This window comes from Sorangiineae bacterium MSr11367, from assembly GCA_037157805.1.
GTDB classification, from domain to species: Bacteria; Myxococcota_A; Polyangia; order Polyangiales; family Polyangiaceae; genus Pendulispora; species Pendulispora rubella.
The window spans coordinates 12,372,844-12,603,529 of record CP089983.1 but is presented as its reverse complement, the minus strand read 5'-3'; the positions used below and the strand labels follow the sequence as shown (position 1 = coordinate 12,603,529).

Below are 230,686 nucleotides of genomic sequence, written 5' to 3'. Positions count from 1 at the left end.
CGCTCTCGGTGACGCCCGTCAATGAGCTGCCGCCGCTTCGCGTTCCACGCCGTCGAAATACGTTCGGCGAGCCACCCGCGGACCTGGGCTACACCCTTCGGGAGCCGCCTCCGGGAACGGATCTCGATCAAGTCCAACGCCTCATCGGCGTGGTGCGTCCCGGCGGGGCAGCCGCGAAGGCGGGCCTTCAGGCTGGCGACGAGATCGTATCCGTCGAGGGCCAGGACGTGACCGGGGCGAACGGGTACCTCTATCCCGCGCTCATCACGGTTTCTCAGGGCACGACGGTCACCCTCGGCCTGCGCCGCGGGGAAACGGTCGTCCTCCAGCCCGAAAAGCGCGCGACCGCCGGCAAGCCTCAGTGAGTCGCGCGGGCATCGAGCCCATGATCAACCTCGGCCGCCCCGAGGTCGTGCTGCTCGACGATGTTTGGACGGTGGTGACCGCCGACGGGAGGCTCTCTGCGCAGTTCGAGCACCCCCCTCGTGGTGACGCGCACCGGCTGCGAGACGACGACCACGCTTTAGCCAATCGGGATCAAGGACGCGATCCATCGCCCCACCCGAGCGACGAGTTCGCGGAAACCTTGGTTCGCGATCGCCGGTGTCGTCTCCGCGTCGTGGAGGGTGAGCAGGCGATAGTGCGCGAGATGGGCTCGATGCGCGGTGTTTTCGTCTCCATCGAATCGCGCGTACGTGAGCATCGCTTGCTCGGGCGAGACGGAGGCGAGCCGGGGGCTCGGATCGAAGTCGTACGTCGCATCCGCCAAGAGAAGCTCTCCGTTCGGCGGACTGGAGACCCCGGCGGATGAAACGTGCGCGCCGTAAATGCCAGCGTGTCGCTCGCCATTGCGACGGTCGGACCACACCACGAAAAAACCTGAACGAGTTGGTACGACGCCGGGGAATCGAAGGTTCCCGAGCTGCCCGCGAATGATGAATGGACTCGGATCGATGGGCATACCGCTCGGGTCGACGCGCATCGCATTCAATTGGCCCCCGGCTCCGGGCCAGAGGGCGAGGTACTGGCCATTGGAATACTGGAGACGCACGTCCGCGTATCCCCACTCCGTCGAAAGTATCGTTGTCGCACCAACCGTTCCCGTTTTTCCATCGATGGCAATCGTGACGGGTCTCTGCGGATCGGACTCGACCTCGGTGAGCAGGGTCATTGCCATGAAGTTCGTGCCGTCGGAGGCCAAATCCAGAAACGGCCATCCCTCGTCAACGAGGAGGATCCCGCCCGGATCCTGCACGATACCGTCGGGTGAGACGCGAGTCATGAAATGCTGAGCGGGGTGGGTCTCATCGCTGTTTCGCCCATCCACCCAAGCAACGAGGTAGCCATGGTCACTGGCCGCCACCACCGGACGCTCCTCGCGTCCTCTCGAATCGCCCGTGCGGCGAGCCGAAATGGCAAAGGGTTCCCCCGGTGGACCCTGCGCGGGAATACGGATACCGAAGATGTCCGAAAACCCGTCGTCCGAATGATCTTCGCCCACGACGAGGTAATCTGCCCCAACGGAGGCGACGGCCATCGCACGGAAATCGCGCAGGATGGGCAACGGCTGTTCATCGACGGGGTTTCCCTGAGCGTCGGTGCGACGGGCGAACTTCAGCCCGGCCTGCCCCCAAGTCAGAAGGTAGCCCGATCCGTTCGAGGCGATCTGCGGAGTCCCCTGTGAGAATCGATTGAACGCAATCGGAAAACTGACATTCCGTAAAACCGGCCCTGAATCCAGTCGAAGGGCACGAACATGCGCCCCTCGCTGATTACCATCACCTATTTGCCAACTCATCAAGGTGCCGCCGGTGCCCTGTGCGACCGACACTTTGCCTGGTTCATTTTCCGGCACGGGATCGATCGACTGAAGGACCCGATCCACGAGATCTTCCGTCTTGGGGCCATTCAGCCGGGCTCCGAGGATTTGCCACCCGTTCGGCCAGGCGACGTTGTAGGCCGCGCCGTCCCACCATACCGCCGTATTCAATTGCTGGTACTGCCTGGCCGTGAAGTTGGCCCACGTAATGGGCGACTTCGAAATGGGAAAGCCCGACAGCGGATCCCCGGACGTACCATCGGGCGCAATGCGTCTCCCTTGAAGGGAGAATCGGTCCTCTTGAAGACGCTCCAACCACGTGAGAAGGCAGCCCCCCGTAACGTCGCATGCCACACTCGGGGCGCTCAGCCGGTTGAACTCCACCGACTCCGCGAGGACGATCGGCGAACTTTCGACGAGCGAGCCGTCTGGGCGCACATGTTGTCCTAGTAGTTGCGCCTCGATCGAATTGAACGACACGACCAAGTAATTCGTTCCGTCGAAGATCGCGCGGACACCCCCGAATGGGATGGGGGTCGCATCGAGAACCTGCCCCGACGGGCTCACGCGCCAACTTTGACTTGGGTATGCCCAAATCGGATTCCTAGGGCGATCGGTTACGAGAAAATTGACTCCGTCGAATGCAATGGCGGGGGCGTCGGGATCGGAGGCGGAAAGAGGGATCGGCGTCGTATCGAGGGGGGTGCCGGTAGCGTCGAGGCGCACGAGATCGAGCCCGGTCGTGGTGGTCATCGCTGCGAGAAAAATGCCCGCCCCGTAGGCAACAGCGGGCGAAAACCCTCCACCAAACAGGCCGCCGCGATGGATCACGCGACCCCGGGGCGCGAGCACCTGGCCCTCGGCGGTTATGGGCGTAACGGCGATCGAGGCGCCATCGTCCCAGCGGTTGTTGTAGACGGCCAAGTAGTTCGTGCCATCCGAGGCGAGGGCGCCATCGTAGATGTCCGCAAGGATGAATTCCGGAGGAGCCGTCGGTTCTCGCTCGGGCCCCAAGCTGACCGACAGCAGCGCCGCTGCAGCTACCACGCTGAATTGCTTCACGCTGAATAGGGACACACCAACACCTCCTGCTAGGCGTTTGGTGTCACGCGCGAAGATCCGTCACCGAATGTTTTGCAGAAAGTGCGCAACTTGGGCCATGCGTAACCGATCGCGCGTGGGATTTGGCTGGCACCTTCTCAAACCACACAACGAGTTCACGAGTGGCGCGTTGCCGAGGCGCGTCGTCGTGCGATTTTGTTCTCGACGACACCCGATGGTCACATCGTCGCCGTAGGGTCCGCGTCCACTATGTCCAAGCAAGATCGTCGGCAATTCCTGAAGTTCGGTGTCTCTGCAGCGACTTCAGCGGCCGTCCTCGCGGCCCTGCCGAAGAGCATCCAAGCGGCCCTCGCCACCCCCGCGAACCGCGTCTCGGGGACCCTCCAGGATGTCGAGCACATCATCGTGCTGATGCAGGAAAATCGCTCGTTCGATCATTACTTTGGCACCTTCAATGGGGTTCGAGGATTCGGAGATCCTCGGCCCGTCCCGTTGCCGTCGGGGCGCACTGTTTGGTATCAGCCCGTGGGACGACACGGAGACAGGCGCTCCGGGCACCAAAATGTGGGCTTCGATCACTGGCACGAGAAGGACGCGTGGTACGAGGGCGATCCGGCCGCGCAAAACCGGCTCCCGTATGTGTTGCCGTTCCGGTTGAACGCGAAGAAAACCCGAGCCCAGTACCTCCAAGGCACGGATCATAGTTGGAAGCTCGAGCAGGGGATCTTCAAGAACTGGGACGTGTGGGTGCCCTTGAAGAGCGAGATGTCGATGGGGTACTTCCACGCCAAGGACGATCTGCCCTTCTATTACCAATTGGCGAATGCATTCACGATCTGCGACGCGTACCACTGCTCGATCTTTGGGAATACGGAGCCCAATCGTCAGTATTATACGAGCGGTGCGAGCGTGTACACGATGAGCGGACATGACGGGAATACGAAGAAGCGTCTGAAGGGGCAGGAGCTCGACAACAATTGGACGGGCGATATGGACAAGGACGAGCCCTGGTCCGGACTATCGTGGAAGAGCTATGCCCAGCAATTGCAAGAGCATGGGGTGGCCTGGAAGGTCTATCAGGCGCTATCGAATTACGGGTGCAACTCGTTCGCGTACCATAGCTATTTTCGCAAGTTGGACAAATCATCGGAACTCTATGCGCGGGGAAGAGCGTATACGCCTGCCCAGGGACACGAGACCCCCGCCGAGACGGTGGCGCGCGCCATCAAGACGGACGTCGAACGAAAGCAGCTGCCGTCGGTTGCGTGGGTGATTTGTCCGGATGCCTATTGCGAGCATCCGACCGCGTGTCCCGCCGCGGGGCAGGAGTTCGTGGACAAAGTGTTGGAGGCGTTGACGTCGGATCCAGATACGTGGTCGAAGACGATCTTCATCCTCAATTACGATGAAAATGATGGGCTCTTCGATCACGTCCCACCGTACGTACCTCCCGTGAATACACGCCATTATGGCTACCAGGGGCTGAGCACGGTGTGTGTGGACGAGGAGAACTACAATGGCGTTCCGATCGGCCTCGGGCCTCGCGTCCCCATGCTCGTGGTGTCCCCGTGGAGCAAGGGAGGATGGGTATGCTCCCAGGTGTTCGATCACACGTCCGTTTTGCGATTGATCGAGAAGCGCTTCGGCGTCAAGTGCGATAACATTTCACCTTGGCGCCGCACCGTCTGCGGAGATCTGACATCCGCGTTCGACTTCAAGACCCCAGACGCGGCGTGGGTGACGACGTTGCCCGATACGAGCGGCTACGTGAAGGCGGCGGACGAGGTGTACCAACGCACCTCGTACCCGCAACGTCCGGCTTCGCAGACGAAGCCCATTCAAGCGCGCGGGCAACGCCCTGCGCGTCCTTTGCCCTACGAGATGCGGACGGCCGCTCGCGTGGATCCGGCGGCGAGGAAGGTCTGGCTCGACTTCGCGAACCCCGGGGCCGCGGGCGCCCCGTTCATCGTCTACCAACGCGAGGGGACCCTCTACGACGACTCCGACAAGGTCTACGACCGGGACGATACGGTATTTACCACGCCCAACCACGTGGTCCAGCCCGCGAACGATCACCAAGGGCCTTGGCAATATACGGTGGAGGCAGGGAAATCACTCTCCGATAGCTGGGCGCCGTCGACGTCCGGCGCCCTGGCGGGAATATACCATTTGTCCGTGTACGGCCCGAATGGCTACTATTACGAATGCCGCGGATCGGTGGATGCCAAAACGCTGCCCGAGGTCACGCTCGAGTACATTCCTAGCGAGGGAAATGTGGCGCTGAGGCTCGAGAATCCCGGCCCCGAGGACCGCATCTTCGTCGTAGCGAACGCGTTCAATCCGGATCATCCGCGAACCGTCCGCGTGGCCGCAGGAACGTCGGCGCGCGAGAAGTGGGATTTGTCTCGGAGCTCCCGTTGGTTCGACTTGCTGGTGACGACGGAGGGGGAAGATCCGGTTTTGCGCCGGTTCGCGGGCCATGTCGAAACGGGGCAGAGGAGCGCGACGGATCCGAGGATGGGCGGCGAGGCATTGGAGCTCCGGTAACCTTCGATGGCGTGTGCCTTCGCCGGCTCGAGATCGTCGAACGTCTCTCGCGTGACGACAATGAACGCCGCTTGGCCCTCTCAGGGAGAGGCCGTGAGATGGACCATGTCGTAGGTCCCGCTGGGCTTGACCATCGTGGGGGTCGACCATGTCCAGCTAGCTTCGTTGGTGAGCCGAGCGTGGCGTACGATCCGGTCATCGGCGAGATACACGAGCTCGAGGATCACCCCCGCGGAGACCCCGCGCGCGAGCGCCACGCGACGATTGGCATAGAGAGTCGCAGCCGGTGCAAGCGGCACGGTCTTCAGCTCGGTCCACTTTGTACCATTGAAGAATCCGGCGCGGATAGCGCCGGTGTCGTCGCCGTTGGCGATCGCGATGCGGCCATCTCGCAGCGAGGTCACCGCGAATGGCGAGCTCCCGCTCCTGCTCAAGTTGTTCGCGAGCGCGGCCGCGTTGGACCATTCCGCTCCCGACCAGAGGGACCGATGCAATGCTTCCTCCGACCTCCACGAGATCGAGGCGTGAGTCGCCGGCATGATCCCGGTGTGGACATGGGTCATCGAGAACGCCGAAGCTTTCCGGGCTGCCCCGACGACTTCATCGGATGGACGGATGGGGCGTCGCGATCGTTCGACGACGCCCTCGTGCGCTGGTTCTGAGCTTAGTCGAGACGACGGAGTCCGTACGCACGGATCAAGGTTTGCGTCACGGAGTTCCCTTCTTCATCCACGGCAACACCCCGCAGAGAGACGAATTCGGCATCGCTCGGATATCGTACGAACACACGCCGTGCGTCGCCCAAGCCGACGACCGGCGCTTGCTCCCAGCGCTGGCCATCGTCGTATGAAACGAAGACATCGAGCTGACGAAGCGGCGGTCCTTTGCCGCCATTGTGTTCCGCGCGCACCTCGAAGGTCGACGGCAGACCCGCGATCGCGCGCCCATGGTCATCGAGCTTTGGCGAGTAGCGCAGGGCCATGAGCGGCAGCGGTTCGGATTCCGTCGTATGCTGGGACAAGAATTTCCACGTAACGCTCTGGTCCGTCGCATAGCGCGACCAGGGGACTTGGCGTTTGCCCTGCACGGTGACCTCGTAGACGGAGGGCTCGGGCGGCAACGTCACAGCGCTGGGGAATATACCCATGAAGGGCTCTTCGCGAAGGACCTCGTCGCCACGCCGCAACGTCGTCGTGCCGATGGCCGTGTGGTGAGCCGTGCCCGCATGGCCTCTCTCCGAGTCGCTGAACATGGGGATGTACATGATCAGGTCATCGCCTTGGCGACTCGCCTGGTAAATGAGGCCCTCCACGAAGGTGGGGCCTAGCGGCATCTGATTCCATTTCTCCCGATATATGCCAGGGCCATACTCGAGGAGCGCGCTCGAATTCTCGTAACCAACCTCTGAAACGCCCTGTGCGGTGTCCACGTTCCACCTACCGGGTGTGTAATACTCGGTGCGAACTCCTGGAGACGGAATCCGAAATCCAAAACCCCAGGTACCGTGACCGTTGACGAAATCGAGGTTCGGTCCGCTTCCGACGTCGCTGTTGTCCCCCGAAATACCCTGCGCTGACCAGTGGCGCCGCACCTGCACCAGATCGGACGTGTGGACCCGGAAGCTCGGATCTGCGGGAATGCCATCGTGGGTAGCCGTGACCAGATTGTACACGTACGGCGTAATCGGCGCGCCACGCTGAACCCAATGGCTCTGAAGTTCGAACGAAAATCCTTTCTCCGTTGCGGTGGGGACTACGTAAAGCTCATTTTCTTCCAGATTGCGCAGCGCGCTCGGGGAAGCCGGGAATTGCACCAGGCCTTGATCCGTGGGCTGGGCCACGAAGAACGACCCGCTCACCAGCTCGGCCGAAGGCTCGTCGAGCGAGATGCTGACACGCTTTCCACGCTGCGCATCGAAGACCAGATTCGTATCGCCGCCGAACTCAAAACGAGGCAGGCACGCAACGGTCGACGACGCATTTTCCGAACCGGGAACGAGTGTTCGAATGACCGTACCGATGCCATAACGCCCCGCCGGCAGATCCACCTCGACGCTCTCACCGGAAATGATGTCATCGAACGCGGCCCGCCCCGTCGCCAAATCCGTGATGGTCACGTCGGAGTTCCCCAGTGGGTGCGCTCCACGACCGAGCAATTGAATCTTGAGATGATGACTGGGCGCAGAACTCGAGGCCATTGGCGCAGCCTCGAGCGCCGTGCGGCCGGGGGACTTCTGCATACGCGCAACCACATCAGCGTTCGGCGATTCTCCCGGCGATATTCCATTGTTCGAACATCCGACGACGAGAACCAGCATGATCAAGCACTTTCGCATAGGGCCTCCTTGGCGACACAATGCAAGTGTCGCGAGGTGCTTGCTCCGGATCACGCTTTCGTTCCGATCATGACGCCATCGGGTTGTCGCCGGATGCCGGTCGCGCGCGATTTATGAAACCGAGGTCGAGCGGCTGTGGAGGATCGTCGAGCGAGTTTTGGCCCGGTCTCGAGCGAATGGCAGCGTCCCTCGCGGCAGCGTGCACTGCCTACGCGGAGCACCCCGTTCTCATCTGGTTCCGCCGCGCGCGTTTGCCCTGAATGGGGCGCTTGCACAAGGGCAATGACATGGGCGGACATCCGCTTGCACGTTTGAATGATTGGTCTGCATTACCCCCGGACGAAGCTTCGTGTTCATAAACCACTTTGACCTCGGCCCCAACCTCGAAATAGCGCGGGGGCCGAACGAATGGCCGCGTTCGATGGGTACCTCTTCATCACCGCCGAATACAATCATGGCGTGACGGGCGTATTGAAGAATGCTTTGGATTACCTCGCTCGCGAGCTACAACGCAAGCCCGCCGCCTTCGTCGGATACGGCGGCGTGGGAGGATCGCGTGCGGTCGAGCACCTCCGACACATTTTGGCGGAGATGCACGTTGCCACACTCAAGCACACCGTGCATATCTGCTTGGTCGAGATGCTTCGAATGCTGCGCGAGGGCAAAACGATGGCGGATTATCCGTACCTCGATCATGCCGCAAAGCCCATGCTCGACGATTTGGTATGGTGGGCCAATACGCTCAAGTCGGGGCGCGAGAAGCGTTCGTGACCCCGCACGAGCTCACCAAGGTCGTCTAGCTTTGGGGAATGTCGCGCTTGGCGAACAGGGTATTCAGATCGCGCTGCGATATCTGTTTTTCGGCAAAGCCCAGCGTTCCCCGTTCGAACAGCTCGCGCGCCCCGTCGCGAAGGAAACCGAGAGCGGCGCGCGCAAAGGATCCGCCGAGGCTGACGCGCGCGACGCCGGCCGTGCGCAGATCGGCGATGGAGAGCGCGGTGGTGGTGAGGCCCACGACCCGTTCACTGTCAACGGCCAAGAAAATCTGCCCCACCGCGGCCAAGAAAAAGTGACCCACCCCTGGCCATAGAGAGGCACTCACCGCGTGGGTGCCGGCACCTCCTGGACGTGATGACGGTGGCGCCGCGTTCGTGCCTCGTGGATAGGACATCGAAGAGCAACTCGCCGCCCGCTTTTTCGAGGGGCACGAAGCCCAGCTCGTCGATGACCAAAAGCGCGGCCCGGCGAAGCCGCTCCTGCAACCGGGAGAGCGTCCGTGCATCTCGCGCTTCCGTCAGCGCTCGTACTAGGTCGGAGGCGCGGTAAAAGAGCACGTGGTGTCCGCGTTTGATGGCTTCGAATCCCAAGGCGATCGCCAAGTGCGTTTTTCCCGTACCGACTGGGCCCAAGAGCACGATATTGCGCGCGGTCGGGATCCAGCTTCCTCGAACCAGATCTTCGACGCGGGCGCGCTCCAGGCCGTGCGGCCGTCGCCAATCTTACGAGGACGCTGCGCCCTAGGCGTCACGTCACACCACCGAGGGCTGCGATTCCGCCTGCGGCGAGGGCCAGCGTTTTGGTGCGTGCTTGCATCAGCGAAGATTGAACGGGGGCGTGACGGCGGCGATATCCTTGGGCCACGTTTGGCAGGGGCGCGGATCTTCGGGGTCGACGTCTTGGCAGATGGCGTCCCACGCCTGCACGATCTTCTTCGGGCTTACGCCTCGGAGCCGCGCGCACACGAGTTCCTCGGCGAGATCGGACGAGCCATCGGTTATTTCTTCCCGTCTGGGGGATATGGGCTTGGTTGCCGATGGACAGCTGCTGCGCGTAAACGCGATGGCGGCGCCATCGTCCAAGCGTGCAGGGCAACCAATGGCCGGAATGGCACCCTTCGTGCCCCGGGCGTGCAGGACCTTCCGCACCGCGTGCCACGAGAGGAGGAGCTCAGGCCCTCACTCTTCCCGCCGCCACCGGCTCGATGGAGCCCGCGAATGGTTGCGGAGAGCACGGCGCACACGGCGACCGCAAGAGTCGACGTCGACGTCGTGAAGATCGCGATGACGATGCGCGTATAGTCTCCCTCGGAGGGCCGCCCGTCGTTGCTCGAAGCGTGCCACTTCGCCCGGGTACTTCCAACGGTGTCCTACGATGACCCGGGTGCTCGCGGAACGGTCCTTCGGACTACATGGCACCTCTCGGAGCTGCATTCCCACCCGGCGATTACGTCGTGCGCGTCATCGTCAAAGACGAGTCCGAACGTCGTGTCGCGGCCGAACTTTCCATCCACGTCGTGCCTTGAATCGATGGCCGGCACGCGCGAGCTCATGGAAGTCACCCTCCCCCCTTTTCGCGCGCAGACCCGGTATTTACATTGCCCGCAATGCATCATGTTCGCGTCAAACAACTCACGTGGTCTGCATCTTGAGCGGGCGAACCTTCGCTGGAGTGTGAACGGGCATCTCGTGTTCGCCCATCCATCCAACGCGTCGGGATCGTCCATTCTGGACCGAGTACGCCAAATCCCTGGCGCAAAGATCGTTCAGGAAGAAGGCTATCTCTGGCGGGCGAAGTTCACCGATCGGCCAAACCTTTTCTGCAACCACGAGGTCGTCGTCACCATGACCGACTCGGAAGAATCATGGCCCGAGTCCATGGACGTCGAAATCTATTTCGAGACGAGTTCGACGACCACCTTCGCATTCGCCTGGTTGGTCTTGAGCGTCGTGGGAATCCCTTTTGCTTTCGCCTGGCGCGCCCGGTCCATTCAACGCTGCCGCGCGCTCGCTCGAAAGCTACTTTCTCAGTCCACGTTCGAGGAATCCCTCGTGACCCGCGTTACCGACGGGCCCTACCGTTGACGCACTCCGCGCGACGGCGAGGAAGAGTTGCGCCGAGCACTCCAGGCAAAGGTCGACAAGGTGAGAACCTTGGTCGACGTCCTCAAGGTGACCTGCGAAATGAATGCCCTGGAGCCGATTGACAGCAATGGGTCGAGCCAGGACGCTCCGAACGACGCTCACTCGGGCATTCAGATTTTTCGTCGGCCACGCGGCTGCCGATGCTGGAATCGCGGCAAAACTCATCCGGCTGCTGGAGGCCGCATTCAGGATTCCAACAGGTACCATTCGTTGCACGTCTGTCGATGGCTACAAGCTCGAAGGAGGAGATGATGCACCCGACGTGCTGCGGGCACGTGGTTCGATCGGGAAGAACTCCAAGCGGTCGCCCGGCACTTCGAAGATCGTCGGGCGAAGGCCCCGCCGTTTCCACTGTCCCTACGATTCGATCCCGAAGACTACCCCGGCGCCGAGCGGAGCGAATCCACCCTTGGAGCCGTCGGCGCGGGCGTGGCCGGAGGGCTTTTCGAAATCATGTTCGAAGCCGTGGTCGACGCGATCGTCGATTGATCCACGGACACGATTCCGGAGCTGTGTGGAACCGGTCCGAACCCTGCTTTTCTCGATGTTTTTGAGCGTTCTCAAAACAAGCCAAGCAGCGCACCGGTGTGAACACCGGGTCCTGTCCGCCTCCCCCTCTCAGCAGGCGGCTGCGCTACCGCGGCGAGCAAGCCATCTTCGGCTTGTCGCTCGAGGCCGTCCAAGCGATGCTCCAAGCGTCGGCCAGCGGGAAAAGGCGAGACGGGGAAGTGCTCGGTATACTCCTCGGAAGTGATGCTCTTATGTGCCCGAGACGGATGTTACTTTTCGAGACGATCCTGATGACGAGGAGAACGAGCGACGCGAGCCGAAACAATCAGCTCATCGTGTATCCGCGAAACAACTAAACTATTCCACGTGAGGAACGAGCCCGCCAGCTCCGCCCGCGCGGAATTCGAGCCGGAAGGAATACGGCCGACCATCGAGTTCGATCTCGATCCGGTCGCCTTCCTCCCACGCTGCCTGTACTCGGACGTACGCCTCGGCTCGAGCAAGCTCTCGGTCGATATACGAGACAGCGATGTCACTAATCGCGCGCGCGCTGCTCTGAGCCGAGTCTCGCGGCACGCAAACGACGACCGGCACGGTCAGGTCCTCGAGAAGCAGGCGCAGTTCCTTCGCTACCCGTGGCACGTTTTCCGGTTCAACGCCCCCTGAAACGACCACGATCGGTCGTCCGAGCCAGACGACAAACGCATTTGTCACTGGGACTTCTGGGCGGCGCCCAATGACCTTTCCATCCTCGAAACGAAGGCAACCGACTCCCGATACCGCGTTAAGCAATATCTCAGGGCCGAAGATACCCTCGCTTGCCGGCACTACGTCAAACTCGACTCGCATCCCACACGCCTCCTCAAAACAAGATGTCCACAGCACGAAGCGGATTGGTCAAGTCACCGCTCAATTCGATGGTCGCGGTGGCAGTCCTTACCGCGCCTTCAACATCGATCACGAGGATTGCTTGATTTGGTCCGATGCGCCTCGACAGCAGAGCCTTCGCCCCGTCGGCGAGAGTGGAGAGCCCCCCAGTCCCGCGGCCGGACGCTTTGTACATCTGCTGAAGCACCTCAATCGCCTTGTCCTGGCCAAGCTTCATTGCGCTCAGCTCTTGGAGGGAGCGTGTCACGCTTCCATTATTCGAGCCCAGCAATCGACCCGCAATAGTTTCCACGCCCTCTGCGGCTTTTTGTGCTTGGTCGGTCCTTGTCTCTCCCTTCGTGCTGGCTTTCTCCGGAGTCGCGTTCTCCACCCCAAGCTCCGGAGCGCCTTGGCGGGATGCATCCTTCCCGCCCGCACCGCCCGTGGTCAAGAGCGCGGCACCACCCACGCGAACGCCCGCCGCCGCCGCGGGGCCAACGTCTGCGGCGGCCGTGGCCAGTGCAAGGCTGTTGCCTTGCGTGACAATGGTCGGCAGCGTGAGCCTCGGGATCTGCCCCGCCTTGCCAGCGGCAACCTCGAAGGTCGCAATAAGGGCGATAATCTGTCCGATCAACTCGCCGACCATGATGCTCTTGCGTGCTGTCGGCGCAGCGGAGAATCGGGCGAGCCAATCGGTAACCAAATGGTCCAAAGCATCGGGCAATCCTTTGAGGGCGCCTACGATTTCGTTGGCGCGCTCGTCGAATGCTTGACCGTGGTCGATGAATCCATAGAAGAAACGAACGACCAAATCGCAGACGTTGTAGAGAAGCGAGATGATGCCCTCGATTAGGTCGACAAATCCTTCTCCTGCGCCGACGAGGATGCCCACTTCAGCATATGCGAGGGTCGTCGTGACCTTGGTGGCCGCATCAAGAATACCGACGACTTCCAGCGCTGCGCCCCGACTCCGGCCCGATAGTTGACTGGCCGTGCGGCGCATCGCTGCGATGACACCGCGTCGATAACCCTCGTAGGCATCGATTAGCGATGAATATACCTTTTCCTTTCCTGATTGATACGGCTTTGAGACATATTCGGACCAGACCTCCCCGAGGGGGGCGCGCTGGATCCGACGCTCGCCTACGCCCTGCTGCACGACGTGCGTCAATTCGTGCGCGAGCAGTCTGCGCCCTTCCGTGGACTCGGGCTGGTATTGGCCTGCGCCAAAAACGACGTCGCCACCCACTGTGTACGCTCGAGCACGGACGGCGTGCGCAGACTGTTGGGCGTTGGTATCATCGTGAATGCGCACGTCGCTGAAGTCTTGGCCAAAGCGTGACTCCATGAATTCGCGCGTGGACGCATCAAGAGACCGACCCGACGAACGAAGCACGTGGTCGACGGCCGCAGGCGCTTGGACGTTGGCATCGCCGACGGCTTTTCGTTGCAACGCACCATCGACCTTCTCGTCCTCCTCACATGCGGTGCATTTGCGCTGAGCGGCTTGCGCGGTGGCCGTGGTCGTCGGTAAGGCAACATGGTTGCCGGAGACCACTGCGTCGGCCACGCGGTCCGCTTCGTGCTCGAGCGGATCGTTCACTGCATCCGCCTGCAATTTTGCCTGCAACTTGGCTTGCATAGTTTGGTGGACGCGCAGCAACTGGCGCCGCGCAACCACCATCGGATGCTCCCGTGGCCCTTCGGGGCCGTACGCGGGCACGCTGGAGAGATCGAAGCCGCTCCGATTGGGAATACGTTCGAAGGGTGCCTCTTTGGGCGCCTCGAGTATGCGAGAGCGCAGGGCCGGTTTTGGAGTCGCTGCCGTGGGGTTGTTTGCCGTTAGCCCGGGCGGCTTTACGAAGATCCGCACGCCGCTCATGGGGCACTCTGTCGAACTATCGCCATCTGTCGCATGTCCTCCGTCGGCTGGCAACGTGCAAAATTCGAGCCCTCGCGGTTTCGGCCAATACAGGTCAAGCGGCATCCATGCCACGTTGCATGTGCAACATGCATCGGATGCAACGCAACGGGCATTCTTGCGCCAATCATCGACGCTGTACGAATCGAGCGCGTATGACCACGCCCCCGACCCTGCTTCCACGCACGCCTTCTCACCGGTGACAGGAGGAAGCTGCTCAATCGGTGCTAGCTGTAGCGGCTTATCGGGCAGGCCGCGGTCTCCGCTCGCCCGATCTTTTGCCAGAACCTCCGCACGGGCCGCTTCGGCGGCATCAATGAGCTGTTCGTTCGCTGCCGTCAGCCCGTCTATATGCCTCGCCACTCGTGATCACCGCGCTCGGCGGGGCAACAGGGCGAGGGGGAACGGCGATATGGACCGAAGACGGCCGTGTGGCGGGTGCACTGCAGCCGGCAGCCAAGAGACTGGCCGATAAGAGTGTCCAGCAGGATGGGCGACGTACTCCAGTGCAAATCAGCATCCGACGCTTCATTCTGGTGACCTCATCGCGAAGAGAGGTTGCGTGCGAGGCAAGTTGGTGTCAACGGCAATGATACCGCGCCCCAGAGCCGCATCACCGGTAGGAAGGGAGCGCGCGACATCAGCCACGAGGTCAAGCGGCTTCCACGATCTGCGGCTCGACCTCGTAGAGGACGCGCGCTCGGTTTCGCTTGATGAATTCCTCGCCGATAAGGGCTCCCCCTTGGCGGAGTCGAATGCGGCGCCACAACGAATTCTCCCGAAATACGTCACCCCCTTGACGCACGAACCGGTGTTCGCGCTCGAATACCGAGTACGAATACTTAAGACGCTTGGAACTTCGTAGCTCACCTATTAAATCGCGCGTCGACAACTGGAAGCGAAACTGAAACGTGCTTCTCGTTGGATTATGAATCACAAGATCGATGTAGTTGTAGAAAATGGACGCACCCGTTCCGAAGGGGATACTTCGTTCGCGGTCTGGGAAGGGGTCCATGCTGTGAGTACTTCGTTCAACGACGACAAGCGGGCTATGCAGAGCCAGCCAGTGGATCATGTTTGCGAGCTGGCAGATTCCACCACCGACGCCGGGGCGTGCGCGGCCCTGCGCCAATTCCATCCCGTCGACGAAGCCGCGCGCACGCGTTGGTCGACCGACCACGTGACAAAATGAGAAGTACTCGCCCGGGCGAACAATGAGTCCATCGAGGAAGGGCAACGCGGTCGCCAGATTTGTTACCTTGTTCTCCTGCAGCCATCGCGGGCAGTCGCCATGTGGCCGGATCAATCTGGACGCGTGCTTCTTGACGCGAAACGGCAGAGGGTCCGTCGTGCAGGTTCGCGCGTATGTCCGCCCCTCGACGAGCCATCGGATACACCGGGCGAGGCGTCGGCAGACGACGCTGGGACGGTACAACGCTGGATATCGGACTGAGAGCGGTACCCGAGATCGATTCATCGTCGAATGGCAAACGCCACGGCGACCTAGAGCATTCCGGCACGTGCTGCCCAGGTTGGGGTTGTCTCCTCATCGATACGGAGAAGATGGCCGCGGCACGTAGGGGTTTCCTCATAGTCGACCCGGCAGTCGAACAGTCTTTTGCGCCTTCGAGAATGGCTCGATCGCCGTTTGCGCTTGGAATGTAAGCATCTTTTCAAAAAGACTCGCTCCGGACACCCAGGTCTCCAGCCATGAGCCGGCGGTGCGACCTCGGAATAGCCAATTGTTTCGTCGCCGCAATCGGTACGCGTGAACTTGTTGGCCGCGCGCACCCGAATCGCTTCTGCGATGTGCTCAAACCGATCGCCTGGCGAGCCACTGCCGCCATACCCTGGTCGCATATTCGAGCAGTTGTAGCGGCATGATTGGCTCGACTGGCGGGAAGCACGAATAGGCCCGTTCCGTCAGAGAAACGTACGCGAGGGAGTGGACAACGCGGTACCCGGCCTCCGATACGGGTGACGGCGTTCGATCGGCATTTTGTGCAGCTCGGCTGCGATGTTGACCGGAAAATCGCCTCGAACGAGCACGCCTTCGCCGCGGAAGCCCTCGACCAGAACGGAGGCCCAGGGCTGAGGTCGCGCGGAGAGTGGCGCAAACATCATGGGACGGCTCCCGCCGAATGACACATCGTAGACACCGAACTTGCTCCAATTCGTGAACGTGAGGATTCGGCGCGTCGGATCGATGGGAACGTAACGCCATCGAGCCCGCCTCGGTATTGCGTCGATCTCGCGCTCAGTGGCCGGATAATCGAAATGGTCGGTCAAATAATGATCGACGCCCGCGCGGATCCTTCCGGACATCTCCCCCACCGAGTCGCCGGGCTTCCATGGGAGCATCATTGGCGTGAGGAGGTTGCCGAGCACGTCGGGACCCAGACCGAGACGCTTTCGAAAGTTGACCACGACCATGAGCTCGCGCGGACTCTCCGCGCCCTCGCACCGGCGTACGAGATCGTGAATATGTGCAGAGACCACGTCGTTGGCCGAGAGCCTGGAGCCGAGCGCGCGCTTCATTTCGCTGATTTCGTCGGATGTAAAATACAGGGTGACGCTGCGAAAATTTCGCTTTCGCAGCGCGACGAGAATCTTCGCCACCTCGAGCAACCGGAGTCGCCGAAAGCGCAATGAGCTGGCTTTGCCATTCACGAGATTGCGCTCGGTGAAGTGTCGCAATAGGTACGCGGAACGGTTGGTTATTCGCTCCCCGGAAGCGATGTCGCGTCCGTCAACGGCTGCCGACCACGCGTCCATGAACCGCATGAAGGATTGCGTGTCCCCTATCGAATGATGCCACGAGGCTCCGACGAGCATCCCGCCGCCGGCGAGGTACGTGATGCGAAGGCTGAGCAAAGGCTCCTTTCCTGCGCGTGCACGTCGCGCGTTCACCGGGGTAACGATACGGTCGATTGCATTGTCGGTCAGCCATTCGGTCGCGTCGTCGACGGTCGCGTCGACGACCCGTACTGAAAGCGATATTCCCTGATTGTCACAGACGAGCTCGGCGCTATCCGGCCGGCAGCGCATACGACCTCCGAATACGGGGTAGTGCGCGAGCGCCACCTGGAGGCCTCGAATAAGATCCGCTTCCGAAACGGATGTCTCGTAAGCGAATCCAACGGACACGGCAGCGTACGACAGCGTTTCGTCGAACGCCGTCAGACGAATGACCGTCGATGCATGGTCGAGTGCGCGCACAATCTGTTGTGAAGCTGCCATGGCGTAGTCCTCTCGGAGGCAGAATTTGTCGGACATCTCGCCGGATGTCCACATGACGCGCTATTTCCCATGCAAGATTTCGCAATCGACGTCCACCCCCATGCGCCACCCTTCTTCGCGCCAGGCCCCGCTGCAACCGCCTTCGTCGACGCGAAAGCGCACTTCACCCGCCGAAGATTTCCGATTCGTTTTCGACCGTGAGCGCATGTTCGTACCAGCGATCGAGCAGCGTTGGATTTGTGCATCCGTCGATGCCGTGCTCGCCCGACCTCGGAGAGCGCCACCTTTTGCACCGCGAGAGACTTCTCGATCGCCATCCGCAGGGTCTCGACGCGCGTTCCTTCCGGTCCTGCAATTTCAAGAAATTTACCGTACACTTTGTCACCGCCCACGTCCTTGAGCACCTGGAGCAGATACGCGTACAGCCGCGACAAGAGAGCGAGCGTACTCGCGTCGCGCGTGGTCGTCCTGGCCAGTTCCTGCATGAGCGGTGCGGCTTGCTCGAACCGCTCGGGCGAGCTCGACGTCCACAAGACGATCTGCGTGAGGCGCCCCATCAGCTTGGACTTGCCCGGCCCCGGGCAAACTCGCCCAGAAGGCCCAGTCGATTCGGTACCAAACGAACTCGCCAGCAGTTCAGATCCGCCATACTCGCCGCTTTGCTCGGCAAAACGGACAAGAGCCCGATTGGAAATGTTGGGTGGTTCGAATCATAGGGAGCGGAGACGCCAAATTTGGCGTCTTGGTCTGCATAGCTTCCGCCAGCGTCGGCGGCGACGAGTTGCTCCGGGATTGCGACCAGGTTGCGCAGATGATCTTTGCGCAAATGTTCGACCTGCTCAAATCCGACGAACGGGCTTCTCACGCAGACCGGCCGTAGGACGCGGGACGCAATCGTGAGTACGATGAGCGGATCTTCACCAGCGCCAAAACGGACACTTTCCCATCGAACGGTAAAATCGAATACGTTGGCAATTTCCCCACGGAGGCGCACTGCCGCCGATCATCACCGAACGAACGAATCGTGACACGCTTATCGAGCGTGCATGCACGCTACCTTTTTTTTCACTGAGCCAACGTCAGCGCTGACGACATATCGCCTTTCATTTTTCCTCAATTTAGCAATACGCACAATATTCAACTTAACGTCTTGCCGCGATTCCTCAACGACTTCAAGGTGGAGGTCATGAATACGATTCACGTTAGATCCTTTCTCGCACTACTTGCTATTGCGGGATGTGCGTCGGCGTCGCCTGCATCGGAGCCGTCTCCCGAATCGCTGGAATCCATGCCCCTGGCAGATTCCGGCAGCGAGGACGAACAGCTCCAGCGACTCTATCGCGAAGCCCTCGCCGAGGGAGGCGAGCTGACCGTCTACGCCGGCGGCGACAAACCCACGCAGCAAGACCGAGTCAAGAATGCGTTCCTCGCCCAGTACCCAAGCATTCGAATCAATACCATCGTCGATCTGAGTAAGATTCATGATGCGCGAATCGACAATCAAATCGCCGAGCATCATGTCGTCGCCGATGTCATCCAGCTTCAAACCTTCGACGACTTTCCACGTTGGAAGCGAGAGGGCGCTCTGCTCGCGTATAAGCCCGTCGGTTGGAGCAAGGTCTACGACGCCATCAAGGATAGGGATGGGGCCTACACCGGCATGTGGTTCCACGCGTTCGCAATGCTCACGGCCACGTCGCTTGGAAGCGGCGCGCCCATCGAGGCAGCGGACTTCTTGAAGCCCGAGTTCAAAGACAAACTCGTATTCACATACCCCAACGACGATGATGCCGTGCTGTTCTATTTCAAGCAGCTGACGGACGAATACGGCTTGGACTTCTTGAAGAAGCTCGTTGCGCAAAATCCGAAATTCGTTCGCGGCACTCAAGACACGGGCGATCTGGTACGTAATGGGACGTATGCGGCGGCTTTCGGCGTGGGCGGGGCGCTCGCGTTTCAACCCGGCCACACCGCCGTCTTCTCCCTGCCCAAGAATAGCCCGTGGGTCACCTGGGCACAGACGGCCGCCATCCTCAAGGACGCGCCGCATCCAGCTGCGGCCAAACTCTACATGAGTTGGGTCCTCTCACGGGCGAACCAGCAGAATTTCATCCGCACGTCGATGTGGAGCTCCCGGTCTGACGTCGCGCCACCGTCGGGCTACGAGTCCATTTGGAACTATCCAAATGCCGACCCACGAGCACTGCCGACCTTCATGAGCGACCGCACGGCGCTCGACCGGTACAAGGCGCTGATCACGCTGTACATTGGAGCCCCGCAGGGAAGCAATCCCAACGGAGATCTCGGCCTGCATCCCGGCGCCTTCTAGTGTCTTCGAACACAAGAACTCCAAGCCATCGCCCGTCACTTCGAAGATCGACGCATCCTCGGGCGAGCATCGCACGATCGGTTAGGCACTCAGCCGACGAACCACCCGGGCGGGCGGCGTGGACTCACCGGATTGTCGTAACTCCCGCAGTAACCGATCCGAAGTAGGAACTGCGGCGTGGGCACGCCGATGCGCGCGGCGATTTCCTCACGGAACCGACCCTCTTCGAGCGCCTGCGACATCGGGTGCAACCCGATACCGCGCTCGCGCACCTGGAGGAAGAGCCGCTGGAAGCGGCGGCCGGCGTCGATCAGTTCGGCGACGCCGTCGTCCTTCGAGCCGAGGACGATCCAGCCGCCACTGTTCGGGACGAGTTCGCGTGCTATGTTCACCGCGCGTTCGCGCGACGACGGCGAGAGCAGCGACTCCTTCGAGAGGAAGGTCCGCGCAAACCATCCTGTGAGGCCCGTGACCTCGAGCGCGGGAAGCGTGAGTCCGTCGCGATGCTGCTCGACCTCGTCGTTCGACCAGCGGATCCAGCGAACGAGCTCCGCTTGTGCGTCGTCGCGATAAGCCTGAATGCGGTTGGCCTCGATGGTCACCTCGTCGAGGTAGTTGCATGAGCCCTCGCCGCGTGCGACGTAGGCGAGCTCGCCGGTCAACCGTTCGAGGTGCGCGAGGTCGGCGGCGCGGAGCGGTGTCGTGTCGAGCTTACGGCGCAGCGTTCGCCGGGAGCGCGTGCGGGCGAGATCAGCGTCGCTTGCCGGGGGAGAGGCGGGCTCCAACGTCACGTCCGCGACGAGCGCGTCGCGCGCGTTTTTTGCGACGAGCGCGATGTCCGCGTGCAGCGAGTGGACGGCGGCGGCTAGCGTCAGGTTTTCGAGGAACGCTCCGAGCGAGAGGAGCATCTCGCGGTTATTAGGGTCGACGGCCGGCAGCCATCGCTCTTTTACCGAGAGAACCGACAGACGCCGAGGAGACTCGACCCGCACCGCCCACGGTTGCACGTTGTGGCTGCTTGGCGCGAGCGAGGCAATCTCGAGGATGGCGTCGAGGATGACGTTCCCGGTAGCGCGGGCAGAAGGAGACCTCGGAAGATCGGTGCGCGTGACGCCTCCACATCCGGGGCCCACCCATGCAGCCAGCGACCCCGCGACGGCGCTGAGAAGAAACGAGCGGCGCCGCATTTCTCTGTTTGTACCGTAATGGGGCATGCGGGAGCGAGTCGGCGTCACGGAAAGAACCGCTACTTGCGGGTTCTGTTCCACCCGCACTTGCCTTCACGTCCTTCGGAATACGCAACGAAGGGCGGAAGGGCGAGTTCCACGACCGGAAGGAATCGATCCGCCATGACCGAGAAATCGTGGCAACTGCTGGGCGCACGCGATGGCCTCGTTCTGCCCGAGCCGGGCGTGGCGTGTCGAGGTGAGCCGCTACATCCGGAACCACTTGGTGGATGCTGTTTATCTCGCCATGAGGAGCACCCTACTTCCGCTTTTTGCTGGGCCTCTTCTTCGGAGGCGCGCGCGGCTTGCTGCTTTCGGGAGCTTGGGGCGGCGACGTTGTCGCCTCCTGCGGATAAGGGATCTCCCCTCCGAACGATCCATCTGGGAGTGAGAGTCGAACCGTCGTTGGTCCCCATTGACGGACGCATTTGCCCTCCGGATGATCCTCCATGCACTCCTCGTCCTTGGACGAATGCAACAAGAGGTCAGGGCGCCCGTCCTTGTCAAAGTCTTCCACGTCGAAGATCAGCCCATCTTCCGCCACGCTGATTTCGCCGTCTTTGGTGACGGTGAGAATGGCGCCATACTGCTCCTCGGCCTGCCATGGGTACGCCCATGAAGCGAATCGCAACTTGCCCAGTGAACATTGGCCCCCCCCGGGAGGTCTTCAATACTGAAGCTCTGTGGCTGGGCTCGGAGCCATCCGTCGAATTCGCGTCCCCGCCGATTTCGACTTTTCAAAATTTGCAAGCTGGCGCCGTAATTGGGAAGCGCTTGCCCCCTTCTTCGAGTGCGCTCCGGTTGATCGGGTTCTTTGCAAGAAATGTCGCTCGCGCGACCGGATCGTCGATGGTTCCTGCACGAATCGAAATCTGGTCGAGGGCACCTTCGAGGATGCGCTCCGCGGAAGGATCGCCCGCCGCCGCGTAAGCCTCGAATGCCGCGAGTCGAAGTCGCACCTCGGCGAAGCCACCGCCCACGAGTCGATCGAGTCGGCTCAATGCTTCTTCGGCGTCGTCGTGGGCTTCGTCGATTCGGTTGCTGCGCAGCAGGATGCGGAGTCGAGCGGCATCGGCGTAGGGACGTGCGGTCACGAACGTGATGAGCATATCGAGCGCGAGGCGGATGTGCGACTCCGCGGCGTCGAGCTGGCCGCGGTCCAAATGGATGTTCGCAAGGATGGCATTGGCGAATCCCCGGAAATCCTTATCGCCGGGGCGTTCCAATAATTTCCGAAGGAGCTGCGAGGCCTCTTCATTCGCCCAGCCATTTCCGGCATCGACGAGGGTCATTGCCAACTGGACCGTTGCCACGCCGCTGGTCCACATATCCCCATCCTGACGGGCGTCGGCAAGAGCGGCGCGCAGCTTTTCTTCGCCCATGTCGATGTTTCCCAAATGCGCGAGCAAGAGCCCAAGATAGAGCCGGGCGTTCGTGAGGAGGCGTCGGTGATTGACCGTCTCGAAGATGTTTTCCGTACGAGCGGCGGCCAAGGATGCGGCCCTGGACGCGCCCGACACCGAAATCGAGCAAGACGGGTGCGTCGGTGCGTCTGTCGCGAAGAAAGATGTTTCCGGGCTTGAGGTCGCGGTGCACGAATCCGCGCGCGTGCGCCGTGGACAGGGCATCGGCCAAGAGGCAAAGCATGCGACATGTCTCGGCGAGCGTTAGGCCGCCGCGATCGAGGCGCTCGTCGAGGCCCTCGCCGTCGAGCCACTCCATGACGAGGTAGGCAAGCCCTTCTTGTGCCGCGACGCCGTGGTCGACATACGCAACGATGCCGGGATGCTGAAGCTCCGACAGCATGTAAACTTCGCGGTGAAATCGCTCGAGAAGATGATACGGATGATGCGCAGGGCCGAAATGGTTGAGCACTTTGAGTGCCATCGCTGCATGGTCCCGCTTCCGATCGCGCGCGCGGTACACGACGCCCATGCCACCTCGGCCGGCTACGCCCTCGATCGTGAACCGGTCTGCGAAGACAGCTCCGGCCGCTAGCGTCGCGGACGTCATGACATCCCTCCCCTCCCCTAGGGAATGTTAGAACGACCTCGAATAAAGCACATCGGAGCCGTGCCACTTTCCGTCAAGGGCGGCTTCGTTCGCTTGAGGGCAGCTCTTAGGTACGGAGCGTGTTGGGCAGCGGTCCCCCAGGCCCCATTCAGCCAATGCCCATGATGCTGCGTACCTTGGAGCTGAAGGCGTGGGGATTCGTCGAAACGAGCTCACGTGTCGTCATTTTGGACCCGCCAACGTTCGCTTGATTCGCTCCAGCGTCAACGAGAACCTGGATGACCTTCCAAGCGTCGCAATCCTTCTTGTAGTCCAGTAGAGAGCGGTCGAGCGCCGTGTTGCCAAAGGCATCCGTGGCGTTTGGATCTGCTCCAAAGGTGAGCATTCGCTCGAGGACGTGTAGGTCTTCGGGCTTGCTGTCGACCGATACTGCCGTGCGAACGGCGAAATGAAGCGTGGGCCATCGCCAGGAGTCGGACATCTTCGCGTTTGCATTTGCATGGTTCTCGAGCAGGAATAAAGCGATGTTCGTCTGCCCGCATTGTAGAGCATAGATGAGGGGTGTTTTTCCGCTGAACATGACTTTGCCGACCCCCTCACACTCCAGCGCGTCCGCGTCGACGCCGATGATCTGCTTGACGAGATCGATATTTCCATCTTCGATGGCCTGAAATAGGTTCTTGATCGTCTTTTTCGACATGAGACTCCGGCAGGACGGCCTCAATGCAAGGCCAGCGATAGGTACTGACGAGGTACGTTCAACTCGAGACTATGGCGTAAAAAATACGGTGCTCGCGTTACCAAGCCCCGTTGTTCGATATCGAAAAGCTCGATCTCGCCGGCAATGCCGGGGCTCTTCACGTGAAGCCTCGCCCCACATCGAAGCAGTGGAACACCGGCTCGTGCAGTAGCTCGACGAGACACGGCCCCGGTGCGACGAAGGAATCCTTGCCCGTGTGTTTTGGGCAGAAGGGTGGCAGTTTCGATGGCCCCCGCGCACGACCGAGGTCCTGCGATCGTCGTTTCTGTCCACGACGCCGACCCACTGGCTGTGTGAAAGCACGGCCTTGTCCACGCGCGTGCTGCGGCCGAAGCCATCCATGACGGTGAATGGAAGCACCGTCTCCTCGATGCTCCGCTCGAGCACTGGCACGGGCGCGCCAACCAATGGCGCCGCAGGCAGCTCACCGGGACGCGGAACAATCCCCGTTGCAAGCTTTGCCGTGGCGCGCGTGCCATGGGGATCGGCGCCGCCCGAGGACGCCTGGCACGCAACGAGCAGCAAGCATCCGATCCACGTTCGCATGGCCCCTCATACGTGAAGGCGGTCCTTTCCCTCCCGTCACGTCCAATATTTTCTTGGAACGGCGCTGTTCCACCCTCCTGAACTGTCGTCTGCCGGCACGTCGCTACGGGGCATATCCGTTACGCTGGACACCGTGGGCCTTCACGGTGCGGGCGCCGCTCCCGTCCCGACCAAGAACCATTACGGCTCGGCGGAGAAGATGGTGGACTTCGGCCTCCTCGTTCTCGAAGATCATAATGGCCGCATCATTTGCTATTCACCGATTGGCAAATCGAAGGCCCGCCGCACGGATGGCCATCGCGCGGCGAAGAGCTCTTTCTCGAACGCAACGCGCGCGATACGCTCCACCATACGGGAGCGTCTCATGCTATTGGCCCTTGGAATCAGCGTGCACACGGGATGGGCGGCCTGCGTCGTGGCGGCCGGCTCGCTGGCTTCGCCATACATCGAAGTCCGGGAGGAGATCGAGATCCTCGGCGATGCCGATCGCTTCGTCTTTCATGTGGCCGCGAAACTTCCCATCGAGGACGCGCGCCGCTGGGTCGAAGAAGCGCGCCTGAGGGCTTCGGAGCGGGCCGCCGAAGCGCTCGAACGGATCGCGTCCGGGCGAAGCCTCGCCGCGTGCGCCCTGATCGGAAGCAACAAGCCGATGCCCGAGCCGCTCGAGCACGTGCTGGCCGCACATCCTCGTCTCCACGCGGCCGAAAGCTGCTTCTACCGCGACATCCTGAGGGCCGAAGGCGCCGCCCGCGGCCTCGCCGTGCGCCTCGTGTCCCCGAAGTCGCTCGACATCGCGGCCGAAGCGTTGGGCACACTCGGCAGACGCCTCGGGCCACCGTGGGGCAAGGACCAAAAGCTCGCCGCGCTGGCCGCATGGCAGGCGCTTCGCCTCTCGTAACCGTCGGAACCGCTACTACGCGTCGCGCGAACCAAATTGGTCGCCGTGCGCTACGGTTCCGCTTTTTTCGATTAAGGCACGAGCCAGCGGTTTCCCGGACGAAGGTGGTGCGAGTGGCGACGCGGGAGCCGTGGTCGTCGCAGCACGGGACAAGTGGTTCCGGTGCTCGGAGGCCCTCGACGCGGCGAACCGCGCGCTCGTCAAGGCCTACGGCCAGCAAAAGCTGTATCCTTATCAGCTCAAAGCCGACGTGGCCGCGGCTAAAAACGACCGTGCGCTGGAACGCACAACGCTCGACGAGGCACCCCAATTCGCGAGACGCAACATGGAGTCCGGCCTGGCCGACGTTAAGGCAAAACCACCATGCCCAAGCCTTCCGTCGGCCACGCGGCTCTCCCGCTTTCCATCGTCGCCTCGCTACTCGTCGTGGGCTGCAAAAAAGACACTCGCCCCTCGCCGCCCGATCCGTCCACCACGTCCGCTTCCGCGTCGATTGCACCGGCTTCCTCCGCCAAAGCTTCCTCCAATCCCGCGCCGTCGCCCTCGCGCGCCGCAACGTGCTCCGTCGTGGGCTCGCCCATCTCGATTGCGAAGGGTACGCGTTCGGAAACCGGTGCCACGGCGGTTCGCATGGGCGACGGTCGCCTCATGGTCGGCTACGCCGTAGGAGCGACGCCCCGCGCGTCCGTCATCGATACCGCGGCGGGCACCGCGTCCACCGTCGACGTGGATGCTTCCGCATTTGCCACCGAGTTGACCCACCTGCCGAAGGGCAGCGTGTCCATTCATCGGGTCACGCCGGCGGGCGTGTCGGAGCTCAAGGTCCGCGTTCTCGTCGACGCGACGTCGACGGGCCCCGACAAGATGAAGCAGATTCTCTGCGGATTCGCGGACAAGGAGTCCATCGTGAGCAACTTCATGGGCGCCGGCTCCGACAGATCGCACAACTGCCGCAGCTTCACCGATGGGAAAAAGAGCTGGATCCTCTCGTCGTGGGGCTACGTCACGAGCGACGAACATGAGCCGCGAAGCCGATGGCAGGTTCACCCCATCGCGGAGGATGGTACGGCGTCGGTGGTCGGCCTCGGCGTTCGCAACGTGCCGGATCCCGACAAAGATCGATACAGCTTCGATCTACCGGCGAGCATCCACGAGAGCGATGCGGGCTTCTTCTTCGCGGGCCGCTTCAATGGAAACCTCGCGCTCTCCCGCCAGGCCGAAGGCGAAGCTGCGCCGAGTGAGCTGGCGCTCTATTGGTTCGATGCTCCTTCCGGCATGCCCGCGTTGGCGGTGGCCGATCGCACGGTCACTGTGATCGCGCCGATTGCGGGCAAACCCGCGCTGTATGGCGCGAGCTATCCCGTCGAGGCCAAGCCGCCAAAGCCCACCCAGCTCCCCTTGGATGCCGATGGTGCAACGGAGCGCACATCGCTCAGCATCGTGCGCGCTGGAACGGATTCGCTGCTCGGTTTCGTCGAAACGAAGGGCGCCGCCAAGCGCGTGAAAGTCGCGGTCCTCGATGCCGCACTGAAGCCCCGCCTTCCGGTCTTCGAGTTGCCGAATGTGGACAAACCGACGATGGCGCGCCTCGTTCCCCTCGAGGGCACGCGCGTGTTGGTGCTGTCGCAGGCGGCCGGTGAGATCTCGGCCACCACCGTGGAGTGCCCCGCGCCTTAGCCGCCGTTTTCTAGCTACCCTTCTTGGGCCCGCCGCGAGCCTTCTTGGTCGAGCTCTTCTTCGCGGGAGGGCTTGGCTTCGGTCACGCCCGCGACGCAAGCATCCTTGCCCGTCACCAGATCGAGCCCGTCGCGGTCCATGGGCTCCGGCTTGGCGGGCAACTCCGCCCTGGGCTCGGTGATGCGCACGCGAGAGGCGGCCGCTACTCGATGTGGCGGCCGTGTTTGTCGGCGGCGACGAGGGCGTAGGTGGTGGCCATGGCGCCGGCGATGGCGGGGCGTAGGTCGGGCGGGGCGTCGCGGGCGATGTATGCGTGGGGGTCGCCGATGTTGCCAATGTCGAGGGCGCCGACGATGCGCTTGTCGGCGATGACGTAGTAGCCGCCGGCGTTGTTGATGCGTACCATCGATGTTCGGCGGATCCATTCGACGCGAAGGGACTGGCCGTCGGGGGTTCGAAGAAAGGCGTCCCAGGCCCTTGGGTCGCTTGGATCGCTGTGCCCGGAGCCGGGGCGGTTCGGGGTGCCGGGACCGTCGTCGCTGGCGCGGGCGTCGAACTGCATGGACCATTTGCGTGTCCCGTCGTGGATTTCGCAGCGCATGGACTTTTTGTTGCCCAAAGACAGCCGGCTCGAGTTTGGCTCGGGGGAGACTTCGTTTGGGCCGATGCACTCGAAGCCGCCGGCTCGAACGTCCGCGCCATCGAGGGTGCCGTGGAGGACCCAGTCGCCGTCGACGTTGGCTTCGACGCCGAAGAGTCGGAACGTGTACGTCGAATCGGACGACATGCCAACGTTCACGCGATAGCTTCCCATGGCGAACTGTGCGGGCGGGCTCGATGCGCCGTTTACCGGGAGCTCTTCGGCGCGGGCGGCAAATTCTGGGTCGAGTTTGAGCTGAGACGAGCAGCCGATGGCAGGGAGCGCGCAAGCAAGGAGCACGAGAAACGAGCGGACGCGATTCATATACGGCTTATCGGATCGGCGAGGCCTGGAGTTGCTCGAAATTTGCCCCGATGTCGCGCCCGAGCGTCAATCCCGTCCGCGTCCGTCAGCTCGTTCACTCGGATATGGATACGTCGTTCGTGCGTTGGCGTTTCGAGCACATCGTCCAGTACGCATTGTAAAAATTGGGGCCGTCCATGTCGAGCACGCGCGAAGCACAATCGGGAGGGACGGAAACATTCCAGCTGGCGACGGTGTCTAGGAAGAAGGGCACTCTTTCCGTCTTTGGAATGGGGGCACACGTCCAGTGTTTCGGGGATATGTCAATCCATCTGCCGGCGCCAACGCGAAAACGCGGAACGTATTTCGATTTGTATGGGTGCTCGCGCCAACATTGTCGATTCTCCAGGGTGGCGATGTTTTCGCATTCGGGATAGCTTCCGCGGTGAGGCGGCACACAGATCCAAGCGACGTCGGAGCTGGCATCGAGGCTCGAGGGCGCGTCGTCCGAAGCGTCGAGCGACGCGTCGGGGAGTTCGATGGGCGACGGCCCGGCGGGAAGCGTCGTCGTGGCTGGCGCCGGCAACGGCGTGCCGGCATCGGCCTCGTCGCCTCGACGTTGGCAGCCGCCCGAGATGACGAGTAGCAATATCGAACAGAGGTATTGCCGCACAGGCGTGACGGTATCGTGCACGGAGTGGTGCCGCAACGACGGACCGTGCGAGAGAAATGCTCGATCACAGTCGTCCCGCGGAGCCATCGCCGGGCGCCGTCGCGTTTCACGTCATTGCGCCTTTTCGGAGCGCACGGTTGCTTCGAACTCGGCAAAGGAAGCGATGCGGCCGTGCAGTGGCACCACGCGCTCGACGTCGAGTTTTCTCGATGCGACGGCGGCGAACAAGCTCGCGGCGAAGGGATTGGGCCGCGGCGTCCCCTGCGGTGGGCGCGGTACATAATCGTCCACCTCGACGAGCAAGCGATCCTTCGGGAGATACACGACGAGCATCGTGTCGGCGTGGGTGCCGCCGGTCGCGTAAATCTCCATCGTGCGCGTCCCGTCCTGGTGCACCGTTCGGCCTTCCACGCCTTGCAGCTGCATGCGCATCGGCTTCTTGGCCAGCGCGTCCGGGGCCACGGTGTGCGGTCTCTCCATCATGGCCTCGAGGAATCGCCGGCTCTTCTCGTGCGCTACGATGGTGAGGCCTCGCGAGACGGCGGCGCGCACTCCGGCGGAGTGATCGAAATGATGGTGCGTATTCACCAGGTGCGTCACGGGTTTGGCCGGCAGCAGTTCGGCGGCTTTGGAGAGCACGGCGAAGGCACGCGCGTCGCTCAGCGGCGCTTCGATCAGGACCGCGTGATCGGAAAACTCGACGAGCACGCTGTGGTGCGATTCGCCGCCGAGGAGCCACACTCCTTTGGCCAGCGGTTCGGCAGTCACCTTTGGAGCGGGGTCGGCCGGTTCTGCCTTGGCGGCGGGCGGCGCGCTCAGATCGGGTGTCGGGCCATTCACGGTGTTCTTCGTCACGCGGAGGTTCAGCACCGGATGTCCGTCGAGACGGAAGGCTACCCGCGTGGGAAGCTTCATCGCGCCCGCCGGCTGGTAAGCACCGAAATCCGTCTCCATCATCACGTCGCCCAGATTGGCTTGATCGCCTTTCGACGCGACCTTGATTGGCAATCGCGTCGTGCCGTCGACGGTCAAGGTGAACACGCTGCCATCGGCAGTGCGCACATCGACGCTCGGATGGACGCCGTTGTGGCGGAGATTGGATACGACGCTTCCTTTGGCCAAAGCCGTCTGCAGAATGCCCACGGCGGTGTGGCGGAGCTCCACTCGCCGATCGCGTGCCACCGAGGGCGCCTCGCGATAGATGTTCCCGCGATCGTCCTCGAAGGCCACGTCGCCGTCCAGTCCGATGACGTTGGTGAAGGAGCTGGGAAAGGTCCCGAGGAATCGCGGCTCGAGAACCTGCTCGTGGCGCAACCGCTCGTGCGCCAGATCAGTGATCCGTTGGAACGACTTGATTTCGAACATTTGCTGTTCCGAATCCGGGCTGCGGTTTTGACCCAGGAAGAAGTATTCGCCGGTGCCTTCTGCCGTCAGCGTGCGCACCGAGTCGACCGCGCTCCTCCCGCCCAAGGCTTCGACGGCTTCATGGACGACACGCATCTCCGGCTGAATTTCCGGAGTGGCCGGCTGCGCGCATCCGACGACCAGAACGAACGAGAGCGACGTAATCCATCTCATGTCTCAATCTTCGCCGGGAACGCCGCGTTCTTTTCACCGCCCGCTGCAAGCCATTCCCCGTTTGCTGCAAGCAAAGACCGCTCGCCGCGGGTTGGCGCGTGTTCTCCGGCGTTGGCGCGATCCAGGTGGAACGCCCGCACTAGAGCGACCTTCGGAGGAGACCACGACGTGTTCGGAGAACCGGCACCATACATGTATGGTCGCGATGGTTCGTCCCGGACTTTTCGCTGGGATGTGCCCGCAGCCTTCATTCAGGCACTTTGCCGAACTCGTGGAGGCCGCGCGGCTTAGGTATAGGCTTCCACCAATAATAGATGAATCATCTAGTAATCATTGGACGGTCTTATAAAGTGACATCATGTCAGCCGATAGCCAGGCAAGCGGTACGCGTCAGGACCGCCGTAAAGCTCGAACTCGGGCCCAGATTCTCGATGCGGCCGAGGAGCGATTTGCCGCGGTCGGAGCCGAACTGGCCACGATCGAGCAGATCGCCGATGCTGCCGACGTGGCGGTGGCCACGGTCTATCTGCATTTCGCCAAGAAAGAGGACTTGCACCTGGCCGTCGTCGAGCGCGCCCTCGAGGAGAACGAGCGGCACATGCTTGCCGTCTACGATTCCGACGCCCCGCCCGTCGACAAACTCGTCGACGCCGTGGGCGCCTACCTGCGCTTTTACCTCGAGTCGCCGCGTCTGTTTCAAGTCGTCGCCATGCCGCCCGGAGGAACGAGCACCGATACCGCGGCCCTCGTTCTGTCGGAACGCATCGACCGTATGACTCGAGCCCTTGCCAAAGTCATCAAGCGTGGGATCGACGAGGGAACACTCCGTGGCGTCGCGCCGCTCGATACCGCCCGCTTCCTTTGGGGCGCTCTGAATGGTGTATTCGCCCTCGCACAAAGACCCGATCGGCTTCGATTGAGCGATCGCGAGCTGCGTTCGGCGCTGCAGCAGGGAGCGGAGATCCTCGCACTCGGCGTCGTCACGGACTCGCAGCGAGACGCCGACGGTCGGTTGGCGCCGAAACTTCGTAACCGTCTACGCAAAGCGATAGGAGCAACCAAATGACGATGCACACGCGCCTCTCCACTCGCGGCGAAACGCGACCCCACTCCTATTCCGATCGTCTCGCGAAATGGCTTTCCGGAAGGTCCACGGCATCGGCGCGGCCGCCGTCCGCCGCCGATGTCGAAGGCTTTCGAAACGCACAGCGTCTCGCGTTCGAATGCGCACAAGCCACGGCCAAGGAGATGCGCCCCGGGTGGACCGAGGGCCGTACCAGCCGCTGGATGATGCGATGGATGAACGACCACGAAGTCCGCGCCCATCTGCACAAGCCTATCGTTGCGTTCGCAGAGCGCACGCTGGCCCCCACGCAGCATTGGGAACCTGCCCGCGGAGAGGGAGAGGTACTTCGTGAGGGGGACGTGGTGATTCTGGATTGCTCACCCATCGTGGATGGATACACGGGAGATATCGCTTACACGCTGAGTGTCGGACCGAACCCCACGTTGGAAAAAGCGCAGAGCTTTCTCAGCGAATTGCGCGCGCGCCTGCCGCAACGCTTCGCCAATCCCGAGACCGCAAGAGATGTATTCCATTGGGCGGATGCCGAGATACGCGCTGCGGGGTACGATAATGCGGCCGACGGCTACGTGCACTCGGTCATGGGCCATCGCGTCTATCGGCATGGCAAGTACTTCAGCCGGGAGACTTGGTTTCCCTCGGAGAGAGCGTTCGGTTTCATGATTAGCTGGCACGGGCCGGGCTTTCTACTGAAGTCGATCAGCAGACTGGTCTACCCCGAAACGCTCGGCCCTCTGCATCACGGGCCCAAGACGGGTGTCTGGGCCATTGAGCCTCATGTCCGTGTCGGTACCTTCGGCTGCAAGTTCGAGGAACTGTTGATCGTGGACGAGGGCCGGGCCTACTGGCTGGACGACGTCAGCCAAAAGCGCATCACGATTGCTGCTTAGCCGGCCGATTTCGCGCGAGCACACACTGCCGCCACGACGGCGAAAATAATCACGGCGATCGCGAAGCAGATCATCGCCATCGCGAGGTCACTCATCATACCGAGCCACCCCGGGTGATTGTGACCGCGCTCGCCCGCCTGAAAGGCGAAGTTCACACCGGCCACGGTGGGGAGAGCCGCAAAAAGGGCTGCCCTAAGAAAAATACCACCAGCGCGACGGGCATTGTCTTGATCCGCGGTGGCGCAGTCAGCTTTGGCTGTCTGCCCTACAACCTTGCCCAAGACGGTTCCATGAACGCGAAGTCGGCCACCCAGGTTGATCACGTCGCGCGCGGCGATCCCGAAAATTTCGACGGCACTCCGCGCTTCCAAGATGACGTCACCGATGACCATGCCGCGCAGGACTAGGGTGGCTTTGCCCGAGACGGTAACGGTTCCGCTGACGACGCCGTGAAGCTCAAGATCTTCGGCCACGCGCAGGTCACCTTCGATTCTTCCTCGTTCCTCTCGCATACGGACCGAAGGATATACAATTCAATCCAAGAAACCATTCGGGACGCTGGTTTTCTCGTGCATTTGGGGGAACATCAACGGCGCCAGTACTCCGCATCGCGCCATGATCTTGGCACGTTGCCCGCCGGCGGTCGATGGCTGGGGCTCGGCCCGGGAGCGGAATACCTCCGGGCTTACGTCGTCGTCCGCGCCGATGCCCCCGCGCCGTTCTTCACGACATTGCCTTCGCGCCGGCTGCGGCTCGCACACCACGTCAGCCGCCGGATCCTCGGGGCGCATCTCGCGTCCCGTCGGATCAGTCTCAAGCACCGACTCGTGTAAGCAAGCAATGGGCGCGACCGAACGGCCGTCGAGGCGTTGCAGGCACTTCGCGTGCTCATGTAACAGGTGCAACGTATGCACCATGCTCACTTCGTTCGTACTGCCCCAATCCTTCCAAATCGACGGGTCGACGCGATCTGAGCGCTATCGAGATGCCGGAAACCCGGATCGAGATTCTGGATCCCGCACTCGAGGGTCGTTTCGCTCGTGACGGCGGCCAAGCCGAAGGAGCTTCTCGAGCGCGGCATGCTCGCGCCCTCCCTCATCGCGCACATTCTCGTATCAAAATATCAATTTGGTTACCGTTTCACCGCCTCGCCCGAATGTTGGCGAGCGAAGACGTTGCTCTCGACAATGGCACGATGTGTCGCTACGCGGAAAACGCCGGTGCTACGTTGATTCATCCACGAGCAATTCGTTTGCCGGAGCGCGCGGCGCTTGCAGAGATTGCTCGGTTGGGACGAGTCGGAATCGTTGCCTGAAACGTTCACCATCGGAATTCTTCTCCGACGGAGAACTCGCAGCAACCATTCGCATCGAGTTCCTCATATGAGCTTGGAATGCCTGCGCGCAAAAGCGTGCCGCCGTTGCAACGTCCGCGACTCGTAAGATACACACGCCCGCTTTGTGGCCATATCTACCGCCTCCCCGGCGCGAATCATTCCTGTATAGATGCTCCCCCTGCCGTGCTGGGCCTCCCCAGCTTAGGCGTGCTGAGGCGTTCCTTCTCGGCACTAAGCTGGGGCTGGCGGCCGTGCTCGGGATCGGGCTCGAGGCAAAAAAAACCGCGCGCACCCGGTTGGGGTGCGCGCGCGCGTGACCTCTTATCGTCTTATCGTTCCGCGATCGGGACGATCGATCAGAAGACGAGGCCGGGGCCGTACCAGACGTTGTTGCCCGGGATCCAGGCGACCGACAATCCCTGATAGCCCGTCAGGAGGACGTCGAGCTGCGAGCCGTTCTGACGCACGGCCGCGACGCCGCCGCCGGAGGGTGCGAAGCCGTTCGGTGAGATGTTGTACGGCCCCTTCCAGGGGCTGCCATCCACGATCCAGTAGACTTGCAGTGCGCCGTTCGGGTTGACGGCGAACACGTCGAGCTGGTTCGCGGACTGCAGTCCGGCCGAGAGGATCGCACCGGGAGCCAGCGCGCCGTTGCCGGTCAGCGCGGCGGGCCCGGCCCACGGATTGCCGTTGACGATCCACATCACGTTGAGCCGCCCGGAGTTGTCCGCGAAGAGCGCGTCGAGCTGGTTGGCGTTCTGATGCCCCATCGCGATGGACGCGCCGGGCGGAGCGACGTTGCCGGTGAGCGCGACGGGACCTGCCCAGGTGCCGCCGGGCACGATCCAGAGCACGTTGACCCGACCCGAGTTGTCGACGACCAGCAGATCGAGCTGATTGGTGCCTTGGATGCCCGTCCCGATGTTCCCGCCCTTGGGCGCGAAGTTCGCCCCAGTGATCGCCGCCGGACCTGCCCAGGTGCCGCCGGGCGCGATCCACGACACGTTCACTGCGCCGTTGTTGTCCACGAAGAACACGTCGAGGAGATCACCCTGGTGTCCGGTCGCCACCGCAGCGCCCGGCGGCGCGACGCCCGCCGGCGAAATGCGATACGGAGCAAACCAGTTGCCGCCGTTGCCCGGCCTCCAGGTGACGTACAGAGCACCGTCGTTGCCGATGACGAACCCGTCGATCTGATCCGGGCCTTGCCGATCCAGGGCTACGCCCGCACCGGGCGGCGCGAAGTTATTTCCCGAGAGTGCCGCCAGGTTCTTCCAGGGCTGGTTGTTGCCTTCCCAGGCGAGCTGCAGGGCGCCGTTTTTGTCGACCACGATCGAGTCGACCCAGCCATCTGACTGCTGGATCGCCGCGACGCGCCCGCCCGCCGGCGGGTGATCCGGATAGAGCAGCGTAACGGCCGCGATGTCGCTGTTGGACAGACCGCTGCCGTCCTGCGGATTGGGGTACGTCGAGCCGTCACGCTTCGTGATGATGGGTTTGCTCGTGTCGATGGCAAAGTTGGTATCGCCGGTGTACGCGGGATAGAGCATCACCGAGTCGAAATCGAACGAACCCGCCGGGGCGCCGTTCTGTTTGTCGAACTGGCCCCACATGTTTTGACGGATGTTGCTGTATTGAACCGTGATGTAGTTGTCGCGATCGGGGCGGCATTGCTCGTGCTGGAGACCCACGGCGTGCCCAATTTCGTGAACCGCCGTGTCGAAGGAGTTGCAGCCGGGACCGAGGTTGACGGTGCGCGCGCCCGACCCGTGGCCGAGGTAGCTGTTGCAGCCCGTGTCGTTGGCGCCACGGAAAAGGAGGTAATCGCCGGCCGTGTTCGACGAATCGAAGTAGAATTTGACGTTCGTCTTGTTCCGATAATGGTCGAGCGCTTGATCGATCGTCGTCCGGAGCGAGGAGGACACCGTAGAATCGAACCGGTAGGAGACGGCGTTTCCCGGCCAGATTCCGCCGGCGTCGAACACCGGGGTGCGGTAGCCCATGGCGAAGCCTTGATCGCCCAACGATCCGGGCTTGGACTCGGCGACTTTCGAGCGCTCGAGGATGATGTCGCCCTGCCAAATGAATTGTCCATCACGCTCTTCGTAATGGATCGTCATCGGGCCGGAGCTGGTGAGCAGCGTTCCCTCGTGCAATCCATTTCCGGTGGATTGGTCCGCTTGCGAGGATTCACCGGAATCCGAGCACGCAGCGAGGCCCGCGAGGGTGGTGAGGCCGAGCAAAAGCGACAATGTCAACTTGGATTTTGAACGAAGCATGTTTTCCCTTTTCTATGAAACGGACCCAAAGCAGCGCCGCACGCATGATCGGCGCACCTTATGGAGCACTGCAGAGACCACTAAAGAAGTAATATCGGGCTAGCGTCGACGATATCGCGTCGTCTGTATTTGGAAGGACAAGCCAAACAATCGATCCGTCCGTGGAGGTTCATGTTTGGTGCGCACCACGATCCGTCTCGGAGTGCGCTCGAACGAGTCGGGACATTCGACGCAGGTAACATCGGCGCGCGCGCGGCGCGGGTTGTCGAAAAAAGAGCCGCCGGAGAAAAAACACGAGCGCGCACGCCCCGATGGAGGCGAAAGGCGGCAAAGAGTCCTCCGCACATCGGCGAGCGGCCCCACGTCTGCGGGCAACTGCGCGCAGGTGCCATGGCCCGAGCTCCCATGGCCTTCAACGCCTCGCCGGCATCGAGGGGCCGGCATGACCGAGGAATAGTTCGTCGTGCGGGATGGATGTCTTGCAACGATTCAACGAGGGCTTCGTCCGCTCAGGAAGCCAGCGGGGGCCGACGTTTGCTCGACGCAGTACGCACCGCCTCGAGAAGCTCTCGGCCCTTGAGGCTCGGGCTAGCCCCCCAAGGCTCGATGCCGGCGGTTACCTCGGCGGACGACAGGTACACCAAGACGAACGCAGCAGTTTCGTTGTTGCCCCCTCGAACGACGCTCGCCAATCTGTATTGGCCCGCGAGCCAAAAGATCTTTTCCCACCATCGACGTCGCTTCACACGCCACGACGAGAACGTTAACGTCCTGTTACAAGGCAACGCGATTCGTTTCGCGGCGCCCATTGAAAACCAAAGCATCTAAAACGATAATGATCGAGTAGAAGGGGGGTGTCATCGAACGATAGGCATTCGGTGGCTTTCGAGAAACACGAGGAAGGCCGGGGCGAGGAATACTTCCTTGAAGAATGCGCTGGGCGTTCGGTACAGCACGCGACGTGCGCATGAATCTCATCCGGCGCGACGCGCTCCAGGCTCATTCGACTTTTGGAGACCGTCCATGCTTGGCTATCATCACGGAGCATGGGAGGCTTTCGCTCGGAGGAGAACTGCCATGCCGAAAGCCACAGCCCGTCATATTCTCGTGTCCACCGAAGACAAATGCCTTGAACTGAAGGCCCAAATCGAAGCCGGCGAGGACTTCGCGAAAATCGCGAAGGCCAACTCCACGTGTCCGTCTGGCCAACAGGGCGGCGATTTGGGCTCTTTCGGGCCTGGGCAGATGGTCAGAGAGTTCGATACCGTGGTCTTCAGCGCGCCGGTCAATACGCTGCAAGGGCCCGTCAAGACTCAATTCGGTTATCACTTGTTGGAGGTCACGAGCCGCCAGGATTGAGACGGCATCGTGAATGGGCACATGCGTGTCCGTTTCACACCATGGACACGGACGCGCATCTGCTGGTCAATACACGGCGAGTTCGGCGAGATCCGCCGTCATAACGGAGATGGCGCAAAGGAAAGCGCACGTTCCCCCGTGAGCCTCGCGAAGTGTGCGATTGCCTCTCAGTCGATCGGCAAGAGGGCTCCGCCGGCTCACTTCCCGCGATAGGCGATCTTGTCTCCTAGCGCCCAGACTTCGTTGGGACCGCCCCACACACCATGAAGGATGGCACCGTCTTGGGCCGCTCCGTGCGTCCACGACGCGCCATCCCAGTGGGCAATGGCGGAGCCGGTATTGGCCAGTTTACCGACGGCATAGATGTCGTTGGCCGAGCGAATGAACGCGGCGCGAAAATCTATGGATGCGGCGATGGGAAAGCGCTTCCATGCTTTCCCGTCCCAGTGCGAGATGAAGCCGGCGGTCCCAAAGGCCCAAACATCGTTGGCCGATGTGCCTCGAATGACCTGGACGCGCACGGAAAGGCCGCTCGCCACGGTGACGAAGTTTTGACCGTCGTACGCGAGAATATGGTTGTCGCCGCCGATCCAGAGGTGCTGCGCGTCGCTGCCCCAGATGCTGTAGTAGTAGCCGTCGGGCTGCGTGTATTTGGTCGTCCAGGCGTCGTCTTTGAATTGAAAGAGGGACTTCTCCAGGTCATTCGTTCCGTTGATGTACCTCGAGCCGGACACCCAAACATTGTTGTCGTTTTCCGCCCAGACGCCCGAAAAGGTATAGAGGGAGAGTCGCTCGCCGGGGAGTTTGGGCGGTGAGACCCAGTCGGATCCGTTCCATCGATAGATGATGATGGGCCCAACGCCCCATGCGCTGATCGAACTGGTCCCCCAGATCTCGGAAAGGCTCGGGGGAGGATTGCCGAACCCCGGATGAAAGGACGAGGTCGGAAACAAGGACCATTTCGTGCCGTCGTAATGGAAAGCTTCGTTGCCGATCGCCCAGATGTCCGAGCCGCTCGCGCCCCACATCGTGTTGATCGATTTGTCGAACGGAAACTGCGTAAACGTGAGCCCCGCCTGGAGCGAAAAGCCCGCATCTTGGGCCGGCGGCGTCCCGCCATCGCCGGGAGGCGTCGAGCCGTCGCCTGCCGTGGCGTCGCCGGGGCCGGAGTCGGGCTTGGGATTTCTGGGATCGTTCTCGCCGAGATCCTGCGTAGCCGTGCAGGCCTGTGCGATCAAAATGGTTCCCGCAAGTGCGCCGTACAATCGGATCTTCATGGTCTCACCGTAATTTTCGATACTTCAAGTCGGCCCCGCCTTTCTTCATTTGGCGTGACGCGATCCCGCTTCTCAAGGAATCGACGAAATTGCATCGTCGACCACCGGGCCAAACACGCTGGCGGGAAATGTCTGATGGAAGCGCTTCGCGCGCGCGCGGGCAAGGTCGTCGCGTCCGGCCTTGGCCAACGCCTGCACCGCCACCGCCTCGCGCATCTCGGCGAGCTGCCCCCGCGGAAACGCGTTCGCATGTTCCTCCACCGCGAACAACGCTGCCGGAGCATCGCCTCGCACCAACGCCGAACGCGCCTTGTCGATCAATTGGCGCTCGCGCGCCAAATCGGTGTCCACGGCTGCAGTCACCGGCGCGGAAGGCCGAGCGGGTTTCGTGCTCGGCGCCGGCGCAATTTCTGGTGGCGGACTCGCTCCCGCATCGACGGGCCGTTCCACCGTGACGACGCGATCCACGTAGCGAACCTCGACCCGTGGATCCGGCGTCGAAAACGCGGCATGCGCTACCGCGCCGGCCGCCGCACCCGCGACGAACGAGCCGATGCTCCAGCGAACGATACGCCCGCGCGGCGAACGAAGCGCACTGGGCCGCGCGTCCAGCAGGGGTGTGAGTCGCGCGGACAGGTTGGCTCGAACCGGTTCCGGATCGTCGTCGGCGCACTTTTCGAGGGCAATTAGACGGCGCAACTCGTCTTCGGGGGGCAAGACGCTCATGGTTGCTCCGCATTGACGGATCGGCGCTTTTGCAGGCGTCGCGCCGCGGCGATGAGCTCCTCGCGGCCGATGCGCAGCCGCGAGTACGCCGTCTTCAGTGGAATCTCGAGGGCCGCCGCCACCTCGTGCATGGGCACCTCGTCGAAATCGTGGAGGATGAGTACCGCGCGCCGATCCTCGGGCACCCGGAGCAGCGCCTGTCGCGCGATGTTTCTCTCTTGCGCGCGCATCAAAGCTTCGTCCACCGGCTCGGCCGAATCGCTGTGATCCAAGGTTTGGTCCTCGAACACCTCGCGGCGATGGCGCGGGCGGCGCCGATATTCGGACGCGCAGCGGAACGCCATCGCGAACAGCCAGGGTCGCAGCGGCCGAGCCGGATCGTATTGCCCGAGGTGGCGATGGACGACGACGAACACCTCGTGGGCCACGTCCTCCAAATCGCGATCAGGGACTCCGAGGCGGCGCAGCGAGCGCCAAACGAAGTGCAGCTCCGAGTCGAAGATGTCGCGAAGCGTAGGCGAACGTCGTTCGTCTTCACAGGCAGGCTCCACCTGGGTGATTTGGCAGCTCGACTCCCTCGTTCTCACGGAAAACGCGCAACGAGCATCGGCACGAGGGAGAACGCGAACGCGGGCGTCGACCACACCGGCGTGTCGACGACCAAAAGCCGCGTCGGACGCAGCGGGATCTGCCCTTCCCCCATCGCGCGCACCGCGAGGTGCCGGCTCAGCGAAAACTCGACCCCCGCCCGCGCTCCGGCCGCCACGTAAAAGGTGTTGTCCTCGCGGGTATGGTCGAAACCTACGCTGGTTCCGCGCAGCGCCCCGAGCGACATCTGCGCGCAGCTCAGAAGAAACTCGTACCGAAGGCACGGCGCAAAGGTGACCAATGCCAGCGACGCTTCGATCCGGCCGCCCTCGGCTTGACGGGTCACCGGCGGATCGAGGCGCCCTTCCAGGTCCACTTCGAGCATGCCGCGCGAGACCCCGAACGAGACACGGGCCCCGGGCGCGACCTGCGGCAAGCTCCCAAACGTCACCGACGGCCCCGCGCCCAAATGAACCCGGACCGGAACCGATTCGCTCCGCGCGATCGGGGGTGGACGCGCCGCCTCGTCGCGCGGCGCCGGAGGAGCGGGCTCCGCGGGGAGCGGACTTGCTTGCAACGGCGGCGGGCTCGCTTGCAACGTTGGGGAAGGGGCGGGCTCCGGCGGCGGGCTTTCGCGGGTCAGGCTCAATGGATCGATGGCAATGGCAATGCCGACGGCAAAGGCCGACATGATCTCCGCGCAGTCGCCTGCCTTGCTCGTAATCTTCGAGGGCTTGCCGCGAAGTTGGTTTTTGGGACCGTGACGTTCGAAGGTTCCCTCCAACGCGGGGCCGACCCGTCGAAGCCGAACGACCACCGTATCCACGTCGGCGCGCCATACGAACGGATCGCGGCCGAGTCGAGCCGCCACCGAAGCGCGGAGTTCGTCCGCCCCACCGCACGATTCTGCCCGCGGCCCACGCTCGTATCGAAGGTTGACCTCGGGCACGTCCGCCGAGGCTCGTACTGATGCCAAGAGAAGAGCGACGAGCACCGTCGCACTACGCAACCGTCCCGCCGAGACGAATCGCGTGGCCATCCTTGGGCCCCAAAGTCGCTTCCAGCTGGAATTCAAGGTGGCGCCAAGGCTGACAGGAGTGGTGCGGCAACGCACGGAACAAAATCTCTCTCTGTCGTCGAGCGACTGCGAAAAAGCCTCCACGTTTGCAGCGCGTCGAAAATATCGTTTTCAGGGAAGAAGTTCGGCCGCGCGCCGTATAACCTCCGACGCGGTCGGGAGTGCGACCGCTGGCATACTCATCGATCGGCGCACATGACGTCTTCCAGCAGTTGCAGCTCGTCGTTGGCGCGAGACGCGACGGGTACGTCGCCGGTGGTGTTTTCCGAGAGCACCACCGAGCGGGTGCCTCCTTCGTTGACCGCATTGCGTGTGGAGAACCCAGGTGCGTCGCCGGGGTGATGCCAGAAGCCACCACACCGCGTTGGAGACCAAAAGATGCCAAGTCCGTCGCGTAGCCCCGGAAACACGGCCTGCAGCTCGGTGGCGGGAACGGTGTCATGCATCTCCGCCATGCGCGCGGGAGACAGAAGTACTCCACCCTGCAACGCACGCCAGAATCGAGTCAGATCCTCGGTCGTGGTGATCAGGCTCCCCGCAGCACCACCCCAGCTCATGTTGAATAGGGTGACGTCAATGGGCGGCTGTCCCGCGGAGAACGAGTTGTAGCCCTGCGCGTGCGGCGCGGGTAGATCGGCCCAATCTTCCGGTTCGAACGTGTGCCACATGTGGAGCGGCTCCAGGATACGTGTACGTATTTCTGTACGCCAATCATGGCCGGTGGCTTTCTCGATGATCATGGCTGCGAGCGTGTAATTCGTATTCGAATAGCTCCAACTCGTTCCGGATGCGAACTTCGGCTCGTGCGCGATCGCGGTTGCGACCAGCGCCTCGGAGTCGAAATGTTGGAAACGCTTTGCGTAGTAATCCTTTTCCGTGAAGTCCCCGAGCAAGTCTTTGGCGTAATCGTAGAGACCGCTCGTGTGCTGCAGGAGATGGCGCATCGTCATCGTTTTGCCATCGTTCCCATGTCCGGATACCCGCCCGGGCAACCATCGATCGACGGTGTCGTCGAGTCGAATCTTCTCTTCGTCGACGAGTTGCAGCATCACCACCGCGACGAAGGTCTTGGTATTGCTGCCCATCCGGAACTGGCTCTCGAACGCCACGGGCTCCGTGCTATTGCGACGAGCGCTGCCGCTGCGAGCATCGATCACGTGCGCACCGTCACTCGCTCGAGCGACCACGCCAATCACGCCGCCGGAATGAAGCCGATCAAGACCTCTTTGCAGGGGCGTCGCTATTTGAGTGTCCTCCTGAACGGTCAGTCCAGCAGACCAGCGTCCATGAGGATCGGGTGAGGTATCCTCCGCACAACCTGCAAATGCCAAGCTCGCCAATGCCAAGCACATCATGCTATCGAGATTCACGCGACCTCCTCCATTGAGTGGCCACCTAGTTCCCAGTTGCATCCCGTTCGTTCACTGCATAATCGAAATGTCGACCAACATCGTTCGGCAAAGAGGATTTCCCCGTGAATGGGACGTCGAACGATGGCACGCGCATCGACCGAGCAGCGCTGGAATTCTACCGGCTCCAGTGGCGATTGTCCGACGTCTGTGCCTTCGCGGCGACGTTCCGCGCCCCTCATCTCGATGATGAGAACACGCGCGTCGCGTGGAGCTCTCTCGAGGGGTACCTGCATTCCCTGTAGCGCTGCGCCCGCGTTGCTTGGCTCGGATCATACGTCGGTCCAAACGAGTAGCGCCCGATAATACCTCTTGGCGTCGTTCAAATAAGCCACGAGCCTCTGACGGGCAGCAATGAGCATCGCGAAATATTCGTACGATTCCTCACCGGACTTTGGCGAGCATCCCCTTGCGCTCCACGCGACGCGGCCAACTTCGTAGTGTGCTCCAAACTCATCGACACGGCGCTCGGCCAACGCGTCGAGCACTATATGTACCTGGCCGTTGGTGAGAAGTCGTATGGGGCCGCAACCATCGTCTTCGAACGGAGCGCACACCTCCTCCTTGAACAATAGATCCATGGCGCGTGATCCTCGATAAGCCCATGAGAGGCCCATCCACGCCCCCTCCAAAGGGAGCGCGCGATCGACATCGCGCCGCGCAACGCCGTGCTCGAACAGCCACTTCCAGAACTCGTCCCGTTGCCGCTCGCACTTGTTCGCCCGTTCGGCGACGCCCGCGGGGAGTTGCCTCTCGGGCCCTTGCTCCACGCTCCGCAAAAAAGTCGCGCGGTCGAAGTCGCACGCATATTGCTCACGCGCTAGGCGCAAGCCAACTTCGGATTTCGTGTAAATACGAGCGTAAAGCTCTTCAGAAATGCTGCGAACGTAAGAACTTGACACCCATCGGCGGTGTATATCATGTTGCGGCGCCGCGGATGTTAGCGTTCCAAGGATCCCGCGTGAATTCGCCAGGAGTTGTATGCGTTAGACTCGCCGCATGGGACTCTTGACCTTCAGCATCAACGTCACCCTGGACGGCTGCGTCGACCACCAGGAGGGTATCGCCGACGACGAAACACTCGCCTTCTTCACCCGCCTCATGGACGAGGCCGGGGCGACGGCGCCGATACCGGTGGTTTTCTTCGTGCACGGTGGTAGCCGCTGCTGCGACACATCTCGTCGTGGTGCGCGAGGCGATGTGCCTCCTCGGGGCCAAAGCTCTCGGCGAGCTCGGCCTCGAAAACACTCGCCTCTCCCGTGAGCGCGAGAAACATTTTCATCGTTGCGCCCTGCTGCTCGGACGGTGGTGTCTGTCGGAGGCCCGCCCGTATCTCGGCGACATGGCGTATCGATTCGTCGACCCCCCGAGGGTCCGCCGCAGAGGCAACGTCTTTGACGATATCGATGCACTCGGCAAGAGGGATCTTCGCCACCACCGCAGGGTCGCCGCCGAGCGCCCGCTGGCAGAGCGGACGCACCGCACGACCCAAGCGATCTTGCGAATGCGCGTACGCGAGCCCAATCGACTTGAAGTCATCGGGAGCGAGACCGAGCTTCACCATTTGCTCGGGCGATGGGTCCCAGTCATCCGCTTGCTCGCGGAAGCAAGGCATCGTGTACTTGATAGTCTCCTTTTTGGCGAGCTCCTTCCAGTCGTCCTGGGATAGCTCGGCAACCTCGCGCGCTCTCTCACCTCCATCGCTCGTACTGAGCTGATTCTCCGCCGTTGCAAGCTTGCTTTCGAGCGAAGCTCGCTCGGCTTCGAGGGCCGTGAGGCGATGCTCGTAACGGCGCACCTCCTCCACGAGATTCTCGTTTGCATCCGTGTCCTCGTCCGCCATCGGTGCGGCATAAGCGCCGCGCACATCGAACGTCACACCATCGCAGGGGGCGAGGCTCGGAGAATGACCTGCCGACGAAACCGTCTGCTTTCCTTGGAACACGGCGACGACGAGGAGCGCACTCGTCGCGGCAGCCACAGTGCCAATTTTCACGTCTCGAAGATTCATGCCTTGAGTACCTTCGCCCGATTCGACAGACCCGCGAACGAAAGGTTCCCGCCGCAACACTACGAAAGACGGAATTGGAATTCTGCGCCCTTCACGTAACTCGCAGGGAGCAAGCGAGTCGACCCAAATTGACTCGGTTGATGCTGGGTCTTAGATTCGGACCGTGCGATACTTCACTCGCGGTTGGGCAAACGGTGAGCTTACGGATGATGCGCATGCCCTCGTTTGCGACGCGTATGCGGCGCGGCTCGAGCAAATCGTCTTTCGGTTCCCCTCCTCGATGGCCCGTCTACATCAGGAGACTTCCCTCCACGATGCGCTCATCGAGTCGGTGCGCTGGAAGCCGTCCGCCGCGGAGCTTCAGCTTAGGCTCGTCGCCGGAACTTCGGAGATCGGATACCAGACGGTAAGTTTAACTTATCGAGGTGCGATGCTCGGCAGACCGCGAATCGCGTCACTGCGAAACGCCGCAAACGACCGAGAGGCGTGTGTCCTTTACCAGGAGCTCGACATTGCGGATGACGGTACATTCGCCCATCGGTTGCTCTTTTGGCCAAACGAGGAAGTCACGATCGAATTCCGAGAACTGGAATACGACAGCGCGCCCCGTAACGATTGCCGCGTCACGCTCGGAGGCGCATTCGTCGTCGAGGGCGAAGAAGAGCCAGCATAGCATTTGTCGCGGCCCTATGTCCGGACGCGCTCCGCGAACAGTTCCTCGAGGACTGGGGCCGGCGTCGATGACGGCGGCGAGGAGTTCGTGAAGTCGGGTAACTTTGCGGTAACGCCTCGTACCACGCTGCGCTAGGAGTGCATCCACCGGACGTACGGATCGCGCCGAAATGCGATATGAGCACGGTGCAATGAGCAATCATTGCCCAAGCCCTCGGTCAGACTTGAGCAGATTCTGCTCATTTCCTCGCTACTCTTGTTCAGTTGATGTTCGGTAATCAGCGGATCGCGAGACATCGCGGTAGGTCGCGAGGCGCCGCGCGATGGCCAATTTCGCACATGCGATCATGAAATCTGGATACCGGCAGGCTTGTCATGCTGCTAAGAGCAACTACGTATTGCTCACGAGCTCGGGCCGTCTCCTTGCTTAGGAAAGGGACCTACATGAAATCCATTCGCGTTGCAGTGCTTGCGTTGCCGCTGTTCATCGGTCTTTTTGCATTCGCTGATGCTGCCGCCGCCGCAAAACCGGCGAAGCCGGCCGGTGCGTCACGCGCCGTCAAGTCGGGCAAGTCGGGTAAGTCTGCCAAATTGGCGTTTGCGCCGAACTTCAAGGCGCCATTCCCGTGTGGCCAGCAATGGACGTACTCACACCATGATGGGGAAGTTCGTCGTGCGCTCGACTTCATTCGCACCGACGGCGGGTCGACCGGCGGCACCCCCAACCTCGCATCCGCCGCAGGAACCGTGCACAATCTTTATCAAGAAGGTGGCGCGGGAAATTACGTCCAGATCGATCACGGCGACGGGTGGACGACGTTTTATTTTCATCTCTCGTCATTTTCAGTCGGCGACGGATCCTATGTCGAGCAAGGCCAGGAGATCGGCATCACGGGTTCGACGGGCGCTTCGAGTGGCCCGCACATCCATTATGAGCAGCTGTATTTCGGCGATGGCCAAGACATCCAAATCAACGGGGGCGGGCTGGGCTATCCGGGTGAGTATTATCAAGAGTACATCACCAGCGACAATGGGTGCGGGGGCACGGGCGGCAAATCCTATGTCGACACGTTCGACAATGCGACCGGCTACAACGACGCCAACATGTCCGACGCCCAGGGCACCCTTTTCAAGGGCACGAACTACGTGTACTGCAAGGTCTACGGCGCCGAGGTCCGCTCGGGCGATTCCTTCAACCACTGGTGGCTCCGTACGGATCTCGACGAGACGTTCCCTGGCAAGAACGGCCGCAATGCTTATGTATCGGCGTATTACCTTTCGCGATGGGGTAACGACGAGGCCAAAGACAACAACGGCAACGTCATTCCCGACTGCCCATGAAACCATGGCGGCCACGGCCCCTAGGAGTGACCCGGGTTCGCCCGTAAAGGGCCGTCGACTGAACCGAATCGACGCTCACGTTTCCGGTGGTGTTCTATTTGGGTTCGTTCTGCGACGGCCTGCCGTTCCATCGTCAGGGGTGTATGGCTTAGACTCGCCGCATGGGACTCTTGACCTTCAGCATCAACGTCACCCTGGACGGCTGCGTCGACCACCAGGAGGGAATCGCCGATGACGAGATACACGCCTTCTTCACCCGCCTCATGGACGAGGCCGGGGCGATGTTATGGGGCCGCGTCACCTACGAGATGATGGAGAGCTACTGGCCCGCGGTCGCCCGCGGCGACGAGGAGGCGCCGCCGGCGATGCGCGAGTGGGCGGTCAAGCTGGAGGCCAAGCCGAAGTACGTCGTGTCGTCGACGCGAAAGGACTTCCCGTGGACCAATAGCCACCACATCGCCGGCGACCTGCGCACGGGCGTGCAGAAGCTCAAGGACGCGACCCCGGCCGGTGTGCTCCTCGGTAGCGGCAAGCTCGCGACCGAGCTGGACCGGCTGGATCTGATCGACGAGTACGAGTTCCTCATCCACCCCAGGATCGCCGGCCACGGCCCGACCCTGTACCAGAGCGGGCTGCCCAGCACGCGACGGCTCGAGCTGGTCTCGACGAAGCCGCTCCGCAACGGCGCCGTCGCCATGCACTACCGGCGCGCGCGCTGACTCCGAGCCGCCCCATCGCGCCCAGCTCGGCGCGTCGCGAATCACAGGTCAGTCGGGTACGGGTTGCGTGCCTTCGAGCCGGAAGACGTAAGCCCCCGCGGTCACCACCGCGCGGACGTGGAACGCGTGCTGGTCCGCGATGTACTCTTCGATGGCGTCCGACGCATAGGTTCCCGTCGCCTCCACGCGCAGCGGCGTGCCGGAGAGCACGAGCGCCGTCGTTCCATTGAAGTAGACATAGCGGTCGCCGCAGCGCATGAACAATTCGGCCCCGTAGGTGACGCCTTTGCAGTCGGAGAGCCCATCGACGGCGAACGTGCCCTGGTAGAACGACACGCCACGCTCCGATCCTGGCGCGGCAGCGTCGAGTTGCACGGATCCATCGCGAAGATTCAATGCGAGCACCCCGGTGCGGTTCGCCTCGACGAGTGTGCCGTCGTTCACGCTCGTGCCGAACATGGAATAGGGAAGGCGCCCGACGAAACGCGCCTCGCGTCGATAGCCTTCGAGCGACCTGCATGGGAACCGAATCTCGCGCATCCGCGCGGGGACGTCGCGCTGCCACAGGGAGCGTCCGTTGCCATCGTCCCAGCTGAGCGCGCGCAGGCTGCAATTCTCGTAGCTGCCGGAGGACTCTGCCGCGAACAACCAACGGGGAAACGGCTCGAGCGGGAGAGGCTCCGCCCCTGTCGCGTCGAAGGCGACGACACCGCTCGACGCCGCGATGATTCGCGGCGTGCCTCGGCGCGGGCGCGCAACGGCAAAGTCGGACGCTCCCGTGCCGAGCCCGAAGCGCCTCGCCCCGGTCGCACGCTCGAGGCCCCACACGCGGCGGTTGCCATCGAGCACGTAGACCAGGTCGTCGTCGACACGAAGCGATCGCGCGGAATAGGCCGAATCGAACGACCATCGTACGCCGCCCGTCGCCAAATCGATGGCAAGGACGGTCACGGTTCCAGATTTCGTTTCGGCGGCGGCGAACAGATATCCATCTTTGGCGATGAGTTCCGTCGGAGTGCCCGGGATGGCCACTTCGCCCACCCCGGCCCCGGTCGAGCCATCGACGACTTGGACGCGTCCGTCGAACGCGATCGCCACGTACTTGCTGTCTGCCGCAACGAGCGGGAGCGCGCCCGCAGGCGCCCACGACGTGCTCCACGTCGAGGTGCCATTGGCCTCGTACGCGGTCAATGTGCCGTTCGTGCGGACGAACACGCGGGCTCCGTCGGTTGCAAGCATCACGTCGCCTTCGTCGTGCGATCGGCGTTCGACGACGATTTTGCTCCAGAGATCCATCCCCGTGCGCGGATCGATGGCCACCACCACTTCGCGTCCGTCCGACGCATTGGCACCGACGACGATGGCCGTGGACGTTGCAAGGACCTTCAGGGAGTTCGTCAGCGCGTATTCGTCGCCGCGAAGCGACGGCGGAAGCAGCGCGCGCGTCCACCGCACGGCACCCGTGCGGATGCCGATGGCGCTGAGCGACTGTTTCGAGCTACCGACGAGTACCCCGTGCACGACGCGCGCACGCGGATTGTAGGCATCGATGACCGAAGTGCGTCCGCTCTCCCGTGCGGCGACGAGCTCCGCACATTCACCGCCGGTTTCGGCGTCGAGTGTCACCGTGCGGCCATTCCGTTTCTTCGCGACAATGACGCTGTCCGCAGCCTCCGCGGAGGCCAAATCTTCGCCCGCACCAAGGTTGACGCGCCATGCGGGAACGAGACCGCTCGCCGGATCGACACGGGCGTCCGGCTGACCCGGACCACACACCAGGGGCGCGGCCGAGTCATCGTTGACCTCCGCCGGCGTGCACTCGGGACACTGATCGGCCACCCGCGGCTGCGGGGTCGAATCGCTGCATGCTGAAGCAAGAACGAGCGTGAGAACCGTGATTGCACGACTCCGCCGCTTCCACCAAAAAGACGAGCGCATGCATTTTAGATGGCCGAAGGGCAGTCGATCCTTCGGTGGGATCGAAAGCTCTTGGCGAAGAAAATGATTCGACGGCGATCTGGGATCAGGCATTTCCCTGTACGAGTCGATCGACACACGCACCCCATTGCCGCGAATAATGCGTGAAGTAGCGACCCAAATACTTGCGGTGCGGTTCGTTGCACCCGTACATGGCAATGGGCAAGTTCCACTATTCTTCGGAGATGCGCTCCATCTCCTTCTTGGTGGAAACGGGGACACCCCAGCGCACAGTCCACGTCGCCGGTGTCGCGCACGCATGCGAGTGGTCGGCACACCTCGGCTCAGGGCATTCAGCGTCACGCTGGCGCGAGAGATCCAATTTTTCCGCGAGTGATGGATTGCCCCGCCTCGGCCCAATTCATCGATATGAAGCGACGATTCGTCATCGGTGGAGTGGTGGTCACTTGGGCCTTCGTCATGGCGTGCGGTAGCTCGTCGGAGAGCGGCAAGGATACGCGAGGCTTGGACGAAGGCCGTGTCGACGCATCGAACGAGGGGGGGCCGAGCCCGGATGCATCGGGCCCTGGCGATGCATCGAGCCCCGATGGGTCGAGCCCCAGCGACGCCGCGATCCCCGATACGTCGCCCCCCGATGCATCGCGCGGCGTGCTTACGCCGTCCAATCTGCCGGCCAACATTTGCGATACCCCCGGAACGAAGGACTTTGCGGGAGGCCAGCTTCCGGTCCAATGCGACGCCGTGATTCCGCAAAATGGCGGACCGGATATTTGCCTCTTCAAATTTGCAAACGTCTCCGGCGATATCTCAGCGTCGGATCCCAATGAAGTCATCGCCGTCGTGGCGACGAATTCGATGCAGCTCGGTTCGTATTGGGTGCCGCAAGCACTGCGCGCATTCGGAGAAAGCAACCCCAAGCCCGCCCTGGGCGGCTATTGCGGCGGCGGCGGTGCTGGCCATGGGACTGCCGCCGCTGGCTCGTCGGGCGGTGTCGCCTACGGCTCGGAGACCGCGTCCCCTCTCCTCCCCGGCGCTTCGGGCGCGTACGCGCTATCGGTCGAAGGCAGCGGCGGGGAGAGCTCCTATGGAGGCCCAGGCGCCTCCGCGGTGCAATTCGTATCGTGCGGCACGTTGAGCATTACGGGCTCGATCACGGCCGACGGCTCGGACGGTTACAACGGAGGCACCCCCGGGGCGCGCGGTGGCGGTGGCGGTGGAAGCGGCGGGACGATATTGATCGAGGCCCTGCGCGTATCGGCCACCGCGAGCAGCGTCTTGCGTGCCAACGGCGGAAACGGAGGCGGGGGACTCGGGTACTCCGGTGGCGCTGGCGGCACGGCCACCTCGCCGCCCGGCCCAGCGACGTGCGGAGAAGATCAACCCGGGACGTACCCGCCCTACACCACGGGCGGCGGCGGCGGCGGTGCCGTGGGACGCATTCGCATCAACGTCGCCCAGGGCACGCAGCCCGAGTTGCTCGGCAGCATGAGCCCCGCACCATCGATCGGCACCGTCAAGACGCATTGATCGCGCTCACGATGGCGTCCGCGCGAAACGCAGGCGTCACGTCGCGATGATACCGCATCAGCAGGCCGCGGCTCTTCTCCTGCATCCGGCGGTGCTTGTCGCGTCGGCGCCGTGAGGTCGGGAGCCGCGTTTCGATCCGCGTCGAGTGCACCCCGCGGGCCGAAGCCTACGAATCGTCTTCCGCCACCTCCCATATGCAGTCTATGGCGCGTTTGTCCCTGCGAATACCTTTGAATGAGGAATGTCGCAATTCGCTTTGAGTTCGTTCGAGGTATGCGACCTCGACGACCATGCGAGGCTTCGCCCATACGGCCCCTTCGCGAGGACGTCACGCGGAATATCCTCGGCCGGCGGCTCGTCGACGCGCTCTCGGTCCAGTGCGCGGGCGAGCTCGGAGCGCTGCGCGGTGGTGAATCCGGTACCCGTCCGCCCCGCATAGACGAAGCGGCTTCCTTGGTAGACGGCCAAGAGCAACGCGCCGACGACTTTCCCTCCGACCATTGGAATGTAACCAATGATTGCAAATTCCTGCCGCTTGCTGCACTTCAACTTCAGCCAGGTCTTCGAGCGCCCGACGGAGTACGTGGATTGTTTCTGCTTGGCCACGATGCCCTCGTAGCCTGCGCGGCAAGCGAGGCGAAGGATCTCCCGAGGGTCCCCCTCAGCCGATGTCGAGGCAAAGACCCCGCTCGCAGTGTCGTGGCCTAGCAACTTTGCGACGGCCGCTTGGCGCTCCTCGAGCGGCGTGCGACGAAGGTCCTCGTTTCGCCAAAGCAGATCGAAGCCGACGTAGATCAAGCGAACACCCGGCGCGCGATTCTGCAGCAGGTTGAATCGCGGGATGCCGCTGTCGTCCACTGCACAGACCTCGCCATCGACTACGCATGCCGGAAGACGAAGGGCGCGTAGGGCATTGGCGATTTCCGGGAATTCGCCCGTCCAATCGAGAGCACGCCTCGACGTGAGGACGACGTTGGCTCGCTCGCAGTACGCGAGGATGCGGTAGCCGTCGAACTTCAATTCGTATCGCCACCGGTCCGGAAACGGCACACTCTCCGCGAGCGTTGCGAGCTGCATGTCCGGTGGCACGAGCGCGAGGAGCTTCTTGAGCGCGTCTGCGACGGGCCCCGGCTTCGTCTTTCTCGGAGGCGGGTGGCGCACCTTGCTTTGGATGCCGGCACGACGGCCACCGTTATCAGAGGATAAACGGCGGATCGACGGCTGCGAGTTCTTTCGGCCACGGTTGGCACGCGTACCGATTGCCGTCGTCCTCGTCGCCACCATCGCCGCCGCAGACGGCTTCCCAGGCTTGCATGATCCTCTTGGCGTGTTTCCGCCCCCGAATCACCGTGCAGGTGATCGCCGCGCCGAGGTCTCGGTGAGCATTCTCGCGCATACCACCTGTCGTATCGGCGACGGTCAACGTCGTCTAAGGATCCGGCGTCGGCGGCGTGGGGGGAGCATGGCGCATTCAAGTACGCCGTGCGCCGAGCATATCTTCCTTGATGGTACCGGCCGTTTCCCGCGAGCGTGTGTGAAGCCGAAAGTGTGAATTGCTGGTACTCAGTTGACGCGTGCCAGTGCACCATGAAGCCTTGTCGGTCGCGTGCCGAGAAGGCCCTCCGCACGTCAGCGGCCCTGCAACGACTTCACGTTGTTGCCGAAGGTCCAGCCCTTCGAGCCATCCCAGTTGATCGACCAGGTCATCAGCCCCTTTAGGCCGCCCACGCTCCTGTATGCCTGCGACACGAGGCTGGGAGACATGTAGCCGCCGCCCGCGCCCGGTTGCGCCGGCAGACCGGGGACCTGCTTGTCGACTGGCACCCGGATGGTCACGCCCTGCACGACCAGACCGGTGGCCAGGCAGTTCGTCTGCACGGTGAAGCCTTGGACGGTGCCCGCCTCGTAGGAGTCACCGCTGCAACCGTACATGCTTCCATTGTAGTACTGCATGTTCAGCCACCAGAGGCGGCCGTTGTCGACGTACTTCTTGATGATCGGCAGGTAGGCTCCCCAGATCGAGCCGTAGGCGACGCTCCCGCCGGTCACGTACGCCGTTTCTGGTGCCATCGTGAGCCCGAAGTTCGACGGCATTTGAGCGAGCACGCCGTCGATGATCCGGACCAGGTTCTTCTGCGAGGTGGAGAGCTGGTTGATGTTCCCAGAGCCGATGAGGCCCGTCTCGATGTCGATGTCGATGCCATCGAAGTTGTATTTCTTGAGGATCGGCACGATCGTGGCCACGAACCTGTCCGCCACCGTCGTCGAGTTGAGGTCGATCCCGGCGGCGGCGCCACCGATGGACATCAGAATGGTGGCCCCGGCATCCTTCGCCGCGCACATGTCGGCCGGCGGCGATACCTTGACCCCGGCGTCCATCCCGTCCTCCCAGAGGGCCGTGCCGTCCGAGAGAATTACCGGGAAAGCAGCGTTGATCACATTGTAGCCGTGGTCGCGAATCCGGCTGTCGTTGATGGGTACCCAACCGAACGGCGGATGCACACCATTGGCAGCCCCGTCCCAGTTCTCCCAGTAACCCTGGAGAACCTTGCCCGTCGGCCGAGACTTGACGGCACAAGTCTCACCGGCCGACGCGGGAGCCACGCCCGTCACCACCAAGCCGAGCCCAAACAAGCAGGAAAGCAAACGACGCATATCGATATTTCCTTTCTGGCTCGTCGGGTGCACGAGCCAACGCCATCTTTTCCACATCCGCGCAGGTGCGCTCGCGGTCATTGGGTCGGCAACGAGCACGCTGTGTTCCATTCGAAACACTTCGTTGAATCGTGAATCTATGTCTCACTGCAGCGAGAGAACCACGATCCCGCAGATCGCTGAACATGATCTGCGAGATCAGGGCCGCGGCGTTTCCACGCATCAAGCGAGGAGCGCTGCACCTTCCTTTAACCTCCGGGCGAACTCGAGCGTGATTCCCAGGATGGTCGCAATGTCCTCGACAGATTCGCCTTTTAGGTCTGCCGCGGATAAAAAACCCTTCGCGACCAATGCCTCGGCCAACGCCGGAGTCACGAACTCGATCTTCTGGAGCTCACGAATCCCCTGCCGCCGAGCTTCATCGTCCTCCGACCTCGTAGTCAGGCCCAAATTCCAACCTGTGAGGTTCGCGGCAAGCCGAAGGTTCGCGCCGTCGGGCCCCATCGCCTTCTCGATGTCCGCGTCGGCAACAACGAGCTTCATTTCTTGGGTCGCGGCGTACACGACAATCTTTTCTATCTGACACCCAGACATAGCGTTGCAAACGAATCTCGCTGGATCTCCAGACCACGGGACGAGGTCGATCCGTTCGCCATTCAATGCCCGCCTGATGGCCAGGATCCGGTGGCCGTTTTGGCCGACGCAAGCCGCGACCGCGTCAATGCCTTCGGTCAACGAGTCGACCGCCACCTTGGTCAGCACGCCCGATTCACGCGCCGTGGCGACGACCCTGACCTTACCCTGAGCGATCTCCGGTACCTCCGTCGCAAGCAGGGCGGTTACGTTGGCCACCGGGTAGACGCTTCGCTCGCGCGCATTCGCGGGCGGACGCCCAATGTTGGCGGCGAGTTCGTCCCACGACTCGCCTAGGTCGGCCTTGGTCGCCGGCCTGAAGAAGAACCACTGGCGCACGAGCCGCATCGAAGAAAGCTCGCCCCAGTTGTCCCCAATCCGAAACAGCTCACTTAGCCCTTCAGGCCATTCTCGATTATCTAGGTGGCAGCTCGCGGCAATCTTATCGGCCGGCCCAGCGCACGGCCCCGCCGTCTTTTGAATGAAGCACTTCAAGGCATGCGCCCTGCGGTCGTGGAGTTGAGGGAGAATCGCGGCGGCGAGATGCCCGAACACCTCCATTCGCTCTGGGACCGGTTCACCATTCGTCAATGGGGCTAGCGCAAACGTTTGCCACCCCAACAATTCTCCGGAAGGTGACATGGTCACCATTGCGAGAGGCGAATGCGCCGAGATGCCATGAACGAAGGCGAAGAACGGGTGAAAGACCCCTTCGATCCATAGGCTCGTCGCGTAGTGAATCGCCGTCTCTGGGCTCGGTCCGACCGCAGCGATTTGCTCCTCGATTGGCGCGGCGAAAGCGCCGTGCTCCAAGAGTATTCGAACTGGCACGAGGTGGGGATGGAAGTCGCCACGGAGCAGTTCGCAATGTACCCGAGCGTCGAGGTCACTCAGTGCGAGGGAAGAACCTTGAAGAGAAGCTCGAACCCCCGCTTGGCAGAGATGCTCGCCGATCGAAGCGAGGAGCCGCACTGGGAAGTTTGGGTCAGTCATAGGACAGATACCTCGTCGGGCGCCCCCGAATGCCCCCGGGCAAGCGGCGGAGCCGACCTTTCAATGGAAAATTCGTTCGAACGCCGTTTGATCAAAGATCGGCAGGCAGGTTTCCGTCTGCGGGTGCATCGTCAGATAAGCGTCGATCACGACTTCCGCGTAGTCGAGGAACGACGCGAGTGCGGCCGGCGCGCGATCTTCGACAGCCACCGTCGGGTCGGGGACAACCAGCGTCCACTCCCCTTCGAGTACGGGCACGCCCCGATTGCGCAGCCCCTTCACGCGCGGCAGCCATGGCGGCAACTGAGGAAACGTGATGACGACGAGCGCCCGCCACCCCAGCAAGATCGACCATGCTTGCCCCCTATCGGGATAGGCCACGGTCGGCGGCGTGAGAGGGAAGCCTGCTCCATTGACCACCAGACAGGCGCCGCCCACGATGCCTTCGATCGCGTCGCGCGCAGCGACGAGGCGCTCGACGAGGGGCGCCAGGTCGAAACGTGCGTCGGTCATAGGGGTCATATGAACACGAGCCGGCTGCCGCCGACGCGGCAAGAAGTCGCATCGATAACCATCGATCACACACCTTTCGCACGTAGTTTCTTCATAATCAAGCTGCCCCGGGCGACAGAATTTTAGCGGTACATGCCACCAGCAGCGTGAATATGGATCAACATCGATCGGCGTATGCAGAAACGCGAGCAAACGCATGACGACGGCGAGGAACTCTCAATTTTGTTCTCATACCTCGTGCTACGATCACGTTCTCATTTGCTTCCCGCTCTCCGAGCAAATGGTATTTCTGATCTCGAGCGCACGATGAACGCGGACTTCGCCAACGAACCTGGAACGCCTTGCTACTTCTGCTGCTGAGATAGCCGCTGAGTCGAAGTAAAAGATTACAAAGTAGACCCGGAGTTCCAGACCTTGGGCGTTTCGCTTTTTCTGGCTATTTGAAACAGCGCCTGAGCGCACCGCAGGCAGATATGCCGGTGGGCCTTTGGGCCGGATTCGGCTCAGGTCGTGTCGGTGTCCGGGCATCTGCCCATTTGCAAGAACGCCTGTCACAAATCCTTGCCGTATCTCGTCCCAGCTATTGGCACGAGCGTGCCGCCAGACCTCCACCCCCGAAAGGATCCGTCATGCCCGCTGTTCTCATCCATGGTGTTCCCGATACTCACCGACTATGGGACGTTGTGCGCCGTCACCTATCCAGGACGGATGTCGAAGCTTGGGACCTGCCCGGGTTCGGCGCTCCGCGGCCGGAGGATTTCGGCTCCACCAAAGAAGAGTACGTCGACTGGCTGATCCAGCACCTGGAGCGGTTCGGTGAGCCGGTCGACCTGGTCGGCCACGACTGGGGTTGCATCCTCACCGCGCGGGTGGCGTCCCTGCGGCCTGATCTCGTCCGCACCTGGGCAGGCGGCAACGGCCCGATCAGTGCCGCCTACCGCTGGCATCCGCTCGCACGGACCTGGCAGGACCCGGGAGCGGGCGACCAATTCATGGCGGAGTCGGAGCCGGAGTCGTTCGCCGACCTCGTGGCGGACTTCGATGTGCCGCCCGCGATGGCCAGGGAAATGGTCAGCCATGTCGACGAGCGGATGAAGGACGCCATTCTCAAGTTGTACCGGTCGGCGGTGACGATGGGCGGCGAATGGGAACCCGCCCTGGTGCACGTGAAGGCACCGAGCCTGGTCTTCTGGGGAGCGCTCGATCCCGCCTGTCCAGTCGAGTTCGGCCGCCGGCTCGGCGGGTCCACGCGAGCCGTCAAGGTCCTCGAACTCGACTGCAACCATTGGACGGTGCTGCAAAAGCCGGCCGAGGTCGCCGCGGCACTCGAAACGCACTGGAGCACGTACGGACGGTGAGGTCTCGTGGCTCACCCGAGGAAGCGTCGAACCCCTTCCAACTTGTCAGGATTTCTCACCACATAGATCTCGACGATTCGACCTTCTTCGATGCCGAGCGCGGTGATCTGCAGCCCACCCCTAGGATCGATCGCAACCATCGCGGGCAGCCCGTCAACGAGGCCCTGATACACACATTGAAAGAAGTCGGGCCCGAGACGCTGGTGCAAATCCGCGAAGAACTGCATCACATTGGCTTGTCCGCAGATCGGCACCAGCGAGGCGCTCACCTTGCCGCCACCATCGGTGTAGGCCACCGCATCGTGAGCGAGCAGCGCCTTCAGCGCATTCACATCACCATTGCGCGAAGCATCGAAGAATGCCGAAGCTATCTCGTGCCCCCGGCGCTCCGTGATGGGGAACCGTGGGCGAGCCTCACGCACGTGGGTCCGCGCACGGCTGGCCAGCTGACGGCAAGCCGCCGGGTCGCGTTCGAGTGCGGCCGCTACGACGTCGAAGTCCTGACCGAATACGTCGTGCAGCAAGAACGCGGCGCGCTCGAGGGGAGACAACCGCTCCAGAGCCATCATCAGGGATAACGTCAGGTCCTCTCCTTCGACGACGTCCATGACAGGTTCAGGCAGCCACGTGCCTACGTACTGTTCACGCCGCACGCGCGCCGATTTGAGGATATCCAAGCACACGCGTGTCACCGTTCGGACCAAGACGGCCTCGGCATCCCGTACCGCGCTGCGATCGGTCTGATGCCAGCGGAGATACGTCTCCTGCACAGCGTCCTCGGCTTCTGCGATGACGCCTAGCATGCGATAGGCGATGCGTAGCAAGCGCGGGCGGCGCTGTTCGAAGGCCCTAGCCGGGTTGTCGTCGTTCAAGTCCATGTGTTCGCCTCCACCACCATGGACCAGATGGCCCGTGCAATTGTGACAACCTCATTTCCCACGGCTGCAAAAAATTTCCCGTGCCATCTCGCGCCGCCCTGAAGAGGCCTCCGACGAAAAAATGATGGCCCGACGTCACGACGGATTGCCTTGTCTCGTCCTGGACATGAACGGTGCGTAGCGCCCGGAGGATACAAGTGAATCAACGACCAATGACTCGGCAAATTCTGGGGCGACGATCGTGGCTCGTCACGCGAACGTCATCACTGATTCGAAATAGAGACATCGCTCGACGGACCGCCTGAAGGAAAAATCATGCCGCACATCATTCGTACGCTTTCTGCTTGCGCAATCCTCCTACTGGGCATTTCGTGCACCGACAACCCCGGACTCGAGACTCGAGACTCGATTGCGGCGCCTGGAGAAGCCGGGAGGCCGTTCCCAAACGCTCCAGAGATTGCGCCCATCGGCGTCCGGATCGACAAGTATCTCGATTTGCCGGATGGGGCCAAAGGACCGGGGCTTGACCCGAAAAAAGGATATCGGACGGAGAAGCTGGGCCGCGATCTCTACATGGTTACGGACAATTCGTACCAGTCGATGTTCATGGTCTACGAGACCGGTGTCGTCGTCGTCGACGCGCCACCGACCTATGCGACGAAACTGAACGAGGCGATCGCCGAGGTCACCAAGCTTCCTATTACCCATATCGTGTACAGCCATTCGCACGCCGATCATATCGGCGGCACGGGCAGCCTGGATTTGAGCCACAATCCCGTAATCGTTGCCCACGACGAGACGAAAATGCTCCTGGCGCGCGACGCCGACCCCGCGCGCCCAGTGCCCACCGTGACTTTTCAGAATACGTACTCATTGGAGGTCGGAAGCCACGTTTTGAAGTTGTCCTATCATGGCAACGGGCATGAACCGGGAAACATCTTCATCGATGCTCCCGAGCAGGAGACCTTGATGGTCGTGGACGTGGTCTTTCCCGGATGGATGCCGTTTCGCCGCCTAGCGGTCTCGCAGGACATTCCTGGATGGCTCTCCCAGGTCGAAAAAATCGAGAAGCTGCCGTTCAAGAAGCTGGTGACCGGGCACGTCACCCGCCTCGGAACGCGCGAAGACGTAAAAACGCAGATCGAATTCGACGACGATTTGAAGGCAGTCGTCGGCGAAGCCTTGAAGTCGAATGCTTATGTCGATGGTATCAACCCAGCAGATATGGGAAATACCTGGGCTCTGGTCGACGACTACACAGCGCGCGTCGCGGTGCAATGCGTGACGACGCTGACTCGAAAGTGGAAGAGCCGGCTTGGGGGCTTCGACACGTTCGTTTGGGACAATTGCTACGCGATGGAGCAGAGCCTACGCGTCGACTGACCGATTCGAACGACGCGCACGGAATCGCACCAGCATCGACTTCAAGGCCTCCATTGAACACCCGCGAGGAGACAGACATGAATGCAAATATGAGCGTAGACAACACCACGCACACCGGTAAACGAGCGTCTGACGAATTGGTCCCATCGCGCTATGCGTTGCGGATCGGCGAGATTGACGTGTTGGTGATCAGTGATGGCGTGCTGCCGCTGCCATTCGCAACGATGTCGACCAATGTCGATCCGGCCGTGCGCAGGGCCTGGCTGGATAACCTGTTCCTGGCGGACAAGTTCGATTGGGCGGTGAACGTCATCGTGGTGCGCAGCGGCGGCCGCACCATCCTCGTCGACTCCGGGTTGGGGAAGGAATTCTCGGGTTTCCCGCGGGCCGGGCAGTTGGCGCTGCGACTGGAGGCCGCCGGCATCGACCTTGCCGATCTGACCGACGTGGTGCTGACCCACCTGCACATGGATCACATTGGCGGGTTGCTCGGCGACGGCATCCGAGAGCGGCTGCGCCCGGACCTGCGGATCCACGTGGCCGCCGCCGAGATCACGTTCTGGGCGGCGCCCGATTTCTCCCGTACGGCCATGCCGTCGCCGATACCCGACGTGCTTCGGGCGACCGCGCAGCGGTTCCTGAAGGAGTACGACAAGCAGCTACGGCCGTTCGAGGAGGAGCAAGAGGTGGCTCCCGGCGTGGTTATCCGACGCACCGGAGGCCACACCCCGGGGCACAGCGTGGTCCGTCTGGCGTCCGGCGGCGAGCGGATGACGTTCGCGGGCGACGCCGTGTTCCCAGTTTCGTTCGATCACCCCGAATGGCACAACGGGTTCGAACACGATCCCGAGGAGTCGGTCAACGTCCGCGTCCGGCTTTTCCGTGAGCTGGCAGCGACCGGCGAACTGCTGGTGGCCACGCACCTGTCGTTCCCATCCGTCGGCCGGGTGGCCGTCGATGGCGACGCCTTTCGCTTCGTGCCGGCCTACTGGGACTACTGAGCGCTTTTGTGTTGAAAAATGGCCCGTTTGGCGATCCGCTCGCGCTGCACGAAACGGGAGGCGTCCGATGAGCAGACCCATGAATGAAAGCAGCGCGCTAAGATCGGAGGACGTGCGGCCGAGCGTGACGATGCGGCGTCTCGAGGTCGGCGATCTGGAGGACATCGCCGCGCTCTGCGACGAGGCTGCGTTCGCGGGCGAGTCCGTGGAGGGGCCGGCGCCGATGGACCGCGCATACTTGCGGTCGCGTCTCTTCGGCGGCGAGGCGAAGTTCGAGGCGTACGGATTGTACGAAGGCGGCCGCCTCGTCGCGTGGGGCGCGCTCGCGCCGCACACCTACCGCCCCGTGTACAACGTCTGCGCGGAGATCAGCCTCGTGGTCGCGACGTCGCGCCGGCGCCGCGGGCTTGGCCGCCGGCTGGCCACGCATCTGCTCGAGCGCGCGCACGCGCATCGTCTCCACACGGTGCTCGTCGTGCTCCCCAGCGAGCCGACGCACCCGATGGCATGGGCCGTCCGTCTCGGATTCGTCAGCGTGGGGGGCCTGTCCGGTGCCCTCCAAACGTGCGACGACGAATGGTGCGACATCGTGCTCATGCAGAAATACCTCGCATACGAGGAGCCGGGCCAATGACGTTCCGAAAAGCAGAACTCCAGGACGCGGAGGCAATCGCGCGCATCTACAACGAGGCGATGCCACCCGGCGTGTACGTGACGCCCGAGCTGGCGCAGGTGACCGCCGAGAGCCGGCGCCGATGGATGTCGGAGGTGGCGGAGCCCTTTGGCACTTGGGTCCTCGAGGCGGTGCCGAATGGGGTCGTCGGTTGGTGCTCTCTCCGCCCGTTCGCCGTAAGGCCGACGTATCCGCGCATCGCCGAGATCTCGGCGTACGTGACGATCGGAAAGCGCGGCCTCATCGGCGTGCGGTTGCTCGCCTGCGCCGTTCACGTGGCGCGGCGCCGCGGGTTTCGATCCATCGTCTCGATTGTCAGTGACAAGAATCGGGTGAGCGTCTCGGGATGCGTCACCTACGGATTCAAGCCGGCGGCGGTGCTCTACGAGGTCGGCAGGTTGGGCGGGAATCTCGATAACGCGCTGTGGCTCCAAAAGAGTCTGCTCGTCGACGATCCGGCCCCGTATCGCAAAATTCGCGACCGCATTCTGCGCACGGAGTGCGCGGACGAACGAACGTATCTATGATAGCGGACACCGTCACATTCCCAAGCTGTCCACTCCCTGTTTACTCCGACCGGTGCCGCCGATCCAGGCTGGGATGGGCTGGCCAGTACGTGGCGTGGTTGGTCCGTTAAAACGATAAAAGTGACGGAGGATTCGCCTAGCGCTTCGCACGGTCTCCGGTAAGGTCTGCTCGACATTGAAGTCGGCCGTGCACCCGAATGGACGGCGGATCATGGAGGGTCGTTCGATGTCGAAATTGAAGTGCGTGGTGTTTCCGAGTCTGCTCATGGCCGTGGGATGCGCCAATGAAAGCACTCCCGGCGCGGGGGGCTCCCCTTCCGTTCTCCAACAGGGGCAGGAATTCGTCTCCATTTCACGCACGGTCTCGAGTGACGTTTCGAAGACGGTCGCCGCACTCCAGCCCAAGGCGCTCCCGGATGCGAATGCGCCACAATCTTTTTACCTCGCCATCAACAAGAGCGAGTTAAATCAAAAATATTTCCTTTCGGCATACGGGAAGCAAGCATATCCCTTCACCTCCTACGGCGCCCCTGCCGGCGCCGCCACCTCGCTCGGAACACGAGTGGTCACCTTCCGTGTACAGAATGGCAAGTTGTTCGTCTTCGACGTGCAGGATGGTCGCGCGACGAGTGACACCTTCGACCCAACTCTGATCATCGAGGCTTACCCAATCGTCGAGGGATATGCGCCCTTCGACAACCTGCCGGGCAGCGACGATTACGTGTTGTTCGATCCGGCGGCCGGCCTCAATCGGTTCGGCGTCGTTTCGGACAGATACGCGTCCGGCGTCGCGCCGAAGCACTTCCAGGTCGATCTCTCGTACATGCAGAACTTCCGCCGCATCCACGACGGAACCACCTTCGAGCAGGTCTTCACCGGCACGCTGGACGACACCGCTCCCGGCAACCCCGACGCGCTCGGCGGCCTTCACACGGTGTCGGGCACCTTGGGCATCGCGCTGCGGCATTATTCGGAGGGAGAAGGCTTCACGCCGTCGCCCATGTCGAGCTTCTCCAAACCTTACTTCGTGAACGGAAAGTACTTTACCGATCCTCTGCTCGTGAAGAACGGCGGAAGCTCCATGAATTGGGCCATCAAATGGAACATCCGGCCCGGCATGAAGCCCATCACCTGGGTTATCTCGGACGAATTCGTGAAGGCCCAGCGACTATATCCAAAATACGACATCCTGGGCGCGATCAAGGCCGGCATCGAGAACTGGAACGAAGTGTTCGGCTTCCGCGTGCTCGAGGCCAGGATGGCCACGCCCGAAGACTCTTACGCCGACGACGACAAGAACTTTTTCATCTACGATGCCGATCCCGGGTTCAATACCGCGTTTGCCAACATGCGCGTCAACCCCAACAGCGGCGAAATCCGTGGCGCCAGTATCTATCTCAGCCAGATCTTCATCAAACTCGCCATCGACACGTTCGACCCGCAACCGGGCGCCAGCGCGGTTGCAGCGCCGGAAGCTCGTCCGGCGTCGCCGGAGATCACCTGGGGCGGCCTGCGGAGCGCTCGGCTTTGCAATCTCTGGGGCGGTTCGATGGCCGAGGCCATGGAAAACGTGCGCACCATGGAGGCACACGCTGGAAGCGGCGGCACGCCCGCCGAAAAAGTGTCGAGGGTCCTCGCCGAAATATCGCTCCACGAGATGGGGCACGCGCTCGGCCTGATGCACAACTTCAAAGGCTCGCTCGTTCCGCTTCCGCAGCAAAACTCCGTGATGGACTATCTCCTCCGTCCCGATGCCGTCGACGGCAATCGCGATCATCCGGGCCCCTACGATCACGACGCGCTCAAGCTGCTCTACGGAATGTCGACTCAAGATCCGCCGCAGCCATTCTGCATGGACGACGACGTCTGGAGCGATCCCGCGTGCGGACTGTTCGATCGAACCGAAGATCCGCTGGAGAAGCACTGGGGCGCTACGTACCGCGAGCTCCTCGAGAGCCATTTGAAGGGACAGCTCCCGCTGAGCGGCGTGCGGGATGGCTTCATCAACGCCACCGCTGCATTTCTCCGCGCTGGATCGCCGTTGGATCAGGAGCGCGCATGGAAGTTGCTCGACGGGCCCTTGGCCATCGGAGTCGACCACACGGCGGATGAAGCAGCATATCCTGGTTACACTGCGCGTATGAGCACATTCCAAAACGTGCTCCTCAATCGGCTCTTCAACGATCCGGTATCGATGCGCGGCAACATTACCAATAATCCGGTCCTCACCGGCGAGACGTTGACCAAGTTCGTGACGACGCTGAAGAGCGTCATCGTCAACAGCGATGGCTACCGCGGTTGGAAGACCCGCCGCAGCGCCGTCGACGTGCTCAAGACGATCCAAGTGCAGCCCGCGCACGAAGCCCTCTCCCAGGCACGTGCCACCTTGGCAGGCGCCAACCCGGCCGCGGGCAGCCTGGAAGCCGACCTCATCGCACGGATCGACGCGGCCACGCACCCGTACTACATCAAGTAGCTGTCTTCTCGTTGGCTCCGCAAGAGCGTGCGCGCCCCAACCTGAGGTCACGATGCTCGGCGCTCATTTCGGCATGTCCTTCAAGTATTGGCCGGCGATACGAAGATACTGATCACCATAATTCTTGGACGGTTCTATGTACGTGTTCTCGTACCACTCGTTCCACGTGTAGATCACGACCCACTGCGGAGAGTTGGCGAATACGTCGTCGAGCTGCTTGCGGAAATACGCGCCGTTTTCGCGATCGATGTAGCGTGGATTCGGGCCGCGATCGCGGAGGAGACGCTCGTCGAAGCCGGGCATCGCGGTTGCCATCCAGACCTTGGGGGCGGGTTTGTCCGCAAGCACGGAGTAGTACCGAACCGTCTCACCGAGCCCCGCGATGCCGCCCGAGTACCAGACGCCGTCGAAGACATCGAGGTAGTTCATCTCCTGGCAGTCCTGCACGAGCCAGACGTCCTTGCCATTCGCCCGCACGCCGGCGCGGATGGTGGCCCACGTGTCCACCGGGATCGTGTTGGTCACCCATGGGACGACGACCGGCTTGCCGTCGATCTTGAGGACGGCTGGGTGGCCCGAGTATTCCGTCGCGAGGTACGTCAGCCAGTCGATGGCCTTCCGCGTGTCCTGCGACAGTTTTCCTTCGGTGGTCTCCAAGAAGAACCCAATATAGAAGCCCTTCTTCTGGGCTTCGGTCAGCAGGAGCTTGATGTTCTTGTCGCTCGAGCTGCCGGGCCCAATCCACGACACGATGAAGCCGTTGATGCCCGCGCTTTGCGCTTGATCGATCTGGCGCGCTAGATCCGCCGAGTTGTCCGAGGCGTACGGCGTCGACGGCGTATCCCTCAAAGCTGAGTTATTTACCCAGTTGGTCTGCGAGTACCACGGGTAATAGAGCGCCAACCCCATGTTCTTCACGGGCACCATCGGCGCCATCACGGCGGGGGTCCCCTTGAGGGCCGAGACGTTCACCTCGAAATCCATCGGCTGAGCGGATTGCTTGATCTCCTTCACGAGGGTCACCGTCGTGCCGACGACGGTGGAGATGCGAATCGTGACGGTCCCCGCGGCACCTTTCGTAAGCGAGAATCGGAGCGGAGCTTCGACGGCGCTCGGAATGAGCGCATAGTCCGCGACCACCGATAGATCGCTGCCGAAGTTGGTATTCAATGCGAGCTGGTCTTTCTGAACCGAAAGCACGTTCGGCTTGCCCGTGATCGACATCTGGCGGGCCTTGACGACCTTCGACGGATCCGCGATTTTTAGCGTCGCCCAATCTCCCTGGTCGAGGAACTCGATCCGAATTCGATAATACGGAAGTGCACTACTGGCGCTGTTGCCCGCGTCCGGAGAGCCGCCGCCAACCGGAGCGTCACCTCCGCCAGGGGGGGTCGCCGTGGAGGAATCCCCAGTACCATTCGAACTGCAGCCATATGCGAGTAAGGAATATGCGAGGACGCACGCCAGCCCAGATGCCGTAAGCAGTCGGACGAAAATTGCGCGAATGTGGAACAGCCTCTGAGCCGGATACATACAACCTCCACGAAGTTATTGACGACCTTGCCATTGCTGCCGCCGGAACAGGAGCACGTAACGGACCAACCTCGAATGCTGGTAATTTCGGCTACGTTGCGTACAGCATGGGGTGTCGACGGGACCGTGCCTCGGGTGGTGCGCCCCCAATCGACGGCGCTCGACCGAGTCATCCGACGGACGATCGATTACACGTTCTCACTCCGGCCCCGTATCGCGAAATTCGCGACTCCATTCTGCGCGGGCGAACGAACGTATCGATGATTCGATACGAACAAATCGCGTTTGAGCGAAACGATTCCGCGGGTCTTTGCAACCTCGACGCAGCCAGAAACAATCCGCGCCAATACCTTGGCGGATCTGTCGCAAATTCGCCGCTACCGATGGGCGAGTTGTCATCGTAGAGTCCGATAATCGTGCGTAAAACCTCTCGAGCTTTGGTCTCCAGCCATCTTCTTCCCCTACTGGCGGTTGCCGCGGCGTGCGGGGGCACCGAAAGCCAACCAGCGACGGACGGTGATGGCGAGGGGGCCCTGGCGATCGCCGCCACGTGCGGCGACGGCAAGACCGAGGGGTCCGAAACCTGTGACGACTACAATACGAGGAGCGGCGACGGCTGCTCGGCGAGATGCGCCGTGGAGGAGGGCTGGAGCTGCGTCGGTCCGACGTGCAAGCCGATATGCGGCGACGGCAAGATTGTGGGAGAGGGCACGCTCGTCGGAAAGGAGGAGTGCGACGACGGCGACGCCGACGCGGGCGATGGATGCAGCGCGACGTGCAAAGTCGAGCAGGGTTGCCGCTGCGCCGCGGGGGCCCCCTCGGCGTGCCGTTGTGCGTCGATCCAGACGATCACCGAGACACCACTAGGCGTCGATACCGCATCGCTGACCCTCGAGCCCACGGGCAAGGCGCACGTCGCATACATGTGGGGCCTCAGGTACAGGGACCCGAACAACCTGCCGATGAAGGACATGCGCCTCGTGCACGCCGAGCGCGGGCCGACGTTCTGGACGACGAGCACGATCCAGACGTGGGGCCAAGACGAAGTCACCATGGATCGAGAGGACCTCGTCCTCGCCAGCGACGGTGGCGCGCTCCAGACCTATTTTCAGCGCTTTCTCCGCTCCCCTGGCGGCTCGTTCGTCACTGGCGCGCGCAGCGACGCATCCTGGCAATTCGCGTATGGCGACGCGGATTACATTTACCACGCCATACGCGGCGGTGGAGATTGGCACTCCCTGAGCCGGATATCGGGTTCCCTGCATTATCGGGTCGGCGCGCCGGGAGCCTTGACGCGCGACGAGACGCTCTCCGGCTTCTCCCTCTACGATGATCTGCGTCTCGCCTACGCGTCGAACGGTGACGTGTACCTCGCGAGCTTCACCCAGTCCTATCCGGCCGCATCGTATGAGATGAAGCTGCATCGCCGCGTCGACGCGAACACGTGGGCCCCCGTCTACAACGTCAAGACGACGGCGGCCGCGGATAGCTGCGTGATTGCAGTCTCGCACGTGCCGCTTGCGTTGCCGAACGGCGGAATGGTCGTGTTCGAAGAAGGCTTCGAAGACTACACTCGCTGGCTGCGCGCGCATCGTTTGACGGCAAGGGGGTGGATCGTGGAAGACGTCGCCGACGTGGATTGGCTGTCCTCGGATTGCTCGAGAAGCGGTAGTTCTTCGTATTCGAAGATCCGAATGATTCCCATCGTCGACAACCTCGGGCGACCGCACATCCTGTACAACGTGTCGCACCTGTCGAAGATCGAAGATCACTATCTCGACGCGACGGGCTGGAAGACGCGTAGCTTCACCTGGAAAGGGGGGCTCCAAGACGCGGTCATCGACGCGGCCGGGACCACGCACCTCGCCATGACCATGGCCGGCAATCCCCAGGCAGTCCTCTCCTACGTTCGTATGGATGCCGATGCTTGGTAGTCATGAACTCCGTGGAAAGGCACGCTTCAAGGCAGCACCAGCGCCGCGTCGCTGGCCGCCACGTACTCCGTACTCTGTCCAGCGTTGCGCACGGCGAAATAGATCCAGCCATCGGAACGGAAATGCGGGAAAAGAGCATATTGCCCGGGCTGCATTCGGGTGATGCGAGTGCGCTTTCCGGTGAGCGTGTCGATCAGGTAAATGTTCGACACTCCTTTATTGGCATACGGTGCGTAGCCCGGATCCCAGTACCCGCGATAGCCGAGATCGATCGCATCTTGGTCCGACGTCTTGTCGACGTAGTGATGAATGACCATCCAACGCTCGTCGAAGGAGAAGTTCGGCTTGCCGCCCTTCAAGCAGTAACGTGCGATCTCGGGGATCTCGACGGTGTATCCCGTGTCGGATCGCGTGGCCACCAGCCGGCGGAGGGCGTAGCCGAGCTGCACCCCTCGCGGGCCGGCGAGGCGGCTGACCAGCAAACGGCTCGATGGCGAAATAACGGTATCGCCTTCGAAGAGGACGGGCTTCTCGATGGTTGCCTCAGGCTCGAAACCGCTGCCCGTGTGGATCATCGGTGTGAGCCGAATCTTCGAGCTCGACGTGAAGTTGGCAAGAGGGTCGTGTGATGGTGTGGTGGTGTGCCCGCCGTTGTCGCTCACGAACCCGCTGTCGACGGACCAGTAATCGCCACCGCCCAATGCCGCACCGACATGCTGGTACAGTTTGACGTTGTTATTGGCGCTGCATTGCGGCTCCGTGAATGTAACCTTCTCCGGCGAAGACGTGAGAAGGCTTTCTTCACAGAAGAAGGCCTTGGTGCCTTGAAACACGAAGCCCGAGTTGTCGGGGAAGAAACCGGGGTCGTATTTCGCGGCCGCTGGAATGACGCGATTCTGCGCGAGGTCGATGATCGTACTTCCCGTGCCGGTCTGGGCGCCGCCGTGGGCAACGAAACGCCCGTCGGGCGAGCTGCGCGTCCAATAATCCGAACGGTACGAGATTTCGCGGAGGATCCGTACCTTCGCGCCGTCGAGCGATTCCCACCCTTGGCCGTAAGGCATATCGCTTGCGCGCGGATAGCTGCTGAGGCAATCACGTGCCGGGGCACCGGCCGTGCAGCCGTGCATCAACATGCCCTTTTCGGCATTGACCGCGCCCCATCCTTCGAGCTTCATCTGATTCACGTGCGCGGCAACGTCGGGCGAAATGCCGGCGGTGCACTTGCTGGGCGGCGGATCGTCGGGGAGAACGGCTTCGAGTTTCGGTAGCCCGCGGGTGAACCACTCGTTGAGCAGATCGAACTCGGCCTGCGTGTAGGGGGCGTGCATTTGCGGGGGCTCGCCGACTGGCATCTTGACCCGCCCCTTGAAATTCTTGAATTCGGCCTCCCAGTCGCTGCCATAGGCTTGCTTGAAGAGGTATTCGAACCACGGAAGGGGAACGGCTGCCGAGAAGATGCCGAGATTTTTCGCCTTGAAGGGCGACGTCGGATCGCTGGGGACCTGTCGCATGCACGTGAGCATGGCCCGGGCCGATTCCGGTGTGCTCACTTGCAGATCGGTAAGGCAATTGGTGAGCGCGACGTTGCTGAGGTCACGCCAATAGCGCACGTATTCCCGCGTAATCGAGTGGCATCCGTTGCAGTTGACGTCCGCTCCCGTTCCGCCGAGCAGCTTGACCGCTTTGGGCGCCAGTTCCGCGTCGGGCAGGTTCACGCGGTTCGTCAGCGGCGGTGCTTGCTCGGCGATGGTTGCACGTCCCTCTGCTGCATGGTTCGATTCGGGCGAGGCATCTCTCCCACCGCTGCATCCCACCGATGCCACGGGAACGAGCACCACGGCGCCCGTCGCTGTCGCGGAAAGCCAACCAAGCGCCCGAATAAGCTGCGATGTTGAAAACCGTTTTCGCATATGCCCCCAATGGCCGATTCCGCGTTGCTTCGTCAAGGGGCGAATGATTGCCCACCCTTCGAATGCGATGCGGAAATGACAGCTCCGGAGCGCGCGATGCGATGGGCTGGGACTCCACTGATATGGTACCGCGCGCCAAGGCGTATCATGGCTAAGTCGCCGGAGGATCGGGGGCGATCCACGACGGAGCGGTCACACGAAGCCACCCGACCTACCTTTGAATCGCCCCGCTTCATGAAGACCGAATGATGGACTGAAATGTGCTCGAGCCCGAGTGCATGAACTTCGTACTTCGCGCTGAGTTGATGGCATTGGCGATGGCCGTCGTTCAGACAGGTTGCTCGGGTGATTGCCCACACGAAGTCGTCGACCGCGAATGGACGGTGCACGCAACCGGCACGCAAGCGTGTGTGCTTGCGAAAACGGCCTACGAAGAAGGCTATCTAAAGAGTCCAGTTTATATCGACGCCTGCGCAAGCGTGTGTGGCGAGCTCCCATCCATCTGTTACCTGCCACGCGACTACAGATTGACTTACTACCCGGACGGCGGCGCACCATCTTGTCCCGAGCACTCGGATACGATTGCCGTTCAGTGCCAAATGACACACCGGGAAGGCGAATACCATGACGGGTGCAGCATCGAAGGTCGTAGGCCCAGCGGACTCGTGGCACCTGGTAAAATCGACGGGGTCCCGACCATTGCTTCCTACTTCGCCGCGTGTGCCTATTTGGAGGCGGCAAGTGTCATTGCGTTCCGCGCCATGGCGCGCGAGCTTGCAGCCCATGGGGCCCCACCGTCGTTGATTGCCGCGTGCAAGCATGCGGCTATGGACGAGGTTCGGCATGCGCGCCTGACAGCCCGCCTCGCCCGGCGCTACGGAGCAAACGTCATCTGGCCCCGCATCGCACCAGGCTGTCCACGAACACTCGTCGACATGGCCATCGAGAATGTCGTCGAAGGGGTCGTGCGCGAGACGTACGGCGCCGCGAGTGCACTCGTTCGCGCGCAATCTGCGGCTCGGTCCGAGATTCGTGAGATCGCTCATGCGATCGCCCGTGACGAATGCGGCCACGCGGAGCTCAGTTGGAAGATCGCCGCGTGGCTCGATTCGCAACTGAGTCGCGAGGACCGCGCGCGCGTCGCTGCATGCGGGCACGCCGCGATCGCCGAGCTTCGACATGAGCTCGCGATCGAGCCTGCGTGTGACGTGCATACCGTGGCAGGCGTCCCCACTTCGAAGACGGCCACCCGGATTCATGCAGAGCTTGTGTCCTGCATTTGGGCCAACAGCGACGTACTTCGAGCGACCAGCTAAGGCAGGTCCCCAGCGACGAAATACAACCGTACTTTCTCGACGTCGCAAAGAACACGTCGTGAGAGATACGCTCCGCCGGCGGTCATGGCCGCGCGGATTGTCATTTTCGTTGTCGCGTCGCGACGTCCACGTGCTGGAAATGTTGGCGGTAACGAGCACCTCTCGCCGACAGCCGCCAGGGTCTTCTTGACTACGAACGCCGACGAGCAACTATCGATACAGTCGGTAACGTTCCGACGGCTTTCGGAAGTGCCTATTGGGCAAGGAGATATCCATGAAGACGATGAAGAAGTTCGTTGCGCGCAAAACCGGTTCCGCGCCGATGATCAGCAGCTTCACGGTGTACGACCTCCTGCCGGTGTGATGGAGGTTTCGCAGGTGACGCGGCACCCGGAACAGTTCCCGGGTGCCGCGTCCTTGTCGAAGGATGGAGGACGGCATGCGGCATCTATGGATCATCGGCGCTTCGCCGGCGGAGCGGCGGGCCTCGGCCGAGGTCGATTTCTCGGTCAGTTGTCACCGTCGGCTGCGCGGGCCGTTTACCGGCGCCGGGAGCCTGCTCTCCGAACTGGTGCCGCGCATCCATTCGCGCTGGCCCGAGCTCGTGCACGAGCACCGTTTCGCCATCCTGATCGTCGCGCCGGAGTTGGTCGAGTTCACCGGCGAGGTCCCGAAAACGCTGCACATGGCGGCGTCCATCGAGGAACGCACCCGATACCAAACCGGGCTGGCACGCAGGGCCGCGCATAGCGTCGTCGAGCTGCTCGTCGCGTACGCGCGGCAACGCGGGGAAGGTGCCCTGCGGCTCGCCTTCGATGCCGCTCATGCCGCGGACGCAACGGATCAGGAGTTCCTCGCGATCCTGCTACGCAGGGCCGACCCTGCCCTTTTGCAAGTCCACGTCGGCACGAAGGAGCAGCCGCTTCCCGAGGCACTGGCCGAGGCGTTGGCCAAGTACTCGACCTCGGTGACCGTGCAGCCGTCGGCGGCGACACCGGCCGAGTCGTCGCCGCGTTCGCACGACGCGCTGCTGCGTGCATACATCGAGGGCCATGGCACCAGCGACGATCCCGAGGAGCTGGCCGCGTGGTCGCGGGCGGCCCCTCGCCATCGTGCCGAGTTGCACGACGCCGCGGCGGACGCGCTGAGTCGTCGCGGTGACCTCGGTGACCGGCTCGGAGCCATTCCGTTCCATCGAGAACACGGCAGCGATCCGGCCGGCGCCGGGGTGCGGGCCTTGGAGTTCGCCGCGCAGTACTGTGCGGGTCAGGGCTTCACCGTGGCGGCGGTCGATCTTGCGCGGCGGGGCCTTGCGCGGCTCACGCCGGATCGTCCGCGGGAGTACTGCTTGTTCAATGCGATCCTCTCGCTGAGTCTGCGCGGGACCGATCCGAAGGAAGCGGAGCGAATTCTCAACGAGCTGCGCGGCGCGTATGCGCAGCCAGAGGTGCACCGGTCCACCAGCTATTCGATTGCCATGCTGCACGCAGTGTTCCACGCGGAGAAGAACCTCCCGCTCGCTAAGGCGTACACGCAAAACGCGCTCGCATTCGCCGGCCTGGTCGAGGACGCTCGGGAGCGGTCTTTCCGGACGTCGTTCCTCCGCAACGCACTCGCCCTGATCGAGATGCGGCTCGGCAACCCGGCCGAGGCGCTGCGGCTGGTGACATCGGCCATCGAGCTTCTCGTCGAGGAGCTGCCCGAAGACGCCTACCGGCAGCACCATTCCGTGCTGCATCACAATCGGGCCAAAGTGTATCAGCTGCTCGGAATGTTCGATGCTGCCGCGCGCGACTTCGATGACGCGATTGCACTCGATCCGTACTTTCCCGAGTTCCGTTACGACCGGGGCAACTTGGCCCGACTGCGCGGCGATGACGCCGCCGCCGTCGGCGACTACGAGGCGGCGATGGCGCTCAGCGCACCGATCTTGGAGGCCTACTACAGCCGAGGGGACGTCCGCGCGGCCACCGGCGATGTCGATGGCGCGATTGCGGACTTCGGGTACGTGCTCGACCTGGAGCCCGATCACCGCGACGCGCGGATCAACCGGGCCGCGCTGCTTTTCGAAGCGGGGGATCTCGATCGTGCCGCGGAGGATGTCGGGCATGGCCTCGCGGCCGATCCGCGCAACGCTCACCTGTTGTGCACCCGAGGCCAGATCGCCATGGAACGCGAGGAGCACGATTTGGCCAGGACAAGCTTCGCCGAGGCGCTCACCATGGCCCCCGAGCTGTCCGCCGCGTTGGTCAATAGCGCGGTGCTCGACTACACGGAGAACGACTTCGACGCCGCCGTGGCAAAGTTGACGAAGGCCTTGGACCTGACGGGCGACGATCCGGATCTGCGCTACAACCGAGGTGTCGCGAATCAGGCCGCAGGCCGATTCGACGCCGCGATCGAGGACTTCGAAGCGGCACTGAAGCTGCCAGAAGCCGACGAGGCCCAGCTGCGCACCCAGATAGACCTTTGCCGGATCGGATCGAAGCGCGCACCGGCGGCGACGGCGCGATGAGTGGGCCGGATTCGCGCATGCCGAGTATGCGCCCCGATGCGTGGATCGGGACCAAGGAATTCGGGAACTTTTTCGGCAAGAGACCATCCATCGAAGCCAATGCCTTCTTTGAAGCTGCCTCCCATTTTTGGATTTTTGTCGCTGGGGCTGATCGCATGTCTCGGATCGCGGGGGGCAGCGCGAACCTCGCTCTCCAAGCCGTGGGTGTCACCCTTGCCATCCGCGGCCGAGGAGCACGACGCCAAGCCTGAGGCGCGTGGCCGCGATGCCCCGCTCGTCGGCTGCGAACCCGATGTATTGGAAGCCGCGCGAGCCAAACTCGGCGACATCGACGCCGCGATATGGCACACGAAGGAAGCGATCCCCCGGATCGATTCGCTCGCGGCCTTGAGTGCCTTGTGGAACCACCCATGCCTCGCGCACTTCGCGCGGTTCTTTCGTCCACCGCCACCCGAAACGACGTTCGAGAGTCTCCGAGACGCGTGGATCAACGGTCTCGGGGAAACGCTGCATGAGTTCATCGGTGAGGTCCCGACGCGGGATGGACTGCGCGTCTTCCCAGTACCGCCCGAACCGCGGCCGATCATCGCGGACGATGCGCGGATCGAGCTCGCCCCCTGGATCTGCGCCAAGAGCGCGCCCGCATGCGATCGAGCGAAGAGCTACGTCATGAGGGCCGAAGACGCGTTCGATCACTTCGACGATCGCGGGCCCTTGCATCACGACACGCCACGCTTCGAGGCGTGCTCCGAGCCGAAGCCGACCGAGTTCACCGAGTGGGCAGCGTGCACTGCGCACCACGCCGCGAGGACGAACCGCTATCCGCATATCGCCCTGCGCGGTCCCGAACGCGGGTGGCTCGTGCTCCGCGGACGGCGCGGTCATTATCACTTCACCGACGAGGTGCGGGCCTACGATCTCACGACCGGCGCCGCCTATGTCGCGACCAGCGCCAGCTCGTTGATGCTCGTCGAAGGCGGCAATGTCGACTTCGCGCGCACCGATGCGGCGCGAGAGCCCACGGCCTTCACCGGCGCGGTAAGTGTCGATCTGCTGCGTGAGCTCGCGTTCGTGCTGGTCACGGCGAAGGCGCCGCAGCCGATACGAACGGCGCTCTCGGTCGTCCCCATTCCCGAGAATCTCCCATTCGACATTCCGGCCGACGGGACGGGCTTCGGCTTCGGCCACAGCGTGTGGATGAGCAGCGCGCAGACGATTCTCGCGTACGAAATTGTAGACGCCGGACGGCAGGTCGCATCGGGCAGCTTTCGATGGCCCGACTCGTACCTCGCCGCGGAGGACCACGCGGACCATCTCCTGCGTGCCCTCGAGGCCGGGCTGGTTCGAGGCCGTGCGCCGGCAAAGCTTCCACCCAGCCTCACAGGCGGTGTTCCAGGCGGTGTGTCGCACCTGGACGGTCCCGGTAGGGACGGCCCTTTCGGGCCGCCCCCCGGACAGAGCCCCGCGAGCGGATTTCCCGCACGAGGCTCCCACCTTCGGTCTACGGGCCAGCGAAACGTCGATCGGGCCAGGGGTGCACGATGCGGGGTGTCGGAAGTGGGTAGAGCGTTTCGAATCGCTTCGTCTTCTCGACGGTCCATCGAGCTCGCTGACTGCGTCGCTGCAACTGGCGCTGCCAGGCGTGTTCGACATTTCGCCGGAAAGACGCGAGCGCTCGAAGATTCGTTGGGACGCCGTAATAGTTGATGTGTCCACGAATCACCGCGCAGAGCCACCGATGTTGAGCCTTCGGCGGATCGTGCATTCGCTGTCGCATTTCCTCACGCAGTCGAGAAAGCTTCGCTGCGCGTTTCTTCCGAGAGGTGCGGCGTAACAGCTGGAATGTACCGTCTCGGCGTGTACCCGAGATGTGTGTAAACCCAAGGAAGTCAAACGTTGCGGGCCGCGTGCGACCGTCGCGTTTGCAGTCCTTGAGAGCGTACCGTCCAAACCGAATCACCCGGGTTTTATCCGGGTGAAGCTCCAGGCCAAACTTCGCGAGACGCTCGGCCATCGCCGTTCGCATCGCTCGTACGTCCTGTTCGTATTGAAAGCCCATCACTTGGTCGTCGGCGTATCGCACGACGTAGACTTCTCCTCGCGCGTGACGCTTTCGCCATTGTTGGACCCACAGGTCGAGCACGTAGTGGAGATAGATATTCGACAGCAAGGGGCAGATTCCGCCCCCTTGTGGCGCTCCTTCCTCCACTACGCGCAGCTCGCCTCCCTCCATGACGCCTGCGTGCAGCCACTTCATCACCAGCCGCACCATGCGTCGATCCGCAATCTTATGCTCGAGAAACTTCTGCATCCACCCGTGATCGATGGTGTCGTAAAACGCACGGATGTCCGCGTCGAGCACCCAACCCACCTTCCTATAAATCGCCGCCGCAAGAGCATCCAGGGCACGGTGTTGCGATCGGCCAGGCCGAAAGCCGTACGAAAACCCGAGAAACTCTTGTTCATAGATGGGCTCCAGGATCATCCGCGCCGCTTGCTGGACGATCTTGTCCTCCAGCGAGGGGATCCCGAGCGGACGCGTGCGACCATCGCCTTTCGGGATGTGCACCCGCCGCACCGGTTGCGGATGATAGCTGCCGCGATGAATACGGTCCTGAAGGTCGTGCAGCCGTACGTCCAACTTCTCGCCGTACTTTTGCCAAGTAATCCCATCGACGCCGGGTGCCACGTTTTTCTTGAGGCGGTTGTAGGCTTCCTCGAGAAGCGGCACCTTGATGTGGCTTAAAAGGTTGGTGAATCGTTCCCCTTTCTTTTCTTTCGCTCGCTGTCCGATCCGCTCCAGGGACGTGAGCGCGCCTGCCCGGTCCTGGGTCCGGGGCGCGTTTCGCGAAGCGAATTTTCCGTTGGTCGCGCACCTTCCCTCCATCGACTCCTCAGGCGTTACCCGCGAGTTCGTCGACTTCTTGCAGGTCGGTACTATGTGCGCGTCCGACTCCTCGAAGGACTGCTGCGGATTGCGGCATTCGCCTTCCCGCCCGTGCCCGTCGCTCACCACTGGCGATGGGCCCCTTCGAGGTCTCCCGGTTTCCGTGCATGAAGCGTGTATGAGCGTGCCGAATTCTTTGACCCCGGAGGGAGCTCGGAGTCCAGGTCCACTTTGTTCGGACTCCTGCCATGGCCATCCGCTCGATCCGACTGCGTTGGCTCCCTCGAACATTGTCGTTGCGAGGCTCGATCACCCGGCTCGTTCACTCGCCCTCCTACGCTTCGCCTCGCGGATCGCCCCACGCTGCGCAAGGATTGGGTTTCCCGAGGGTGGACTCCTCTCGGGGTAGGACTTGATCGACTTGGGATTTTCTCTTCATCTATCTCACCTACTTCTTCATGCCGGCTTTCACCGGCGCACCGGATCCTGACAGGCAGAATGGCGTGGATGCCGATCTCGATCGAGCGTTGTTGCGCCTACGAAACAACACGCAGAACGGCCGCATCGCCCCGTCGCCGACGAGATAAAGCGTCATTGGCTCGCGTTCGTCGGTGGGGCGGTCCTCCCACGGGCTGCCGGCGAACCGACGCGCACCCGCCCCTCGACGGCGTGAGGAAGTCTACGGCATGGACGCTCTCGGAGCGCGTCGGGTGACCGCGCCGGGCATGGGCGGCTCGAGGGCGTCCGAAGCCGCGAAGGGCGAGCCGGACCAGGCGTCGGCCGAGAGCGGTGCGCTGGATCCGGTCCACGCGGTCAAGCGATTGGCCGCGAGCTGCCGGTCCGCGGCGTTGAGCGCGAAAATCCCCGCTCGATGGCCAGTGACCGGACCATCATTGGCCCATTTGACGTGCGCGTCTTCGACGCCGGGATACCGCACCCAGGTGGCGCTGAAGGGATCGGTCCCGCCATAGACGAAGAACATCCTCGTGCCCTCGCTCTTCATCCAATGGATCGCCTGGCGCGTAGTCGTCGGATCGTAAACGGGATTCGAACCCGGCGGCACGAATTCACACCAACTGTACTCGCCGGGGTATCGTAGAAGATCGCGAAGGGGCTCCTCGTCGACGGAATAGTGACCCAATTCGCTGCAAAGTTGATAGGCATAGGGCTTGATGTCGTAAGCGGCGATGGCCTCGTCGCTATGCGCATAGGTGAGCCCTATTTCGTCGACGTATTTCCAGAGCTCGTCGTCCGAGATCGAAGAATCAGGAAACGTCGGGCAATCGACCGCGGGGTTGTCGGCGATGTAGATCTCGTATGCCCAGTTCTTGATCGAGTATTCGATGGCGCGCTGAATCGAAATTTGATTGTAGGTATAACGCGGATGGACCGCCATCCGCTGGCCAATCATGTCGCGGCGCTTCAAGACCTCGCGAAACCAGGCCGTGGTGCGCTGGTGGCAAGCAGGAAAGCGTTGACCGACCGCGCGCAGCCATTCCGGGAATCGATTCGTCGTGAGCTCGGTCTGGACGTTGGCGGCCACCATCGGCACCGTGGCGATCACGTCGTCCGGATAGTATGCACGGTAGTGAATCGACGTCTGTCCGCCCTTGCTGCGGCCGGTGGAGATCCACTTCCCGGTGTAGATCCGCTTCAAGACCGTGGTCAGATGATGGTAGTCGTCGGCGGATTGCTTCTGCGTGAGGTAGCGATAATCGGTCGGCACCGGCAGCGATTCTCCGAAATAGCGATATTCGACCGAAATTTGGTTACCAGTGACAATCGGCGTGACTTCGCTCGCTCTGTCGCCCCAATTGAGTCCGTATCCCCCCGAATACAGCACCATGGGGGTCATGTTCGAGCGGTGCCAAAGGAAGAAACGCTGCTCGAAGGTCGGTCCACCGGAGTTCTCGTGGTCCACCAGCTGTCGGATCTTGACGAGAAACTTGCGTGTCCCTTCGACATAACCGGGTTTGGTCGGATCTTGGGTGAGCTCCTGGACCAACGTAATCTCGGGCTGGGCCTCCAGTTGTTCGATGATATCGCACTCCGCGATGGCGGCGCCGAGAGAAGCTTTTTGCGAGCCCGACTCCGAGACGGTGGAATCGGCGCTGCTGCAGCCCACGGTGGTCAACAGGGAAAGGATGGCGAGTGAGTAAGACGTCGCATTTCGCATGTTGGCGCCGCCACAGCGCACGGAACGTGCCAGGTGCTGCGATTCGCATCGCACGGCTGGCGGCTCAGGCTCGGGGATCATCCGTCAACACTTCGTTGACGATGACCGGTCGAGCGTTCCGCGCTCGCGCGCGGCTCCGGCGGCTGGAGTCTGCAGGACGAGCCTCATGGTAGCATCCTTTGCGGTCTGCAACCGACACCGCCAACGGGTTGGAGCGGACACGGTCACCGCCAATCGTGGCCCGTGCGATGATCACGGCCGGCCCCTCGCGGAGCCCCGTCACCACACTGTGGCTATCGACGGTGGCGACGGAGGGGTCCGAGCTGGTGTAGGTCACGCTCACGGGAGCGCTGGAGAGCTTGTCGGCGTTCAGGGCGAGATCGTCACCGCGGAGCGTGACTTCCGAGGCAGGCATATTGGCCGTGCTGACGCGCTGGTTGAATCCCTTGTCGTAACGGTTCGCGCCGAAGGCGATGTCATCGCCGCCGTTGAACGTGAACAACGGCGCGGTGCTGGTCGCGGGAGGCGCGTCCGTGGCGAGTTTCGGTGACTTGATGCCGCGGGAGGTGTGGGCAGAGCCCGGACGCATGGATTTCATTGCGCTACGGTGAAGGGCGGTTCTCCCCGGCCGGAAACCCTATGATGCGCTGCTCCCAATCGTGCCATTGGTCGAAGGCCTTCATCTGGTCCACCAACTTGGTTTGGACGAGGAGCGCATCGACTTCGGCGCGATTCTGTTGCTTGGGCAATGTATCGTTCGTATTGGCCAGCCACCAGATGGTGGCGGCGGCGAGGGCGGCGTTGCGCTTGGCTTCCTTCGCGTTTACCCGGTCGACGACGTCGGACTGGGCGTGGTAATCGGGCAGATAGGGCGCAGGATCCTGCATCGCCACGAGATTGGGCACGCCGCTGAGCAGGAATGCCCAATTGTCGGTCCCGTCGAGGGCGTCGGCCGGGTGCGCGTCGGCGGCGATCTCCGGGAAGATCGACAGCGCTTTGGTCACCGGGCCGCGGAGCTCCTCCCTCCCATTCAAGAAAAAGCCCGTCGTGTGGCCCGAGCCGATATCGAAGACGAGGGCGGCGGTGTGGTTCGGCATCTCGGCCCGGTGGCGTTCGACATAGCCCGTCGAACCCCTCATGCCTTGCTCTTCGCCCATGAACAGCGCGAAGCGGACGGTGCGCCGTGGCTTGAGCCCGAGCTGATGGAAGGCGCGCGCGACATCGAGCACCAACGCGGAGTTGATGCCATTGTCCTCGGCGCCGGTGCCGAGCCCCCAACTATCGAGGTGCGCGCCGAGCAGCACGACCTCGTCGGGCTTCTCCGAACCGCGGACTTCCCCGATCACATTTTGCGATTCGTAGCTCGGACCGACGCGGTTGATCACTTTGACGCGCAATCGAACTTGCGAGCGTCCCGCCAGCCGTCCGAGGCGCTCCGCGTGCTCGCGTGCAATCATCACCGACGTCAGCGCGAGGGGTGTGCGGCCGATGCTCAACGGGTGTTCGTACAAAAGACCGCGCGGCCGCGTCGACTGAAGGACCAAACCGGCGACGCGAGCCTTTGTGGCCTCGGCAACGATCCCGGGCGAGCGCATGTACTCGGCGAAGAGCTCTTCGAAGGTTTTCGTCTCGTCGGTGTGAATCAGTACGAACGCGCCTTTTGCGCGCGCGCCGAGCTTCGCGAAATCCTCCGCCGTCCCGTGCCCGGCGTCCAGCAACGGGGCCTCCACCGCCGCCGGCATCGACGCCGTCCCCGGCGACGCGACGGTCGGAATCGCGAACGACTCGGGCGCCGTCGCCGTGGCCTCCGCTCGATCGGGCAACCAGAGGAACGGCATGCGGAAGCTTTCCGTGCGCACCTCGTCGACACCGATGGTGCGAAGCTTTTCGGCCGCCCATTTCACTGCGCGCGCGGCCGCCGGGCTCCCCGTGACGCGCCCACCGATGCCGTCGCATAGCTCGCTCAGATCCGCCATCATCGGCGTCTCGCCCTCGAAATGCCGCTTCAAGACGACGCGGGGATCGTTTTCATCGACGGGGGGAGCCGCGGGCTTCGCGTCCGCTTTGGCGTTGGCCGCCAAGCTCTCGGTCGGCACCGTCTTCGGCGGTGTGGTGGACGCGCAGGCGGCGAGCGCCAGGACGGCGAAAATGGCAAGGGTGCGCACGGAACCTTTGTAGTGGCGATGCGCTCGAAGAACAGCGATCGCGTTGCTCAAATCGTCTCGAAATGCACGAGGGCGTGCACGCGCTCGCTGGGCCGGCGTGTCCGCATCGCCATTCCGACTACTCGATAGAGCCTACTCATTCCGTGCGCGACGCGCGTCGACCTCGAAAGCAGCCATCGACGACAGACAGCGTTCAACGCGTGCAGTACGCATGCAATGGCGCGTCGTCGCAATCGTTCCGGCTGACGGAGAAGCGCTGGCGCACCGCCGCTGCGCCGAGCAGTTCGACGCGGCGCAGCGGCAGGACATGGAGTCCTTTCGCGACCGCGATCGCGAAGGCTTCCGCGCGGTTCACCATCCCGACGCGATTGCAGTGTATGCCGGCGGAACGGTGCACCAGGGCATCGATCAAATCATGGCCGATGCCGAGGCAACATTCGCCATTCCGGATTATACGTGGGAATGGACGGAAATGGCGCGCGAAGTCGCGGGCTGCAGCACCGGAAGCATCGTCTACGACACGTATTTCAAGGCACCGTCCATCGGCGCCAACTCCCACCTGCGCATCAGCGTGACGTACACGCGCGAGCATGGCAAGTGGCTCGGTCTCATCGATCAAACCACGCGCCTGGCGAAGTAGTCCCTATGCTCGATCTCGACGACGCGTGGCGTTCTATGCATCATCTCTGCCGGATTTGAACGTTCAAAAAACGGACGTCTTGACGGAAGTAAAATTTCCCACTTCGCCCGTTTTCAGACGCGTGCGACAAAGCGGCCTCACTTGGCTCTGTATGGGTGCAAGAAGGAGGTTGTCCATGTCGAAAGGTGTATTGGTCGTTCTAGCGGTTCTTTTGACGATTTCGGGATGCGGCGTATACGGGTCGAAATCACACTTCATGCAAGAAGGATTGCCGAAGGCGGCATTCGACATGCAGTGCCCGAAGGAACAGCTCGAGGTCACCGAACTCTCAGCGGGATCCATGGGCGTGCGCGGGTGCCAGAAACAGGCACGGTACGAAATCGTCAGTGGCGCAGGGTGGGTGCTCAATTCTGACGAGAGTAGGCAGCAGAAATAGCTTCCCGCGTCGATAGCGGTGCGGCGTCTTGTCGGATCGATCGGCCTCTGCAGGAAGGGCCGTGAGCACGGCTCGTGGTACAAAGAAATAATCCGTTCTTGGTACTTTTCTTTGGCCTAAGCCATATCCATCTCTCGTGTGCAAAAGGAGACACGACGAAGATGAGCTTCAGATCCTTCACGGCGGGCGCCTGCGTGGCTTTCGCATCCATCGCGGCAGCTGGCTGTGCAACCATGCCCCCACGTGCCGAGCCTGCCGTGGCTCGTAGTTCGGGTGAGACCGTCACCACCAACTTCGACCGCGTCATCCCGAACATCCCCGGGAAGTCGCTGATCGCCGTCGAGGTCACGTACGCGCCCGGCGGCACGTCCGCACCGCACCATCACGCGAATTCTTCCTTCATCTATGCCTACGTCGTATCGGGTACCATCCGCAGCCAAGTCGAGGGCGAGCCGGCCCGCGAATTCCACGCCGGAGAGAGTTGGTACGAGCAACCGGGGGCGCATCATCTCGAAGGGCGAAACATGAGCACCACCGAGCCGGCGAAGCTCCTCGCAGTCTTCATCGTCGATACCAACGACAAAGAGCTGACCACCCCGGACAAATAGGAACGCCATGACCACGATGCGAGCCATTCGAGCCCATACGCAAGGTGGGCCGGAAACATTGGTGTTCGAGTACGCCCCCGTACCCGTGGTCGGGCCGCGGGATGCACTCGTCCGCGTGCACGCCGCGGCCATCACCCCCACGGAGTTTCTCTGGCCGGAGACCTGGGCGCACCCTGATGGAACGAGCCGCCTGCCGATCATTCCATCGCACGAGGTGTGCGGCGTCGTGGCGGAGCTCGGCGCGGATACATCCGGATTGGCCATCGGCGACGAGGTCTTCGGACTCACCGCCTTCGACCGTGACGGTGCGGCCGCCGAATACGTGACGGTGGCCGCAGATGCCTTGGCGCGCAAACCGAAGCGACTCGACGTCGCGCAGACAGCCGCCTTACCGCTGTCCGCACTCACCGCATGGCAAGCGCTGCACGAGCACGGCCGCATTCGCAGCGGACAGCATGTGCTGGTGCTCGGCGGGGCCGGTGGGGTCGGCTCCTTCGGCGTCCAGCTCGCGGTGGCTGCCGGCGCCCGGGTGAGTGCAACCTGTTCGGGGAAAGATCGGGACTTCGTTCGGCAGCTGGGGGCCACCACGGTGCTGGACTATGCCTCGGAGCCGGTCGAGCGGCACCTCTCGGATGTGGATCTCGTCCTCGACACCGTTGGACCTCAGGTTGCGCGAGCCGCGATGGCGAGCATGCGCCCCGGCGGTGCGTTCGTGTCCGTGGCGGTGGCCGAGCCGGATCGCGAGGCGGCTCGTCCCGACATCCGCCTGGAATGGTTCATCGTGAAACAAGATCGCGCGGGGCTCACGTCGCTCGCGGAGCTGGCCGATCGCGGTGCGCTCTCCTCGAACGTGGCCGGCATCTACCCCCTTGCCGATGCGCGCTTGGCCTACGAGCAGGGCCTTCGCGGCGGGAATCGAGGCAAGATCGTGCTACAGGTAGTGTAGCGCGCCGGCCCTAGCCCCGCCAAAGTTCCGCACCTATCCTGATCGACAGCGGGCGACCGGGAGGATGTCGGAATGCTTCGGAACGTAATCGGAAAGATCGGCGCGGTCGAAGTGTGTCGGGTGCTGGACAGCACCTTGGTCGGCGAAACGATGCAGCATTGGTTTCCCGACTTCGATCGCGAACTGGTCCGTCCGCACGAGCATTGGCTGTGTCCCACGCACTATGATCCCGAGAGCGGTCATTTCCGGATGCCCGTGCACAGCTGGGTGTTCAAGATGCACGGCAAGACCTTCCTGATCGATACCTGCAACGGCAATCACAAGCAGAGGCCGGGCACGGGTCTTGCTGAGTTTCATATGCTCGACACGAAGTATCTCCAACGACTTGCCGATGTCGGCGTGCGTCCGGATGATGTTGATTTCGTGCTGTGTACCCACCTCCATGTCGACCACGTCGGATGGAATACCATGCTCGAAAATGGTCGGTGGGTCCCGACCTTCCGCAATGCACGCTACATCATGTCGGCAACGGAGTATGAGGCTGCAAAGGCGGAGGCGGTGGATTCGACCAAGCCCGTCTTTCTTCGCCATGTATTCGAGGATTCGATTCACCCCATCGTGGAAGCTGGATTGTCGGACCTTGTCGAAGACAATCACGAGGTGATGCCGGGCCTGCGCCTACGGCCGGCGCCGGGGCACTCGCCGGGACATGTCCGTATCGAACTAAGGTCCACCGACCAAATTGGCGTATTCAGTGGCGACCTGCTCCATTCCCCAGTCCAGGTCCCGTTGTGGCAGTGGAGCAGCGTGGTGTGCTGGGATCGTGCGCTGTCTACGAAAAGCCGGCGGGAATTGCTCGATTTCTGTGCGGCCGAAAATGCCATTCTGCTCGGCGGCCATTTCGAGAACCCGCATGTCGGCAGAATACGTTCCGTTCAGGACAGCTTTCGTATCGATTTCGGATTCTGACCGGGCGCCGAGTTTTGATTTGGGGATGCTCGTCCCGCAAAGCAAGAGGGATATCCAAAAGCACACACAATCCATTGTCTGTCGCCAAATGACGAACGATACGGACAATTTCCGCCAGTGCGTGCGACGAGCATTTTTCCGTCATTCGATACGGCCAAATCGAGCCAGCATAGTCCTCTGCTCCGGACCAAAGCTCTATGAGACTCTCCCCTGGGGTTCTCTCGAGAACGGGAACCGTCGACTGGCCCCCTTTTCGACCAATTCATGAATCGCCATCCGGAAGTCGAAATTGCACTCCGCTTGAGCAATGACATCGTCAACTCGTCGAGCACAATCTGGATCTTGCGCTGCGAAGCCGCGAAATGCGGGCTCGACGATGCAATGCGCCCTTGCCGGACCTGGGCCGCGCATCTACCTCGCTATCCATGGCGATTGTCGCGCACGGCGTCCGACTCGTTGGACGATCCCTCGTTGTTCTATCGGCAGCATTCCTGGCGACCGCGTGCGCGCACGGGCCATCGCCTGCGCCCAAGGCCGAACCCGAGAAGATGGGAAAAGAGGAAGACCGGCTCGGGCCTGGGCAGCACACGGCGATGGTCGACGGGATGCCGATTGTCTACCACGTCCATGGCCAAGGTCCGGTCGTGCTCGCCCATTCGGGCGGACCCGGATGTGGCTGGAGCTATTTGCGAATGCCCGAGGTCGAGCAGTTCGCCACGATCGTTTACATCGAACCGATCGGGACGGGCGCATCCGGCCGGCTCGCCGATCCGGCGCAATACAGTCGCCAACTCGACACGGCCAATGTCGAAGGCTTGCGGGCACACTTGGGAATCCAGAAGATTACGCTGCTGGGACACTCGTACGGAGGTTTCGTCGCGTTGACGTATGCCCTCACGTATCCCGATCACGTGCGCGCGCTCATTCTTTACGACACGGCGCCCATGAGCGGACCGGAACGCCAGAAGGACGTTGTCGCGAACATGGAGTGGTCCCGAAACGAACCGTGGTTTGCCGATGCCAAATCGGCATTCGACGACGAAGACAGGGCCCAATCGGACGAGGAACAGACCAGGATCTTCGCCCGTGCGGTTCCGTTTTATATCGCGAATTGGTCGAAGCGCCGTCACGAGCTGGAAGGTAAGCTTCCGAGCATCCAAATCTTCGTTGAAAGGTCACACCGGCAGAAAGCCGGCGTCCCGCAGGTCGAGGTTCCGAGCCAGCGCCTGGTCGTCCTGCCGAACATCGGGCACCTCGCCCACCTCGAAGCGCCGCAGGAGCATGCGCGCATCATCAAGGATTTTCTCACGCAACTGGAGTGAGGTGCGAACCTACCCTTTGCACCCGCCCGCGGGCGTTTGTGGTTGCGGTTGCGGGGCGGAGTCCTCCGTCGTCCTCGTCCTCACCGGTGCGAATTCGCAAGGACCTACGGTGCCGGTTGGCGAAACCGAATAGCAGAGGGCGCCGCCTGGTGTCGGCGTCACCGAGCCACCTGGCTTCACGTCGACGGTGATTTTGTCCCCCTCGGCCGTTGCGGTCACCGAATATCCGTTGGCGGAAGGTGCAACGTCGATGACCACGTGATCCGCGCTGCCCGTCTGGGTCACCGTATACCGCGCCCTGTCCGTGGTGGCGGTGGTCGCCTGGTCCGCCGCGAAGAGCAAAACCTGGTTTCGCGAGCCCTGCACATGGACACCGACGACATTGCCGGCGCTCACGTTTCCATCGCTCGCCGATAGCCTCACTTGCTCCGGAACGGCGCTCGAGGCCGAAACGACGGTGAGCCACTCCTGATCGCCGGCAAGGTTCGAATGTTCCTCGAGCCGCGTAACGCCGCCCGGCAAGCTTACCGACTGCAAGCTCGCGTCTCGAGGGAGCAGCATGCGGATGCTTCCAGTAATGCCGCCATCTTTGGAAATGTCGAAGCGTTTGGCCATGGCCACACCGGAGGACGGCACCTCCGCGGGCGCGCTCAGGGTGTGAAAGGCCATCCACTGATCCGGGCTACCGGTCACGCTGGTTCGGTCGAAGACGACGAACGTGGAGGGACGGAAGAAGACGAGATCACGCGTGAATGCGCGAAGAAGGGGCGACCGATACATCTGCTCGATTTGCGCTCCCCGCACCCGTACGAAGCCACCCCAGTCCTCGTAGCGCTCGACGTGGGTCTGCGCCTTGTCCGGGGACGCACTCGACTGCCCCGGGTTGTACGGATTGCTCGGATCGGACACGAAGAATGTGTTGTAAAGTGCACGCGATTTTTTGCCCCAACTGTCGTCGTAGACGAAGTTTTCGCCGGCGGTGCCCGCGACGCGAGGAATCCATCCCGTGGCATTCACCAGAACCGGTGTACCGCCGTTGACGACGCTGAGGCTCCCTTGATTGAACATCTGCTCTCCGGAGTCCGGGGCATTGATGTAGGTGCCGCTCGAGAATGCTGCCCACGCGGCATCGCTCTTCCACGATGAACGCATGGCGACTTGGCCGGGGCCTGGCGCGAGGTACGACAATTCCTTGTCCTGATAGGACTTCGCGACGAGTGCAGGGTCCCAATAAAGGAACTTCTCCCACGGCGCTCGATTGTCGGTAACCGCGATGACGTCCGCCGCGAACGCGCGCGCGGTGGCCGCCGACGGATGACCGAGCTCGCCAAGCGCGGTCGCGAGTGCGCTCGCAAGCGACGCCGACGGTGCGGGGTTCGTGCCCGACCGCACCGTGCCCTGATCATCGATTTGATCGAGCGACGGCCAGGTGAAGTACATCCCGTAGTTGGCCTGATCGTGCGCGAGTGGCACATCGAGCATCCAGTCGAGATTCTTCGCCGTCTTCGCCGCCCAGAGGGCGTTGACCATCCCGAGCACCGCGCGCGGTCCGTAGATCCACCCTTCCGGCCAGCCTCCTCCGGCCATCGACCGCACGAACGCGGGCTTGACCAGACTTTCCCACATTTGGCTTACCTCTGCGAAGTAAGTCTCGGCCTTGGGATTGTCTCCTTCGGTGCCCAGCGACGTCGCCAACTTGGTGAGGAAATAGCCGGCGAAGTAATTTCCAATCGGCTGGTTACGAGTGAGCCCAGCGACGTCGTACCAGTCGATCCATACATTCAGCGACGTGATGACGTTCGAACGCGTCGTCTCCGAGAGCGACGGATGGAGCCAATCGTAGCCGATCGCCATTCCGACACCGAAATTGCGTATCCCATAGCCCGAGTCGGTCGATGGTAATTGTCCTCCCAAATCGACAGGGGTCGACATTGCATCGAGCAGGCGTCCGCCTGCGCTCCCATAGGCCTGCTCCGCGGCGACGTCGCTACCGGCGACGACCCGATAGCAGAGACCGAGCGACATGATCGGTGGAAGGTACTCCTCGCCCTGGTACCCTGGTCCGATATTTGGAAAGTTGGGGTATGCGGTGGCGCCCGGTAGATCGATGGATCCCGCAGCGTATCCATCGCATTTTCGTTTGAGCTGCATCCATGCAGGGTCGTTGGCGGCCGCGCGCGCTTTCAGGCGAGCCACCAACGTAGGGGTGAGAAAGAGCCTCGCGGCGGGGCGCGCCACGAGTGCTGCATTGACGTTGCATGTGCTCTCGGTGCTCGCGGGGGCGCCATCGGAAGAGCACCCCGATGCGAAAGTGGCTATTGCGATGCACGCAGACGCAATCAACGACTCCCGGATGTCTTGCATTCGAGTCGAGCTCCTCGTAGATGGCTGCGAGCTGCGAGACGGCGCAATTCGCCCGTCCGCCAGCACCTTGCCCGGAGCAAAATTCCGGGTTCTCGTGCTCGCAGTCGTTGTTCAAGAAGGACCGCACCGACGCGAAGCCGTGAAGCTATCCAACTAGCTTCTACTGTGTGGTATGATGTGTTGAATTCTTACAGCGTTGCAGCGAACTTCTCCAAAAATTCACCTCATGCGTCGCGGCATCGTGAAGCGCAAAACCCGCGTGAATTGCACGCATGCGATGAGGGTACGCAAGGCAGAGCCTTGCCGAGCGACCCGACGCCCGAAACGGCTCAGCAAGTAGTCATGATGGAAGCCCAGGCGAAGATCTGGCGGCGACCTTTGAAGCCCGTCATTCCGGGATCATTCCTCGGAAATGCATGCTCACGTGCACGTGCGCATTCCCCTCTACACCGCCGACGAAATCGAGCTCGGCACGGCCCTCGAAACCGCCTCCGAAGCGATCGTCCGCGCTGGTGAGTGTGATGTTGCCGGTGGCGCCACTGAAATACTGGCCCTGGTAGCGCCCTGGCCATCCCGCGTTTTCGGAGTCCATGGCCGCCAGAGACGCGTCGACATCGTCGGCCCGACGCTTGGAGGCGTTGGCGTTCTTTGGGTTGATCACGTACGTACCGGGCTTGAGAGGCTTCGGAAGCCTGAGGTTCACGTGGTAACTCCCATTGTCGAGCGAGGCGGAGAAGGTGGTCTGTCCGTCCCAGTTCGGGTCGCGGTAGCCCAGCGTCACCAAGCGAGCCACCTGATAGTGCCGCACGTCTGCGCCGTCGAGTGTGACGGTGGTATCGGCCACGCCGACACGTCCGGGCTCACAGACATTGCGCCCCAGCACGCAAATCTCCTGAGATGGATTGTGGCACGCATACGTCTGATCGCACGATTTCGGTTTCACATGTGGCCATACGAGTGCGGCGGCTCCCAGGACGAGAAGCGCGCCGAGCGCCCCACCCAAGACGAGAATCGGCCGCGCGATCCGTCGCGGCGCAAGACCGGTGAGCCCGTGAGGTCCCGTGTGCACGGTCGACGCGAGCGCGCTGGGGGTTGCGGCGGCGTTGGGCGCTTGCATCACCCCCGGGTCGATGATCACGGTGGGTGGCGCAGGAGCAATGGGCGCCGAGGCCCCCCTCGTTGCCGTGGCCTCGAGCGCGGCGAGCAATGCCCCCGCATCGGGATAGCGCTCGGCGGGACGGAGCGCCAACGCGCGCGTCAACACGGCTTCCCAAGGGCCGGAATTCACTCCGCGCCTTGCGGGTGTCGGGCGCTGCGGCGCGAGCACCTGTGCATAGAGCATCGTGGGATCCGACGCATCGTACGGCGGCCGATCGGTGAGCACCTCGGTGAGAATGAGGGCCATGGCATGCACGTCGGTCCATGGCCCGCTCCGCGCGCGCGTGATTTGCTCCGGCGCGGCGTATTGCGGTGAGAAGGCCGCGAACTTTCCTTGCGTGCGCGTCTCGCCCGACGTCGTCACCTCCCCCTCGGCCATGGCCTTCGCGATACCGAAGTCCATCAGACGGGCGCTTGGACCGCGCGGGTGTGGGAGCAACATGATGTTCGCGGGTTTGAGATCCCGATGCGCAATACCGTGCTCGTGCGCAAACGCCACGGCTTCGAGCACGGGGCGCATGAACTCCAGCGCCTCGGCTGGCGTGCGCCCCGCCTTGCCGCGACGTCGCTGGAGCGCGTCCGCGAGTGTCTCTCCGGCGAGCCACTCGAGGGCCATCCACGGCACGCGCTCGCCCGTGGACAACGCGGCAACGCCGAAGTCCAGGATGTTCACGATGTTGGGGTGGCGCAGACGCGCAATGGTCTTGGCCTCGTGCGCGAACATCTCGATCCAGGTTGCGCGGACGGTGTCGTTGAACTCCGGCGGAGTCTTGAGCACTTTGAGCGCAACAGGGACATCGAGCGATAGCTGCGTTGCGGCGTAGATCACACCAAAGCCGCCCTCCGCCACCACGCGCTCGACGCGAAATTTTTCGGCGAGCGTCGTCCCCACGAGCCCGAAGCGATCGAACGTGCCTGGTGCGTTCGGCGCACGATCCTCTAGTGTCATCGCCGCCAGCCTACACGACCGCAGGCCTATCGCCACCCGAAGCCAAGTTGCGTTTTCGCGTCGCGAATATCGGTCTACTGCTTGATTGTCGCGCGGAAGTGCATGCTCACGTGCACGCGCGAGGTCTTGTCCGCACCACCGACGAAATCGATCTCCGCGCGGCCCTCGAAGCCGCCGCCGTAACGATCGTCTGCGGCGGTGAGTGTGACGTTGCCGCCCTCGGGTAGATACCCACCCTCGAAGCGCCCCGGCCACCCGGGCTTGCCAAAGTTCGCCGCGAAGAGCAAAGCCTGGGATTTGTCGGCGCCGACCGTCATGGGATGTTCCAGCGATATCGGGAACGTGCCCACCGTGAGACGCGGCGGAAGGTCAATCCTCACGGTGTACGCATTGTCGATGCCAACCTGAAACATCGTGCGCCCTTGCGTCGACTGGCGGTACATCAGCGTGAACAACCGGGCGACCTGATAGCGCCGCACGCCCGCACCGACGAGCGTCACTGTGGTATCCGCCACGCCCGCATGCGAGGTCTCACAGACGCCTTTGAGCGAACAGATCTGCTGCGATGGCTCGGGACACGTGAACGTCTCGTCGCATGGCCGCGATCGAACATGGTGCACCAGGAACGTCGTGGCTGCCGCGAGCACACCCGCCCCGAGCGCGCCCCCCATGACGAACGCCCACGAGGAGATCCGCCGCGGCGCGGATCCCGTGAACCCACGCGGTCCCGTGGCCACGGCGTCTGCGTCGAGCAGGCTTGGGTCGACGATCACGCTCGGTTCCGTAAGCGACGCCTGCCGTGGAAGCACGGTCGAAAGCCCCATCGCCTCGTCGAGCGCGGCGAGAAATGCGCCCGCATCGGGGTAGCGATCGGCCGGGCGCAGCGCGAGAGCGCGGGTCAACACCGCCTCCCAAGGGCCAACATCGACGCCACGCCGCGCGGGCGTCGGCCGCGACGATGCGAGCACCTGGGGGTAGAGGACGGAGGGATCCGCAGCGCTGTCGTAGGGTCGCTGATCGGTCAGTACCTCCGTGAGGATCAGAGCCAGGGCGTGCACGTCGGTCCACGGTCCCGTGCGCGCTCGCGTGATCTGCTCGGGCGCGGCATACTGCGGAGAGAACACCGCGAACGTCCCCTGCGTGTGCGTCGCGCCCGACGTGGTCACCTCGCCCTCGGCCATGGCCTTCGCGATCCCGAAGTCCATCAAGCGCGCCAGCGGGCCGCGCTTGTGCGCGAGCAACATGATATTTTCAGGTTTGAGGTCGCGGTGCGCTATCCCGTGCTCGTGCGCGAACGCCACGGCTTCGAACACCGGACGCATTAACTGCAGCGCCTCGCCGGGCGAGCGACCGCCTGCCTTGCGGCGCCTCACCCGAAGCGCCCCAGCGAGCGTCTCCCCCGCAAGCCATTCGAGTGCCATCCACGGCGCGTTCCCGCCGGTGGGCAGCGCCACGACGCCATAGTCGAGTATATGCACGATGTGGGGGTGGCGCAGGCGCGCGACCGTCTTGGCCTCGCGCGCGAACATCTCGATCCAGGTTGCGCGGACGGTGTCGTTGAACTCCGGCGGAGTCTTGAGCACTTTGAGCGCGACCGGCAAGTCGAGGGACAACTGCGTCGCGGCGTACACCACGCCAAAGCCTCCCTCGGCCACGACACGCTCCACGCGAAATTTCTCGGCGAGCGTCGTGCCCACGAGCCCGAACCGATCGGGCGTACCCCACGGGCCCGGTGCGTTCCGCGCGCGGTCATCCGGTATCATCGGCGCCAGGGTACACCACCACTGGCCTATCGCCACCCAGCCGGCTTGTCGCGGCGTCGCGACAATTCGTCCGCGCCTATTTTCGGTTACAAGCAGGACTTCATGCTCGCAACGGCAGAAAATCCCACGGTGCGATGGTCCCACGGACCCCGCATCGGCTTTCGCTTCGTCGGCACGTATCTACTTCTCTATACGCTCCCATTCCTGCTCGGGATGATGCCCGGAATTGATTCGTGGTGGTGGGACACGGCGGACAAACCGTGGCTGATGCTGGCTCGGTGGGTGGGCCGCCACATGCTGCATCTGAGGACGGAGGTGACGCCCTTCCACGATGGCAGCGCCGATACGACCTACGGTTACGTAAGGGTCGTTTGCACGCTAGCCGTCTCGATCGGCGTGACGGCCGGATGGTCGTTCTTGGACCGCAGAAGGATGAACAACGCTACGCCTCACGACTGGCTGCACCTCTTGCTGCGATACAACCTCGGCTCCGCGCTGCTCCTGTACGGCATCGTCAAAGTCATCAAGGTCCAGTTTCCATTTCCGCTGGGGCGTCTCGTGCAGACGTTCGGCGAGTCGTCACCAGCGGGACTCCTCTGGTCATTCATGGGATTCTCGACGGCCTACACTTTTTTCGCCGGTGCAGTGGAATTACTCGCGGGTGCGCTCCTCCTTTTTCGGCGCACCACCACCCTCGGAGCGCTCGTCGCCTGTGGCGCTCTGTCCAACGTGGTGATGCTCAATTTCAGTTACGACGTACCGATCAAGCTCTATTCATCGCACTTACTCTTAATAGCCATCTTGCTCCTCGTCCCCGAGCTGACACGGCTCGCCAATGTCTTCTTGCTCAATCGGCCATGCGAGCCCGCAAGGCTCTATGGCCCGAAGTTCGAGCGACCGTGGATGAATGGCACCCTCGTGGCCGTCCAGATGCTCCTGATGGGCGCCATCGTGGTCTCGAATGTCGTGAACTCGGTGGAACGCTACCGCAAACAACATCACGTTGCGAGCTCGGGCCTCTATGGCATCTACGAGGTCGAGACCTTCGTCCGAAACGGAGAGACGATTCCGCCACTGCTCACGGAGCGCACGCGTTGGCGCTGGGTTACCGTCCAAGGAAGCTTGCTATCGATCACGCCCGTCGAGGGTCCGGGCGAGAGGTATTCATCGAAACACGACGAGAAAAAGCAGGAACTGACCCTTTCACGGGCAATGGATCCTGACACCAAATACGTCCTCTCCTATACGAAGACAGACGACGGCCGTTTCACCTTCCGTGGAACCTTGAAAAACGATGCCGTCGTAGCCGAGATGCGGAGGGTGGACGAATCGCGGTTCCTCCTTGTCCATCGAGGCTTTCATTGGATCAACGAGAGTTTTCTCAATAGGTGATACAGCCCGCTCCAGCAGAACCAGAGCTCGCAGGACCAGATGCGTCCATGTTCCCAGCCGACTTTGGCCGCCAATGCCTACTAGCATCGTGGGCACGGGAATGCCGTACCGTATCGATGCCTCTAATCACCATCGCCGCCGCCGCCCCCGTCACCGCCATCGCCGCCGTCACCATCCGAATCACTGTCACCCGAGTCGCCGAAGTCGAATCCCCAACCACCATCACCGCCGCCCGAACTCCCGTCCCCCCGGTCGCGATGGTAATCGGCGGGGTTGAATCGTAGGGGTTCGGGAAAGTTGTCGAAGGTGGGGGGAGCCTTCTGGAGAACTCTCGCCACCGCCTGGAACTCGTATCGATCGAACCACGTTCCGTGCGCGTCGCAGAGGTCGATCTCGATGAGCGTCTGGTCAACCGTAATCCGTCGCAGAGAACCATGACACACGGGACATTTCGGCTCCCGCTTGGGAACCGGATGCGGCACCGACTTTCGCGCCGCAAGGTCCGCGAGCGCGATGGCGTCCATGTCGAGCCGCTCGAACATGCGCCTCGCAAGGTCATTGCCGATCCACACGCCGCCGCAGATGCCGCATCCGTGGAGTGCGCTCGAGCCCTGGGTGCCTTCGTAAAGCGGTCGCCCGGTGCAGTGCGGGCATTCGAGATTTCCTGTCATGGATCGATCGTATGCACGTGCGCGCGTGCGCGGCAAATGGCGGCTCACCTGCGCCGAGACTGTGAGCTGGGATACTCGCAACGTTGCGACGATATCTCGAGATCGACGGGGGTCGCGCCTGGTCAGCGGCCATGTATGCGATCCACGTCTCCTCCTACGCTGCCTCGCTTCCAGAGCCAGACGGCGAGCAGCGAATAGATCATCACCACACTCGGAAAGAAAATTGCGTCGTTGATGGGTTGAAGCGCATCGATGCCCGCGAAGCCGAGCACGCGGACGAAGCGGCGCACCGTATCGATGATCCACGCTGCGAACGCGAGCCGCGCGAAACGCCCACGCTCGGTGCGCATCGCCAGGGTGAAACTTGCATTGGCGACGAGAGTCGCGAGGATGAGTGGAAAGTAAATCGCAGAAACGATCTGGTCCCAGGTTGCGACGCGTTCTATGAGTAGAAGCTTCACCGACTCGACCTGAGTGCTCTGATATTCGGCCGCCCAACGCTGGGTTACAAAAAAGAAATCAATCGACCGATATCCGAGGTCGAAGGCGCCAAAGAGTAGGGCGGCAGCAAAGCCGACGAGCGCGGCGCCCGGCGCGCGCTTGGCACGCTCGAACGCCGTGGCCATGTAGACGCCCAGCATCGCCAAGATGCTGAACATGATCACGACCGCACGAACTCGATCGATGGGCATGTTGCGAATTTCGAGCGCCACCCTCGGAGAGCTCTCCGGCGGGATGAAAAACCAAATTGCCACATGCTGAAACAATTGCGCCGCCACTACGAGCACCGCGCACACGGCGCCCGCGCGGCAGAGCGGCCCGAGCGCCGCCTGATAGCGATCCGTCGAATCGCGCGATGGGCGTGAAACAGCAATCGTCATGATGCCTCCCGTCGAAAAGAGTCGCGCACGTGGAGCGCTCCAACGCGTGCGCGGTCCGACCCTGTCTATTTCGAGGCTGGTTTCGCATTCGCGCGCGCGGTCGAAGCGTTTCCATGAGTGTGACATTCGTCCTTCCTCTCCGCGCGCGCGAGCCGTTTGCAGCTAGTGAGGTATTGGTGCAGGGAGTGGCCATTCGCGGCCCCGCGCGCGACATGAGGGCGCATCTCGCGCCACAGTCATTCGGAGAGCGTGTGTCTGGTGCCGTCGATGATCAGTCGGGCAGGAAGACCATCTCATAACTATCCTGTGCGGCGGCGGCCAATTCCGGTTCAAGGCCCATCATTGGACCGTTGGCCTGAAGCAGTACGTCGCCGTGCAATGCGAGCGAATCCCAGTTTGCGGCCAGCCCCCTGGCGGTTTCGCGGCCGAACAGCTGCGCAACCAGTGCGATGGTGCTCGGATGGACCGTGCCTCCGCCTCCGGACGTGAAGATCTTGTTCTTGGCGTCCACGTGCCAAGTCAGCCGGGGGTTGAGCACGTTGGCACCGAGCTTCGGCAGGCGGCGAGCCAGCGCCACCGGACAAGTGATTGCCTTGCCATCGAGGATACCAGAGCGGAAGAGGACGCCGACACCCGAGCAGTTGGCGGCCACCCAGCGGCCCTCGGCGTGGTGCTTGCGGATCAAATCCAAGATCGCCGGGTTCTGTGAGGCAGGGCCTCCGCCCAGGCCACCCGGCACATAGAGCACATCGAACCGATCCGCGGGGGTAAGAACCCGGTCGGTCTTGATTTCCGTGCCCATATGCGTCGCGACGGGACCCGGCTCGAAGCCGCCAATCGACACGTGCAGCTGCCGGCCTTGCTCCGCGAAGCCCCAGGCCAGAGCCCGCAAGAGTTCCCAGGCCGTCAGCAGGTCCTGCTCGCTGACCCGAGGGAAGGTGAGGAAATGGATGGATTGGATATCGTTCATGATGGCTCGCTCCTATGGAAGGCGCCGCCTTTCGGGCCTTCACCGACAGGAGGAATAGGAGCGTTCACTATTGCCTTCATAGTGACGCAAATGGGTTGTATCCGTTCCAAATAGTGAACACCCTGCCTTACTCGCTCGATGACCTCTATTGGTTCGCCCTGATCGCAGACGCCGGCAGCCTGTCGCGCGCCTCACGTCACTACAATGTCGCCAAGTCGACGCTCTCGCGCCGGCTGGCGCGGCTCGAGGAAACGACGGGGATGACCCTTGTCCAGCGCAACTCGGCGGCCTCCAGCTTGACCGATGCCGGCGCGCAGTTGCTGGAGGAGGCGTGGCCACTGATCCGGCGGCTGGAAATGCATTCGAACGAGTGGATCGGTCGTGAAGCAGACCCGCGCGGGCTGGTCCGGCTTTCGGCTTCGGGAGCTTTCGGACACCTCGTCGTGTTGCCGATCGTGCTCGATTTCATGCGCAGGTACCCGCTCGTCGATGTCGAAATGGAGATGACGGACCGGCGGGTCGACCTCGTCGCCAATGCGATCGACATTGCGGTGCGGATCGGCGCGATGGCGGACTCGGATCTTCTCGCGCGCAAGGTTGCGACCGTACGGCGCATCCTGTGTGCCAGCGCCGATTATGCGAAAGCGCGGGGCCTACCCGCGCATCCAGACGAACTGGAGAACCACGACATCCTCGTCCAGTCTCGGAACGCGGCGACGCTCGAACTGCAATCGAACGGCAAAACGCGCGCGATCACCCTCCGCAGGCGGCTCCTATTGGCTCCTTCCGACGAGTTACTCGTACCGGTGCAGGCAGGCCTCGGCATTGCCCATCTCGGCGAAATCCAATGCGCCCGGCATCTCGGGACCGGCGCGTTGGTGCGTGTCCTGCCGGAGTGGGAAATTCCTGAATTCGAGGTCTATCTCGTCAGCCCGAACCGGCGTTATCGGCCTCCGGCCGTCAGGATGCTCATGGACGAACTCGCGCGACGTATCCCCAGCGTCTGTGAAAGTTTGATATCGAAAAAGGCTGCGCTCAGAAGTACGAAACCCCGATGAGAAACCACCACGCCCCCTCGGAGAATGGGCCCGCGAGGGGAACGTCGCGCCGCGCGAGCAGCGACAGGGACCCGGGGCGCTCGGTCGGCCCCCAGCGGAGGCTGGCCTCGGGGCTCACGCTCAGTCGCGCCTTTTCGTCGTAGTCGGCGAGCTGCGCACCGAGGCCGAAGCCGAGGCCGAGCGGCGAGGTCGCGGGCTGGAACAGGTAGCGGTAGCCCGCGCGGGCCGAAAGCCCCTCCCCGAGGACGGTGCCGCCTTCAACCGCGAAGCGGTGACGCGGCGTTCGCCAGCACCCTCGTTCGTCTTCGTTCCCATCGAGACCGATACTCACGCTCCAAAGGATGGCCGCGCGGGCTCGATCGCGTAGGAGCAGCGCCGGGGACGGGACGATCGCGGCCAGCCCGCGCCAGTAGATGTCTTTGAAAACATCCGCGACCCGACCCATGCCCTGATAGACGTCAGCGTCCGTGATGTGGCCGCCGTGCGGCCGGGGGGGCGGCAGGTAGTCGCTACACGCCGGCCCACTGGGGGTTTGCATCGCGGGCGGCAAGGCCTGTGCGGCCGCACCGCCGGGGAGGAGCGCGGAGATTGCGAGGACGAGGGGCCAGGTGCGCGGGCGGTGCACCGAATTTCGACGGCGAAGGCGCGCCCCCCATTCAGATTTTCTTCGCCGAAGGGGCTTTGCGCACGGCAGCCGGCATGAAGAAGTTGGCTTGCCTGCCCCCGCCGTCGCAGCAGCAATTGCCGCACGGCACGGCAGCTGTACATTGGCGCGATGCCGAAGACGCCCTGGAATGACGACTATGCCGCAGGTGATCTGCCTTGGGATATCGGCCAGCCTGACCCGCGGCTGGTCGAATTCGTCGAGTCCGGAGCCGTTGTGCCGGGACGCGCGCTCGATGTGGGTTGCGGTACGGGCACCGACGCCGTCTGGCTGGCCGAGCGCGGCTTCGACGTGCTCGGCGTCGACATCGCGCCACTCGCCGTGGAGCAGGCGCGTTCGAAGTTGGGGGCTTCGAAGCTGCGCTGCCGGTTCGCGACGTTCGATTTCCTTGCCGACGCGCTGATGGAACCCCCGTTTGACTTCGTGTTCGACCGCGGCTGCTTCCATGGGTTCGAGAAGGTCGAGGAGCGATCGCGATTTGCGGGCCGGGTCGCCGCTTCGCTGACCACGGGCGGGTTGTGGCTCAGCTTGATCCGCAGCACCGAAGGGCCGGCACGCGACCTCGAGACACCGGGCCGTTCCGCGTGCGACGTGGTTTGTGCGATCGAGTCCGGGCTCGAGATCCTGGAACTGCGCTCGATCCCATCCCAGATAGAATCGGCCAGGGCGTGGTTTTGCCTGTCTCGCAAGCGATGATGCGAGGCTATTCGAATAGGCGATCGAGGTCCCACACCGATGCCGAGAAGTCGTCGGAAATGACCACCGCGTGGCGCTGGTCCGTGGTGACGACGCCAAACGTAGGTGACGACGGTAGCCCCAGACGAATGGCTCGCACCGCGCAATCTCGTAGGCGCCAGACGTGGAGTTCCTTGGACGCGACACGGGACTTCGAACGGACGGCCACCAGCGCGTGGTCGGCGCCGAGGGCGACAAAATCAGCTTCGTCCGCCCGTTCCGAGCACTTCTGCCGAGTCTCGAGAGATGGAAGCTCGTAGGGCTGAATCGAGTAACCGTGTTCCTCTCCATCGAATACAGCAGCCCTTTTTGCATCCTCCGAAACCCACGCGGGGCCCCGCCATTCGTCGGCCTTTTTCGTACCTGACACCGAATGCTCTTCCCCGTCGTCCGCGCGCACGTCCATGGTCCAGAGCTTCTCCGAATGCGATGCATGGGCGATATGGGCGCCGGTTTCGGACACGCCCGCCGAATCTGGTCCAAAGAAGCCGTCCCACGGCTCGGACGAGCGGCCCGCCCGCTTGCTATCCACGAGAATCGCACGGCGTGCGCCCGTCCTTAGGTCGATGAGGGACCTTCGTGGAGGCGCAGTCCCATCTAGGTCGCGGTTGTGCTCACGAAGTGCGAGCCAGGTCGTACGCAATCCAGCATACAATTTCGCTCGGAATTCCCCGATCGCCGAAAAGACCTCCTCCGCAGCGCCGCCTTCGAAGCGTCCAGCCCTTACTCGCCGATGGGGACCTTTGCTGCTTTCGCACTGTTCGAGAAAAAAGAGGCTTTCGCGCGTCAGGAGGTTCACGCTGAAATCGCATTCCGATACCCATGGTGCAGGCACGGCAGCACCGTCGATCGAAAAAATATGCTTTCCAGAATATGCGAGCCGCCCGTCGCTCGAAAAGGTCCCCGGCGCAAGCCCGAGGAGTGAAGGATAGAACGCGGGAGAACCCTCCCCCAGCGCTTGCTCGACGGGTGCGCGGTAAAGCCATACACCGGAACGCCCGTCGGCTACCCAAATCGCGAATCCGTCGTTCAAAAACGCGATGGATGCCGCATGGCGTGCAAGCCCCTTCACAGGGCGATCTACCCCGTCATGAAGGTCGATGCCGTGAAGCGTATGCTCACGTTCGTTCGGTCCTTTCGGATGGGCCACGAAGATGGACCGTCCGTCGTTGGCAACGGTTGCACGATCGAAGGAAGGCCGATTCAGCGCGGGGGCGACCTTTGCTCCACGTGCATCGAGCATCGCCAAGGTCGCTCCCGGAGCGGCTTCCTCGGTGGCCGGCTTGGCCCCCAGGGACCAGAGCGTCCATTCTTTCCCCTTTTCACCTCCCACCCGGAGAAGGTCGCGAGGGTCATTCGTTTGATGATTCGGGAAATCCCTACTCCAGAGGCGCGCGCCTGTATTTGAATCATGAATCGATGTACCGGTTCGCGTCCCGATCGCAAAGCGCTGGCCCCGGGGGAAGCTACGAAGCGCCGGCGCTTGTCCCAGAATGGAGACCTCGAGCAAGGCGCGACATCTCGTCCCTTCGCCGTTGCAACGTTCGACGCGTGCCGTCGTAGAACCCCGGCTGACGCACGCGCGCAGCAACTTGTCCGACGCCTCGGCGAAATCGATGGCGCAAACGGAATTCTCGGGGGTTGGCATGGCGCTTACCCGATGGGTTTCGACGTCGAAGAGCTCCGCATTGGCTCCGTCGATCCCAAGGAGTGCCCTGCCGTCGGGCGAAACACGGACATCGTGCCATATGCGTTGCGTCGCTGGGTGACTCTGCTGCTTTTTGGCGAGATCGACGAACGTCGTCCCCCCGCCGTGCAGGTCGACAATCAACACGCGATCGCGATCGATGGCAACGATGCGCGTTCCCCCCGCACTGTGCGGTCCAAGAACGCCCGCACTCGCCGGAAGACCGAACGTGCCGATGCGTGCGGCGTTCGATGGATCGGGAGCTTCCGAGGCGCGACACGGATCCGCGCAGGGCTCGTAGGGGGCCAAAGCCGCCGGCGCGGCAGAAGCCTCGGCCGGCGCATCCTCGACGGGCTTCTTTGCCGAGCGACAGCCCGCCAAAAGGAGAACGACGAAGGCCAAAGGCGCCCACCGCATTGCGATATGAAGGGTCCATCCGAGTCCCATACAGCGTCCAGTACGCTTCACGGCGAAAGCTTCTTCCCGAAAAGCGCGGGGCGGATGGACCTCGCCGCCGTCCAGGGACTGGTCGCGGAGAATGCTCTTTCGATCAGTCGTCGGCCGGGTCGTGCATGAACTTGCGGACGTCTTGCGCACAGCGGCAGGCGACCGCGATCTTTGCGGCCCACGCCAGGGCCGCCTCACGAGAAGGTACGTCGACGATGGCGAAGCCGCCGATGAGCTCCTTGCTCTCCGGAGATGGAACGTCGGTGACCACACCGTCGACGGTCACCACGGCGGGTTCTGCGTCGCCGTCGTCGTATTTCAGGCCGCCAGAAAAGACGAACACGCCGGAGTCCTTGGCCTCCTGGATCACCGCATGGGCGGCCTTGCCCACCTCGGGGAAATCCTCCTCGGGAATGTGGTCCATCGCGCCCCTCTCGAACGAGATCAGGTACTTTGGCATCTCATCTCTCCTTGTCCCCCCGACAGGCTAACAGGAAGCTCGCCCATCGTCTCCGCTTCGAAGCTCGATCTGGGCGATACTCGGCACATGCGCTTACGCACGGCCCTCCTCGCCCTTCTTCTTTCGCTCGTGCATTGCCGCGAGCGTGCCACGCCCTCGGGACCGCCCAGTGCCGAGGATGCCGCTCCCTCGAATAGCGGCACGGCACCCCCGCCCGATCCCGATGCGGGAGGGCCGCTCGTCGTCGCGCCGGTCGCGCGGACGGTCGTTCCATTTGCTCTCCATCGCCCCCCATGGGGAGGCACAGAAAAAAGCATGACGGAGACGACGTCGGCGCAGCCCGTGTACTTGCCGCAATTCTTTCCCGACTGCCGGGATCCCGTGCCTATCTCGCGTTGGACCAAGGCCGGCAAGGCCGGAAGGTCGCTTTGGGATGTAACGGCCTATCGCTGCGCGGGCGAGATCCCCGGACGCGTGCTGCCGTCGTGGGAGAGCGACGGGTCGTTCTTCGTCTATGGCGGGCGCCGCGATGTTGTCATCGAGCTCGACAGCCGCGCCAAAGGTGGGCCAACACCGTCGCAGTGGCGTAGCTACATCGATAAAGCCATTGCGAATCTCCTGCCGTCCACGCCGAAGTTCATGGCTCCCGCACCCACGGCTCCGGTCGATCGCAAGAAGGCCAAGGCCTTCATGGCGAAGCTGCAAAAGGCGGTCGGCGCGTCACTGGCCCTGGAGTGCGCCCATGAGCAAGACGGCGGCAACGAACAGAGAGCGCTCGGCGCCGAGATGGATCGCGTCATCCCTTCCAACCAGGGAAACTTCGAGCAAGTTCTCCACGACGTGCTCATTTGCCGAATATGCTCCCGTGACACCGATCGATGCTCCGCCGCGCTCGAGTCGGTCGAAGCCGCCGATGCATGGGTCGAGAAGTACGCGAAATAGTGAAGATACCGGCGTAATGGCCATTCGACAGCGGTGAGTGTCAGGAAGCGCTGGAACGCACGAGAATATCCCCGCGTGCAACGTGCTTTCGAAGCCCGTGGCGGTAAGCGTCCCCCTCCTGCGCTTCCACGAAGAGCTCCTCGAATCGCGTCGCGTGCACGGTCACACTCGCATTCATCTCCACGCGTGATTCCAGGATGACAGCCTTCGACGTGAGAACCGCATGCACCGCATCGCTCGATACTTCGGCGGCCGCAAGGTAGGAGCTTACTTCCGCGCGGCCATCCGTATCACCCCACTCGCCATCGACATAGATGGGCCCTTTGGGTACCGAGATGATATGGCCATCTTTGGTCCGAATCTCGAACCCCTCCGTCCATCCGCCGCGGTGCAACTGCACGAACTCGTCATGCTCCTCGCCCTCCATGCGGCCGAAAACGACACCATACGCGACGCAGGATACCTGACCGGGTGACACCGTCATTTTTCCAGCGACGACGATGCCCTCGAAACTCGTCACCAGATTCAACTTCGGCGCAGCACTCTTTACTTCCGGGGGCGGCTGAAGTTTTTTGAGACCTATGGCCGCCCCCGCGACACCGGCGGCCAAGAGTAGAAACAACAGCCATTCAGGCATGCCAAAGGGTATCCCACGCACAAAAAGAAAAGGAGAGCGACCTCGGTCTCTCTCCACTTCACACCTTATGCCAGAGATGGGGGCTTGCGGCAAGGCCCCCATCACGATGCACACTCCTGCGCATGATGAAACACGCGGTCGTGATCGTGGGTGGGGGGCCTACCGGATTGATGTTGGCTGCGGAGCTGGCGCTTGCGCGCATCGACGTTGCGGTCGTCGAGAGACGCAAGGACCAATCGGTCACGGGCGCTCGCGCGGGCGGGCTCCATGCGCGCACCATCGAGGTGCTCGACCAACGCGGTGTCGCGGAGCGCTTTCTCTCCGCGGGCACCGTCATGCAGATCACCGGCTTCGCCATGGTCATGCTCGACATTTCCGACTTTCCCACTCGGCATGCCTACGGGCTCGCGCTCGCCCAAGAAGGGATCGAACGCGTGCTCGCGGCGTGGGTCGACGAGCTCGCGGTTCCTATTTACCGCGAGCGCGATGTCATCGACTTCACGCAGGATGACGCGGGGGTGGACGTCCAGCTCTCCGATGGCAGCGCCATACGCGCTCAGTACCTCGTCGGATGCGATGGCGGCCGCAGCATCGTTCGCAAGAAGGCCGGCATCGAGTTTCCCGGATGGGATCCGTCGCTCAGTTACCTGATTGCCGAATGCCAGGCGGCCGAAGAACCCGCATGGGGCATTCGTCGTGACGAACGAGGCGTCAATGGTCTCGCCAAACTGGATGATGGGAAGCGCATGCGCATCCTCGTGAATGGGCCGCCCGTCATCCGGCAAAGTGAGGAGACGCCGACGCTCGACGAGCTTCGCGCTGCGCTCGTCGGGGTCTGGGGGACGGACTTCGGCGTGCACAACGTCACGTTCATCTCGCGGTTCAGCGATATGACTCGGCAGGCGGCGGCCTATCGAGAGAGGCGAGTGCTCTTGGCTGGTGACGCGGCGCACGTGCATTCGCCCGCCGGCGGACAAGGGCTCAACATCGGAGTCCAGGACGCCGTGAACTTGGGATGGAAGCTCGCCCAAGTCGTGAATGGCACATCGCCGGAGAATTTACTCGACACCTACCAGGCCGAGCGGCACCCGATTGGCGCGCGCGTGCTCAAGCTCACCATGGCGCAGACGGCGATCATGCGCGGCGACGAGCGGACTCTGGCCATGCACGAGCGCTTGGCCGAGCTGCTCCAGATGGACGAGCCTCGCCAGCACACCGCCGCGATGATGTCGGGTCTCGGTATCCGCTACGACCTTGGCGAGGGACACCCGCTGCTCGGACGACGCATGCCGGATCTCGATCTCGAGATGGACCACGACGGCAGCTCGAAGCGCGTCTTCACCCTGCTGCACCATGCTCGACCGGTGCTGATCCATTTCGGTGAGCCTGGTGTGCTCGACACCGCTGCTCCGTGGAAGGATCGCGTTCAACGCGTCGGCGCTCGATACACGGGCGCGTGGGAGCTCCCGGCGCTCGGCGCGGTCGATGCCCCCAAGGCGGTGCTGATTCGGCCCGACGGATACGTCGCATGGATCGGAGACAGCACCGGCAAAGGACTTCGCGAGGCCCTCACGAACTGGTTCGGACGGCCCGGCGAGGAGCGAGCCGAGCCTCTCTCGTGAGCAGAGCCCCGGCCAAGATCGCACCGTTATATGCAGTTTACACCTTCTCGGCCACGACCATGCGCTCGCCCAAGGCGCCCGCCGTTTCCTCCGCTGATTCGTCGGAAAAGCGCGCAGCGAATTCGACCCGGTTCTCGTCGCTCAATGCGCGAAACCGCACGCCCTCGAGTAGGCGTGTCGCATGCTCCCGGCGCATCAATCCGAGCTGCGGCTCGCCGCTGCGCGACAAGATCCAGCGGCGCAGATTGCGACGGATGAGCGGCTCGTGGCGGCGCGTCGCAGGCTCGAGGTACGTCATGGCCAATCGGCTCCCGGGCGGGACGAGTTTGGAAAGTTTCGAGAGCGTTTCTTCGACCGCTCGATGCGGCAGGTACATGGTGACGCCTTCCCAAATCACGAACGCGCGCTCGTCCGTGCGCAGCCCGGCGTCGCGCAGGGCGTTTCCCAAATCGTCGTGCGCGAAGTCCACGGGCACGTACCGGAGCGATTCCGCCGGTGATCGCAGCGACGCCGCACGGGCGCGTTTGAACTGCTGCGTGGCCGGATGGTCGACCTCGAAGACGTGCACGCCCTGCAGAAGGTCGAGCCGGTACGCCCGTGCGTCGAGCCCCGCCCCGAGGATCACCAACTGCCGGACACCGAGGCGGTAAGCCTCGCCCCATGCGGTGTCGATGGCGCGCGAGCGCAAAGCGACGGTGTCGATGAGGCCGCGCGATGCGACCCACCACCGCTGCCCCAGGCCCTGCCGACCTTCGAGCAACCACTGCGCGCCCTGCACGACCCGCCCCACGGAGGGCGGCAGCAACTGCGCGGCAAACGGATCGGAGAAGTCGCGAACGCGCGTGACGCCCAACGTATTGAGTGCACGAAAAAAGGCCACGATGGTGGATGTGGTACTTGGTTTTCCTTCAATCATGGTTTCGTATCGTCCGCGCTCGAGGCATTGACCAGCTCGTGAACGTTCTGCAAAAGCGCTTGCAGGTTCACCGGCTTGATCATATGCCGGTTGAACCCCGCTTCAATGGCCATTTGGGCATCTTCCGGATATGCGTAGCCGGTAAGGGCGATGGCCGGGATGGCATGAGCTACGGGCATGGCTCGCAGGCTTCGCATGAACGCGTAGCCGTCTTCGTCGGGCATGCCGATGTCGCTGACGATCGCGTCCGGCGAGAACGATTCGAGCTCACGGCGTCCCTCGGCGGCGGAACTTGCGGCGCGTACGATCGCCCCGCGCGCTTGAAAAGCCTTTCCCATGAGGAGAAGCGAATCAGGTTCGTCATCGACCACGAGGACCCGAACGTTGTCGAGCCTCACGGAAATTTCGACCGTGGTAGGGCGGGATGGCATTGGGATCGGCTGACACCATAACCCAGGATCCGTTTCACCAAAAGTTCGGGTCGCTTGCAACCCGGAGCCCGATGGACACCCACGCTGGAAGCAACCGCTCACCGAAAAAACCATCGCCGACGGTCGCGTCCATCTGAACGTGAGATGAGACATATTGGCGAATTCCCGCTTGAAAGGCTCCGCCCGGCGCGTCGGAGTACGGGTCGCCCGAAAAGACCTCTCCCACGAAGTGGAAACCTCCAGCCACACGAACCTGGGTACCGATGCCCCAGGTGACGAAAACGTGCCGTCCGCCAAGCGTGGAGTCGTGGGTCGTAAACACGCCGAGGTTCTCGTGAACGAGGACGCGGTCACGTTCATCGAGCGATTCCGTGAATGCAACATAGCCAAAGGAATCCCAGCCCCGCACTTGGAGGGGGCCGGTTCCGAGCGGCCCGAACACACCGCCCACGACGGCCACGCCAGGGACGATCGCTCCCGGCTTGGGTTCGAGGGCCAAGGCCTTGATCTGGATGGTGGGCGCGGCCACCGTGAAGTGGTGCGAATCGCTGCCATAAAAGCCGCCCGCCGATAGTTCGAGCGGCTTCAATGGGCCGACGGCGAAGACGGTCCAATGCTGCGGGCCCGCGCCATCGACGCGAAACCAGGTTTCAACCTGCGCGGCGCGCTCGCCAACGACGCGGGCGTCGTCGGTGATGAGCGGACGAATCGCCCAAGCGTCGCCTGGTGCCCACACGGTCGAGAACGAAGCGATGGTCAACAGAAGCCAGGTACCTTGGCGCGAACGGCGAGCGACGCTTCGGGGCATTTTCACCTCGTCACCGTTCGCGGTTATTCGTTACATCGCCTGACACACCTCTACCTCCATGACTTCCCTTTCATGGTCCGCCGCGACGCGCTCGACGGCGGTGCCGGAGGACGATGCAGAAGCCGGCGAGGGCGTTGGCGAACATCAACGCGTTCGTAACCAAAAATACCCAATTGCGCACCAAGAGGCTGTAAGCCGTAAACCCCGCAGATGCGCACAACTGACCAACGAATAGCCACTTCGACACACCTTGACTCGTGTCGTCGTGCCATTGCTTGTAAACCTGTTTGACGCCGGTCAATACCAGGGTGAGTGAACTCCCCCATCCCAGTAATTCGGATACCTCCATCGGCCTATAGGATTTCAATCCGAGCCCGCTCGGGCTTCGGCCTGCGCGACCGCGGCGGGCGAGCGACGTCGTCTGTGGGGCGTGCGACCGCCAGATGGATGACTTCGTATTTTTCTCCCACGCCAGAGGGTGGAGCCTCATTCAAGGCCGCGGTGATCAGCCGCTCCATCATCTGCAACGCCAGCACCCGTGTTGCGCATTTGCAGCGACAGCCGCGCAAGATCGGGCATTCGGCGACGACGTGCCCGTCGTCCTCGTAGTGCAGAACGATGGGCATATTGCGAAGTGTATTCATGACCGGCACCTCTTGCTGGTTGGGCGCAAAGCACACAGGGCGTTCGTCACGTGCTCTTCTTCTTGCTCGCCCTCTTGCTCGACGACTTCTTCTTGCTGCGAGAAGAGCTCTTCTTCTTCGGAACCTTGCCCCCCGCGCGGCGTGCTTCAGAAAGTCCGATTGCCACCGCCTGCTTCTTACTCGTCACTTTCTTCCCGGAGCGACCCGAGCGCAGGGTTCCCGATTTGCGTTCATGCATGGCCTTGGCGACCTTCGAGCCTGCCTTTGAACCGTATTTGCGACCGCTTGATTTCTTCGCCGGCGATTTCTTCGCGGATTTTTTCGTAGCCATACCTTGGGTCGAGCAATTGCCGGGCCACACAGCGACCTCGGGCGCTCATGATTCACCCTTCATGGTCGTGACACTTGCGTAGGGGGCCTGGCAAACGCTCCCATTAGTTGTCCACGCGCAAGCACATGACCGTTCATCGCGGAGAGCACTTGATCGCGATCTGCGCCGCTGAGCGGAACGTCGAGCAGCCTATCCATAGCGAACACCTGCACGTGGTAGACGTGCGGCGGATCGCCCGCGAGCGGGCGCGGCCCGCGGTAGCCTATGGTCCCGCCGGACGTCGTGCCCTGTCGCAAATTTGGCGGATCCAAGAGGACATCCTGCTCCTGTAGACCTTCGCGCAAGCTCGTCGCCGTTGCAGGAATATTCCATGCGATCCAGTGCACATAGGGTTTGGGCGTCGTCGCATCGGGGTCCTCCATGATGAGGACGTACGATTGCGTCCCCACAGGACCCGCGGTCCATGCGACCGGGAAGCTCGCCCCCTGTTCATACTCGGAATGGACCACGGGAATCAGGCCGCCATTCGCGAAGGCCCTCGAGGTCACCGTAAGCGTGGCGGCGGTGGCGGTCTCCGGTCGTTCGATCGCGAGCGGTACTCCCGAACCGCGTGCAGCTTGAGCAAGCATCGGGCCGGCCGGAATGATCGAGGCCGGCTTGCCGTTGGGCATGCCGTTGAACGACAGTCGATAGAGCACGCCGTTTCGATCATCGGTAAATAGAAGAGACCCATCCTTGGCAACTGCGTTTCCGCAAAGCCGTCCGTATTCTCCTTCTCGACCAACGAAGCCGGTGACGAATGGCGTGATGGACCGTGGCCGGCCGTCCTGAAAATGGACTCGCACGATCTCGTAACCGGACGGCGGTTTTCGGTTCCACGAGCCCCGCATCGACACGAACGCGTCGCCGCGGTATTCCGCGGGAAACTGGGGGCCATCGTAAAAGGACATTTGCATGGGAGCTGCGTGGGCCGTGTAACCCAGCACCATCGGGGTACTGACCTTCCGTCGTTCCGCTTTGGAGAGACCACCCGGCGGATCGGCGTGAGGATTGACCTGATTGTTTCCAAAGAAATAGGGCCAACCGTAGTGGTTGCCGCGTTGGATCTCATTCAGTTCTTCCTTCTGCAGATCATCGCCGAGCCAGTCGATGCCGTGATCGAATCCCCAAAGTTCGCCGGTCTGGGGATGCCATCCCCAGCCGATCGTATCGCGCAGGCCCGACGCCCAGATTGCGCGCGACTTGCCGTCGAGCGATGCACGAAGAATGCTCGCGTTCTCCCGATTGGGCTCATTGCACTCGTTGCACGTGGATCCGATGCTCACGTAAAGCATAGCGTCCGGGCCGATCTGGAGCGTGCGCGTATTGTGCTGCCCTGCGTCCGGCAGATCGTGGATGAGCATCTCGAGAGGACCGAACGTCCCGTCGGCCAACACCTCTCCGCGAAAGATCTCGTGCGGCGTCGCGAGATATGCCTTGTTCTCGTAAAGGGCCAGGCCGTGAAGTCCCGAGCGGCTGGCCACACGCACGGGCGCGGCAAGCTGTCCGTCTCCCGCATCCTTGAGCATGAGAACATCGCCTTGTTCGCGACGGGTGATATAAATCGTCCCATTCTTTGCCACGACGATGAGCCTGGCGTTGCCGAGCTTCTCGGCCACTTTCGTTAGCACGAAACCGGCGGGTACCGTGATCTTCGAAACGTCGGGCGCAGGCAGAGGTTCCGGCTTGAAGATATGCCCTGTAATTTCGACGTTGGCCGTCGGTCCCAACGGAGCATTGTCGACCGACGTCAGTCCTCCAGTGCCAGCTTCGAAATCGCTCGGCGACGTGCCCGAATCCGTACACAGCGAAGCGGCGCCGCTTTGCGATGGGGAATCGTCGGCGCAACCAAAGCCACCCACTACCATCGCAAAGAAGCCCAACGTCGGAAAAATCGTTCGCATGGGAGCACCGTCCTCGAAGTCTGCGATTGTGCAAAGCCAAGGACGCCCCACGTAGCCGGCCAAGGGATACGTGAGGCGCAACAGGGCGCAGCGCCAAGGCTGCCTGCGATAAATCGATATACTGCAAGCAAATTGCGAGATAAGTGCAATTTGCTGAATGGCTAGGCCGTGGGGGTCATGGTCCATTCACGCATCGCCTGATCGCCGGGGCGATCGACGTGCACCTTATCATCGACCTTGGTCACCCAACTCATGGGGATATAGTGATGCTGGCCCTTGTCATCCTTGGCGAGCTTGATGGATCCGGTGCCCTCTACGTGATCAACGACGGCGAACTGACCGCCCTTCGAACAGACGACGGGCACGTGCGGCTTGATCTGACTGGGTTGAATCATGGTCACCTCCACACGGCGCGAGCGCACGATCCGTGCCGTCATTTTCGCGCGGGATTCGGTGGTCGGCGTTTGCGGGGGATGCTTGCAGCTTCATCCGCGTTTTCGCCTCATCGGGGCAATTAGTGCCTCATGCTCAGAACGAGAAGGTCGGCACGGCATGCGTATCTGGGCGAAGAATGGCGACGGTCATGGGAGACTCGAGCGTCCACCCGAGAGATCGATAGAGCTCGAGCCCCTCGGACGTGGCCACAAGGGCCCCGCGCGATGCGCCGCGATCCGCGGCGCGCGCGCAGAGCTGCTTCATGACGAAGCTACCCAGCCCTCGTCGGCGGTGTGCAGGATCGGTTACCACTTGGTCCACGACGGCGCTCGCACCGTGCACGACGATTCGGCCGCTTGCGGCGACGCTGCCATCCGTGGCTCGAAGTCGAGCGTCCGTGATGTGCGCGTGCGTCTCAATCTCGATTTCGTAAGGAATCGGCACCTCCGGAGGCGGTGCGCTGTGCAAAGCGACGGCCATCAGAAACTCGGGTTCGGAGATGGCCCAAGAGTCGGGTAATTCGATCTCGTCACGAGAGGCGCATATCTTCAACCAGGTACCCGGCGACGTAGCACGTTGGACGAGAGCACGGAGCATGGCGGGATCGTGCTCCGGCAAGACGTACCGCACCATGTGCCCAGGGCGACCGACATGGATAAAAAAGCCTTCTGGCACTTCCAGCGGGGCCGAGACATCCCGCGAAAGCGCCCAGCCTTCGACCCAGTCCCGGACCAACTCTCGGAGGTGCGCGCGCATCGTTTCAGACACGGAAATACACGTTAGAGCCTGCCGCGTTCAGGTCAACCGCCCTCCGGAAAAGAGGCCGATGTTGCCGAGGGCCAAGTTCACGATTATGCTGCCGCGCAGTCTGCGTCTGCAGAGAGCGTCGAACATGAGCAAGGACACACAGGTCTCCGAGTATCTGGTGCTCTCCCGCGGGCGCTGGGATGAAGACAAATCGCCGCACGAAATACAAGGCGCCATCGATGCATTCTACGCCTGGCATGAGCGCGCCGTTCGCGAAGGTCGGATGCGCGCCGGACAACGGCTTGGCGTCGAACGCAGACTCGTCTCGAAGCAAGGCGTGAACGATGGGCCGTTCGCCGAAACCAAAGAAGTGATCGGCGGCTATTGGTTCATCCTCGCCTCCAGCCTCGAAGAGGCCTGCGCGCTGGCTGCCGAGAACCCTTGCTTGGCCTGCGGCCTGACCTTCGAGGTTCGGCCGATCGAGCTCACGCGGGCCAGCGCGCTCGCCGTCAGCAACGAGACAGCCGTTCGACGCTGAGTCCCCCAGGATTCGAACGAGCCCTCCATCGGGAGGAGAGCGCGCAGACAATCCGATAAGCGAATCTTTGCCGACACGTCGGTGGGATCGGCGGATATTTGCCGATGCGCGCGCGCTCGAATTGCGCGAAATGACGTGTAGGAAACGCATTCCGACACACGGGCAACATCGGCACGAAACATGCGAGTTGCCACGGCGTGAAGCGAGCTCACTGCCTCGTACTTCGATGGCGCTTCTCCCACCGCTCCGCGCCGCCCGCGAGGCATTTGCAGAACCAATTGACGCATCGCTTCCGTCCGACCACCCGCTCGCGGGTTATCGGGCAGGGAGCCGCATTCCCACGTGCAAAGATTCCTCCGTCACGCCCACGAGCCGTCGTACGAGCCCATTCCAATTCGTTCGGGAGACATCACCCATGATCCGCACATGCTCGCTCGCTCATCTGGCCATCATGCTCGCCGCGGCGGCCATCTTCGGCTGCAACTCGGACGATTCGTCGTCGCCACCGCCGTCGTCGCCGCCGCCGCCGCCGCCCCCTCCCCCATCCCAGCCCGCCAAGCCCCTGAAGATCCTCTTCGTGGGGAACAGCTACACCTTCGGCCGGCTCGATCCCGTCATGACATACAATGCCCCCAATGTGCACGATCTGACGGCGAGCTTCGCCGCCGCAAACCCCACGGGAACGAACCCGTGGGAGCCGCATCCGTGGGGCGGGGTCCCGGGAATCTTCAAGGCGATGACGGTGCAGGCGGGTCTCGACTACGACGTCTCGATCTCGACACGCAATGCGGCGTCGCTACGCGGGCACTTCCTCAACACCGCGAACAACGATTGGGACCTACGCGGCAATGTCGCGTCGCAAACTTGGGACATCGTCGTCCTCCAGGAATTGAGCGACGGGCCCCTTCCTCCGGGCAAGGGTAAAAACGCGAATCTTGCATCCTTCAAGGCCTACGCGAATCAATTCGAGCGTTTCATCCACGAAGGCGCCGCGCAAACCTACACCGAGGCGCAGTTGTTTGGCAGTCTGGAAGCCTGTACGGCGGCCCGCCTGTCGGAGGACCAGTGCACCACGAGGCGCACCATTCCGGCAAACCCGAACGCCAGCCCCGCGACCAAGGTTTATCTCACCGAGACCTGGGCCCGGCCCGACATGGTCTTCGCCCACAAGATCACCACCCCGGACAAAAGCTCACCGACGGGATCGCCCATCGTCGACAAATCCAGCAGCGGGGGCGACGCAACCCTTTACTACACGAGCCTCGACGGCATGACCGCCGACCTGCGCGCGAGTGTCGCCGCCGCGGCAGCCGCAAATCCGAAGTTCGTCAGGGTCATCCCGGTTGGCGATGCCTTTCAGCGCGCGGTGGATCAAAACCTCGTCCGGACCGGTGCCTTCTACGATGCCAACGGCGTCTATACCGTCGAGCAGCCGGGCGACCCGGTCAACCTGTGGTGGGTCGACTCCACGCATGCGAGCAAGTACGGCTCGTACCTCGATGCCCTGCTGCAATTCGGGAGCATCACCGGTCGCGATCCGCTCTCGCTCGGCGAGGGAGAGCACGCCGCGCACGAACTTGGCATTGCCCCGAACGTCGCCCTGTCGCTGCAACGCGTAGCGAGCGCGCAGCTCGGCTTTTAGCCGGATGTCATCCAAATCGGATCATCGCCGGAACGCCCGTTTGGGTACGAACTGTGCCTGACCTCCTTCGCGATGCGTCGGCACGACCAAGCGGCGTGCCACGGCGTCGGCGATCTTCGCGCCGTGGTCGCACCGCACGATGTGCAAGCAAAGGTCGAGTCCCGCGGACGTGAGAATTCGACCCTCGTCGACATAGAGCACGTCGGGCTCGACCGTAATCTTTGGATATCGCTCGCGCAGCCGATCGACGTAGCGCCAATGCGTGGTCGCGCGAAGGGTATCCAAAACACCGGCGGCCGCGAGCACGAACGCGCCCGTGCATATCGAAACGAGACGTGCACCGCGGTCCGCCGCACGGCGGATCGCATCGAGGAGGGGCGCCGGTGGAGTCTCCTCGACGTCGCGCCATCCCGCGACGACGATGGTCTGGGCGCGACGTAAATCTCCGATGCCATCGCCGAAGAACTGGCGCGTGCATGCCCCCACGGCGTGGACGTGTGCTTCGAGAACGTGGGCGGCGACGTGCTCGCCGCCGTGTGGCCGCTCCTGAACGAATATGGGCGGGTTACCGTGTGCGGGCTCATTTCCGAATACGAGGATCCCACGGCACGCCCGGGGCCGAACCTGCGCACCTTGCTCGGGCCGAATCAAGTACCGCGAGAACGTCGTGGAGGGTCTCGAACGTGCACCGCAGGGGCTCGCCGACATGCTTTCCGGAAAGAACATCGGCAAGACCCTGGTTCGGGTGTCGGCTCGATGAAATTGCACCCAATGTTTGCGCGGGCAGCGGCGTCTCAACTCCGAACTTGAGATCATGCGCTTCAAGAGAGAAGGATGGCTTCTCGGTGGACACTGCCCGCCGTTGGGTTGCGGTGCTTCCCTTCATCGTGTCGTGCCAAACGGCAACGTCGACGAAGGTGCGCGCCGTTCCGCCGGATAGCATCCATATGGCCGTGCCGCCGGTGTCGCGCGTCCTTCCATTGCCGCCGCGCGGTGAAATGAGGCCGGACACGCTCGGTGATGGCACGCCGGTGTGGGTCGTTCGGGGCCTGGACGATGCCGTCTCGCTCGTCGTGCCGTTTCTCGCCAAACCTTACCCCGCGGGGCTCGCGGTTGTCGTTCCGTGGGTGTCCGATCAGGAGTCTTTCCGGCATAGGTTCGTTTGGAACGCGCACGGTCGCGTTCTCGGTAACGAGGGATGGGGTGACGAGAGATACCAATATTGCTTCGGCGAGAGCGACTGCCCTTCCGTGGCCTCGTTGCCGACGCGCGCACAGGATCTCGACACCTACGCCGCACGCCGGCTCGAAGGATCGCCGGAACGGGTGGAGGTCGGTGAGCGCATACCAGGCCGGCTGCGCGACATTCCGCAGCGGCCGATCGATCGATCACACCGTCGCCGTTCCGTCGTCGCCCAGGGCCTCTGGCCCGAGGAGTGGCCGCGGCTCTCGATCCCCGCCGCGCTCACGCGCCCCGAAGGCACGATGGTCTTCGTCGATGGAGACGTGGAGCTCTCGAGCGGAGATGCCGCGCGAATCTGCTGGCGCGGGTTCGACCGAGACCATCTCTGTCCTCCGGCCTCGCCGCGCATCTACGATATGGACGGACTGCGCTCCCGCGGTCGGCAATCCGTCATGAGGATCCGAGGACCATTCTACGCGCGTCGCTTTCGCGACGGGTTCATTCAAGTCGTTGCACGCACGAACGCCGGCCGGTCCGTCGACGATGTGGCAGGGCCCCACGAGTTGGTCGCGCCGGCAACCCTCGAACTTGCGCCATGGATCTTCGTGGCCGGTGGGGCCCGAATGGTGGACGGCCCGAATCGCGCGATTCCATCCTTGGGTGGCGGAGGGGACGTCACCTTCGGCTTCGCGACCTTCGGACGACCGGAGGCCTACGGTGGTCGCTTCGAAATCCGCCTCGGCCCGTGGGGCGCCATGGAGACGACGCTCGACCGCGTTCGTGGGGAAGGTGGCCTCGCGTTTTCGCTCGGCCAGGTGCGGCACGCACGATGGGGCACCTTCGCCGTACGCGCCGGTGGCGGCCATGGCTCGGACGGCTCGTCGCACCTCGTCGGCGTGTTCACCTGGGGCGTGCGCTACGTGCCCGGGCGCGACGATCCGGAGCACGACGCCCTGAATCCTCGAACCTTCGCGCTCGCCTCGGGTGCACGCCTCTTCGCCGCCGTGCGAACCACCGACGAGCCCGCGCACGCGAGCGAGCTCGTATTCGGCTTGGAGTTCGAGCCCACGTGGTTTCTGCCGCCTTATTCCCTTTTCAAGTGGGGCGGGGTGAACCAAAGGTAGCGTTCAACTCGGCCGCCCCGCGCGGTCGTTCTTTGGATTGGCCATCATTTCATCATCGACACGTCACGCGCACACCTCGCGATTGGCTACCCAACGCACGTGAATCTATCGCCCCACGACCTCTCTCGCTTTGCGTCGGACCGAGGTGTGAGCTTCTGGTTCTCTGGATCCACCGTTCGTGCGAAATCATGAACAGCAAAATGGGTCGCATTCACGCAAATGGTCACTTTGTTGAAATTCATATAGCGCACTGATGCGATTCATTGCATGACCTCGAGATGATTGAATTCAATTACCAACGCGGCAACACCTTATCTAGTTTCGTCCATCGCTCTCCGATTCGCGGTGCGTGGATTCTTGCGCTCGGAACGGCCATGGCCGGCACGGTGGCATGCAGCAGCGATGGCCGTGTAGACGACCGCGATGGGGAGAAGCTCCAGGCGACAGCCTTGGACAACACGTTGCTCGACGAAGCGCTCGGCGCCGCGGGAGCTTCGGGGATCGGTGACCCATACTATCCCGATCTGGGCAATGGCGGTTACGACGTGTCACATTACGATATTCGACTGAAGTACGAGCCCGTGAGCGATCTCCTCGCGGGCACCGCCACGATCACGGCCACCGCCCTGCAGGATCTGTCCAGCTTCAATCTCGACTTTCTACTGAAGGTGAAGTCGGTGCGGGTGAACGGGAGAGACGCGGCCTTCACATCCTCCGCCGGGGAACTCGCCGTGAAGCCCTCCATCGGACTGCGCAAAGGCACCACGATGGTCGTCATCGTGGACTACGAGGACGTTCCTTCCCAGGTTACGTCGAACGTTGCGTGGATCCCTGCGTGGAGAAGGACTGCAGGCGGCGCACTGTCGACGGGCGAACCGTTTACGGCGGAGTGGTGGTTCCCGTGCAACAACCATCCTTTGGACAAGGCAACGTACGACGTCTCCGTCGCCGTGCCCGATGGGTACGAAGCCATATCCAACGGTGTACTCATCGCAAAGAGCCCGCCCGAAGATGGGTGGGTGCGCTGGCAATGGCGCAGCAGCAGGCCGCAAGTCTCTTATGCGACCATCATTGCGATGGGGCAGTACCAGATCGAGACGGGCGTAACGTCGAGCGGCAGACCGTTCGTCAACGCGTACGCCGATGATCTCGGCGCGGACGCCGAGCTGGCGCGAAACCTAGTGAACAAGACGCCTGCCATCATCGACTTCTTCTCCGGCAAGCTCGGCGAATACCCATTCGAGGCGCAGGGCGGCATCGTGGCGCGCGGTAGGTTCGGCATGGAGACGCAGACCCGGCCCACCTACGGCAGCGATCTCTTTGGTATGGGGTATCTCGACTACTTCATCGTCCACGAACTTGCCCATGAGTGGTTCGGGGACTCCGTTTCCCTGATGCGCTGGCGCGACCTTTGGCTGAACGAGGGCTTCGCGACCTACGGGGAGTTTCTTTGGTCCGAGCACGTGGGCGATGGCACGGCGCAGGATGTCGCCGACCACCATTACGATTCCCATCCAGTCGACGATCCGTTCTGGCAGATTCTCCCCGGAGATCCGAGCCCCGGCGGCGACACGCACTTCCACGCTGCCGTGTACCAGCGCGGTGCTATGACGCTCCAGGCGGTGCGCCACGCTGTGGGAGACGAGGCATTCTTCACCATCCTGCGCACGTGGTTGCGGCAGAATCGGTACGGCAACGCCACCACGGACGCGTTCATCGCCTTGTCGGAACGAATCTCGGGCAAGTCCTTGCGTCCGTTGTTCGACACCTGGCTTTACACATCGGGCAGGCCCACCACGCGCCCGTCCGGCACCTCCCCGAAGGTGTCCGCCATAGCGCCGCGCTCGTATGCCGCGATCCTCGGCGTGCACGAGAAACTCGACGCCATTGGCCACGCATCACTCGTCGCGCGCTAGAAAGCGGATCAGAGCGTCGCGCCGGTGCAGCCCGTTTCGCCGTTTTGGATCGAATGGCGTGCGCTCGTGATCGCCGTTCAGGGGCAGGAATGTGTCAAGGCAGGTGCGCGAAGGCTCCGATGCGAACGATCGAGGTCAGCGACATGTTTCACAGGATCCGGTAACCTTGACCGAACGGATCCTATTGTCCCAGCCGAAGTCGGCCAGATTGGCGATGTCTCTTGGCCCCGTAAGGCCAAGGAATCCGCCCTGGCAGTCATTGCGGGCGTAAAACTTGTAATTCCCATCTTTGATTTTCAACGAGGATACCAATCCGGCGGTGGAGCCGAGGTTGTTGCAGCCCGATGCGCCGCCAATGCCCTCATTGGTCCCGCCGTAATTTGTCAAGTCATACGTACGAAACTCCGTCTGCTGAATCGTCACCTCGTCCGACGTGGCGTTCGTGGTGTCTTGTTCCGCCACCTCGGCGCCTTCGCTACAACCGGGAACGATCATCGCAAACACGGCTCCAAGGACGACGCCGAGCGCCTGATTCTTCGCGTTCATCTCTATTCTCCTGACTGGTCACTACCTCGAATGATTCGAAGCGTGGGTCATGTATAGACGACTGAGGCGTTCATTGCCACGGGTCGTGCCATCAAGTTTGCACATTGGCGGCTATTTGGCATTTTGTCGCGCGCGACCGAGCGTAGGAGGATCCGGCTGTAAATCCTTCGTTTACTTTGACCAGGACGTTCACATCGTGTCGTTTTTCCGTCGGCTGACGCTTCGATTCGTTCACATTTGCGTGGACGGCGCAGAGGCCGATCCGGATTCGTATTGTGACTCGCGTTCGGCGGGCTCGAGGTGAATTTGCAGCGTGACGAACACGCTGGTCGGCGGTGCGACGAGAACGTTCGACGAAGGCGGCGGGACCTGAGATTGCTTCTCGAAGTTGGATGTATAGACGTATTGGCTATCGTAATAATGAAGGTTCAACAAGTTGAGTGCACTCACCCCGAGCTCGAACTCGCGCCAAGCTTCGTGACTTCGCCGTGCAGATACATGTCTTCGCGAAGGACCACGCGCGGAGCGTAGGGAACGACCTGCCCCTCTCGGAATCGAGCATCCGAGCTGGTGAACGCCGCGTATGCATAGGTGGCGCTTGCCGTCGCGCCGAAGATGAAAGTGCTGGCACTCATTTCGTCTGATCCATAGGAGCGAACCGCGCCAATTTTACCAAGTGGGCGCCAGGTGGGCGGGCGCCCACTCGTAGAGCGGGGCGAAGTCATTTCGAAGTGGAATACTACGTACATCCCTCCGTCCAACGATTTGGCATGGTCTACCGTGACCCCTGGCATCCCCCGAACACGGACGAGCCCTCGCGGAAATTGTGGGGCGGCGGGCTGATTTTCGCACTTCTCACCGCAGGGATCTGGCTGCTGGTGTTTGCGCTCGCGCCGCGCGGGGGCCATTCCGGAGAGGCCGGCGATCCTTGGACGGTAGCGCCCCCGGACGCCACGGGTCTTTACTACCGCTGCGGGCCGAGACCGGAACCTGAACCTCCGCCATTCCCATTGTCTTGCGAAGAGAACGAGGCTCGGACGGAGATTGACTGCAACAATCCGTTCATCTCCACGAACCTCGTCACGCAGAAGATGCAAAACCCACGTGCACCTGGACGCTGTTTCGTGTGCATGCTGCATTTCGGAAACCGAAACACTCCGAGACTGCTCGAGGGGGACGAACGAATTCGAGTTCCGGCTCAGGTCATCTCCGAGCGTGTCGCAGGATTGGTCCTGGTTCGGTGCACCGTCACGGAAGCGGGACCGCTAACCGGATGCCACTTCATCGCAACGTTGCCATGGGTGGAAGATGGCATTCTGGCAAATCTCTACGCGCGCCGATACAGGCCTATCTCGTATAGGGGCAAGGCGGTGAGCTCTGATTGGACGTTTACCTTTCGCTTTCCGTACGAGCCGTGTGAGCTCGATGCCACGTCCGATCCTTGACACGTGCACCGTTGTCAGCTGGTGTCATTTGAGAGCGTGCAGCGTTCGCGACAGGATGCTTCTCGCGCCGGGTTTTCGTCCCGGTGGGGAGGCACGGCATGTGGCGAACGCTCGTCTTCGTTGGTGTTCTCGTCCTGGCACAGCTCGTTCCGAGGCCGGCGCACGCCGATCTCGCGGCAGAGCGCATTCTGGTCGTCGCGGAATATGCCGAGCACCCGGCCCCCATCGAGTATTACGATTCGGTCCGTGGCTGGATTCCGGTTTGCGTATCGCCTTGTGCCGCCTTGATTGTGCCGACCACGAGGCTTCGCACGCGCTCGAAGAATACGACCACGGAATTTGCCATCGAGGCCCGCGCCGGCGAACGCGTCGACTTGCCCATACGCGATGCCGTCCGGCGCGGTGAGCGTCGGGGGCGCGGACGCGTGCTTGGCATCGTGGGCATCGTTCTGGGAAGCGTGGCCCTCGCGGCATCCGTATTCTTGGCGGTGGCGGCCTCGAACGACGACCTCCGATCCGAAGAAAGCGGTGAGGATTACGTGATCGCCGCAGCAGGCACCTTCTTTGGTGGCGGAGGATTGCTCGCCGGCGGCCTCGTAGAGCTGCTCCTTTCGCGTCGTCCGTCGACGACGTACCAAACGGTGACGCCACGCGCGCCGGTTCCCGCCGCCCCTGAAAGCGTCAAAGACACGACGGTGCGCGTGCCCACCTCCGTCACCGTGCCGCTTCTGAGTGTGAACTTCTAATACGAGGCGGTCCTAAAAGGATCTGCCGTCAATGACCTCGATATCGAGGTTGAGTGCATCCAGGTCGTGAACGCATCCCAAGTTCACCCGGTAATCCCCTAGTCTCGCTTGCCCGGTGTAGTCAGGAGGGAGTGATGCCACTCGGCTGAATGGGGCGATTCCGCACGTGCGGCAAAAGAAGTGGTTCATGCACTTGTCCCCAAACTGGTAGAGCGCCAGATGCTCCTGCCCTTCCACCTCGACCTCCGATGCGCGGATGTAGTTCGAGGACACGACCATGCCCTTGCGGATGCAGATCGAGCAGTTGCATCTGAGCCCGGTGCGGATCTCCTCACCCGTAAACCTGAAGCGAGTCGAGCCGCAGTGGCAACTGGCGCTGTAAGTTCTCGGCGTCTTCATGGCTGCCTCGTTTCCCTTTCCCCGCAGCAGAGTAACCACCAGCTCGCCGCGCGCACCGCCCCTCGTAGCAAACACCAGCCCAAGCGAGGAGGGGCGAAACTCCGTTTGGCGCGACGCGTAGTCCCGGGTACCTGGTAGCTTTCGTCCACCCGAACGAGCCTATGCTCGGCTTTCCACTGGAGGAGTCGTGACTGAACTCTGGCGTTTACCCGCAGCCGAACTTGCCCACCGCATTCGCAGCCGCGAGGTCTCGGCTCGGGAGGCGGCGGACGCCGCGCTCGATCGACTGGACGCGGTCAACGCGAAAATTCATGCCGTCATCGCGCACCGTCCGGAGTGGGTCCGGGCGCAGGCCACCCAGGTGGACGATGCACTGGCCCGAGGCGAGGATCCCGGCCCTCTCGCGGGCGTCCCGGTGACGGTGAAGATCAATGTCGATCAAGCGGGCTTCGCCACCACGAACGGCACGCGGCTGCAGGAAAACCTGATCGCACAAGCGAACAGTCCCGTGGTCGACAACCTCGTTCGAGCCGGCGCCGTGCTGCTCGGCCGGACCAATTCACCGACGTTCGCCTTGCGCTGGTTCACCAGCAATCAAGTCCATGGCAAGACGCTCAATCCCCGGGATCCATCCATCACCCCGGGAGGATCGACCGGAGGTGGGGCGGCCGCGGTGACGGCGGGCATCGGGCACATCGCCCTCGGCACCGACATCGGCGGGTCCCTTCGTTACCCGGCATACGCGTGCGGCGTCCATGGGCTGCGCCCCTCCTTCGGCCGGGTTCCCGCCTTCAACGCATCTTCGCCCGAGCGCCCCATCGGCCCGCAGCTGATGTCCGCCGCCGGCCCCATCGCGCGCACGGTGAACGATCTGCGTATCGCGCTCGCGGCGATGTCCGCGCCCGATCCCCGCGATCCATGGTGGGTGCCCGCGCCCTTGAAGGGGCCGGATCGACCACTGCACGCCGCGCTTTGTCTGCGCCCAGGAGGAATGCAGATTGCCCACGAGGTCGAGGCGGCGCTGAGAGAGGCGGGCCGTCGCTTGGCCGACGCGGGTTGGTCGGTCGAGGAGATCGAGGACACGCCCTTGATTCGCGATGCCGCCGACGTGCAGGAACGACTATGGCTGGGCGACGGGTTCGAAGCCTTCGCCGACGCCGTCGCGCGGGACGGCGATCCTGCCGCACTCGCCATCGTTGCGGCCGTCCGCCCCAGGGTCCAGGCCATGCCCGCCGATGCCGTCAACGGTTCGCTGGTGCGGCGAACCACGTTGACGCGCGAATGGCGCTTGTTCCTAACGCGATATCCGGTCCTCCTGCTTCCGGTTTCGGGGGAATTGCCATTCCCCGACGACCTCGATCTGAAGGGGGAAGAAGGGTTTCGACGCGTGTGGGAGGCTCAGCTCACGATGAGAGCCTTGCCAGCGCTGGGCTTGCCGGGCCTCACCGTATCGACGGGCATGGTCGGCTCCGTTCCGGTCGGTGTGCAGATCGTCGCGGGTCATTTCCGTGAAGATCTGCTGTTTCGTGCGGGCGAGGCCATCGAGGCAGGAGGGACGCCGATCTCGCCCGTCGATCCTGTATGAAAGAGAAGCGGGTCGCCATGCCCGGATAACCGACGATGGAGAGTCAACGAAATGTCCGTTTACGATAAGCTCGAGGAACTTGGCATCACGCTTCCCGCAGCCGGTGCTCCCGCTGCGTCCTACGTCATGAGCGCGCAGACCGGGAAGACCGTCTTGCTGTCAGGTCACATCGCCAAGCGCGATGGTCGCGTCTGGGTTGGAAAGCTCGGCCAGACGATGACGACGGAGGAAGGACAGGCGGCAGCCCGTGCCGTGGCCATCGATCTCATCGCCACCCTTCATGCGCACACCGGCAATCTCGATAAGATCAGCCGCATCGTCAAGGTGATGAGCCTCGTCAACTCCAGCCCCGAGTTCACCGAGCACCATCTCGTCACCAACGGTGCCTCCGAGCTGCTCGCCGCCGTCTTTGGCGAGCGTGGCAAGCATGCCCGCTCGGCCTTCGGCGTCGCGCAGATCCCACTGGGCGCCTGCGTCGAAATCGAACTCACCGCCGAGGTCGAGTCCTAGGCAAAAGCAAGCGACCCGGGAGTGGACCCCCTGGGTCGCTTACTTCCGCTTCGGCGCCGAGGCTCCTCAGTGCAAGTGCATACGGAAGGAGCGGATATTGTTATCCAGGTCGGGGCCGACGTCACCAATCGCGAGTTCGGCGGCGTGGGTTCCCCATCCCACCCAGTACCCGGTGTATTTCGTACCTACGAACGCCGTGATATCGTTGCACGAGTTGAAGCCTTTGAAGGACGAAATTCTCGAGTACCAGTTCGCGCCAACGTCGCTAACGCCGTACCCAGCCGAGTCGCACGGTCCCGCGTTGCCGTAGATGGCTCGTGACTCGCCGCCAAAATATGGGTGTTCGTACCAAATCATCAGAAGGGTGCTCGCGGCAGGATTCAAGGTAAAGTCCTTCTCGTCGGCGACGCACTCGTCGGCGGCGACACGGGACTCCGTTTCACCCGGTTCCAGCTTTTCGAGCACGACACGACAATGTCGACCGGACACCTGGTGGGTCGTATCGGTTTGCAAAGGCAAATCGGCGACGTTCTGTCCTTCTGCGCCCATAGATTCGTCGTTTCCGACGCTCGAGCCGCAGCCAATGAGGCATGTAGAAGCCAGGAACGTCGCCATTGCGAATCGGTAAATCATGATAAGTCTCCTCGAAGTATCCTGAAGTGTCATTTATTAGGATGAGGTGATCACACGGAGACGCATGGACTACGCGCGGCTCCGACGTGGACGTATCAAGCTTGATGCCGACGCAACATTCTTGGGAAATTCGGCGAACAAGGCACCAGCGAATTCACGAGTGTACCGGGGCCAATGGGCTTCGCCGATACAGTGCATGAAATGTTCGCGGTCATCCATGTACCAAACCAAGTATCGCGGGCGGTACGCTCGGTACGTTTGGTACAGGGTCCTAACGAAGAACGAGAGCTCCGCCGGTCGCATCGTTCCCGGCGTTGCACGTTGCAACATGCAACGTCATGGCATGCAACATTTACGGCTATTGTCGCGTCTCGCGCTTTGGCGTGCCCTCGAGTGCGGAGTTGCATCCGATGGGCGGCGGCGGTAGGGCGCCTTCCTTCGCGATGAACGCGTGCGTGCGCCCGTCTGCCGCCTCGGCGTCTCCCGCAATCTGGGCGCGCTCGCTCATGGCCGTGACGGTGCTGGTGAAGCCGCCGAGATTGCCAAGGCTCGAAAGCTGTCGCGTGGCCGAATTCCACACGAAGGCTTCGTCCATACCGCGGTCGTTTTGCGCCGTGCCACCGATCAGGCCATCGTCGCCGATGGCGAATGCACGCGTCGAGGCGCCTCCGAGTGTGCCGAGGTCGGTACCTTGCTGTGCCGCGCCGCCCCCATCGACCGGTTGCCAAACGAACGCGCGCGTGAATCCTTTGTTCGTGACGTAATTGCCCGCAATGGTACCGGCCGCATTCATACTGCGTACGGAAAGCTGTGGAGGCTCCGCAGCGCCAAGGACATTGGAAAGGACGACCATATCGGTACCGTTCGAATGCCACCGGACGGCCACACTCCCATCGACGGTGACGCACGTGCCCGCCACTTGCCGTTGCTTGTCGATGGCGGCGGGCAAGCAGCCGAACGTCCCTTCGGGGATGGGCAACTCGGAAATGGGGTACGAGGGAGATGCCGGGGTCCAGCGTACGCCGACCAATCCCCTCAGGGGCAAGTCACAAACGGCGACGATGGCGGGTGCTTCCTCGTCGGTCATGTCGGTGATGCGGCACGTTGTACCTTTTATCCCTGGCCTTGCAGGGGGTGACGAGTCGGAAGGATCTGGAAGAACGGTGGCCGTTATCGCGCCCGCCGTCCAAATCACCGGATGCACCGTGCCATCCTCGGCCACACTCCCGCCAGCAATGGTCCCGCGTGGATTGACGAGGGTCGCGAAAGACTGCACGTCGGGATACCGCGGATGGAGTCGCTCGGCCGGACCATTCGGCAGCGATGCCCAGCGCACGGCGATGGTCTCGCCTTCATCGCCGAATTCGCACTTCCCAACGGCGACGCCCGCATCGTTGATGGCGGCGACTTCACATGGACGGCCTTGCTCGAGCGGGCGCAGTTCCACGGGTTGCGCACTCGGCGCCCAATACGTCGGCACGAGGGTACCGTCGGAACGTTGGCATTGGCCCACGACGGCGCCGGCTTCGTTGACGCCTTTGGCAACGCAGTCATGATGGTCCAGCAAGCCGATGTCGACCATTCCAAGCGACCCCGTCCCTGAATTGGCCCCGAGCGCCGCCGAGATCCCAACGACATACTTCGCCTTGGCAAACATGAGCTTCCCCCCATCTCAAGCGATGACCGGTCGCGGAAGGTCGTTCCAGGTGGGCTCACGAAGCGGCAGACCAACCGCGACAACGAGGTCCTAGCCCCTTCACGCCGCGCGCAGCACCCGCATGATGTGGCGCACCCGTTCGAGATGCTTGCGGCCCTCGGGAAGATTTCCCGCCATGCAGAGTCCCGTAAACAATAAGACGACCACGTCGCAAACCGCGTCGGGGTCGACGGTGCTCTTCTCCGCTTCCACGTTCTTCTTGATGAGACGCTTCAGCGCTTCGGTGCACGAGGTAATGCTCGAGGCAGGCGGTGAAGAGGGCCTCCTTGCTCTAAGATGCCCATCTCTTGATCGAGACCCCCGAACAGGTTTTCGCGGAATACGCGGCGCCAGTTGCTCCGCGAGTCGCTCAACGTCGTTGCCGCGGCCCAAGCTCTCCTACCGGGAGGTGCCGCTGCCCTTCCGGGCCCCACCGCGGAGATCCATTCGGTTCCTCCGGCATACCGCAGTTGAGCGCTGGGTTGATCGAGTGAGGGCCGTGGCGCCTGGCGCCGCGGCTCGGACGGCGCTTTGCGAAGGTGTCCCCGCAACGATGGCCGCACGCACGCGATGCCGGCGGGCGCCGCGCGGGGCCATGCGCAGAGAATCACAACTGGCTCGCACCGGCGACCTGCGCTAAGTCGCACGGTGGATCCTTTCTGAGGGGAGCAAAGCATGTTCGGGCGCAATGCCGTATTGGGCTTATTGGCGCTATTGGCCCTTGGGTGCACGAACGCCGACATGGCCCGGCCCCGGGTCGACCTGTCGGTGCTCGATGAGGGCATGGCCGGGCCGCGCACGCAGGTGCTGGTGCTGGGCTCGGTGCATCTATCGCAGCTGCCCGAAGGTTTCAAACCGGAGACGCTGGCGCCCGTGATCGACCGGCTGGCCGCCTTCAAGCCCGATATCATCACCATCGAAAAGCTTTCGGGCGAAGCCTGTGATTACATCGCGCGTCATCCATCCATGTATCCGGATGGAATGCCGCGGTACTGTCACGGGACCGCGACGGTGAAAGCCGCCACGGGCCTGGACGTGCCCGCGGCGATCGCCGAGGTGCGCAAGCTGTCGAAGGATTGGCCGGCGAAGCCCGCGCCGGAACAGCGCCGGCGGTTGGCGATGCTGTTCTTGGCCGCCGACGACGATGCGTCGGCCCTGGTGCAATGGCTGCAGCTGCCCGCGGCAGAACGTCGTGCCGGCGACGGCTTGGACGACGCGCTGGTCGCGTCGCTCGAAAAACTCGTGACGCGACGGAACGAAAGCTATCAGATCGCCGCGAGTTTGGCCGCCCGGTTGGGGCTGCAACGCGTATACGCCACGGACGATCACACCGGCGACTACGTCGATGTCGATGCGGCCGAAGATGAGACGCTCTGGAAAACGGTGCAAGCGGCGTGGAAGGCGGCCGAAGCAAAGGCGGCGCCGATACACCAGCAAGAAGAAGCTCTCACCAAGCGCGGCGACATGCTGGCGCTGTACCGCTTCATCAATCGCCCTGACGTGCTGCGTACCGTCATTCAAGCGGACTTCGCCGCCGCATTGCGCGACCCCTCGACGCAGCATTACGGACGGATGTACGTCACCGGCTGGGAAGTGCGTAATCTGCGCATGGTCGCCAACATCCACGCGACCTTCCGAGAGCGGCCCGGCGTGCGGGTGCTGTCGATCGTCGGGCGTGCGCACAAACCCTGGTTCGACGGCCTGCTGGGGCAGATGCAGGGCGTCGATATCGTCGATTTGCAGCAGGTGCTGAAATGATCGCCGTCAGTTCGGGAGCGAAGCCACCATGGCGGCGACGGCCGCGTCCATGGTCACGCGCCCATCGAGGTAGGGCTGCCATTCGCGTTTCAGTATTGCCAGCGATGGGTCGTTCTCACCCTGAAAAAGCCGAGACGCGGGCCGCTCCGCAAACGGTACGTAGGACGGTCCGAATCGATCGCGCGCCAGGTGGCCCGCCGTATAGAAAATAAGGTCATGCCAAAATCGCGGAGGAAGCTTCCGCCCCTGCCCCTTGGCCGATGCCTCGAGTTTCTCCTGCACACGGCCAACGAGGAGGTGCGAAGCTTCGTGGAAGACCATCTCGACTCCGGTATCGCCCGTGAAGTTCGGGTCTTCGCTCGAGAGCGTTATCTGTGCCGCGTGGGGGGGCGTATAGGGAGGCTCCCCCTGCGTGAAGCCACCGAAGGGAGGCACGGCGGGCGTGACTTCGACGTCGATCGAGTCCGTCGGCAACGGCATGCCGAACACGGCGACGAGCCGATTCGCGAACCACGCTCCGTGGGCGGCGAGGAGCGGCCGTATCCCTTCGATGTACGCCCGGTCTTTTCGCTCGTGTTCCGGCCAGAAGTGCGTGCGATAGATCGGCCCCGCCAACAGAAGACTTCTGCGCCATTCTTCGTTCAGATCGGTGGTCGTGGGGGGATTCTGCGATGAACTGACCGCGAGCAGCGCCGGCATCGCACCGACGAAATGGTCAAAAAGGTTGTGCGTCGTGAAGTGCGAGTCGTAATAGGCGATGGCCTCATGCCATTGCGCGGCGTCCGACGGACCGAGGGTGTCGGTCTGCACCACATGACGGTTCTTGAGGCTCTTCGGGCCCTCCCAGAGCGGCCGCGGAACGAGGGCCTCGTGGAGCAATACTTGATTGAGGTTCGCCCAAAAGTCGACGTGGAATCGAAACAACGGCGCCGCCTCGCTCGACGGCGGGGCCGCGCGGCTGTTGGGGGACGACGAATTGCGAGATGTGCACGCGGCGAGCGCAGAGAGCAGCACGACGGCGGAAAAGGACCGTACAGGCGACAGAGTCATGGCTTTGCAAGTTGGGCACGCGTCCCAAGCTGCGTCTTGAACGAATCGGCAGCACGCAACGGATGGTGCGCGCCGCGCGCGAGCCACTGGCGAGGTGTCTCGCCCAACAGGGCTTGGATCTCGCGAACCAAGTGAGGCTGATCGGAGAACCCTGCATGTGCCGCAACCCCTGCCCAACCGAGCGAAGGGCGAACGGTTTGGAGCGCACGGTAAAGACGCAGAATTCGTAGTACCCGTTTGGGTGAGAGCCCGATGACCTCCAGTGCTCGCGCGTGCAACGTTCGCAGGGGCATCCCGAGAGCGTGGGCGGCCGCGGCAACGGAGGACGATTGGGCCATGGCGATGAAGGTCCGATTTCCTCGCCCAGCGCGTGCCTTGCTGCGCACGAGGCCGAGAAGGGCGTCCAGCACGACCTCGGGTTCCGCATCGTGCGCGCGTTCGAGGGCGTTTCCCGATCGGCCCATGACGTCTTCGAGGGGAAAGGCACGGTCCGTGAAAGAGCTCGCGCGCTCACGCATCATGTCGGCGAGAACACCCGGCCGAAGCCGGACGCCGAGGGTGAGTTGCCGACGCGAAACGTCGATATCGACGAAGGTCGATCGCGCGCCAACGACGCTCGCGCGCGCCGTGCCCTCGCGAGTTCGCACCACGATGAGATGTGCACTCGGGTCGGGAACGATGCGCGAGGAGCCATGCGGCGCGAGCTCGTCGCGCAGGACGAAGGAAGACTCGACGATGTCTGCGAGATCGGGTGGCGGCGGCAGAACCCTTGTATGCCAGCGACCAAAGCCACCCTGATCGAGATTCACCACACCTGTCGGCATACTCCCCGGTACGCCATGGCGCAACGTACGCAAAGGAGCCGCTCGACGTTGCCCCTGCTGCGGCGCGATCGGCCGCCCAGAATGGGGCTGTCCAAGGAAGCGCGGATTGACAGCCGGAGTAGGGGTGCCGAAGCTTTGGGGCGGTGAGTACGACGGCCGCCGCGGATCTTCCCGAACCCGAGGACCAGGAGCTCCACGACGACGAGCGTCGCTTGTTCGAAGCCTTACTGGATGAAGTGCGCCGCACGAGATGGTTTCCCGAGCGCGCTCGGTTGGTTCAGCCAACGCTCGTGGAGACGTTGGAGCGTCTGGAACGACGCAACTTTCTGACACGCTTCGAAGACCGAACGATGTGGACGCTCGCCGGGCTAGTGGCCATCCCCGACGAGGACGTTGCACTCGCCAATTTTGCACTTGCCGAGCTTGGACGCATCGGCGCACTGCTTCGATGGGCGGAAGAGCACCACCGGCATTTCGCAGCAACGAACGTTTTGCCCGCGCGACTCACGATGGACGAGGTTTCCGGCGATCTCGGGTGGGCCGATCCGTACGAGCTGATGCGGGCGGTGGCGGCGATCGCCCACGAGAAGGGCAGATTGTCCGCCCTCCGGTTGAATGCCGAGGGCCGCGGTTTCGTCGATGTCGATTTGGGCCAGATCCTGTATCCGTCTTGGCCACTCCGAGGTTGGAACGAGCGAATAGCCTCGGCGGTGTCGAAAGCGTCCGAGACGACGATCTACAGCGGCGGCAGCGAGGTGTGGACCGGCCCATCGCTCGACGAAATCCCCGCGAGCGAAGACGCCGTGCAGGCGCTTCATATCGCGAGGCGACTGGCCATGACGCGGGAGCCGCAACGCTTCACGTCGAGCTGCATCTTCTTCGGTCTCACTGAGCATCCTCGTGCCGGCGTGGAAGGATCCGCGCCACACCTTCTGCGCGAGCACCTGCACCTCCAGTCGGGCGAATCCAATTATCTCGCGGTTCGCGATCGCCTTTTTCCCCATGCAGATCGGGCCCTTTCGAACGAGGCGACGCCGAATATCCGGCCGACGCCGCGCGCCGCTGCCATTCTGCAGCGCGCGCAGGCTGTCGCCAAAGCTACGACACGCGAAAATAGCATTCACCTCCGCCACCTCCTCGCAGCGATCCTCGAAGAGGCAGAGTACGTTCCGTCCTCCCCCTCCGGTCTGGATGACTTGGTGAGCGACCTTCGCCTCGATGTCGTGGAGCTTCGGAAGAAGCTGCTCGCGTGGCTTCCCGGCAACGCTCCGGGCGACGACATGGACGCGTGGCACGTCCTCGACGGAACGAACGACGCGCGGGTCGTCGAAGAAACCGATGCGGAAAGATTCTGGTCCATTCACCGCTCTCCCTTGAGCGATATCGCCACCCGCGAAGACTTACTGGGCTTCTCGCCCTACGTGAACGCGGTCGCGAGCTTTCTGCAACACCCGGATACGAAGCCGCCGCTCACGATGAGCGTCGAGGGAAAGTGGGGCAGCGGAAAGACCTCGTTCATGTTGCAACTCGAGGATGCACTCAAGGCGAAGTCGACGCCCGCGGAGGACACTCCCGTGATCGTCCGCTTCGACGCGTGGCGGCACGCAAAGAGCGAAGAGCTGTGGGCCACCTTCGCCGTGCATTTCCTCGAACAGGTGTCCCGCCAGCAGACCATGTTGCGACGCCTGCGGGGTGACGCCATTCTCTTCTGGCGGCGGATCAAGTGGCGCGAAGCAAGGCTCGAGGTGGGCCGTGCCATCATCGTGGGCATCGTCGCGGTCGTACTCGTCCTGATCTTGTCCCTTTTGGCACATCGTCATTGGAGCGAGCTCGGTCCCGCGCGCCAGCTGGTCACCGGCCATGCGAACAAAACGCTGCTCGACGAAGGCTTGGGTGCCCTCATTCTTTCGGGAGGCGGACTTGGTGCCTTCGCGCTGATACTCGCGACACTCATCCAAGTTAAGACTCTCGCCGGCGGCGTGGTACCGCTCGACGCAAAAAAGCATATCGCTTCACCGGATTATGATCGACGCGCGGCATTTCTCGATCAATTCCATGACGACTTCGCCAAAATCGTCGAGGCTTATGTTGGTCATCGACGCGTCTACGTTTTCGTGGACGATCTGGATCGTTGCGAGGTCCCCACTGCCGTCGATCTGATGCAGGCACTCAACTTGATGACGGCCTGCGCGCCCAAGGTCATTTTCATCATCGGAATGGATCGCCAACGAGTCGCCGCCGGCGTGGCCGCCAAGTATGCTCCCTTGATACCTTATTTGGGCGCCTCCACCGCAGATATTGCCTTCGGGTTCGAATTCCTCGAAAAGTTCATTCAGCTTCCATTGGAACTGCCACGACCCGACGAAGCGGGTACGCGTTGCATGCTGTGGCAAGCCTGGTCGGGCGATCGGATGTGTCCCCTGCCTCCTCCGTCCGGCGAGCTCTCAGGGGTAAACGACTTCGCACCATCGTCGCAACGGAATGAGACTCGCGAGCCGTCCGTGAGCGGGATGGCACGCCGGTCGCCCGCTCCCGTCGCGGCCTCCGCGGAACAAGACGCTTTCAACTCCGCGATATCGACCGACTCTCGACAGGTCCGCGACATCACCTTGGCCGCCGCGCGCGCATTCGACTTCAACCCGCGCAAGGTCAAACAGTTTCTCAATCTGTTCCGTCTGCGCGCGTTCATCGCATGGCAAACGGGCCGGCTCGAGCTCGGAGGATCCGCCCGCGAAGGCCGTATGACCTTGTCCCAACTCGCCGATCAGACGGCCCTCACCCTGCGTTGCCCGATGCGCGACATGGCCGCGCCCGTTGTTGTTGAGACAACGTCCGCTCGATGACATGCGGCATTCTTGGCACTTTAATTGCCGGTTGTAGTTGAGGATTACTGTAGGACACACATCGCTCCCCAACGGGGAGAGCACGCGTTGACACCGCCGTACGCAACACGGATCATGCCAAGATCGGCGAGTATTCCATGTTGTCGTCACCCCACGAGCCCATTCGTCAGAAGGCACGCGCTCGCATCGGAACGATGGTGGGGGAGAAGTATCGAATCGATCGGCTCATTGGTATCGGGGGTATGGCGGCCGTCTATGCGGCGACGCATCGCAATGGATACCCCGTAGCCATCAAATTTCTCCTCGAGCATCTGCTACATGACGCGCAGATCTACCGACTCTTCAGTCGCGAGGCGTACATCGCCAACGCCGTGGAGCATCCTCTCGCCGTTCCCATCCTCGACGATGGGGTCGACGACGACGGATGCGCGTTCCTCATCATGCCGCTGCTCCATGGCACGAGCTTGCAGGCTCGATGGGAGGGCGCCAACAAGCGTTTGCCTCTGATCGAGGTGTCGGCCGTGATGCTGGACGTGCTCGACGTTCTGGCAAGTGCACACGCCAAGGGCATCCTTCATCGCGATATCAAACCAGACAATATTTTCATTACCAACGAGGGTAAGGCTCGCGTTCTCGACTTCGGCATTGCGCGCCGCGCGGATGGGCAAGGGAGCGGGACGCTTACGGGACAACTGGTAGGAACGCCCGCGTTCATGGCGCCCGAACAGGTGATGGGCGATCGAACATCACTCGGATCACCGAGCGATTGCTGGGCGGCGGGTGCGACCATCTTTACGCTGCTAACGGGCAGTCTCGTTCATCCCGCCGAAAGCGCAGGAGCACTCCTGCTCGCGGCAGCCACGCAGCAGGCTCCCTCCGTCGGAGCCGTGAGGCCTGACTTGCCTTCGAGCGTCGTGCGATTCGTCGACAAGGCGCTCGCATTCCGTCCTTCCGACCGTTGGAGTTCGGGGCTTGAAATGCGCGATGGCTTGCAAGCGGCGCTGCACGAAGCCTTGGATGGAGACGTCGCGGACACGCTTGCCCGTGCCCGGGCGGGGCTCGCAGCGGAACTCTCGTCGAACGGCAACCTCGCGGCCACCACGGGTGATCCGAGACCGAATGCGTTCGATCACGAGCTTCGACGGCCGCGGGCGGAGATGGGCCGCGACCGATGGAGCCCTCGTGGAACCCCCGCGACGGGCGCGCAGCGCGCTCGTCGACTGCTCGGGTCCCTCGGGCTTGCGACGCTCGCGATCGTTTCGACCGTGGTCCCATTTGCCATCGCGAATCGCCCGTCGCCCCCAGCTCCGACGAGCCAACCTATGGACGCGGCGCCGGTGGAAATGGCTCGCAGCGATGTTGCGACGACCGACCCCAAAGCGCAGGCCGCATTCGATATGGGCATTCAGCAATGGCACGACGCTTCGCGGTACGCAGCGATCGGGAGCTTCGAGCACGCGCTCGAGATCGATCCACACTTCGCGGCCGCACACCTGTTCCTTGCCGCGATTGACATAGGGGCTTCCGTTTATGACAGACGCACCCACCATCAGGCCGCCACCGAGCAGCGCAATCAACTTAGCGCCAGAGATCGCGCATTGCTCGACGCATTCGGACCGGCCATCGCCATTCCACCCGACTACAAATCGTACCAGGAGCGCCTGCAGCACGTACGGGAACAGTTTCCGTCGGACTGGATCGTCGCGAATTTTCTCTCGCGAGTTTACATTATGAATGGCGAGCTCGCGAGAGCGGACGAGCTCGTAAAACGGCGCTTGGAGGATGACCCGTCGGAGGCACAGGCGTGGCTGCATCAAAGCGCGATTGCGATCCACCTCCGCGATTTCAAGGGGGCCGCAGCATCTCTCGATCAGTGCATCCAGCATTCGACCCATTCGGACTTTTGCCTTCACCGAAAAATGATGAGGGAGCTTGGCAGCGGCCAATGTCGCGAAGCCGAACAACATGCACGAGTGTTGGTGACACTACCCAACGCGAGAGATTTCTGGACCAGTGCCCTTGCCAGCGCGATCGTCGGCCGCGGTGGGTCGATCGATACCGCGCGCGAATTGTTCGACAACAACGCTCGGCATCCCACGGGGCAATACCTCAATCTTTCTATTTTGTCCGGGTCCTTCGATAAGGCTCAACGCAGGTTGGATGCGATCGAATCGAATGCGCGGGACGATGCAAAAGCGCAATATCGTGAATACACGGACGATATCAGGATAGGCGTCCTGATGGAGCTCGGCGAGTATGACAAAGTCAGTCGCCTTGCCCCGAGCTACGCCATGAAATACGACGCTCGACCCACCGGAACCTCGAGCAGAACCAAGATTCACCTTCTGACGTTTCAATATCTGGCGGGAGGGCTCTCGCGAGATGCATTCGGCGAGCATCGAAAGACGTGGCTCTCGGAAGCACGGTCGGACGTGGAGGTCGAAAACCTCGAGCAGTGGATGCTTGCATACGGTGAGTCAGCCAAAACACGAGACGATGCCAACGATGCCCTGCGCATCCTCCCTGAAGATGCAACGGAAGAAGGACTCGATTTTTCAGGCAGGTTCACGGTGGGCCGTGTGTACCTTCTCAGCGGCCATGCCGAAAAGGCCATCCCATTTCTCGATCGTGCGGCGAGCGCTTGCTACGCGGTGATCTTTCCGCTCGAGCATACCAGCGCGAACCTGCACCTCGGATTGGCCCGGGAGCAGATCGGGGATGTGGCCGCCGCGTGCGCTGCGTACGAGGTCGTCCTGAAACGGTGGGGGAAGGAGCCTCGCAGCGTGTCGGCGCGGCGCGCTCGAGAACGATATGGCGCGTTGGGCTGTGCGAAACACGGAGCTTCGCCTACGCCGTGACATTTCCATGACCTGGACGTGCGATGGTGAAGGGGCATGCGCGCACCCTTGGCGTGGCTCCTCTTTGCCCTTGGTGCGGCCATCCCGTCGGTGGCCGTTCTGGTGGTGGCCCTTCGCGCAGCCTCCACCGAAAGCGCCCGCGCGCGCGAGGAACAGCTCGCCGAGCGCGTGGCCACGGCCCAGGCCATCCAGCGCGACGTCGACGCCGCCCTCGCCCGCGCCAAGGAGGCCTTGCGCCGCCTGGAACCGGCCGCCGTCTCCCGGCTCGAGCCGCGGTTGATGGCCGAAAAGCCGGACTTCGCCGACGTCGTGGTGATGGGCGCCGAGGGGCAGCTGCTCGTTCCGAAGCCGATGAGCGACGAGCCCCCTTCCCCTCCCGGGTGCCTCACCGATCGCGCCGAGCTCCTGAAAGGGGACCGCATCGCGGCGCGCGATCGCATCGTGGGAGGCTGCCCGCACCTGAAGAGCGAGCAAGGTCGCTATCTGTGGCCCCTCCTGGCGCTCGAGCGGGTCGCGGAAGGGAGCACGCCGGCGGAGGCCATCGCGAGCTGGATCGACGAGCACGCCACACGCCTCGCGCCGGCGGAGCGCTCGGTGCTGCGCGCGCGGGTGACGCCGCTTCCCGAGGAAGTCCGCGGCGCGATACTCCGGGCGCTCGCCCGGCCGCTCGCCCTTCCCCGCACGCTGGCCGCGCTCCTCACCGAGCCGCGAGGGAGCGACTCCGTCGAGGCGGGGCTGCGGATCCACCGCGGACGCTACCTCGCGCTCGTACGCCCCATGCCCGAGGGCCTCGAGGCCGGCTTCGTCGTCCACGAGGCCTCGATGATCGGCGCGCCCGGAGTGCCTGCCCACTTGGTCCTCGCCCCCGGCGCACGCCGCGACGCCACCGACGTGGCGTTGACCCCGGAGCTCGTCGTTCACGTGGAGCCGAAGGACGGAGCCGCGCTCGACGCGCAAGCCCGCCGCAGTGGCCATCGCATCCTCGCCGTCGGCGTCGCCGGCTTGCTCACCGCAGTGGCGCTGGCGGCCGTCCTCTTTGCCCGAGCGCGCAAGGCGCAGCGCCTGGCCGAGCTGCGCACGGACTTCGTGGCCGCGGTGTCGCACGAGCTGCGTACGCCGCTGGCCTCGGTGCGGATGCTGTCCGAGCTCCTGGAGGCGGGCGACCTCCCGAACGACGAACGGCCCGAGGTGGAGCGCACCCTGGCCGGCGAGGCGCGAAGGCTGTCGGCCACCGTCGAACGCATGCTCCGCTTTGGCGCGCTCGCGCGGGGGCGCCTGTCCGTCCAAAAGTCGCGGATGCGCGCGGCATGCATCCTCGAAGATGCACGGGACCGCTTCCACAAGGCGCACCCGGACAAAGAGATCATCGTGGACGCACCCAAGTCCCTGGAGATGGACGTGGATCCGGCCCTGGTCGGGCTTGCCTTGGACAACCTACTCTCCAACGCCGCCAAGTACGCGGCGGAGGGGCACCCGTACCGGATCGAGGCGCGGCGCGACGGACACCACGCGCTCCTCTCCGTGAGCGACTCCGGCCCGGGGATCGCGGCCTGCGCGCAGCGTCGGATTTTCTCCCCCTTCGAGCGTGCCGACGATCGCCTGTCGCGCGCCACCGAAGGCACCGGCGTCGGACTGTCGCTCGTCCGCGGCGTCGCCCGGGCGCATGGGGGCGACGCGTTCGTGAAGAGCACGGTCGGCGTCGGCTCGACGTTCGTGGTTCGCGTTCCGATGGAGGGCTCGTGATGGCGGTGAGCGAGAACGGAGAGAGGGTGCTCATCGTCGAAGACGACGCGGCGCTACGCCTGGCCATGACCAAAGTGCTGCGTGCCGCGGGCTATCGCGTGGAGGTGGCCAAGACCGGGGACGAGGGGCTCGACATGGCGCTGGCCGATCCGCCCGACGTGGTGCTCCTGGACGTCATGCTTCCTGGGAAAAACGGCTTCGAGGTGCTGGCCGCCCTCCGGCAGCGCGACGCCGATCTGCCCATCGTCCTGATCACCGCCAAAGGGGAAGAAGCGGACAAAGTGCGCGGACTCGAGCTGGGCGCCGACGAGTACGTGGTGAAGCCGGTGGGGGTGGCCGAGCTGCAGGCGCGCGTCGGCGCGGCGCTCCGTCGCAGGCGGCTCCTGGCCAAGAGCGGCCCCGTCGCCGTCGGGGCGCTCACTGTCGACTTCGCCCAGCACGCGGCGACCCGGGAGGGAGCCCCGGTGGAACTGACGGCCCACGAGATGAAGCTCCTCGTCTTCTTTCTCCGCAACGAAGGGGCCCTCCTGCCGCGGGAGCGCATCCTGGCCGCCGTGTGGGGCGCCGACTACTTCGGGACGGATCGCACGGTGGACAACTTCGTCAACCGCCTCCGGGCCAAGGTGGAGAAGGATCCCAAGAACCCCTTGCACCTGGTCACCATCCGCGGCGCGGGCTACCGCTTCTCGCGCACGCCGCAGCGGCCCGAAGGCCGGTGACGAAACGGTGATATGGCGTGGAAATTCCCGAGACCGAGACGGTGCAGAGTGGCGCGCATGGAGGTCACACGATGAATCCGATGGGAACCCGAATCGCCTTCGCGCTCGTGCTGCTCGCGGGCTGCGGAGAGACATCCGCCGCTCCGGGGACAGCACCCGCCCCGGCCAACGTCACGTCCGAAGGTGCGCTGGAGCAGGCGCTGGTCGACGTCGACATCGGCCAAAACCTGGAGACCGCCCGCGAAACCCTGACGACGACGCTGGCCTCCGGCACCGTCTCCAAGGCAGACCGTGTGCGGGCCGATCTTGCGCTGGCCAAGCTCCTGGAATCGACGGACAAGGAGCGCGCCGTCACCCTCTTGGAGGATGCGGCGTCGCTGGATGACGAGGCGGCGCAGAAGCGCCTCTTTCGCCTGCTCGCCGGACGCGACGCGCCTTCCTCCTGGTTGCGCAATACCTGGGATGCGCCACCGCCGGCGAGCGCGTTCGCCTTCGCCCGCTACTTCCCCGCGGCCACGGCGGACAACGAGGTGGACGTCCAGGTCTTGGCCTTCGGCGGAGACGCGCGAACCACCGACACGCTCGGCACGTTCCACGTCGGCGACGCCCTGCGCTCGAGCGCGCTCGATGCGTGCGGCCTGTGCGAGCAGGTGAAGACGAGCATCCGCACCAGCAGCTCGCACATGGAGTTCTGGAGTGCCATCCCTGCCTATGCGGCGAAGCTGGAGAAGGCGCTGGTGGTCCTCTACGTCGACGAAGAGACGATGGTGCCCGAGCGCTACGCCAAGTGGCTGGCGGCCCCCGAAGCCGACATCCGCGCGGCGTTCGCGCGCGGTGAAGGCCTGGTGGCGGTCAAGGAGCGGCCCGGCGCGCCGCCGTTGGTCACGGTGGCCGCTCCGCGCGTGGCGCAGCTTCTCACCGTCGAGGCCACGCTGGCGGCCATGGGCGAGCTGCCCAAGCAGCCGGTCCCGGTGAAGGTCCACGACACGCTCACCAAGAACGAGATCCAGCGAGGGATCCGCGCCAACTTCGGCGCGTTCTGGACGTGCTACGAGGCGCTCGTGACCCGGCGGCCCGAGGCGCGAGGCAAGGCCAACCTCGGCTTCGCCGTCACGGCATCGGGCAAGGTCGAAGACGTGCATGTGACCTTGGACGCCACCTTGGAAGACCCCGAGGTTCGCGCCTGCTTCGAGAAGGCCACCCGCGCCATGCACTACCCAGCATGGTCCAAGAACCCCTCGGCCAAGACCACCGTCCGCTACCCCATCCAGCTCGCGAACGGCCCGGGCGATGGTGGCGGCGGGTAGCGAGATCTACGACGCAAGCGCGACGAGGGACGAGGCGACGTGGCAAAGCCCGCGGAGCTTTCGATCTGCGCGGCCCGCGGTGAACGCGGGGGAGGGTGGCGGCTCGCCCAAGGTGCGCACGCCGCTCTTGGGGGTGGACTTCGCGACGTGCCGGAGATCCAAGCGAGCCTCCGGCAGATGGCCACCCGACGCCTCGAACAGATTGGGCTCGTAGCGCCCCCAGGAGCAGATCACGTCGGTGTCGCGCACGAACGTGCGCCACGCCGCGTGGAGCTCTTCGAGCGAGCCGCCCGCGCGCAGGGTCGCCTCGTCGATGCCCGTGTGCATCGTGGTGCTCGGGGCCAGTTCGCGCTGCGGTGCCACGATGAACGAGAACGTCTCGCCGGTCGAGGGGCGATGCGCCGCCCACATCACGAGCTCGTCGCGGAGCTCCGGGTTCGCGGCGCGCTCGCGGTACGACCACGCGTTGGCCTCTGCGACCACGCAAAGCAGATCCGCCTGTCGCTCCGTCATCACACGCGGCACGCCCATCCGCCGTATGCGCGCTCGTCGCTTCTGGTGACGCGATCCTGCGCCCTGAAAGCGTGCCTCGGCCGCCAGTTGCGAGTCGATCATGGCTCGAAATGGCAGGAGCATTTTCGAGAAGCGCGCGGGATCGCCTTCCAAGGCGGAGAGGACGTGGACGAGCGCTTCGATCGTCGCAACGCACGACTCGTGGGGCTCTTTGCGAATGCGGTATTCGCTCGGACGCGGCGGCGTAAACGCATAGCGCGGGAGGGCGGAGAGCACGGGGTTGGTTTTCACCAACTTCTTCGTCTGCGCCCACGTCCCATCCACGACCACCAAGGTCACCGGACCGGGGGGCGGCTCGCGCATGATATCGATGGCGCCCTCCCCCGGGTAGAGCAGGATCGGCGGGCGCTCGGGATCCGACAAGGCCCGCGCGAGCGCCGGCGAATCGCCCCAATGGGCCCCCACGTGAAGGTCGGAATTTCGGAGGCAGAGGCTGGCCATGCGCGCGGTGCCGATCGCGACGTCGCGCTCGCGCGGGTGCTGGAGAAGCACGAGGCGGGTCTTCGTCTCGATCGGCGTGATATGCGCGCAGTAGCAGACGCTGGCGGGCCGCCGGCACCGGTCGCAAACTTCGCGAGGCACGATCGATTCTTGCATGGAACTCGCTCCATATGCGCACGCGCGCATCCAGAGCGCAATATCGAGCCGAAGCCCTACCCGCTTCTCATTTTTTTTACGGCGTTACCGGCACCGGCGCGGAACGCGCGATCACGCCGCCACCGCGATTTTCAGCGACGACCTGGACCACCTTCACGGCGCGCGGAAGCGGGACGGCGGTATCGAGCCCAGCCCACCTCCCGGAAGCGATCGGCCGCAGGTCGTCCGCCGCGTCGCCTCCGCGCACCACCCATCGCGCCACGCGGGTTGCGCCGTTCCAGATGGCGTGTACGCGAATCGTGCCATCGGCGTTGGTCTGCACGCTCGCGACGGGCGCCGTGTCGGGTTCGCCATTCCATTCCAAGCGATAGGCGCGGTACGTGTCGTAGCCGGTCGGGAGCTTCGCATCGAACACGATGCGACCACGCTCGTCGAATTCGGATACACGCCCGAGTTGCCCCCAGCCGACGAACGTATGGTCCCCGTCGAGCCCCTGCGCATTCCCCTGCGAGGCGGCCGAGAGCTTCTCGGGGTGCTCGAATGCGCGCAGCAACGTCGCGGTGCGCGCCACCCGATCGTGGCGTATCCAGAGGATGCGCGATGCCGGCAAAAGGGGTGTACCGTTCGACTCGTTGTCGAAAATTCGAAGGGTGCGAAAGCCTGCGGCAATCGGGTTGTGCTGATAGGCAAATACCGCATCTTCGTCCAACGACACGTCGCTTCGCTTTCCGCCCAGGCGCAAGAGCACCTTGCCGGAGCGCCGATCGAGTTTGTACACGGTCGACGTGTGACGGGCCGAAATCAGCAGATTGCCGTCTTCGTCGGGGCTGACGGCATTCAGGTGGAAGTAGTCGTACGGCTTGTCCGCCGATGCGGGCGCGGGCTGATTGGTCTCGTCGAGCGGAACGTGATCGAGGCTGTGCCACTCGAAAAGCACGTCCCCGCTCTCGATGTCGATCTCCTGGACGACGCCGTCGATCACCTTGCCGGCCGTCGAACCACCGACCGACGAGAGGTCGCGCGTCACGGCATTGTAAATCGTAATGAGCGCCGTCCCCTGCGGCGTAATGAAAAACTCGTGGGAATCGGCATTCAGGCCATGGCCGGCGCGCACCTTGGCGATGACGTGGTACGAGCGATCGAGAATGTAATTCGTCGTTTCGCCGTGCTGCAGCCCGCCGAATCCTTTGCCTTGCGACCAGGTGAGCACGGGCTCACCGTGGTAACGCTGCGCGCGGAAATCGGTGGCGTATTCGCCATCGGGAAGGGGATTGAACCAAACGACGTGCGCCTCATCGTCGACGATTTCGGGACCGTGCTCGCGCACACCACCACCCGGCGGCGCTAGACCGCGCGCCTTCGGTGCGATGAAAATGAGCCCGCGCGCCGCGCGAGGGGCATGCGTAAGAACGGTCACCTGGGGCGGTCGCAACTCGGGTGTGTCGGAAGCCGCCGCATCTTCCGAATCGGCGTGCGCGCTCGTACCGACGAGTGCGAGTCCGATCACCGAGAGAGGACGAAACAGCCCGAAACGCGCGCCGCGTGAGCGACGCAGAGGACGAGAGAGAGCCATGGTGTGAGACTCCGGGGTAGAACGAAGGCTTGCCCCAACGACGCCGAAATCGTTCGCGGCGCCGTCAGCGGCAGCGTGTACACCGAAGTCGCATCATGGAAAATTCATTATACGAGACACATTGTCTTGTAAAGTGAAATTTTGCCGCTGGTGGAGGAACCAGACAGCCCATCCCTCTTGGGCCGCTGTAGCCTCCACATCACGAACGTCGCCATTCGCACGACGTGAGTCGGTCGCGGTACTCTCCGCGGAAACCATGAACCAAACGCACACTCGAACATGGGCGCGGTTGTCTCTCGTGTTGGCGGCCATCGGCGCGACGGGTGGGTGCTCCACCGAGATGCCGAACAATGACGAGGCCTCGGCGCGTGCGCCATTGGAAACGCGTGGCGACGTGCCGCTGCGGCACGAAGCCTCGAGCCCAGGTCCCCTCGCCCTTGCGTGGAGCGAGGATCTCCGCGCCCCCGTCGTGGAGCACCAGGGTGCGCTGCACGCCCGCATCCGCAATATGCGAGACCACCGCGCCGAAGTCGACATTTTGGCCACGGCGAAGGTTCACGGCCGCACGGTGGAGCGCTATCTCCGTCATACCGTCCTCGATGCCGGAAACACGGAGACGCTGGTCATCGAGCCAAGCGCGCTGCCCATACCGAGCCAGGGGTTCCCCTTCGATGTCCAGCTCGTGGCGCTCGTGAACGAAGAGGGGCGCCAGAAAGTGGTTTACTCCCCGAGCCTGCAAATCGCACGTTCGGCGGACGGCACCCCATCGTTCGTGTCGACGCTCGACTCCTCGGGGCCACTCGCCGCGGAGGCGCGCGATGGCGTCGAAGTGGGCGAACCCATGCTGGTGCAAACGGACCTTCCCGCCACGCAGGCGTTCGAAATGGACGCGTCGCGGGCGGGCACGTCCATGGTCCTGTGCACGAAATGGAGCGGGTCGTTTTCCGACACGCACCTGGGCGAGGACTTCGTGGACGAGGGACACCTCGAGCGCTTGCAGGCCGACGCAAAGCCCCTCGAACACTGGGTTCGCGATCCGCATCCCGCGCGATTCGCCTCGGCGACCGTGTCGGGCACCGGTGGAAAGGTCTGGTCGGGCGCGCTGGATGCCAAGGGGTGCAGCCCGACGATTCGACTGGCACCGGGGACCTACTCTTTTGCCGTTTCGACGAAGCTGGTGTCGGGCAAGACGACGTACGACATCCTCAAGGTCTTCGAACCGACCCCCGGCGTCCCATGCACGCCAACCCGAATCGCCAATCCACCCAAAAACTGGTGCGAGAGCAACGATTCGATTTCGACGTCCTTTACTGTGCCGAGAAACGCTCCCGGTTATCTCCGTGTGAACATCCCTGCGGGCCCCGAATCGCCCGCGACGCGCGTGGCCTCCGTGGCAGGGCAGATGCTCGCCACGGCCGACAGCGGACACCAAGCCAATGACACGTATCCGATCTACGCCAACAGCGGCTGTCCTTACTACAAGGACCCCAACACGGGGGTCGTCTGGTACAATTGGGACGAAGCCTGTGGCGGGCCCACGGCGTATTTCGGATTGAGCCAATCCGCGGATCATCACGACATGACCACGCTGAAATTCGTGATCGCGCACGAGCTGGGTCATCAGCTTCAGATTCATCGCCTGGATTGGGCCTTCACCGGCGGTGGCGACTATCCCCCGTCGGCGTCGGCGCCCGAATCGTGCAAGTGTGATTTCGTGGAAGCGGCCAATCATCTGCATTGTTTGCAATCACGCCACCATTTCTGGACGGCCGAAATCGAGGGCTGGGCGCACTTCATTGCACAACGGACGTTCAACCGGCGCCTGCGCGACGATCCCGTGTTCGCCTACTACAAGGAAGTACGGACGGATGATGGCATCGTTCATCATCCGCCGTTCGTGCTCGATGCGCGACAGCCCGTGACGTGGATCGCCCAACATTGCCCCAAGGCCGCCGAAAGCAGTGAATGGGACCTCCTGACGTTTCTGAGCACCCTCCAAGGTGGCAGCGACGCTCCCCTGCTCGGCCTCACGGAGATCTACGGCATCTACGAGAAGCTCCACGGCCTATCCGCGCCGCAAACATGGACGGGCATGGACCGCGCTGCGCTCTCGTATTTCGGAAACGACGCGAGCCATCCGAAGTACCGGCTCTTCCACGACGCCGGGCACGCGTCGGGCCTCGACGATGCACCATGATCACGAGGCAATCGCCATTTCGCGAGCCGAAGCGCGTACACTTGAACGGAAGTTAATTTGCAAACCTCATCGATCCGAGGCGCCTGATCGGCCCGATCGGGGCGCCATGATCTGCGAGATCATCCGTATGCGGCTTTCGCGGCCATCCGCTCGCGCGATGTCGACGTGCGCAAACGCCATGGGACACGGCACATAAGCTGCACGGGCACGGCGAGGCATTTTCGCTCGTCACCTGGAGGCAACATGCGCCGATCGAAGGCATCCAAGAAAGCATTTTCCTTTGCCGTGCTCACCGCCATGGCGTGTTTGCCCATCGCGGTCGTCGGTCGCGCAGCGCCGGCCGCGCCCTCGGCGCTCGGCAACAATTGGTACGCGGCGGCGCCCTACCTCATGCCCCAGAGCAACAGCCCGCCCGATCCCGTCGCCGTCATGTCGGCAACGGGTTTGAAGGCCTTCCAACTCGCCTTCATTTTGGCGCCCAACGGGGGCGGCTGCTCTCCCACGTGGGATGGCACGTCGGCCGTATCGTCGGATACCGTGGTGGCGGGCGTGGTCTCCAAGATTCGCGCGGCGGGCGGCGACGTCTCGGTCTCCATAGGCGGCTACGGCGGGACCAAGCTCGGTCAGACGTGCGGCGACGCCGCATCGACCGCAGCCGCATACCAACAAGTGATTACCAAATACCAATTGAAGGCCATCGACTTCGACCTCGAAGAGCCCGAATACGAGAACGAGGCGGCCATCGCCAACGAGCTCGGTGCCGCCAAGATCCTCCAGGCCAACAACCCCGGCCTCTTCATCTCCGTGACCATGCCCGGGACCGCGGCCGGCACTGGATGGTTCGGCACGTTGCTCCTCGACAAGGCCAAGTCGATCGGATTCACGCCGAACAACTTTTCCATCATGCCGTTCGACGGTGGCTTCAACGGCGCCTCGAGTCAGGTCTCGGCCCTCGAGAATTTCCATGGGCTGCTCATGAGCCACATGGGCTGGGACAGCGCCACGGCGTACGCGCACGAAGGCTTTTCCGGCATGAATGGCAAGTCCGATGTATCGGAGTATTTCTACCAATCCGATTTCGAGACGGTGCTCAACTATGCGACCGGCCACGGATTGGGACGCTTCACGTTCTGGTCGGTCAACCGCGATCGCCCGTGCGGCTCGTCCTCGGACAATGGTATCTGCAGCAACGTCACGCAGAATGCCTGGGACTTTACCAAGTACAGCGTGCGCTTCGCCGGTGCTACGCCGCCCGTCGACGCCGGGACGCCACCCCCCACGGATGCGGGCGGCGGAGGCATCTGCTCCGCGCCCGCCTGGGCATCCTCGACCCCGTACAACGGCGGCGCCGTCGTTTCGTACAACGGCCACAAATGGACCGCAAAGTGGTGGACACAAAACGACGTCCCCGGCGGCCCCGCCGGCGTCTGGGCCGACAACGGCCCATGCACGTCGTGAGGTGACGCTCCGCTCAGCGCGGAATCGGGCTCGGTCGAATCCAGTGCACGGGCCCCGTGGGGGGGTAGCGGCGCGATTCGCGTTCGACATCGGCGACGGGAACGAGCACGTGCCCGGATGTTGCGAGGGCGAGAGGAAGGCCGACGAAGGACCCTATCGTTTCGCCGCGTGCCAAGTCGAGAACGACGCCCGGCACGAGCGCGGTCTTCCTGTCCACTTCGATGGCGACCCGCTGGCCCCGAAGCGCGAAGTCCGGGGCTCTCGATTCGAGATCGTATGGAAAGCGCCGGCGTTCGCCCTTAGCGTCGTAGGCGATCACGCGCTCGCGGTCGTCGTTGCTGTACGGGTGGCTGTCGAAGAGCCCCCGGTCACCGGCGTGTACGACGAGGCCGAAGCCGGAGGGCCACCGGCCGATCGTGCCGGTGGCCTTGTCGTAGAGGAGGTAGATGTTGTCCCACGTATCGGCATCGCCCAACAGATCGCGAAGTTCGAGTTCGAACCCCACCTCGCTTCGCGTCCCGTCGACGTCGAGTCGTTCGATGGCGGCGCGAACGCGCTCGCCCTTGGGAGCGTCGCCGAGGCAACCGAAGAAGAGCCTTTGGTGCTCCGGGTCGGCTTGCACGATTTGCGCGTGGCACTTGGGAGGAATGAGCGTCCTTTCTGCGCTGCCGTCGCGCAGAACGATGGCGCCACCCCGCCGCAGAACGAGGCGTTGCCCGAAAGCACCGAGCGCGTCTCGTGCATCGGTGGACTGCCATCCATCGACCTTCCGGGCTACCCGCCGAATCGGTCGATCGCCGTCCCAGCCGTACGTCCCATAGACGTTGGGGCGCCCGCGACAGCGACGCGAGGCAAGGGTCGTTCGGGCCTTCGGGAGCTCGATCGCGCCGCTGTCATTCGTATCCGCAACCACCACGTCGAGCCACACGAGCTCCCCGCCGGGGTCGAGGCGCGCGCGCCAAAGTTCCCCTGGGCCGTACGAAACGATGCTCTCGAGTCCAGACGCGAGCTCCCGCACCACCAACTCCGGGCGTCGTGCCGGACCGCGAACGTACGCGAGCCGTCGGCCTCGCTCGTCGAACGAAACGCTGGCCCGGGAACGAAACGGACTCTTTCCATCGTCAACCAGGCCACCGGACAACTCCGTCTCTTGGCCCGCGAATGTATCGAACAGGACGAGTTTTCCTCCCCGCCCGAAGACGACGTACCTCCCCGTGGAATCCGCGCCCGCAAAGGCATCGAGACGATCGCCCTCGCCACCACCAAGGACGAAATAGGGCTCGAGCTCATCGCCACCCATATCTCCATGGTCGGCCATGCCGACTTCGATCGTCCCATCGCCATCGGTGTCGCGGCGCGCTTGGCAAAGCACGACCCAGTGACCATCGGGAGCAACCGCTTCGACGAGGAGCGGATGCGCGGTGCCGATATTCTCGGCCGAGACGGGCGGCGGTTTGACCGAGGATGCCTCGGCATCGAGAGGGACGGGCGCGTCCTGCTTGGTGGATCGTTTCCGGCAGCCCGAGAGCACGACCAGTACGAATACCAAGCAAAAGCTCAACCCCCGAGCAATCCGCCAATTTGAAGTCGGCATAGCAGTGGCGCGGCCCCCTCTCTCTCGAGTTCGTTACATGACATATCGGCCGCCGAACTGTTCCCGAGTTTTTACGAAATCTACGCCCCACTCAACATGAGCAACGATTGCTCGGATTGAGCAGCCCGACGACGACTGCCGCACTGTATCGAGGCCGGCTCGGTCTCTCGCATCACGGGCCAGTGCATGAGATGCACGAGATCGGTTCAATGGCCGTGAGAAATAAGAGTTCCCGGCGGACGTGCCCATGAGCACTTGGCCGGGGCCATGCGACGACGCTCCGTAAAAAATCCTCGATTCCAATTCGAGAAAAAGTCCACTTCCATTTGTTCCAAAATAGATAATTCTCTGTGCTCGATGGGTGGCCATCCCTCGCACGCACGGCGTGTAGCGTGCTCGTGCGTGCGGTCTGTCCATGGATTCGGGAGAACAATCATGAAGAGCATCGGAACGTTGGGAACACTTTTTGGAACGTTGAGCCTCCTTTGCGTGCTGGGGGGCTGCGCGTCCGAGAGCGACGCGGAGGGTGACGACGCCGCCTCGACCCTGCCTTCCGACGCGCAGGAGGTATCGCCCACCGCGACCAAGAGAGTCTCCTTCGTGGACTCGTGCAAACACCCTCATGCCGAAGGTGCGTCGAACGGCGCCGTCGTCTCGGCGAGTGCTTCCAGCTGCCAGCGAAGGAATGGCACGTGGACGGGACCCAAGTCGTGGAGCGGCCAATGCTTCCGCGACCTGGAAAACAACGACGGGAACCTCCGCTGCCGCTGATCTCCATCTTACGGTTGCGCGGGCACCGACGGATCGGTCCCGGCATCTTCTTCGTCGCCGTCCCAGAGGCCATCGCTGTCGCGATCGAGCGCGATGCGAGTGCCCGATCCCCGCGGGACGCAGGTGTACGTTAGCGGTTGTCCATCGGACGTGGCAGCGCGCCGCAGGAGGCTGTCGTCCACCGGGGGAAGGCCGCGATGGTTCGTGGAGAATTGCCCGTTCCCCAAATAGAGAAAGCTCGATGCGCGGCTGCCGACGCGCGTCCTGGCCACGAGATCGCAATCGCCGGCGTCCGCGCGTGCGCGCAGCAGATCGATGCGCGGCGATGCCGTGGCTCGATTTCGCGCCGTGAGCGTGACCTGCTGGCCGACAATCGGCTTCAGATTGGTATCGAACACCAGCTGAAAGGATTCCAGTTGGCGCCGCAGACGGTCGCCCTCCGGCCCCAGGGGGATGCCCGTGGGGTTCTCGGGAGAACGGTTGAACGAGGCATTGCTGATGAAGCGGAAGACCGAATCGAACGATCCCTCGTGGGTGAAGCCGAAACCGCGCACTTGCTCGCCGAGAAATTCGTTGTTGCCGGGATTGATGAATGGCAGTTCGGCCAATCCGAACATGCCCACCTTTTGATAGAGATTCCGCAGGTGCGCCGTTTTGAAGAGCTGCGGGAGGAAGGTGAAGGAGGACCTGCCGTCCGAGCCGAAAAAGCCGGGGGCGCTCGAGCCGGGGTTGGCCTGCGGATCGAGCGTATGGCAGCCCGCGCAGCTGAACCCCTCGAACGACGGCGGACCGGTGAAGAAGTCGCGCCCGGCCTGCTGATCGGCGGTGAGTGAATCGTCCAGCGCCCGAATAGGGTTCGGAGGATAGGTCACTTGGAGCATGAAGTCGCCAAAGGCTTGCATGTCCCCATCCGGAAGGGGCTCGCTGCGGCCGAGCAACGCTTCGAATGCGCCATTGAACTTCTTGAACGCGGCGCCTTCGTCGAACGAACCGCGGTCGGGTTGTGCGCTGCTCATGTCATTGCCCCCCGTGCGATCACCGCGCCAGTGCATCGGCCCCTGGTTGGCCATGCCACGCAGGCTCTGCGTGGTCATCGGCCCCTTCATCGGGTGGAAGTCGGGGTTGATGCCCGGCTCGTTCACGAAGGGGCCCGGATTGCGGAGCACGACCTCGTCAGGATTGCCGAGATCCCAACCGAGGCTATCGAAGTCGCCAAAGACGTGGCAGCTCGCGCACGCTGAATCGCCGTGCGACGACGTCGTGCGTGCGTCGTAAAGGAACTTGCGTCCCTGCACGACGCTCGGCGGCTCGGGATTGAACATGGGAACGTGGGCGATTTCCCGGCGCTGCCGAGGATCCAAGATGGAAATGGAATTATCGAATCGGGTGAGCACGTAAAGGAGCCGCCGCCGCTCGTCCAAAACGAGCCCCGTCGGTCCGCCGCCGCTCACGGAAATCTGGTCCGCCTCGCTTGGAACGAACGTGTCGCTCTCGAGCTCCGCCGTGCGATAGACGCCTACTTTGCTCGAGCCCAGCGCCGACACGTAGAGCATCCCGCCATCCGCGCTCACCGCCATGCTCTGCGGAAAGGCCAGGCTTTTCTCGCTCTCGACGTTGGGCACCGGCGCACAGCACGCGCCGTAGTCGATGTGCTTGTTCAAGTGCCGTGGCGTGACCGACCCCATGCCCAGGACGGTGATGCGGCTCTCGTGGAGGTGCCCGCGCACGCTGCTCCCGGCGAAGGTGCCCGGCCCCTCGAATCGAACTTCGTTGAACGCTTCCGTGTTCGACACATAGACTTTCCCGCTGACGGGGTTCGCCGCCATGTTGAAAAGAATGGTCCCCACACCGGAGAAGGCACCGGGGTGCAGCGCCGGCGGGTTGGCCGTCGCGTCGATGGCAAAGACGTCTCTGTCCGGGAGGGAGAAACGTACGCTCGAATCCCAACTTCGCCCGAGCTCGTCGACCCAATTCGTGCCGTTGTGGCGCACGATCAATCCCGCTTCCGGCCGTGGTATGCCTTGAAAATTCGTATCTGGTGCGGGGAGACCGCCTTTGGCCTCGCCCCCATCGGGGACGAATCCGTCGTTGATGACCTGTGTGCGGTTGCCCGTGTGGAACCCCGCGGCATAGACGGTGGTGCCATCCGAGCTGACGGCGAGGGCGCGCGGCGTGTCGGTGAAGAGATTCAAGATGGTTCGCGGCGTACCGCTCAGCGTATCCCCGGGCCGCGCGGCATCGAAGACCCATACGTCGGCCCTGCCGATGCCCGGCGTGGTGAGCTGTGGATCGTAGGGGGCATTCTGGCCGCGATGCGCTGTGGTGATGAAGGCTTTGGCGCGCCCCGCACCCGCAAATACGATGTCGCGCGGCTCGTCCCCGACGTGAAGCGTGCGCACGACGTGCCCATTTCCCGTCGCATCGAGCGAAACGACGCTCACGCTGTCGGACAAATGGTTGACGACCCATACTTCGCTCTCGGTTCGCGCGGCCACCGCCACCGGCTCGAGGCCCACCGGAATGGATCGACGATGCAGCAATGCATTCTCGCGAACTTCGAAGACCTCTAGACGATTGTCCGGAGTATTGGTCGCAAACAGAAACCGTCCGCTGGGCGACAAAGCCAGCGGCCGAACTTGGCCCGATTCGAAAACCGTGAAATGCGGAGCGGCTCGTGCGGAGGGTGACCAACTCGTGACGCCAAAACAGAGAACGAATTGCCCCAAAAAGGATATCTGACGGCGAAAGCGCATCATGAACACCTCCTCATCGGATAAAAGGCACATTCCCCGCCACCGACGGCAAAGACGGCCATCCGTGTTTCGGTCAGACCATAACATGCGCTCGAGCGCGCGCAATGGACCGCGCGTTGATACAATTTGAAATCTATCGACGTGGATCGCTCTTCCGTATCCGTGGATCATCGACATATTTCGAAATCGAGACGAATACGTCATTGCCCTCGAATCGATGTGCGCGCGACACAAAACGATACATACTCGTGGCATATACGCTGCTTGATGCCGATAGCATGATGCTACGAAATAGATTTTCCAAGCCACGGCTTACGATGCCACGGCTCGTCAACACGCATGCTTTCGTATTCGCCCTGCTCCCCGCCGTCGTGCCGAATTGTGCGCCTTACGATGAAAGCCCCCTGGGATCATTGGACGACGAGCCACGCGATGGAGGTGCTCCGCGGAGGGGCAGCGACAGCGGCGATGTCTCCGATGCAGCGGCCCCCGGGGCGCCCGGCTCGCAAGAGCACTTTGCCTGGTGGTTCAAAAACCTGAATTACAGAAGGCATCCTGCCTTCGCGAAGGTCACCTCCGCACCGTACCCGTCCGCGGTCGCGGGGGGCTCGAGCATCGAGGTGTACGTGACGAAGTCGCTGGCGGACACTTATCTCGGCATTCGCCCCGATCGGACGGGGTCGAATGCGAGCATCCTCCCGCCCACGGTCATCGTGCGGGAGGTCTTCGGCGTGAATGGCCAGCTCACCAAGCTGACCGTGATGGCCAAAGGGCTCGACGGGTACAATCCCGATTTGGGCGATTGGTATTTCGGGGAGTTCGATTCCCGCGGAAATGTTCTTTTGGACTCGAACGGACGCCGACGTGCAGGAAGGTTGGGCGATTGCTACGCGTGCCATCTTCCCCGTAGAGACGACGCCTACCTCTTTGGCGTCCCCGATAGCGCGCGGGCACAATGAGCCCTCTTCGCACTATTTCAATTCATTGCAGCACGCGACACCGTTGGAGCTCTGCGCTAACCTTCTACGCATGGCCGAGTCCATGGCAGCACTGCTGGTCGAAGATGACTTTCGCCTGGCATTCTTCACGGCCGACTACCTACGGCAGCACGATGTGAGCATCACCCACGTGGCCGACGGGGAGGCCGCCGTGGTCGAGGCCACGCGACGCAGCTTCGACGTGGTCGTTCTCGATTTGATGCTGCCCAAGCGCGATGGAATGAGCGTTTGCCGCGTCATCCGCAACATATCGGATGTACCCATCGTGATGGTCACGGCACGCGCGGACGAGGGTGATCGCGTTCTGGGACTGGAGAGCGGCGCCGATGACTACGTCGTGAAGCCCTTTTCGCCGCGGGAGCTCCTCGCACGCATGCGCGCGATCGTACGGCGAGACCGCGGCGCATTGGCACCGAAATCGCGCATCGTTCGCGCCGGCCCACTGGTGCTGCACCCGGCGCGCCGCACGGCCACCCTCGGCGAAAAGCCGCTCGTGCTCACGACGGCGGAGTTCGACCTGTTGCTGGCGTTCGCTCAGCACCCGGCCCGCATCCTGTCGCGCGACCAACTGTTGCGGCTGGCCAAGGGCAGCGACTCCGACACGTTCGACAGGGCCATCGACGTGCAGATCTCACGGCTACGGCAAAAGCTGGCCGCGCACCCGGAGGGGGAATCGCTGATTCGCACGATCCGCGGCGTCGGCTACATGCTCGAAGGTGGCGAGCCCTCGTGCTGAGGACTCTGCGGGGCGGGACCCTCTTCGAGCGGCTCTTCGTTTACGGCGTTTTGGTGGTCTTCGCGAGCTTCTTGAGCGCATTCCTCATCGCCACGAAGACGTTTTTCAGCGTCGGGGAGACCATGGCCAGCATGGCCGCGCGGGTGGTCCCCGAATTGTGCGCCACGGGGAGCGCACCGCCGGGCAAGTTCGATGGGCCTTCGGCAGCGCTCTATCGCGATGATGGCACGCTGAGGGCGGCGCTCGGCGAGCAGATCCCCCCGCCGCTGCCGCGCGGAGACATCGCGCAATTGCACATTCTGGGTTACCACCCCGCGGGGGTCCATATGGCCTTCTTGTGTCGCGAGACCGCGGGCGAATATGTGCTCATCGCGCCACCTCCGTTCCCCTGGAGGCATGCCGGCACGCTCTTCCTCGCCGTCTGCATCGTGGTGGCATTGGGGTCGTCGCTTCCCTTCGCGCGGTCCATCGCGAAACCCATCGAGCAAATCGTCGTCGTTGCGGGTTCGTTTGGCCGAGGCGATTTGTCCGCCCGGGCGAATGGCACGTTCTGCGGGGAGGTCGGCGACCTGGCACGGGCCTTCAACGACATGGCCCTGCGCATCGAGCAGCTCATTTGCGCCGAAAAGGAGCTCCTCGCCAACGTCTCTCACGAGCTTCGCACACCGCTCGCGAGAATTCGGGTCGTCCTGGAGACGGCCCAAGAAGCCCCCGCTCGCGCCCAGGAATTGCTCCATGAGATCGGACGGGATCTCGCGGAGCTCGAAGAGCTCGTCGAGAACGTCATGGCCTCCGCGCGAATGGACGTCGCCTCGACCGAGATGTCCAGCGCACGCTTGCCACTTCGGCTCGAACGCCGCGACCTATGCGCCATCGCCCACGAGAGTGCGCGGCGCTTTCGTCGAATGCACCCTCACCGTCAGCTGGAGCTGGAATCATCACGGGAGCCCGCGTGGGTACGCGCCGACGCCACCCTCATGCGGCGTGTGTTCGACAATATCTTGGAGAATGCATGCAAGTACTCGGACGTCGGCTCGCCCATCCTCATGCGGCTACATACCGATGCAGGGGCGGTTCGTGCCGAGGTCATGGACTCGGGGATCGGGATCGACGCAGAGGATCTCCCCCTCGTCTTCAACGCATTTTTCCGAAGCGATCGCAGTCGCAATCGCGAGACGGGCGGCGCAGGATTGGGGCTTTGCTTGGCCAAGCGCATCGTCGACGCCCACGGAGGCAGCATCGGAATCGACAGCGTTCCCGGAAGGGGGACGACGGTGAGGATTCTACTGAAACCGACGGATGACGTTTCCGCGTTCGCGTAGGTCCTCGTATCTTGGGCCGACGAGTTCGGTCAGGAACCTGTAGAGCCTGCCAGATTGGGGGCTACGGGGTATCGCCGGACGGGTTGAATCGGATTATTGTCGCCGAATGGCTCTTTCCCTACCGAACGTTCTGGACCCCCTCCGTCGTGCCTATGGGTGGTTTCTTTGGGAGTTTCTGAAAGACCATCCCCGAGAGCAGCAGTGGGTGCTCTTCGCATTGCGAAAGAACTACCCGATTTTCTTGGACTATCGCGTGGATTCCAAACCACGGTACGGCTTTGGTAAGCCGCCGCACGCTGCGCTTCAACAGATGCTCGCGCGCCACGACGATGACTATCAGCGATGGCTTTCTCGCTTCGCCGAGTTCGAGAAGAACTTTCGCGAAATCCCGAGGGTCGCGCCCGAGTCGTCGACCGAGCCTCGATGGTTGAATGCGATGCTTCCGGCGCTCGACGGCGTTTCGATCTATGGCTTTCTCGCGGCGACGAATCCGAAGCAATACTTCGAAGTCGGCTCGGGCAACTCGACCAAGTTTGCGGCCCGCGCCATTCGCGACCATGGCCTGCAAACCACCATTACATCGATCGACCCGATGCCTCGCGCGGAGATCGACGGGCTCTGCAACCACATCGTACGCAAGCCGCTCGAAGACTCAGATCTCTCGGTTTTCGACGCCCTCGGCCCCGGCGACGTGCTCTTCGTCGACAATTCCCATCGCGCGTTCATGAACTCGGATGTGACCGTCGTCTTTCTCGAGGTGCTTCCCAGGCTGAAGCCGGGTGTGATTCTGGGTATTCACGATATCGAATTACCCTACGACTACAACCCGAACATCTCCGAACGGTACTATTCCGAACAGTACCTTCTCGCGGCCTACCTCCTCGCGGGCGGCCCCCACGTGAAGCCCATCCTGCCCGCGATGTACGCCTCCAAGACCCCGAGCCTGCACGGCATTTTGTCGGGCGTGTGGAACGCGCCCGAACTGCATGGCCTCGAGACCCACGGCACCAGTTTCTGGCTGGAGATCCAAGCCCCGGCGTGAATCATCGCCGCGCCCGATCGTGTGCGCGGCCCACTCTTGCAGCCTCGGTCACGAAGTTTGGGTGACCGAGCAAGCGGTGACTAGGAACAACGCGTTCCCACCCCCCGTGGATCCGAGTCCGTCGACAGTCCCCCCGCCCGTGAGTATCGTTCGGCGGATATGACCGAGACCGTCGTCCTCGTCGTGATCTTCGCGATGTTCGCCGTACTCTTCATAGCTGGCAGCGTCTTCCATCGAGCGCGCCGGCGCCGCGAGGACGGCGAACGACTCCTTGCAGGGCGCGCAAACCGAATAGAAGTCGCGTTGAAAGCGCGCTTGGCTACGGGGTACCCGGTACTCGTCCTTGGTGCGGTCCTCGGTGCGTGCGCTGCGGTCACGATCATCACCGTGCACGACAAGTGGCACTCGCCAAAAGCACCCGTGGGGTTCGTGCTTTTCGTGGGGGCGGGGATGTCGCTGCTCAACATCGTGTCTCAGCTCCGCCGTCGAGCGGGAACATTGGTTCTGGACGCTGCGCGTGGCACGCTCTCCATCGAGGGGCCGCCTTCACCTCTCGAAATTCCACTCGACGAATCGGTCCAGATTCTGGAGGTCGTCGCGGCACCGAATCGACTAAATCCCATGTTGAGGCAGTGCATGGTGCTTGAATACCAAGGAACCCGAATCGGCTTTTGGTACCCTCTGCGCAGGGAAGAGCCACGACTCGGCCCTCTCGTTCACACCCCTCCAATCGATCTGGCCGCGGACTCCAGCGCGCGGGTGATCCATGAACGGCTACGAATGACCCTGAAACTTTCCTAATGATCGCGCGTCCCGAACCATCTCGACGCCGCGCGGGTGACCTCCTCGGGACGGGGGATCGTGTCGCTCGCCCAGGCGACGAATCCATCGGGACGCACGAGCAGCGCACGGAGGCCAAGGCGGTCCTTGGCGTCATGGGCCACGTACCGGACACGGTCGCCCCAAAGGCCGTCGAGCGCTTGGAGCGACGCCTCGTGGCCGAAGTCCAACAGCAGACCGGTGCCATCTCGGAGCAGTGTGCCGAGCCTCGTGCCGTCTTCGAGCTCGAAGTCCGGGCAGCTGCGGCCCACCAAGGGGTGGTCCTCGCCAAGGTCGTAGCGGAGGGTAGCGCCCCAAACGCGTTCTGCGAAGTAGGTCGCGCCGTCGCGCGTCTCGATGAGATCGCGGACGATGGCTTCGAGCGCGCGGGAATGCTGGCTAGGTCGCATCAACGAGACCTGGGCCCGCGACCAATCGAGGACGCGCGCCCCGATCGGATGCCGCTCCGTGGTGTAGCTGTCGAGCAAGCCATCGGGGGCCTCGCCGCGGATGGTTGCAGCAAGCTTCCAGCCAAGGTTCAGGGCGTCCCCGAATCCGAGGTTCAAACCTTGTCCGCCGAGCGGTGAATGAATGTGCGCGGAGTCGCCCGCCAGCAGCACGCGTCCTTTTCGGTACGTCGTTGCTTGATGCGCGCGATCGGTCCATGTCGACGCGACGTGCAACGCGTCGAGGGTCACGTCCGTGCAGGACACGCGCCGCAAGACCGCTTGCACGTGTTCGCGCGTCATCGGTTCGGTGCGGTGGAATGCGCCACCGTCGAAGTCGGCCATCCCGATGAAGCCTGGCTGCCACTGCGTGTACATACCGGTCGGCGTGTAATGACGGCCCAGAGGGAGTATCGAGGGGTCGGCGATATCGACTTGAATCGAATATCCGGTGAATTCCGGCTCGGTACCGACGAACTCGAAGCCCGCTTGCTTGCGCACCGTGCTGCGGGCGCCGTCGCAACCCACGAGAAAGCGCGCGTGAAAGCGTTGCCCGCCGGCGCGGACGGTGACGTCATCGCTCGAATGCTCGAAGCCTTCGACACCGTGGCCGCGCTGGATCTCGACGCCGAGGGACAGTGCGTGGGCGGAGAGGACGCGCTCGAGTTGCTCCATCTCGCTGCCAAATTGGGTGTCGGCCGGGCCCGGTAATCGGTAGGTCCACCGCGACGAATCGATGTTGCGGTAATCGAACTGAATGCCCGCGAAGTGGCCCGCCGGCCCGCGGAGCGGGGCTCCCGAACCAATCGATCCAGGTCGCGGCTGGCCGGGCGCACCCTCGGCACGAGGTGGCGGGGCCATTCGTTCCAGCAGCCCGCGCCGGTAGAATGCTTCGATGCTTGGGCCCCAGAGTCCGCGCATTCCAAACGGGAGCTGCTTCAGGGGTGAGTGCGGGTCCTCGGATTTCTCGAGTACCAACACGGAGACTTTCGCGAGCCGCAGCTCACAAGCTAGGAACAAGCCGACGGGGCCGGCCCCTGCGATGATGACGTCGTAGACCAAGATGTATCCTCCACGACGGATTTACGCTACGTTTCCTGGCGAGGCCCGCGCGAACGATGTTGCAATCCGGCCAAGTGCTATCGCGATTCGGCCAGGCGCGCGTGCTGGTGCCGATGCACAGCCATCGCGAAGCGCTGCTCATCGTCAGCCTGCGCGGCAACGCGACGATCGGCACGGGCGATCAGGACTGGGAGCTCCCACCGCGATCGATGTTGTGGGTCGCCGGCCACACACCGCACCGCGTGCACACCACGGCCGATCATCACTCGCTCATCTTGTCCTTCCCGCCCGAGCTCGTCGCGCGTGCCACGGGATGGGTCGACGCCTCCGGGTTCGTGCGCGACCTCGTCGAGCGCGTCGGCAAAGCGCCGGATTCGGAGCGCCGCGATCGCCTCACGGCCGTCCTCCTCGACGAGCTTGCCGAGCCGGTTCCGGTCAACGCGCGGCTGCAACGCGTGACCGAGCTCGTCACGCAGCATCCGGCGACGAGTGCGGCCGAGCTCGCACGCGAGGTCGGCCTGTCCGAGCGCACGTTCCGTCGCTGGTTCCGCGCCGACGTCGGCACGAGCTTCACGCGCTGGCACCAGCAACACATCGTCGAGCGCGCGATCCAGCAACTCCACCGCGGCGACAGCGTGAAGTGCGTCGCAGCCGACCTCGGCTACACGAGCGCGAGCGCGTTCATCGCCATGTTCAAGCGACTCACCAACGCCTCGCCGCAGCGATATCTATCTTCCCGATAGTCAACTTCGCGGCTTGCCCGGAACGCACACGGCGGGGACTGGGTCCGCACGCTTGCCGAGCAGGATGTCCGCAGGGCGGTACTCGTCACCGCTCTTCACATACAGCGCACCGGTCTGCGGGTAGGCGCAACCAACGATGTCGTTCTCTTGCCACGTGTCGCCGAAGCGAACGTCGACGGCAAATGCGATGTACTCACGCGCGCTCGCGTCACGGAGCGGCGTGGTTTGGGTCACGCGCACACGGCGTTCGCGCGGAGGGAGTCGGGCGCGGGAGAAGCGGCTTCGCTCCTTCTCCTTCTCGGCCAGGGGCTTCACGAGCGCTTCCTCGACCCGACGCTGCACGGTGGCTGGGAGAGAATCAGCGGCGGACGTGGCCGACGTGAGCAGCGGGACGAGCAACAACCCGAGCACGCAGAAACGATGCCATCTTGAAACCATGAGCCTGCACCATCCTCTTGAAAGACCCGGCCACCCACTCGGCAATTGCGGCGCTGGCAAAGACCGGGCACCAAAGCGCAATGACATACGCGACGTCGGGACTCATTCCCGCCGCGTCGAGGCCGAACAACAACGCGCGCGACGTCACCGCGACGCTCATCTGGGCAAACACGTGCAGCATGGCACGCCGGTGCGCGCCGAGTTCCTTGCGTCGCGCGGCGAGCACGCCCTTCACCATGAACCACGCCACGAGCGCCGCACTGAGAAGAAACCCCGCGCTCACGAGCGGGCCGCCCTTCGCTTCGAACGAAAGGACGACCCCGGACGGAACCAGCGCGAACAGAACCACCGAGCCCGCGATGCGCCCCATCCATCGATGCCATACCGCGCGCCGTTGGATCGCGCGCGTCATGAGCAAGATGCAGAGCGGGAACGAGAGCAGCGCCGCCACGACGTGAACACGCAGCGACGCCAGCCAGAGCGCCTCGAACCGCAAGGGAAGCTTCTCGATCACGAACGGCGGAAGCTCATCCAGATTGAAGTACGCAAGGCTCGACGCGGTGATGAACGCCGCCCCCAGCGCCATCACGGAGAGGACGAGAACGCGGGGGGTCGTGGCACGAATGCGACTCAACACCCATGTACCGACGTCCGCGCGCGGCGAAAGTTCTGTCCGCGTGCAAATTTCTCAGCACCCCGACCCGAGGTCCGCTCGTGCGGTATTCCACGACTCATGTATATGTGCCCGATGCGCGCCACCGTCGTTCTGCTCCTGGCTTGGATGGTCACCGGATGCGCAACGACACCGCGCGGTCCTCTCGCCCCACGCGACGCCGCGCCACGTTCGATGCCGGCCCCCGCGCGCGTGAGCGCACTCTGGGAACAAATGGGAAAGACGATGCCAGGCACATGGTACGCACGCTCCCAGGAAAGGACCGTGACGGAATCGTTCCGTCCCATCTCGAACGGCAGCGCACTGGTCGAGGACTACACATCATCGAGCGGGCGGCCGACGGCGAGCGTCTACCATCCCGATGGGGATTCGTTGCTCGTGACGCACTATTGCGCCCAAGGGAATCAGCCGCGCTTGCGTGTGATGACGATTTCCGACGATGCCACCGCGGCCGTTTTTCGCTTGGTCGACGCCACGAATCTGCGCGAAGGGCAGGCCGTGCTCGTCGAGAAGCGACTACGGTTCCATGCGGACGGCTTCGACCAAACGGAAATCTATCGCAGTCCCGACGGCAAAACCGAAGAGACGATGCTTCGCTTCACACGCGCCAAGTAACGTCGCTCGCGGACAGCCTGCGGGTGCTACCATGGGAGGGCCGCCATGATGCTGTCGATTGGTGCCTTTTCGCGCTGGACCGGCCTATCCATCAAGGCGCTGCGCATGTACGACGCGGGCCGCATCTTGATGCCTGCCGAGGTGGACCGAAAAAGCGGCTACCGCCGTTATCGTCTGGCGCAGATGGCCGATGCGCAGCGCATTCTTGCCCTGCGGCAGATGGGAATGCCTCTGGCCGAACTGCGGCACGGGTGCATCGCTCCCGAGGAGCGCGCGGCACTGTTGGCACTCCGGCGCACCCTCCAAGAGCAAATGGAGACCCTGACGGCGCGGCTGAATGCCGTGGACGACGCGCTCGCGGTCCTGGACACGGGAGGCGCGCCGCCCGTCGTGCTCAAACGCGTTCCGCACGAGCGCGTGGTATCCCACCGCCATCGATTCGCCCACCAGGCCGAGGTCGATGCGCTGTTGGCCGAACTCTGCGCTCGACACCGGCCCGTCATCGCGGGCACCGTGTGGCACGACTGCGGTTCGCGCTCGGGGCAGGTCGATGCCCAGGTGTTTCTCCTGCCGCGAAATGCGCGTCCGCGCGACGGCGCCACCGAGCTTCCAGCAACCTGGAGCGCCTCCTGCCTGGTGGGCCACGACGACTTCGATTCCGCCTACCAAGCCTTGAAACGCTGGCTCCAACGCGCCAACTACCGGCAAGCGGGGCCCTACCGAGAACTCCAATACCGCGATGAAACCGACGCCGCGTGGTTGGAAGTGCAACTTCCCATCGTGCGCGGGTGATCGAGGACCGTGACGGGTGGTTACTTCTTTTGCTCCAGCGGAACGAGATCGAAGTGATCGGCTTGATATTGAAACAGCAGGCAATCTTCGCCTTTGTTGCAGCCGCTGTAGTGCGGAAGCTTCGCAGGTAAATCGTAAAACGAGCCAGCAGGATATTCCACGCGCTTCCCATCGATGACGGCGTAGAACGTTCCTTTAAGCACCACCGTCGGCAAGCTTTGCGAATGGGTGTGGAACGGATTGTCCTTGCCCGCTGGGAATACGACAAACGCTTCATACGGGCCTTTTCCGGTGAGGTTGCCACGGACGTTGGCGTATTTGATGCCGCCCGTACCGGGAATTTCGACCCATTTCAAATCGGCCGTGGGCCAGGAAATGGGCTTGCTCGCGGGCAATGGCGAAGAGAACAAAATGGCGGCGGTGGACAGCAGAATGGCGATTTTCATCGAAGCCCCTTTCGGCGGTTTGGCGCATCGTGGGAAGCGCCGGAACACGACCAAGTATCGGGATTCGGGGCGAACGGCGAAAGTGGCCCGAAAGACATAATGTGATAGGATCGGGCCATGTCGAACGCGGACCGGTCTCCCGAGACGGCGTCCACCGTGGCGGTGGTCGCCTTCGAGGGCATCAGCCCCTTTCACCTGTCCGTGCCTTGCATGGTGTTTGGCGACGACCTGGCAAGGCTGGGCGTGCCGCGTTACCGCCTGCTGATCTGCGGCGAGAAAACGGGCCCGATGGCGACCTTGTCGGGGTTCGATATCGATGTGAAGCACGATCTGTCCGCGATGGCGCACGCCAATACCGTGATCGTCCCGGCATGGCGCGATCCCGACGAACGCCCTCCCGCCGCGTTGCTAAAGGCTCTGCGCAAGGCGCATGCGCGCGGCGCCCGGATCGTTGGCTTGTGCCTGGGGGCTTTCGTCCTGGCCGAAGCCGGTTTGCTGGATGGCCGCACGGCCTCCACCCACTGGGTGTGGGCCGACGACTTTGCTCGCAAATACCCGCACGTCCGGCTGGATCAGAAAGTACTTTACGTGGACGAGGGCGATATCCTGACTTCGGCCGGCACCGCGGCGGCCATCGACTGCTGCCTCCATTTGCTACGCCGTGATCATGGCGCCGATGTCGCGAACCGTATCGCGCGGCGCATGGTCGTGGCACCACACCGCCACGGCGGCCAAGCGCAATACATCGAACAACCCTTGCCGGAAACCGGCGGCAGCGACCAACTCGCCATCACCCTGGACTGGGCCATCGAACATCTCGAGCAGCCGCTGTCGCTGGACATGCTGGCCCGCAAGGCGGCCATGAGCCGGCGCAACTTCACCCGACGCTTCAAGATGAAAACCGGGACCACAGTCTCGCAATGGCTCTTGAACCACCGGCTCTCTTCGGCGCAGCGATTGCTGGAAACCAGCGACAAGGCGATAGACCGCATCGCCGAAATCGTCGGATTCGGCTCCAGCGTGTCGCTGCGACAGCATTTTACGTCGGCGTTTTCGGTCTCTCCTGCGGCCTACCGCAAACAATTCCGGCGCGCGAGGGAGCCCTCGTGCATCGCCAACGTGGAGTCATCACGAAAATTCCAGCATCGGTGATGGCGACACGGAGCCGCGTCGTGCAGAGCACGCATTTATCCTCCTTCGAGGAAAGGCGGAAAATTCGACGCTTGTCTTTCCCAAGAAGACCGTGAGAATGCCGCATCATGGCACACTCTCTCCCGGCTCTGCCTTACGCAATTGATGGATTGGCGCCGCACATCTCCAAGGAAACCTTGGAGTTTCACTACGGCAAACACCATCAAACCTACGTAACCAACCTGAACAATTTGATCCCCGGCACCGAATTCGAGAACGCGTCCCTGGAGGACATCGTCAAGAAGTCGTCCGGCGGCATCTTCAACAACGCCGCACAGGTGTGGAATCACACGTTCTACTGGAACAGCCTCTCGCCGAACGGCGGCGGGGAACCCACCGGCGCATTGGCCGACGCGATCAAGGCCAAATGGGGTTCGTTCAGCGCCTTCAAGGAGGCCCTGACCAAGACGGCCATCGGCACCTTCGGCTCCGGCTGGGCGTGGCTCGTGAAGAAGGCCGACGGCAGCCTCGACGTGGTGTCGACCTCCAACGCCGCGACGCCGCTGACCACCGACGCCAAGCCGTTGCTGACGGTCGACGTGTGGGAGCACGCTTACTACATCGATTACCGCAATGCCCGGCCCAAGTACCTCGAGGCATTTTGGAATTTGGTGAATTGGGAATTTGCTTCGAAGAATTTCCAGGGATAGACGGATGGTCCGAGGAGGTGCCGCCCTGCGACAATCCGTCGCGGAGCGGCACATTCTCGTTGCGCGCACGTGAAGGAAGAATGTCGCCGCCGGGACGTAGGAACGGACATGCTCTTCATGTCCGACAAGCCCGAGAAGACGGCGCCCAAGGTCGAAGCCAAGCTTCGCAAGGATTTCGCGAGCGCGGCTCCCCTGCCCTACGACGTCCTACTCGAAGGCGTCTATCAACCCGGTTCCCTCGGTCAGCTGGCGGGCGATATTGCCAATAGTGTGCTCGCCGACTTCCTCGTGGGCGGGACACGCCCGCTGCATACGATCCGCTTCCATGTCCAGACACCGCGGCCCGTGGAAGTCAAAGTCAACGTCATCAAGGCCCAAGCGGTGTGCATTGGCAGCATACTTTTCAGCACGTTCGTGCGGAAACCCGTCGCCGGCCACGCCCAACTGGAAGACGAAAAGGTCTTCGGAAAGTCCAAGTTGGTCGGAGAACCCGCGGTCGCGGCGAGGTTGAACGACAACAAAATGCTCATTGGCAAGTTGAACAAGTTCGCCCGCAACAAATACCTGGTCGGCAACACGGAGATCCTCTCCAAACGCTTCGTGGATCTTCGTCCCATCGACGGCGGCCATAGCCTGCTCTCCGTAGGGACCATGCCTCGCTCGAAGTGGTTCGGTTTGGCGTCGACCTTCGACGCCTCCGAATTCGTGCAGATTGCCGATCTGGTCGAAGCGAGCCTCTAATCCGTCGTATTCTCGAGAAAGTCACCGAGCCGGCGATGTAGTTCGACGAGCTCGCGCCGGGAGAGCTTCATGACCCGCTTCCAGGCGGAGTCCACCGCCGCATCGGGCGAAGGGGCTGCAGGGTGCGTGCTCTTCGCGAGGGCCTGGGAGAGCGTCTTGGCTTCTCCCGCTTCGACGCGCGCGACCAACGCGGCCTGTTCCTCTTGGGGGCGGTCGACGATGCGCACGGCGTCGGTGATGGTGAGCTTCCCCGCCTGTACCGCCGCCGTCACTTGGGGCGCGGCTTGATCGACGACTTTCTTGGCGCGCTGGACGAGGCTTGGTGAAACGCCGACTTGTGCGGCGGCCTTCGCGCGGGGCCGACGGCCTTCTGTCTCGATCCCCTCGGCTGGATCGCCGGGAGGATTTTCCTTTTGCCCCGGGCTGTCCGCTCCATTGCCGGCCTTCTCCGGGTTGCTCGTCTCGTGGGAGTACAGCTTCTCGATGGCCACGGCCAGTATCGCAAGTTGGCTATCGCGCAGTTGGCGGCGGCGAAGATTGGCCGACGTGACGTAGGCAACCGGATCGGAGCCAAGCCACACCGTGTGCTTCGGTTCGACTTCGGCCATCTGGCAGGCTCGCAATCGATTGCGGCCATCGAGCACCCATTGCTCCCCCAACTTGTCGAGCACGACGATGGGGGTGCGAAGTCCGTTCCTGCGGATGTCGTCCGCAAGTTCGCGAAGTTCGTCCCCTTTCATCAAAGGAAAAAGCTCCGCCGCGGGATGGACTCGAAGGGAGAAAAGATCCATTACCTTCCGTTCTTGCTGTGTGCTCATTCGCGTGCTGCAACCTGATGCCGGCCCCCAGTGCGCGCGCATCATGCCTGGATGCATCCCCATCGCAACCCGTTTCCGATTTCGACGCCTGCTGGGTTCGCGTCGCTGCGCCTTGACGGCGTCCTTCGCTCGGCGATCCCCTCGGATGCAGGCGCGCTCCGATGACTTGGTTGGAGGGCGCGGCGCCATACACGTATGGTCATGCGACGAGCAGCTTGACCCGCGGGCGCGCATGGGCGGGCGCGGAATGTTTGATTCTTTGATGTTGCGTCCAAGCGGTGAGACGGAAATGGATAATCGGAGGGCGTCCAACTGGCATTGGGATTCGTGACCATGTCGCGATAGACTCGCTCCCTCACGAAAGAGGTGCCTCCCATGCGTTCGCGACCGATTCGTCACGGTTCGTCCCTCGCCTCGATGCTCGTGGTGCTCGTGGCGTGTGGCGGTGCGGAGCCCATGCCCGCTGCGACGACGGCGAGCGCCCCCGGAGCGAATGGGTCTTCGACCGCGCCGATGCAAGCCCCCGAGGAGCCCTCCACCGAGAAGCTGACGAGTGACTCGGTGAAGGAGACTCCGGCCGGGGCGACCTTCAAGGCGCCCGCCGGTTGGACATTGAAGACGGCGGGCGCGCGGCGCATGCTCGAAGGGCCCGAATCCGACGTGCACTTCGCCTTCGTCGAGAACAAGGAGACGGGTGCCGAGGCCGCGGTGGCGGCGGCGTGGAAGGAGATCCATCCGGACTTCAAACGGGCCATCGAATTCGTCGCCGACAAGCCGGCCCGCCATGGATGGGAGCAGCACCGCGTTTTCACGTACGAGACGTCGCCGAACGAGAAGCTCGCCATCTCCGCGGTCGCGCGCCGCAACAAGGACACGTGGACGATCGGGCTGCTCGAGGCCAGTGACGCCGGATACGAGCGTCGAGGCGCGGAGGTGCGGGTCATCCGCGACAGCCTTCGGCCGAAAGGGTACGAGCGCGAGTCGTTCAAAGGAAAGACCGCGCACGCACTGGATGCACCGCGGATGGCCGAAATCGCAAAATTCGTCGAACGGGCACGCGAGCAGCTGGGCGTACCAGGAATTGCCATCAGCCTCGTTCAAGACGGAAAGGTCGTTTACGAAGCCGGCTTCGGCATGCGCGAGCTCGGAAGGCCTACGCCGGTGGATGCCGATACGCTCTTCATGATTGCGTCGAACACGAAGGCGCTCTCCACGTTGCTGCTCGCCAAATTGATCGATGAGGGAAAATTCGGCTGGGAAACCCCCGTGAGCACCGTCTACCCGGCGTTCAAGCTGGGCAACGAGGAGACGACCCGCAGTGCGCGGATCAAGCACCTGGTCTGTGCCTGCACCGGCTTGCCGCGGCAGGACGACGAGTGGCAATTCGAGTTCGCCAAGGCCACGGCCGGCAGCTCGATGGCCCTTCTGGGGAGGATGCAACCCACGACCAAGTTCGGCGAGACGTTCCAATACAGCAACATGTTGGCGGCGGCCGCGGGGTTCGTCGGCGGCTATGCCGCGTACCCGAAGCGAGAACTCGGCGCCGCCTACGATGAGGCGATGCGCACACGTGTATTTCAGCCGCTCGGCATGAAAAATACGACGTTCGACTATCCACGCGCGCTGCGTGGCAATCACGCAACGCCCCACGGGGAGAATTTCGACGGCGCACAAGGCATCGTCGACATGCGGCTCAATGAATCGATCTATCCGCTTCGCCCGGCGGGCGCAGGTTGGTCCTCCGCGCACGACCTCACGCGCTACGTGCAAATGGAGCTCGCCCGCGGCACACTGCCGGACGGAACGCGCTACGTCTCGGAGAAGAATCTGATGGCGCGCCGCGAGCCACAAGTCGCCATGGCCGAAAACGTGACGTACGCCATGGGCCTCGTCACCGACACGCGCTTCGGCATTCCATTGATTCACCACGGCGGGAGCATGTACGGCTTCAAGTCGGACATGTTCTGGCTGCCGGAGCATGGAGTCGGCGGCGTCTTCCTCGCAAACGCCGATGCGGGGTGGGTGGCCGTCAAACCCTATTTTCGCAAGCTCGTCGAGCTGCTCTTCGACGGCCGCCCCGAGGCCGACGAGGATCTTGCATTCGCCGCCAAGGAGTACAAGGCGCTGCACGAAAAAGAGCGTTCACGCCGGGTCCTTCCTCCGGCGGCCGACGCCGTGGCGGCCCTCGCCAAGCATTACGTCAGCCCGCAATTGGGCGAGCTCAAGGTCATCTCCAAGGGCAACTCCGTCATCTTCGATATCGGCGAATGGAAGACCGCGGTGGCGACACGCAAGAACGACGACGGCACCACGACCTTCATCGGCATCGATCCCGGTGTCGACGACGAGGGGGCGATGGAGTTTCTCGCCAGCGAACGCGAAGGCAAACGCGCGCTGATTGTCCGTGAAGCGCAGCTCGAATACGTGTTCCTCGAGAAATGACGTTGCGTGTGCTAAAATTTTAGCATACACATAGGTCGAAATGCGAATTTCAGCTTATGGCATGGCGCTGTGTGCGCTCATGGGGTGTGGCGGTACGCGCGGTGGTCCCCCCGTGCACGTGCCGATCTGGCCGGGCGCAGCACCCGATGCGGTACCCGTGCCAGGGCCGGAGAACGCGACGAGCACGGAGACGGAGCCGCTCGTCGCCGGGCGCCCGTGGACCGAGGTGAGGAACGTCGCGCGGCCAACGATGACGGTCTATCCGCCGCGCGGAGCGAATACGGGGGCCGCGGTCGTCGTGTTCCCGGGCGGCGGCTACAAAGCGCTGGCCGTCGACCTCGAGGGCACCGAGGTCTGCGACTGGCTGACGTCCAGGGGAATCACGTGCGTGCTCTTGAAATACCGAGTCCCGTATACGGGCCCGTACGGGCTGGCGAGCTGTCAATGCCACATAACGCCGAAGGTGCCCCGCGCACTCGAGGACGCGCAGCGGACGATCAGCCTCGTGCGCGCCCGCGCCAAGGAATGGCACATCGATCCGCGCAAGATCGGGGTGCTCGGCTTCTCGGCGGGCGGGCACCTCGTGGCCGCGGCGAGTACGCACTTTGCGCAGCGCACCTATGAGGCTCTCGACGCAGCCGACCGGGAGAGCTCCCGCCCCGACTTCGCGATCGTGCTGTATCCAGGACACCTGTGGACCGAGGAGAAGCTCGATTTGAATCCGGATATCGCGACCCGCATTTCGCGCGACACTCCGCCCACATTCCTCGTGCAGGCGGAGGACGATCCGGTCGACGACATCAATCACTCGCTCGTCTATTACATCGCATTGAAGAACGCGGAAGTACCGGTCGAGATGCACCTGTACCCCCACGGCGGGCACGCATTCGGCTTGCGTCGCACGCAACATCGAATCACGGAATGGCCACAGCTCGCGGAGGCGTGGCTGCAGACGATCGGCGTGCTACCTCGGTAGTGCACCGGATGTGCACGGATCCGCATCCAGGTGCGGGAGGCAACGACGGCCATTCGCAGCCGCGGCCGATTGCAGGCCGTTTCGGGTCGAAGCACAATGCGGGGCATGACGACGCCGACGTTCCTTCCGCTGTCCACGTACCGTGAGTACCCCCTCGACGAGATGCGTTCGCGCGCGGCGACGTTCTCGAACGAGATGCAGCGCCGCCGTACTGTGCGCGAATTTTCGAATCGCGCGGTTCCACGCACCATCATCGAAGACTGCCTTCGCGCCGCGGGCACGGCCCCGAGCGGCGCGAACCAGCAGCCGTGGCACTTCGTGGCCGTGCAAGACATCGCGCTGAAGAAGACAATCCGCGAGGCTGCGGAAAAAGAAGAGCACACCTTCTACGACGGCCGCGCACCGCGGGCTTGGCTCGATGCACTCGCGCCGCTCGGCACGAACGAGCACAAGCCATTTCTCGAGATCGCCCCGTGGCTCATTGCCATCTTCGCGCGCAGCTACGGCGTGGCGGACGACGGCTCGAAGGTGAAGCACTATTACGTCCAAGAATCGGTGGGCATCGCAACCGGCCTTCTCATCGCCGCCGTCCACACCGCCGGTCTCGCCAGTTTGACCCACACCCCGAGCCCGATGAACTTCCTCAACAGCCTCCTCGGTCGCCCCTCCCACGAGCGCCCCTTTCTACTCCTCGTCGTGGGCTACCCCGAAGACGGCGCCACCGTACCGGATATCCATCGGCAGCCGCTCGAGTCGATTGCGACGTTCATGTGACTCAAGGGAAGGCCGTCGCGCCTGGCTCCCGGGTTGCAACGCCGATAACATCGCCCGATGAAGTTCAATCCGCTGTTGCTCGTGCCCGGGCTCCTTTGCTGGGTGCTCATTGGAGTGGGCGCCGCGACGGGAAACCGGACGTGGATCGGTCTCGGGACCATCCTCACGATCCTCTCCATCGTCGTCGGCCTGGTCGCCACCGCGCGGCGCTCTTCGGCCAAGCGGGCCGAGGCTGGTCGGATCTGGGCCGGCGGCATGCGCGGGAGGGCGAAGGTCGTCGACATCTCCACGAAAGGGGGCCGCGTCAACGACAATCCAACGATCGACTTCGAGCTCGACGTAACGCCCGAAGGGCAATCGACCTACCGGGCGCAGGTATCGGTCCTCGTGAGCCTACTCGCCATTCCGCGCATTCAACCGGGCTGCGAAATCGAGGTCCGCATCGATCCGCAGGATCGATCGAAGGTCGTGGTCGACGAGAAGCTCACCTACCTCGGTTACAAATCCGGAACACGTGTATAAGCACCGCCAAACGTTCTGCCCTTAGGACAGCCGGCGCGCACGAAGCACGGCGTCGACCCCGGTGCCGGCAATGGACCGCGGACGCTCCTCCGCGACGACCCATTCCCAGTGGCGCGGATCGAGCGCGGCCACCGCGCTTTCGACGGAGACTTGCACCTGGCCGGCGGCGGCCGTGGCGGCTCCGGTCGCCGGATCGATCGGGCGGTGGCCGACCAGGAACAAGGTGCCGCCCACCGCAACGCCCTTCGCCATCCTTCGCACCATTTCGTCCACGGCCCCCGCCGCGTGAACGTACAGGCAGACCACGAGATCGAACGCACCCGGCATTGCGGCCCACGTCGCAAGATCGCCCTCCACCCAGGCGATGCGCTCCGAGACGTCCGCCCCGAGGGCTTCGGCCATCGAGCGACCATGGGCCAGCGCGCTCGCGGAGAAATCGACCGCCGTGACATGCCAGCCATGGGCGGCGAGCCAAAGCGTGTCCGCTCCGTGCCCGCAGCCTGCGTCGAGGGCGCGCCCGGGGTGGAGGTTCCCAACTTCGCCGACGAGGTGCGCATTCGGTGCGCGCTGCGCGACCTTGTCCGCGTGCTCGCGCAGGGTGTTCGACCAGAGTCGTTCCCAGAAGGGCTGATCGTAGATTGGCTTGCTCATTCGGCGGTCTCGTACATCACGTCACTTTTAATGTTACGTGAAGCCGGGAATGTCAAGGCCAAGTCACTTTCACTTGGGTGCGAAGAAATAGACGGGCTGATGCTCGCCTTCGCTGACCGTCACGTAGCCGCTTTTGTCGACGCGGAATGCGATGGCCTCGCCATTTCCCTCTTTCTTGGTGGGGACGACACAATGCGGTTGGAGCATGGCCTGTGCGACCGAAACACCGTCGTCGCGTCGCCAGAACATGGCCGAATCGTCGGTGCGGATGAGGATCGCTTTCCCATCGGGCGAGATGTCGCCGCCGGAGACGGCGCCGCCGATCGGTGTGAACGTGGCGACCTTTTGGGCGGTGACCTTGGAGCCGTTCGTGAACAGCGACGGCACCCGAAAGACATCGGTTGGGCCGCTGTTCTTGGTCACGATGAAGAGGTCTTTGCTCACCGGATCGAGGAGCAGTGCTTCGGCATTGTGCGGTCCGTCGGGGTAGACGATATCGAGGCGTTCCGGCGTCACCGACTTCTTCACAGCTCCACCGGTCAGCGAGATCTCGGGCTCGGGAAATCGGTAAATCGCGACCTTCGATCGGTTCTCGTCGTTGTCGCCAATGTCGCCGACATACACGTACGAGAGGGCCGGGTCGGGCCCCGCGCCCGCGGCAATGTCCTCCCAATCGTTCATGCTGACGCCCGAGAGCTTGACGGTGCCCCTGTCCGCGCCGGCCACCGTGATGGCATAGACTTCAGCGGCATTTCCCGCATCATTGTGGATCCAATAGACTCCCTTGTTCCGCCGACTCGCCGCGATCCCAGATACCTCCTGTGGCTTGTCCGAAGCCACGGAGCCGCTGGAAACGCCGCTGGCGTACGACGGGCACGTGGCACTCACGTCGTCATCCTCGTCCGGTGCTCCGATGGCCTTCTCCCCCGCAGCAACCGTGGACATTTCCGAGTCATTTGGCTCCGAAACGGGCGCGCTGCAGGCGGCCACCGAGATGTATGGTAACGTTACCACAAGTGTGCGTACAAATGTCTTGTAGGTCATTCACCACGCAGGTGCATGACGTATACCGTCGACGGATGCACGCCTTTCCGGAGGTTACGAGACCGCAACGTGGTCACGACGAAGACGTTCATGGATCGACGGATCCACAGACGGAGCCTGCGTGGATCAGAATGACATCGATTCGGAATGGGCGGGCGTTGCACCGCGGGCGGTCCGTATCGACTGGACCGCCTGATTGGATGGGTATTCGCTGAGTCGCGATCATTCGTTGCGGAAGCGTAAATGGGTTAGTGACCTAAGCGAGAAAATCTCGTTACACTCTTTGCCAGTAACGGTCATGGGCTCGACCTCGGTCGAACGGCTCGACGCTGTCCCATGAATATCCCAACAGCGAGGAATATCGAATGAGTGACGACTCCAAGCGGAGGACGACTCCCGGCGCAGTTTCCCGTCGCGGGTTTATTGCCGGAACGGGTTCCATCTTGGCCAGTGCTTCCCTCGGAGGCCGGGCCGTCGCCGCGCCGCGGGCCGCGGACGCTGCTATTTCCAATGGATCGCGCGTGTCGGCGCTGGTGATTGGCTCGGGCTACGGCGGCTCGGTCGCCGCGCTCCGTCTTGCGCAAGCCGGGATCGACGTGCACGTCATCGAAATGGGCATGGCGTGGGATACGCCCGGCGCCGATGGGAAAATCTTCGCCAACACCACCAGCCCGGACGAGCGCTCGTACTGGTTGCGTACCCGAACGAAACAGCCGCTCAGCCACTTCCTCGGCTTTCCCATCGATCGGGCCATTCCGCGTTACACCGGAATCTTGGATGCGGAGGAGTTCGGCGGGATTACCGTTTACCAGGGCCGCGGCGTCGGCGGTGGTTCGCTGGTCAACGGCGGCATGGCCGTGACGCCGAAGCGCGAAAACTTCCGCGCCATCCTCCCCTCGGTGGACCCCAACGAGATGTACGACGTCTACTACCCCCGGGCCAACGCCGAACTCGGCGTTCGCACCATCGATCCGGCCTGGTTCGAGACCGCGGAGTGCTACCACTACGCGCGGGTCGGGCGCAAACAGGCGCAACGCTCCGGGTTCCCCTTCGTCTTCGTGCCCGACGTGTACGATTGGGATTACATGAAGCAGGAGCAAGCCGGCACCGTGCCGAGATCGGCGCTCGGTGGGGAACTGTTGTTCGGCAACAATTACGGTAAGAAGTCGCTGCAGAAGACTTACCTTCCGCAAATCGCCGCGACCGGCCGAGTCACCATCTCGCCGCTGCATCGGGTGACCTCGGTCACACCGGCGAGCGGCGGCGGCTACACGGTCGTGATCGAACAGCTCACGACCACCGGCGCGGTGTCCAGCGCCAAGTCCGTCACCGCCGACACAGTGTTCTTCGCCGCGGGCAGCGTCGGCACGAGCAAGCTGCTGGTGAAGCTCAAGGCCACCGGCGCGCTGCCGAACCTCAACAACGAAATCGGAAAGGGTTGGGGCGACAACGGCAATGTGATGTGCGGGCGGGCAAACCATATCTGGGAGCCGACGGGCTGCCTTCAGTCGAGCATCCCCACCGCCGGCATCGACAACTGGGCTGCGGGCGGAGCGTTCGCAGAGGTTGCGCCGCTGCCGACGGGGATTGAAACGTGGGCTTCGTTCTATCTGGCGATCACGAGAAACCCGAACCGGGCCCAATTCACGTGGAATCCGTCCACCCGACAGGTGGACCTGAATTGGCAGACGGCTTGGAAGCGAGCAGGCATCGAGATGGCGAAATCCATTTTCGACAGGATCAACGCCAAAGAGGGGACGATTTACCGGACCGATCTCTTTGGCATCTACAAGATCTGGGGCGATCATCTGACGTACCATCCCCTCGGGGGCGCGGTGCTGAACAAGGCCACCGACAATTACGGCAGGATCGCCGAGTACCCGGGCCTTTACGTCATCGATGGCGCCCTGATCCCGGGCAACACCAGCGTCAATCCGTTCGTGACCATCACGGCGCTGGCCGAACGGAACATCGAAGAGATCGTGGCCAACGACTTCTGAAGCGTCGTGGACGGATCGACGTCATACGCCATTGCCAAAAAGATCTCCCCTCCGTCGATTTCGGTGACGAAGGCGCATCCCAACCGCCAAATACCGGGGTAGCGAAGCACGCGCGATCAGCGGTTCGACTGCGGAGGGATTGATGATTCGGTATGGATGGACGCCAAAACAACGGGTGTGGGCAACGGCTATCTTGACGGCGGCCGTGGCCGTTGCCGCCACCCATGCGCTGGGATGCAGCGGGGACTCGAGCGTGACCATCCTCGATGCCGGCCCGGGAGGCCCGGCCCCCTTCCCCGATTCGGGTCCTCGTGATGCCGGCGCCGATACGGATACCCCCGATGCAAGGCCCGCCGACGATGCCAGCGTCGCCGAGACGGTCGCCACCCCGGAGTTCAATCCCGCAGAAGGTGATTTTGCGGCCCCGCAGAATGTCGCCATCACCAGCGCCACGGCCGGTGCGACGATTCACTATACGCTCGACGGCAAGACGCCCAGCGCGAGCTCTCCCATCTATGCGTCACCGTTGAGCGTCGCAACGACGACCACGCTGAAGGCCATCGCGCTCAAGCGGGATTCCAAGGACTCGGCGATTCGAACTGGCGCTTATACGATCACCATTCCCCCGCGCACCGTCGAGCCCGTGCTTTTCACGCCGAACGCGGGCAAATATGCAAACGACGTCACCGTCAGCCTGGAGAGCGCCACGCTCTCGGCCACCATTTGTTACACGCTCGACACGTCCTCCCCCGCGTGCACGGCGCAGGCCACATGTTCGAGGGGCAGTCTCGTTTACCATCGGGAAAGCTCCGTCCAGATCACGCGGACCGATCAACGAATCACCGCCATCGCGTGCAAGTCCGGCATGCTCGCCTCGGCGACGACGAGCGCGGACTATTCGCTCACGGCCGCCGCGCCCATCCTTCACCCGGAGCCGGTTCCTGGAAAGGATCCGTCCGAGCCGGTCCTATTGGTCACCGCCACGAGCCGAGGCATCATTCATTACACGCTCGACGGGTCGAATCCCAACTGCACCAGCGGCGCGACGATCCACGAAGGCGGGACAATCCCCGGGGGCGTTTTTACCTCGGATACGACGGTCAAGGCGATGACGTGCAAGGAGCATTACACGCCCAGCGCGGTCGTCGAGGCCACGTACCTCGTGGCCCCCAAGGCCCCGACGCTCACGCCGGGTGGGGGCACGTTCGAATCGGCGCAGATCGTGAATCTCACCGTGCCTGCGGGGGCGACCATCTGTCGAACGGCAGGAGAGAACCCGCCCGATCCTTCGTGCAATGGTGCCGCGTGCACCGGCTCGACGGAGCCCCGCGTCGAGGTGAGCACGACGAATACGACCATCAAGGCCATTGCGTGCAAGGCCGGTACGGCGGCGTCACCGCTGGTCTCGGCGACCTACAAGCTGCAACCCGGTGCACCGACGTTCGATCCCCCCGGGGGCACGGTCGTCACCACCGAGACGCTCGGCGTAAGGCTTTCATCGTCGGGTGCGAGCGATGTGGCGTATACGACGGATGGCTCCGCGCCGAGCTGCAGCGGGACCACGGTTTCGAATGGCGGGAAGATCAACGTCGCGGGAAACACCACGGTCAAGGCGATTGGCTGCAAAGCGAACTTCGAGCCGAGCCTCACCGCGCAAGCCAATTACCCCAAGGCCAATGTGACCGATGCGCCCTTGCCGGCACCGTTTGGCGGACACTACGAGCGAGACCAAGAAATCATCATCCATGGTTTCGACGCCAACCGCGTCTGCTACACGATCAATGGTCCGGATCCGGATTGCACCCCCGCGGCGTGCAGCCGCGGCGAGACCTATGCGGGCCCGTTCATCCTCGGGAAGAATGCGACCATCAAGGCCGTCGCATGCAAGGAGGGGTCGCTCGAATCCGCCATCACGTCGGTGACTTACGAATTCCAAGTCGCCCGCGTGGGCATCGTCATGCCCGACGAGTACGAGGTCGGTACGCCGTTCCGCTACATCTCGGAGACCGCGGCCGACGGAGGTGTGACGTACCATGCCGAATATGGGCCAAATCCCGAGACGCCAACGTGCGCGTCGCCCGTCTCACCCACCGCGCTCGGGGTCACGGAACCGGGGACGCTGAAGGTCGTCGGATGCAAAGAGGGATACGCGCCCTCGGTCGTGGCGAGCCAAGCCTATGTGCCTCGGGTTGCCTCGGCGACGTTCTCGCCCCCCGCGGGCACGTATTCCGATGTTCAAAGCGTGACCATCGACTCGGTGACGCGGAGCACGGCGGGGCTGCCGACCACCCTTTGTTACACGACGGGTCAGGCCGCGCCCAGTTGCGATCCCAGCACGCTGGAGTGCAGCGGCTTCGAACCGGTTCGGGGCGAGGCGCCGCTCACGTTGCAAATCAAGAAGGACACCAAGGTGCGCGTCGTCGCATGCGCACCGCACCCGCACCTCGCCGCCTCGTACGAGTCCAGTGCCGCGTACACGCTGAAGATGGGCGACATCACGTTCAGCCCCCATCCCTCGTCGGGACCGTTCACCGCCGCCATTCCCAAGATTGATATCGCCGTCGAGAATGCCCCGTCCGCGTCGCGCATCTGCTGGTCCGATACGCAGTCGATCCCGGGCGACGACTGCCTCGCAGCGTCCGCCCCGCCGGGCGTGCATTGCGTCGATGACGCGAGCGTCTCGCTCGACAACGGCGGTGCGGGCTTCAGCGCGGACGTCGTCCTGAACGCCGTCGCCTGCAAACCGAGCGAGCCGGGGCTCATTCCCTCGCTGGGCGGTGCGACGTACGACTTCGCCTTGCCCACCCGTTGAGGTGGAGAGGGGGCGCTATTGACAACGTGTCTAATAGCGCTACCCCTCCATGCATGAACGAGATGCGTGTTTCTGGCAGCGGCGGGGCATCCTTGTATGCGCGCACGTGGGGCGATTCCCGACAGCCGGCCATCGTCCTCGTCCATGGCTACCCCGACAACTCCGACGTCTGGTCGCGGGTAATCCCCGATCTGGCGGCGCGCTTTTTCGTCGTGGCGTACGACGTGCGGGGGGCGGGCCGCTCGAGCGCAGGCGCGACGTTCGGCGGCTACGCGTTCGATCACCTCGTGGGCGATCTCCGCGCGGTGATCGAGGCCACGGTCCCCGACGGGCGCAAAATCCATCTCGTCGGGCACGACTGGGGCTCGATCCAAGCCTGGGAAGCCGTCTTCGACGAACGCACGAAGGACCGCATCGCATCGCTCACGACGTTCGGTGCGCCGTGCCTCGATCACGCGGCATGGTGGATCCGCAAGCGTCTGAGCCTTCATCCGAAGAAGCTCGCCGAACTCGCGGGCCAACTTGCCAGCTCCTGGTACGTCTTCGCCTTCCAAGCGCCGTTCCTCGCGCCGCTCGCATGGAAGGGCATCGCCAAGGCGTGGCCATGGCTCCTGCGGCTCGATGGCGCGAAGCACCCCGAGGTGAACCCGACGCAGGCCGAAGATGGGGCGCGGGGCGTGGGGCTCTATCGCTCGAACTTCGCGCCCAAGCTGCTTCACCCGCGCGAGGCGAGAACGGACCTGCCGGTGCAGACGATCACGAGCACGAGCGATCCCTTCGTCTCCCCACGCCTCTACGAGGAGCTTGCGCTGCGCGTGCCCAACCTATGGCGTCGCGACTTGAAGGCGGGCCACTGGACGCCGCTCAGCCATCCCGCCGAGCTCTCGCGCTGGATCGGAGAGCTCGTCGATCACGTCGAGAAAAGGGCCGAGAGCCCCGCGCTCGCGAGCGCGCGGATGCATGCCCGGGCGCGCGCGGCGACGAAAGGGCGCTTCGACGGCCGGCTCGTGCTCGTCACCGGCGCCGGCAGCGGCATCGGTCAGAAGACGGCGCTCGCGTTCGCGAGCCTTGGCGCCACGGTCGTCGCCGTGGATCGCGACGAGGCGACGGCCAAGCGCACCGCGGAGCAGTGCGAGGCATCGGGCGCGCGGGCGCATGCCTATGCCGTCGACGTCGCCGACCGCGCCGCGATGGAGAAGTTCGCGCGCGACGTCATGGAGGAGCACGGCGTGCCCTATGTCGTCGTAAACAATGCGGGCATCGGCCTCGCCGGGCCGTTTCTCGACACGTCGCTCGACGACTTCCAGCGGGTGCTCGACGTCAACCTGTGGGGCGTGATTCACGGGGCGAAACTCTTCGGCGACGAGATGGCGAAGAGCGGGGTCGGCGGCCATATCGTCAACGTGGCCTCGCTCGCCGCGTATGCACCGTCGCGCACGCTCTCGGCGTACTGCACGAGCAAGGCGGCGGTGCTGATGCTCAGCGAGTGCATGCGCGCCGATCTCGCATCCTCGGGCGTGAACGTCACGGCCATCTGCCCGGGCGTGGTGAACACCAACATCACGCGGACGACGCATTTCGTCGGCGAGACCCACGACGGCGAGGCCAAGCGCCGCGCGAAGACGTCGGCGCGCTATGCCTGGCGCAACTTCGGTCCGCAGGGCGTCGCACGCGCCATCGTTCGCGCCTGCGTCGACGGCCGTGCCGTGGTGCCGGTGACCGCCGAGGCCAAAGTGTTCGCCGCGATCGGCCGCATCTCGCCCGACACGCTCCGCCTCGCCGCCCGCATCGACCCCTCGTGACCCGTCGCCGGCTCGATCCCGAAGAGCGCCGCGGTGAGCTCATCGCCGCCGCACTGCGGCTCCTCGCCAAGCGGCCCGCCCGGGTGATCTCGCCGGAGGACGTGACCCACGAGGCCAAGGTCTCTCGCGCCCTCTTCTACCGCTACTTCCCCAGCGTGGAAGAGCTCGAGCTCGCGGCGCTGCGCAATGTCGCCGAACGCCTGCCCTTTCTCCCGCCGCCGGACGCCCCGCTCGGCGAGCAAGTGGCGCAGGCGATCCACGCGTTCTTCGACTTCGCGGCCATGTTGAAAGGGCCGACCATCGCCCTCCTCGGCCCCGCTCCCCGCGCGTCGCCCAAGGCGCACGAGCTCATCGAGGGCGGCCGCGATCGCATCGTCGCGATCATGTGCGCACGCGCGGGGATCGCCAAGCCGAGCCTGCTCGTCGAACTGACGCTGCGATCGTGGACCGGCGTCGTCGATCGCGCGGTGGTGGGTTGGCTCGAGAAGGGCGACGAGGCCATCCCGCGCGCCGAGCTCGAGGCGTGGCTGCTCGAAGAGCTCACGCTGATGCTCGAGCCGGTCATCCGCCGCGAGCATCTCACCATCGCATGGTCGACCCCGCCGCCACGGCGCCGCCCCGCCCGCAGCGCTCACTGACATTCATTGCGCGCAGGGAGCTGGACCATTAGTCTTGTCCGGCAAGGTGGAATCGGTTCGTCGTCGAGTGATGGGTCGCCCGCGTCGTTTTCGGATCCCCCTCGCGGTTGCCGCGGTCCTCGTCATCCATTCGACCATCGTCTGGTACGCGTGGCGTACGACCTCGCGGCGCGCGATGCGCGATGCGGAGACGGCGGGCCGGCAAAGACTGTCGCTGTATGCGAGCTCGATCGAGCGCGCCCTGGACAAGTACCGGCCGTTGCCTGAAATCCTCGCACGGGACAAGGACATCCTCGCGCTCCTGCATTCGCCCTACGACGCGAGCCTCGTCGACTCGGTGAACCGGAGCCTCGAAGCGACGAACGCCGCGACGAACGCCTCTGCGCTCTACGTGCTGAAGCCGGACGGGGTTGCGCTCGCCGCGAGCAATTGGAATCTGGACCTCAGCTTCGTCGGGCGATCGCTCGCGTATCGGCCTTACTACCACCAAGCCATCGCGACGGGGATCGGCCGGTTCTTCGGCGTCGGCACGACCAGCGGATTGCCTGGCTATTTCATGGCCAGCTCGGTGCAGAGCGCGACCAAGCGGATCGGGGTCGTCGTGGTCAAAGTGGATCTCGAGCCGCTCGAGAGGGACTGGACGCGCGCCGAGGAAAGGGTCCTCGTCGCGGACGCGAATGGGGTCGCATTCCTGGCGAGCCGCCCCGAGCTCAAATACGGGTTGATGGCTCCCCTGCCGCGAGACGCGGCGGAGACGATCGCGGCCCAGCATCAATACCCGGCCGACGCCTTGCACGCGATCCACTACAGCATCGAGCGGGAGCTCGCGCAGGATGCGCGCATCGTGCGCCTGCAGACCGGTGCGCGAAACACGCGATTCCTCATGCAGTCGCTCACCATGCCGAGCGACGGTTGGACGATTCATTATCTCTCCGATCTCGCGGCCGTCGATGTTCAAGCGCGGGACAGCGCGATCAAGGCAGGCGGCGGCCTCGTCGCCGCGACGCTTCTCCTCCTTTATCTACGCCAGCGCCGGCTAGCGCTCCGCGCGACGCTCGACTCCCGCGACAAGCTCGAAGCGCAGGTGCACGCGCGGACCGTCGACCTTCGCGCGGAGATCGCCGAGCGACAGAAGGCCGAGAAGATCCTCCGCGAGGCGCACGATGAGCTCGTCCACGCGGGGAAAATGGCCGCGCTCGGGCAAATGTCCGCGGCCATCGCGCACGAGCTCAATCAGCCGCTCACCGCGATGCAGACCTTTCTCGCGAGCACGCGCGTCCTGCTCGAGGAAGGCGACGAGGAGCAGGCCGCGCAGAACCTCGCGCTGCTCGAAGAGCTGGGGCAACGCATGTCGCGCATTACCGGGCAGCTCCGCGGATTCTCGCCGAGGCGCTCGGGCCGCGCCGAACGCGTGGCGCTCGACCTCGCAATCGAGCGCGCGCTGCTCTTGTGCGAGGGGCGCGTCCGTCTCGAACGCGTCGACGTCGACATGCACGTTCCTCCCGGAGCTTCGGTGCTCGCCGAGCGAACCCGCATCGAGCAGATCGTGCTGAACCTCGTGCGCAATGCGCTCGACGCGATGACCAAGAGAGAGGAGCGTCGCCTCTCCATCCATGTGACGGAGAACGGCAAGCGATGCATCATGCGCGTCGGCGACACGGGCGAAGGGATCCTCGAGGAGCACCTGCCGCGGCTCTTCGAGCCGTTCTTCACGACCAAAGCGGACAGTGAGGGGCTGGGCCTGGGGCTCTCGGTCACATATGGTATCGTGCGTGAGCTCGGTGGATCGATCCGGGTCGAATCGACGGTCGGCGTCGGCAGCACGTTCATCGTCGAGCTTCCGCGGTACGAACTTGACACCGTCTAGTGCAAATGGAGCGCATTACCCATGCCTGAACGATGCCGAGTGATTTTCGTCGACGACGAGGCGAGTGTTCGCCTTGCCGTCAAGCAGTGGCTGGGGCTGGTGGGAATCGAGGTCGTCCTGTGCGCCTCGGCGCGCGAGGCGCTGTCGAAGCTGACGAGTGAAGACGCGGTGCTCGTCACCGACGTGAAGATGCCGGAGACGGACGGGATCGAGCTCTTACGGATCGCCGTCCAGCAAGACGCGGATCGACCCGTCGTGCTCCTCACGGGCCACGGCGATATCGCGATGGCCGTCGAGGCGATGCGCAGCGGCGCCTACGACTTCGTCGAGAAGCCCTTCGAGCCCGACCGCCTCGCCGAAACGATACGGCGCGCCTGCGACAAGTGGACCCTCGTGCTCGAGAACCGCCGCCTTCGCGCGCAGCTGCATGGCAAAGTCGGAATCGAATCGCGCATCATCGGCACCTCGCCGGCCATCGACGCGCTCCGGCGCTCGGTCCTCGACTTGGCGAGCACCCACGTCAACGTCGTCATCCGCGGCGAGACCGGGACCGGCAAAGAGCTGGTCGCGCGTTGCCTCCACGATTTCGGCCAGCGCGCCACGCACGCGTTCGTCGCGGTCAACTGCGGCGCCATTCCGGAGACGATGTTCGAAAGCGAATTCTTCGGGCACGAGGTCGGTGCCTTCACGGGCGCGATTGCGCGTCGCCCAGGAAAATTCGAGCACGCGAACGGCGGCACGCTCTTCATGGACGAAGTCGAGAGCATGCCACTCGCCCTCCAGGTGAAGGTGCTCCGCGCCCTGCAAGAGCACGCCATCGAGCGACTTGGCTCGCACAAGAGCATCCCCGTCGACGTGCGTACGGTCTCCGCCGCAAAGGTCGACTTGCTCGACGCGGTGCGCGCGGGGCGTTTCCGCGAAGACCTCTATTACCGCCTCGACGTCGCCGAGCTTCATTTGCCGCCGCTCCGCGAGCGCAAGGAAGATATCCCGCTCTTGTTCGAGTTCATGGCCTCGGAGGCGGCGGCCCTGCACGGGCGCGAGCCGCGTCCGCTGAGCGACGCCGACCTGCGAAGGTTGCTCGCGCACGATTGGCCGGGCAATGTTCGTGAATTGAAAAATGCCGCTGAGCGTCATGCGATCGGAATCGGCGCAGGGGTCGCCACGGTGAGCCCGGCCGCGCCGTCGAGCGCGAAGGCCGTCGATGCGCCGGTGCGCGAATCGCTCTCCGCGCAGGTCGAACAATTCGAGCGCACATGCCTCGAGCGCGCGCTGGAAGCCTGTCGTGGCGATATCAAGGCCACGATGGAGCTCCTCAACCTGCCGCGTCGAACATTGAACGAGAAAATGGCGCGCTACGGCATCGATCGGCGAAAGTTCGCCCGCTGAGCGTCGACGGGCGAGCGAACCTTTGCCGATACGCCCGTGCGATCGGCGGATATTTGCCGAGGCACGCGGGCTCGAATCCCTGGAATCGAGCTGTCTGAGCGCATTTCGACACGCGCGCAAAACCGGCACGAAACATGCGATTCGCGGCCGCCGTGAAGCCAGCGCACCGCCTCGGGCTTGCGATGACTCTTCTCCTGCCGCTTTTCATGGCACGAGAGGCTGCTGCCCAATCCGAAACGAAGAAGGCAACGCCACCTGCCGATCATCCGCTCGCGGGTTATCGGGCGGGTGGATTCTTCCTCCGCGACGAGAAGGATCTCTTCATCCTTTATCCGTCGCTCGATTTGCAGATTGATCATTACAACTACTTCGGCCCCGGCGTCGGGGATACGAACCTCAAGTCGACATTTGCCTTTCGACGCACCCGTCTGACATTCGCCGGCGAGTTCCTCAAGGACTGGACCTTTCGCCTCGAGCTCGAGATGGGAAGGACGGCGCTCGACAATCTGAACGGCCGCGACGAAACGTCGGCCGCCGCGCCGGGTGCGGCACCGACGGCGACGAGCGGCCAATACGCGCCAGCGCAGACCGCGAGGGTGGTGGCCCAACTCGTCGGCGCATGGGTCGGCTACCGGGTCCATCCCGCCCTGAATTTCCGCGTCGGCCAGGCGCTCACGTCGTTCTCGATGGAGAACTCGACGCCACCTCGCTCCTTGCAATTCATGGAGAAGTCGCTGGCGACGCGTGTGCTCGGATCGCAGGTCGCCAATGGAGTCGACCTTCACGGCCTGCTCTGGGGCACCCTCGGTGAGGATATCGTGACATACACCGTCGCGTTCGTGAATGGCGCGGGACCGAACCGCCTGGACACCGATGGGCGCGGGGACTTGATGACCCGCGTCTATGTCCGGCCGCTCTCGACGGTGTCCGGCATCGGCGAGTTGAAGGGCCTCCACTTCGGCGGGAGCTTCTCGTACGGCTCGCGCGATCCGACGTGGACCCACTACGACTACAACGCGATGACCACCCAGGGCAACTATGCCTTCTGGAGACCGAACTATCGAAATTCGCTAATCGGTCGCAATGTTCACGTCGTGCCGGCGAACAATCAAATTGCTGCGGCCGGGGAGCTGCGCGTCCCATTCAGCATTTTCGACCTGATGGCCGAAGTGGTCTATGTCGACAATGGAACGCGCGAGGTCGTCGAGGGCTATCAGAGCCAAAATCCTGCCTATGGCCCCGGCACCTTGGGCTTCGGCCACATGCACGGATTCGGCTACTACCTCCATGGTGGCGTGTGGCTCTTCGGGCCGCGCACGGGCGGTCGCATCGGCGAGACGTTCAAGCCGGCGCGGCTCAATCTCTCGAAGCCCGACTCACCTCACGAGAGTTCGCTCCAGGCGATGGTTCGATGGGAGCAAGTGAGCCTTCGCTACGATGGATATTCCAAGACCTCCGCGGTGACGGCGACGGGCGCGCCCGCGTTCACCGGGGTCGGCCCGTACGACGGGGACATCAAGGTCAATGCGATCTCCGGCGGCCTGAACTACTGGGCCACGAGGCACATTCGCCTGACGGCGCAATGGACGACCTACCTATTCCCCGACTCCGCACCGCCAACGCCCACGCACCCCGGCGGCCCGGTGTGCGACGCCGTGGCCTGTGCCAATCGCGCGCAGGCGCCCGCGCAATCGCTGCCGGGGACGCCGAGCAACGTGCCGCAATCGCAGCTCGAAGCGCGCGACAATGGGCATTCCCTCCACGAGCTGCTGTTCCGTGCGCAGGTGACATTTTGATTCCGGAGAAACGCGCGATGCCCTCCTCGACGAAGAGACGACGGATCGTCGTATCGGTGCTCTCGGCCTTGCTGCCTTCGGGCCTGCTCGCGCTCGGGTGTACGGAGATGACCACGGCGAATCCGTTTCCACCCATCGAGGCCGGCGTGGACGCGACCGAGGCTGCGTCCGACGTGCGCGCGGCGGACGCGGTGAACGAGGCGGATGCCGTGACCGAGGTGGATGCGGGAAATGACGGAGATTCGGGAAATGACGGAGACGCCGGAGATGGTGGAGATGCCGGAGACGCGAACGATGGTCAGTGAAATCCAGCCCGTGAAAAAGCCGTTCTACAAGATCCTCTACGTCCAGGTGCTCTTCGCGATCGCGTGCGGCGTCGCGCTCGGGCACTTCCGCCCCGCGACGGGCATCGACCTGAAAGTCCTCGGCGACGGCTTCATCAAGCTGATCAAGATGATCATCGCGCCCGTGATCTTCTGCACGGTGGTCACCGGCATCGGCGGCATGCGCGACATGCGCAAAGTCGGGCGGGTCGGCGGCAAGGCGATCCTCTACTTCGAGATCGTCTCGACGGTCGCTCTCGGCATCGGCCTGGCCGTTTCGAACCTCCTCAAGCCCGGCGCCGGCTTCAACGTGTCGGTCGCAACGCTCGACACGAAGGAGATCGCCGAGTTTACCGCGAAAGCAAAAACGCAACACACGACGGACTTCATCATGAACATCATCCCCACCACGGTGGTCGATGCGTTCGCAAAGGGGGAAATCCTGCAGGTGCTGCTCTTTGCCATCCTCTTCGGGTTCTCGGTGAGCGCGCTGGGCGACCGCGGCAAGCCCATTCTCACGTTCATCGAGGACCTGTCGAAGGCGATCTTCGGGGTCGTGAACATCATCATGAAGGTCGCGCCCATCGGCGCATTCGGCGCGATGGCCTTCACCATTGGCAAGTACGGCGTCGCGTCGCTCCTCCCGATGGCGAAGTTGATGGGCTCGTTCTACCTCACGTGCATCCTGTTCGTGGTGGTCTTTCTCGGCATGATCGCGCGCCTCACCGGCTTCAGCATTTTGCGGTTCATTGCCTACATCAAAGAAGAGCTGCTCATCGTCCTGGGGACGAGTTCGTCGGAGAGCGCGCTGCCGCTCCTGATGGAGAAGCTCGAATCGCTCGGGTGTTCGAAGTCGGTCGTCGGTCTCGTCGTGCCGACGGGTTACTCGTTCAACTTGGACGGTACGAACATCTACATGACGATGGCGGCGCTCTTCATTGCGCAGGCAACCAATACGGAGCTGACCCTCGGCCAGCAGCTTACGATCCTCGGAGTGGCGATGCTGACGTCGAAGGGCGCCTCGGGCATCACCGGCGCGGGCTTCGTCACGCTCGCGTCGACACTCGCGGTCGTCCCCAGCATTCCGGTCGCCGGGATGGCGCTCATTCTCGGTATCGATCGGTTCATGAGCGAGGCGCGCGCGCTCACGAACATCATCGGAAACGGGGTCGCGACGGTGGTCGTCTCGCGATGGGAGAACGAGCTCGATTCCGAGAAGACGGCGGCGGCGTTGAGTCGTGGTTTCATGGTCACCGCCCCTGCACCGGCGAACACGCTGACTCCATGAAGCCGTCGACCTAGCGGATCAGCGCCTGAACGGCCGCGGAGGGCACCGTTATCACCGTCGTGTGGTAATTCTCGATCAGCGATAGCACCTCCGGGCGCGGTCCCTTGCGCCATTCGTCGCTGCCGTAGAAGGCGCCCTCCAGGGCCTCCCGCCGTTCGAGCGAGGGAAAGGCGCGCATCAGGAAGTACCCTTCGCCGGGCTCGTCCGCCTCGTTGATCAACGATGGTCCAAAATCGACGACCGTGATGCCGTACCGGCGCAACAAGGGCACGGCCTGCTCGCGGAAAATCTGGTGGAACCTCTCCCCGCGGCCCGAGCGCAGCCGGTAGGTGCGAATCTCCAATACGACCGTAGCCTCTTGCTCTGTCATCGTCGTGCTCCCTCGAGGGTCCCTCGGCTATAGGGTCTCGCCGTCCACGCGACAGCCCCTTGCGAACGGTGTAGCATCCTCGCCGCAATCCTGAGCCATGCCCTCTCGATGGAGACGACGATGACCCTTTCGAATTATCTCTTCTTCACGACGACTTGCGAAGAAGCGCTTCGCTTCTACGCCGAGTGCGGGTTTGGAAGCATTACCACCCTCGTTCGCCACGGGGACAACGGAATGCCCGTGCGCACGGAATCGATGCGCGGGAAAATCATGCACGCGCAATTCACCGGTCCAGGGGTCAGCTTCTTCGCATCGGACAACGACGACGCGGAGCCGATGCGGGGCTTTGCCATGATGTTCGTGTTGAACAACAGGGCCCGAACCAAGTTTCTGTTCGCAAGGCTTGCCGAAGGCGGCGTGATCACGACGCCGCTCGGCGTACAGCCCTGGGGTGACTACTATGGTAAGCTCACCGACAAATTCGGTGTCCAATGGATGCTGAATTGCACCACGGAGACATGAATTCGCTCGAACGGGGTTTGCACGCATGACGCTGTTTCCACCGCGTCCGCGTGGGATGAAGGGGCGTGCCAGGGAACTCGCCACGCTCGTGAAGATGGTCTCGGCGGCCGCGCCCACGCGCCTGGCCCTGGTCGGCCCCGGAGGGAGCGGAAAGTCGATGTTGGCGGCCGCCCTTGGGTATGGACTTTTGCATCGCTTTGCGCAGATTCATTGGTTTCGCACGGCGGCGTGGGACTTTCGCACCGTCGCGGAGATGTTGGCCTTGCGCTTCGGCACCCCTCGCGAGCGCGAGGCGTTGGTGCCCGGATTGCGTCGATGGTTGTCGCGCGAAGAGCACTTGATCGTCCTCGACAACCACGAGGACGACCGGGCCATGTCGCGCCTTCTCCAGGAGCTGGCGAACACACGCGCCACCTTCATCCTGACCGCGCGTCGCTGCCTCCTTTCCGGAGTGCTGGTCTATCCCGTGACGGCGCCGCTGGTGACCACCGGGCGAAATGCCTTCCCGCGCGTGGGCGCGCTGACACGTTTGCTCCGATGGAATCCACTGGCGCTCGACATCGCCAACGCCATCGTCGAGACGGGGGCGGCCAGCGTGGCCGAGCTCACCGCATACCTGACGAGCCATGGGGTGGGCGTGGTGGCCGTGATGGAGCACGAGGACGATCTGCCGGAGGTTGCGCTCCTCGTGGGGTGGGCGTGGCAGCATCTCGCCCCCGCCAGCCGGCGCGTCCTCGCGGTGCTCGCATCCGTCGAAGGCGATCACGTCGACAGGGACTCGCTGGCGCGCCTCGCCCGTCTTGGCGCATCCGAGGGTGAGGCCTGCGCACGGGCGCTCGCGGCACTCACCGCGTGGCACTTGGTGCAAGAGCCCTTCTCCGGTCGCTACACCCTTCACGCCGTCGTGCGCCACGCCGTGCGCAAGCGAGCCACCGTACCCCTGCGCCGGGTCTTCGAGCACTACGTCGCCATGTTGGAGCAACACCCCGAGCGCATCGATCTCGAACAGACGCACCTCTTCGCCGCCATGGATTTCGCGCACCGCGAGGGAGACCTGGCCGGCATGCTTCGCATCGAGGAGCTCCTTCTTCACCTCGAAGAGGGCCAGGGCACCTGACACCAACCTGGCACTCGTTCCGCGGCGCGATGGCGTTGGCGATGTCTATCGGTCACGGGGCAAGGGGTGCACGTTGAGGCAGATTTGTCACACGCGTCGGGCTGAAAACGCGCGCATTCGTGAGGCACCGCGCGCACGGACGCTGGCCCGCATCGTGCTTATGCGGCCCTCGGCGAACGAGCCCCGCGATCGCGCGGGGGTCGTTCGACCCGCCTCCAAAACTGCACCGAGTCGGTGCAAATTCGTCGAGGCGTAATCAGCAAAACCGGTATCGCGATAACGCTAATTCAGCAGCGACGATACTTTGGTCTTCAGGGCTTCGATCGTCGACGCATCGCCGCCCTCGTCCCACGGGGCATCTGCATTTGCGCGCGCGGCAGCCGCTTTATCCACGTACTGCTGGCGGCGCGCATCATTCGTCTCACGCTCCGCGGCCCTCTCCCACTGGCGGGCCGCATCGCGCCATGCATGCTCGTAGGCCGCGGAATCTTTTGCACTCTGCGCTTTTTGTTCCGCGGCCTCGGCCTTCGCGACATGCGGATTTCGTCCAAAACTCATACGGTGTACCTCCCCCCGAGGTATACCACTCGAGGTCCGCCCGCCGTCGGGGCCGTAAAGAAAAGTAAGGGGGATGGGGGCGCGCTCGTGTAGCGTGCGGCCGTGCCGACCACATTCTTGAAGGGTGACATCCTCCACGAGGCCTCCGAGGGGACGGGGCCGAGGGCTTTGGCCTTTGGCGCGGACTGCGACGGAACGATGGACACGGGCATCGCGGTCGCCGTTCGTCAGCGATGGCCGGCCTTCGCCGAGGCCTACCGGGCGCACTGCGCCGGCGGTAAGTTCCAGCTCGGTGATGTGTTTGCCTGGCGCCCTGAAGGAGAAAGCCATCTCATCGTCTATGCGATGGGCCTTCAGTCGGCGGGGGCCAAGCCGAAGATCTCCACCTTCGAACGCGCCGCACTCGCCGTCGTATCCCGCACCGAGGCCGATGGCGTGCAGAGGGTGCTCCTGCCCCGCATCGGCGCGGGCAAAAATGGACTGGACTGGGTTCGCGTCAAGCGGATCCTCACCGAGATCAGCCGTGGCAAGGCCGCGAATCTGGTGGTCTACGAGCAGTTCGTTCGCCAAGCACCGCCCACGCCCACCGACGGTTAGCCCGGCCTCGCCCGTCAGAAGGCGCGGACGCGCGTGTCGCGCTTGCCCTGGTCGATGAAGCGAATGGACTTCAACGTCACCCGCGCGTCCGTCTCGACGAGCAGTTCGTCGATGCCGGAATCGAAGGCGTTCTTCGGCACGGCCAAGTCCACCTCGGTCGTCTTCTCCACGTGGACCGATCCGAGGTCGTACCGGCGGAAGAAGCTTCCCGTGCGCAACGTGACGTTCGCGGGGCGGCCTTCGGCGACGAAGGAAAGATGGATGTGGGTCACCCACGGCCAATAAAGTGCGAAGAGACTCCGCATCCTGCGACCCGGCGTGATCCTGGCACCCTGGTCGGTCTTCTCGTACCCGTCCCCGAAATACGCCGCGGGTGGCGACGCGAAGGAAAGGGTGTCGGGCCCCATGGGCGCGAGCGAGCGGTATTGCTTCTGGAAGATCCCGTCGGTGGCAACGGTGTCGAAGACCGCGGGCGAAGCCCGGTATCGCAGCGCAAAAAGGATCGTGGCGGGCAATGTCCACGGATTTCCTATCGACGTGTAAATCGTATTCGTCGTTCCGCGAACGGCGGTCCCGTAAAGGTCAGGGGCGGGAACGGGGCGGTCGTAGGGGACCCCTGCGGTGGGAATGCCCCAGGTGACCAGTACCCATGGAAGCAACGCGACCGTGACGAGAGCTCCCGTGCTCCGCGTCCATTCACGGCGCTCCAGCCAGCGCAGGCACGGCGTCAGGAATGCCGCGGTCGAAAGAAGAAACGGCGCCGCGAGCGATGTTTGGACGCGTCCGCCCGTGGTCGCTGCCCCCGTCCACCCGAGCGCCGACGACGCAATGTAATGATGAAGGCACGTCACGAGGACGAGCCCCGCGAAGAGAAAGCGCGATTTCTTCGGGCGGACGAGGAGGGGCAAGCCGAGGACGGCGAACCACATGAGCGGCGTCCAATACAGAAGACCCGAACGGGCCCCGAACAGCAGGAGGAACGGGTGTGCGTGGGAGAGCTGCACGTAGAGCTTCCCTTGGGGAATGATGAACGGAAAACCGTACAGCTTGAAGTGCACCCAAAACTGCAAGGCCGCGACGCCGAGGAGCGCGCCGCCAAATGCCAGGGTGCGCGCAACGGTGCTCCGTAGCATGCGACGGACGCCACCACGCCGGGCGTGATCGGCCATTGCAGCGGCGAACGCGCACGCAAACAAGATCTCGACGGGGCGCATCAGGAAGGCGAAGCCGCAGGCCGCACCGGCGGCGGCTGCCCACCCAAGGGATGGTGTCTCCCAAAACCGCACGGTGAGAAAAATCGTGAGCGCGACGCCGAGGGCGCTCCACACATGCGAGTAATACCAGACGAACGACCCGTGGACATTGAGCGGCGACGCAAACCCGACCACCAGAACCGCGATGGCACACGTACCCTCATCGAAGAAGCGACGCGCAGCCCGGTAACCAAAGTAGACGACGAGCGTTACCGCAACGATGGAGAGGAGCCCCGTGTAGAAGATCAAAGGGCCGGTGCAGCCCGAATGCCACGACGCGGGTGCTCCCGCCGGTAGCCGAATGACATGTCGGACGATGAACAATACGGGCGCCAGCAGGACGGCGGGCCCGAAGTAAAACGGATTGGCAGGGCGCCCACCTCCTTCGTCGACCCCCATTCCCCATGGATCGCCACACGCGGCGTAATCGTTGCTGAAATCGAGGTCGCCGTCGAACGCCAGGGAGCGGACGAAGATCCAGGAATAGAAGCCATCGCCGTGCACCTGTCCGGCTACCTCGCTGGCGAAATAGCGCCATGCGTGGGCAACGAACACGATGAAGACCGCCAGGAGCCCGAACCGCTTGTCGTCTCGATAGGTCGCGAGAAGGCGTGGCAGGTGGCGTCCCCAGCGGCGCGGCGCCGAGCCAAATACCCGCATCACGATGGATACGAGGAACGGGTGAATGGACGTCGCCATCCCCATCGAGCAAAAAGTTCGACACTCATGGTGCACATGGATGCAGGCATCGGCCTGAGTCCATTTGAAAAAGCGAAGGGCCCAAAATTCCGGCGCGCCCCCCAACCTTCGCGGTTGGGGGGCCGTCACGCCAAGCGCGCCGTTCCGTCAGCAGGCTTCGCAGCAGAAACGAAAGCCTTCTGCGCTGGTGGTGACGTAGCGATTCGGGTGGGCTTCACTTTGCGACGTGAGGTAGTCGGGGTCGCCGGGGCAGGGTATGCGGCAGCAGCCCAATGGTACCTGGGGCTCGCCCGCTGCACCGTTGGGGGTAGCCCCCTCGAGCTCGGAACCTTGATTGGCCGGGCTAGGATCGCCCTGGTCTTGCATCGCGCAGCCGACAACCAGCAAGCATGCGAAAGAGAGAATTCCCAAGATCTTCTTCATGGCAACCTCCATGCGAAATCGACCCGCCGGGCTCTGGTCGCACGATTGCGAAACGCGGAGCGAATCAGGCGATTCGATTTCGTTGTTCGAAGGTTCTTCGACCGGTTGTCCGCACCGGTTCGCGGCGTATCGCCACTATTTGCGGATCAGCCAATAAAAATGGGCGACGCCCAGACTCATTTGCGGCGAAACATTCATAAACAATTGTGCGAACGAACGACGCAATTCGGTCGATATGGAAGGTGGCAACCGACCTGCGCAAGGTACGTTTCGAGCGTGGCCATGCTCCGTCGATGCAAAACGGCGCCCACGTATCCATCGGGCCGGACCAACACGCCGTACCCCGGCGCGAGACCGTAGGCTGCGCGAACGTGCTCCCCTTCGTCCACGAATTCGGCCGACGTCCCGCGCGGTGCGATCGTGTGGACGCGGAGGCCTGGGCGGGGCGGAATCCAGGACTCTCGCTCGTTGCCATAGGTCAGCAACGTCCAATGTGGTCCGCGGAATAGATCGAAGAGACGCCTCGAGGCCCCCGCCGCACTGCGAATGGGCGCGTCCGGCGCGCGCGCTCCGGGGCGAATGGCCTCGTGCGGCTCGTCGGTGCGCAGCGCCAACGAGGACTCGGGGTAGCCCAGGTCGAGTTGCTGCACCTCGCGACCGCGATGCATGGAGCCCCGCTTGGCGGCCTCGAGAAGCGCGCTCGAGAGCCCCAACACCTGCGCCGCGATGGGCCGTCGCTCCTCCTCGTAGGTCGCGAGCAACGTCGTCGGTGCACCGTCGACGACGGCCGCAAGCTTCCAACCAAGGTTGTACGCATCCTGAACGCTCGTATTGAGACCTTGACCTCCCGTGGGCGGGTGGACGTGCGCCGCGTCGCCCACCAGGAGCACCCGGCCATCCTGATAGCGATCGGCGAGCCGCGCATTCATCGTGAAAACGGACGCCCAGCTCACCGAGCGGATCACGACGTCCTGCCGACCCGTGCGTGCCAGGAAGATGGCCGTGAGGCCTTCGGCGGACAGGTCCACGTCCCCCTCGAGCGCCACGGGGGCCTGAAGCTGAAACATGTCGGTTCCGGCCAGCGGGCACGCCGCGATCTGCGTATCGAGCCGTGCGTCGTTGAATCGATGCCACACATCGCGGTCCAGGCCTTCGACGTGGACATCGGCCACGAGCGCGCGAACTCCAAGGGTCTTGCCGGGGAATTCGACGCCGAGGGCGTGGCGAACGAAGCTCCGTCCGCCGTCCGCCCCCACGAGGTAGCGGCATCGAATCGTCTCTTCCTTGCCGGCGTGCGCGACCACGGCGTTCACCCCCTCGGTATCCTGCTGGAACGCTCGGAGCTCGTGACCGAATTCGGGCGAGCCGCCCCATTCGGCGAGCCGCTCACGCATCACGGCTTCCGTCGCGAACTGAGGAACCATCAAGGGCTGTCGATACGGTTCGGCGGCCGTCGGCGGCGAGGCGGGGCCGAGCGGAACGTCGGCGTAGCTTCCATCGTCGCGATACAGACGCTGGGGCGGGTACATGCCGCCCCGTGCGGCGATTCGATCGAGGATTTCCAAGTCTTCGAACACCTCGAGGCTGCGAGGTTGAAGGCCTTTCCCGCGTGCACCTCGAAAGGGCTCGTCCAGCTTCTCGATCAATCGGAACGAGACCCGGCGACGCGCCAGTTCGATGGCCAGCGTCAATCCCGCTGCACCGGCACCGACAATCACGACGTCAACGGGCGAATGGTACGTCTCACATACTGTTTGCATCACAAACAAACGATGGTTTGCGACACAAACAAAGTCAAGTACCATGGGCCCATGAAGGCGGATGACGCAGGACGATCGCGTGGCCGGCACGACTTGGGCTTGTTGGATGGCTTGGTGCAGCTCTCCTTCGCGGTGCATGCCGCGCTCGGGCGGGTCGCCGAGCGGCACGAGCTATCGCTCATCCAGGTGCGCCTGTTGGGGATCCTGCGCGACCGGGAGCCTGGCATGCAGGAGCTCGCCACCTATCTGAACCTCGACAAGTCCAGCATCACGGGGCTCGTGACCCGCGCGGAGGGTCGCGGGCTCGTTCGACGGTTCACCACGCCGGAGGACCGGCGCGCGGTGAATGTCACCCTGACCCCGAAAGGGCGGGAGCTCGCGCAGGTCTTTGCCAAGCAACTCGAACTGGAGCTCGCCGTCCTCGTACAGGACTTGAGTGAGGCGGATCGACGGCGCCTGTCCACCCTTGCAAGCCGCGTCGTCCTCGACGACCTGCACCGTCGTTACCCCGACGGGGTGCTCCCGCCGCGAACGCCGTCGTAGCCGCTTTTCACTCCTCGTGTCGTTCGGCAGGGTTGCCGAGTCGCGCGTTCAGCGCCACCGCTTCCCGAACCAACTCCGGCACCCGCTTGAAGTCGATCTTCGTGTCCTCGCGGATGTCGAAGGTGGCCAGCTCGTATTTGCCACCCGGCTTCAAGCGCGGCTCGATGTCACGCAGGCGTTTGCCGCGCCAGAATCCGAACAACACGCGCGCCTCCTCGGCGCGGATCAACAGCAGCGGACCGTTCGAGAAGCAAACGATGTGTCCCCACTTGATGCGCTCATCGAGCCCCGCGACCGAATGCACCGCAGTGCGCAGACGCACGACCCGATCGCGACGCCAGCCCGATAGCGCCGCCACGTAAGCATCGGGATTCGCAGCCGGGACGACTTTCTTCATGGGCGACATGCGCAGTAGTCTACCGCAACGCAACGGGTACACGACAACCCAACAGCGGGCACGCGAGAACCCAAGCGGCGAATTCGAAAATTGGAATCGCATTTCAATTTAGCAAAGGGCATGTGACGCTCGAGGAAGGATTTCGCGAGCACCGCGTACGAACCCGCATGAGATTGTCTCGACTCGTGTGCCTGGCATCCTCGGCCCTCGTACTCGTCGCGTGCAGCAAGCCATCGGATGCTCCCAAAGAAAGTGCCTCGGCGGCCCCCGTCGTGTCGGCGAAAGCCGCGCCCACCGCGCCGGCGGCGGCGCCTTCGGCAAACGCGGGGGGCACGGTCTATTCGTGCAACCAGCCGAACGAAGGAATGTGTGCGGAATGGAAAGGTCTTTCGTCCGGGGAGGCCGCCGAAGCGAAAGGCAGTTGCAACGACCCGGGCGCCGTATTTTCGACGAAGCCGTGTGGAACGAAGGGTGTGCTGGCAACGTGCGAGCATCCCGGAGAACACGTGACGCTCTTCCTCTCGAAGAATGAAGTCGTCAAGTCCGTAAAGGACGCCAAAGCCATGTGCGACGACGGAAAGTTCACCGCACTCGTGCCCTGAGCGGGGACGTCTGGTATCGTCGTTCATGCTCTCTCGCTGCGCACGCCGCGTGCTCGTGGCCATGTCGCTCGTTCCAGTGGCCCTCGGAGGGTGCGACGACGACGCGAACGTCGACCGCCGTATCCCCGATGGGGGCCCCCTCGATGCAAGCCCGGACGCATGGCCCGACGCGCATCCCGACGCGCGGTCCGACGCCGATCCCGATGCGTCGACGGTGAGCCAACTCGACCGCGAGCGCGATCCGGTCGTCTTCACGGGTGCGGAGGCGGCGCCGCTTCTCGGCAAGCGTCCCGCTTCGCTCGTGGCCTTTGCCTATGGCGCAGAGGGCTGGCGGCAAATCCCGCTGCAAGTGGACGAGCGCGTTCAAGCCGATCTGGGGAAAATCTCGGGCAACTCGAACGCGAACGGCGTCACCGTCAACGTGTACGCGGATCCCGCCACGAGCGTTGGCGCGGATGTCGACCTCGATGTGGACGCCGACGACGAGATCGTGCTCATGGCCTCCGACACGGGGGCTCGCGCCATGGTCACTCAACCCCCTGCAGGGACGGTCGACGGATCGGGCGTCGAGGTCACCGTCCGGGACGCGCTGAACGAGGCACGCACGAGGTACGCTTACCTCTTCGTCCATGACGGTTCACTCGATTCCGCCGCGGGCAAAAAATACGCGACCTACGCCTTCGCGCGCGACAGTTCCACCGTCACGACCGAGGTCTATGCCCAGCATTTCCTCGGGCGCTGGATCTCCGATGAACTCCGGATCAAAGCCGGCACCGGCGTCGACATTCTCGATCGGAACAAGACGTATTTTGCACCGGGACAAGGGTGCGGCGAGAACGAAGAATCGTTCAACTCCTGCGGGGGTCCTTTTCTCGCCAACAAGGATGGCGCCGTCCGCGCCATTCGTGCGTACATGGGCGCGTGCAGTGGGGCGCATACGGAGAGAGATCACGTCTTTTACGCGGCACGCGCAGACATTCGCACCATTCTGCGCGTGCACGCGATTCCCAGCATCATCGACGCGATCGGATATTCGCCGGATGCCAAAGGCATGATGTATTTCAGCAACCGGCTCCCATCGGGCGACGCCATCGATGGGATTCCCGCCGCATCCGCGCCGCAGGGCAAGCCTGAATGGGAACTCGTCACCGGTCCCCAAGGGTCGGTCTCGTGGAGCCTGGCGATCGATACGGACCTCCCGAATCCCGTCGAGAGCTACTACGACGACAACGCTTCGCACAACGAGTGCACCGGAAGCGGGCACGCGTACGGATTGAGCGGCACCTATGTCTCGCAGCAGCTTCCCTGTACGGATCCCGTGACGTGCAAGTCTTCGGCACGTCGGTTGTCCGGCACGCGCATCGCCTACTTCGGTGCGCCGGGATGGACGGCGTCCGATGCCGCGAAGCTCGACGCACTCGCGAAAAGACCACTGACCGCAACGTGCGCGAGTATCACCTTTTGATCGCGTGGACCACATCGATGAAACGCGTGCAACGCGGCGGAGAATACGGCGCCCTTGGCTTGGAGGCCTTCCTCGAGCCCAAGACCATCGTGTCAGCTTGAAGCGGAGGCGCCGTGGAGGCAAATAGCCCGTACCTCGGCGTCTTCGACCACGCGCTGTCGATCGGCGAGCGCTTGAAAGCGGGCAAAGGTCTCTTCTTCCTTGCTCGCGGTGACCTCGATGCCGAGCGCACGCACACGCGCCAAGAATCCGGCGCGCCCCGACAATTTCCCGAGCACGATCTCCGTTCCACGCGTATTGCCGACCATCTTCGGATCAATCCATTCGAATGTCTCACGCTTCTTGATCACCCCATTTTGGTGAATTCCGGATGCGTGGCGAAACGCGTTCCTGCCCACCAGCGCTTTGTTCGGCGCCACCGGCATGCCGCTCCGATCGGCCACGAGTTGCGAGAGCGCCGAGATCTTCGTGGTGTCGACGTCCACGCGCACCCCCAGCGATGGCCCGTGGAGCGCCAGCGCGACGACCACCTCTTCGAGCGCCGTATTGCCCGCGCGCTCCCCAATACCGTTTACGGTCAGCTCCACCTGGCGCGCCCCGGCTCGGATCGCCTCGAGGGTGTTCGCCGTCGAGAGGCCCAGATCGTCCTGGCCGTGAAAACTCATGCACACGGCGTCGAGCTCGGGAACGCGCGCGCGCAAGTCGACCATCATCGCGTGGAGCTGGTGAGGCAGGATGTAGCCGACGGTGTCGGGAAGGTTGATGGTCCTGGCGCCGGCCGCAATCGCGGCCCGGACGATCTCCGCGAGAAAGTCCGGATCGGCGCGCGTGGCGTCCATCGCGGAGAACTCGACGTCGGCCACGTGCGTTCGCGCGCGGCGAATCATGGCCTCGGCGAGCGCCTTCACGTCGTCCCGCTTCTTGCGCAATTGATGTTCGAGCTGCATGTCGCTCGCGTTCAAGAAGATGTGGATGCGCGGCGATGCAGCCCCCTTCAAGGCCTCGCCCGCCGCATCGACGTCTTCGGCCACCGCGCGTGAAAGCGCGCAAATGGCGGCTCCACGTACCTCTTTGGCCACCGCCTTCACATTGGCGAATTCGGCGGCGCTCGCCGCGGGGAAGCCCGCTTCGATCACGTCGATGCGCATGGCCTCGAGCGCGCGCGCAATCTCGAGCTTGTCGGACAGCGTAAAATTGACGCCGGCGGACTGCTCGCCGTCGCGCAATGTCGTATCCAGAATCACAATCTTGTCGTTCATTTCGGGCTCCGTGGGTTCGAGAGCCGGAAAAGCCGAAAGAGCGACGGAGGCGTGTCCTCCTGAATGCGAAATCCCTCTTCCAGCCGCTCCGGCGGAAGAGGTCGTCGACTCGCTGTTTCTTACCGCCGAGTGACGCTCTCTCCCGCCTCGCGAAGAAGCGCGAGCGAGAGAAGGGTCTCGGGAAGAAGGACGAGCGTGGACATCGCGATACGGGAGACCTTGAACCATGTCACTGCGATCGTCAAGGCCCTGCGGCACAGGATGGCCCAACGGCGCGCCGTGGTGGGGGAATGAGGTCGCGCACGAATCACACGATTCATCGATGGCGTGGAGCGTGCACGATACGCGTGGCATGCGTGAACTCATTCGATTGAGGCGGCAGATTTTTGCAGCGATATCGTCAGGTAGTTTGCTGGCGAGCATGAGCGGGTTCTCGGGTTGCGGTGACGCAGTGGACCTCCGACAGCAAGAGCCGCCGCCGCAGACGGAGAGCGCCTGCTCCGCCACCGTTCGCTCGCGCGTCCCGCACAAAGAATGCATCGGGGAACAATCCGTCCACGCGCGCGCCGATGCCGGCGTCATGGCGAATGGTTGCCCGGCGATCGACGCCGTGCAAGATGGCTGCTGCAACCCCGCCGTCGAATTCGCGGAGATCAGCTCCGACCGCTGTTGCTACTGGTTCTGTACGGGATCGTGCTGCGGCCGCCCGTTCGTCGTCGACGGCCGCGAACGGGTCGCGACCACCGAAGAACGCCGCGATTGGCAAAAAGGACGCGCGGTGCGCAGCGTGGCCAGCACACTCGATGCCGCGACGCGGGGCGCGCTCGCCGACGCATGGGCACGCGATGCGCTCATGGAGCATGCATCCATTGCCTCCTTTGCGCGATTTACCCTGCAGCTGCTCGCGGTGGGCGCGCCCGCTCCGTTCCTGCAAGCGGCCCAGCGCTCCGCGCTCGACGAAGTGAACCACGCGCGCGCCTGCTTCGCACTGGCCTCGCGGTTCGCCGGGCGTGCCATCGGCCCTGGTCCCTTGCCGATGAACCACGCCGTGGACGACATCACCCTGGAACGTGCCGCCGCAAGCGCCGCCGTCGAAGGGTGCATCGGCGAAACCACGGCCGCCATCGTCGCCCAGGCGCGGCTCCGTGAGGCGCGCGACCTCGAGGTGCGCGCGGTGCTGGAAACCATCGTGCGCGATGAGACGGCGCACGCGCTATTGGCTTGGCGATTCGTGACGTGGGCCATTTCCGTCGGCGGGGAAAGCACCCGAAAGGCCGTTGCCGCCGCCATCCAGAGTGCACTCGCATCCCACGACGCGTGCGCTCGGCCATCCTCGAACGACGCGGCCCCCTTGCGCGAGTACGGCCACATTTCCGCCTCCGAAACGGGCGCGCTCGCCGAATGCGCACGCCGCGACATCCTCGCACCCGCATTTGCTGCGCTTCTACGTCGAGCCTAGGCGAAATTCGGGAGGATTCCGCCTTCAGCTTTTGCGTGCCGTATTCGGAGCAAAAGGTTCGGGAAGTACGGAATCGAAGCCAATGGCATCCGGCATACGACTCTCGATGCACGCGAGCGCGGTCTCGGCGGTGTAATTGCCCGATACGAGGATCGGGTCGGAAAAGGCCGCGCGAAAACGCCTGGCCGCGATTCGATCGGGAATCGGGCATACGATGTGCGTATACGCGATCTCTTGATCGCTCAATGCAGAGAGAACGGCCGTAAACAATTCCGAGGGGTCGTTGATGTCGGACCCGTAGGGCGACAATCGAACCCCGATGCGCGTGGTGCCCCACACGTTGGCCAAGGCCTCGATGACCTCGGCGAGAAAATGAATGCGGTTGTCGATGCTGCCGCCATAACGATCGGTGCGATGGTTCACGCCCTCGCGAAGAAATTGTTCCGGCAAACTGCCGCTCGTCGCGTCGAGTTCGATACCGTCGAAACCTGCGGACAGGGCCTTGTTCGCCGAAGCCGCATAATCGGCCATGGCGGAGTCGATGCCGGCGCCATCGACCGTCGCCGTGAACGACGGGTTTGCACCACCCGGGTGGACGAGACGCAACACGATGAGGCCGCCCCGCTCATGGACGGTGTCGGTGGTCCGCCGCCATGTTTCGATGGCGTCGCCGGTCGCGACGGGCTCACTGACGACGAGCCCGCCCAAACTGCTCACGGCGGCATAATCGCGTGGCGAGAGCACCACCACCCGATGTGCGAGCTGGAGATCGCCCATATTCAAGCCGGAAAATAGCTTCGACATGGCCAGGAGTTCCTGAGCAACATCATGGGACACGGGTCGGCGTTTGCCCGTTAATGCGCCTAAATTTTGCGTTTACCGGACGTTACGGAACCCAACCTGTCACTTTTACTTCCTGTAAGCCCGCGTGGCCCGCACCATACACATAGGGTCAGACACACGCCGTCGTGGTCAGTGACGGCGGGGCTCGTAGTAGCGATCGGCGCGGCGGAGAATCGTCCGGGCCATCCCCACGGAGCCCGATGTGAGGGCTTCTCGCTCGTACGCCGCGAGGTTCGACCATTCTTCGCGCAGGAAATCGATATCGGACATGGCTTCCCGGTGACGGAGCTCGGGCTCCTCCGCGGCCAGCGCCGCGAGCCATGTCAGGCATCGGGTCTCGAGCGTCTCCGGATCGAGGGCTTCCACGGCATCGAGGGCGGCGGGGATGTCCTTCCGCGGATCCCCCGTCGGGTCGCTGGGCAGCCACAAGGCCATCAGCCCCGCATGGCGCTCGTTCATGAGCTCCTCCAGGGAAACGGCGGCCGGCGGCTCGCCAAACGAGATCACGGGGGGAAGAGGCGCAACACCGATGTAGCGAAACTCCGCCAGCGCGTCCCAGTGCCGTAGCACCACGGGCATGCAAGCTCGCAGCGTGCGGAGATGGTACCGGGATGCACGGTCCCCCAGCGTGAGCGCCATGGCGCCCCAACATGTGTCGCTCACGGCAAGGTCGAACGCTTCTTCGACCTGCTCCCGCTCCGGCCGTTCCAATGCCTCCTGGATGGCAAGTCGAAGACCGTGCACGAGGTAAAGCCGATACGCTGGGTAGCTGGATGCCAGCAGATCCACCGCATCGTCGACGACCATCGGGGATCCCGGAGGGGCGGCGAGCAACTCGTTTTCGGTAAGGATCTCGCGCGAGTCACGCGAACGGAGCGGATCGACGAAGCTCCCGGTCCGGGCGTAGCGATTGGCGAGAAGCAGGGTCGTCTCGCCGAGGAGGCGCGATGCCCGGCGATCGGGGCGCCACATGAACGCGGGGAACTGGAGGTGGCTGTCCTGCCGGCGCACGGTACTGTAGCAAGGCTACATCGAATTTCGCCGATCGCCACCGGGCTTCGCGCGGTGTCTACCGAGATCCATTCCTTCCCAGAGGCGCCGATCGCGCCTCGCGTCTCAGCCCCCGCGGCACGAAGAGGTTCCCGAGCGTCGAACGATCAGCTGCTTCCACGCCAACAAGGATCCATCGGCCATCTGACGAGTCTGGAACCGATAGGCCGGGTCCATGGCGGTGCCGCCTTCCTCGTTGTTCCGCCTGCCGCCGCGGGGTCCTCGCTCATCGTAGACGGGCTGCTTCATGATGTCGTCATTGAGCGCATCATCGAAATAAAACTGCGTCGTAAGAGACTCGGTGTTGCCGATTCGGACGATGCCGTGAATATGAATCGTCCGCAGCGTGTACCAACCGGGATAGCAGGTATCGAGGTAAATGCGCCCGTTCGCATCGCTGCTCTGCGTGCCGCGAAACCACGAGCTGCGCATCGCTTCCGCGACCCGATCCGGATTGCAGATGCTCAAGTTCCACTCGCTTTCATGCCCCGCCGCGCCGCGGTTGCCCGAATAGAGCCCGTCGGCCGATGTATGCCATATATCGAGGCTGGCACCCGAAATGGGATTGCACGATTCATCGGTGACGAGAAAAACGAGGCGAACCGGAAGCCCCGGTTTCCCGTCGCTCACGTCCTTGAGGCGGCGCGTTGGCGCGTAGCAAGGTCCCAGCTGGTCCCGACATGAAAGGATGCACGGGGTGCCCGTACCACCCGCGAACGGATCCGGTGTCGGACCTTGCATGGCCGCCGTTCCTCCGGTCGCCCACTCGGTCGCGAGGCGCGCGTCGTTTGCATCCCTCGTGTCGGCGACGTCCGATGCCTCACATCCAAGCAAGACCCTGGTGAACGGTGCGATCGCAAGCGTCGAACCCATTCGGTGAATCATCTGCCGTCGTGAAAGCACGTGCGCCGACGTGCGGTATCCCGTTTTCTTGGACATGGCGGAGTACTCCTTGTTGACGTTGGCCAACCGGCCGAATGTCCCGCATGAGGCCCTCGCAGCCGTGCGCCATGCTGCGCCGAACTGCAAGCCACTCACCGCAAGCCAAGTAACTGTTGCACGTCCCGAACGGAGCGTTTTCCAAAATCGTTCGCTACCGAATCATTTTCGAAAATCGGTCGTATACGCGCCACCCACACACCGCGTGCAGTAAATATTATGGCCGCGTGGCCATATCCGCGCTCTGGAGCAAACCGACGGCGAGATGCCGAAACGCATCGACGGCCTTTGCCAATACGGCGTGAGGATCGTCGGCTGCGGCAATCCATAACGACGCATTGAGCGCCGCCCCATTGAGAAGCCGGGCGGCCGCTTCCGCATCCACGGGCCGGACCGTTCCCTCGTCGATGAGCGCTTGGATCGTTTGCGTCGTCGTGCGAAGGCACGCCGTCTGGTTCGGCCATCGCGATGGATCGCCAAGCACGGCCGGCCCGTCGAGCAGCATGATGCGCTGGATCTCCGGCTCCAACGCCATCTCGATGTACGCGATGCTCTCGTCGAGCAATGCGAGCCACGGCGTCTGTGCCCGCTCCCGCACCGCACGCAATCGAACCCCCATCTCGGCGTCCATCTGATCGATCACGGCCTGGAGCAGGCCCTTCTTATCGCCGAAGTTGTGGTACAGCGCGCCCCGCGTCAGCCCTGCTTCCGCGGTCAGATCGTCCATGGACGCGGCCGCATAGCCTTTGGCCGCGAACGCTTTCCGAGCGGCTTCGATGAGCTTCGCCCGGGTCTCCTCCACCATCTGCGCGCGTCGTCTGGCGGCCACGTCCATCTCCTCCAAATTGACATACGGCCCGTATGCCAATTGACATACGAAGCGTATGTCTTACTACCGACATACGAAGCGTATGCCAAAAGGAGCGAGAATTCATGGCCAAACGTGATGCAGTCTTCCCTTCCGGTCGTCAGGCTCTCTACGAAATGCATCGCTATTCGGCGGCGATCCGCTCGGGCGACTTTCTGTTCGTCTCGGGCCAGGTGGGCAGCCGCGAGGACGGTTCGCCGGAGCCCGTCTTCGAAAAGCAGGTCCAGCTTGCCTTCGACAACCTCGCCGCCGTGCTGAAGGCCGCCGGTTGCACCTTCGACGACGTCGTGGACGTGACGACCTTCCACACCGATCCGAAAGCGCAGTTGGAGACGGTCCTGGCCGTTCGACAAAAGGCGATCGGGGACCCGCCTTATCCGAACTGGACCGCGGTCGGCGTAACTTGGCTCGCGGGCTTCGACTTCGAAATCAAAGTCATCGCGCGCCTTCCCCCGTCGACCTGAGCGCTAAGTAGCTCTTCCCGCGAGCAGTTTTACGCAACAGTGTAGGGTGCCAGGGTACCCCTAAGGGTGCTACTGACATCTTAGGGGCTAGGGGAGGAGCCGACAACCCGATGGACTGGGCGGAACTCGCGCCGAGAACGATCTTCGCGGATCGCTTCATTGTTGAGGGCGTCGCCGGCAGAGGGGGCATGGGCGTCGTGTATCGCGCGCGCGATCGCGAATGCGATGGGGCCACGGTGGCGCTCAAGGTGCTCCCGCCGTTCGGGAACCGTCATCACTTTCGCGAGCGATTCTACCGGGAAGCGTACATGCTCTCGCAGCTGCAGCATCCCGGCATCGTCGCGTACATCGATCACGGCGTCACGTGCACGGAGCTTCCCTTTCTGGCGATGGAGTGGCTCGACGGAGAAGATCTAAGCGATCGCCTCGACCACGACGGCCTCTCGCTGGTCGATACCCTCCGTCTTCTCTCCGGTGTGGCCGATGCGCTTTCGGCGGCGCATCGGCGGGGCTTCGTGCACCGTGACCTCAAGCCCGAGAACATCTTCCTCCGTCATGGACGCCCCGATGCGCCAACGTTGCTCGACTTTGGTGTGGCGCGGCTCGTGCGGTCCGAGCTGACGGCGGCAGGGCTCGCCGTTGGAACTCCGCTTTATATGGCGCCCGAGCAAGCACGCGGCGAACCGGACGTCGGGCCAACCGCCGACGTGTTCGCATTTGGGTGCGTGATGTACAAATGCCTGACCGGACGAACGCCCTTTGCGGACGGACATCCGACGGTCGTCGTGGCGAGCATCCTCATGGACGACTTTCCACCGCTGCACACGCTCAGGCCCGACCTTCCGGAGAGCCTGGGCCTGCTGCTCCAACGCTTGCTCGCCAAAGACCCTGCACGGCGACCCAAGGATGCCAACGCGCTGCTCGAGGAGCTTCGTGCCCTGGGCTCTCTTTCGGACACTCCGGCGCCCGGAAAAATCATGCGCGCGTTGGGTACGGGGTCTCCTTCCGACGAGCAACAGTTGGTGAGCGTCATCCTGGTGGTCGACGAGGAGGTGACCGAGTTTCCGTCGCCCGACGCATCGCTCAAGAGGACCAGCCGAAGAGCGCAACGGCAGGTCCTCGGCGACGTGCTGCGAACACGCTTCGACGCTCGGGTCGAGGTTCTCCTCGACGGGTCGATGATCGTGACCTTGGCACAAACGGAGCGCATGACCGCCACCGATCAGGCCGTGCAGGCCGCTCGGTGCGCGCTCTTTCTGAGCGAACAGCTCGCCTCACCGCGCGTGGTGATCACGACGGGGCGAGGCGTCGTCGTCGGGGAGCACCTGCCCAGCGGAGAAGTTCTCGAACGCGCCAATCGGCTCCTGCTTCACGGCACGGCGAGCGGCATTCGGCTGGACGATACGACCGCGCATCTGCTCGATGCCCGTTTTCAAAAGAGGCGAACGAACTTCGGCTTCTTCGTCTTGGACTCCGAGCTGGCCATCGACGACGCACGCCCGCTGCTCGGCAAGCCCACCCCGTTCGTCGGCCGCGACCGCGAGCTGCCGCAACTACAGCTGCTCCTCGCCGAATGCTGTGAGGACTCGGTCGCGCGCCTCGCCGTGCTGATCGCGCCACCGGGAGTGGGAAAGTCGCGCCTGCGTCACGAGTTCGTCCGCCGCGTGCAGCAAGGACGCGAGGTCGACGTTTGGTTCGGACGAAGCGATCCGACCCGCGCAGGGAGACCCTATGGCCTGCTGGCCGATGCGCTGCGGCACCTCGTCGACCTCCGCGACGGCGAAGATACCTTCGTCCAGCAGCGCAAGCTCGAAGAAGCCGTGCGGCGCCATGTCCCGGCGACCGAAGCCCGATTCGTCACCGAGTTTCTCGGCGAACTCTGCGGAGTGCCGTTTCCCTCGGCGACGAGCGTCAAGCTGCGGCACGCGCGAACGGAGCCGCGCACCATGGTCGCGCAGGTGACCGCCGCCCTCATCGCGTTCTTGCGCGCGGAGTGCAGCGCCCGCCCCGTGCTGCTCGTCCTCGAAGATCTGCATTGGGGAGACGCGCTCACCGTGCGCCTGATCGACGCCTCGTTGCGCGAGTGCCACGACCAGCCCTTGATGGTCCTCGCCCTGGCACGACCCGAGATCGAGGAGCTTTATCCGAAGCTTTGGCTCGAGCGCAAACGGCAGGTTTTCTGGCTCGACGGGTTGAGCCATCGGGCGAGCAAGCAGCTCATTGCCGCCGCCCTCGGGCCCAACGTGGCCCCCGAGATCGTGACGAGGATCGTCGAACAGGCCGCAGGCAACGCGCTCTTTTTGGAAGAGTTGATCCGGTTCGTCGCGGAGGGTCGATCCGATGTGATGCCGGATACCGTGCTGGCCATGTTGCAGGCGAGGCTGCGGCGCCTCGAACCGGAGTTGCGACGGATCCTCCGGGCGGCAAGCGTCTACGGTGACACGTTCTGGCGCGGTGGCGTTCTCGCCTTGCTGGACCATCGCGTGTCCCCCGACCGCCTCGACGAGCGGCTGGACGAGCTGGTTCATTGCGAGCTCATTACGAGAAATGCCACGAGCCGGGTTCTCGGCGATACCGAATATGCATTTCGCCACGCGCTCGTGCGCGAGGCGGCGCACAGCATGCTGACCGACGAAGACCGAGAGGCCTGGCATCGCGCGGCGGCCGAGTTCCTCGAGTCGATGGGCGAAAGCGATGCCCACGTCCTCGCCGAGCATTATGCCTTGGGCGGCGACAAGGACCGGGCGGCGGTGCTCTATGCACGCGCCGCCGCGGACGCGCTCAACCACGCGAACTTGCGCGGGGTCACCTCCCTCGCCGAGCGCGGAATCGGGTGCGGTGCGACCGGGAATCTCCGGGGGATCCTCCGCTCCGTCCAGGCGCGGGTGGCCATGTTGGAAGGCGACTATGGCAAAGGGCGGGAGCTCGTGTCCGAGGCGCTGTCGCTGCTCCCGCGGGGTGGGATCGACTGGTGCTACGCCGTGGGGACCATGGCCTTCGGGGCGGCGCCCTCGCCGGTCAACCACCAGGAGATCTTGCTCTGGGGCGACGTGCTGCGGGCGACCGATCCCGAGCCCGGCGCCGCCGGTGCGTACATCGACTCGTTGCGCATTCTGGTGAACATCCTGAGCTTCTTCGGGCGTCATGCGGAGGTGCAGACCTGCTTGACCCGAATGGACTGGGTCGCCAACGTCAGCGGCAACCTCAGTGCCCGAGGCTCGTGGGAACTCTCGCGCGCGCTGTCGGGTTGGTACCTTTCCCGCGATCCTTGGTCGGCCTGGGTGGCGGCCGCCCGCGCGGAGAGCATCTTCGAAACACTGAACTACCCACGGCTCCTCGCGAACGCGCGGATCTATGGGGGCCTGTTGCTCACCCACCTCGGCGACGTCGACGGGGGAGAAGAAAAGCTGCGCACCGCCCGCGCAGAAGCCGTCCAGGACGGCGATACGTGGACCAGCGGCATGGCCACGTGCCAGCTTGCGATGACCTTGGCCGACAAAGACGACGGCGCTTCGCGCGAGGAAGCCGAGCAGCTCCTCTGGACGTTCTTGAACGACCGCACGGGCGACCACCACTTGAAGGGATTCGCCAAGGCCATCCTGGCGCACATTCTTCTGGACCGAGGTGCCCTCGATGCGGCCGAACAGCACGTGCGGCACGCGCTCGAGACGCTCACCAGCATCGTGGTGCTGCGTCCGTACGCCGAAGCCGCGCGGTTGAACATCTTGCTCCACGGCGGCAGGCTTGCGGAGGCGCGTGAGCGCGCGGGCGCGGAACTGGCCTGGCTCGAGCAGTGCGGGGGTGCGGGCTTCGTCGAGGGGCGGCTTCGGCTGGCCGTGTTCGAGGCTTATGCCTCGTCCGGAGACCCGCGCGCGCGGAGCATTCTCGATGGCGCGATCGAACAAATCCTATGCCGCGCCGAGGCCATCCCGGATCTGGCCATGCGAAAACGCTTCGTCGAACACAATGCCATCAACCAGCGCACCCTCGAGAAGGGATCGCTCGGCCCCCTTCCACCGAGTTCACTCGCCCGTCACCGACTCGCGCGCGCGGTCACCGCACGACCCGACGAGACTACACACTGTGACCGAACGTCTGTCGCACGAAGTAGCGTGTCATCGCGTTCGAAAGCTTGATGAAGTCGACCGGTTTGATCGCGATTTCGGCCCCTCCGGCGCGAAACAGTTCCTCGCGCGGATAGAGTTGACCGTAGGCCGTGACGAAGATCACAGGCGTGAGAAGAACGGGGACGTCGAGTGCGTAGCTGGGGAGGCTCGCCCGATCGAGCTTGCCGCGGATCAACTTCACCAGCGCGATGCCGTCGAGCTGGGAGCGTTTGAGCTGGATATCCATCAAGATCACCCCGAGCCGTTCACCATCGCGCTTCAAACAGTCGCACGCTTGCTCGTCGTTTTCGGCTTCGAGCAGCTCGTAGCGCTCCTCCAGAAGCAATCGCGCGGCCGCCAGGTTGCTGGCGTCGTCGTCCACGTAGAGCACGCACGGTCGCCGCGCGCTTTCAGGCCCGCTCTGCACGTTTCACCTCCTCGATGCACGGTAGCCGCACGTAGAATGTCGATCCGCGTCCCGGCGTGCTCTCGACCCAAATCTCGCCACCATGGAGGTGGACGATCTCTCGGCAGATGGCCAAGCCGAGCCCCGCCCCTCCGGCATGCCGCGTGTTGGTACCGTCCACTTGATAAAAGCTTTCGAAGATCTTCTCTTGCTCGTGATGGGCAATGCCAATCCCCTCGTCGTGGACGGTGAAGAGCGCAAAGCCTTCGCGATCGTGCTGCACCCCCACGACGACGGTGCTTCCCTCGCCGGAGAATTTGATGGCATTGTCCACGAGGTTGATGAGCACTTGCTGGAGCCGCCCGTAGTCCGCGCGGAGCCTGGGCACCAAGCCCTCCGGGTGCAGCGTCACGCGAACCTTTCGCTTTTCCCCGAGGCCGCGCATCTTGTCGACGACCTCCCGGGCAGCGTCCTGGGCGTCGAGCTCGATGGGGTCGATCCGCATCCGCTCGGCATCGAGCCGGCTCATGTCGAGGAGATCTTCGACGAGACCGATGAGCTGCTCGCCATTGCTCTGGACCACGCGGAGGTAGCCAACGGCGTCGTCGCGCCGGCCGCGATAGAGGCAGATGCTCCTTTTCGAGAAGGAGCCCTGGGCGGCGCACGAAGGGCAGCTCGGCGGGGCCTCGCTCTCGTCCTTTGCGCGGGCGAGGACGAGATCACACGCGGTGCAGGCCCACTCCGTGCGCTCCGAGAGGCGGGCGGCCAGACCATTGGGAATGTTCACGATCGCGTTGAGCGGTGTGCGGAGCTCGTGCGACGTATTGGCGAGAAACTTCGTCTTGAGCCGCGCACTCTCACGCGCAGCCTGGAGGGCGACGGTCAGCTTTTCGTTGTTCTCTTTGAGCTCGGAGTACAATCGCGCATTGTCGAGCGAGATGGCCGCTTGCGCAGCGAGCACCTGAAGGACCCGCACGCGTGACACGGTGAAGGCGTTGGTCGTCTGGTTGTTCTCCAAATAGAGGATGCCGACGAGCACTCCGCCCCGCATCACCGGGACGCACAGCACCGATTTCGGTGCGCGGCGCCGGAGGGTCTCGTCGCGCCCGAACGTCGGATCCGAGGCGGCGTCATGGAGCACGCGCGACTCGCCCGTACGCGCCACGTAATGGACCACGGCGGGCACCAGCTCCGGACACTCGGCGAGCGGCATTGGGCGAATTTCCACCTCCCCGAAGGCCCGCGCGCGACCGACGACGGACAGCGTCTTGTCCTGGGCGAGCACCAGGACGGCCGTCTCCGCACCGGCGGAAGCGAGGCACATCTCGAGGAGTGCGCCGAAGACCCGCTCGAGCTCCACTTCGCTGGAGATCGCCTGGGACGCCTTGGCGATGGCCATCAAATCGACCGACTCGTCCAGATTCCCGGAGCTGCTCCACGCCGGGGAACGCGAGGGACGACTGTCTCGTCCTCGCATCGCCTGCGGCTCGTGCGAATCGATGCGATCGAGCTGCATCACTTTGCGCTTCGCGCCCCAAGCCCGGTACCCATCCCGCGCGGCGGCGATGTAGGAGAGGCCCATCTCGTGCTGACCGGACTCGATGAGAAGCTTGCCCGCGAGCTCGCACGCGAGTGCGGCGTATTGGCGAAACCCCTGCTTGTTCGCGGATCGGCTCGCCCCATCGAGCAATGTCAACGCGCGCCAGGGATCGCCGGCCACACGCGCGGCAGCGGCTTCGAGGATCGCGTGCATGTGGCGGAAGTTTGCCGGCGACGACTTGGCCCAACGCGCAAGCTTCGCGCGGCACATCTCGATGTGCGCCGCGGAGACCGGATCGCCGGCGCCGCCGGTATCGAGGAGGCAAAGCCCATAAAAGAGTGTGTGCACCGCGCTGGTGATGAGCCCCCTCACGAAGGTCAGGAGCTCCTCGGCCTTTCGGCACCACACGAGGGCGAGGTCCACCTTGCCATGCACGTACAAGGCTTGTGCGAGACCGACGTAGAGGCAGGTGATTTGAGTCTTCTTCGATTCATTCTTCTTCAACCACGCGGGCACATCCGTCTCGCCGATGGCGAACGTGACATCCGAATCGGTCTCGCCGAGCAGGTTGAGAACCGGAAAGAGGATCGGCTCGACGAACGTGGAGCCTACGGCGTTCCGCGTTCGTGAATAGAAGAGGAGATCTTCGTAACTCTCGTCTTTGACTTTTGCGAGAGGCTCCCCCGAGTGAAAGACCAGCATAGTTTTGAACTGGAGGTTGTAGCCCGCCCACTGCAGCTCTCCGGCGTCGAGCCCCGCGCGATAGCCTTCGTCGAAGAAGGTCATGCTGGCCTGCACATGCTCCACCCAAGGCACGATGAACGCGCCCACGTTGACTCCGTTTTTGCATATCTGCGCCGAATGGCCACCCCGCTTGGCGAGCTGCCACGCGAGCATGCCGTACTCATAACCGGTGCGGAAATCGCCTCTCCCGTAGACGAGAAGCATGCCGAACGATGAATACGCCGTCGCCGACTCCGGGCAATGGCCATAGGTGATCGACAGGTTGGCCAGCTTCGCGTTGAAGACGGCGTGGAGCGCCTGGTTCGACATGTACGCCGCCGGAAGCATTCCCACGAGCAAGCGCAACGCCGCAATGACCGTAGGTTCCGTCATGGCCGGCAGATCGATGAGCTCGGAAATGGCCCTCCCCGCCATGTGCCGCTCGATGCTGGCCATTTCGGCGTCGAGGAACACGACGAGATTCCCATCCTCGGGGATGGAGATGCCCAGCGCACGCAAGCCGGCAAAGCCCCAGCGAAAGACATTTTCGAATTTCATTTCGAGCGTAAACTGCCAGACGAGAAGCCTGCACACGTCGGCGCGCTCGATGGGCGTGCGTGCGTGCTCCATCAGGTCCAGGCTCATTTTTTCGGATACTTCGAAATGCCCGAGCAAGTATTCGATCTCCGCGTACTCGATGCGCATCGCCATATTGGCGTCGTGCTCATCTTCCCATGAACCGATGCACGCGAGGCCCACTCGATAATACGAACTGGCCGCGCCATACGCGTTGGCGCGCTTCGCAAGCCGTCCGGCCAACAGATTGAGCCGCGCCAGAGTGCTCTGCTCGTCGGAGGTGACCAGCTCGCGCGCCGTGTTCAGGTGGTCGGCCGTTGCAAAAATATGATCCATCGGCTCGTCGCCGTCCGCTTGTTGGAGGAGCCTCCGGCCGATTCGAAGGTGCGACCGCTGCCGGGACTCCACGTCCTCCGAGTCGTAGGCCGCTTGTTGGACACGGTCGTGCAGGAAGCGGAATTGGCGATGGACGAGGGTTGGAGCGACGTCGTTCGCCGTCGTCTCCAGGCCGGAGGTCGGGAGAACGAAGCCCGCATTCAGTGCGGGCAACAGCTGCGCGTACGTCGCCTCCTCGGAAACGTCACAAATCCACGCCAGCGTGCGAAGGTCGAACTGATTGCCAATGCAGGCCGCGAGATGAACGGTATGAAGGCATTCCGGTGACAGCGACGAGAGGCGCCGGGCCAGGAGGTCGCCGACGTTCTCCGTCACGCTTCGCTCGCGAATGGCCTCGGGTCGCCAGGTGAAGTGGCGCGCATGCGGGTCGAAGATGAGTACCCCGTCCGCATGCAACGCATGAAGGAATTGATTCACGAAGAAGGGATTCCCGTCCGTCTTCTGCTGGAGCAGCTCGACGAGAGGCTCAACGTCGTGCGCGCTTCGATGCAGCACATCGGCGCAGAGCTGCGCCAGGTCCGGGAGGGTGAGTGGTGCGAGTGCGATGTCCTCGAAGACGTGTTGCTGCGCCCTCCGGCCCTCCAGAAATCGCTTGAGCGGGTGGGCGGCGTCGACTTCGTTGTCTCGGTAGGTCCCGATGACCAGAAGATTGCGACGCTCGTCGCCCGGCACGAAGATCGCCATCAACCGCAGGGAGGCGGAGTCGATCCACTGGAGGTCGTCGATGAAGAGGACGAGCGGGTGCTCGGGCCGGCAGAGAACATCGAGGAACTTTCCGAAGAGCAGATTGAAGCGATTCTGCGTTTCGATGAGGCCGAGCTCCGGCACGTCGGGCTGCGGCCCGAGGAGGCGTTCGAGCTCTGGGATGACGTCGAAGAGCGCGCGCGCCTTCTCGCCGAGCGCGCCGAGAATGTCGCGTCGCCATTGGGCGAGGCACGGCTCCGGCTCGCACAGAAGCTGCTGGACGAGTTCGTGGAATGCCTCGGTGATGGCCGCATACGGAACACTCCGCCGCAATTGATCGAATTTGCCGGAAATGAAATAACCGCGGCGGTGGCTGACCGACACCTGGAATTCGCGGATGAGCGAGGTTTTTCCGACTCCCGAATAACCCGAAACGAGCACGAGCTCGCACGGCCCGTTGACCGTGCGTTCGAACGCGGCGGCCAGGCGCGCGAGCTCCCAGCCGCGCCCATAGAGTTTGTGCGGCATGGAAAAGGCGTGGAGGACGTCGTCACGCCCCAGCTCGAAGTGGGAAACGCGATCCGTCGATCCGAGTGCGAGGCAGCGCTCGAGATCCGCGTGGACGCCAATGGCGCTCCGGTATCGGTCCTCGGGATTCTTCTCGAGCAGCTTCATGACGACGTCGGAGAGCGCGCGCGGGATTTTCGAATCCACCTCCGCGGGAGGCTTCGGACGCCGCGCCAAGTGGGCATGGACCCATTCGAGCGTGTCGCTGCCCGTGAAGGGTGCGCGCAGGGTGAGCAGCTCGTAGAGGGTGACCCCCAGCGAATACAAATCGGTCCGATGATCGATGGAGCGATTCATGCGCCCCGTCTGCTCGGGCGAAACGTAGGCCAGTGTGAACTCGCGCCGCAGTGGCTCCCGCTGGCTTGCCTCGGTGGACACCGGCGTGACGAGCGACGTGCTGGCCCCAAAGTCGATGAGCTTGGCCTCGCCCGATTCGGGGCAATAAACGATGTTGGCTGGCTTGATGTCGTTGTGAACGATCTGCGCGGCATGGATCGCGGCCAGCGCCGAGCAGATTTGCAGGGCGATTCGAAGAGTCTGCTCGGTGGAAAGCGGCTGTCGTGCCGCGAATCGGTCGAGGGACGTTGCCCCGAAGTCCTCGAGCACGAGAAACGTCGTCCCTTCCTCGGCACGCAGCTCGTGGGCCCGTATGACATGCGAGGAACGGACGCTCTGAAGCGTTTCAAACTCGTGGCGGTAGCGAGCGCGGTATTCGCGGCACACGCTCGCGCCCTGGAGGACTTTTAGAACGACGCTTTCGGCGGAGGAGGATGCGAAAGGCGTTGCGGTCCGGCGCGCGCGACAGACGGACGAACGTGCATTTTCGGAGAGAACCTCCTCGATGGCGAATCCTTCGTACATCATCCCCCGCGGAGCATTGGGCCCGAGGCGTGCATCCTCACAGAGCCTGGAGCCCAGCGCGACCAACATAAGGCGCCTTTTGAAACCCAGCAATGATTGCCGCTCGGTCCGGCGGCTGCTCGAAGCGCGACCGCCACGTTCGGGAGACCGCGCCACAAGTGTTACTCCCCCCCGTCGGAGCTCCGATGCCAAACTACCTCGCAACCCACATTGGGAGGTCTTCAAGCCATGACGACATCGAACGAGAATGGACGAAAAGGCGAACAGCCTGCCATGCGCACACCCGCGATCGTGTCCCAGCAGGCATGGGAGGAGGCGCGCCAGCAGCTGCTCGTGAAGGAAAAGGCCCTGACCCGCGCGCGGGATGCCCTGGCCGCCGAGCGCCGGCGAATGCCCTGGATGCCCGTGGAGAAAGCCTATGCCTTCGAGGGACCTGCGGGCAACGTTAGCCTGCGCGACCTGTTCGACGGCCGGCGCCAGCTGATCGTTTACCGCGCCTTCTTGGAACCGGGAGTTTTCGGCTGGCCCGAGCACGCCTGCCGGGGTTGCTCCATGGTGGCCGACCAGGTCGCCCATGTCGCCCATCTGAACGCGCGCGACACGACGCTCGTCTTCGTCTCGCGTGCACCGCAAGCAGACATTGCGCGGGTGAAGGCGCGGATGGGCTGGGATATGCCATGGTTCACCATCACGGACAGCTTCGACGCCGACTTCGGCGTGGACGAGTGGCACGGCACGAACGTGTTCTACCGCGACGGTGATCGCGTGTTCCGCACCTACTTCATCAACAACCGCGGCGATGAGCAGATGGGCGGCACGTGGAACTACCTCGATATCACGCCGCTCGGCCGCCAAGAGGCTTGGGAGGACTCGCCCGAAGGCTATCCTCAGACTCCGACCTACAAATGGTGGAATTGGCACGATAGCTACGTCGCAAACGCAGCGCCCGACCAGAAATGGGTCGAAATCTCGGACGCCGGAGAAGCCGCGTTCCGGAACCAGCCGACGAATACGAAGGCATGACCGAGGGCCTCTACGTGGGGCGCCCTCCGACCCGACAGACATCGACGCCCGACGCACGAACCACGAGCGTTTTCCAGGCCAACAGCGAGCCGTCGGCCATCTGTTGGCTCTGGAATACGTAGTCGGGGAGATCCACGGGGCCGATTCGAGCGCCCACGATGTCCGTCGCGTTGGTGGAGTTGCGTGCGCCACGGGCATTGTAGAGCGGCTGCGTGGCCACGATTTGGTCGTTGAGCGCGTCGTCGAAATAGAGCTGTACGATGTTCGATTCGACGTTCCCGGTACGGACAATCGCATGAAGGTGAATGGTCCGACGATCGTACCATCCGGGAAAACAGCTATTGAAATTGGCACGCCCCGATGAATTGGTTCGCTGCAGGCCACGGAACCACGTGCTGGCGAGCGCACGGGCATCGCCGTGGACGCACCCCTCCTTTTTGCCCTCGCCGTGCGGATCTCTGTCGATGCCCTCTCCCGAATAGATGCCCTCCGCGGAGGCATGCCAGACGTCGACGATGGCATCCGGGATCGGCCGGCACCGTTCATCGATCACGAGAAAGGCAAACCGCGTCGGTAGCCCGGGCTGCCCCTCGCTGATGTCCTCGCGCTCGCTCGTCACGGGCGAGTAGCACGGCCCCACATTTTGATTGCACGTCAACTTGCACGCTGCCCCCAGACCGGTGTTGAACGGGTCCGGATAATCGCCTTTCATGACGGCCGTCCCTCCACTGGCCCACCCGCTCGATCCATCCCACGGGCCGCCCTCGGAAGCACATCCGGTCAACCACCTCGCAAACGGCGCGATCGCCAGGGTCGATCCGACCATGCGGAGCGCTTGCCTACGCGTTACGTCGCGCTGCAATGCAGCGTATTTGGAATCGCTGGGCATCATTCCTCCTTCCACGATGCAACACTCGAATTGGGCCCTTGCGCCACCAACTTTCACGCAAGCCGTATTTCAATCTCGACGGCTCGACTGAATTCGATTGAACTTATCGAGTTTTGATAGCACGCCCCCGAACCGTGTCATTAAGATTGATAAACGCCGTAGCTTAATTTCGATACGTATCCGCCTATATCCCAATCACGTTCGGACCGTTGGCGGAGCGCCCCACTCGATCGTTCGGTGAGGCATTCGACGGCTATCGCGTCGGCGCCCCGCGCTTTTCTTCATGGATCGCGCCGAATCCATATTTCATGTTGGTCATTCGACAAAGATCATCGCGTCGGGCTCCCCGATCGTAGCCAGTCGGATAGGCGCATGGCGTGTCCCGCACCTCGTTGGTATACGTGGACGATGGGACTTGGCCTTCACGTGCTGGGACGATGGCGTCAGGAGAATGTGCAGCCCGAGCTGCTCGAACGGTGGTTTCGGCGTCATTGCGGAAGCGCCTTGCTCGAGGCTCGAATTCTCGACGGTGATGACGAGAGCACGCTGTTCGTATCCATCCATCCCGCGGCGGAAGACGTCGAGGTCATGGTCTCGAACGACGGGCGTGTCGTGGTCTCCGCCAAGACCTCGACGGTCGGGCCTGGATACCACCAATACCTGGCCAGCCTCCTGCACCGACTGGGCAACGACCAAGGGATCGATTGGGCGGCGCCCGGCGAGAACGAAGGCACCGGTGACGAGACGGGCTACTTCGAAACGGGCGACCGCGGTGCGCTCGAGCGTGAAATGCTCGCTTGGCTGCGCCGCCTCGCCAACGCCTTGCTCGAGCACCTCGCGGATTCCTCGGTGTCCAATCTTCAGGTTGGAATGGCGGTCGGCCATAGCTATGCGTGCGAGGGGGCCATCATGACGCCCTTGGGACCTCGCTCGCGCGAATGGATCCAGCGGGTTTCGAGCGACCCCACGCAAGGAATCGACCTCTTCCCATGGTGGCCCGAGGGGCTGGGCGCCAATTATTACCTCGGCATGGCGCTGGTCCGGATGTGGACGGACATTCGATGGCGGCCGCCGGTGAGCGAATCCGAAACGGCAACGTTGCGCGAAACCCTCGGATGGCTCGAGGCGGCGCGGCAATTCGATTCCCAGCTCGAATACCCCATGGCCGAGTGGCGCGAGATCGCCTCGGCGCTGGGTGAGCGCGTCACGCTCCCGGTGCCCGATGGCACCCCTCCGGCCGCGATCGGCTATCGCCGACGGCCCACGTGGGTGGCCATCACCGAGGGTTGGTCGATTCAGATACCGGGCGAGTTCGCGGAAGCCTGGGACGACGGCACATGGACAGCCTGGGACGACACGGCAGGCATTTGGTTTTCGAGCTACGCCTTCGAAGGCGCCGGGCGACCGTGCATGGAGGTCTTGGACGACGCACTCACCAACGCGCCCGCCCTTCGTTCGGAGATCATCGAGCGACAGTCCGAGCACCTCGCGGGCCGCGCCGGCGTCGGCCCCGCGAACGCCCATTCCTCGACGTGGTTCTTGACCGGCGTGCTCGCGCACTCTGCCGGATTCTCCATTTGCACGATTGAATTCGAGGGCCCCGCCCGCAAGGCGTGGGCGGTGGAGATTTGGCAGTCGATCCGCTGGGTGGACTCTACGTAGACCGACGGTGGCGCGCTACCGTCGCAGCGTCGTTTCCAGCACGAGCAAGTTCGACTCGCCGGGTTTCTCCCCGTCATCGGGCACTGCAAGCATGCGAAGGCGCTTGCCGGAAACGACGTCGAGGTGCACGGCATTGTAGGTCACCGTTCGCCCTGCAGGGGAGAGCGTCGCGATGGGCACCTCGTGGCGAACGTACCCGGTGGCCGTGTCCACGACCGAGAGCCCGCCCATGCTGAATACCTTGTCCGGGCCAATCGGGTATTCCGCAACGCCCGCGCAGATCATACCGCCGGCGCCGACGGTGATGCAGCTCTGACCATCGAAGAAGTGGCTCGCATTGGCGACGCTTTCCGTCCGTATCGAGGGTGAGAAGTTCGCGCGATCCCCAGGTTGCCGCGTGCAAGAGTCCTCTCTCGCGGTCGAGGTTCTCCAAGATTTCCACGCTGGACAGCACGAGCCGGTCGCCCACGCGCGTGACGCCTTGCGGGTGATGTACGGGGAACTCCAGCGGATAGCGCGCAACCAGTTCCCACTTGGTGGCGCGGTCCAGGCTCTGCACGGCAGGCAGTACGACCTCGATATCGTCGTTCACTTGCTCGAAGTTGCTCATCACATTGCTCCTCGAACGAAGGATCGCAGGCCGGCCCGGAGAGCCGGCTCGCGGGTGGGTGCGCGGATCATGAGAAAATAGCGTCCCGCATAGGTCAGCTCGCCGCCCAACTCGGCGTGCAGCGACTGCGGGGTAAATCGTCGTCGAAAAATGCGATACCGTGATGGCTCGTCACGTCGTACACGGGAGCACGACGCTGGTAATACGTTTCGCGGACGAGATCTCGAAGGACCACGACTCACCCCCTCGCCGAACGAGAGCAAGTCGTGCGCCTGAGTCAGCGCGCATCCACGGAAGACGGGCCGGACGGCGTGCGGCGCCACGACCCGTGCGCTCAGCGCACGGAATCGGCGATTTGCGAGGGGGTGGCTCCAAAGATGCGGCGCACGCAGCGGGCCATGTGGCTCGGATTGGCAAAACCTGCCTCCGCCGCAATGGCAATCATGTTCTTTCGCCCGCTCAGCAAGAGCGTGCGCGCCCGTTCGGCACGGCGCTCGAGGACGAAGCGATGAACCGGCAAACCCATGGATTGCTTGAACAGCAATTTGAAGTGCGACAGGCTGAATCCTGCTATCGCCGCAAGCTCGGCCAGCGTGAGGTCTTCGTCGAGGTGCGCCTCGATGTAGTCGATGACCTTGCGCAATCGCCATGCGGGCAATACGCGGTTCGATTTGGACGCGGAATCCCCATGGCGCGATCGCAAACCGAGCAATCGTGCCGCAAGCGCGGTGGCCAAGCTGTCCGCAAACACGCGGCCACCCGGATACGCGTCGTGATCTTCGGAATGCAGCATCCATCCCAGGCACTCGATTTGGGGATCGCGCACTTGGTGCAAGGCCGCGAGTTCCGCGCCGCGTGACCCCAGGCCCATCGCCTCCGCGGTTTCCCCGAGGAGCGACGGCGTCATTCGAATGAGCAGTGCACGCGACGGCTGCGCGAACGTCCAGCGGTGGGCCGCACCTGCGGGCACCACGGAGAAGTGGCCCTGGATCTGAAGACCGCGACGGTCGCGACCGTCCATGCGGCACGTCACGTCGACCGGGTTTCCCAGGTGCAGATCGAGAACGGCGTGATCGTCCAGCGGTGGCTCGACCAGCCCGGAGGGCACGGGCACCGTGAGAATCTCGAGGAGCGGTGCACGCGCGGAGCTTCCGGTCATCGCACCATTGTAAGGGACCGAAGGACGGAGCTGGGATCGGTTCGTTCCCTATCGTGAAATATCGATTTTATTCCGAGCGAGCTGGTAGGGTGCTGCCCCCCCATGCACCGCACGGTATCTCGGTTCCTGCTGCTTTCGGCCCTATGCGCCGCGTCCGCGACCTGCAGCACCGGCGCTTCGACGGAGGGTCCAAACGCCGCCGACGCCTCTGTCGACGGCGGCGACGCCGTGGGCGCCGACGCGACCGGCGGTGGGCCCGGCGCCAGCTCCGACGCAGGTTCCAGCGCGCCGGCTCGCATCGGTTATGCGTTGGGGGCGAGCGCCGCGAGCTCACCCGCGGAGCTCGACGCTCTGATGGCGCACTACGAAACGCTGGGCGTCGATGCGCTGTGGGCCGTCGCGGCGATGGAGTCGCTTTGCAGCACCGCGACGTGCGACTTCACCCCGCTCGATCGCGTGATTGCGCGCGCCCGCGCCCGCGGATGGCCCGTCGATCTCCAGGTTCACGGCACGCCGAACTGGATCAGCTCGGCGGGGTTGTGGCACGGCCCTGCGACGGACACGGAGGTCCGTCAGTGGACGGAGTTGTTCCACCAGCTCGTCGCGCACTACGGGACCGATATTGCCTATTACGAACTTTGGAACGAGCCCGATGACGCGGCGTTCTGGGCCCCGTCACCGTCGCCGCGTGACTACGCGCGCCTCCTTCATTCCGTCTACCTCGACGCGAAGGCCGTCAATCCCGCCGTGCAGATCGTCGCCCCCAACACGGGGCGTGCGGCGCTGGGCTACCTGGATGCGATGTACGACGCGCTCGCGGCCTATCCCGACGCCGCGGCTCGGCACTTCTTCTTCGACGTGCTCGGCATGCATCCGTACGCGGGCGACGGCGGCGGTGGTTTCGATCCGTCCGACGCACCGGGTAGCCACGACATCACCACCCCACTGGGTGTTTCGGGGTGGGCCTTTCTCGACTACCGCCGGATGCACGACCAGGTGATCAAGCGCGAAGGCCGCGCCAAGGATTTGGTGTTCGGTGAGTTCGGCTACTCCACGTCGAGCGGCGCCTGGTTCTCCGTGCCGGAGGCGACGCGCGCACGCTACGTCGCAAGTGCCTACCGCCTCGCACGTCAGGATGGTTACATCCGTTCGCTCGCGATCTACGCGCACGGCACGGGCGATGGCTTCGAGATTCACGGCACCGCGACGGAGACGTCCATCGCCACCGTCGCGAAGGAACCCTGACGCGAAGCCGGATCAACGCCGTTCGGCCGCGAGCACCGCGGCGACGAGCAGTGCGGCCGTCGCCAATTCGCCCGCGGCGGAGCCCCGGCTTCCCACGAGCACGGCGCCGAGGACGAGCACGGCGCCGACGACGCGGGGCATGGGGGAGCCAATGCCCAATACCCATCGAAACAGGGCGGCCCCCAAAAGGAACAACGCGACGCCGCCGGCCACGAGCCAAGCCGAAAACGCTGGGGTTCGCGCCATCAGGTCGTTCACCGACAGGCGCGTTCCAGCGGCGACCGCAACCACGCCGCCGATCATCAGAAGATGGGCAAGCCCGTAACCCGCCACGGCGCCTACCACTTTCCTCCCCGGTGAAGCTCGTTCGAAAGCGTGCGCGGCGCGCTCGTCCTCGTCGACGAAATAGAGCCACCACATGCAAGCCGTCAGCGCCAAACCCGCGAGCACCCCCAAAACCAGGGCAACGTCGACGGCTTTGTGTTGCGCCGCAATGCCCACGCTGAGCAGCGACTCCCCGAGCACGATGAGGATCATCAGCCCGTGCCGCTCGGCAAAGTGCGCGGCGCGGAGGCCGAAGCCCAATCCTGCGCGCCCCAAGAGCGGTGTTGCAATTTGCACCGCGAGGGCTCCGCCCCAGAGCCACGCATCGGCATTCCCATGTGCCCATCCCCCCATCAGGACGAGGGACGCGCTGGTGATGTTCCACACCGCGAGGCGGTAAACGGACCTCCGGGGCGCCCGATCGGGGGCGAGCCAAAAGCCAGCAAGGTGCACGAAGGTGATGAGCATGTACCCCATTCCGAAGACGATCCCGTCGTCGTCGAAGGCGCGAGGCACCGCCAATGCGCACAGGAAAAACCCTGCCATTCCCAGCAGGAGCAGGCAGCGCCGTGGCCACGTGGTCGGTGGCGTCGCATTGGTCATCCAGGCGTAGCCACCGTACATCCAGAAGATCGCCGAGAGCTCGACCGCCGCGCGCGCGACGCCGCCTGCGTCCGGTGTATTCATCAGCACGGTGGCGACCTGCGTAATCGTCAATGCGAACACCAGGTCGAAGAAGAGTTCCAGCGCGGAAACGCGCGCCTGCGTCGCGTCGCCGTTGCCCGGCGTGGGCACCTCCCTGGGTCCGGTCGGAATCATCGTGGTCGAGGCCATGCTAGTAACTTCGGGCAGGAACACCATGACCGATGCCCTCCAACGACTTTCATGGGACGATTTGCGCATCATCAAAGCCATTGGCGAGGGCGGCGGCCTCGCCGCGGCGGCAACGGCGCTCGGGGTAAACCACTCCACGATCTCGCGACGGCTCGCCGTGGTGGAGGAAACCGTGGGCGTGGTTCTGTTCGACCGGCGTCGCAGAGGCTACGTTCCCACGGGGCCAGGGACCGACATGATCGCCCTGGCGGATCGCATCGAGAATGACATTCTCCACGTGGTCCGGCGCATTTCGGGCCATGCGCAAGGCCACAAAGGAGACCTGCGCGTCACCACCAGCGACGCGCTGCTCTTGGATTTTCTCACGCCGATCATCGCGGATTTCCGCACCCGCAATCCCGAAATTCGGATCGACATGATCGTGGGGAATCAAGCGCTGAATCTGGCGCGCGGGGATTCGGATATCGCGTTTCGGGCGACGCTCCTTCCCCAAGAAAACCTTTTCGGGCGCAAGCTCGCCACCGTGGCCTGGGCCATCTACGGACGAAGGATCGATTACGTGGGCGCATCACCCAGTCGCCAGGAACTCTATCAACGCCAATGGGTATCGTACGGTAAGGGATTGTCCGGCCTCAAAGCGTACGAGTTCGTCAACGAGCACGTGCCGCGCGAAAAGGTCACGTACCGAAGCGATTCGGTGGCCGGGGTCGCCTCGGCGATCGCGGCCGGCATGGGCGTTGGATTTCTGCCCTGCATGCACGGCGATCTGGTCCCCGGCCTGCTACGCGTGAGCCCCGTCGAGCCGGAAATCTTCGATGAACTGTGGGTTCTGACCCATCCCGATATCCGCAAGTCCGGACGGGTTTATGCCTTCATGAGCCACTGCGCGGAGGCCATTGCCAAGCAACGTGGCTTCATCGAGGGCAAGGAAATGCGCAATTTCGCATAGTCGGTTCCGCGGGAATGCACGCTTCCCGGGCCGCGGTGCGCTCCTAGGATCCCCGGCGTTGCACCATAACCCGGAGAGACACTCATGAGCATCAAAGCCATCGCCAAGCCCGCCAAGAGCCTTCTCAGCCCGAAGGACCACGCCTTGATTCTAATCGACCATCAATCGCAGATGGCCTTCAACATCAAGTCGATCGATATCACTAACCTGCGGACGAACGCGGGAATCCTCGCCCACGCGGCGGAGGGGTTCAAGGTGCCGACCATCCTGACGACGATTTCGAAGGACACCTTCGCCGGCCCGGTGTTCGATGAAATCACCGCGGCTTTCCCAGGCGTGAAGGTCGTTGACCGCACCACGTCGAATGCCTGGGAAGACGAGAATTTCATCGCGCGCGTCAATGCCATCGGCAAGGACCGCCTCGTGATCGCCGGCCTGTGGACCTCGGTGTGCTGCAATGGCCCCGTCGTGTCGGCGCTGGAGCAGGGCTACGAAGTTTACGTGGTGACCGATGCGTGCGGCGACGCCACGCCGGAAGCCCATGAACGCGCGGTCGAGCGCATGATCCAGGCGGGCGCACGTCCCATCACGGCGCTCACCTATCTCCTCGAACTGCAGCGCGACTGGGCTCGTCAGGAGACCTACGGGCTCACCACCGGTATTGCGATGAAGTTCGGCGGGGCCTTCGGCATCGGCATCCAGTACGCCCACGCGATGTTCGCCGTCCACAAATAGGCGATTCGCGCGTTCCAAAGCCCCGCCGGTGCCATGAAGCACGGGCGGGGCTCTCGACAGTGGAACGGGTGTTTCGAACGAATTTTCTACCGCATCAGCGACACTTGATGCCGGCGCTCGCGCGCGCGACCTTCACGTCGACGATGTCCGCCACGGTGACCCGCAGCGCGGCCGCGTCGATGGATCCGCCGTCGGCGCTCTTTTCCTGATCGTTGATGGCGATGCGCACGATGCCGAGATCGATGATCTGGTTCGGGTCCGTGGAGACCCGGATGGGCTTCCCGTTGATGCGCAGGTTGAGGATCTTCACATCGGCCGAGGAGCGCGGTTTGCCGTCGTCACACCAGGCCCGCGCGTCTTCCTCCACGGCATCGATGAGGATCCCGTGCTCGAGCAGGCCGCCTTTGCCGAAGAGGTCCGAAACGAGATCGGTCACGCCGAGGTCACTGAGGATCTGCCGCAGGTCCACGGAGACGGTTCCGCCGTTTCCATCCTCGCCGAGAACGTCCCCGAGAAGGCCGCCCACCGGAGCGTCACGGAAGAGCGCCGCATTCGCCACCGCAGCGCGCGAGGTGGTCTTGCCCTTCGAGCCTTCGGTCGAGGCGTTCGCCACACCGGCCTTCACCAGGTTGCCCGCGTTGAGCGTCACCAGGCTGGCCGTTTGCTGATCACCATTCTTTCCAAGCGGCTTCGTGTCCGACACGAAGACGGTATCGTCGTAGTCTCCGAGCCCGTTGGGCTTACCCACTTTGACGGTCGCCGCAACCGCGCGGCCCGAGTACGATTTGCAGTGGCAGCCGTCTGCATCCGCTGCAGGATCTTGCTGTGCTGCGGGATCGCCGAGCAGGTTGTCGCTGGACGAATTGCCCGCGTCTCCTGAAGCACAACCCATCACGCCAAGCGTGGCTGCAAAGAGTCCGAGCATGCCCGTACGAATCAAATTCGAGTTAATCATCGTATTCTCCCCCTGACCTTCGCTTGCTCTCTATCAAGCGCACGTCTTCGCTCACTCTGATGCAAGGTACGAGAGCGTCGCATCGACCAATGCGAAAAGACATTCGCTCTGAGCTGGCTTTTTCCTCAGCGCTTCAAGCGCCCACGCGCGATGTTCGATAACCATCGACGCTTGGCGTTGTGTTTTTGTGAAGGTCGTCCGCAAACGCGTTCAAAACGCGATTGTCCTGCCAGACAAATCACCGACGCACGATCGCCAGAGGATTGTGTTTCGCAGCAATCAAAGCACGCGGGGAACCGGCGCCGAGCTTCTTCAATAGACGTCGAAGGGTGCTCGCGTCCTGATATCCAATTTTCGCGGCCACCTCGTCGACGCTCCAGCGAGTCGTTTGGAGCAGGGCCTGGGCGCGTCGCAGTTTGACGCTCAGCACGAGTGCCATGGTGCTCTGGCCGGTCACGCGCCGGACGTGGCGCGACAGCGTCCGCTCCGTCATCCCGAGACGGGAGGCCAACTCCGCGACGCTCGGAGGATGGGGAAAGTGCGATTCGATGGCCGACGTGATGCGCGCAATCAATGCATCGCCATTGGCAAGTAGCTCCGGGGCCACGTACTTCGCCTGCGCCTGTCGGCCATCGAGCAACAGGGAGCGCGCCAGGAGATCGACCAAAGGTGCGCCGCATCGCTCTCGGAGAAGGTGCAACATGAGATCCGTCTGCGCGAAGGCCGCCCCGGCGGTGAGGATGGGCCCATCGGCACAAACCATGGCGTGGGCGTCGACGAGGCATTGCGCGTCCATCTCCGCGAGCAACCCTGCGAGCCACCACGTGGTGGTGGCCCGGCGGCCGGCCAAGACCCCCGCGCCGGGTAGAAGGAAAACCGCCGTGCACGCCGCCGCGACGCGCCCTCCGCGCGCAACGTGACGGGCGATCGCTTTCGAGAGCGCCATCGCGTCCGGCCGTGCGAGACGCTCGCGCACGGCCACGGCGGTCGTGGTGGCGAGGCCGGGGATGATCCATGTCGTTCGGTCTTTGCGCGCCATGGTGCGCAGACGCGACGTTTGGATGCCCACGCCGGAGGAGAGCTCGACGTATCCCCCATGGACGGAGCAAACGTCGAATGGCAATGAGCCGGCTCCCAGCGCACACGCCGTCCGGAGCATGTCGAGGGTTGCGGCAACGCCCGTGGCAAAGGCGCCCTCCATGACGACGATGGTAAAAGCCATGATGTCCGATTATGCTCGAAAAAGGTCTTTTTCGCCACTGGAGGCACGAACCGCCCCTTGCTACCGATAGGCGCAGAAGGGAATTACGACCATGCGCCATCTCGATGAGGACGATCCGCTCACGGATTTCGGGCATCGCACCGTCACCCTGCTGGGCGAGACGCGAAAGGTTTACACCGCCGGCTCCGGCCCCGCAGTCATCGTCATGGCCGAGATGCCAGGAATCAGTCCGCGCGTGGCACGCTTCGCCCGCTGGGTGCGGGATGCGGGCCTCACCGTGTGGATGCCGAGCCTCTTCGGCCGCGACGGTGCCGTGCCCACGGCGAAGGAAGGGCGCAGCGTCTTGGAGCGCGCATGCATCCGCAAAGAATTTCGGGCGTTCGCGGCCAACGAATCGAGCCCCATCACGGCGTGGCTGCGGGCCCTGGCGGCGCAGGCCCACGCGGAATGCGGGGGCCCGGGGGTGGGCGCGATTGGCATGTGTTTCACGGGCAACTTTGCCTTGTCGATGATGCTGGAACCGTCGGTGCTGGCGCCCGTGCTGTCGCAACCGTCGCTGCCCCTCGACGACCCTGCCGGCGTGGAGATCGCGCCCGAAGAACTCGAGCAGGTGAGGCAGCGACTGGTGCGCGACGATCTCACCGTCCTCGCCTATCGCTTCGAGGGCGATGCCTTCTGCCGCGCGGAGCGCTTCGCCGCCTACCAACGCGCGCTGGGCGACCGCTTCCTCGCACGCGTGCTACCCGACAGCGCCGCGGGCCCGAAGTCCAATCGCCCCGATGACTTCTTCACCTTCATCCCCACGCCCCACAGCGTCCTGACCGTCCACCTCGTCGACGAGGCGGGCCATCCCACCTCCCGCGCGCGGGATGAAGTGCTGGCCTTCTTCCGCCAGCGACTCGTCGTTTCGCCGTAGCGCACCGGGCTCGGCCGATGCAACGAGCGGTCGTGCGAGCTCGGTGTTTTCACATCCCGATTAACGGGCTTTAACGTCGTTTACGGGCACAACATCTCCTCCATTCGAGTCGAACACCGCCGTGGAGCGGCGGGCCGTTCGCTCGCTCGAGATAGGGAGATAGTTCATGAGCAGTATTCGCATTGCCGTCGTTGCATCCCTGCTTGCCTTGGGCGCTTCGTGCTCGAACAGCACGAAGGCCGATTCGCCACCTCCCGCATCGCAGAAGACCGTGGTCCTCGTGCACGGTGCCTTTGCCGACGGCTCGTCGTGGAACAACGTCATCCCGTTGCTCCAGGCCAAAGGGCTCCATGTCGTGGCCATTCAGAATCCGCTCACGTCGCTGTCCGACGACGCCCAATGCGCGAAGCGCGCAATCGATGGGCAGTCCGGGCCGGTCATCCTCGTGGGGCATTCTTGGGGCGGTTCGGTGATCACCGAAGCCGGCAACAACGACAAGGTCAAAGCGCTGGTGTACGTGGCGGCGTTTGCGCCGTCGGCCGGTCAATCGACCTTGGATACGACCAAGGATTTTCCGCCCGCACCGGGACTCGCCAGCTTGAAGGTGGACGCCTTCGGGTTTGGCAGCTTGCCGCCCGAAACCGTGAGAAATCACTTTGCCCCCGACGTGACGCCCGATGTGGCCAATCTCATTGCCACCACGCAAGGGCCTATTCGCGTCTCCGGCTTCGACGAGAAGGTCACCACGCCCGCGTGGTCCAGCAAACCGAGCTGGTACGTGGTCGCCACGAATGACCATATGATTCAGCCGGATCAAGAGCGCGCCATGGGCAAGAAGATCAACGCACGCGTCACCGAGATCGCCTCGAGCCACGTGCCCATGGTGTCGCACCCGCAAGAGGTGGCCAACGTCATCCTCGCGGCCGCCGACAGCGTCGACTAGCGCGTCATCGGCAAAGTAAAGGGGGGCCGCGAAGGCACCGGCGCGAGCACGCGTCAGGAGGTGTCATTTGTCGCCCCTGCCCGCCGCGCGGTACCACCAACTCATGATTGCAGCGGGCAAAAAGAAGGCCTTCTTTCGTCACACCCTCGCGAACCTGGCACGTGCGGTGCTCGTGCTGTCGTGCATCGGGGCCGCGTCGCGCACGGCCCGGGCCGAGGGGGGCGTGGGCCAGCCGTCCCCCGCACCGGCGGGGACCATGAGCAACCCCATCATCGTGCAGCTTCATCCGGAAACGGGGGGTATCCCGACCACGGTCGCGCTGAGCGGGCCTCGCATCCTGGACGACTGGGAGGAGGGTCAGCCGATCCCGAATGGCTATCACACGGAGACGAGGGTTCGCCGTGGACTGATCATTGGCGGCGCCGTGCCTTTCGGCGTCTTCTATGTCTTTTCCTTGATGGCCGCCTCGATCAGCCAGGATACCGACGAGAGGAAGAGCACGTCCGCACTCTTCCTCCCCGCAGTGGGACCGTTCATCCAGGCGGCCCAGACGGATTCGTCGACCGGAACCTTCTTCTGCGTCCTCGACGGCATCGTGCAAACGGGCGGCCTTGCGATGCTGATCAGCGGCATTGCATCGCCCAAAACCGTTCTGGTCCGCAACGATCTCGGATTCAAAATGGAATTGCGCCCAATCGCGACCAACACCGGCATGGGCCTCGGACTGGGCGGCAGCTTCTAATTTCTACGCGGCGGCGCACGCGAGACGGGCAATTCGCTCGGCGGCCCCCGCACGCACCAGAGCCCGGCCATTGGCCCCCATTTCCGCGATGACGCCGCGCCGGTGAAGCTCGCGCAGCCGCTCGCCCACGCGATGGGGTGGCGCGCAGATCCCGGCGCCCCCGCGACAGACATAGGCCTCGTTCAATTTCTCGTTTCCCGGAATGGCATTGACGACGATCATGGGCCTGCCCGCGGCGAGCGTCTCGGACACCGTAAGGCCTCCCGCTTTGCCAACGACGATATGCGCCTCTTGCACGCGGCGCGACATATCGTTTTCGAACCCCACGACCTCGGCATTCAGGTGCATGCGGGAAACGTCGCGCGAAATCGCGTCGCGCACGTGCGCCGAGGATCCACAGACCACGGTAAGGTGAACGTCGCGCATTCCGTCGAAGGAGCGCACGATCCGGCGCAGGGGGCCCACGCCGAAGCCGCCGCTGGTGACCAGAACGCGGAGCGGCTCCCCGCGCTCGGGCTCCCGCAGGGGCTCGATGCGCTCGAAGGCCGCGCGCACCGGAATGCCGGTCACCGCAATGCGATCGTGATGGATGCCGTGGCCCTCGAGCTCGTGGGCGGCCTCCGGGCATGCGACGGCAAAGCCATCGACGCCCTCCTCGGCCCAGCATGCGTGCGATGTGTAGTCGGTCACCACGCCGAAGAGCGGCATGGTCAAACGCCCCCGCCGCCGCGCGTGCCCGAGCACGACCAAGGGCAGATGATGCGTCGCCACCATCGCGCGCGGCGCCAGTGCGTCGATGGCGCGAATCAATGCGCCAAAGGCAATACGATCCAACGTGTGGCGCAACGGTTCGAAGCATCCTCCGCGCTGATTCGCCGCGAAATAGGCTGCACCGTAGAGGCAAGGGAGGGAATTTTGCCCCGTGAGGTGTGCCTGCAAATACGCGTCTCCAACGGCGCGGGGGGCGAAGTCGAACAGGCTCAACACCTCGACGGAGATGCCGCGGGCGCGCGCGGCATCGGCCAAGGCCAGGGCGGCGGATTTGTGGCCTCCGCCTACCGGGCTAAAGACAACGGCGAGTTCGGTCTTCATGGCTGCGGTCATGCATGCAGCAATCGCCGGGCCCGGCGCATTCCACCTAAGCCACGGGATGATCGATGCGCGAATGCCGCTCCCAGAAGATTGAACAGGGAGGGGGGAGGCGGGGAGGGATACGGCACAAGTCCCACCGCGCACCGAGGCTGGTTTGGGTTTTCACTTGGCTCGCGAAGCCAACTGAAAACAAAAAAAAAGCCTTGGCACTCGGTGGGTTCGCGTTGTTTCCCTACGCGCCGAGTGCGCACCGAACTTCGCGCTACCGATCGCGCGCCTTCACCCATTGGGATAACCTACGTTTTCACGGAGGCGAACTTGTCGAATCGCATCACGATGCCCGTGGCCGTCCACCTGATTCTCACCCGCGGAGACGAGGTCCTGTTGCTCCGCCGCTTCCAAACGGGCTACGAGGATGGCCATTACAGTGTCCCCGCGGGACATCTGGACGGGGACGAGGAGGTCGTCACGGCGGCGATTCGCGAAGCGCGAGAAGAATGTAGCATCGTCGTCGAACCGGCGGACGTACGGGTGATCGGTGTGATGCACCGCAAATCGACGGACGAGCGCATCGACTTTTTCGTTCGGGTGGCGCGGTGGACGGGGGACGTGCGCAACGGCGAGCCTCACAAGTGCGATGAATTGGCGTGGTACCCGATCCATCGACTGCCGGAAAACGTCATTCCCTACGTGCGGCGCGCGCTGGAGCATCCGCAAGCGGGGATCTGGTTCGAGAGCGTCGGCTTCACGTGATTCCTTGTGCTCGAATCCGTTTCTCCGCGCGGACCATCGATTCGAAAAAGCGGCTTACCTTGGGCGAACGAAAGCGCGTCGGGGGAAACAGCGCGTGGATGCCGCCGCTTCGCAGCTTCCAATCCGGAAGCACCCGTACGAGCCGCCCGGCGGCCAGATCGGCGCTGACCAGGTAGTCCGGAAGGACCGTGGTCCCTGCGCCCGCGAGCACGGCCACGTGCGCCGCCGGCGTGGCATCGACCGTGATGCGCGCACGCGTCCGCACCGTGCGCCGTCCGTGCTCGGGGTGTGTGAAGCGCCACACATTCGGCTCGGGCAGCGATCCGTTCGCGACGAAGGGCAGCAAGCCGATATCTTCCGGCTCGCTCCCGCGCCCGAGCAGCATGGCCGTCTTGGGCGTGCACACCAAGTATTGCTCCATGGTCCCGATCCGGCGCATGACGTGGCTCGAATCGCGGGGCCATCCCACGCGAATCGCCAGATCGACGGTCTGAACGTCCACCAGGCGATCGCCGAGCATCAACTCCACGTCGCAGTGCGGATAGGTGCGGGTGAACTCCGCCGCGACGGGAGCGACCACCGACGTGCCGTAGTCGAAGGGCGCGGTCACCCGGAGCTTCCCGCGCGGCTCCGCGACCCCCTGGGCGAGCTCGTCGAAAGCTTCCGCTGATTCGCGCAAGATCACCGTGCACCGAGCATGAAGAGCCCGCCCCGCCTCGGTGGGAACGACCTTGCGGGTGGTGCGCACGAGGAGCGTCGTCCCCACCTCCCGCTCCAGCCTGGCAACCTGCTGGCTCACCACCGCCTTCGTGATCCCGAGGCGCTCGGCCGCGCGGGTGAACGAGCTTGCTTCGACCACGTAGGCGAAATACGCGAGTCGGTTCAAATTCAACGGATCGCGGGAGGCCGTGCGCATTGTTTGCCTTTGGCAAACAGTCTGTATGAACTCGGTGCCTACTGCAAACAGGGGGTGGTCGCTAACAAGTACCGACCATGAAGAACGGAACGCGCCCGCCCCTGCGGCTGACGCTCATTTACGACCCCCTCTGCGGATGGTGCTACGGCGCGACGCCGTCCCTGCGGCGTTTGGCCCAGGAGGCGGGGGTGACGATGGACCTCGCCCCCTCCGGATTGTTCGCGGGCTCGGGCGTACGGCCGATGGATGACCATTTCGCCGAGCACGCGTGGGCGAACGATCAGCGGATTGCCGCGCTGACCGAGCAGGTCTTCTCGGTCCGCTACCGCGAACGCGTTTTGGCCGATCGCAGCTCGTCGCTCGACTCGGGGCCTGCGGTCATGGCGTTGACGGCCGTTCGGCAAACGGCGCCCGAGGGCGAGCTCGCGGCGCTCGAGGCCATCCAGTCCGCGCGCTACGTCGGCGGAAGGGATGTGACCAATTACGATGTGCTCGCTGAGATCCTGCACGAGGTCGGGCTCGGCGTGGCGGCCGCGGGCGTGGCGATGCGGGCGCCGGATCTCCTGGATGCGGCCATCGCGCGCATGGTCGAGGGCCGGAAGCTTCTTCGCGCGGTCGCCGCGCACGGCGTCCCCACGCTCATCCTGCGCGAGCGCGCGGAGCTTCGCGTGATTTCGAGCAGCCTTCTCTACGGGCGCGTCGAGGACTTGCTTCACCATGTCCGCTCCGCCACGAACCGCTCCAACTAGGAGCGTGCTAACCCTTGCACATGCTCGTCTCGAGAACCCCGCGCGCGCTCATGGTCCTTTCACTCGTCGCCGTTGGCTACGCGGGCTGCGCGCCCACCCCGCCGCCGAAAACCGCGTCTCCCCGCGGTGAACAGTGCATCTATGGGGCGAGCGAACCCGCCAAGTGGACCTTCATCGACGATACCTGCGGCTGCCCCAAGGGCAACGCCTTGTGCGCGTACGAAGCGAGCGTGATGCGTTGCCTCAGCGACGCCGATGAAACGGCGACGTACGGCTGCGCGAAGCTCCCCCCCGTCGCCAAAGGCAAGTCGGACATGGGTCGCATCTGGAAGCGCCTCGATCTCGCGGCGCTGAAGCTCCCCGCGGGCACCGTCAAAAAGATTCACGCTTGCATCGAAGTCGAGAACCGCAAGCCCGAGAACAACAGCTGCCCGGTCGCGACGGCGCAACCCATCTTCCCGCACTTCTTGTCCTCCTGTACCGCGGAGCTCTTGGCGCAGGAAACGTCGGCACCGCACCCGCCGAACGCGAGCCCCGAGCGCGCCCGCCCGGTCATTCTCGCCTTGGACAACTGCGACGGCGACGACTGTTGCCTGTCGCCCAACGCGAACCCGTGAACGGGGGGCCTTACTCGGCCGCGTGAATGTCGTAGGCCTTGTCGTCGTAGACGAAGAACACGCAGTCGGCACCGGCGGCGCATTGACCCCAGTGGATGGCGCGGCTCGGGTAATAGAGGTAATCGCCGGCGCCAACCTGGTGGGCGCCGCTCCCCTCGACATTCCAAATCATGGTTCCCGAGACGCCCACCACGTGTTCGGGACTCGTGTGCCAGTGTCGGTCGAAAGGGGTACCTGCTTTGAAACGAAACAGCGTTTCGGCAGCACCGGTTTTGGGATCGCCCCGGGTGACCCACCCTTCGCATCCAGGTAGGCCCTCGCACGGTGTGCCGCTCTCCGTATGGATGGAGTGGTAGACGACCGGATCGGGCGATGTGGGCGATTCCGCGTCGGAATCGGAGCATGCCAGGAAGGCAACGGCGAGCACCGCCATGGGAAAAGAATACTGCGTAAAGGGCATTTGATGTCGAGTCCTTTGTGAGAGTCCCCTGGCATGTAGCCTCTATTTCCTGCTTGCGGCAGTCCCGCGCGGACACCACATTGTTGCTCTATAGGAACAATGAAATGATCGCCGTCGACGAATTGCCCTCGCTGGCCCTCTTTGCGAGGGTCGTCCATCACCGCTCGTTCTCAGCGGCCGCCGCGGAGGCGGGCCTTGCCAAGTCGGTGGTGAGCCGGCGGGTTGCGCGGCTCGAGAAGGCGCTGGGGGTGCGTCTCTTGCGCCGTTCGACGCGCACGCTCTCGGTGACGGACGAGGGGCTGCGCGTGTACGAGCACGCCGCGGCCTTGGTGGCCGCGGCCACGGCGGCGACGCAGTCCATCGGTCAAAGCACGAAGCGCGTGCAAGGGGTGCTGCGGGTCAATGCCCCGGTGACGTTTGCGCAGATGCACCTGGCCGACGCCGTCGCCGCGTTCCTCGCGGCGTATCCGGAGGTGGAGCTGCACCTTTCGACGGACAACCGCACCGTCGACGTGGTCGAAGACGGTTTCGACGTGGTGGTGCGCATCGGGCAACTGCGCGACTCGGATCTCTACGCCCGCAAGCTCGCGAGCGATCGGCTCGTGGTGTGCGGCTCCCCCGAGTACCTCGCGCGGGCGGGTGAACCCACGTCGCCCGACGAGCTTCTGCAACACAATTGCCTGCACTACGACGTGGTGGCGCGCACGGCCGAGTGGCGCTTTCGCGGCCCCCGAGGTGCCGTGGTCGTGCCGGTGCGCGGCAACTTCGTCACGACCGACGGCACGGTGCTCTGCCGGGCAGCGCGTGCGGGTCTCGGACTCGCCGTCGCGCCGTCGTTCATGATCGCGCACGACCTCGCCGGAGGGCGCCTGCGCACCGTGCTCGATGATTGGCCGGCCAGCCCCGTCGGCATCCATGCCCTCGTGGCCCACCGAACGGGTTTGCCCCCACGGGTACGCGCCTTCATCGATTTTCTCGCGCGCCGATTTGCTCAGGGAATCCCCAAGGCCGTTTTCAAATCGTCGAAGGTGCCCGTCCGGCCGTGAACGCCGGCAAGCGTCCCCACGTCGATGCGCTGCCGAACGATGGCGTCGTAGAGCTCGCGCGTCCAGGAAGTCTTGTATGGCGGATAGGGCGGGCTAAAGAGATCCGCTTCGAAAAGGAGACGCTCCTTGGGCAGATGCACCGCGATCATGTCGGCCGCGTGGGTATTGGCAATCGGGTAGAGCACCAGCGGGAACCGGGCATCGGGTAGCGCCAGGGGTGCATTCGGAGGAACCGTCAGGAACTTCGCCCGAACGGGGGCCGAGCTCATGGCATCGGGCACGATGGTCGACGGGGCCGCGAAGACGCGCTCGAAGAAGTCGCGCGTGAGCTGCGAGACCACGATGGTGGCGCCGAGTGCCGCAAAGCGGCGCAGCCCTCCCGCGTGATCTTCATGCCAATGGGTGGCAATCACATGGGTAATGGGTTTTCCGGGGTATTTCGCGTGCACGTACCGAAGGAGAGCCTCGCTGCGCGCCTCGTAGAGGGGTGCCTCGGCGAGAACGATGCCGTTCGAGCGCTCGATGAGCATCGTGTTGTGCGTGGTGCCGGTGAGCAGCTCGACGCCGGCCGCGAGGGGGACGGAGCCAATCTCCTCTTGCACACCGTCCCCTTCGTTGCGAAATCCGAACGAGGCATACTGCTGATGCGTCTGGTGGCTGCGAAGGGCACGCTCGGCCGCCGCAGGATCGTGCACGGGCGGAGTCCCCGGCAGGTCGAAGAGCGCGGCCGGAAACTCGACATTGGTTTCGAGCTTCGTCCGCGTTTCCTGGTAGACGATCGCGCCGTCCTCGAGCAAACGCACTTCGGCGGGGATGCGGAATCCGCCAACGGTCTTCCACCCCGCGAAGGTGATCTCCAGGCCGATGTCCCGCGTCAGGTGGTTGTTCTCTTTGGTCCTCAAGGAAACGAGCTCGCGATCGCGCCATCGAATGTGGAACGACAGGGGATGCACCGCATCGTCGAGCGCGAGATCGACGAACAGCTCGCCGTGCTCGATCGACGCCCCGCGCAGCTTCACCGTTCTTCCCTCGCGCTGGGCGTCGCGGACGAGAAGGTGCGGATGCAGAAGCCGTTGCTCGCGACGTGCCGCCGCCGCACCGTCGGAGGGCAAATGGCCGGGGGGCTGGCCGACGCCTTCGTTGCCGTCGATGCGTCCGAGCGGACCGACGAGGGTCAAGGAAAAGGCCTGCGGGGGCATGGCACCGAGCGCGGTGAGCTGGCGGGAAACATCGAGCCGGCTTCGGTCGCCCGTGACATCCCACTGACCCTTGGCCGTGAAGTCGTTGACGTGGAGCGGATTCTTACCCGGCAAAAGGGCTTCGGTCGGGAAGTACCGCGAGCCCGTCGCCTCGTAGCGAAAGCTCGTCAGCGAGGCGAGCGGCGGCCTCTCGGTCAGGGTGCTCTCGAGGAACCGCCAGGCCGCAGCCCCGTCGCGCAGCGCCTCGACGCTCGCCGCGGGAATGCCTGGCTCGGGTGCCGTGCCGTTCGAGCTGCACGCCGCGAGGACGGCGAGCGAGAAGATGAGTGAGGAATAGGTAAAACGCGCGCAAAAGCGATTCATGCCATGGCTCCGTACGGGTGAAAGCGCGGATGTAGCGCTGCCCACCCATGGGCGGGAGATCCGTGCCGACACCAGACTGTTGCTCTCGAAGAACGAAGCGCGCGTGCGCGGATCTCGAACGAGTGCGTGCCACGCCAACCGGTGCGATGTGCGCCAGAAGCGATTCGCGTGACGGAAGCCTCGCGCTTCTCCCAATCGAAGAAGGGGGCCGCCTTCTGGCCCCGGTGGAGAGAGAGAAACATGATTTCTCATGTACGAAAAGCAAGTGTGCGTCTTCCGGCAACCGCGGGGCTCATGATCCTCGCAAGCCTCACGGCATGCGCGGGCTCGGCCGAAGAGTCAAAGCTCGATGGCGTGAGCGGTGGGATGCTCAGCGCCGGAACGCTGTGCACCGGCAGCTTTACCGTGACCCAAGCGTCGGATTTTGCGCCCCTCGCGGGCTGCAACGAGATCTCGGGCTCCCTCACCATCCGCGGCGGCAGCGCGGTGGACGATCTGGGGCCGCTCGCGGCGCTCCGGGCCGTCGGCGGGGATCTGATCGTCGACGGAAACACGTTGCTCACGTCGCTGCACGGTTTGGACGCTCTCGAGACCGT

The 230,686-nt window shown here is 63.5% G+C and carries 201 protein-coding genes and 2 pseudogenes (2 of these 203 running past the window's edge); 102 read left to right on the top strand and 101 right to left on the bottom strand.

Features of this window, described 5'->3' with window-relative positions:
• From LVJ94_49075 to LVJ94_49065, 3 genes and pseudogenes are all read left to right on the top strand, one after another.
• A protein-coding gene (locus LVJ94_49075) for a carboxypeptidase-like regulatory domain-containing protein (GenBank protein WXB04834.1) crosses the window boundary here: on the top strand, positions 1-25 show its end. It extends 326 nt beyond the left edge of the window; 25 of the gene's 351 nt are visible here — the last part of the coding sequence; its start codon lies off the left edge, out of view; its stop codon occupies positions 23-25.
• Complete coding sequence (locus tag LVJ94_49070) at positions 9-365, top strand: PDZ domain-containing protein (GenBank protein ID WXB04833.1); 357 nt, start codon at positions 9-11, stop codon at positions 363-365. The genes LVJ94_49075 and LVJ94_49070 overlap by 17 nt, the downstream gene beginning before the upstream one ends.
• A gap of 11 nt (positions 366-376) precedes the next feature.
• Positions 377-527 (top strand): annotated as a pseudogene (locus LVJ94_49065) (type I methionyl aminopeptidase).
• On the opposite strand, the gene LVJ94_49060 reads toward LVJ94_49065, so the two are convergent.
• Entirely contained in the window at positions 524-2,896 is a 2,373-nt protein-coding gene (locus LVJ94_49060) for a hypothetical protein (GenBank protein ID WXB04832.1), read from the bottom strand. The pseudogene LVJ94_49065 and the gene LVJ94_49060 sit on opposite strands and share 4 nt — an antisense overlap.
• A 234-nt stretch (positions 2,897-3,130) precedes the next feature.
• Between LVJ94_49060 and LVJ94_49055 the strand changes: the two genes are divergently transcribed.
• On the top strand, positions 3,131-5,428 hold the full coding sequence (locus tag LVJ94_49055) for a phospholipase C, phosphocholine-specific (GenBank protein WXB04831.1): 2,298 nt from the start codon (positions 3,131-3,133) through the stop codon (positions 5,426-5,428).
• 80 nt (positions 5,429-5,508) lie between these two features.
• Here the strand turns inward: LVJ94_49055 and LVJ94_49050 are convergent, their stop codons facing one another.
• Together LVJ94_49050 and LVJ94_49045 are read right to left on the bottom strand one after the other, a co-directional pair.
• Positions 5,509-5,922, bottom strand: a complete 414-nt coding sequence (locus LVJ94_49050; GenBank protein ID WXB04830.1) for a hypothetical protein — start codon at positions 5,920-5,922, stop codon at positions 5,509-5,511.
• 170 nt (positions 5,923-6,092) lie between these two features.
• Complete coding sequence (locus tag LVJ94_49045) at positions 6,093-7,625, bottom strand: hypothetical protein (GenBank protein ID WXB04829.1); 1,533 nt, start codon at positions 7,623-7,625, stop codon at positions 6,093-6,095.
• 546 nt (positions 7,626-8,171) lie between these two features.
• On the opposite strand from LVJ94_49045, the gene LVJ94_49040 reads away from it, so the two are divergent.
• Positions 8,172-8,534 carry an NAD(P)H-dependent oxidoreductase gene (locus tag LVJ94_49040; GenBank protein WXB04828.1) on the top strand — a complete coding sequence of 121 codons (363 nt, stop codon included), beginning with the start codon at positions 8,172-8,174 and terminating at the stop codon, positions 8,532-8,534.
• 25 nt (positions 8,535-8,559) lie between these two features.
• On the opposite strand, the gene LVJ94_49035 is transcribed toward LVJ94_49040, so the two are convergent.
• Positions 8,560-8,778: a hypothetical protein gene (locus LVJ94_49035; protein ID WXB04827.1), complete on the bottom strand. Its 219-nt coding sequence runs from the start codon at positions 8,776-8,778 to the stop codon at positions 8,560-8,562.
• Positions 8,779-9,355: 577 nt separating this feature from the next.
• The gene (locus tag LVJ94_49030; protein ID WXB04826.1) at positions 9,356-9,688 is read right to left on the bottom strand and encodes a hypothetical protein; all 333 of its coding nucleotides are present in this window, start codon (positions 9,686-9,688) and stop codon (positions 9,356-9,358) included.
• A 381-nt stretch (positions 9,689-10,069) separates the two neighbouring features.
• Between LVJ94_49030 and LVJ94_49025 the strand changes: the two genes are divergently transcribed.
• Positions 10,070-10,624, top strand: coding sequence for a hypothetical protein (locus LVJ94_49025; protein ID WXB04825.1), 555 nt, complete (start codon positions 10,070-10,072; stop codon positions 10,622-10,624).
• A 927-nt stretch (positions 10,625-11,551) separates the two neighbouring features.
• On the opposite strand, the gene LVJ94_49020 is transcribed toward LVJ94_49025, so the two are convergent.
• The 4 genes from LVJ94_49020 to LVJ94_49005 form a co-directional block, all read right to left on the bottom strand.
• On the bottom strand, positions 11,552-12,043 hold the full coding sequence (locus tag LVJ94_49020; protein WXB04824.1) for a hypothetical protein: 492 nt from the start codon (positions 12,041-12,043) through the stop codon (positions 11,552-11,554).
• A gap of 13 nt (positions 12,044-12,056) precedes the next feature.
• Complete coding sequence (locus LVJ94_49015) at positions 12,057-13,943, bottom strand: DUF4157 domain-containing protein (protein ID WXB04823.1); 1,887 nt, start codon at positions 13,941-13,943, stop codon at positions 12,057-12,059.
• Positions 13,944-14,634: 691 nt separating this feature from the next.
• The gene (locus LVJ94_49010) at positions 14,635-15,288 is read right to left on the bottom strand and encodes a VanW family protein (protein ID WXB04822.1); all 654 of its coding nucleotides are present in this window, start codon (positions 15,286-15,288) and stop codon (positions 14,635-14,637) included.
• Positions 15,289-15,905: 617 nt separating this feature from the next.
• Positions 15,906-17,222 (bottom strand): hypothetical protein, encoded by a 1,317-nt coding sequence (locus LVJ94_49005; protein WXB04821.1) that lies wholly within the window; start codon positions 17,220-17,222, stop codon positions 15,906-15,908.
• 1,186 nt (positions 17,223-18,408) lie between these two features.
• On the opposite strand from LVJ94_49005, the gene LVJ94_49000 reads away from it, so the two are divergent.
• Entirely contained in the window at positions 18,409-19,551 is a 1,143-nt protein-coding gene (locus LVJ94_49000; GenBank protein WXB04820.1) for an ABC transporter substrate-binding protein, read from the top strand.
• An 89-nt stretch (positions 19,552-19,640) separates the two neighbouring features.
• Here the strand turns inward: LVJ94_49000 and LVJ94_48995 are convergent, their stop codons facing one another.
• The 3 genes from LVJ94_48995 to LVJ94_48985 form a co-directional block, all read right to left on the bottom strand.
• Positions 19,641-20,738: a hypothetical protein gene (locus LVJ94_48995; GenBank protein WXB04819.1), complete on the bottom strand. Its 1,098-nt coding sequence runs from the start codon at positions 20,736-20,738 to the stop codon at positions 19,641-19,643.
• A 298-nt stretch (positions 20,739-21,036) separates the two neighbouring features.
• Positions 21,037-21,408 carry a hypothetical protein gene (locus LVJ94_48990; GenBank protein ID WXB04818.1) on the bottom strand — a complete coding sequence of 124 codons (372 nt, stop codon included), beginning with the start codon at positions 21,406-21,408 and terminating at the stop codon, positions 21,037-21,039.
• 106 nt (positions 21,409-21,514) lie between these two features.
• Positions 21,515-22,270, bottom strand: a complete 756-nt coding sequence (locus tag LVJ94_48985; protein ID WXB04817.1) for a hypothetical protein — start codon at positions 22,268-22,270, stop codon at positions 21,515-21,517.
• A 292-nt stretch (positions 22,271-22,562) separates the two neighbouring features.
• Between LVJ94_48985 and LVJ94_48980 the strand changes: the two genes are divergently transcribed.
• Complete coding sequence (locus tag LVJ94_48980) at positions 22,563-22,775, top strand: hypothetical protein (protein ID WXB04816.1); 213 nt, start codon at positions 22,563-22,565, stop codon at positions 22,773-22,775.
• Between the two features lie 163 nt (positions 22,776-22,938).
• Here LVJ94_48980 and LVJ94_48975 read toward each other — a convergent pair whose 3' ends face one another.
• Positions 22,939-23,490 (bottom strand): ankyrin repeat domain-containing protein, encoded by a 552-nt coding sequence (locus LVJ94_48975; GenBank protein WXB04815.1) that lies wholly within the window; start codon positions 23,488-23,490, stop codon positions 22,939-22,941.
• 739 nt (positions 23,491-24,229) lie between these two features.
• On the opposite strand from LVJ94_48975, the gene LVJ94_48970 reads away from it, so the two are divergent.
• Together LVJ94_48970 and LVJ94_48965 are read left to right on the top strand one after the other, a co-directional pair.
• Positions 24,230-24,994, top strand: coding sequence for a hypothetical protein (locus LVJ94_48970; GenBank protein ID WXB04814.1), 765 nt, complete (start codon positions 24,230-24,232; stop codon positions 24,992-24,994).
• A gap of 363 nt (positions 24,995-25,357) precedes the next feature.
• Positions 25,358-26,671: a hypothetical protein gene (locus LVJ94_48965; protein WXB04813.1), complete on the top strand. Its 1,314-nt coding sequence runs from the start codon at positions 25,358-25,360 to the stop codon at positions 26,669-26,671.
• Positions 26,672-26,685: 14 nt separating this feature from the next.
• On the opposite strand, the gene LVJ94_48960 is transcribed toward LVJ94_48965, so the two are convergent.
• The 3 genes from LVJ94_48960 to LVJ94_48950 form a co-directional block, all read right to left on the bottom strand.
• Positions 26,686-26,859 (bottom strand): hypothetical protein, encoded by a 174-nt coding sequence (locus LVJ94_48960; protein ID WXB04812.1) that lies wholly within the window; start codon positions 26,857-26,859, stop codon positions 26,686-26,688.
• Between the two features lie 14 nt (positions 26,860-26,873).
• A complete protein-coding gene (locus LVJ94_48955; protein WXB04811.1) occupies positions 26,874-27,635 on the bottom strand; it encodes a hypothetical protein in 762 nt (253 codons plus the stop codon).
• Positions 27,636-28,398: 763 nt separating this feature from the next.
• Positions 28,399-29,865 carry an MBL fold metallo-hydrolase gene (locus tag LVJ94_48950; protein WXB04810.1) on the bottom strand — a complete coding sequence of 489 codons (1,467 nt, stop codon included), beginning with the start codon at positions 29,863-29,865 and terminating at the stop codon, positions 28,399-28,401.
• A gap of 358 nt (positions 29,866-30,223) precedes the next feature.
• Here LVJ94_48950 and LVJ94_48945 point away from each other — a divergent pair, with 358 nt between their 5' ends.
• Together LVJ94_48945 and LVJ94_48940 are read left to right on the top strand one after the other, a co-directional pair.
• A complete protein-coding gene (locus LVJ94_48945) occupies positions 30,224-30,931 on the top strand; it encodes a TetR/AcrR family transcriptional regulator (GenBank protein WXB04809.1) in 708 nt (235 codons plus the stop codon).
• Between the two features lie 182 nt (positions 30,932-31,113).
• The gene (locus LVJ94_48940) at positions 31,114-31,839 is read left to right on the top strand and encodes an aminopeptidase P family protein (protein ID WXB10820.1); all 726 of its coding nucleotides are present in this window, start codon (positions 31,114-31,116) and stop codon (positions 31,837-31,839) included.
• Here LVJ94_48940 and LVJ94_48935 read toward each other — a convergent pair.
• Positions 31,836-32,312, bottom strand: a complete 477-nt coding sequence (locus LVJ94_48935) for a hypothetical protein (GenBank protein WXB04808.1) — start codon at positions 32,310-32,312, stop codon at positions 31,836-31,838. The genes LVJ94_48940 and LVJ94_48935 overlap by 4 nt on opposite strands.
• A 96-nt stretch (positions 32,313-32,408) precedes the next feature.
• Here LVJ94_48935 and LVJ94_48930 point away from each other — a divergent pair, with 96 nt between their 5' ends.
• Positions 32,409-32,672 carry a hypothetical protein gene (locus LVJ94_48930; protein ID WXB04807.1) on the top strand — a complete coding sequence of 88 codons (264 nt, stop codon included), beginning with the start codon at positions 32,409-32,411 and terminating at the stop codon, positions 32,670-32,672.
• 859 nt (positions 32,673-33,531) lie between these two features.
• On the opposite strand, the gene LVJ94_48925 is transcribed toward LVJ94_48930, so the two are convergent.
• Together LVJ94_48925 and LVJ94_48920 are read right to left on the bottom strand one after the other, a co-directional pair.
• A complete protein-coding gene (locus tag LVJ94_48925) occupies positions 33,532-35,454 on the bottom strand; it encodes a M12 family metallopeptidase (GenBank protein ID WXB04806.1) in 1,923 nt (640 codons plus the stop codon).
• Between the two features lie 509 nt (positions 35,455-35,963).
• A complete protein-coding gene (locus LVJ94_48920; GenBank protein ID WXB04805.1) occupies positions 35,964-36,200 on the bottom strand; it encodes a hypothetical protein in 237 nt (78 codons plus the stop codon).
• A 331-nt stretch (positions 36,201-36,531) separates the two neighbouring features.
• Here LVJ94_48920 and LVJ94_48915 point away from each other — a divergent pair, with 331 nt between their 5' ends.
• On the top strand, positions 36,532-36,813 hold the full coding sequence (locus tag LVJ94_48915) for a peptidylprolyl isomerase (GenBank protein ID WXB04804.1): 282 nt from the start codon (positions 36,532-36,534) through the stop codon (positions 36,811-36,813).
• A gap of 197 nt (positions 36,814-37,010) precedes the next feature.
• Here LVJ94_48915 and LVJ94_48910 read toward each other — a convergent pair whose 3' ends face one another.
• From LVJ94_48910 to LVJ94_48890, 5 genes are all read right to left on the bottom strand, one after another.
• A complete protein-coding gene (locus tag LVJ94_48910) occupies positions 37,011-38,090 on the bottom strand; it encodes a hypothetical protein (protein WXB04803.1) in 1,080 nt (359 codons plus the stop codon).
• A 72-nt stretch (positions 38,091-38,162) separates the two neighbouring features.
• Positions 38,163-38,816 (bottom strand): hypothetical protein, encoded by a 654-nt coding sequence (locus LVJ94_48905; protein WXB04802.1) that lies wholly within the window; start codon positions 38,814-38,816, stop codon positions 38,163-38,165.
• Entirely contained in the window at positions 38,813-39,403 is a 591-nt protein-coding gene (locus LVJ94_48900; protein ID WXB04801.1) for a sigma-70 family RNA polymerase sigma factor, read from the bottom strand. The genes LVJ94_48905 and LVJ94_48900 overlap by 4 nt, the downstream gene beginning before the upstream one ends.
• Entirely contained in the window at positions 39,400-40,443 is a 1,044-nt protein-coding gene (locus tag LVJ94_48895; protein ID WXB04800.1) for a hypothetical protein, read from the bottom strand. Before LVJ94_48895 ends, LVJ94_48900 begins: the two co-directional genes overlap by 4 nt.
• A 218-nt stretch (positions 40,444-40,661) precedes the next feature.
• Complete coding sequence (locus LVJ94_48890) at positions 40,662-41,639, bottom strand: beta-lactamase family protein (protein ID WXB04799.1); 978 nt, start codon at positions 41,637-41,639, stop codon at positions 40,662-40,664.
• A 317-nt stretch (positions 41,640-41,956) separates the two neighbouring features.
• Between LVJ94_48890 and LVJ94_48885 the strand changes: the two genes are divergently transcribed.
• A complete protein-coding gene (locus tag LVJ94_48885; GenBank protein WXB04798.1) occupies positions 41,957-42,136 on the top strand; it encodes a hypothetical protein in 180 nt (59 codons plus the stop codon).
• Positions 42,137-42,163: 27 nt separating this feature from the next.
• Here LVJ94_48885 and LVJ94_48880 read toward each other — a convergent pair whose 3' ends face one another.
• On the bottom strand, positions 42,164-42,721 hold the full coding sequence (locus LVJ94_48880; protein WXB04797.1) for a YfbM family protein: 558 nt from the start codon (positions 42,719-42,721) through the stop codon (positions 42,164-42,166).
• Positions 42,722-42,890: 169 nt separating this feature from the next.
• Here LVJ94_48880 and LVJ94_48875 point away from each other — a divergent pair.
• Positions 42,891-43,010 (top strand): annotated as a pseudogene (locus LVJ94_48875) (deaminase).
• On the opposite strand, the gene LVJ94_48870 reads toward LVJ94_48875, so the two are convergent.
• Positions 42,991-43,902 carry a hypothetical protein gene (locus LVJ94_48870; protein ID WXB10842.1) on the bottom strand — a complete coding sequence of 304 codons (912 nt, stop codon included), beginning with the start codon at positions 43,900-43,902 and terminating at the stop codon, positions 42,991-42,993. The pseudogene LVJ94_48875 and the gene LVJ94_48870 sit on opposite strands and share 20 nt — an antisense overlap.
• A 163-nt stretch (positions 43,903-44,065) precedes the next feature.
• On the opposite strand from LVJ94_48870, the gene LVJ94_48865 reads away from it, so the two are divergent.
• The 3 genes from LVJ94_48865 to LVJ94_48855 all read left to right on the top strand — a co-directional run bounded on the left by LVJ94_48865 (position 44,066) and on the right by LVJ94_48855 (position 46,634).
• A complete protein-coding gene (locus LVJ94_48865) occupies positions 44,066-44,575 on the top strand; it encodes a DUF4085 domain-containing protein (GenBank protein ID WXB04796.1) in 510 nt (169 codons plus the stop codon).
• 443 nt (positions 44,576-45,018) lie between these two features.
• Positions 45,019-45,915, top strand: coding sequence for a M23 family metallopeptidase (locus tag LVJ94_48860; GenBank protein ID WXB04795.1), 897 nt, complete (start codon positions 45,019-45,021; stop codon positions 45,913-45,915).
• Between the two features lie 161 nt (positions 45,916-46,076).
• Positions 46,077-46,634: a dihydrofolate reductase family protein gene (locus LVJ94_48855; protein ID WXB04794.1), complete on the top strand. Its 558-nt coding sequence runs from the start codon at positions 46,077-46,079 to the stop codon at positions 46,632-46,634.
• Positions 46,635-46,682: 48 nt separating this feature from the next.
• Here the strand turns inward: LVJ94_48855 and LVJ94_48850 are convergent, their stop codons facing one another.
• The gene (locus tag LVJ94_48850; protein ID WXB04793.1) at positions 46,683-48,572 is read right to left on the bottom strand and encodes a PQQ-binding-like beta-propeller repeat protein; all 1,890 of its coding nucleotides are present in this window, start codon (positions 48,570-48,572) and stop codon (positions 46,683-46,685) included.
• A 408-nt stretch (positions 48,573-48,980) separates the two neighbouring features.
• Here LVJ94_48850 and LVJ94_48845 point away from each other — a divergent pair, with 408 nt between their 5' ends.
• Complete coding sequence (locus LVJ94_48845) at positions 48,981-50,099, top strand: hypothetical protein (GenBank protein WXB04792.1); 1,119 nt, start codon at positions 48,981-48,983, stop codon at positions 50,097-50,099.
• Positions 50,100-50,300: 201 nt separating this feature from the next.
• On the opposite strand, the gene LVJ94_48840 is transcribed toward LVJ94_48845, so the two are convergent.
• The 4 genes from LVJ94_48840 to LVJ94_48825 all read right to left on the bottom strand — a co-directional run bounded on the left by LVJ94_48840 (position 50,301) and on the right by LVJ94_48825 (position 54,893).
• Positions 50,301-51,260 carry a hypothetical protein gene (locus LVJ94_48840; protein ID WXB04791.1) on the bottom strand — a complete coding sequence of 320 codons (960 nt, stop codon included), beginning with the start codon at positions 51,258-51,260 and terminating at the stop codon, positions 50,301-50,303.
• 468 nt (positions 51,261-51,728) lie between these two features.
• Positions 51,729-52,865 (bottom strand): chitinase, encoded by a 1,137-nt coding sequence (locus LVJ94_48835; GenBank protein ID WXB04790.1) that lies wholly within the window; start codon positions 52,863-52,865, stop codon positions 51,729-51,731.
• Positions 52,866-52,976: 111 nt separating this feature from the next.
• On the bottom strand, positions 52,977-54,200 hold the full coding sequence (locus tag LVJ94_48830) for a DUF6348 family protein (GenBank protein WXB04789.1): 1,224 nt from the start codon (positions 54,198-54,200) through the stop codon (positions 52,977-52,979).
• Positions 54,201-54,440: 240 nt separating this feature from the next.
• Positions 54,441-54,893: a hypothetical protein gene (locus LVJ94_48825; protein ID WXB04788.1), complete on the bottom strand. Its 453-nt coding sequence runs from the start codon at positions 54,891-54,893 to the stop codon at positions 54,441-54,443.
• A gap of 629 nt (positions 54,894-55,522) precedes the next feature.
• Between LVJ94_48825 and LVJ94_48820 the strand changes: the two genes are divergently transcribed.
• On the top strand, positions 55,523-56,251 hold the full coding sequence (locus LVJ94_48820) for an alpha/beta hydrolase (GenBank protein WXB04787.1): 729 nt from the start codon (positions 55,523-55,525) through the stop codon (positions 56,249-56,251).
• An 11-nt stretch (positions 56,252-56,262) separates the two neighbouring features.
• Here the strand turns inward: LVJ94_48820 and LVJ94_48815 are convergent, their stop codons facing one another.
• On the bottom strand, positions 56,263-57,129 hold the full coding sequence (locus LVJ94_48815; protein WXB04786.1) for a sigma-70 family RNA polymerase sigma factor: 867 nt from the start codon (positions 57,127-57,129) through the stop codon (positions 56,263-56,265).
• Positions 57,130-57,444: 315 nt separating this feature from the next.
• Between LVJ94_48815 and LVJ94_48810 the strand changes: the two genes are divergently transcribed.
• The 5 genes from LVJ94_48810 (at position 57,445) to LVJ94_48790 (ending at position 63,189) form a co-directional block, all read left to right on the top strand.
• A complete protein-coding gene (locus LVJ94_48810; GenBank protein ID WXB04785.1) occupies positions 57,445-58,512 on the top strand; it encodes an MBL fold metallo-hydrolase in 1,068 nt (355 codons plus the stop codon).
• 89 nt (positions 58,513-58,601) lie between these two features.
• The gene (locus tag LVJ94_48805) at positions 58,602-59,513 is read left to right on the top strand and encodes an MBL fold metallo-hydrolase (protein ID WXB04784.1); all 912 of its coding nucleotides are present in this window, start codon (positions 58,602-58,604) and stop codon (positions 59,511-59,513) included.
• Positions 59,514-59,580: 67 nt separating this feature from the next.
• Complete coding sequence (locus LVJ94_48800; GenBank protein ID WXB04783.1) at positions 59,581-60,147, top strand: GNAT family N-acetyltransferase; 567 nt, start codon at positions 59,581-59,583, stop codon at positions 60,145-60,147.
• The gene (locus LVJ94_48795; GenBank protein ID WXB04782.1) at positions 60,144-60,713 is read left to right on the top strand and encodes a hypothetical protein; all 570 of its coding nucleotides are present in this window, start codon (positions 60,144-60,146) and stop codon (positions 60,711-60,713) included. The genes LVJ94_48800 and LVJ94_48795 overlap by 4 nt, the downstream gene beginning before the upstream one ends.
• Positions 60,714-60,939: 226 nt before the next feature.
• A complete protein-coding gene (locus LVJ94_48790) occupies positions 60,940-63,189 on the top strand; it encodes a zinc-dependent metalloprotease (protein ID WXB04781.1) in 2,250 nt (749 codons plus the stop codon).
• Positions 63,190-63,252: 63 nt separating this feature from the next.
• Here LVJ94_48790 and LVJ94_48785 read toward each other — a convergent pair whose 3' ends face one another.
• Positions 63,253-64,413, bottom strand: a complete 1,161-nt coding sequence (locus tag LVJ94_48785; protein WXB04780.1) for a glycoside hydrolase family 99-like domain-containing protein — start codon at positions 64,411-64,413, stop codon at positions 63,253-63,255.
• Between the two features lie 725 nt (positions 64,414-65,138).
• On the opposite strand from LVJ94_48785, the gene LVJ94_48780 reads away from it, so the two are divergent.
• Complete coding sequence (locus tag LVJ94_48780) at positions 65,139-66,656, top strand: myxococcus cysteine-rich repeat containing protein (GenBank protein WXB04779.1); 1,518 nt, start codon at positions 65,139-65,141, stop codon at positions 66,654-66,656.
• 26 nt (positions 66,657-66,682) lie between these two features.
• On the opposite strand, the gene LVJ94_48775 is transcribed toward LVJ94_48780, so the two are convergent.
• Positions 66,683-68,497, bottom strand: a complete 1,815-nt coding sequence (locus LVJ94_48775) for a hypothetical protein (protein WXB04778.1) — start codon at positions 68,495-68,497, stop codon at positions 66,683-66,685.
• A gap of 737 nt (positions 68,498-69,234) precedes the next feature.
• Between LVJ94_48775 and LVJ94_48770 the strand changes: the two genes are divergently transcribed.
• Both LVJ94_48770 and LVJ94_48765 read left to right on the top strand, forming a co-directional pair.
• Complete coding sequence (locus LVJ94_48770; GenBank protein ID WXB04777.1) at positions 69,235-69,885, top strand: ferritin-like domain-containing protein; 651 nt, start codon at positions 69,235-69,237, stop codon at positions 69,883-69,885.
• A gap of 439 nt (positions 69,886-70,324) precedes the next feature.
• Positions 70,325-72,400, top strand: coding sequence for a tetratricopeptide repeat protein (locus LVJ94_48765; GenBank protein WXB04776.1), 2,076 nt, complete (start codon positions 70,325-70,327; stop codon positions 72,398-72,400).
• A 207-nt stretch (positions 72,401-72,607) separates the two neighbouring features.
• On the opposite strand, the gene LVJ94_48760 is transcribed toward LVJ94_48765, so the two are convergent.
• From LVJ94_48760 to LVJ94_48740, 5 genes are all read right to left on the bottom strand, one after another.
• On the bottom strand, positions 72,608-73,588 hold the full coding sequence (locus LVJ94_48760; GenBank protein ID WXB04775.1) for a hypothetical protein: 981 nt from the start codon (positions 73,586-73,588) through the stop codon (positions 72,608-72,610).
• Between the two features lie 313 nt (positions 73,589-73,901).
• Positions 73,902-75,413 carry a group II intron reverse transcriptase/maturase gene (gene ltrA, locus LVJ94_48755; protein ID WXB04774.1) on the bottom strand — a complete coding sequence of 504 codons (1,512 nt, stop codon included), beginning with the start codon at positions 75,411-75,413 and terminating at the stop codon, positions 73,902-73,904.
• Between the two features lie 553 nt (positions 75,414-75,966).
• Positions 75,967-77,463 carry a hypothetical protein gene (locus tag LVJ94_48750; GenBank protein WXB04773.1) on the bottom strand — a complete coding sequence of 499 codons (1,497 nt, stop codon included), beginning with the start codon at positions 77,461-77,463 and terminating at the stop codon, positions 75,967-75,969.
• Between the two features lie 64 nt (positions 77,464-77,527).
• The gene (locus LVJ94_48745) at positions 77,528-78,052 is read right to left on the bottom strand and encodes an Ig-like domain-containing protein (GenBank protein ID WXB04772.1); all 525 of its coding nucleotides are present in this window, start codon (positions 78,050-78,052) and stop codon (positions 77,528-77,530) included.
• A 13-nt stretch (positions 78,053-78,065) separates the two neighbouring features.
• Entirely contained in the window at positions 78,066-79,628 is a 1,563-nt protein-coding gene (locus LVJ94_48740; GenBank protein WXB04771.1) for a M28 family peptidase, read from the bottom strand.
• Positions 79,629-79,839: 211 nt separating this feature from the next.
• On the opposite strand from LVJ94_48740, the gene LVJ94_48735 reads away from it, so the two are divergent.
• The 5 genes from LVJ94_48735 (at position 79,840) to LVJ94_48715 (ending at position 84,549) form a co-directional block, all read left to right on the top strand.
• Positions 79,840-80,268 carry a nuclear transport factor 2 family protein gene (locus LVJ94_48735; protein ID WXB04770.1) on the top strand — a complete coding sequence of 143 codons (429 nt, stop codon included), beginning with the start codon at positions 79,840-79,842 and terminating at the stop codon, positions 80,266-80,268.
• Positions 80,269-80,865: 597 nt separating this feature from the next.
• A complete protein-coding gene (locus LVJ94_48730) occupies positions 80,866-81,312 on the top strand; it encodes a cupin domain-containing protein (GenBank protein ID WXB04769.1) in 447 nt (148 codons plus the stop codon).
• A 7-nt stretch (positions 81,313-81,319) separates the two neighbouring features.
• Positions 81,320-82,258: an NADP-dependent oxidoreductase gene (locus LVJ94_48725; GenBank protein ID WXB04768.1), complete on the top strand. Its 939-nt coding sequence runs from the start codon at positions 81,320-81,322 to the stop codon at positions 82,256-82,258.
• 72 nt (positions 82,259-82,330) lie between these two features.
• Entirely contained in the window at positions 82,331-83,227 is an 897-nt protein-coding gene (locus tag LVJ94_48720) for an MBL fold metallo-hydrolase (GenBank protein ID WXB04767.1), read from the top strand.
• A 425-nt stretch (positions 83,228-83,652) separates the two neighbouring features.
• A complete protein-coding gene (locus LVJ94_48715) occupies positions 83,653-84,549 on the top strand; it encodes an alpha/beta hydrolase (GenBank protein WXB04766.1) in 897 nt (298 codons plus the stop codon).
• A gap of 9 nt (positions 84,550-84,558) precedes the next feature.
• On the opposite strand, the gene LVJ94_48710 is transcribed toward LVJ94_48715, so the two are convergent.
• From LVJ94_48710 to LVJ94_48700, 3 genes are all read right to left on the bottom strand, one after another.
• A complete protein-coding gene (locus LVJ94_48710; protein ID WXB04765.1) occupies positions 84,559-86,787 on the bottom strand; it encodes a hypothetical protein in 2,229 nt (742 codons plus the stop codon).
• Between the two features lie 514 nt (positions 86,788-87,301).
• Positions 87,302-89,020 (bottom strand): serine/threonine protein kinase, encoded by a 1,719-nt coding sequence (locus tag LVJ94_48705; GenBank protein WXB04764.1) that lies wholly within the window; start codon positions 89,018-89,020, stop codon positions 87,302-87,304.
• Positions 89,021-89,094: 74 nt separating this feature from the next.
• Entirely contained in the window at positions 89,095-90,783 is a 1,689-nt protein-coding gene (locus LVJ94_48700; GenBank protein WXB04763.1) for a serine/threonine protein kinase, read from the bottom strand.
• Between the two features lie 102 nt (positions 90,784-90,885).
• Here LVJ94_48700 and LVJ94_48695 point away from each other — a divergent pair, with 102 nt between their 5' ends.
• Entirely contained in the window at positions 90,886-92,175 is a 1,290-nt protein-coding gene (locus LVJ94_48695) for a hypothetical protein (protein ID WXB04762.1), read from the top strand.
• A 122-nt stretch (positions 92,176-92,297) separates the two neighbouring features.
• On the opposite strand, the gene LVJ94_48690 is transcribed toward LVJ94_48695, so the two are convergent.
• The 3 genes from LVJ94_48690 to LVJ94_48680 all read right to left on the bottom strand — a co-directional run bounded on the left by LVJ94_48690 (position 92,298) and on the right by LVJ94_48680 (position 94,697).
• Complete coding sequence (locus LVJ94_48690; protein WXB04761.1) at positions 92,298-92,846, bottom strand: zf-TFIIB domain-containing protein; 549 nt, start codon at positions 92,844-92,846, stop codon at positions 92,298-92,300.
• Between the two features lie 122 nt (positions 92,847-92,968).
• Complete coding sequence (locus tag LVJ94_48685; GenBank protein WXB04760.1) at positions 92,969-93,643, bottom strand: hypothetical protein; 675 nt, start codon at positions 93,641-93,643, stop codon at positions 92,969-92,971.
• A gap of 355 nt (positions 93,644-93,998) precedes the next feature.
• Entirely contained in the window at positions 93,999-94,697 is a 699-nt protein-coding gene (locus LVJ94_48680; GenBank protein ID WXB04759.1) for a DJ-1/PfpI family protein, read from the bottom strand.
• A gap of 113 nt (positions 94,698-94,810) precedes the next feature.
• Here LVJ94_48680 and LVJ94_48675 point away from each other — a divergent pair, with 113 nt between their 5' ends.
• Positions 94,811-95,755, top strand: coding sequence for a LysR family transcriptional regulator (locus LVJ94_48675; GenBank protein ID WXB04758.1), 945 nt, complete (start codon positions 94,811-94,813; stop codon positions 95,753-95,755).
• Here LVJ94_48675 and LVJ94_48670 read toward each other — a convergent pair.
• On the bottom strand, positions 95,733-96,380 hold the full coding sequence (locus LVJ94_48670; protein ID WXB04757.1) for a hypothetical protein: 648 nt from the start codon (positions 96,378-96,380) through the stop codon (positions 95,733-95,735). The genes LVJ94_48675 and LVJ94_48670 overlap by 23 nt on opposite strands.
• Before the next feature lie 150 nt (positions 96,381-96,530).
• Between LVJ94_48670 and LVJ94_48665 the strand changes: the two genes are divergently transcribed.
• A complete protein-coding gene (locus tag LVJ94_48665; protein ID WXB04756.1) occupies positions 96,531-97,115 on the top strand; it encodes a TPMT family class I SAM-dependent methyltransferase in 585 nt (194 codons plus the stop codon).
• 7 nt (positions 97,116-97,122) lie between these two features.
• Here LVJ94_48665 and LVJ94_48660 read toward each other — a convergent pair whose 3' ends face one another.
• Both LVJ94_48660 and LVJ94_48655 read right to left on the bottom strand, forming a co-directional pair.
• Positions 97,123-99,309 (bottom strand): hypothetical protein, encoded by a 2,187-nt coding sequence (locus LVJ94_48660; GenBank protein WXB04755.1) that lies wholly within the window; start codon positions 99,307-99,309, stop codon positions 97,123-97,125.
• 82 nt (positions 99,310-99,391) lie between these two features.
• Positions 99,392-99,748, bottom strand: coding sequence for a YciI family protein (locus LVJ94_48655; protein WXB04754.1), 357 nt, complete (start codon positions 99,746-99,748; stop codon positions 99,392-99,394).
• Between the two features lie 87 nt (positions 99,749-99,835).
• Here LVJ94_48655 and LVJ94_48650 point away from each other — a divergent pair, with 87 nt between their 5' ends.
• Positions 99,836-100,690, top strand: a complete 855-nt coding sequence (locus LVJ94_48650) for a hypothetical protein (GenBank protein WXB04753.1) — start codon at positions 99,836-99,838, stop codon at positions 100,688-100,690.
• 40 nt (positions 100,691-100,730) lie between these two features.
• Here LVJ94_48650 and LVJ94_48645 read toward each other — a convergent pair whose 3' ends face one another.
• The gene (locus tag LVJ94_48645; GenBank protein ID WXB04752.1) at positions 100,731-101,327 is read right to left on the bottom strand and encodes a hypothetical protein; all 597 of its coding nucleotides are present in this window, start codon (positions 101,325-101,327) and stop codon (positions 100,731-100,733) included.
• Positions 101,328-101,449: 122 nt separating this feature from the next.
• On the opposite strand from LVJ94_48645, the gene LVJ94_48640 reads away from it, so the two are divergent.
• A complete protein-coding gene (locus tag LVJ94_48640) occupies positions 101,450-102,949 on the top strand; it encodes an FAD-dependent monooxygenase (protein ID WXB04751.1) in 1,500 nt (499 codons plus the stop codon).
• A gap of 37 nt (positions 102,950-102,986) precedes the next feature.
• Here LVJ94_48640 and LVJ94_48635 read toward each other — a convergent pair whose 3' ends face one another.
• From LVJ94_48635 to LVJ94_48620, 4 genes are all read right to left on the bottom strand, one after another.
• Positions 102,987-103,829 carry a class I SAM-dependent methyltransferase gene (locus tag LVJ94_48635; GenBank protein ID WXB04750.1) on the bottom strand — a complete coding sequence of 281 codons (843 nt, stop codon included), beginning with the start codon at positions 103,827-103,829 and terminating at the stop codon, positions 102,987-102,989.
• Between the two features lie 32 nt (positions 103,830-103,861).
• On the bottom strand, positions 103,862-104,263 hold the full coding sequence (locus LVJ94_48630) for a response regulator (protein WXB04749.1): 402 nt from the start codon (positions 104,261-104,263) through the stop codon (positions 103,862-103,864).
• A gap of 67 nt (positions 104,264-104,330) precedes the next feature.
• Positions 104,331-105,104 (bottom strand): hypothetical protein, encoded by a 774-nt coding sequence (locus LVJ94_48625; protein ID WXB04748.1) that lies wholly within the window; start codon positions 105,102-105,104, stop codon positions 104,331-104,333.
• Positions 105,105-105,457: 353 nt separating this feature from the next.
• Positions 105,458-105,748 carry a hypothetical protein gene (locus LVJ94_48620; protein WXB04747.1) on the bottom strand — a complete coding sequence of 97 codons (291 nt, stop codon included), beginning with the start codon at positions 105,746-105,748 and terminating at the stop codon, positions 105,458-105,460.
• Between the two features lie 62 nt (positions 105,749-105,810).
• Between LVJ94_48620 and LVJ94_48615 the strand changes: the two genes are divergently transcribed.
• Complete coding sequence (locus LVJ94_48615) at positions 105,811-106,161, top strand: hypothetical protein (protein WXB04746.1); 351 nt, start codon at positions 105,811-105,813, stop codon at positions 106,159-106,161.
• Here the strand turns inward: LVJ94_48615 and LVJ94_48610 are convergent.
• The 3 genes from LVJ94_48610 to LVJ94_48600 form a co-directional block, all read right to left on the bottom strand.
• Entirely contained in the window at positions 106,139-108,208 is a 2,070-nt protein-coding gene (locus LVJ94_48610) for a YbhB/YbcL family Raf kinase inhibitor-like protein (GenBank protein ID WXB04745.1), read from the bottom strand. The genes LVJ94_48615 and LVJ94_48610 overlap by 23 nt on opposite strands.
• Positions 108,184-108,417, bottom strand: a complete 234-nt coding sequence (locus LVJ94_48605; protein WXB04744.1) for a DUF2171 domain-containing protein — start codon at positions 108,415-108,417, stop codon at positions 108,184-108,186. The genes LVJ94_48610 and LVJ94_48605 overlap by 25 nt, the downstream gene beginning before the upstream one ends.
• Before the next feature lie 133 nt (positions 108,418-108,550).
• On the bottom strand, positions 108,551-109,225 hold the full coding sequence (locus LVJ94_48600) for a GNAT family N-acetyltransferase (GenBank protein ID WXB04743.1): 675 nt from the start codon (positions 109,223-109,225) through the stop codon (positions 108,551-108,553).
• A 124-nt stretch (positions 109,226-109,349) separates the two neighbouring features.
• Here LVJ94_48600 and LVJ94_48595 point away from each other — a divergent pair, with 124 nt between their 5' ends.
• Positions 109,350-109,742, top strand: a complete 393-nt coding sequence (locus LVJ94_48595; protein ID WXB04742.1) for a YciI family protein — start codon at positions 109,350-109,352, stop codon at positions 109,740-109,742.
• Positions 109,743-110,157: 415 nt separating this feature from the next.
• Entirely contained in the window at positions 110,158-111,384 is a 1,227-nt protein-coding gene (locus tag LVJ94_48590) for a hypothetical protein (GenBank protein WXB04741.1), read from the top strand.
• A gap of 21 nt (positions 111,385-111,405) precedes the next feature.
• Here the strand turns inward: LVJ94_48590 and LVJ94_48585 are convergent, their stop codons facing one another.
• Positions 111,406-112,110 (bottom strand): DJ-1/PfpI family protein, encoded by a 705-nt coding sequence (locus LVJ94_48585; GenBank protein ID WXB04740.1) that lies wholly within the window; start codon positions 112,108-112,110, stop codon positions 111,406-111,408.
• 119 nt (positions 112,111-112,229) lie between these two features.
• Between LVJ94_48585 and LVJ94_48580 the strand changes: the two genes are divergently transcribed.
• Both LVJ94_48580 and LVJ94_48575 read left to right on the top strand, forming a co-directional pair.
• Positions 112,230-113,690: a hypothetical protein gene (locus tag LVJ94_48580; protein WXB04739.1), complete on the top strand. Its 1,461-nt coding sequence runs from the start codon at positions 112,230-112,232 to the stop codon at positions 113,688-113,690.
• Positions 113,691-113,968: 278 nt separating this feature from the next.
• On the top strand, positions 113,969-115,606 hold the full coding sequence (locus LVJ94_48575) for a M1 family metallopeptidase (GenBank protein WXB04738.1): 1,638 nt from the start codon (positions 113,969-113,971) through the stop codon (positions 115,604-115,606).
• 135 nt (positions 115,607-115,741) lie between these two features.
• On the opposite strand, the gene LVJ94_48570 is transcribed toward LVJ94_48575, so the two are convergent.
• The 3 genes from LVJ94_48570 to LVJ94_48560 form a co-directional block, all read right to left on the bottom strand.
• Positions 115,742-116,152 (bottom strand): beta/gamma crystallin family protein, encoded by a 411-nt coding sequence (locus tag LVJ94_48570; protein WXB04737.1) that lies wholly within the window; start codon positions 116,150-116,152, stop codon positions 115,742-115,744.
• Between the two features lie 231 nt (positions 116,153-116,383).
• Positions 116,384-116,602 carry a hypothetical protein gene (locus LVJ94_48565; GenBank protein WXB04736.1) on the bottom strand — a complete coding sequence of 73 codons (219 nt, stop codon included), beginning with the start codon at positions 116,600-116,602 and terminating at the stop codon, positions 116,384-116,386.
• On the bottom strand, positions 116,599-116,787 hold the full coding sequence (locus LVJ94_48560; protein ID WXB04735.1) for a hypothetical protein: 189 nt from the start codon (positions 116,785-116,787) through the stop codon (positions 116,599-116,601). The genes LVJ94_48565 and LVJ94_48560 overlap by 4 nt, the downstream gene beginning before the upstream one ends.
• Positions 116,788-117,695: 908 nt before the next feature.
• On the opposite strand from LVJ94_48560, the gene LVJ94_48555 reads away from it, so the two are divergent.
• Positions 117,696-118,343 (top strand): hypothetical protein, encoded by a 648-nt coding sequence (locus LVJ94_48555; GenBank protein WXB04734.1) that lies wholly within the window; start codon positions 117,696-117,698, stop codon positions 118,341-118,343.
• A gap of 12 nt (positions 118,344-118,355) precedes the next feature.
• On the opposite strand, the gene LVJ94_48550 is transcribed toward LVJ94_48555, so the two are convergent.
• Entirely contained in the window at positions 118,356-118,742 is a 387-nt protein-coding gene (locus LVJ94_48550; GenBank protein WXB04733.1) for a GFA family protein, read from the bottom strand.
• 187 nt (positions 118,743-118,929) lie between these two features.
• Between LVJ94_48550 and LVJ94_48545 the strand changes: the two genes are divergently transcribed.
• Both LVJ94_48545 and LVJ94_48540 read left to right on the top strand, forming a co-directional pair.
• The gene (locus LVJ94_48545) at positions 118,930-120,327 is read left to right on the top strand and encodes an amidase family protein (GenBank protein ID WXB04732.1); all 1,398 of its coding nucleotides are present in this window, start codon (positions 118,930-118,932) and stop codon (positions 120,325-120,327) included.
• Positions 120,328-120,378: 51 nt separating this feature from the next.
• Complete coding sequence (locus tag LVJ94_48540) at positions 120,379-120,837, top strand: RidA family protein (protein ID WXB04731.1); 459 nt, start codon at positions 120,379-120,381, stop codon at positions 120,835-120,837.
• A 66-nt stretch (positions 120,838-120,903) separates the two neighbouring features.
• Here the strand turns inward: LVJ94_48540 and LVJ94_48535 are convergent, their stop codons facing one another.
• The 3 genes from LVJ94_48535 to LVJ94_48525 all read right to left on the bottom strand — a co-directional run bounded on the left by LVJ94_48535 (position 120,904) and on the right by LVJ94_48525 (position 123,379).
• Positions 120,904-121,503, bottom strand: coding sequence for a hypothetical protein (locus tag LVJ94_48535; protein ID WXB04730.1), 600 nt, complete (start codon positions 121,501-121,503; stop codon positions 120,904-120,906).
• Between the two features lie 325 nt (positions 121,504-121,828).
• Complete coding sequence (locus LVJ94_48530; protein WXB04729.1) at positions 121,829-123,127, bottom strand: hypothetical protein; 1,299 nt, start codon at positions 123,125-123,127, stop codon at positions 121,829-121,831.
• Between the two features lie 99 nt (positions 123,128-123,226).
• Positions 123,227-123,379 carry a hypothetical protein gene (locus tag LVJ94_48525; GenBank protein ID WXB04728.1) on the bottom strand — a complete coding sequence of 51 codons (153 nt, stop codon included), beginning with the start codon at positions 123,377-123,379 and terminating at the stop codon, positions 123,227-123,229.
• A gap of 462 nt (positions 123,380-123,841) precedes the next feature.
• On the opposite strand from LVJ94_48525, the gene LVJ94_48520 reads away from it, so the two are divergent.
• A complete protein-coding gene (locus tag LVJ94_48520; GenBank protein ID WXB04727.1) occupies positions 123,842-124,924 on the top strand; it encodes a DUF5694 domain-containing protein in 1,083 nt (360 codons plus the stop codon).
• Between the two features lie 6 nt (positions 124,925-124,930).
• On the opposite strand, the gene LVJ94_48515 is transcribed toward LVJ94_48520, so the two are convergent.
• Together LVJ94_48515 and LVJ94_48510 are read right to left on the bottom strand one after the other, a co-directional pair.
• Complete coding sequence (locus LVJ94_48515) at positions 124,931-125,974, bottom strand: hypothetical protein (protein ID WXB04726.1); 1,044 nt, start codon at positions 125,972-125,974, stop codon at positions 124,931-124,933.
• The gene (locus LVJ94_48510) at positions 125,971-126,798 is read right to left on the bottom strand and encodes a helix-turn-helix domain-containing protein (protein ID WXB04725.1); all 828 of its coding nucleotides are present in this window, start codon (positions 126,796-126,798) and stop codon (positions 125,971-125,973) included. Before LVJ94_48510 ends, LVJ94_48515 begins: the two co-directional genes overlap by 4 nt.
• 143 nt (positions 126,799-126,941) lie before the next feature.
• On the opposite strand from LVJ94_48510, the gene LVJ94_48505 reads away from it, so the two are divergent.
• From LVJ94_48505 to LVJ94_48485, 5 genes are all read left to right on the top strand, one after another.
• Positions 126,942-129,641 carry a KAP family NTPase gene (locus tag LVJ94_48505; GenBank protein WXB04724.1) on the top strand — a complete coding sequence of 900 codons (2,700 nt, stop codon included), beginning with the start codon at positions 126,942-126,944 and terminating at the stop codon, positions 129,639-129,641.
• Positions 129,642-129,778: 137 nt separating this feature from the next.
• Positions 129,779-132,499 carry a protein kinase gene (locus tag LVJ94_48500; protein WXB04723.1) on the top strand — a complete coding sequence of 907 codons (2,721 nt, stop codon included), beginning with the start codon at positions 129,779-129,781 and terminating at the stop codon, positions 132,497-132,499.
• Positions 132,500-132,535: 36 nt separating this feature from the next.
• Positions 132,536-134,242: a HAMP domain-containing histidine kinase gene (locus LVJ94_48495; GenBank protein ID WXB04722.1), complete on the top strand. Its 1,707-nt coding sequence runs from the start codon at positions 132,536-132,538 to the stop codon at positions 134,240-134,242.
• Positions 134,243-134,247: 5 nt separating this feature from the next.
• Positions 134,248-134,961 (top strand): response regulator transcription factor, encoded by a 714-nt coding sequence (locus tag LVJ94_48490; protein WXB04721.1) that lies wholly within the window; start codon positions 134,248-134,250, stop codon positions 134,959-134,961.
• Between the two features lie 71 nt (positions 134,962-135,032).
• Positions 135,033-136,268, top strand: a complete 1,236-nt coding sequence (locus tag LVJ94_48485) for an AgmX/PglI C-terminal domain-containing protein (GenBank protein ID WXB04720.1) — start codon at positions 135,033-135,035, stop codon at positions 136,266-136,268.
• 6 nt (positions 136,269-136,274) lie between these two features.
• Here LVJ94_48485 and LVJ94_48480 read toward each other — a convergent pair whose 3' ends face one another.
• Together LVJ94_48480 and LVJ94_48475 are read right to left on the bottom strand one after the other, a co-directional pair.
• Positions 136,275-137,438, bottom strand: a complete 1,164-nt coding sequence (locus tag LVJ94_48480; protein WXB04719.1) for a DTW domain-containing protein — start codon at positions 137,436-137,438, stop codon at positions 136,275-136,277.
• 76 nt (positions 137,439-137,514) lie between these two features.
• The gene (locus tag LVJ94_48475; protein WXB04718.1) at positions 137,515-139,011 is read right to left on the bottom strand and encodes an arylsulfotransferase family protein; all 1,497 of its coding nucleotides are present in this window, start codon (positions 139,009-139,011) and stop codon (positions 137,515-137,517) included.
• A gap of 256 nt (positions 139,012-139,267) precedes the next feature.
• Here LVJ94_48475 and LVJ94_48470 point away from each other — a divergent pair, with 256 nt between their 5' ends.
• Complete coding sequence (locus LVJ94_48470; protein ID WXB04717.1) at positions 139,268-141,208, top strand: hypothetical protein; 1,941 nt, start codon at positions 139,268-139,270, stop codon at positions 141,206-141,208.
• A 243-nt stretch (positions 141,209-141,451) separates the two neighbouring features.
• Positions 141,452-142,666: a chitinase gene (locus LVJ94_48465; protein WXB04716.1), complete on the top strand. Its 1,215-nt coding sequence runs from the start codon at positions 141,452-141,454 to the stop codon at positions 142,664-142,666.
• Between the two features lie 13 nt (positions 142,667-142,679).
• Here the strand turns inward: LVJ94_48465 and LVJ94_48460 are convergent, their stop codons facing one another.
• The gene (locus LVJ94_48460; protein WXB04715.1) at positions 142,680-144,227 is read right to left on the bottom strand and encodes a hypothetical protein; all 1,548 of its coding nucleotides are present in this window, start codon (positions 144,225-144,227) and stop codon (positions 142,680-142,682) included.
• Between the two features lie 468 nt (positions 144,228-144,695).
• Between LVJ94_48460 and LVJ94_48455 the strand changes: the two genes are divergently transcribed.
• Entirely contained in the window at positions 144,696-145,031 is a 336-nt protein-coding gene (locus tag LVJ94_48455; GenBank protein ID WXB04714.1) for a hypothetical protein, read from the top strand.
• Positions 145,032-145,039: 8 nt separating this feature from the next.
• On the opposite strand, the gene LVJ94_48450 is transcribed toward LVJ94_48455, so the two are convergent.
• Positions 145,040-147,784: a hypothetical protein gene (locus LVJ94_48450; GenBank protein WXB10819.1), complete on the bottom strand. Its 2,745-nt coding sequence runs from the start codon at positions 147,782-147,784 to the stop codon at positions 145,040-145,042.
• Between the two features lie 317 nt (positions 147,785-148,101).
• Here LVJ94_48450 and LVJ94_48445 point away from each other — a divergent pair, with 317 nt between their 5' ends.
• The 5 genes from LVJ94_48445 (at position 148,102) to LVJ94_48425 (ending at position 152,683) form a co-directional block, all read left to right on the top strand.
• Entirely contained in the window at positions 148,102-148,743 is a 642-nt protein-coding gene (locus LVJ94_48445; GenBank protein ID WXB04713.1) for a hypothetical protein, read from the top strand.
• A 70-nt stretch (positions 148,744-148,813) separates the two neighbouring features.
• Positions 148,814-149,518: a response regulator transcription factor gene (locus LVJ94_48440; protein WXB04712.1), complete on the top strand. Its 705-nt coding sequence runs from the start codon at positions 148,814-148,816 to the stop codon at positions 149,516-149,518.
• Complete coding sequence (locus LVJ94_48435; protein ID WXB04711.1) at positions 149,512-150,840, top strand: HAMP domain-containing histidine kinase; 1,329 nt, start codon at positions 149,512-149,514, stop codon at positions 150,838-150,840. Before LVJ94_48440 ends, LVJ94_48435 begins: the two co-directional genes overlap by 7 nt.
• A gap of 106 nt (positions 150,841-150,946) precedes the next feature.
• Positions 150,947-151,882: a class I SAM-dependent methyltransferase gene (locus tag LVJ94_48430; protein WXB04710.1), complete on the top strand. Its 936-nt coding sequence runs from the start codon at positions 150,947-150,949 to the stop codon at positions 151,880-151,882.
• A 159-nt stretch (positions 151,883-152,041) separates the two neighbouring features.
• Positions 152,042-152,683, top strand: a complete 642-nt coding sequence (locus LVJ94_48425) for a hypothetical protein (protein ID WXB04709.1) — start codon at positions 152,042-152,044, stop codon at positions 152,681-152,683.
• On the opposite strand, the gene LVJ94_48420 is transcribed toward LVJ94_48425, so the two are convergent.
• Entirely contained in the window at positions 152,680-154,209 is a 1,530-nt protein-coding gene (locus LVJ94_48420) for an FAD-dependent monooxygenase (protein ID WXB04708.1), read from the bottom strand. The genes LVJ94_48425 and LVJ94_48420 overlap by 4 nt on opposite strands.
• 56 nt (positions 154,210-154,265) lie before the next feature.
• Between LVJ94_48420 and LVJ94_48415 the strand changes: the two genes are divergently transcribed.
• The gene (locus tag LVJ94_48415) at positions 154,266-154,952 is read left to right on the top strand and encodes an AraC family transcriptional regulator (GenBank protein ID WXB04707.1); all 687 of its coding nucleotides are present in this window, start codon (positions 154,266-154,268) and stop codon (positions 154,950-154,952) included.
• Here LVJ94_48415 and LVJ94_48410 read toward each other — a convergent pair whose 3' ends face one another.
• A complete protein-coding gene (locus LVJ94_48410) occupies positions 154,953-155,294 on the bottom strand; it encodes a hypothetical protein (protein ID WXB04706.1) in 342 nt (113 codons plus the stop codon).
• Positions 155,295-155,310: 16 nt separating this feature from the next.
• Positions 155,311-156,024, bottom strand: a complete 714-nt coding sequence (locus LVJ94_48405) for a DUF2306 domain-containing protein (GenBank protein ID WXB04705.1) — start codon at positions 156,022-156,024, stop codon at positions 155,311-155,313.
• 114 nt (positions 156,025-156,138) lie between these two features.
• Between LVJ94_48405 and LVJ94_48400 the strand changes: the two genes are divergently transcribed.
• Both LVJ94_48400 and LVJ94_48395 read left to right on the top strand, forming a co-directional pair.
• Positions 156,139-156,678 (top strand): hypothetical protein, encoded by a 540-nt coding sequence (locus LVJ94_48400; GenBank protein WXB04704.1) that lies wholly within the window; start codon positions 156,139-156,141, stop codon positions 156,676-156,678.
• Between the two features lie 45 nt (positions 156,679-156,723).
• Complete coding sequence (locus tag LVJ94_48395; GenBank protein WXB04703.1) at positions 156,724-157,470, top strand: MerR family transcriptional regulator; 747 nt, start codon at positions 156,724-156,726, stop codon at positions 157,468-157,470.
• Positions 157,471-157,490: 20 nt separating this feature from the next.
• Here the strand turns inward: LVJ94_48395 and LVJ94_48390 are convergent, their stop codons facing one another.
• Entirely contained in the window at positions 157,491-157,916 is a 426-nt protein-coding gene (locus tag LVJ94_48390; GenBank protein ID WXB04702.1) for a cupin domain-containing protein, read from the bottom strand.
• A gap of 117 nt (positions 157,917-158,033) precedes the next feature.
• Between LVJ94_48390 and LVJ94_48385 the strand changes: the two genes are divergently transcribed.
• The 3 genes from LVJ94_48385 to LVJ94_48375 all read left to right on the top strand — a co-directional run bounded on the left by LVJ94_48385 (position 158,034) and on the right by LVJ94_48375 (position 160,498).
• On the top strand, positions 158,034-159,068 hold the full coding sequence (locus LVJ94_48385) for a helix-turn-helix domain-containing protein (GenBank protein WXB04701.1): 1,035 nt from the start codon (positions 158,034-158,036) through the stop codon (positions 159,066-159,068).
• Between the two features lie 107 nt (positions 159,069-159,175).
• Positions 159,176-159,757 carry a superoxide dismutase [Fe] gene (gene sodB, locus LVJ94_48380; protein ID WXB04700.1) on the top strand — a complete coding sequence of 194 codons (582 nt, stop codon included), beginning with the start codon at positions 159,176-159,178 and terminating at the stop codon, positions 159,755-159,757.
• 108 nt (positions 159,758-159,865) lie between these two features.
• The gene (locus LVJ94_48375) at positions 159,866-160,498 is read left to right on the top strand and encodes a hypothetical protein (protein ID WXB04699.1); all 633 of its coding nucleotides are present in this window, start codon (positions 159,866-159,868) and stop codon (positions 160,496-160,498) included.
• Here LVJ94_48375 and LVJ94_48370 read toward each other — a convergent pair.
• On the bottom strand, positions 160,495-161,289 hold the full coding sequence (locus tag LVJ94_48370) for a ParB N-terminal domain-containing protein (protein ID WXB04698.1): 795 nt from the start codon (positions 161,287-161,289) through the stop codon (positions 160,495-160,497). The genes LVJ94_48375 and LVJ94_48370 overlap by 4 nt on opposite strands.
• Positions 161,290-161,691: 402 nt before the next feature.
• On the opposite strand from LVJ94_48370, the gene LVJ94_48365 reads away from it, so the two are divergent.
• The 4 genes from LVJ94_48365 (at position 161,692) to LVJ94_48350 (ending at position 166,030) form a co-directional block, all read left to right on the top strand.
• The gene (locus LVJ94_48365) at positions 161,692-163,758 is read left to right on the top strand and encodes a beta-lactamase family protein (protein WXB04697.1); all 2,067 of its coding nucleotides are present in this window, start codon (positions 161,692-161,694) and stop codon (positions 163,756-163,758) included.
• Between the two features lie 40 nt (positions 163,759-163,798).
• A complete protein-coding gene (locus LVJ94_48360) occupies positions 163,799-164,734 on the top strand; it encodes an alpha/beta hydrolase (GenBank protein WXB04696.1) in 936 nt (311 codons plus the stop codon).
• Positions 164,735-164,839: 105 nt separating this feature from the next.
• Positions 164,840-165,508, top strand: a complete 669-nt coding sequence (locus LVJ94_48355) for a nitroreductase family protein (GenBank protein ID WXB04695.1) — start codon at positions 164,840-164,842, stop codon at positions 165,506-165,508.
• 57 nt (positions 165,509-165,565) lie between these two features.
• Positions 165,566-166,030 carry a hypothetical protein gene (locus LVJ94_48350; GenBank protein WXB04694.1) on the top strand — a complete coding sequence of 155 codons (465 nt, stop codon included), beginning with the start codon at positions 165,566-165,568 and terminating at the stop codon, positions 166,028-166,030.
• A gap of 21 nt (positions 166,031-166,051) precedes the next feature.
• Here LVJ94_48350 and LVJ94_48345 read toward each other — a convergent pair whose 3' ends face one another.
• Entirely contained in the window at positions 166,052-166,681 is a 630-nt protein-coding gene (locus LVJ94_48345; protein WXB04693.1) for a class I SAM-dependent methyltransferase, read from the bottom strand.
• 69 nt (positions 166,682-166,750) lie between these two features.
• Positions 166,751-167,626 carry a hypothetical protein gene (locus LVJ94_48340; GenBank protein WXB04692.1) on the bottom strand — a complete coding sequence of 292 codons (876 nt, stop codon included), beginning with the start codon at positions 167,624-167,626 and terminating at the stop codon, positions 166,751-166,753.
• Between the two features lie 542 nt (positions 167,627-168,168).
• On the opposite strand from LVJ94_48340, the gene LVJ94_48335 reads away from it, so the two are divergent.
• The 9 genes from LVJ94_48335 (at position 168,169) to LVJ94_48295 (ending at position 181,640) form a co-directional block, all read left to right on the top strand.
• A complete protein-coding gene (locus LVJ94_48335) occupies positions 168,169-169,725 on the top strand; it encodes a GMC oxidoreductase (protein ID WXB04691.1) in 1,557 nt (518 codons plus the stop codon).
• 142 nt (positions 169,726-169,867) lie between these two features.
• Complete coding sequence (locus tag LVJ94_48330) at positions 169,868-172,537, top strand: chitobiase/beta-hexosaminidase C-terminal domain-containing protein (protein ID WXB04690.1); 2,670 nt, start codon at positions 169,868-169,870, stop codon at positions 172,535-172,537.
• Between the two features lie 53 nt (positions 172,538-172,590).
• Entirely contained in the window at positions 172,591-174,339 is a 1,749-nt protein-coding gene (locus LVJ94_48325) for an SDR family oxidoreductase (GenBank protein WXB04689.1), read from the top strand.
• Positions 174,336-174,977: a TetR/AcrR family transcriptional regulator gene (locus tag LVJ94_48320; protein ID WXB04688.1), complete on the top strand. Its 642-nt coding sequence runs from the start codon at positions 174,336-174,338 to the stop codon at positions 174,975-174,977. Before LVJ94_48325 ends, LVJ94_48320 begins: the two co-directional genes overlap by 4 nt.
• A gap of 70 nt (positions 174,978-175,047) precedes the next feature.
• The gene (locus LVJ94_48315; GenBank protein ID WXB04687.1) at positions 175,048-176,844 is read left to right on the top strand and encodes an ATP-binding protein; all 1,797 of its coding nucleotides are present in this window, start codon (positions 175,048-175,050) and stop codon (positions 176,842-176,844) included.
• A 39-nt stretch (positions 176,845-176,883) separates the two neighbouring features.
• Positions 176,884-178,233, top strand: a complete 1,350-nt coding sequence (locus LVJ94_48310; GenBank protein ID WXB04686.1) for a sigma-54 dependent transcriptional regulator — start codon at positions 176,884-176,886, stop codon at positions 178,231-178,233.
• Between the two features lie 182 nt (positions 178,234-178,415).
• Complete coding sequence (locus LVJ94_48305) at positions 178,416-180,029, top strand: OprO/OprP family phosphate-selective porin (GenBank protein ID WXB04685.1); 1,614 nt, start codon at positions 178,416-178,418, stop codon at positions 180,027-180,029.
• A gap of 17 nt (positions 180,030-180,046) precedes the next feature.
• Complete coding sequence (locus LVJ94_48300) at positions 180,047-180,334, top strand: hypothetical protein (GenBank protein WXB04684.1); 288 nt, start codon at positions 180,047-180,049, stop codon at positions 180,332-180,334.
• Positions 180,324-181,640, top strand: a complete 1,317-nt coding sequence (locus LVJ94_48295) for a dicarboxylate/amino acid:cation symporter (GenBank protein ID WXB10818.1) — start codon at positions 180,324-180,326, stop codon at positions 181,638-181,640. The genes LVJ94_48300 and LVJ94_48295 overlap by 11 nt, the downstream gene beginning before the upstream one ends.
• Before the next feature lie 10 nt (positions 181,641-181,650).
• Here LVJ94_48295 and LVJ94_48290 read toward each other — a convergent pair whose 3' ends face one another.
• Entirely contained in the window at positions 181,651-182,010 is a 360-nt protein-coding gene (locus LVJ94_48290; GenBank protein ID WXB04683.1) for an NIPSNAP family protein, read from the bottom strand.
• 120 nt (positions 182,011-182,130) lie between these two features.
• Between LVJ94_48290 and LVJ94_48285 the strand changes: the two genes are divergently transcribed.
• Together LVJ94_48285 and LVJ94_48280 are read left to right on the top strand one after the other, a co-directional pair.
• Entirely contained in the window at positions 182,131-182,532 is a 402-nt protein-coding gene (locus tag LVJ94_48285) for a glyoxalase/bleomycin resistance/extradiol dioxygenase family protein (GenBank protein ID WXB04682.1), read from the top strand.
• Between the two features lie 25 nt (positions 182,533-182,557).
• Positions 182,558-183,649 carry a hypothetical protein gene (locus tag LVJ94_48280; GenBank protein ID WXB04681.1) on the top strand — a complete coding sequence of 364 codons (1,092 nt, stop codon included), beginning with the start codon at positions 182,558-182,560 and terminating at the stop codon, positions 183,647-183,649.
• 282 nt (positions 183,650-183,931) lie between these two features.
• On the opposite strand, the gene LVJ94_48275 is transcribed toward LVJ94_48280, so the two are convergent.
• Positions 183,932-184,207, bottom strand: coding sequence for a hypothetical protein (locus LVJ94_48275; GenBank protein ID WXB04680.1), 276 nt, complete (start codon positions 184,205-184,207; stop codon positions 183,932-183,934).
• A gap of 102 nt (positions 184,208-184,309) precedes the next feature.
• Here LVJ94_48275 and LVJ94_48270 point away from each other — a divergent pair, with 102 nt between their 5' ends.
• Complete coding sequence (locus LVJ94_48270) at positions 184,310-184,804, top strand: macro domain-containing protein (GenBank protein ID WXB04679.1); 495 nt, start codon at positions 184,310-184,312, stop codon at positions 184,802-184,804.
• A gap of 14 nt (positions 184,805-184,818) precedes the next feature.
• Here LVJ94_48270 and LVJ94_48265 read toward each other — a convergent pair whose 3' ends face one another.
• The 3 genes from LVJ94_48265 to LVJ94_48255 form a co-directional block, all read right to left on the bottom strand.
• A complete protein-coding gene (locus tag LVJ94_48265; protein WXB04678.1) occupies positions 184,819-186,756 on the bottom strand; it encodes a glycosyltransferase family 39 protein in 1,938 nt (645 codons plus the stop codon).
• A gap of 147 nt (positions 186,757-186,903) precedes the next feature.
• Positions 186,904-187,179, bottom strand: coding sequence for a hypothetical protein (locus tag LVJ94_48260; GenBank protein ID WXB04677.1), 276 nt, complete (start codon positions 187,177-187,179; stop codon positions 186,904-186,906).
• Between the two features lie 194 nt (positions 187,180-187,373).
• Positions 187,374-188,897, bottom strand: coding sequence for an FAD-dependent oxidoreductase (locus LVJ94_48255; GenBank protein ID WXB04676.1), 1,524 nt, complete (start codon positions 188,895-188,897; stop codon positions 187,374-187,376).
• Between the two features lie 93 nt (positions 188,898-188,990).
• On the opposite strand from LVJ94_48255, the gene LVJ94_48250 reads away from it, so the two are divergent.
• On the top strand, positions 188,991-189,482 hold the full coding sequence (locus LVJ94_48250) for a MarR family transcriptional regulator (GenBank protein ID WXB04675.1): 492 nt from the start codon (positions 188,991-188,993) through the stop codon (positions 189,480-189,482).
• Positions 189,483-189,489: 7 nt separating this feature from the next.
• Here LVJ94_48250 and LVJ94_48245 read toward each other — a convergent pair whose 3' ends face one another.
• Positions 189,490-189,879 carry a DUF1801 domain-containing protein gene (locus LVJ94_48245; GenBank protein WXB04674.1) on the bottom strand — a complete coding sequence of 130 codons (390 nt, stop codon included), beginning with the start codon at positions 189,877-189,879 and terminating at the stop codon, positions 189,490-189,492.
• A 167-nt stretch (positions 189,880-190,046) separates the two neighbouring features.
• On the opposite strand from LVJ94_48245, the gene LVJ94_48240 reads away from it, so the two are divergent.
• On the top strand, positions 190,047-190,481 hold the full coding sequence (locus LVJ94_48240) for a hypothetical protein (protein ID WXB04673.1): 435 nt from the start codon (positions 190,047-190,049) through the stop codon (positions 190,479-190,481).
• A gap of 25 nt (positions 190,482-190,506) precedes the next feature.
• Positions 190,507-191,946 carry a hypothetical protein gene (locus tag LVJ94_48235; GenBank protein WXB04672.1) on the top strand — a complete coding sequence of 480 codons (1,440 nt, stop codon included), beginning with the start codon at positions 190,507-190,509 and terminating at the stop codon, positions 191,944-191,946.
• Positions 191,947-192,038: 92 nt separating this feature from the next.
• Here the strand turns inward: LVJ94_48235 and LVJ94_48230 are convergent, their stop codons facing one another.
• A complete protein-coding gene (locus tag LVJ94_48230) occupies positions 192,039-193,205 on the bottom strand; it encodes a 2-isopropylmalate synthase (GenBank protein ID WXB04671.1) in 1,167 nt (388 codons plus the stop codon).
• A gap of 451 nt (positions 193,206-193,656) precedes the next feature.
• Here LVJ94_48230 and LVJ94_48225 point away from each other — a divergent pair, with 451 nt between their 5' ends.
• Positions 193,657-194,664 carry a ferritin-like domain-containing protein gene (locus tag LVJ94_48225; GenBank protein ID WXB04670.1) on the top strand — a complete coding sequence of 336 codons (1,008 nt, stop codon included), beginning with the start codon at positions 193,657-193,659 and terminating at the stop codon, positions 194,662-194,664.
• Between the two features lie 24 nt (positions 194,665-194,688).
• Here LVJ94_48225 and LVJ94_48220 read toward each other — a convergent pair whose 3' ends face one another.
• The 4 genes from LVJ94_48220 to LVJ94_48205 all read right to left on the bottom strand — a co-directional run bounded on the left by LVJ94_48220 (position 194,689) and on the right by LVJ94_48205 (position 198,325).
• Positions 194,689-195,468: a hypothetical protein gene (locus LVJ94_48220; protein WXB04669.1), complete on the bottom strand. Its 780-nt coding sequence runs from the start codon at positions 195,466-195,468 to the stop codon at positions 194,689-194,691.
• Positions 195,469-195,636: 168 nt separating this feature from the next.
• Positions 195,637-196,518 carry a hypothetical protein gene (locus tag LVJ94_48215; GenBank protein WXB04668.1) on the bottom strand — a complete coding sequence of 294 codons (882 nt, stop codon included), beginning with the start codon at positions 196,516-196,518 and terminating at the stop codon, positions 195,637-195,639.
• A 105-nt stretch (positions 196,519-196,623) separates the two neighbouring features.
• On the bottom strand, positions 196,624-197,496 hold the full coding sequence (locus tag LVJ94_48210; protein ID WXB04667.1) for a protocatechuate 3,4-dioxygenase: 873 nt from the start codon (positions 197,494-197,496) through the stop codon (positions 196,624-196,626).
• Between the two features lie 217 nt (positions 197,497-197,713).
• Positions 197,714-198,325 (bottom strand): TetR/AcrR family transcriptional regulator, encoded by a 612-nt coding sequence (locus LVJ94_48205; GenBank protein WXB04666.1) that lies wholly within the window; start codon positions 198,323-198,325, stop codon positions 197,714-197,716.
• Positions 198,326-198,429: 104 nt separating this feature from the next.
• On the opposite strand from LVJ94_48205, the gene LVJ94_48200 reads away from it, so the two are divergent.
• Together LVJ94_48200 and LVJ94_48195 are read left to right on the top strand one after the other, a co-directional pair.
• On the top strand, positions 198,430-198,828 hold the full coding sequence (locus tag LVJ94_48200) for a RidA family protein (protein ID WXB04665.1): 399 nt from the start codon (positions 198,430-198,432) through the stop codon (positions 198,826-198,828).
• 188 nt (positions 198,829-199,016) lie between these two features.
• Positions 199,017-202,964, top strand: coding sequence for a protein kinase (locus LVJ94_48195; protein WXB04664.1), 3,948 nt, complete (start codon positions 199,017-199,019; stop codon positions 202,962-202,964).
• On the opposite strand, the gene LVJ94_48190 is transcribed toward LVJ94_48195, so the two are convergent.
• Both LVJ94_48190 and LVJ94_48185 read right to left on the bottom strand, forming a co-directional pair.
• Positions 202,903-203,361, bottom strand: a complete 459-nt coding sequence (locus LVJ94_48190) for a response regulator (protein ID WXB04663.1) — start codon at positions 203,359-203,361, stop codon at positions 202,903-202,905. The two genes, LVJ94_48195 and LVJ94_48190, sit on opposite strands and share 62 nt — an antisense overlap.
• Entirely contained in the window at positions 203,345-208,756 is a 5,412-nt protein-coding gene (locus LVJ94_48185; GenBank protein ID WXB04662.1) for an AAA family ATPase, read from the bottom strand. Before LVJ94_48185 ends, LVJ94_48190 begins: the two co-directional genes overlap by 17 nt.
• Positions 208,757-208,915: 159 nt before the next feature.
• On the opposite strand from LVJ94_48185, the gene LVJ94_48180 reads away from it, so the two are divergent.
• On the top strand, positions 208,916-209,710 hold the full coding sequence (locus tag LVJ94_48180) for a thioredoxin family protein (protein ID WXB04661.1): 795 nt from the start codon (positions 208,916-208,918) through the stop codon (positions 209,708-209,710).
• A 10-nt stretch (positions 209,711-209,720) separates the two neighbouring features.
• On the opposite strand, the gene LVJ94_48175 is transcribed toward LVJ94_48180, so the two are convergent.
• Positions 209,721-210,422 carry a protocatechuate 3,4-dioxygenase gene (locus tag LVJ94_48175; protein ID WXB04660.1) on the bottom strand — a complete coding sequence of 234 codons (702 nt, stop codon included), beginning with the start codon at positions 210,420-210,422 and terminating at the stop codon, positions 209,721-209,723.
• Positions 210,423-211,007: 585 nt separating this feature from the next.
• On the opposite strand from LVJ94_48175, the gene LVJ94_48170 reads away from it, so the two are divergent.
• Positions 211,008-212,261, top strand: a complete 1,254-nt coding sequence (locus LVJ94_48170) for a hypothetical protein (GenBank protein ID WXB04659.1) — start codon at positions 211,008-211,010, stop codon at positions 212,259-212,261.
• A gap of 15 nt (positions 212,262-212,276) precedes the next feature.
• On the opposite strand, the gene LVJ94_48165 is transcribed toward LVJ94_48170, so the two are convergent.
• From LVJ94_48165 to LVJ94_48155, 3 genes are all read right to left on the bottom strand, one after another.
• A complete protein-coding gene (locus LVJ94_48165) occupies positions 212,277-212,783 on the bottom strand; it encodes a DUF6454 family protein (GenBank protein WXB04658.1) in 507 nt (168 codons plus the stop codon).
• 182 nt (positions 212,784-212,965) lie between these two features.
• Positions 212,966-213,106 carry a hypothetical protein gene (locus LVJ94_48160; protein ID WXB04657.1) on the bottom strand — a complete coding sequence of 47 codons (141 nt, stop codon included), beginning with the start codon at positions 213,104-213,106 and terminating at the stop codon, positions 212,966-212,968.
• A gap of 99 nt (positions 213,107-213,205) precedes the next feature.
• Positions 213,206-214,030, bottom strand: coding sequence for an AraC family transcriptional regulator (locus tag LVJ94_48155; GenBank protein WXB04656.1), 825 nt, complete (start codon positions 214,028-214,030; stop codon positions 213,206-213,208).
• 102 nt (positions 214,031-214,132) lie between these two features.
• Between LVJ94_48155 and LVJ94_48150 the strand changes: the two genes are divergently transcribed.
• A complete protein-coding gene (locus tag LVJ94_48150) occupies positions 214,133-215,275 on the top strand; it encodes a hypothetical protein (GenBank protein ID WXB04655.1) in 1,143 nt (380 codons plus the stop codon).
• 12 nt (positions 215,276-215,287) lie between these two features.
• Here LVJ94_48150 and LVJ94_48145 read toward each other — a convergent pair whose 3' ends face one another.
• Positions 215,288-216,418: a low temperature requirement protein A gene (locus LVJ94_48145; GenBank protein WXB04654.1), complete on the bottom strand. Its 1,131-nt coding sequence runs from the start codon at positions 216,416-216,418 to the stop codon at positions 215,288-215,290.
• 40 nt (positions 216,419-216,458) lie between these two features.
• Between LVJ94_48145 and LVJ94_48140 the strand changes: the two genes are divergently transcribed.
• Both LVJ94_48140 and LVJ94_48135 read left to right on the top strand, forming a co-directional pair.
• Positions 216,459-217,382, top strand: coding sequence for a LysR family transcriptional regulator (locus tag LVJ94_48140; GenBank protein WXB04653.1), 924 nt, complete (start codon positions 216,459-216,461; stop codon positions 217,380-217,382).
• An 84-nt stretch (positions 217,383-217,466) separates the two neighbouring features.
• Positions 217,467-218,117: a hydrolase gene (locus LVJ94_48135; GenBank protein WXB04652.1), complete on the top strand. Its 651-nt coding sequence runs from the start codon at positions 217,467-217,469 to the stop codon at positions 218,115-218,117.
• A 94-nt stretch (positions 218,118-218,211) separates the two neighbouring features.
• Here LVJ94_48135 and LVJ94_48130 read toward each other — a convergent pair whose 3' ends face one another.
• Together LVJ94_48130 and LVJ94_48125 are read right to left on the bottom strand one after the other, a co-directional pair.
• Positions 218,212-219,072, bottom strand: a complete 861-nt coding sequence (locus tag LVJ94_48130) for a hypothetical protein (protein ID WXB04651.1) — start codon at positions 219,070-219,072, stop codon at positions 218,212-218,214.
• A 238-nt stretch (positions 219,073-219,310) separates the two neighbouring features.
• Positions 219,311-220,294: a helix-turn-helix domain-containing protein gene (locus tag LVJ94_48125; GenBank protein ID WXB04650.1), complete on the bottom strand. Its 984-nt coding sequence runs from the start codon at positions 220,292-220,294 to the stop codon at positions 219,311-219,313.
• Between the two features lie 91 nt (positions 220,295-220,385).
• Here LVJ94_48125 and LVJ94_48120 point away from each other — a divergent pair, with 91 nt between their 5' ends.
• The 3 genes from LVJ94_48120 (at position 220,386) to LVJ94_48110 (ending at position 222,895) form a co-directional block, all read left to right on the top strand.
• Positions 220,386-221,210 carry a dienelactone hydrolase family protein gene (locus LVJ94_48120; protein ID WXB04649.1) on the top strand — a complete coding sequence of 275 codons (825 nt, stop codon included), beginning with the start codon at positions 220,386-220,388 and terminating at the stop codon, positions 221,208-221,210.
• A gap of 166 nt (positions 221,211-221,376) precedes the next feature.
• Entirely contained in the window at positions 221,377-222,153 is a 777-nt protein-coding gene (locus LVJ94_48115; protein WXB04648.1) for an alpha/beta hydrolase, read from the top strand.
• 256 nt (positions 222,154-222,409) lie between these two features.
• A complete protein-coding gene (locus LVJ94_48110; GenBank protein ID WXB04647.1) occupies positions 222,410-222,895 on the top strand; it encodes a hypothetical protein in 486 nt (161 codons plus the stop codon).
• A gap of 3 nt (positions 222,896-222,898) precedes the next feature.
• Here the strand turns inward: LVJ94_48110 and LVJ94_48105 are convergent, their stop codons facing one another.
• A complete protein-coding gene (locus LVJ94_48105) occupies positions 222,899-223,987 on the bottom strand; it encodes a hypothetical protein (protein WXB04646.1) in 1,089 nt (362 codons plus the stop codon).
• A 318-nt stretch (positions 223,988-224,305) separates the two neighbouring features.
• Here LVJ94_48105 and LVJ94_48100 point away from each other — a divergent pair, with 318 nt between their 5' ends.
• Positions 224,306-224,740, top strand: coding sequence for an NUDIX domain-containing protein (locus tag LVJ94_48100; protein ID WXB04645.1), 435 nt, complete (start codon positions 224,306-224,308; stop codon positions 224,738-224,740).
• On the opposite strand, the gene LVJ94_48095 is transcribed toward LVJ94_48100, so the two are convergent.
• Positions 224,733-225,656: a LysR family transcriptional regulator gene (locus LVJ94_48095; protein WXB04644.1), complete on the bottom strand. Its 924-nt coding sequence runs from the start codon at positions 225,654-225,656 to the stop codon at positions 224,733-224,735. The genes LVJ94_48100 and LVJ94_48095 overlap by 8 nt on opposite strands.
• Before the next feature lie 77 nt (positions 225,657-225,733).
• Between LVJ94_48095 and LVJ94_48090 the strand changes: the two genes are divergently transcribed.
• Together LVJ94_48090 and LVJ94_48085 are read left to right on the top strand one after the other, a co-directional pair.
• Complete coding sequence (locus LVJ94_48090) at positions 225,734-226,405, top strand: DsbA family protein (GenBank protein ID WXB04643.1); 672 nt, start codon at positions 225,734-225,736, stop codon at positions 226,403-226,405.
• Positions 226,406-226,425: 20 nt separating this feature from the next.
• Positions 226,426-227,022, top strand: coding sequence for a hypothetical protein (locus LVJ94_48085; protein WXB04642.1), 597 nt, complete (start codon positions 226,426-226,428; stop codon positions 227,020-227,022).
• A 10-nt stretch (positions 227,023-227,032) separates the two neighbouring features.
• Here LVJ94_48085 and LVJ94_48080 read toward each other — a convergent pair whose 3' ends face one another.
• Positions 227,033-227,482: a cupin domain-containing protein gene (locus LVJ94_48080; GenBank protein WXB04641.1), complete on the bottom strand. Its 450-nt coding sequence runs from the start codon at positions 227,480-227,482 to the stop codon at positions 227,033-227,035.
• Positions 227,483-227,586: 104 nt separating this feature from the next.
• Here LVJ94_48080 and LVJ94_48075 point away from each other — a divergent pair, with 104 nt between their 5' ends.
• Positions 227,587-228,528, top strand: a complete 942-nt coding sequence (locus tag LVJ94_48075) for a LysR family transcriptional regulator (GenBank protein ID WXB04640.1) — start codon at positions 227,587-227,589, stop codon at positions 228,526-228,528.
• Here LVJ94_48075 and LVJ94_48070 read toward each other — a convergent pair.
• A complete protein-coding gene (locus LVJ94_48070; GenBank protein WXB04639.1) occupies positions 228,474-230,090 on the bottom strand; it encodes an MBL fold metallo-hydrolase in 1,617 nt (538 codons plus the stop codon). The two genes, LVJ94_48075 and LVJ94_48070, sit on opposite strands and share 55 nt — an antisense overlap.
• Before the next feature lie 240 nt (positions 230,091-230,330).
• Here LVJ94_48070 and LVJ94_48065 point away from each other — a divergent pair, with 240 nt between their 5' ends.
• Positions 230,331-230,686 carry the start of a hypothetical protein gene (locus LVJ94_48065; protein WXB04638.1) on the top strand. The gene runs 1,480 nt beyond the window's last position, so 356 of the gene's 1,836 nt are visible here — the first part of the coding sequence; its start codon is at positions 230,331-230,333; the stop codon falls past the right edge of the window.

What these genes read in the sequence shown, in the direction of transcription:
- LVJ94_48210 (WXB04667.1), bottom strand. Translation starts at nt 197,496, where the DNA reads ATGTCCAAGAAAACGGGATACCGCACGTCGGCGCACGTGCTTTCACGA.
- LVJ94_49045 (WXB04829.1), bottom strand. Translation starts at nt 7,625, where the DNA reads ATGGCCTCGAGTTCTGCGCCCAGTCATCATCTCAAGATTCAATTGCTC.
- LVJ94_48810 (WXB04785.1), top strand. Translation starts at nt 57,445, where the DNA reads ATGCCGCACATCATTCGTACGCTTTCTGCTTGCGCAATCCTCCTACTG.
- LVJ94_48585 (WXB04740.1), bottom strand. Translation starts at nt 112,110, where the DNA reads ATGTTCTTTCCGGAAAGCATGTCGGCGAGCCCCTGCGGTGCACGTTCG.
- LVJ94_48650 (WXB04753.1), top strand. Translation starts at nt 99,836, where the DNA reads ATGCGCTTACGCACGGCCCTCCTCGCCCTTCTTCTTTCGCTCGTGCAT.
- LVJ94_48465 (WXB04716.1), top strand. Translation starts at nt 141,452, where the DNA reads ATGCGCCGATCGAAGGCATCCAAGAAAGCATTTTCCTTTGCCGTGCTC.
- LVJ94_48535 (WXB04730.1), bottom strand. Translation starts at nt 121,503, where the DNA reads ATGACACTTCAGGATACTTCGAGGAGACTTATCATGATTTACCGATTC.
- LVJ94_48690 (WXB04761.1), bottom strand. Translation starts at nt 92,846, where the DNA reads ATGACAGGAAATCTCGAATGCCCGCACTGCACCGGGCGACCGCTTTAC.
- LVJ94_48075 (WXB04640.1), top strand. Translation starts at nt 227,587, where the DNA reads ATGATCGCCGTCGACGAATTGCCCTCGCTGGCCCTCTTTGCGAGGGTC.
- LVJ94_48155 (WXB04656.1), bottom strand. Translation starts at nt 214,030, where the DNA reads ATGACCGGAAGCTCCGCGCGTGCACCGCTCCTCGAGATTCTCACGGTG.
- sodB (WXB04700.1), top strand. Translation starts at nt 159,176, where the DNA reads ATGGCACACTCTCTCCCGGCTCTGCCTTACGCAATTGATGGATTGGCG.
- LVJ94_48745 (WXB04772.1), bottom strand. Translation starts at nt 78,052, where the DNA reads ATGCGTCCGGGCTCTGCCCACACCTCCCGCGGCATCAAGTCACCGAAA.
- LVJ94_48450 (WXB10819.1), bottom strand. Translation starts at nt 147,784, where the DNA reads ATGCGCTTTCGCCGTCAGATATCCTTTTTGGGGCAATTCGTTCTCTGT.
- LVJ94_48855 (WXB04794.1), top strand. Translation starts at nt 46,077, where the DNA reads ATGGGACTCTTGACCTTCAGCATCAACGTCACCCTGGACGGCTGCGTC.
- LVJ94_49025 (WXB04825.1), top strand. Translation starts at nt 10,070, where the DNA reads ATGGCCGGCACGCGCGAGCTCATGGAAGTCACCCTCCCCCCTTTTCGC.
- LVJ94_48455 (WXB04714.1), top strand. Translation starts at nt 144,696, where the DNA reads ATGAAGAGCATCGGAACGTTGGGAACACTTTTTGGAACGTTGAGCCTC.
- LVJ94_48240 (WXB04673.1), top strand. Translation starts at nt 190,047, where the DNA reads ATGAGATTGTCTCGACTCGTGTGCCTGGCATCCTCGGCCCTCGTACTC.
- LVJ94_48700 (WXB04763.1), bottom strand. Translation starts at nt 90,783, where the DNA reads ATGATACCGGATGACCGCGCGCGGAACGCACCGGGCCCGTGGGGTACG.
- LVJ94_48285 (WXB04682.1), top strand. Translation starts at nt 182,131, where the DNA reads ATGACCCTTTCGAATTATCTCTTCTTCACGACGACTTGCGAAGAAGCG.
- LVJ94_48720 (WXB04767.1), top strand. Translation starts at nt 82,331, where the DNA reads ATGCTTCGGAACGTAATCGGAAAGATCGGCGCGGTCGAAGTGTGTCGG.
- LVJ94_48445 (WXB04713.1), top strand. Translation starts at nt 148,102, where the DNA reads ATGCCACGGCTCGTCAACACGCATGCTTTCGTATTCGCCCTGCTCCCC.
- LVJ94_48820 (WXB04787.1), top strand. Translation starts at nt 55,523, where the DNA reads ATGCCCGCTGTTCTCATCCATGGTGTTCCCGATACTCACCGACTATGG.
- LVJ94_48500 (WXB04723.1), top strand. Translation starts at nt 129,779, where the DNA reads ATGTTGTCGTCACCCCACGAGCCCATTCGTCAGAAGGCACGCGCTCGC.
- LVJ94_48540 (WXB04731.1), top strand. Translation starts at nt 120,379, where the DNA reads ATGTCCGTTTACGATAAGCTCGAGGAACTTGGCATCACGCTTCCCGCA.
- LVJ94_48610 (WXB04745.1), bottom strand. Translation starts at nt 108,208, where the DNA reads ATGGACCATGACCCCCACGGCCTAGCCATTCAGCAAATTGCACTTATC.
- LVJ94_48750 (WXB04773.1), bottom strand. Translation starts at nt 77,463, where the DNA reads ATGCGAAATGCGACGTCTTACTCACTCGCCATCCTTTCCCTGTTGACC.
- LVJ94_48815 (WXB04786.1), bottom strand. Translation starts at nt 57,129, where the DNA reads ATGGACTTGAACGACGACAACCCGGCTAGGGCCTTCGAACAGCGCCGC.
- LVJ94_48200 (WXB04665.1), top strand. Translation starts at nt 198,430, where the DNA reads ATGGCCAAACGTGATGCAGTCTTCCCTTCCGGTCGTCAGGCTCTCTAC.
- LVJ94_48870 (WXB10842.1), bottom strand. Translation starts at nt 43,902, where the DNA reads ATGAATCTTCGAGACGTGAAAATTGGCACTGTGGCTGCCGCGACGAGT.
- LVJ94_48850 (WXB04793.1), bottom strand. Translation starts at nt 48,572, where the DNA reads ATGCGCTCGTCTTTTTGGTGGAAGCGGCGGAGTCGTGCAATCACGGTT.
- LVJ94_48235 (WXB04672.1), top strand. Translation starts at nt 190,507, where the DNA reads ATGCTCTCTCGCTGCGCACGCCGCGTGCTCGTGGCCATGTCGCTCGTT.
- LVJ94_48290 (WXB04683.1), bottom strand. Translation starts at nt 182,010, where the DNA reads ATGACAGAGCAAGAGGCTACGGTCGTATTGGAGATTCGCACCTACCGG.
- LVJ94_48220 (WXB04669.1), bottom strand. Translation starts at nt 195,468, where the DNA reads ATGTCGAAGCTATTTTCCGGCTTGAATATGGGCGATCTCCAGCTCGCA.
- LVJ94_48860 (WXB04795.1), top strand. Translation starts at nt 45,019, where the DNA reads ATGAAATCCATTCGCGTTGCAGTGCTTGCGTTGCCGCTGTTCATCGGT.
- LVJ94_48570 (WXB04737.1), bottom strand. Translation starts at nt 116,152, where the DNA reads ATGAACGCGAAGAATCAGGCGCTCGGCGTCGTCCTTGGAGCCGTGTTT.
- LVJ94_48715 (WXB04766.1), top strand. Translation starts at nt 83,653, where the DNA reads ATGGCGATTGTCGCGCACGGCGTCCGACTCGTTGGACGATCCCTCGTT.
- LVJ94_48425 (WXB04709.1), top strand. Translation starts at nt 152,042, where the DNA reads ATGACCGAGACCGTCGTCCTCGTCGTGATCTTCGCGATGTTCGCCGTA.
- LVJ94_48790 (WXB04781.1), top strand. Translation starts at nt 60,940, where the DNA reads ATGTCGAAATTGAAGTGCGTGGTGTTTCCGAGTCTGCTCATGGCCGTG.
- LVJ94_48185 (WXB04662.1), bottom strand. Translation starts at nt 208,756, where the DNA reads ATGTTGGTCGCGCTGGGCTCCAGGCTCTGTGAGGATGCACGCCTCGGG.
- LVJ94_48665 (WXB04756.1), top strand. Translation starts at nt 96,531, where the DNA reads ATGCCGAAGACGCCCTGGAATGACGACTATGCCGCAGGTGATCTGCCT.
- LVJ94_48510 (WXB04725.1), bottom strand. Translation starts at nt 126,798, where the DNA reads ATGCCGACAGGTGTGGTGAATCTCGATCAGGGTGGCTTTGGTCGCTGG.
- LVJ94_48940 (WXB10820.1), top strand. Translation starts at nt 31,114, where the DNA reads ATGCGCCCCGGGTGGACCGAGGGCCGTACCAGCCGCTGGATGATGCGA.
- LVJ94_48305 (WXB04685.1), top strand. Translation starts at nt 178,416, where the DNA reads ATGACTCTTCTCCTGCCGCTTTTCATGGCACGAGAGGCTGCTGCCCAA.
- LVJ94_48230 (WXB04671.1), bottom strand. Translation starts at nt 193,205, where the DNA reads ATGAACGACAAGATTGTGATTCTGGATACGACATTGCGCGACGGCGAG.
- LVJ94_48345 (WXB04693.1), bottom strand. Translation starts at nt 166,681, where the DNA reads ATGAGCAAGCCAATCTACGATCAGCCCTTCTGGGAACGACTCTGGTCG.
- LVJ94_48950 (WXB04810.1), bottom strand. Translation starts at nt 29,865, where the DNA reads ATGAGATGGATTACGTCGCTCTCGTTCGTTCTGGTCGTCGGATGCGCG.
- LVJ94_48975 (WXB04815.1), bottom strand. Translation starts at nt 23,490, where the DNA reads ATGTCGAAAAAGACGATCAAGAACCTATTTCAGGCCATCGAAGATGGA.
- LVJ94_48120 (WXB04649.1), top strand. Translation starts at nt 220,386, where the DNA reads ATGCGCCATCTCGATGAGGACGATCCGCTCACGGATTTCGGGCATCGC.
- LVJ94_48795 (WXB04782.1), top strand. Translation starts at nt 60,144, where the DNA reads ATGACGTTCCGAAAAGCAGAACTCCAGGACGCGGAGGCAATCGCGCGC.
- LVJ94_48095 (WXB04644.1), bottom strand. Translation starts at nt 225,656, where the DNA reads ATGCGCACGGCCTCCCGCGATCCGTTGAATTTGAACCGACTCGCGTAT.
- LVJ94_48265 (WXB04678.1), bottom strand. Translation starts at nt 186,756, where the DNA reads ATGGCGACGTCCATTCACCCGTTCCTCGTATCCATCGTGATGCGGGTA.
- LVJ94_48355 (WXB04695.1), top strand. Translation starts at nt 164,840, where the DNA reads ATGACGACGCCGACGTTCCTTCCGCTGTCCACGTACCGTGAGTACCCC.
- LVJ94_48590 (WXB04741.1), top strand. Translation starts at nt 110,158, where the DNA reads ATGATCCGCACATGCTCGCTCGCTCATCTGGCCATCATGCTCGCCGCG.
- LVJ94_48375 (WXB04699.1), top strand. Translation starts at nt 159,866, where the DNA reads ATGCTCTTCATGTCCGACAAGCCCGAGAAGACGGCGCCCAAGGTCGAA.
- LVJ94_48485 (WXB04720.1), top strand. Translation starts at nt 135,033, where the DNA reads ATGAATCCGATGGGAACCCGAATCGCCTTCGCGCTCGTGCTGCTCGCG.
- LVJ94_48430 (WXB04710.1), top strand. Translation starts at nt 150,947, where the DNA reads ATGGCTCTTTCCCTACCGAACGTTCTGGACCCCCTCCGTCGTGCCTAT.
- LVJ94_48625 (WXB04748.1), bottom strand. Translation starts at nt 105,104, where the DNA reads ATGCCCCGAAGCGTCGCTCGCCGTTCGCGCCAAGGTACCTGGCTTCTG.
- LVJ94_48695 (WXB04762.1), top strand. Translation starts at nt 90,886, where the DNA reads ATGCTCGCAACGGCAGAAAATCCCACGGTGCGATGGTCCCACGGACCC.
- LVJ94_48440 (WXB04712.1), top strand. Translation starts at nt 148,814, where the DNA reads ATGGCCGAGTCCATGGCAGCACTGCTGGTCGAAGATGACTTTCGCCTG.
- LVJ94_48245 (WXB04674.1), bottom strand. Translation starts at nt 189,879, where the DNA reads ATGAAGAAAGTCGTCCCGGCTGCGAATCCCGATGCTTACGTGGCGGCG.
- LVJ94_48350 (WXB04694.1), top strand. Translation starts at nt 165,566, where the DNA reads ATGAAGTTCAATCCGCTGTTGCTCGTGCCCGGGCTCCTTTGCTGGGTG.
- LVJ94_48575 (WXB04738.1), top strand. Translation starts at nt 113,969, where the DNA reads ATGATTGAATTCAATTACCAACGCGGCAACACCTTATCTAGTTTCGTC.
- LVJ94_48280 (WXB04681.1), top strand. Translation starts at nt 182,558, where the DNA reads ATGACGCTGTTTCCACCGCGTCCGCGTGGGATGAAGGGGCGTGCCAGG.
- LVJ94_48115 (WXB04648.1), top strand. Translation starts at nt 221,377, where the DNA reads ATGAGCAGTATTCGCATTGCCGTCGTTGCATCCCTGCTTGCCTTGGGC.
- LVJ94_49020 (WXB04824.1), bottom strand. Translation starts at nt 12,043, where the DNA reads ATGCGAGTCGAGTTTGACGTAGTGCCGGCAAGCGAGGGTATCTTCGGC.
- LVJ94_48110 (WXB04647.1), top strand. Translation starts at nt 222,410, where the DNA reads ATGAGCAACCCCATCATCGTGCAGCTTCATCCGGAAACGGGGGGTATC.
- LVJ94_48800 (WXB04783.1), top strand. Translation starts at nt 59,581, where the DNA reads ATGAGCAGACCCATGAATGAAAGCAGCGCGCTAAGATCGGAGGACGTG.
- LVJ94_48300 (WXB04684.1), top strand. Translation starts at nt 180,047, where the DNA reads ATGCCCTCCTCGACGAAGAGACGACGGATCGTCGTATCGGTGCTCTCG.
- LVJ94_48530 (WXB04729.1), bottom strand. Translation starts at nt 123,127, where the DNA reads ATGTTTGCCAAGGCGAAGTATGTCGTTGGGATCTCGGCGGCGCTCGGG.
- LVJ94_48825 (WXB04788.1), bottom strand. Translation starts at nt 54,893, where the DNA reads ATGACCGACGCACGTTTCGACCTGGCGCCCCTCGTCGAGCGCCTCGTC.
- LVJ94_48955 (WXB04811.1), bottom strand. Translation starts at nt 27,635, where the DNA reads ATGAATCGCGTCCGCTCGTTTCTCGTGCTCCTTGCTTGCGCGCTCCCT.
- LVJ94_48090 (WXB04643.1), top strand. Translation starts at nt 225,734, where the DNA reads ATGAAGAACGGAACGCGCCCGCCCCTGCGGCTGACGCTCATTTACGAC.
- LVJ94_48180 (WXB04661.1), top strand. Translation starts at nt 208,916, where the DNA reads ATGACGACATCGAACGAGAATGGACGAAAAGGCGAACAGCCTGCCATG.
- LVJ94_48400 (WXB04704.1), top strand. Translation starts at nt 156,139, where the DNA reads ATGCGCGCCACCGTCGTTCTGCTCCTGGCTTGGATGGTCACCGGATGC.
- LVJ94_48980 (WXB04816.1), top strand. Translation starts at nt 22,563, where the DNA reads ATGCTGAAGCTCCGACAGCATGTAAACTTCGCGGTGAAATCGCTCGAG.
- LVJ94_48995 (WXB04819.1), bottom strand. Translation starts at nt 20,738, where the DNA reads ATGCGGCGCCGCTCGTTTCTTCTCAGCGCCGTCGCGGGGTCGCTGGCT.
- LVJ94_48360 (WXB04696.1), top strand. Translation starts at nt 163,799, where the DNA reads ATGCGAATTTCAGCTTATGGCATGGCGCTGTGTGCGCTCATGGGGTGT.
- LVJ94_48725 (WXB04768.1), top strand. Translation starts at nt 81,320, where the DNA reads ATGACCACGATGCGAGCCATTCGAGCCCATACGCAAGGTGGGCCGGAA.
- LVJ94_48145 (WXB04654.1), bottom strand. Translation starts at nt 216,418, where the DNA reads ATGATTCCGACCGGACCCAGGGAGGTGCCCACGCCGGGCAACGGCGAC.
- LVJ94_48475 (WXB04718.1), bottom strand. Translation starts at nt 139,011, where the DNA reads ATGGCTCTCTCTCGTCCTCTGCGTCGCTCACGCGGCGCGCGTTTCGGG.
- LVJ94_48195 (WXB04664.1), top strand. Translation starts at nt 199,017, where the DNA reads ATGGGCGTCGTGTATCGCGCGCGCGATCGCGAATGCGATGGGGCCACG.
- LVJ94_49055 (WXB04831.1), top strand. Translation starts at nt 3,131, where the DNA reads ATGTCCAAGCAAGATCGTCGGCAATTCCTGAAGTTCGGTGTCTCTGCA.
- LVJ94_48605 (WXB04744.1), bottom strand. Translation starts at nt 108,417, where the DNA reads ATGATTCAACCCAGTCAGATCAAGCCGCACGTGCCCGTCGTCTGTTCG.
- LVJ94_48620 (WXB04747.1), bottom strand. Translation starts at nt 105,748, where the DNA reads ATGAATACACTTCGCAATATGCCCATCGTTCTGCACTACGAGGACGAC.
- LVJ94_48085 (WXB04642.1), top strand. Translation starts at nt 226,426, where the DNA reads ATGCTCGTCTCGAGAACCCCGCGCGCGCTCATGGTCCTTTCACTCGTC.
- LVJ94_48170 (WXB04659.1), top strand. Translation starts at nt 211,008, where the DNA reads ATGGGACTTGGCCTTCACGTGCTGGGACGATGGCGTCAGGAGAATGTG.
- LVJ94_48175 (WXB04660.1), bottom strand. Translation starts at nt 210,422, where the DNA reads ATGAAAGGCGATTATCCGGACCCGTTCAACACCGGTCTGGGGGCAGCG.
- LVJ94_48645 (WXB04752.1), bottom strand. Translation starts at nt 101,327, where the DNA reads ATGCCTGAATGGCTGTTGTTTCTACTCTTGGCCGCCGGTGTCGCGGGG.
- LVJ94_48260 (WXB04677.1), bottom strand. Translation starts at nt 187,179, where the DNA reads ATGAAGAAGATCTTGGGAATTCTCTCTTTCGCATGCTTGCTGGTTGTC.
- LVJ94_48080 (WXB04641.1), bottom strand. Translation starts at nt 227,482, where the DNA reads ATGCCCTTTACGCAGTATTCTTTTCCCATGGCGGTGCTCGCCGTTGCC.
- LVJ94_48785 (WXB04780.1), bottom strand. Translation starts at nt 64,413, where the DNA reads ATGTCGATCACGGGCAAGCCGAACGTGCTTTCGGTTCAGAAAGACCAG.
- LVJ94_48765 (WXB04776.1), top strand. Translation starts at nt 70,325, where the DNA reads ATGCGGCATCTATGGATCATCGGCGCTTCGCCGGCGGAGCGGCGGGCC.
- LVJ94_48470 (WXB04717.1), top strand. Translation starts at nt 139,268, where the DNA reads ATGAACCAAACGCACACTCGAACATGGGCGCGGTTGTCTCTCGTGTTG.
- LVJ94_48835 (WXB04790.1), bottom strand. Translation starts at nt 52,865, where the DNA reads ATGGAACACAGCGTGCTCGTTGCCGACCCAATGACCGCGAGCGCACCT.
- LVJ94_48370 (WXB04698.1), bottom strand. Translation starts at nt 161,289, where the DNA reads ATGGATCTTTTCTCCCTTCGAGTCCATCCCGCGGCGGAGCTTTTTCCT.
- LVJ94_49040 (WXB04828.1), top strand. Translation starts at nt 8,172, where the DNA reads ATGGCCGCGTTCGATGGGTACCTCTTCATCACCGCCGAATACAATCAT.
- LVJ94_48340 (WXB04692.1), bottom strand. Translation starts at nt 167,626, where the DNA reads ATGTCCACGGTTGCTGCGGGGGAGAAGGCCATCGGAGCACCGGACGAG.
- LVJ94_48330 (WXB04690.1), top strand. Translation starts at nt 169,868, where the DNA reads ATGATTCGGTATGGATGGACGCCAAAACAACGGGTGTGGGCAACGGCT.
- LVJ94_48070 (WXB04639.1), bottom strand. Translation starts at nt 230,090, where the DNA reads ATGAATCGCTTTTGCGCGCGTTTTACCTATTCCTCACTCATCTTCTCG.
- LVJ94_48595 (WXB04742.1), top strand. Translation starts at nt 109,350, where the DNA reads ATGAGCAAGGACACACAGGTCTCCGAGTATCTGGTGCTCTCCCGCGGG.
- LVJ94_48805 (WXB04784.1), top strand. Translation starts at nt 58,602, where the DNA reads ATGAGCGTAGACAACACCACGCACACCGGTAAACGAGCGTCTGACGAA.
- LVJ94_48125 (WXB04650.1), bottom strand. Translation starts at nt 220,294, where the DNA reads ATGGCTTTTACCATCGTCGTCATGGAGGGCGCCTTTGCCACGGGCGTT.
- LVJ94_48385 (WXB04701.1), top strand. Translation starts at nt 158,034, where the DNA reads ATGTCGAACGCGGACCGGTCTCCCGAGACGGCGTCCACCGTGGCGGTG.
- LVJ94_48945 (WXB04809.1), top strand. Translation starts at nt 30,224, where the DNA reads ATGTCAGCCGATAGCCAGGCAAGCGGTACGCGTCAGGACCGCCGTAAA.
- LVJ94_48735 (WXB04770.1), top strand. Translation starts at nt 79,840, where the DNA reads ATGCAATGGCGCGTCGTCGCAATCGTTCCGGCTGACGGAGAAGCGCTG.
- LVJ94_48555 (WXB04734.1), top strand. Translation starts at nt 117,696, where the DNA reads ATGTGGCGAACGCTCGTCTTCGTTGGTGTTCTCGTCCTGGCACAGCTC.
- LVJ94_48395 (WXB04703.1), top strand. Translation starts at nt 156,724, where the DNA reads ATGATGCTGTCGATTGGTGCCTTTTCGCGCTGGACCGGCCTATCCATC.
- LVJ94_48655 (WXB04754.1), bottom strand. Translation starts at nt 99,748, where the DNA reads ATGCCAAAGTACCTGATCTCGTTCGAGAGGGGCGCGATGGACCACATT.
- LVJ94_48415 (WXB04707.1), top strand. Translation starts at nt 154,266, where the DNA reads ATGTTGCAATCCGGCCAAGTGCTATCGCGATTCGGCCAGGCGCGCGTG.
- LVJ94_48495 (WXB04722.1), top strand. Translation starts at nt 132,536, where the DNA reads ATGCGCGCACCCTTGGCGTGGCTCCTCTTTGCCCTTGGTGCGGCCATC.
- LVJ94_48680 (WXB04759.1), bottom strand. Translation starts at nt 94,697, where the DNA reads ATGAACGATATCCAATCCATCCATTTCCTCACCTTCCCTCGGGTCAGC.
- LVJ94_48315 (WXB04687.1), top strand. Translation starts at nt 175,048, where the DNA reads ATGGGTCGCCCGCGTCGTTTTCGGATCCCCCTCGCGGTTGCCGCGGTC.
- LVJ94_48895 (WXB04800.1), bottom strand. Translation starts at nt 40,443, where the DNA reads ATGGCCACGCGATTCGTCTCGGCGGGACGGTTGCGTAGTGCGACGGTG.
- LVJ94_48365 (WXB04697.1), top strand. Translation starts at nt 161,692, where the DNA reads ATGCGTTCGCGACCGATTCGTCACGGTTCGTCCCTCGCCTCGATGCTC.
- LVJ94_48295 (WXB10818.1), top strand. Translation starts at nt 180,324, where the DNA reads ATGGTCAGTGAAATCCAGCCCGTGAAAAAGCCGTTCTACAAGATCCTC.
- LVJ94_48150 (WXB04655.1), top strand. Translation starts at nt 214,133, where the DNA reads ATGCACCGCACGGTATCTCGGTTCCTGCTGCTTTCGGCCCTATGCGCC.
- LVJ94_48730 (WXB04769.1), top strand. Translation starts at nt 80,866, where the DNA reads ATGAGCTTCAGATCCTTCACGGCGGGCGCCTGCGTGGCTTTCGCATCC.
- LVJ94_48560 (WXB04735.1), bottom strand. Translation starts at nt 116,787, where the DNA reads ATGAGTGCCAGCACTTTCATCTTCGGCGCGACGGCAAGCGCCACCTAT.
- LVJ94_48905 (WXB04802.1), bottom strand. Translation starts at nt 38,816, where the DNA reads ATGAGCGTCTTGCCCCCCGAAGACGAGTTGCGCCGTCTAATTGCCCTC.
- LVJ94_48845 (WXB04792.1), top strand. Translation starts at nt 48,981, where the DNA reads ATGAAGCGACGATTCGTCATCGGTGGAGTGGTGGTCACTTGGGCCTTC.
- LVJ94_48105 (WXB04646.1), bottom strand. Translation starts at nt 223,987, where the DNA reads ATGAAGACCGAACTCGCCGTTGTCTTTAGCCCGGTAGGCGGAGGCCAC.
- LVJ94_48130 (WXB04651.1), bottom strand. Translation starts at nt 219,072, where the DNA reads ATGATTAACTCGAATTTGATTCGTACGGGCATGCTCGGACTCTTTGCA.
- LVJ94_48520 (WXB04727.1), top strand. Translation starts at nt 123,842, where the DNA reads ATGTTCGGGCGCAATGCCGTATTGGGCTTATTGGCGCTATTGGCCCTT.
- LVJ94_48640 (WXB04751.1), top strand. Translation starts at nt 101,450, where the DNA reads ATGATGAAACACGCGGTCGTGATCGTGGGTGGGGGGCCTACCGGATTG.
- LVJ94_48515 (WXB04726.1), bottom strand. Translation starts at nt 125,974, where the DNA reads ATGACTCTGTCGCCTGTACGGTCCTTTTCCGCCGTCGTGCTGCTCTCT.
- LVJ94_48925 (WXB04806.1), bottom strand. Translation starts at nt 35,454, where the DNA reads ATGCTTCGTTCAAAATCCAAGTTGACATTGTCGCTTTTGCTCGGCCTC.
- LVJ94_48325 (WXB04689.1), top strand. Translation starts at nt 172,591, where the DNA reads ATGAACGAGATGCGTGTTTCTGGCAGCGGCGGGGCATCCTTGTATGCG.
- LVJ94_49005 (WXB04821.1), bottom strand. Translation starts at nt 17,222, where the DNA reads ATGGCAGCTTCACAACAGATTGTGCGCGCACTCGACCATGCATCGACG.
- LVJ94_48135 (WXB04652.1), top strand. Translation starts at nt 217,467, where the DNA reads ATGAGCATCAAAGCCATCGCCAAGCCCGCCAAGAGCCTTCTCAGCCCG.
- LVJ94_48480 (WXB04719.1), bottom strand. Translation starts at nt 137,438, where the DNA reads ATGCAAGAATCGATCGTGCCTCGCGAAGTTTGCGACCGGTGCCGGCGG.
- LVJ94_48390 (WXB04702.1), bottom strand. Translation starts at nt 157,916, where the DNA reads ATGAAAATCGCCATTCTGCTGTCCACCGCCGCCATTTTGTTCTCTTCG.
- LVJ94_48705 (WXB04764.1), bottom strand. Translation starts at nt 89,020, where the DNA reads ATGACACTAGAGGATCGTGCGCCGAACGCACCAGGCACGTTCGATCGC.
- LVJ94_48140 (WXB04653.1), top strand. Translation starts at nt 216,459, where the DNA reads ATGACCGATGCCCTCCAACGACTTTCATGGGACGATTTGCGCATCATC.
- LVJ94_48915 (WXB04804.1), top strand. Translation starts at nt 36,532, where the DNA reads ATGCCGAAAGCCACAGCCCGTCATATTCTCGTGTCCACCGAAGACAAA.
- LVJ94_48250 (WXB04675.1), top strand. Translation starts at nt 188,991, where the DNA reads ATGAAGGCGGATGACGCAGGACGATCGCGTGGCCGGCACGACTTGGGC.
- LVJ94_48910 (WXB04803.1), bottom strand. Translation starts at nt 38,090, where the DNA reads ATGAAGATCCGATTGTACGGCGCACTTGCGGGAACCATTTTGATCGCA.
- LVJ94_48550 (WXB04733.1), bottom strand. Translation starts at nt 118,742, where the DNA reads ATGAAGACGCCGAGAACTTACAGCGCCAGTTGCCACTGCGGCTCGACT.
- LVJ94_49015 (WXB04823.1), bottom strand. Translation starts at nt 13,943, where the DNA reads ATGAGCGGCGTGCGGATCTTCGTAAAGCCGCCCGGGCTAACGGCAAAC.
- LVJ94_48965 (WXB04813.1), top strand. Translation starts at nt 25,358, where the DNA reads ATGCCCAAGCCTTCCGTCGGCCACGCGGCTCTCCCGCTTTCCATCGTC.
- LVJ94_48275 (WXB04680.1), bottom strand. Translation starts at nt 184,207, where the DNA reads ATGAGTTTTGGACGAAATCCGCATGTCGCGAAGGCCGAGGCCGCGGAA.
- LVJ94_49000 (WXB04820.1), top strand. Translation starts at nt 18,409, where the DNA reads ATGAATACGATTCACGTTAGATCCTTTCTCGCACTACTTGCTATTGCG.